At 67.5% G+C, this 225,215-nt stretch carries 196 protein-coding genes, 4 tRNA genes and 2 pseudogenes; 102 read left to right on the forward strand and 100 right to left on the reverse strand.

The features are described 5' to 3' along the window. Nucleotide 1: 1 nt before the first annotated feature. The 7 genes from Q0P60_RS02880 to ligA all read right to left on the reverse strand — a co-directional run bounded on the left by Q0P60_RS02880 (nt 2) and on the right by ligA (nt 11,610). Nucleotides 2-2,524: a membrane-bound PQQ-dependent dehydrogenase, glucose/quinate/shikimate family gene (locus Q0P60_RS02880; protein ID WP_294988045.1), complete on the reverse strand. Its 2,523-nt coding sequence runs from the start codon at nt 2,522-2,524 to the stop codon at nt 2-4. A 130-nt stretch (nt 2,525-2,654) separates the two neighbouring features. Then, entirely contained in the window at nt 2,655-5,375 is a 2,721-nt protein-coding gene (gyrA, locus tag Q0P60_RS02885) for a DNA gyrase subunit A (protein ID WP_294988047.1), read from the reverse strand. Nucleotides 5,376-5,671: 296 nt separating this feature from the next. Further along, nucleotides 5,672-6,736, reverse strand: coding sequence for an S-methyl-5-thioribose-1-phosphate isomerase (gene mtnA / locus Q0P60_RS02890; RefSeq protein WP_294988049.1), 1,065 nt, complete (start codon nt 6,734-6,736; stop codon nt 5,672-5,674). A gap of 47 nt (nt 6,737-6,783) precedes the next feature. Beyond that, nucleotides 6,784-7,512 (reverse strand): DUF3011 domain-containing protein, encoded by a 729-nt coding sequence (locus Q0P60_RS02895; protein WP_294988050.1) that lies wholly within the window; start codon nt 7,510-7,512, stop codon nt 6,784-6,786. A 138-nt stretch (nt 7,513-7,650) separates the two neighbouring features. Further along, the gene (gene epmA / locus Q0P60_RS02900) at nt 7,651-8,607 is read right to left on the reverse strand and encodes an EF-P lysine aminoacylase EpmA (RefSeq protein ID WP_294988052.1); all 957 of its coding nucleotides are present in this window, start codon (nt 8,605-8,607) and stop codon (nt 7,651-7,653) included. Then, on the reverse strand, nt 8,604-9,089 hold the full coding sequence (locus Q0P60_RS02905) for a GNAT family N-acetyltransferase (RefSeq protein ID WP_294988054.1): 486 nt from the start codon (nt 9,087-9,089) through the stop codon (nt 8,604-8,606). Before Q0P60_RS02905 ends, epmA begins: the two co-directional genes overlap by 4 nt. Nucleotides 9,090-9,138: 49 nt before the next feature. Further along, nucleotides 9,139-11,610 (reverse strand): NAD-dependent DNA ligase LigA, encoded by a 2,472-nt coding sequence (gene ligA / locus Q0P60_RS02910; RefSeq protein ID WP_294988489.1) that lies wholly within the window; start codon nt 11,608-11,610, stop codon nt 9,139-9,141. Nucleotides 11,611-11,749: 139 nt separating this feature from the next. Between ligA and Q0P60_RS02915 the strand changes: the two genes are divergently transcribed. Next, on the forward strand, nt 11,750-12,874 hold the full coding sequence (locus Q0P60_RS02915; protein WP_294988056.1) for a pyridoxal phosphate-dependent aminotransferase: 1,125 nt from the start codon (nt 11,750-11,752) through the stop codon (nt 12,872-12,874). A 112-nt stretch (nt 12,875-12,986) separates the two neighbouring features. Here Q0P60_RS02915 and zipA read toward each other — a convergent pair whose 3' ends face one another. From zipA to Q0P60_RS02945, 6 genes are all read right to left on the reverse strand, one after another. Next, nucleotides 12,987-13,727 (reverse strand): cell division protein ZipA, encoded by a 741-nt coding sequence (zipA, locus tag Q0P60_RS02920; RefSeq protein ID WP_294988058.1) that lies wholly within the window; start codon nt 13,725-13,727, stop codon nt 12,987-12,989. Between the two features lie 46 nt (nt 13,728-13,773). Then, nucleotides 13,774-17,277: a chromosome segregation protein SMC gene (smc, locus tag Q0P60_RS02925; RefSeq protein WP_294988060.1), complete on the reverse strand. Its 3,504-nt coding sequence runs from the start codon at nt 17,275-17,277 to the stop codon at nt 13,774-13,776. Nucleotides 17,278-17,536: 259 nt separating this feature from the next. Further along, nucleotides 17,537-17,986 (reverse strand): 50S ribosomal protein L9, encoded by a 450-nt coding sequence (rplI, locus tag Q0P60_RS02930; protein ID WP_014037734.1) that lies wholly within the window; start codon nt 17,984-17,986, stop codon nt 17,537-17,539. Between the two features lie 105 nt (nt 17,987-18,091). Next, nucleotides 18,092-18,322: a 30S ribosomal protein S18 gene (gene rpsR, locus Q0P60_RS02935; protein WP_002804494.1), complete on the reverse strand. Its 231-nt coding sequence runs from the start codon at nt 18,320-18,322 to the stop codon at nt 18,092-18,094. A gap of 11 nt (nt 18,323-18,333) precedes the next feature. Further along, nucleotides 18,334-18,771 carry a 30S ribosomal protein S6 gene (gene rpsF, locus Q0P60_RS02940; protein ID WP_006452997.1) on the reverse strand — a complete coding sequence of 146 codons (438 nt, stop codon included), beginning with the start codon at nt 18,769-18,771 and terminating at the stop codon, nt 18,334-18,336. A 349-nt stretch (nt 18,772-19,120) separates the two neighbouring features. Next, nucleotides 19,121-19,459, reverse strand: coding sequence for an iron-sulfur cluster assembly accessory protein (locus Q0P60_RS02945; RefSeq protein WP_006452998.1), 339 nt, complete (start codon nt 19,457-19,459; stop codon nt 19,121-19,123). Between the two features lie 128 nt (nt 19,460-19,587). Here Q0P60_RS02945 and asnS point away from each other — a divergent pair, with 128 nt between their 5' ends. From asnS to Q0P60_RS03000, 11 genes are all read left to right on the forward strand, one after another. Then, nucleotides 19,588-20,982, forward strand: a complete 1,395-nt coding sequence (gene asnS / locus Q0P60_RS02950; RefSeq protein ID WP_294988066.1) for an asparagine--tRNA ligase — start codon at nt 19,588-19,590, stop codon at nt 20,980-20,982. A 29-nt stretch (nt 20,983-21,011) separates the two neighbouring features. Further along, nucleotides 21,012-21,311 carry a hypothetical protein gene (locus Q0P60_RS02955; protein WP_053460811.1) on the forward strand — a complete coding sequence of 100 codons (300 nt, stop codon included), beginning with the start codon at nt 21,012-21,014 and terminating at the stop codon, nt 21,309-21,311. A 5-nt stretch (nt 21,312-21,316) separates the two neighbouring features. Beyond that, nucleotides 21,317-21,631, forward strand: a complete 315-nt coding sequence (locus Q0P60_RS02960; protein WP_294988069.1) for a hypothetical protein — start codon at nt 21,317-21,319, stop codon at nt 21,629-21,631. A 7-nt stretch (nt 21,632-21,638) separates the two neighbouring features. After that, nucleotides 21,639-22,277, forward strand: coding sequence for an FMN-binding negative transcriptional regulator (locus tag Q0P60_RS02965; protein WP_294988070.1), 639 nt, complete (start codon nt 21,639-21,641; stop codon nt 22,275-22,277). A gap of 71 nt (nt 22,278-22,348) precedes the next feature. Further along, complete coding sequence (can, locus tag Q0P60_RS02970) at nt 22,349-23,011, forward strand: carbonate dehydratase (RefSeq protein ID WP_294988072.1); 663 nt, start codon at nt 22,349-22,351, stop codon at nt 23,009-23,011. A 19-nt stretch (nt 23,012-23,030) separates the two neighbouring features. Next, entirely contained in the window at nt 23,031-23,555 is a 525-nt protein-coding gene (locus Q0P60_RS02975) for a 3-hydroxyanthranilate 3,4-dioxygenase (protein ID WP_294988074.1), read from the forward strand. Between the two features lie 159 nt (nt 23,556-23,714). Next, on the forward strand, nt 23,715-24,989 hold the full coding sequence (gene kynU / locus Q0P60_RS02980) for a kynureninase (RefSeq protein WP_294988076.1): 1,275 nt from the start codon (nt 23,715-23,717) through the stop codon (nt 24,987-24,989). A 31-nt stretch (nt 24,990-25,020) separates the two neighbouring features. Continuing rightward, the gene (locus tag Q0P60_RS02985; RefSeq protein ID WP_294988078.1) at nt 25,021-26,388 is read left to right on the forward strand and encodes an NAD(P)/FAD-dependent oxidoreductase; all 1,368 of its coding nucleotides are present in this window, start codon (nt 25,021-25,023) and stop codon (nt 26,386-26,388) included. Continuing rightward, on the forward strand, nt 26,388-27,827 hold the full coding sequence (sbcB, locus tag Q0P60_RS02990; protein WP_294988080.1) for an exodeoxyribonuclease I: 1,440 nt from the start codon (nt 26,388-26,390) through the stop codon (nt 27,825-27,827). Before Q0P60_RS02985 ends, sbcB begins: the two co-directional genes overlap by 1 nt. Continuing rightward, entirely contained in the window at nt 27,824-28,510 is a 687-nt protein-coding gene (locus Q0P60_RS02995) for a DUF2461 domain-containing protein (protein ID WP_294988082.1), read from the forward strand. The genes sbcB and Q0P60_RS02995 overlap by 4 nt, the downstream gene beginning before the upstream one ends. A gap of 55 nt (nt 28,511-28,565) precedes the next feature. Next, nucleotides 28,566-29,117 carry a DUF2939 domain-containing protein gene (locus Q0P60_RS03000; protein ID WP_294988084.1) on the forward strand — a complete coding sequence of 184 codons (552 nt, stop codon included), beginning with the start codon at nt 28,566-28,568 and terminating at the stop codon, nt 29,115-29,117. 112 nt (nt 29,118-29,229) lie between these two features. Here Q0P60_RS03000 and Q0P60_RS03005 read toward each other — a convergent pair whose 3' ends face one another. From Q0P60_RS03005 to Q0P60_RS03015, 3 genes are all read right to left on the reverse strand, one after another. Beyond that, nucleotides 29,230-30,174, reverse strand: a complete 945-nt coding sequence (locus Q0P60_RS03005; protein WP_005410242.1) for a 5'-nucleotidase — start codon at nt 30,172-30,174, stop codon at nt 29,230-29,232. Nucleotides 30,175-30,221: 47 nt separating this feature from the next. Continuing rightward, nucleotides 30,222-30,995, reverse strand: coding sequence for an NAD kinase (locus tag Q0P60_RS03010; RefSeq protein ID WP_294988087.1), 774 nt, complete (start codon nt 30,993-30,995; stop codon nt 30,222-30,224). Between the two features lie 235 nt (nt 30,996-31,230). Beyond that, nucleotides 31,231-36,207 (reverse strand): NAD-glutamate dehydrogenase domain-containing protein, encoded by a 4,977-nt coding sequence (locus tag Q0P60_RS03015; RefSeq protein ID WP_294988089.1) that lies wholly within the window; start codon nt 36,205-36,207, stop codon nt 31,231-31,233. 250 nt (nt 36,208-36,457) lie between these two features. Between Q0P60_RS03015 and Q0P60_RS03020 the strand changes: the two genes are divergently transcribed. Genes Q0P60_RS03020 through Q0P60_RS03030 form a run of 3 tightly spaced genes read left to right on the forward strand, consistent with a single transcriptional unit; the run spans nt 36,458 to nt 41,571 of the window. Next, on the forward strand, nt 36,458-37,114 hold the full coding sequence (locus Q0P60_RS03020; RefSeq protein ID WP_294988491.1) for a TetR/AcrR family transcriptional regulator: 657 nt from the start codon (nt 36,458-36,460) through the stop codon (nt 37,112-37,114). After that, nucleotides 37,114-38,382 carry an efflux RND transporter periplasmic adaptor subunit gene (locus tag Q0P60_RS03025; RefSeq protein WP_294988091.1) on the forward strand — a complete coding sequence of 423 codons (1,269 nt, stop codon included), beginning with the start codon at nt 37,114-37,116 and terminating at the stop codon, nt 38,380-38,382. Before Q0P60_RS03020 ends, Q0P60_RS03025 begins: the two co-directional genes overlap by 1 nt. A 15-nt stretch (nt 38,383-38,397) precedes the next feature. Then, nucleotides 38,398-41,571 (forward strand): multidrug efflux RND transporter permease subunit, encoded by a 3,174-nt coding sequence (locus Q0P60_RS03030; RefSeq protein WP_294988092.1) that lies wholly within the window; start codon nt 38,398-38,400, stop codon nt 41,569-41,571. 114 nt (nt 41,572-41,685) lie between these two features. Here the strand turns inward: Q0P60_RS03030 and Q0P60_RS03035 are convergent, their stop codons facing one another. After that, the gene (locus Q0P60_RS03035) at nt 41,686-42,834 is read right to left on the reverse strand and encodes an acyl-CoA dehydrogenase family protein (RefSeq protein ID WP_294988094.1); all 1,149 of its coding nucleotides are present in this window, start codon (nt 42,832-42,834) and stop codon (nt 41,686-41,688) included. A gap of 153 nt (nt 42,835-42,987) precedes the next feature. Here Q0P60_RS03035 and Q0P60_RS03040 point away from each other — a divergent pair, with 153 nt between their 5' ends. The 3 genes from Q0P60_RS03040 to metH are packed head-to-tail and all read left to right on the forward strand — an operon-like array spanning nt 42,988 to nt 47,764. Beyond that, nucleotides 42,988-43,917 carry a metalloregulator ArsR/SmtB family transcription factor gene (locus Q0P60_RS03040; RefSeq protein WP_049465810.1) on the forward strand — a complete coding sequence of 310 codons (930 nt, stop codon included), beginning with the start codon at nt 42,988-42,990 and terminating at the stop codon, nt 43,915-43,917. 13 nt (nt 43,918-43,930) lie between these two features. Beyond that, nucleotides 43,931-45,022 carry a homocysteine S-methyltransferase family protein gene (locus Q0P60_RS03045; protein WP_294988098.1) on the forward strand — a complete coding sequence of 364 codons (1,092 nt, stop codon included), beginning with the start codon at nt 43,931-43,933 and terminating at the stop codon, nt 45,020-45,022. A gap of 57 nt (nt 45,023-45,079) precedes the next feature. After that, nucleotides 45,080-47,764, forward strand: coding sequence for a methionine synthase (gene metH / locus Q0P60_RS03050; protein WP_294988100.1), 2,685 nt, complete (start codon nt 45,080-45,082; stop codon nt 47,762-47,764). Between the two features lie 74 nt (nt 47,765-47,838). Here the strand turns inward: metH and Q0P60_RS03055 are convergent, their stop codons facing one another. From Q0P60_RS03055 to Q0P60_RS03075, 5 genes are all read right to left on the reverse strand, one after another. Beyond that, nucleotides 47,839-48,525, reverse strand: coding sequence for a DUF2058 family protein (locus Q0P60_RS03055; protein ID WP_294988102.1), 687 nt, complete (start codon nt 48,523-48,525; stop codon nt 47,839-47,841). 10 nt (nt 48,526-48,535) lie between these two features. Next, nucleotides 48,536-48,775, reverse strand: a complete 240-nt coding sequence (locus Q0P60_RS03060; protein WP_046982650.1) for a SlyX family protein — start codon at nt 48,773-48,775, stop codon at nt 48,536-48,538. Next, entirely contained in the window at nt 48,768-50,117 is a 1,350-nt protein-coding gene (locus Q0P60_RS03065; protein ID WP_294988105.1) for a UDP-glucose/GDP-mannose dehydrogenase family protein, read from the reverse strand. Before Q0P60_RS03065 ends, Q0P60_RS03060 begins: the two co-directional genes overlap by 8 nt. Nucleotides 50,118-50,140: 23 nt before the next feature. After that, on the reverse strand, nt 50,141-51,118 hold the full coding sequence (locus tag Q0P60_RS03070) for an FKBP-type peptidyl-prolyl cis-trans isomerase (protein ID WP_133935094.1): 978 nt from the start codon (nt 51,116-51,118) through the stop codon (nt 50,141-50,143). Nucleotides 51,119-51,214: 96 nt separating this feature from the next. After that, entirely contained in the window at nt 51,215-51,802 is a 588-nt protein-coding gene (locus Q0P60_RS03075) for a glutathione peroxidase (protein ID WP_294988108.1), read from the reverse strand. Between the two features lie 367 nt (nt 51,803-52,169). Here Q0P60_RS03075 and Q0P60_RS20615 point away from each other — a divergent pair. The 7 genes and pseudogenes from Q0P60_RS20615 to Q0P60_RS03105 all read left to right on the forward strand — a co-directional run bounded on the left by Q0P60_RS20615 (nt 52,170) and on the right by Q0P60_RS03105 (nt 56,741). Then, a pseudogene (locus tag Q0P60_RS20615) lies at nt 52,170-52,405 on the forward strand (hypothetical protein). A 2-nt stretch (nt 52,406-52,407) separates the two neighbouring features. Further along, entirely contained in the window at nt 52,408-52,767 is a 360-nt protein-coding gene (locus Q0P60_RS03080; RefSeq protein ID WP_005410261.1) for a GntR family transcriptional regulator, read from the forward strand. Further along, nucleotides 52,767-53,642: an ABC transporter ATP-binding protein gene (locus Q0P60_RS03085; protein ID WP_294988110.1), complete on the forward strand. Its 876-nt coding sequence runs from the start codon at nt 52,767-52,769 to the stop codon at nt 53,640-53,642. The genes Q0P60_RS03080 and Q0P60_RS03085 overlap by 1 nt, the downstream gene beginning before the upstream one ends. Next, nucleotides 53,639-54,661: an ABC-2 transporter permease gene (locus tag Q0P60_RS03090; RefSeq protein ID WP_294988112.1), complete on the forward strand. Its 1,023-nt coding sequence runs from the start codon at nt 53,639-53,641 to the stop codon at nt 54,659-54,661. The genes Q0P60_RS03085 and Q0P60_RS03090 overlap by 4 nt, the downstream gene beginning before the upstream one ends. Before the next feature lie 24 nt (nt 54,662-54,685). Beyond that, the gene (locus Q0P60_RS03095) at nt 54,686-55,573 is read left to right on the forward strand and encodes a DUF4097 family beta strand repeat-containing protein (protein WP_294988114.1); all 888 of its coding nucleotides are present in this window, start codon (nt 54,686-54,688) and stop codon (nt 55,571-55,573) included. 30 nt (nt 55,574-55,603) lie between these two features. Continuing rightward, nucleotides 55,604-56,215, forward strand: a complete 612-nt coding sequence (locus tag Q0P60_RS03100) for a hypothetical protein (RefSeq protein WP_294988116.1) — start codon at nt 55,604-55,606, stop codon at nt 56,213-56,215. A 100-nt stretch (nt 56,216-56,315) separates the two neighbouring features. Then, nucleotides 56,316-56,741, forward strand: a complete 426-nt coding sequence (locus Q0P60_RS03105; protein WP_294988118.1) for a hypothetical protein — start codon at nt 56,316-56,318, stop codon at nt 56,739-56,741. 116 nt (nt 56,742-56,857) lie between these two features. On the opposite strand, the gene Q0P60_RS03110 is transcribed toward Q0P60_RS03105, so the two are convergent. Further along, nucleotides 56,858-58,297 carry a class II fumarate hydratase gene (locus Q0P60_RS03110; RefSeq protein ID WP_294988120.1) on the reverse strand — a complete coding sequence of 480 codons (1,440 nt, stop codon included), beginning with the start codon at nt 58,295-58,297 and terminating at the stop codon, nt 56,858-56,860. A 292-nt stretch (nt 58,298-58,589) separates the two neighbouring features. Between Q0P60_RS03110 and purB the strand changes: the two genes are divergently transcribed. From purB to lpdA, 6 genes are all read left to right on the forward strand, one after another. Further along, nucleotides 58,590-59,957: an adenylosuccinate lyase gene (gene purB / locus Q0P60_RS03115; RefSeq protein ID WP_294988122.1), complete on the forward strand. Its 1,368-nt coding sequence runs from the start codon at nt 58,590-58,592 to the stop codon at nt 59,955-59,957. Nucleotides 59,958-60,650: 693 nt separating this feature from the next. Beyond that, nucleotides 60,651-62,060, forward strand: a complete 1,410-nt coding sequence (locus Q0P60_RS03120) for a cupin domain-containing protein (RefSeq protein ID WP_294988124.1) — start codon at nt 60,651-60,653, stop codon at nt 62,058-62,060. Nucleotides 62,061-62,069: 9 nt separating this feature from the next. Further along, a complete protein-coding gene (locus tag Q0P60_RS03125) occupies nt 62,070-62,966 on the forward strand; it encodes a GNAT family N-acetyltransferase (RefSeq protein ID WP_294988126.1) in 897 nt (298 codons plus the stop codon). A 186-nt stretch (nt 62,967-63,152) separates the two neighbouring features. Continuing rightward, on the forward strand, nt 63,153-65,984 hold the full coding sequence (locus Q0P60_RS03130) for a 2-oxoglutarate dehydrogenase E1 component (protein ID WP_294988128.1): 2,832 nt from the start codon (nt 63,153-63,155) through the stop codon (nt 65,982-65,984). Between the two features lie 40 nt (nt 65,985-66,024). Then, nucleotides 66,025-67,224, forward strand: a complete 1,200-nt coding sequence (gene sucB / locus Q0P60_RS03135) for a dihydrolipoyllysine-residue succinyltransferase (RefSeq protein WP_294988130.1) — start codon at nt 66,025-66,027, stop codon at nt 67,222-67,224. A 63-nt stretch (nt 67,225-67,287) separates the two neighbouring features. Further along, nucleotides 67,288-68,724, forward strand: a complete 1,437-nt coding sequence (gene lpdA / locus Q0P60_RS03140) for a dihydrolipoyl dehydrogenase (RefSeq protein ID WP_294988132.1) — start codon at nt 67,288-67,290, stop codon at nt 68,722-68,724. Nucleotides 68,725-68,844: 120 nt separating this feature from the next. Here lpdA and Q0P60_RS03145 read toward each other — a convergent pair whose 3' ends face one another. Then, the gene (locus tag Q0P60_RS03145) at nt 68,845-69,747 is read right to left on the reverse strand and encodes a LysR family transcriptional regulator (protein ID WP_294988134.1); all 903 of its coding nucleotides are present in this window, start codon (nt 69,745-69,747) and stop codon (nt 68,845-68,847) included. Between the two features lie 129 nt (nt 69,748-69,876). Between Q0P60_RS03145 and gstA the strand changes: the two genes are divergently transcribed. Further along, nucleotides 69,877-70,479, forward strand: a complete 603-nt coding sequence (gene gstA, locus Q0P60_RS03150; RefSeq protein WP_294988136.1) for a glutathione transferase GstA — start codon at nt 69,877-69,879, stop codon at nt 70,477-70,479. Between the two features lie 25 nt (nt 70,480-70,504). Here gstA and Q0P60_RS03155 read toward each other — a convergent pair whose 3' ends face one another. The 11 genes from Q0P60_RS03155 to Q0P60_RS03205 all read right to left on the reverse strand — a co-directional run bounded on the left by Q0P60_RS03155 (nt 70,505) and on the right by Q0P60_RS03205 (nt 84,189). Next, nucleotides 70,505-70,753, reverse strand: coding sequence for a hypothetical protein (locus tag Q0P60_RS03155; protein WP_294988138.1), 249 nt, complete (start codon nt 70,751-70,753; stop codon nt 70,505-70,507). Beyond that, entirely contained in the window at nt 70,750-70,962 is a 213-nt protein-coding gene (locus Q0P60_RS03160) for a hypothetical protein (RefSeq protein WP_010486834.1), read from the reverse strand. Before Q0P60_RS03160 ends, Q0P60_RS03155 begins: the two co-directional genes overlap by 4 nt. A 168-nt stretch (nt 70,963-71,130) precedes the next feature. Next, nucleotides 71,131-72,720, reverse strand: a complete 1,590-nt coding sequence (locus Q0P60_RS03165) for an alkaline phosphatase D family protein (RefSeq protein ID WP_294988140.1) — start codon at nt 72,718-72,720, stop codon at nt 71,131-71,133. After that, entirely contained in the window at nt 72,720-74,963 is a 2,244-nt protein-coding gene (locus tag Q0P60_RS03170) for a TonB-dependent receptor (protein ID WP_294988142.1), read from the reverse strand. Before Q0P60_RS03170 ends, Q0P60_RS03165 begins: the two co-directional genes overlap by 1 nt. 226 nt (nt 74,964-75,189) lie before the next feature. Beyond that, nucleotides 75,190-76,620, reverse strand: coding sequence for a replicative DNA helicase (locus Q0P60_RS03175; protein ID WP_294988144.1), 1,431 nt, complete (start codon nt 76,618-76,620; stop codon nt 75,190-75,192). A 347-nt stretch (nt 76,621-76,967) separates the two neighbouring features. Then, nucleotides 76,968-77,528, reverse strand: coding sequence for an NAD(P)H-dependent oxidoreductase (locus tag Q0P60_RS03180; RefSeq protein WP_294988146.1), 561 nt, complete (start codon nt 77,526-77,528; stop codon nt 76,968-76,970). 66 nt (nt 77,529-77,594) lie between these two features. Further along, nucleotides 77,595-79,538 (reverse strand): asparagine synthase (glutamine-hydrolyzing), encoded by a 1,944-nt coding sequence (asnB, locus tag Q0P60_RS03185; protein WP_294988148.1) that lies wholly within the window; start codon nt 79,536-79,538, stop codon nt 77,595-77,597. Nucleotides 79,539-79,541: 3 nt separating this feature from the next. After that, nucleotides 79,542-81,821, reverse strand: a complete 2,280-nt coding sequence (locus tag Q0P60_RS03190) for a transketolase C-terminal domain-containing protein (protein WP_294988150.1) — start codon at nt 81,819-81,821, stop codon at nt 79,542-79,544. 89 nt (nt 81,822-81,910) lie between these two features. After that, nucleotides 81,911-82,567 carry a glutathione S-transferase family protein gene (locus Q0P60_RS03195; protein WP_294988153.1) on the reverse strand — a complete coding sequence of 219 codons (657 nt, stop codon included), beginning with the start codon at nt 82,565-82,567 and terminating at the stop codon, nt 81,911-81,913. A 109-nt stretch (nt 82,568-82,676) separates the two neighbouring features. Further along, nucleotides 82,677-83,219, reverse strand: a complete 543-nt coding sequence (locus Q0P60_RS03200) for a GNAT family N-acetyltransferase (protein ID WP_294988155.1) — start codon at nt 83,217-83,219, stop codon at nt 82,677-82,679. 127 nt (nt 83,220-83,346) lie between these two features. Then, complete coding sequence (locus Q0P60_RS03205; protein ID WP_294988157.1) at nt 83,347-84,189, reverse strand: glycine zipper 2TM domain-containing protein; 843 nt, start codon at nt 84,187-84,189, stop codon at nt 83,347-83,349. Between the two features lie 163 nt (nt 84,190-84,352). Here Q0P60_RS03205 and Q0P60_RS03210 point away from each other — a divergent pair, with 163 nt between their 5' ends. Next, a complete protein-coding gene (locus Q0P60_RS03210; protein WP_294988159.1) occupies nt 84,353-84,568 on the forward strand; it encodes a DUF6116 family protein in 216 nt (71 codons plus the stop codon). Further along, nucleotides 84,565-85,338 carry a TatD family hydrolase gene (locus tag Q0P60_RS03215; RefSeq protein ID WP_294988160.1) on the forward strand — a complete coding sequence of 258 codons (774 nt, stop codon included), beginning with the start codon at nt 84,565-84,567 and terminating at the stop codon, nt 85,336-85,338. The genes Q0P60_RS03210 and Q0P60_RS03215 overlap by 4 nt, the downstream gene beginning before the upstream one ends. A gap of 81 nt (nt 85,339-85,419) precedes the next feature. On the opposite strand, the gene Q0P60_RS03220 is transcribed toward Q0P60_RS03215, so the two are convergent. Continuing rightward, nucleotides 85,420-86,241, reverse strand: a complete 822-nt coding sequence (locus Q0P60_RS03220) for a tRNA threonylcarbamoyladenosine dehydratase (RefSeq protein ID WP_294988161.1) — start codon at nt 86,239-86,241, stop codon at nt 85,420-85,422. 80 nt (nt 86,242-86,321) lie between these two features. Between Q0P60_RS03220 and Q0P60_RS03225 the strand changes: the two genes are divergently transcribed. Continuing rightward, nucleotides 86,322-86,756 (forward strand): hypothetical protein, encoded by a 435-nt coding sequence (locus Q0P60_RS03225; RefSeq protein WP_294988163.1) that lies wholly within the window; start codon nt 86,322-86,324, stop codon nt 86,754-86,756. Between the two features lie 136 nt (nt 86,757-86,892). Beyond that, on the forward strand, nt 86,893-87,387 hold the full coding sequence (locus Q0P60_RS03230) for a glycine zipper 2TM domain-containing protein (protein ID WP_294988165.1): 495 nt from the start codon (nt 86,893-86,895) through the stop codon (nt 87,385-87,387). A gap of 73 nt (nt 87,388-87,460) precedes the next feature. On the opposite strand, the gene Q0P60_RS03235 is transcribed toward Q0P60_RS03230, so the two are convergent. Continuing rightward, a complete protein-coding gene (locus Q0P60_RS03235) occupies nt 87,461-87,670 on the reverse strand; it encodes a cold-shock protein (protein ID WP_005410290.1) in 210 nt (69 codons plus the stop codon). 236 nt (nt 87,671-87,906) lie between these two features. On the opposite strand from Q0P60_RS03235, the gene Q0P60_RS03240 reads away from it, so the two are divergent. From Q0P60_RS03240 to arsC, 3 genes are all read left to right on the forward strand, one after another. After that, a complete protein-coding gene (locus Q0P60_RS03240; RefSeq protein WP_294988168.1) occupies nt 87,907-88,392 on the forward strand; it encodes a DUF456 domain-containing protein in 486 nt (161 codons plus the stop codon). 119 nt (nt 88,393-88,511) lie between these two features. Next, complete coding sequence (locus Q0P60_RS03245) at nt 88,512-89,666, forward strand: phospholipase A (protein WP_294988170.1); 1,155 nt, start codon at nt 88,512-88,514, stop codon at nt 89,664-89,666. Beyond that, entirely contained in the window at nt 89,666-90,007 is a 342-nt protein-coding gene (gene arsC, locus Q0P60_RS03250) for an arsenate reductase (glutaredoxin) (protein ID WP_294988172.1), read from the forward strand. The genes Q0P60_RS03245 and arsC overlap by 1 nt, the downstream gene beginning before the upstream one ends. Nucleotides 90,008-90,078: 71 nt before the next feature. On the opposite strand, the gene Q0P60_RS03255 is transcribed toward arsC, so the two are convergent. Then, nucleotides 90,079-90,714 (reverse strand): glutathione S-transferase family protein, encoded by a 636-nt coding sequence (locus Q0P60_RS03255; RefSeq protein ID WP_294988174.1) that lies wholly within the window; start codon nt 90,712-90,714, stop codon nt 90,079-90,081. A 58-nt stretch (nt 90,715-90,772) separates the two neighbouring features. Further along, nucleotides 90,773-91,108, reverse strand: a complete 336-nt coding sequence (locus Q0P60_RS03260) for a hypothetical protein (protein ID WP_294988176.1) — start codon at nt 91,106-91,108, stop codon at nt 90,773-90,775. A 201-nt stretch (nt 91,109-91,309) separates the two neighbouring features. Between Q0P60_RS03260 and Q0P60_RS03265 the strand changes: the two genes are divergently transcribed. After that, the gene (locus Q0P60_RS03265; RefSeq protein ID WP_294988178.1) at nt 91,310-91,453 is read left to right on the forward strand and encodes a hypothetical protein; all 144 of its coding nucleotides are present in this window, start codon (nt 91,310-91,312) and stop codon (nt 91,451-91,453) included. A 187-nt stretch (nt 91,454-91,640) separates the two neighbouring features. On the opposite strand, the gene Q0P60_RS03270 is transcribed toward Q0P60_RS03265, so the two are convergent. Continuing rightward, nucleotides 91,641-93,158 carry a fumarate hydratase gene (locus tag Q0P60_RS03270; protein WP_294988180.1) on the reverse strand — a complete coding sequence of 506 codons (1,518 nt, stop codon included), beginning with the start codon at nt 93,156-93,158 and terminating at the stop codon, nt 91,641-91,643. A 146-nt stretch (nt 93,159-93,304) separates the two neighbouring features. Here Q0P60_RS03270 and Q0P60_RS03275 point away from each other — a divergent pair, with 146 nt between their 5' ends. The 5 genes from Q0P60_RS03275 (at nt 93,305) to Q0P60_RS03295 (ending at nt 98,359) form a co-directional block, all read left to right on the forward strand. Beyond that, nucleotides 93,305-94,201, forward strand: a complete 897-nt coding sequence (locus Q0P60_RS03275) for an RNA polymerase sigma-70 factor (protein WP_294988182.1) — start codon at nt 93,305-93,307, stop codon at nt 94,199-94,201. A gap of 36 nt (nt 94,202-94,237) precedes the next feature. After that, a complete protein-coding gene (locus tag Q0P60_RS03280; protein ID WP_294988184.1) occupies nt 94,238-94,687 on the forward strand; it encodes a carboxymuconolactone decarboxylase family protein in 450 nt (149 codons plus the stop codon). Between the two features lie 264 nt (nt 94,688-94,951). Beyond that, nucleotides 94,952-96,823, forward strand: coding sequence for an ABC transporter ATP-binding protein (locus Q0P60_RS03285; protein ID WP_294988186.1), 1,872 nt, complete (start codon nt 94,952-94,954; stop codon nt 96,821-96,823). An 80-nt stretch (nt 96,824-96,903) separates the two neighbouring features. Next, a complete protein-coding gene (locus Q0P60_RS03290) occupies nt 96,904-97,683 on the forward strand; it encodes a ferredoxin--NADP reductase (protein WP_006455701.1) in 780 nt (259 codons plus the stop codon). Between the two features lie 118 nt (nt 97,684-97,801). After that, entirely contained in the window at nt 97,802-98,359 is a 558-nt protein-coding gene (locus Q0P60_RS03295; RefSeq protein WP_294988189.1) for a TlpA disulfide reductase family protein, read from the forward strand. Nucleotides 98,360-98,395: 36 nt separating this feature from the next. Here the strand turns inward: Q0P60_RS03295 and Q0P60_RS03300 are convergent, their stop codons facing one another. Next, entirely contained in the window at nt 98,396-98,875 is a 480-nt protein-coding gene (locus Q0P60_RS03300; protein ID WP_294988191.1) for a glutathione peroxidase, read from the reverse strand. 160 nt (nt 98,876-99,035) lie between these two features. Here Q0P60_RS03300 and Q0P60_RS03305 point away from each other — a divergent pair, with 160 nt between their 5' ends. Beyond that, nucleotides 99,036-101,204 (forward strand): M3 family metallopeptidase, encoded by a 2,169-nt coding sequence (locus tag Q0P60_RS03305; RefSeq protein WP_294988193.1) that lies wholly within the window; start codon nt 99,036-99,038, stop codon nt 101,202-101,204. Nucleotides 101,205-101,326: 122 nt separating this feature from the next. Here the strand turns inward: Q0P60_RS03305 and Q0P60_RS03310 are convergent, their stop codons facing one another. The 4 genes from Q0P60_RS03310 to Q0P60_RS03325 form a co-directional block, all read right to left on the reverse strand. Continuing rightward, complete coding sequence (locus Q0P60_RS03310; protein ID WP_294988195.1) at nt 101,327-101,815, reverse strand: hypothetical protein; 489 nt, start codon at nt 101,813-101,815, stop codon at nt 101,327-101,329. A 229-nt stretch (nt 101,816-102,044) separates the two neighbouring features. Continuing rightward, nucleotides 102,045-103,160: a cyclopropane fatty acyl phospholipid synthase gene (cfa, locus tag Q0P60_RS03315; RefSeq protein ID WP_294988197.1), complete on the reverse strand. Its 1,116-nt coding sequence runs from the start codon at nt 103,158-103,160 to the stop codon at nt 102,045-102,047. Nucleotides 103,161-103,179: 19 nt separating this feature from the next. Further along, nucleotides 103,180-104,061, reverse strand: a complete 882-nt coding sequence (locus Q0P60_RS03320) for a DUF3298 and DUF4163 domain-containing protein (protein WP_294988199.1) — start codon at nt 104,059-104,061, stop codon at nt 103,180-103,182. 37 nt (nt 104,062-104,098) lie between these two features. Next, a complete protein-coding gene (locus Q0P60_RS03325; RefSeq protein ID WP_006455911.1) occupies nt 104,099-104,401 on the reverse strand; it encodes a GNAT family N-acetyltransferase in 303 nt (100 codons plus the stop codon). 185 nt (nt 104,402-104,586) lie between these two features. Between Q0P60_RS03325 and Q0P60_RS03330 the strand changes: the two genes are divergently transcribed. After that, nucleotides 104,587-104,772, forward strand: coding sequence for a hypothetical protein (locus Q0P60_RS03330; protein WP_294988501.1), 186 nt, complete (start codon nt 104,587-104,589; stop codon nt 104,770-104,772). Nucleotides 104,773-104,830: 58 nt separating this feature from the next. Here Q0P60_RS03330 and Q0P60_RS03335 read toward each other — a convergent pair whose 3' ends face one another. Together Q0P60_RS03335 and Q0P60_RS03340 are read right to left on the reverse strand one after the other, a co-directional pair. Further along, nucleotides 104,831-105,457 carry a rhomboid family intramembrane serine protease gene (locus Q0P60_RS03335; protein WP_294988201.1) on the reverse strand — a complete coding sequence of 209 codons (627 nt, stop codon included), beginning with the start codon at nt 105,455-105,457 and terminating at the stop codon, nt 104,831-104,833. Between the two features lie 7 nt (nt 105,458-105,464). Then, complete coding sequence (locus tag Q0P60_RS03340) at nt 105,465-107,030, reverse strand: oligopeptide:H+ symporter (RefSeq protein ID WP_294988203.1); 1,566 nt, start codon at nt 107,028-107,030, stop codon at nt 105,465-105,467. A gap of 162 nt (nt 107,031-107,192) precedes the next feature. On the opposite strand from Q0P60_RS03340, the gene Q0P60_RS03345 reads away from it, so the two are divergent. Further along, nucleotides 107,193-108,038, forward strand: coding sequence for an endonuclease/exonuclease/phosphatase family protein (locus Q0P60_RS03345; protein WP_294988205.1), 846 nt, complete (start codon nt 107,193-107,195; stop codon nt 108,036-108,038). Nucleotides 108,039-108,111: 73 nt separating this feature from the next. On the opposite strand, the gene Q0P60_RS03350 is transcribed toward Q0P60_RS03345, so the two are convergent. Continuing rightward, nucleotides 108,112-108,723 carry a superoxide dismutase gene (locus tag Q0P60_RS03350; RefSeq protein ID WP_005410310.1) on the reverse strand — a complete coding sequence of 204 codons (612 nt, stop codon included), beginning with the start codon at nt 108,721-108,723 and terminating at the stop codon, nt 108,112-108,114. A gap of 218 nt (nt 108,724-108,941) precedes the next feature. Here Q0P60_RS03350 and Q0P60_RS03355 point away from each other — a divergent pair, with 218 nt between their 5' ends. Further along, entirely contained in the window at nt 108,942-109,394 is a 453-nt protein-coding gene (locus Q0P60_RS03355) for a ribonuclease domain-containing protein (RefSeq protein WP_294988207.1), read from the forward strand. Continuing rightward, nucleotides 109,394-109,807 (forward strand): barstar family protein, encoded by a 414-nt coding sequence (locus Q0P60_RS03360; RefSeq protein WP_294988209.1) that lies wholly within the window; start codon nt 109,394-109,396, stop codon nt 109,805-109,807. Before Q0P60_RS03355 ends, Q0P60_RS03360 begins: the two co-directional genes overlap by 1 nt. A 106-nt stretch (nt 109,808-109,913) precedes the next feature. Here Q0P60_RS03360 and Q0P60_RS03365 read toward each other — a convergent pair whose 3' ends face one another. After that, nucleotides 109,914-111,641, reverse strand: a complete 1,728-nt coding sequence (locus Q0P60_RS03365; RefSeq protein ID WP_294988211.1) for a hypothetical protein — start codon at nt 111,639-111,641, stop codon at nt 109,914-109,916. A 10-nt stretch (nt 111,642-111,651) separates the two neighbouring features. Next, nucleotides 111,652-112,251 (reverse strand): NfuA family Fe-S biogenesis protein, encoded by a 600-nt coding sequence (locus Q0P60_RS03370; protein WP_294988213.1) that lies wholly within the window; start codon nt 112,249-112,251, stop codon nt 111,652-111,654. 90 nt (nt 112,252-112,341) lie between these two features. On the opposite strand from Q0P60_RS03370, the gene Q0P60_RS03375 reads away from it, so the two are divergent. The 3 genes from Q0P60_RS03375 (at nt 112,342) to zupT (ending at nt 114,013) form a co-directional block, all read left to right on the forward strand. After that, a complete protein-coding gene (locus Q0P60_RS03375; RefSeq protein ID WP_294988215.1) occupies nt 112,342-112,692 on the forward strand; it encodes a 4a-hydroxytetrahydrobiopterin dehydratase in 351 nt (116 codons plus the stop codon). Continuing rightward, nucleotides 112,689-113,105: an energy transducer TonB gene (locus tag Q0P60_RS03380; RefSeq protein ID WP_294988217.1), complete on the forward strand. Its 417-nt coding sequence runs from the start codon at nt 112,689-112,691 to the stop codon at nt 113,103-113,105. The genes Q0P60_RS03375 and Q0P60_RS03380 overlap by 4 nt, the downstream gene beginning before the upstream one ends. Before the next feature lie 98 nt (nt 113,106-113,203). After that, entirely contained in the window at nt 113,204-114,013 is an 810-nt protein-coding gene (zupT, locus tag Q0P60_RS03385) for a zinc transporter ZupT (protein WP_294988219.1), read from the forward strand. Nucleotides 114,014-114,125: 112 nt separating this feature from the next. Here the strand turns inward: zupT and Q0P60_RS03390 are convergent, their stop codons facing one another. Next, nucleotides 114,126-115,100 carry an RluA family pseudouridine synthase gene (locus Q0P60_RS03390; RefSeq protein ID WP_294988221.1) on the reverse strand — a complete coding sequence of 325 codons (975 nt, stop codon included), beginning with the start codon at nt 115,098-115,100 and terminating at the stop codon, nt 114,126-114,128. A 407-nt stretch (nt 115,101-115,507) separates the two neighbouring features. Between Q0P60_RS03390 and Q0P60_RS03395 the strand changes: the two genes are divergently transcribed. Then, nucleotides 115,508-118,828, forward strand: coding sequence for an Rne/Rng family ribonuclease (locus tag Q0P60_RS03395; RefSeq protein WP_294988223.1), 3,321 nt, complete (start codon nt 115,508-115,510; stop codon nt 118,826-118,828). A gap of 150 nt (nt 118,829-118,978) precedes the next feature. Here the strand turns inward: Q0P60_RS03395 and Q0P60_RS03400 are convergent, their stop codons facing one another. The 10 genes from Q0P60_RS03400 to Q0P60_RS03445 form a co-directional block, all read right to left on the reverse strand. Continuing rightward, entirely contained in the window at nt 118,979-119,857 is an 879-nt protein-coding gene (locus Q0P60_RS03400; protein WP_294988225.1) for an endonuclease/exonuclease/phosphatase family protein, read from the reverse strand. 2 nt (nt 119,858-119,859) lie between these two features. Then, a complete protein-coding gene (locus Q0P60_RS03405) occupies nt 119,860-123,027 on the reverse strand; it encodes a discoidin domain-containing protein (RefSeq protein WP_294988227.1) in 3,168 nt (1,055 codons plus the stop codon). Continuing rightward, on the reverse strand, nt 123,024-123,860 hold the full coding sequence (locus Q0P60_RS03410; RefSeq protein WP_294988229.1) for a carbohydrate ABC transporter permease: 837 nt from the start codon (nt 123,858-123,860) through the stop codon (nt 123,024-123,026). The genes Q0P60_RS03405 and Q0P60_RS03410 overlap by 4 nt, the downstream gene beginning before the upstream one ends. Then, nucleotides 123,857-124,738 (reverse strand): sugar ABC transporter permease, encoded by an 882-nt coding sequence (locus Q0P60_RS03415; RefSeq protein WP_005410323.1) that lies wholly within the window; start codon nt 124,736-124,738, stop codon nt 123,857-123,859. The genes Q0P60_RS03410 and Q0P60_RS03415 overlap by 4 nt, the downstream gene beginning before the upstream one ends. After that, a complete protein-coding gene (locus Q0P60_RS03420) occupies nt 124,735-126,075 on the reverse strand; it encodes a sugar ABC transporter substrate-binding protein (protein ID WP_294988232.1) in 1,341 nt (446 codons plus the stop codon). The genes Q0P60_RS03415 and Q0P60_RS03420 overlap by 4 nt, the downstream gene beginning before the upstream one ends. A gap of 4 nt (nt 126,076-126,079) precedes the next feature. Then, on the reverse strand, nt 126,080-127,684 hold the full coding sequence (locus Q0P60_RS03425; protein ID WP_294988234.1) for a glucoamylase family protein: 1,605 nt from the start codon (nt 127,682-127,684) through the stop codon (nt 126,080-126,082). Between the two features lie 249 nt (nt 127,685-127,933). Then, nucleotides 127,934-131,014, reverse strand: coding sequence for a TonB-dependent receptor (locus tag Q0P60_RS03430; RefSeq protein WP_294988236.1), 3,081 nt, complete (start codon nt 131,012-131,014; stop codon nt 127,934-127,936). Nucleotides 131,015-131,090: 76 nt separating this feature from the next. Continuing rightward, nucleotides 131,091-132,128, reverse strand: a complete 1,038-nt coding sequence (locus Q0P60_RS03435) for a LacI family DNA-binding transcriptional regulator (RefSeq protein ID WP_099551832.1) — start codon at nt 132,126-132,128, stop codon at nt 131,091-131,093. A 149-nt stretch (nt 132,129-132,277) separates the two neighbouring features. Further along, nucleotides 132,278-132,529 (reverse strand): BolA family protein, encoded by a 252-nt coding sequence (locus Q0P60_RS03440; RefSeq protein ID WP_294988492.1) that lies wholly within the window; start codon nt 132,527-132,529, stop codon nt 132,278-132,280. A 20-nt stretch (nt 132,530-132,549) separates the two neighbouring features. Then, complete coding sequence (locus Q0P60_RS03445) at nt 132,550-132,849, reverse strand: YciI family protein (protein WP_294988495.1); 300 nt, start codon at nt 132,847-132,849, stop codon at nt 132,550-132,552. 375 nt (nt 132,850-133,224) lie between these two features. Here Q0P60_RS03445 and Q0P60_RS03450 point away from each other — a divergent pair, with 375 nt between their 5' ends. Genes Q0P60_RS03450 through Q0P60_RS03460 form a run of 3 tightly spaced genes read left to right on the forward strand, consistent with a single transcriptional unit; the run spans nt 133,225 to nt 136,616 of the window. Then, on the forward strand, nt 133,225-134,130 hold the full coding sequence (locus tag Q0P60_RS03450) for a ScpA family protein (protein ID WP_294988239.1): 906 nt from the start codon (nt 133,225-133,227) through the stop codon (nt 134,128-134,130). A 13-nt stretch (nt 134,131-134,143) separates the two neighbouring features. Next, entirely contained in the window at nt 134,144-135,019 is an 876-nt protein-coding gene (gene scpB / locus Q0P60_RS03455) for an SMC-Scp complex subunit ScpB (RefSeq protein ID WP_294988241.1), read from the forward strand. After that, the gene (locus tag Q0P60_RS03460; RefSeq protein ID WP_294988243.1) at nt 135,012-136,616 is read left to right on the forward strand and encodes a pseudouridine synthase; all 1,605 of its coding nucleotides are present in this window, start codon (nt 135,012-135,014) and stop codon (nt 136,614-136,616) included. Before scpB ends, Q0P60_RS03460 begins: the two co-directional genes overlap by 8 nt. Nucleotides 136,617-136,762: 146 nt before the next feature. On the opposite strand, the gene Q0P60_RS03465 is transcribed toward Q0P60_RS03460, so the two are convergent. The 3 genes from Q0P60_RS03465 to Q0P60_RS03475 form a co-directional block, all read right to left on the reverse strand. Then, entirely contained in the window at nt 136,763-137,197 is a 435-nt protein-coding gene (locus Q0P60_RS03465; protein ID WP_294988245.1) for a hypothetical protein, read from the reverse strand. Between the two features lie 106 nt (nt 137,198-137,303). Continuing rightward, nucleotides 137,304-138,110, reverse strand: a complete 807-nt coding sequence (locus tag Q0P60_RS03470; protein ID WP_294988247.1) for an amidohydrolase — start codon at nt 138,108-138,110, stop codon at nt 137,304-137,306. A gap of 14 nt (nt 138,111-138,124) precedes the next feature. Beyond that, the gene (locus Q0P60_RS03475) at nt 138,125-139,273 is read right to left on the reverse strand and encodes a pyridoxal phosphate-dependent aminotransferase (protein WP_294988249.1); all 1,149 of its coding nucleotides are present in this window, start codon (nt 139,271-139,273) and stop codon (nt 138,125-138,127) included. A 187-nt stretch (nt 139,274-139,460) separates the two neighbouring features. Between Q0P60_RS03475 and ccmA the strand changes: the two genes are divergently transcribed. From ccmA to Q0P60_RS03530, 11 genes are all read left to right on the forward strand, one after another. Next, a complete protein-coding gene (ccmA, locus tag Q0P60_RS03480) occupies nt 139,461-140,090 on the forward strand; it encodes a heme ABC exporter ATP-binding protein CcmA (RefSeq protein WP_005413987.1) in 630 nt (209 codons plus the stop codon). Further along, nucleotides 140,087-140,782 carry a heme exporter protein CcmB gene (gene ccmB, locus Q0P60_RS03485; protein WP_032129785.1) on the forward strand — a complete coding sequence of 232 codons (696 nt, stop codon included), beginning with the start codon at nt 140,087-140,089 and terminating at the stop codon, nt 140,780-140,782. Before ccmA ends, ccmB begins: the two co-directional genes overlap by 4 nt. Nucleotides 140,783-140,825: 43 nt before the next feature. Continuing rightward, nucleotides 140,826-141,596: a heme ABC transporter permease CcmC gene (gene ccmC, locus Q0P60_RS03490; protein WP_294988252.1), complete on the forward strand. Its 771-nt coding sequence runs from the start codon at nt 140,826-140,828 to the stop codon at nt 141,594-141,596. Then, the gene (gene ccmD / locus Q0P60_RS03495; protein ID WP_294988254.1) at nt 141,593-141,781 is read left to right on the forward strand and encodes a heme exporter protein CcmD; all 189 of its coding nucleotides are present in this window, start codon (nt 141,593-141,595) and stop codon (nt 141,779-141,781) included. The genes ccmC and ccmD overlap by 4 nt, the downstream gene beginning before the upstream one ends. Then, a complete protein-coding gene (gene ccmE, locus Q0P60_RS03500; RefSeq protein WP_294988256.1) occupies nt 141,778-142,239 on the forward strand; it encodes a cytochrome c maturation protein CcmE in 462 nt (153 codons plus the stop codon). Before ccmD ends, ccmE begins: the two co-directional genes overlap by 4 nt. Further along, complete coding sequence (locus tag Q0P60_RS03505) at nt 142,240-144,159, forward strand: heme lyase CcmF/NrfE family subunit (protein WP_294988258.1); 1,920 nt, start codon at nt 142,240-142,242, stop codon at nt 144,157-144,159. 8 nt (nt 144,160-144,167) lie between these two features. Continuing rightward, the gene (locus tag Q0P60_RS03510; RefSeq protein ID WP_294988260.1) at nt 144,168-144,785 is read left to right on the forward strand and encodes a DsbE family thiol:disulfide interchange protein; all 618 of its coding nucleotides are present in this window, start codon (nt 144,168-144,170) and stop codon (nt 144,783-144,785) included. 4 nt (nt 144,786-144,789) lie between these two features. Next, nucleotides 144,790-145,236, forward strand: a complete 447-nt coding sequence (locus tag Q0P60_RS03515) for a cytochrome c-type biogenesis protein (protein ID WP_294988262.1) — start codon at nt 144,790-144,792, stop codon at nt 145,234-145,236. Continuing rightward, complete coding sequence (locus Q0P60_RS03520) at nt 145,230-146,219, forward strand: tetratricopeptide repeat protein (protein ID WP_345780308.1); 990 nt, start codon at nt 145,230-145,232, stop codon at nt 146,217-146,219. The genes Q0P60_RS03515 and Q0P60_RS03520 overlap by 7 nt, the downstream gene beginning before the upstream one ends. A gap of 202 nt (nt 146,220-146,421) precedes the next feature. Further along, nucleotides 146,422-147,534 (forward strand): homoserine O-acetyltransferase, encoded by a 1,113-nt coding sequence (locus tag Q0P60_RS03525; protein ID WP_294988265.1) that lies wholly within the window; start codon nt 146,422-146,424, stop codon nt 147,532-147,534. Next, a complete protein-coding gene (locus Q0P60_RS03530; RefSeq protein ID WP_294988267.1) occupies nt 147,535-147,876 on the forward strand; it encodes a DUF1294 domain-containing protein in 342 nt (113 codons plus the stop codon). Between the two features lie 103 nt (nt 147,877-147,979). Here Q0P60_RS03530 and cydC read toward each other — a convergent pair whose 3' ends face one another. Together cydC and cydD are read right to left on the reverse strand one after the other, a co-directional pair. After that, nucleotides 147,980-149,659: a thiol reductant ABC exporter subunit CydC gene (cydC, locus tag Q0P60_RS03535; RefSeq protein WP_294988270.1), complete on the reverse strand. Its 1,680-nt coding sequence runs from the start codon at nt 149,657-149,659 to the stop codon at nt 147,980-147,982. Then, nucleotides 149,656-151,401 (reverse strand): thiol reductant ABC exporter subunit CydD, encoded by a 1,746-nt coding sequence (gene cydD / locus Q0P60_RS03540; protein ID WP_294988272.1) that lies wholly within the window; start codon nt 151,399-151,401, stop codon nt 149,656-149,658. The genes cydC and cydD overlap by 4 nt, the downstream gene beginning before the upstream one ends. A 227-nt stretch (nt 151,402-151,628) precedes the next feature. Between cydD and Q0P60_RS03545 the strand changes: the two genes are divergently transcribed. From Q0P60_RS03545 to pgaD, 10 genes are all read left to right on the forward strand, one after another. Continuing rightward, complete coding sequence (locus Q0P60_RS03545; protein WP_294988274.1) at nt 151,629-153,218, forward strand: cytochrome ubiquinol oxidase subunit I; 1,590 nt, start codon at nt 151,629-151,631, stop codon at nt 153,216-153,218. A gap of 15 nt (nt 153,219-153,233) precedes the next feature. Continuing rightward, complete coding sequence (cydB, locus tag Q0P60_RS03550) at nt 153,234-154,385, forward strand: cytochrome d ubiquinol oxidase subunit II (RefSeq protein ID WP_294988277.1); 1,152 nt, start codon at nt 153,234-153,236, stop codon at nt 154,383-154,385. A 58-nt stretch (nt 154,386-154,443) separates the two neighbouring features. Beyond that, entirely contained in the window at nt 154,444-154,560 is a 117-nt protein-coding gene (gene cydX / locus Q0P60_RS03555; protein WP_005410354.1) for a cytochrome bd-I oxidase subunit CydX, read from the forward strand. A 55-nt stretch (nt 154,561-154,615) separates the two neighbouring features. Next, nucleotides 154,616-154,692 (forward strand) — tRNA-Pro (locus tag Q0P60_RS03560). A gap of 140 nt (nt 154,693-154,832) precedes the next feature. Further along, nucleotides 154,833-154,909 (forward strand) — tRNA-Pro (locus Q0P60_RS03565). Between the two features lie 221 nt (nt 154,910-155,130). Then, the gene (locus tag Q0P60_RS03570) at nt 155,131-156,336 is read left to right on the forward strand and encodes an MFS transporter (protein WP_294988280.1); all 1,206 of its coding nucleotides are present in this window, start codon (nt 155,131-155,133) and stop codon (nt 156,334-156,336) included. A gap of 343 nt (nt 156,337-156,679) precedes the next feature. Next, nucleotides 156,680-158,707 (forward strand): poly-beta-1,6 N-acetyl-D-glucosamine export porin PgaA, encoded by a 2,028-nt coding sequence (pgaA, locus tag Q0P60_RS03575; RefSeq protein WP_294988283.1) that lies wholly within the window; start codon nt 156,680-156,682, stop codon nt 158,705-158,707. A 1-nt stretch (nt 158,708) separates the two neighbouring features. Next, nucleotides 158,709-160,595 carry a poly-beta-1,6-N-acetyl-D-glucosamine N-deacetylase PgaB gene (pgaB, locus tag Q0P60_RS03580; protein ID WP_294988286.1) on the forward strand — a complete coding sequence of 629 codons (1,887 nt, stop codon included), beginning with the start codon at nt 158,709-158,711 and terminating at the stop codon, nt 160,593-160,595. A 7-nt stretch (nt 160,596-160,602) separates the two neighbouring features. Continuing rightward, nucleotides 160,603-161,853, forward strand: a complete 1,251-nt coding sequence (gene pgaC, locus Q0P60_RS03585; RefSeq protein WP_294988498.1) for a poly-beta-1,6-N-acetyl-D-glucosamine synthase — start codon at nt 160,603-160,605, stop codon at nt 161,851-161,853. Next, complete coding sequence (gene pgaD, locus Q0P60_RS03590; RefSeq protein WP_294988289.1) at nt 161,850-162,320, forward strand: poly-beta-1,6-N-acetyl-D-glucosamine biosynthesis protein PgaD; 471 nt, start codon at nt 161,850-161,852, stop codon at nt 162,318-162,320. Before pgaC ends, pgaD begins: the two co-directional genes overlap by 4 nt. 102 nt (nt 162,321-162,422) lie before the next feature. Here the strand turns inward: pgaD and Q0P60_RS03595 are convergent, their stop codons facing one another. From Q0P60_RS03595 to Q0P60_RS03645, 11 genes are all read right to left on the reverse strand, one after another. Further along, a complete protein-coding gene (locus Q0P60_RS03595) occupies nt 162,423-163,694 on the reverse strand; it encodes a glutamate-5-semialdehyde dehydrogenase (protein WP_294988292.1) in 1,272 nt (423 codons plus the stop codon). Next, on the reverse strand, nt 163,691-164,848 hold the full coding sequence (gene proB, locus Q0P60_RS03600) for a glutamate 5-kinase (RefSeq protein ID WP_294988295.1): 1,158 nt from the start codon (nt 164,846-164,848) through the stop codon (nt 163,691-163,693). Before proB ends, Q0P60_RS03595 begins: the two co-directional genes overlap by 4 nt. Nucleotides 164,849-164,859: 11 nt before the next feature. Beyond that, on the reverse strand, nt 164,860-165,123 hold the full coding sequence (locus Q0P60_RS03605; RefSeq protein ID WP_294988298.1) for a YciI family protein: 264 nt from the start codon (nt 165,121-165,123) through the stop codon (nt 164,860-164,862). Beyond that, nucleotides 165,123-166,418: an argininosuccinate lyase gene (gene argH / locus Q0P60_RS03610; protein WP_294988301.1), complete on the reverse strand. Its 1,296-nt coding sequence runs from the start codon at nt 166,416-166,418 to the stop codon at nt 165,123-165,125. Before argH ends, Q0P60_RS03605 begins: the two co-directional genes overlap by 1 nt. A gap of 20 nt (nt 166,419-166,438) precedes the next feature. Beyond that, nucleotides 166,439-167,392 (reverse strand): N-acetyl-gamma-glutamyl-phosphate reductase, encoded by a 954-nt coding sequence (argC, locus tag Q0P60_RS03615; RefSeq protein ID WP_294988304.1) that lies wholly within the window; start codon nt 167,390-167,392, stop codon nt 166,439-166,441. Beyond that, on the reverse strand, nt 167,389-167,991 hold the full coding sequence (locus Q0P60_RS03620; protein ID WP_294988307.1) for a GNAT family protein: 603 nt from the start codon (nt 167,989-167,991) through the stop codon (nt 167,389-167,391). Before Q0P60_RS03620 ends, argC begins: the two co-directional genes overlap by 4 nt. A gap of 3 nt (nt 167,992-167,994) precedes the next feature. After that, on the reverse strand, nt 167,995-169,323 hold the full coding sequence (locus tag Q0P60_RS03625; RefSeq protein WP_294988310.1) for an acetylglutamate kinase: 1,329 nt from the start codon (nt 169,321-169,323) through the stop codon (nt 167,995-167,997). A 75-nt stretch (nt 169,324-169,398) separates the two neighbouring features. Beyond that, the gene (locus tag Q0P60_RS03630; protein ID WP_294988313.1) at nt 169,399-170,487 is read right to left on the reverse strand and encodes an acetylornithine deacetylase; all 1,089 of its coding nucleotides are present in this window, start codon (nt 170,485-170,487) and stop codon (nt 169,399-169,401) included. Nucleotides 170,488-170,670: 183 nt separating this feature from the next. Next, nucleotides 170,671-171,867 (reverse strand): argininosuccinate synthase, encoded by a 1,197-nt coding sequence (locus Q0P60_RS03635; protein ID WP_294988316.1) that lies wholly within the window; start codon nt 171,865-171,867, stop codon nt 170,671-170,673. 119 nt (nt 171,868-171,986) lie between these two features. Continuing rightward, complete coding sequence (locus tag Q0P60_RS03640) at nt 171,987-172,997, reverse strand: N-acetylornithine carbamoyltransferase (protein ID WP_294988319.1); 1,011 nt, start codon at nt 172,995-172,997, stop codon at nt 171,987-171,989. A gap of 319 nt (nt 172,998-173,316) precedes the next feature. Continuing rightward, on the reverse strand, nt 173,317-173,880 hold the full coding sequence (locus tag Q0P60_RS03645; RefSeq protein ID WP_294988322.1) for a hypothetical protein: 564 nt from the start codon (nt 173,878-173,880) through the stop codon (nt 173,317-173,319). 187 nt (nt 173,881-174,067) lie between these two features. Here Q0P60_RS03645 and cysS point away from each other — a divergent pair, with 187 nt between their 5' ends. The 3 genes from cysS to Q0P60_RS03660 are packed head-to-tail and all read left to right on the forward strand — an operon-like array spanning nt 174,068 to nt 177,195. Then, on the forward strand, nt 174,068-175,444 hold the full coding sequence (gene cysS / locus Q0P60_RS03650; RefSeq protein ID WP_294988326.1) for a cysteine--tRNA ligase: 1,377 nt from the start codon (nt 174,068-174,070) through the stop codon (nt 175,442-175,444). Nucleotides 175,445-175,498: 54 nt separating this feature from the next. Beyond that, nucleotides 175,499-175,951 carry a SufE family protein gene (locus tag Q0P60_RS03655; protein ID WP_180868320.1) on the forward strand — a complete coding sequence of 151 codons (453 nt, stop codon included), beginning with the start codon at nt 175,499-175,501 and terminating at the stop codon, nt 175,949-175,951. Next, nucleotides 175,948-177,195 carry an MFS transporter gene (locus Q0P60_RS03660; protein ID WP_294988331.1) on the forward strand — a complete coding sequence of 416 codons (1,248 nt, stop codon included), beginning with the start codon at nt 175,948-175,950 and terminating at the stop codon, nt 177,193-177,195. The genes Q0P60_RS03655 and Q0P60_RS03660 overlap by 4 nt, the downstream gene beginning before the upstream one ends. Before the next feature lie 233 nt (nt 177,196-177,428). Here the strand turns inward: Q0P60_RS03660 and dksA are convergent, their stop codons facing one another. Next, nucleotides 177,429-178,658, reverse strand: a complete 1,230-nt coding sequence (gene dksA, locus Q0P60_RS03665; protein ID WP_294988335.1) for an RNA polymerase-binding protein DksA — start codon at nt 178,656-178,658, stop codon at nt 177,429-177,431. Nucleotides 178,659-178,930: 272 nt separating this feature from the next. Between dksA and yidD the strand changes: the two genes are divergently transcribed. The 4 genes from yidD (at nt 178,931) to Q0P60_RS03685 (ending at nt 182,983) form a co-directional block, all read left to right on the forward strand. After that, a complete protein-coding gene (gene yidD / locus Q0P60_RS03670; protein WP_294988337.1) occupies nt 178,931-179,185 on the forward strand; it encodes a membrane protein insertion efficiency factor YidD in 255 nt (84 codons plus the stop codon). A gap of 1 nt (nt 179,186) precedes the next feature. Continuing rightward, entirely contained in the window at nt 179,187-180,533 is a 1,347-nt protein-coding gene (locus tag Q0P60_RS03675; protein WP_294988340.1) for a dihydroorotase, read from the forward strand. Further along, nucleotides 180,533-181,381: a M23 family metallopeptidase gene (locus tag Q0P60_RS03680; protein WP_294988343.1), complete on the forward strand. Its 849-nt coding sequence runs from the start codon at nt 180,533-180,535 to the stop codon at nt 181,379-181,381. Before Q0P60_RS03675 ends, Q0P60_RS03680 begins: the two co-directional genes overlap by 1 nt. A gap of 78 nt (nt 181,382-181,459) precedes the next feature. After that, nucleotides 181,460-182,983, forward strand: coding sequence for a hypothetical protein (locus Q0P60_RS03685; protein ID WP_294988345.1), 1,524 nt, complete (start codon nt 181,460-181,462; stop codon nt 182,981-182,983). A 55-nt stretch (nt 182,984-183,038) separates the two neighbouring features. On the opposite strand, the gene Q0P60_RS03690 is transcribed toward Q0P60_RS03685, so the two are convergent. The 5 genes from Q0P60_RS03690 to efp all read right to left on the reverse strand — a co-directional run bounded on the left by Q0P60_RS03690 (nt 183,039) and on the right by efp (nt 187,315). Beyond that, nucleotides 183,039-183,758, reverse strand: a complete 720-nt coding sequence (locus Q0P60_RS03690; protein WP_294988348.1) for a squalene/phytoene synthase family protein — start codon at nt 183,756-183,758, stop codon at nt 183,039-183,041. A gap of 11 nt (nt 183,759-183,769) precedes the next feature. After that, nucleotides 183,770-184,465 carry a phosphoglycolate phosphatase gene (locus Q0P60_RS03695; protein ID WP_294988351.1) on the reverse strand — a complete coding sequence of 232 codons (696 nt, stop codon included), beginning with the start codon at nt 184,463-184,465 and terminating at the stop codon, nt 183,770-183,772. Then, a complete protein-coding gene (gene ubiG / locus Q0P60_RS03700) occupies nt 184,462-185,178 on the reverse strand; it encodes a bifunctional 2-polyprenyl-6-hydroxyphenol methylase/3-demethylubiquinol 3-O-methyltransferase UbiG (protein WP_294988354.1) in 717 nt (238 codons plus the stop codon). The genes Q0P60_RS03695 and ubiG overlap by 4 nt, the downstream gene beginning before the upstream one ends. 25 nt (nt 185,179-185,203) lie before the next feature. After that, entirely contained in the window at nt 185,204-186,547 is a 1,344-nt protein-coding gene (locus Q0P60_RS03705) for a TRZ/ATZ family hydrolase (protein ID WP_053460913.1), read from the reverse strand. Between the two features lie 201 nt (nt 186,548-186,748). Further along, nucleotides 186,749-187,315: an elongation factor P gene (gene efp, locus Q0P60_RS03710; RefSeq protein ID WP_014037874.1), complete on the reverse strand. Its 567-nt coding sequence runs from the start codon at nt 187,313-187,315 to the stop codon at nt 186,749-186,751. 96 nt (nt 187,316-187,411) lie between these two features. On the opposite strand from efp, the gene epmB reads away from it, so the two are divergent. Next, complete coding sequence (gene epmB / locus Q0P60_RS03715) at nt 187,412-188,452, forward strand: EF-P beta-lysylation protein EpmB (protein WP_294988360.1); 1,041 nt, start codon at nt 187,412-187,414, stop codon at nt 188,450-188,452. 78 nt (nt 188,453-188,530) lie between these two features. Here the strand turns inward: epmB and Q0P60_RS03720 are convergent, their stop codons facing one another. Genes Q0P60_RS03720 through Q0P60_RS03730 form a run of 3 tightly spaced genes read right to left on the reverse strand, consistent with a single transcriptional unit; the run spans nt 188,531 to nt 192,404 of the window. Next, complete coding sequence (locus Q0P60_RS03720) at nt 188,531-190,657, reverse strand: EAL domain-containing protein (protein WP_294988384.1); 2,127 nt, start codon at nt 190,655-190,657, stop codon at nt 188,531-188,533. Beyond that, nucleotides 190,654-191,586: a phosphate/phosphite/phosphonate ABC transporter substrate-binding protein gene (locus Q0P60_RS03725; protein WP_294988387.1), complete on the reverse strand. Its 933-nt coding sequence runs from the start codon at nt 191,584-191,586 to the stop codon at nt 190,654-190,656. Before Q0P60_RS03725 ends, Q0P60_RS03720 begins: the two co-directional genes overlap by 4 nt. A 47-nt stretch (nt 191,587-191,633) precedes the next feature. Further along, nucleotides 191,634-192,404 carry an RNA methyltransferase gene (locus Q0P60_RS03730; RefSeq protein WP_294988390.1) on the reverse strand — a complete coding sequence of 257 codons (771 nt, stop codon included), beginning with the start codon at nt 192,402-192,404 and terminating at the stop codon, nt 191,634-191,636. A gap of 120 nt (nt 192,405-192,524) precedes the next feature. Here Q0P60_RS03730 and Q0P60_RS03735 point away from each other — a divergent pair, with 120 nt between their 5' ends. Beyond that, nucleotides 192,525-193,352: an inositol monophosphatase family protein gene (locus Q0P60_RS03735; protein WP_294988393.1), complete on the forward strand. Its 828-nt coding sequence runs from the start codon at nt 192,525-192,527 to the stop codon at nt 193,350-193,352. A gap of 582 nt (nt 193,353-193,934) precedes the next feature. On the opposite strand, the gene htpX is transcribed toward Q0P60_RS03735, so the two are convergent. Continuing rightward, nucleotides 193,935-194,801: a protease HtpX gene (gene htpX, locus Q0P60_RS03740; protein WP_294988396.1), complete on the reverse strand. Its 867-nt coding sequence runs from the start codon at nt 194,799-194,801 to the stop codon at nt 193,935-193,937. A gap of 93 nt (nt 194,802-194,894) precedes the next feature. Between htpX and gluQRS the strand changes: the two genes are divergently transcribed. From gluQRS to phaR, 3 genes are all read left to right on the forward strand, one after another. Beyond that, entirely contained in the window at nt 194,895-195,815 is a 921-nt protein-coding gene (gluQRS, locus tag Q0P60_RS03745) for a tRNA glutamyl-Q(34) synthetase GluQRS (protein WP_294988399.1), read from the forward strand. Nucleotides 195,816-195,832: 17 nt separating this feature from the next. Beyond that, nucleotides 195,833-196,573 (forward strand): acetoacetyl-CoA reductase, encoded by a 741-nt coding sequence (gene phbB / locus Q0P60_RS03750; RefSeq protein ID WP_294988402.1) that lies wholly within the window; start codon nt 195,833-195,835, stop codon nt 196,571-196,573. A gap of 184 nt (nt 196,574-196,757) precedes the next feature. Then, the gene (gene phaR / locus Q0P60_RS03755) at nt 196,758-197,297 is read left to right on the forward strand and encodes a polyhydroxyalkanoate synthesis repressor PhaR (protein ID WP_294988405.1); all 540 of its coding nucleotides are present in this window, start codon (nt 196,758-196,760) and stop codon (nt 197,295-197,297) included. A gap of 67 nt (nt 197,298-197,364) precedes the next feature. Here phaR and Q0P60_RS03760 read toward each other — a convergent pair whose 3' ends face one another. The 6 genes from Q0P60_RS03760 to Q0P60_RS03785 all read right to left on the reverse strand — a co-directional run bounded on the left by Q0P60_RS03760 (nt 197,365) and on the right by Q0P60_RS03785 (nt 204,924). Beyond that, the gene (locus Q0P60_RS03760; RefSeq protein ID WP_294988408.1) at nt 197,365-198,342 is read right to left on the reverse strand and encodes a TraB/GumN family protein; all 978 of its coding nucleotides are present in this window, start codon (nt 198,340-198,342) and stop codon (nt 197,365-197,367) included. Nucleotide 198,343: 1 nt separating this feature from the next. Then, nucleotides 198,344-199,273: a DUF1684 domain-containing protein gene (locus Q0P60_RS03765; RefSeq protein ID WP_294988411.1), complete on the reverse strand. Its 930-nt coding sequence runs from the start codon at nt 199,271-199,273 to the stop codon at nt 198,344-198,346. Between the two features lie 11 nt (nt 199,274-199,284). Beyond that, the gene (mutL, locus tag Q0P60_RS03770; protein WP_294988414.1) at nt 199,285-201,183 is read right to left on the reverse strand and encodes a DNA mismatch repair endonuclease MutL; all 1,899 of its coding nucleotides are present in this window, start codon (nt 201,181-201,183) and stop codon (nt 199,285-199,287) included. A 132-nt stretch (nt 201,184-201,315) separates the two neighbouring features. After that, nucleotides 201,316-202,878 carry an N-acetylmuramoyl-L-alanine amidase gene (locus tag Q0P60_RS03775; RefSeq protein WP_294988417.1) on the reverse strand — a complete coding sequence of 521 codons (1,563 nt, stop codon included), beginning with the start codon at nt 202,876-202,878 and terminating at the stop codon, nt 201,316-201,318. Between the two features lie 82 nt (nt 202,879-202,960). Continuing rightward, nucleotides 202,961-203,443 (reverse strand): tRNA (adenosine(37)-N6)-threonylcarbamoyltransferase complex ATPase subunit type 1 TsaE, encoded by a 483-nt coding sequence (tsaE, locus tag Q0P60_RS03780; RefSeq protein ID WP_294988420.1) that lies wholly within the window; start codon nt 203,441-203,443, stop codon nt 202,961-202,963. Continuing rightward, complete coding sequence (locus Q0P60_RS03785) at nt 203,440-204,924, reverse strand: NAD(P)H-hydrate dehydratase (protein ID WP_294988423.1); 1,485 nt, start codon at nt 204,922-204,924, stop codon at nt 203,440-203,442. The genes tsaE and Q0P60_RS03785 overlap by 4 nt, the downstream gene beginning before the upstream one ends. A 23-nt stretch (nt 204,925-204,947) precedes the next feature. Between Q0P60_RS03785 and queG the strand changes: the two genes are divergently transcribed. Further along, nucleotides 204,948-206,018, forward strand: a complete 1,071-nt coding sequence (gene queG, locus Q0P60_RS03790; RefSeq protein ID WP_294988426.1) for a tRNA epoxyqueuosine(34) reductase QueG — start codon at nt 204,948-204,950, stop codon at nt 206,016-206,018. Nucleotides 206,019-206,062: 44 nt separating this feature from the next. Further along, complete coding sequence (gene xseA / locus Q0P60_RS03795; RefSeq protein WP_294988429.1) at nt 206,063-207,394, forward strand: exodeoxyribonuclease VII large subunit; 1,332 nt, start codon at nt 206,063-206,065, stop codon at nt 207,392-207,394. A gap of 533 nt (nt 207,395-207,927) precedes the next feature. Here xseA and Q0P60_RS03800 read toward each other — a convergent pair. Together Q0P60_RS03800 and Q0P60_RS03805 are read right to left on the reverse strand one after the other, a co-directional pair. Then, nucleotides 207,928-208,824: a M48 family metallopeptidase gene (locus Q0P60_RS03800; protein ID WP_294988433.1), complete on the reverse strand. Its 897-nt coding sequence runs from the start codon at nt 208,822-208,824 to the stop codon at nt 207,928-207,930. 89 nt (nt 208,825-208,913) lie between these two features. Beyond that, nucleotides 208,914-210,806: a formylglycine-generating enzyme family protein gene (locus tag Q0P60_RS03805; protein ID WP_294988436.1), complete on the reverse strand. Its 1,893-nt coding sequence runs from the start codon at nt 210,804-210,806 to the stop codon at nt 208,914-208,916. 84 nt (nt 210,807-210,890) lie between these two features. On the opposite strand from Q0P60_RS03805, the gene rnd reads away from it, so the two are divergent. Next, a complete protein-coding gene (gene rnd / locus Q0P60_RS03810; protein WP_294988439.1) occupies nt 210,891-211,970 on the forward strand; it encodes a ribonuclease D in 1,080 nt (359 codons plus the stop codon). A gap of 118 nt (nt 211,971-212,088) precedes the next feature. After that, nucleotides 212,089-214,161 (forward strand): DUF4034 domain-containing protein, encoded by a 2,073-nt coding sequence (locus tag Q0P60_RS03815; RefSeq protein WP_294988442.1) that lies wholly within the window; start codon nt 212,089-212,091, stop codon nt 214,159-214,161. 88 nt (nt 214,162-214,249) lie between these two features. Here Q0P60_RS03815 and Q0P60_RS03820 read toward each other — a convergent pair whose 3' ends face one another. Both Q0P60_RS03820 and Q0P60_RS03825 read right to left on the reverse strand, forming a co-directional pair. After that, complete coding sequence (locus Q0P60_RS03820; protein WP_294988445.1) at nt 214,250-216,580, reverse strand: TonB-dependent receptor; 2,331 nt, start codon at nt 216,578-216,580, stop codon at nt 214,250-214,252. A 221-nt stretch (nt 216,581-216,801) separates the two neighbouring features. Beyond that, nucleotides 216,802-217,383, reverse strand: a complete 582-nt coding sequence (locus tag Q0P60_RS03825; protein ID WP_294988448.1) for a TetR/AcrR family transcriptional regulator — start codon at nt 217,381-217,383, stop codon at nt 216,802-216,804. A 101-nt stretch (nt 217,384-217,484) separates the two neighbouring features. Between Q0P60_RS03825 and Q0P60_RS03830 the strand changes: the two genes are divergently transcribed. From Q0P60_RS03830 to Q0P60_RS03850, 5 genes are all read left to right on the forward strand, one after another. Further along, a complete protein-coding gene (locus Q0P60_RS03830; protein WP_294988451.1) occupies nt 217,485-218,540 on the forward strand; it encodes a sugar phosphate isomerase/epimerase family protein in 1,056 nt (351 codons plus the stop codon). Between the two features lie 21 nt (nt 218,541-218,561). Then, nucleotides 218,562-219,455, forward strand: coding sequence for an alpha/beta hydrolase (locus tag Q0P60_RS03835; protein ID WP_294988454.1), 894 nt, complete (start codon nt 218,562-218,564; stop codon nt 219,453-219,455). Next, complete coding sequence (locus tag Q0P60_RS03840; RefSeq protein WP_294988457.1) at nt 219,445-220,377, forward strand: alpha/beta hydrolase; 933 nt, start codon at nt 219,445-219,447, stop codon at nt 220,375-220,377. Before Q0P60_RS03835 ends, Q0P60_RS03840 begins: the two co-directional genes overlap by 11 nt. A 92-nt stretch (nt 220,378-220,469) precedes the next feature. Further along, a tRNA-Ala gene (locus tag Q0P60_RS03845) sits at nt 220,470-220,545 on the forward strand. Nucleotides 220,546-220,655: 110 nt separating this feature from the next. Further along, complete coding sequence (locus Q0P60_RS03850; RefSeq protein WP_294988460.1) at nt 220,656-221,090, forward strand: hypothetical protein; 435 nt, start codon at nt 220,656-220,658, stop codon at nt 221,088-221,090. A 77-nt stretch (nt 221,091-221,167) separates the two neighbouring features. Here the strand turns inward: Q0P60_RS03850 and Q0P60_RS03855 are convergent, their stop codons facing one another. Then, nucleotides 221,168-221,341, reverse strand: coding sequence for a hypothetical protein (locus Q0P60_RS03855; protein ID WP_294988463.1), 174 nt, complete (start codon nt 221,339-221,341; stop codon nt 221,168-221,170). A 243-nt stretch (nt 221,342-221,584) separates the two neighbouring features. Between Q0P60_RS03855 and Q0P60_RS03860 the strand changes: the two are divergent. Further along, nucleotides 221,585-221,830: pseudogene (locus Q0P60_RS03860) on the forward strand (hypothetical protein); the annotation flags it as partial. Nucleotides 221,831-221,851: 21 nt separating this feature from the next. Here the strand turns inward: Q0P60_RS03860 and Q0P60_RS03865 are convergent. Then, a complete protein-coding gene (locus Q0P60_RS03865) occupies nt 221,852-222,613 on the reverse strand; it encodes an SDR family oxidoreductase (protein WP_294988466.1) in 762 nt (253 codons plus the stop codon). A gap of 132 nt (nt 222,614-222,745) precedes the next feature. On the opposite strand from Q0P60_RS03865, the gene Q0P60_RS03870 reads away from it, so the two are divergent. Then, complete coding sequence (locus Q0P60_RS03870) at nt 222,746-223,588, forward strand: methylated-DNA--[protein]-cysteine S-methyltransferase (RefSeq protein ID WP_294988469.1); 843 nt, start codon at nt 222,746-222,748, stop codon at nt 223,586-223,588. A gap of 30 nt (nt 223,589-223,618) precedes the next feature. Here the strand turns inward: Q0P60_RS03870 and Q0P60_RS03875 are convergent, their stop codons facing one another. Continuing rightward, on the reverse strand, nt 223,619-224,644 hold the full coding sequence (locus Q0P60_RS03875) for an NADP-dependent oxidoreductase (RefSeq protein WP_294988471.1): 1,026 nt from the start codon (nt 224,642-224,644) through the stop codon (nt 223,619-223,621). A 368-nt stretch (nt 224,645-225,012) separates the two neighbouring features. On the opposite strand from Q0P60_RS03875, the gene Q0P60_RS03880 reads away from it, so the two are divergent. Then, a tRNA-Phe gene (locus tag Q0P60_RS03880) sits at nt 225,013-225,088 on the forward strand. Nucleotides 225,089-225,215: the final 127 nt, after the last annotated feature.

The following is a 225,215-nucleotide window of genomic DNA, read 5'->3' on the forward strand; positions in this document are numbered from 1 at the left end:
GCTACCTGGGCAACGCAAACGCCATCACGTAATCGCCCTTCGGGGTCTCCATGAAGTGGTGGCCGCCGGCCATGATCACCACGTACTGGCGGCCCCCCTGCTCATACACCATCGGGTTGGCCTGGCCGCCTGCCGGCAACGCCGTGTGCCAGAGCTCCTTGCCGGTTTTCAGATCGATCGCACGCAGCAGGTCATCGGTGGCGGCGGCGATGAAGACCAGGCCACTGGCGGTCACCACCGAGCCGCCATTGTTCGGCGTGCCGATCTCGATCGGCAGGCCGGAGCGGATGCCGAACGGTCCATTGCCACGCGCGCTGCCGAACGGGCGGTCCCACAGCAGCTTGCCGGTGCGCAGGTCGATGGCGCGGATGCCGCCATAGGGCGGCTGCTTGCACAGCAGGCCGGTGAACGGCAGCCGCCAGCCGGCGTTGACCTGGATCGCATACGGTGTTCCCACCTGCGGATCGCCCGCGCCTTCGGCACCGCCCTTGTCGAACCGGACCATCTCGCGCGGCAGCCAGCCCAGCCGGTCGGCCTCGGCGCGCGGCACCAGCCGGTTGTAGTTGGGCATGTCGTTGTAGTTGGCCACGATCACGCCGCGGCGGGTGTCGATGGAGACACTGCCCCAGTCCGAGCCACCGTTGTAGCCGGGATACTCGATGGAATGGCGGTCACTGCTCGGCGGCGTGTAGAAGCCCTGGTAATAGGCCTTGCGGAACTGGATGCGGCAGACCAGCTGGTCGATCGGGGTCAGGCCCCACATGTCGCGCTCGGTCAGGTCGTGCTCGCGGCGCAGCGTGTGGTACAGCGAGAACAGCTGGGTGGGTGAGCGCTGCTCGGGCTCGACACCGCCGATGGGGACCTTACGCTCCTCGGCAGCACTCAGCAGCTGGCCATTGCGGCGGTCGAGGATGTAGAGGTCGCCCTGCTTGGTCGGCAGCAGGATGGCCGGCACCTTGCCGGCAGCGGTCGGGTAGTCGATCAGGCTGGCCTGCGAACCCAGGTCGTAGTCCCACACATCCTTGCGCACCGCCTGGAAATGCCAGGCAGGCTTGCCGGTGGCCACATCGATCGCCACCAGCGAAGTCGAATAACGGTTCTGGTTTTCCGTGCGCGAGCCGCTCCAGTAATCGCCCGCAGAATTGCCCAGCGGCAGGTAGACCAGCCCCAGCGCCTCATCAGCGGTGGCGGTGGTCCACATGTTGGGCGTGCCTCGCGTATAGGTCTGGTCGCGCGGCGGCAGGCCGCTGCGCTCGGGCTGGTCCATGTCCCACGCCCAGCGCAGCTTGCCGGTGATCGCATCGTAGGCCTGGATCACCCCGGAAGGCGCATCGCGGCGCTGCCCGTCCAGCACCTGGTGACCGGTGACGATCACCCCGCGCACGATCGCCGGCGGTGAGTTGATCGACACATAGCCGGGCGGCACCTCGCCCATGCCGAGGGTGATGTCGACCTGGCCGTTGTTGCCGAAATTGGCGCAGGGGCGGCCGCTGTCCGCATCCACTGCGATGATGCGGCCATCCAGGGTGCCCTCGATGATGCGCGCCGAGCAGGCCGGGCGGTTGCCCGCTGCGGCGCTGCGCGTGGGGCTTGGCGGCGGTTCGGGCAGCGCCAGGTCGGCGGCGACATCGGCCAGCGCCGCATCGGCCAGGGTCGGCGTGCTCGGCTGCTCGTAATAGCTCACGCCGCGGCAGGCCGCGGTGTACGGGATCGAGGCGTCCTTCACCTTCGGGTCGAACCGCCACAGCTCCTTGCCGCTGCCCGCATCGAGGGCGATCAGCCGGTTGCGTGCGGTGCACAGGTACAGCCGGTCGCCGATCTTCAGCGGCGTGGTTTCCGCCCCCCAGCGCTTGTTCGGCAGGTCACCGGTGCGGAACTGCCAGGCCAGCTGCAGCGAGGCGACGTTGGCCGGGGTGATCTGCTGCAGCGGTGAATAACGGGTACCGGCATTGCTGCGGCCCCAGGCCGGCCAGTCGGCCTCGGCCGGTTGCTCGGCCGGCTGCAGGCCGGTGGTGTCGCGGGTCGGCGCCAGCCCCGCACTCGCGGCCGCTTCGGGGAACGGCTGGTGCCCGTCCACCTCGCCGTGCGGCGCAAAGGCCAGGCCGAAGGCGGCCACGAACACCAGCATCAGTACGCCGGCGACGCTGCGCGATACGCGCCTGGAGACCGGTTGGTGCAGGGTCGGCGCCAGCAGCGCCAGCACGATGCCGAGTGCGGTCACCAGGCCCAGCCGCGGCACCCAGCGCCAGTAGTCGCTGCCCGACTCCCACCAGGTCCACAGCAGCGTGCCGAGGAACAGCAGCGCATACAGCAGCGCGCCACTGCGACGGTTGCCGAACAGCAGGATGCCGCTTGCCAGCAGGCCGAACCCCGCGATCGCGTAGTACACCGAGCCCCCCAGGCTGAGCAGCCACGCGCCGAGCCCGCCGATGACCAGGCCCAGCACGACCAGCAACAATGACAGCACGGTGACCAGCGGATGGCGGGGAGCGCGGGCGGAAGCGGACTGCGGCGTGGCGGACATCGTCGATCTCCGGGGCAGCTTGCGCCCTTATCCCACCGCCGACGTGAAGCGCGCGCGTATGTGCAACGTGCGGATACGACGACGCCGGCACATGGCCGGCGTCGTCGGGCAGCTCAGGCGCGCGCCAGGATCACTCCTGTGCGGCGTCCTCGCTGCCGGCAGCCGCCGGAGCGCCGTCGGTCGTGGTCGTGGCAGGGGCAGCCAATGCCACCTCGTCCTCGTCCTCGTCGATCGAGGCATCCATGCGCTCCACCGCCTGCAGCTTCTCGTCCTTGGACAGGCGGATCAGGGTCACGCCCTGGGTATTGCGGCCGACGCGGCTGATTTCCGAGCCACGCGTACGCACCAGGGTGCCGCCATCGGAGATCAGCAGGACTTCATCGCCGGACCCCATCAGCACCGCGGCGACCAGCTTGCCGTTGCGTTCGGTGGTCTGGATGCCGATCACGCCCTGCGTGCCACGGCCCTTGCGCGGGTAGTCCGGCAGCGGGGTGCGCTTGCCGTAGCCGTTCTCGGTGGCGGTCAGGATGTACTGCACGCTGGCGTCGTCGGCGCTGTCGATCACCGCATCGCCGTTGGCGACGGCTTCCTCGACGCCGTTGTCGTCCTCGTTCTCGTCCTCGATACCACCGGCACTCTCGGCCACGATCAGGCTGACCACTTCCTCGCCGGCCGGCATCTTGATGCCGCGCACGCCGGTGGCGGTACGGCCCATCGAGCGGACCTTGTCCTCACCGAAGCGCACGGTCTTGCCGTTGGAGGCGAACAGCAGGATGTCACGTTCACCATCGGTCAGGCCGACACCGACCAGGGCATCGCCCTCGTCGAGGTTGATCGCGATCTTGCCGCGGGCCAGGCGGAAGGCGAACTCGCCCAGCGGGGTCTTCTTGACCGTACCGTTCCTGGTGGCGAAGAACACGAACTGGCCATCGGCGTACTCACGCACCGGCAGCACGGCCTGCACGCGTTCGCCGGGCTCCAGCGGAATCCAGTTGATGATCGGACGGCCGCGGGCGTTGGAACCGGCTTCGGGCAGCTGGTAGACCGGCAGCCAGAACACCTTGCCCGAGCTGGTGAAGGTCAGCAGCGTGTCGTGCGTGTTGACCAGCCACAGCTGTTCGATGAAGTCCTCTTCCTTGGTCGCCGCCGCACTGCGGCCACGGCCACCACGGCGCTGCGCGCGATAGGCGCTGACCGGCTGGCGCTTGACGTAGCCGGCGTGCGACAGGGTGACCACCACGTCTTCCGGCGCGATCAGGTCGAGGATGTCGAGGTCTTCCTCGCTGTGGCGGATCTCGGTGCGGCGCTCGTCGCCATACTCGGCCTTGACGTTGACCAGTTCCTCGCGGATCACCTGCAGCAGGCGGTCGGGATCTTCCAGGATGTGGATCAGCCCGGCGATCACTTCCAGCAGCTGCTTGTACTCGTCGGTCAGGCGGTCCTGCTCCAGCCCGGTCAGGCGGTGCAGGCGCATTTCCAGGATCTGGGTCGCCTGGATCTCGGTCAGCTGGTAGCCGCCCTCGATCAGGCCCACGCCCTTGGGCAGGTCTTCCGGACGCGAGGCTTCGGCACCGGCGGCACCCAGCATCGCACCGACCAGGCCCGGCTCCCACACGCGGGCCAGCATGCGCTCGCGGGCTTCGTTCGGGTTCGGCGAGGTCTTGATCAGTTCGATCATCTCGTCGATGTTGGCCAGCGCAACGGTCAGGCCTTCCAGCACGTGGGCACGGGCGCGCGCCTTGCGCAGCTCGAACACGGTGCGACGGGTGACCACTTCGCGACGGTGGCGGACGAACGCCTCCAGCATCTGCTTGAGGTTCATCAACTGCGGGCGGCCATCGACCAGCGCCACCATGTTGATGCCGAACACCGATTCCATCTGCGTCTGCTGGTACAGGTTGTTCAGCACAACCTCGGCAGATTCACCGCGCTTGATCTCGATGTAGATGCGCATGCCGTCCTTGTCGGACTCATCGCGCAGCTCGCTGATGCCTTCGATCTTCTTTTCCTTGACCAGCTCGGCGATCTTCTCGATCAGACGCGCCTTGTTCACCTGGTAAGGAATTTCAGTGACGATGATCGATTCGCGGCCGTTGTCGGCCACTTCGATATCGGCCTTGGCACGGATGCGCACGCGGCCACGACCGGTGCGGTAGCCGGCGACGATGCCGGCCGTGCCATTGATGATGCCGGCGGTCGGGAAATCCGGGCCCGGGATGTACTCCATCAGGCCGTCGACGTCGATTTCCGGGTTGTCGATCAGCGCGATGCAGGCGTTGATCGACTCGCTCAGGTTGTGCGGCGGGATGTTGGTCGCCATGCCCACCGCGATACCGGCCGAACCGTTGACCAGCAGGTTCGGGAACCGGGTCGGCATGACCGTCGGCTCCAGTTCCTTTTCGTCGTAGTTGGGCTGGAAATCGACGGTTTCCTTGTCGATGTCCGCCATCAGCTCATGCGCCAGGCGCGACATGCGCGCCTCGGTGTATCGCATCGCCGCGGCGGAGTCGCCGTCGATCGAACCGAAGTTACCCTGGCCGTCGACCAGCATGTAGCGCAGCGAGAACGGCTGTGCCAGGCGCACCAGCGTGTCGTACACCGACTGATCGCCATGCGGATGGTACTTACCGATGACGTCACCGACGATACGCGCCGACTTGAAGTAGGGCTTGTTGCTGTGCGCGTTGAGCTCGTTCATCGCGTACAGCACGCGGCGATGCACCGGCTTGAGGCCGTCGCGCGCATCCGGGAGCGCGCGGCCCACGATCACGCTCATGGCGTAATCGAGGTAGCTCTTGCGCATCTCGTCTTCCAGGTTGACCTGGATGATTTCCTTGGCGGTTTCTGCCATTCGGGTTCCGTTGTCTGGTAGCGGTCCAGTCCGGCGCAGCCCTCTGCGGGAGGGGGTCGCGCCGGAACCTCGATTCAACCTGTGGATACTACCACAACGGGCCGTTCTCCGCCGCCCTTTACGGGGATTTTACCGGCACAAATCAGGAACTTAGGGGGTACAGCGGCCCCTGTGGAGCCGAGCCTGCGCTCGGCTGCGCCAAACCCGTAGATCCACGCCATGCGTGGATAGGCCGCACAAGGGGTCAGGGCCCTTTCCTGCGGAAAGGGATCCGACCCCGGCAGGAACTGCCGGCCTCAACCGCCGAAGGCGGCGCGCATGCTCTCGACGGTCGGATTCAGGATCACTCCGCGCTCGGTCACGATGGCGTCGATCAGTTCGCCCGGGGTCACGTCGAACACCGGGTTCCAGGCGGCAATGCCTTCGGCCACGGTGCGGGTGCCGCCCACGCCGTACAGCTCGCCCGGGTCGCGCTGCTCGATCTCGATCTGGCTGCCGTCCACGGTCTCCAAGTCCACGGTCGAGGACGGTGCCACCACCATGAACCTGACACCGTGGTGGCGGGCAGCGATGGCCAACTGGTAGGTGCCGATCTTGTTGGCGGTATCGCCGTTGGCGCAGATGCGGTCGGCACCGACGATCACCCACTGCACGGCCCCGGTCTTCATCAGGTGCGAAGCGGCCGAATCGGCGATCAGGGTCGCGTCGATGCCATCCTGCTGCAACTCCCACACGGTCAGGCGTGCGCCCTGCAGCCACGGCCGGGTCTCGCCGGCGAACACGCGGGCGATGCGATGCTGGGCCATGCCGGCACGGATCACGCCCAGTGCGGTACCGAAGCCGGCGGTGGCCAGCGAGCCGGTGTTGCAGTGGGTCAGCACGCCACTGCCGGTGTCGATCAGGCCGGCGCCCAGCGCGCCCATGTGGCGGTTGGCGGCCAGGTCTTCCTCGGCGATGGCCTGCGCCTCGGCCGCCAGCAACGTCTTCCAGTCGGCACCGGCCGCATTGAGGCAGCGGCGCATGCGCGCCAGTGCCCAGGCCAGATTGACCGCGGTCGGACGCGATGCGTTCAGGCGCTGCAACGCCGGTTCCAGCTGCTGCAGCGCGTGCGCGCCATCTGCCGCCTGCACGTCCCGCGCGGCCAGCACCACGCCCCAGGCCGCGGCAATGCCGATTGCCGGTGCGCCGCGCACGGTCAGCGCGTGGATGGCCGCGGCCACTTCATCACTGTCATGGCAGACCACATGCTCGACCACGAACGGCAGCTTGCGCTGGTCCAGCAATTGCAGGGCATCGCCGGTCCACAGGATCGGGCGGATGTGGTCGTAACGGGCGTAATCGATGTCGGAGGCAGTGTTCATGGGCCCATTGTAGGGCCAGGCCCTGCGTGGTTGGGGCCTGCCCGGGCTCAATTCACGGTGAATTCGGCGCGGCAACCACCGTCCACCCAGATTCCGTTTCGGCTCCAGCCCCAGGTGCTGCCTTCCTCGCACGGCGTGCTGGACAGCTGCTCGGAGACGACTGCACCGACCGAAATGCTGGCCCCGCAGAAACGACGCTTCTTCGACTTCGATTCGCAGGTCAGGCGGCGCGGCACATCGACGAAACGGCCATCATCGTCGGCCACCTCGAAATCTCCCTGGCAACCGCGGCTGGTCCAGACTTCATTGCGCTTGTAGCCCCAGCCCTGCCCTTCCCGGCAGGGCAGCGCGGACAGCTGCCGCAGCAGGCGTACCGGCGCACCATCCAGGCGCACCGGGCAGCTCTGCGGGCGTCCATTGGATTCGCAGCGCACCACGCGGCGGACCAGGCGCTTGCCCTCTGCGGCGACCGGGGCGGCGCCCGCAGCACGGCGTGCACGGAATTCGGCGCGGCAGCCCAGGGTGACCCACACGCCGCTGCGGTCGGTGCCCCATTCGCTGCCGCGGATGCAGCTGCTGTTGGACAGCTGGCGGACCAGGTCGATGCCGTTGCTGGTGTCGATGTCGCAGTGCACCCAGCCCATGTCGCGCGATTCGCAGGTCACCACTTCGCCGTCATAGCCCACCTGCTGGGCAGACGCCGACGACGGCAGCCACGCCCCCCACAACGCGATGGAGTAGACCGGTGCCGCGACGACCGCAAACCACTTGACCAAAGCCTTCCCCGACAGGAATGAATGAACTGCATGCCAGTGTCTGGCATCTGCCGTGATAAGAGCATCATCCTGCTTACCGAAGCAAGCGCGGAAACACGGCAATCCGTTCAGTCTTCGATGTTCAGGAACGCACGGAAATCAGGCCCGGGCAAAGTCATAGGCGAGCACATCGGCAATGCGCGGCGTGCGGTTCATCGCCATCAGCAGGCGGTCGACGCCCACCGCCACGCCGGCGCAGGCCGGCAGCGATGGCAATGCCGACAGCAACGCTTCGTCCAGCGCCGGCTGTACCTGGCCGCGCTCATGCCGGCGCTGCAGGTCGCGCTGGAAGCGTGCGCGCTGTTCCTGCGCATCGTTCAGTTCGTGATAGCCATTGGCCAGTTCCACCGGACCGAGGTACAGCTCGAAGCGCTCGGCCAACGGCGGCGTGCCGGGACGGATGCGGGCCAGCGCCGCCTGGCTTGCCGGCCAGTCGTGGACCACCGTCATCACCGCGTCATCGAAGTGCGGCTGGATGCGATGGGTCATCAGCAGGTCCAGCCAGTCGTCGCGGGTCAGCCCGACCGGATCGATGTGGACATCGCCCAGCGCGTCACGCAGTGCGGCCTCGTCGGCATCGAAGGGATCCACGCCGGCATGCTGCTGGAACAGCTCCCGGTAGCTGAGCACGCGCAGGGTCGCGCTGCGCCCGACCAGCGCCAGCGCCTGGCCGACCAGCTCAGCGGTTTCCTGCACCAGCTGGTGGTGGTCCCAGCCGACCCGGTACCACTCCAGCATGGTGAATTCCGGGTTGTGGCGGCCGCCCGCTTCGCCGTTGCGGAACACCCGCCCGAGTTCGTAGCAGTCCCCCACGCCCGCCGCCAGCAGGCGCTTGAGCGGATACTCCGGCGACGTGCGCAGCCAGCGGCGACGGCCGCCCGCATCGACATGGCCGGTGAAATCGGTATGGAAACTGTCGATGTTCGGTTCGGTATTGCCGGCCACCGACAGGATCGGCGTTTCCACTTCCAGCACGTCACGCTCGGCGAAGAAGCGGCGCAGCAGCGCATTGAGCGCGGCACGCTGCTGCAGCGTGCGCAGCAGAAGCGCGGTCACAGGATGCCTTCCGGACGCGGATGATCCAGCGGCAGGGTCAACAGGTCACGGGTGTCATCGATGTAACCGCTGGCCAGGTACAGGCGCCGGGCCAGTTCGTTGTGATGATTCACTTCCAGCCGCAGGCGACTGACACCTCGGCCACGGGCGCGCTGTTCGCAGATGGCCAGTGCCTGCTTGCCGCGGCCGCGGCCACGCGCACGGTGGCTCAGGTACAGCTCGTCCAGCAGCACGAAGTGGCCGCCCTGCTCCAGGCTGAAGCCCATCGCGATCACCGCATAGCCGGCCACCTCGCCTGCCTCGTCCAGCCACAACAGCACTTCGCCATTGCGTGGATCGGCCAGCAGCGCATCAACGCCTCGACGCACGCGTGCGTCGTCGAAGTCGATCCTGTCTTCGGCGTAGAACTCGCGCATCAACGCGATCAACACGTCCTCGTCGGCGCGGGTGGCCAGGCGGAAATCCAGCGGGGCGGTCTGCATCGGTGTTCCTTTGTGCTTCATGCCGGGCGCAACGCGCCCGGCGGGGTGTTCATTCGTGTTCGGCAAGATAGGCCAGCAGGCGGTCTTCGTCCCAGACCGGCACGCCCAGCGACTGCGCCTTGTCCAGCTTGGAGCCTGCTTCGGTACCGGCCACCACGAAACTGGTCTTCTTCGAAACGCTGCCGGAGACCTTGGCACCGAGGGCTTCCAGGCGCTCCTTGGCGGCATCGCGGGTGAGCTGGCCCAGGGTACCGGTCAGCACCACGGTCTGCCCGTCCAACGGGCCGGCCACAATCTCGGCCAACGCCGGCGCGCGGGCCAGGATCTGCTGCATCGCCTTCTCCGCAGCCAGCAGCATCGCGCCATGGCCTTCGGCCTCCAGCCATGCGGCGAGCCCCCTCGCCGTGTCGTCGGGCAGGCCGGCATTGACGAACTGGCCATGCTCGGCATCGAGCACCGCCTGCGCCCCCGGCAGCGCCGCCACCAGTTTTTCGGCACGCAGGCGGGTGATGCCGGGAATCTCCGATTCGACCAGCAGCTGCGCCAGGTCCAGGCCCTCGCGCAGCTTGGCACTGGGTGCATGTACATCGCTGATGCGCACCTGGCCGACCTGCAGCAGGTCGTCGATGGCCTGCTGGTTGCCCTGCTGCTCGAAGAAATGGCCGAGCGAGCGCGCCACTTCGCCGCCGATGTCCGGCACGCGCTTGAACAAGGGCCACGGCAGGTGACGGATCAGCTCCAGGTCTCCGAACCATTGCGCCAGCGCCTTGGCCGTACTTTCACCGACATGCTCGATGCCGAGCGCGAACAGCAGGCGCTCCAGCGAGGCGGCACGACTGGCGTCGATCGCCGCGATCAGGTTGTCCGCCCACTTGGTGGCGATCTTCCGCGTGTTCCACTCGAAGCTGGCCGGCTGCACCAGCGCCTGCGCGCGCCAGCCCGGATCGTTGCCATCCAGCCGGAGCACCGCATTGAGCACCGCGCCACTGCCTTCGGCAGGCAGGTGCAGCTTCAGCGCGGCAGCCAGCGCCGAAGGATCCTCGGCATCCAGCACCAGCTTCAGGTGCAGCAGCTGGTCACGGCTGAGCCGGTACAGGTCGGCCACGCTCCTGACGATGCCGGCATCGACCAGGGTCTCGATGTACTTGTCGCCCAGGCCGTCGATGTCCATCGCGCGGCGCGACGCGAAGTGGGCAATGGCCTCCTTGCGTTGTGCCGGGCAGGACAGTTCGCCGGAACAGCGCCACGCCGCGGCGCCTTCCTCGCGCACGATCTCCGAACCGCACACCGGGCAGCGCGTCGGCATCTGCCAGGGCGTGGTGCCCTGCGGGCGGCGGTCGAGGATGACGCTGACCACTTCCGGAATCACGTCACCGGCACGGCGCACGATCACGCTGTCGCCGACGCGCACATCGAGGCGCGCGATCTGGTCGGCATTGTGCAGGGTGGCATTGGAGACGATCACGCCGGCCACGGCGACCGGCGCCAGTCGCGCCACCGGCGTGGCGGCACCGGTGCGGCCGATCTGGATCTCGATCGCTTCCACCGTGGTGCTCTGTTCCTGCGCCGGGAACTTGTGTGCGATGGCCCAGCGCGGCGCGCGCGAGACGAAACCCATCGCCTGCTGGGCGGTACGATCATCCAGCTTGTAGACCACGCCATCGATGTCGAACGGCAGGCCGTCGCGGCGCTCGCCGATATCACGGTAGTAGCCGAGCAGGCCGTCGGTGCCTTCCACCACCCGGCACAGCTCGCTGACCGGAAAGCCCCAGGCGCCCAGCTGCGCCAGCGTGCCCGAATGGGTGTCGGGCAGTTCACCGCCCTGCACTTCGCCGGTGCCATAGGCGAAGAAGCTCAGCCTGCGCTGCGCACTGATCTTCGGATCAAGCTGGCGCAGCGAACCGGCCGCAGCGTTGCGCGGGTTGGCCAGCACCTTGCCGCCCTGCTGGCGCGCACGTTCGTTGTAGGCCTCGAAGTCGGCGCGGGCCATGTAGACCTCTCCGCGCACTTCCAGCACGTCCGGCCAATCCTTGCCGTGCAGGCGCTTGGGAATGTCGCCGATCTCACGCAGGTTGGCGGTCACATCCTCGCCAGTGCTGCCATCGCCGCGGGTCGCCCCCAACACGAAATGCCCGTCTTCGTAGCGCAGACTGATCGCCAGGCCATCCATCTTCGGTTCGGCCGAGAATCGCAGGCTGCGACGCCCGAGTCGCTCATCGATGCGGCGCACGAAATCGGCCACTTCCTCATCGCTGAACGCATTGGACAGCGACAGCATCGGCACCGCATGGCGCACCTCGGCGAAACGGCCGGACGGACGCGCGCCGACCTGCTGGGTCGGGCTGTCGGCACGGGCCAGTTCCGGATGCTCGCGCTCCAGCGCTTCCAGTTCGCGCACCATCCGGTCGTAGTCGACGTCGGGGATCTCCGGCGCGTCCAGCTCGTGGTAGGCGCGGTTGGCCTGGGCGATCTGCCGGCGGAGGTCTTCGGCGCGTTCGGCGGGGCTGGGGCTCATCGGGATCCGGTGGTTCTGGGATGGCCAGGGATTCTACCGCGCCGGGACGTCAGGCCCTGTGTCGCAGGCACCTCTGCAGAAGGCGGGCTTGCCGCCTGCCGCCACCGGCGCTAGCGTGCGACGGCTCACTCCCGGAATCCCGCCCGTGCCCCTGCCCGCCTCGCGTCGACGCTTCCTGCAACTGGCCGGTGCCGGCCTCGCCCTCGCCGGCAGCGGCCTGCCGCGTCCGGCCCACGCCCAGCCTGCTGCGGCCGCAGCGCCCGCGCCTGCCGAAGGCGCGGTGCGGCTGAACTACAACGAATGCCCGTACGGCCCCTCGCCCGCTGCCCAGCAGGCAGCGCGTGACAGCATCGCCGGCAGCGGCCGTTACCGCTTCGAACTGGCTGGCCAGGTGCGCGACGCCTTCCTTGAGCAGGTGCGCATTCCGGCCGACCACATGCGCCTCTACCCCGGCTCCAGCGAACCGCTGAGCCGCGCTGCCATCGTCTGGACCGGCCCGCAGGCCGGCCTGGTGGTGGCCGACCCGACCTTCGAGACGCTGGGCGAAGTGGCTGCCGCGCGCGGCGCACGGGTACAGAAGGTGCCGTTGCGTGGCGATGGCGCGCATGACCTGCGCGCGATGGCCGCTGCCGCACACGCGTACCCGACCGGCCTGCTGTACGTGTGCAATCCAAACAATCCGACCGGCTCGATCAGCCCGCCGGACGAGCTGGCCTGGCTGCTGGAGCACAAGCCTGCCAGTACCCGTGTGCTGGTCGACGAAGCCTATCTGCAGTACAGCGGGCAGCCGAGCCTGATCACGCAGGTGGCACAGCGCGACGACCTGATCGTGCTGCGCACGTTTTCCAAGCTGTACGGCATGGCCGGCCTGCGCCTGGGTGTAGCCGCAGCGCATCCCGACCGCCTGCACGAGCTGGCCAGCCTCGGCGACAACCCGCTGCCGGTACCCGCTCTGGCAGCGGCGCTGGCCAGCCTTCACGATCCGCAGCTGGTGGCGCAGCGGCAACTGCAGAACGCGAGGACGCGCCAGGCCACCATCGCCTGGCTGGGCAAGCGCGGTTTCAGCTGCGTGCCGTCAGAGGCGAACTGCTTCATGGTCGACGTCCAGCGCGACGGCAGCGCATTTGCCAAGGCGATGGCCGACAACGGCGTCCTGATCGGGCGCAGCTGGCCGATCTGGCCGCAGCGCGTGCGCGTTACCGTCGGTACCGAGGAAGAGATGGAAGCGTTCCGCCGCGCGTTCGCCAAGGTCGCCGGCGTCCCTGCCTGACCCCCATCCACGCATGGCGTGGATCTACTGGGGGGTGTTGATCCATCGGGTGGGTATGCTGATCCACCAGGTGGGTGCCGACCGTGGGTCGGCACATCATGACCCGCCGTACTTACCAGCGCGGGGTCTTGGTCAGCGGCGGCGCCTGGTGCTGGCGGTCATAGGCACGCAGCTCATCGCGGATGTGCGCGATGCGCTGCCGCCCAAGGGCGTTGCGGCTGTCATCCAGCACCACGCCGTCGAGCAGCTCGGCCATGCGCTGCACGGTCGGCAGCATCTTCTCCCATGCATCCAGCGCGGTCAGCGGCGCCGGCAGGGTCAGGAAGAACGCGATGGCCGGGGTCTCCATGGCACGGATGTTGGCCATGTCGAAGCTGCCCGGCTTCATGATGCTGGCCATCGAGAAGATCGGACCACGCTCCGGGTGGCCCTCCACCAGGCGGTGGAACACGTTCATGTGGCCGAACACCAGGCCGGTCTTCTCCGCGGCCACCACGATGTCCTCACCCCGCAGCTGCTCGCCGGCACGGGCGGCCACGAACAACGAGACGATCTTGTCGAAGTCCTGGGTGGCGCGCTTGCCGAGGTCGCTGGCCGCACCGGGGTCGGCGTCAGCCAGGCCCAGTTCGGCCTGCTCGCCCTCCGTGCCCATGCCCGGTTCGACGCGGCCATCGGCCACGGCCACGCCGTCTTCGCCCAGCACCGGCTCGCGACGCTCGCCGCTGCCCGGTTCCGCGCTGTCCACGCGGCGCCCCTGGGGCTTCTTCTTCGGACGGCCAAACAGGAAGATCGCGGCGATCAACAGCAGGCCGGCGGCCAGGATGCCGATGCGCAACAGTGCCGTGTCGGACATTCGATAGGTTCTCCGGCTAGTTCATTCAGGTAACTAGGATGGCACGTCAGGCCGCGCCCGCCAATCGCGCGGCCTCTTCCAGGTCCACGCTCACCAGGCGGCTGACCCCCGGCTCGCGCATGGTTACGCCCGACAGCTGGTGCGCGGCCTCCATCGTCGCCTTGTTGTGGCTGACGAACAGGAACTGCACCTTCTCGCTCATTTCCTTGACCATGTTGGCCAGGCGGCCGACGTTGGCTTCGTCCAGCGGCGCGTCCACCTCGTCCAGCAGGCAGAACGGTGCGGGGTTCAGCTGGAAGATGGCGAACACCAGCGCCACCGCGGTCATCGCCTTCTCGCCACCGGACAGCAGCGAAATGCTGGACACGCGCTTGCCCGGCGGGCGCGCCATGATCGTCACGCCGGTATCGAGCAGGTCTTCACCGGTCAGCTCCAGGTAGGCATGGCCGCCGCCGAACAGGCGCGGATACAGCGCCTGCACACCGGCGTTGACGCGGTCGAAGGTGTCCTTGAAGCGACCACGGGTCTCGCGATCGATCTTGCGGATGGCGTCTTCCAGGGTCTCCAGCGCCGTGGTCAGGTCCACATGCTGCGCGTCGAGGTAGTCCGACCGCTGTGAGGCTTCGCCGTACTCGTGGATGGCGGCCAGGTTGACCGGCTCCAGGCGGCGCATGCGGCCGTCAATCTGGTGCACGGCCTGCTCCCAGTCACCCAGGCGGGCATCTTCGGGCAGTGCGTTGAGCACGTCCTGCAGCACGAAACCGGCCTTTTCCACCGCGCCCTGCAGGGTGTCGGCACTGAGCACCAGGGCCTGCTGGTCCAGCTTGCGCTGCGAAATGCGCTCTCGCTGGGCCAGGGCCTGTTCGTCGCGCTGGTGGCGGGTCTGTTCGTAGTTGCGCAGCTCGGCGTCGATGCCATCCAGCAAGGTACGCGCCTCGGTCAGCACCCGGTCGGCGCGCACGCGCTCTTCCAGCGCATTCTGGTGCTCGGCCTGCAGCGATTCGACCGGCGAGTCGCCCTCATCCAGCTGCGAATGCAGTTCGCCCAGGCGCGAATCCAGCTGCCCGCGCTGGGTTCCCATGCGCTCCAGCGCCTGGCTCAGCGAAGCCAGCTGCGCACGTTGCGATTCCAGGGTCAGGGCCAGCGAATGCGAACGCTCGCGTACCGCGCGTGCGGCGTCGCGGGCCAGGTCCCGGGCTTCGGTCAGCTGGCGGCGTTCACCTTCCAGGCGCTGCCGGGTCGATTCCAGGTCGCCCATGCTGCTGACCGCGTTTTCCAGCCGCGAGCGCGCTTCGCGGGCCTGCTCGTTGTTGGCCTCCAGCGTTTCCTGCAGCTGCTTGAGCTCGCCTTCTATACGGTCGATGCGGGTGCGCGCGGCCTCCACCTTGCCCTGCTGGCCCTGCAGCTGGCCCGCCAGCTCGGAGACCGCACGATGCGCCTGGTACAGCGTGCGCTGTGCATCTTCGCGCTGCTGCTCAGCCGCCAGCAGCTGCTCGCGGAAGCCGGAAAGCTGCTCTTCCAGCTCGGCTTCGCGGTCCTGCAGCTGCTCGATCTGCTCGCGCAGTTCATTGATCTCACGCTCGCGCAGCAGCGCTCCCTGCTGGGCGGCACCGGAACGCGACACGCGCAGCCAGCCCTGGCCCAGGCGTTCGCCGCCCTGGGTGATGATCGAATCACCCTCGGGCAGGCCGGCCTGCAGCGCCTTCGCCTCCGCCAGGTCCTTGGCGCCGTGCAGGTGCGCCAGCAGGCGACGGATCGCGGCCGGCCCGCGCACACGCGCCGCCAGCGAGGTCGGTGCGACCTTCAGTTGCGCCGTCTCGTCGGCAACCAGCGCGATATGGCCCTCGCCGAGTTCGCCGAGTGCATCGACCAGACGCGCCGGATCATCGACCAGCACGCCTTCGATCAGCTGGCCGAGCGCGCTTTCCACCGCGTTCTCCCAGCCAGCGTCGACGTCCAGGCGCTCGCCCACGCGCGCCGACGAATCCAGCCCATGCGCCTTCAGCCACGCCACCGCCGCACCCTGCTCCTGGCCGAGCGCGGCCTGCTGCAGGGTTTCCAGCGAGGCCAGGCGACCCCGCAGGCCATTGGCCTGCTTGCGCAGTTCGGCCAGTTCGTTCTGCCCATTGCGCTGCTGCTCCTGCACCGCCGCCACGCCCTGCTTGCGCAGCTCGACGTCTTCGCTCAATTCATCCAGCGCGGTCTTCTGCGTGTCGTGCTGCAGGTGCAGCTGCTCGAAGGCTTCTTCCAGCGCGTCCACGTCCAGTCCGGCGCGCTCGGCCGCCAGCGCTTCACGGCGACGGTCGGCGTCGAGGATCTGCTTGTCCAGATAGTCCACGCGCGTACGCTCGACGTCGCCGGCGCGCGAGGCCTCCGAACTCTGCGAAGTGTGCTGTTCCCAGCGCTGCTGCCAGCTGGCCAGCCGGTCTTCGGCCTCACGCAGGCTTTCCTGCTTGATCTCGTTCTCTTCCTGCAGCTCCTCCAGCTGCGGGGTGGCAGCCTCCACCGCCTCGCGCAGCACCATCAGCTTGGCTTCGTCGCCGCTGATGTGCTGGCCCAGTTCGGCCAGCGCCTGGCGGGTCTCGTCGCGCGCCTTGTGCAGACGCTGCGACAGCTCGCGCTGGTGCTGGATCTGCTGCTCCAGGCGGGCCAGCGTGCTGCCAACCTGGTAGACCGCGGCCTGCGCGGTATTGAGGGCATCGGCGGCCTCTTCGCGGCGCACGCGCGAGGTCTCGATGCGGGCCTCGGCATCACGCTGATCGGCGATCAGCTGCTGCAGCTTCGTCTCTTCCTGCGACAGCCCTTCGCGCAGCTTCGACAGGCGGCCGTCCAGCCCGCGGAACTCCAGCGCTTTCCACTCCGCATCCTTGACCCGGCGCTCTTCCTGCAGGGCCTGGTACTGCTCGGCCTGCCTGGCCTGGCGCTTGAGGTGTTCGAGCTGCTTGCTGATCTCGTCGCGCAGATCGCCCAGCCGGTCCAGGTTCTCGCGGGTATGGCGGATGCGGGTCTCGGTTTCCTTGCGCCGCTCCTTGTACTTGGAGATGCCGGCCGCCTCTTCCAGGTACACGCGCAGGTCTTCCGGGCGCGCCTCGATGATCTGGCTGATCATGCCCTGCTCGATGATCGAGTAGCTGCGCGGGCCGAGGCCGGTGCCGAGGAACAGGTCGGTGATGTCGCGGCGACGGCACTTGGTGCCGTTGAGGTAGTAGTTGCTGGTGCCGTCGCGGCTGACCGTGCGCTTGACCGAGATTTCGTTGAACGAGGCGTACTCGCCCGAAATCGTATGGTCGGAGTTGTCGAAGATCAGCTCGACGGTGGCCTGCGAGACCGGCTTGCGGGCGTTGGAGCCGGAGAAGATCACGTCGGTCAGCGAGTCGCCGCGCAGGCGGCTGGCCGAACTCTCACCCATGACCCAGCGCACGGCGTCGATGATGTTCGACTTTCCGCAGCCATTGGGGCCCACCACGCCGGTCATGTTGGTCGGCAGGTGCAGGGTGGTCGGATCGACGAACGACTTGAAGCCGGACAGCTTGATCGTGGAAAGACGCATAGGGGTTCCGGACTGGGGCCGGCAAGCGGCCTGCGTTTACCCTCCAAGTCATTGATCCTGCTGGGATCGATGGCCGTGGAACGGGTGTGACGCCCTGAGTATACCGATGTGGCCGTGTTCTACGAATGGGCGTGGAACATTGTCGGGCCGGGGCTGACGGCCGGGCCCGCCTCGACGCTGCCGGCCAGGCCCCCAAAAACAAAACGGGCACCCTTGCGGGCGCCCGTTCTGCGGTGATTCCAGGCTTTGCAGCGTGGGATCAGGCTTCGGCGACGACGACGACCTTGACGGTGGTCTCGACGTCGGCGTGCAGGTGGACCAGCACGTCGTATTCGCCGATGTTGCGGAAGGCGCCTTCGCCCAGGATGACTTCGCTCTTGCTGACCGGCAGGCCGGCAGCGGTGAAGGCATCGGCGATTTCGCGGGCGCCGACCGAGCCGTACAGCTTGCCTTCGGTCGAAGCGTTGGCCGGGATGGTCACGCTCGCGCCTTCCAGCTTGGCCTTGCGGGCGTCAGCATCGGCGTGGATGGCCTGGGCCTTGGCTTCGTATTCGGCGCGCTTGGCTTCGAACTCGGCCTTGTTGCTCTCGGTGGCCGGAACGGCCTTGCCCTGCGGCACGAGGAAGTTACGGCCGTAGCCCGGCTTCACGTCGACCAGGTCGCCCAGGTTGCCGAGGTTGGTGACTTTCTGCAGGAGGATCAGCTGCATGGTATTGCTCCAGATGAGTTATTCGTTAGCGAGGCAGTGCCCCGCAACAAAGGCTGTCCGAATAGCTGGCACAGCGGGGGCGGCACCGGGCCGCCCCGCCGGGCATCAGACGTCGTGGTTGTCGGTGTACGGAATCAGGGCCAGGAAGCGAGCGCGCTTGACGGCGGTCGCCAGCTGGCGCTGGTACTTCGACTTGGTACCGGTGACGCGGCTCGGCACGATCTTGCCGTTCTCGGTCAGGTACTGGCGCAGGGTGTTGAGATCCTTGTAGTCGATCTCCTTCACACCTTCAGCCGTGAACTTGCAGAACTTGCGGCGACGGAAGAACTTGGACATGGGAAGGCTCCTTAGGCGGCGGAAGCGGCGTCGTCGCCGGCTTCGTTGTCAGCGGTGGTGGTGGACTCGCCTTCTTCGTCGTCACGACGACGGCGCTCACCGCGCTCCGGCTTGTCACCCTTCTCGTCCTTGCTCTTCATGATCAGCGACTGCTCGGTGTCAGCCTCGTCACGCTTGATGACCAGGTTGCGCAGCACGGCGTCGTTGAAGCGGAAGCTTTCGGTCAGTTCGTTCAGAACGGCCTGGTCGGCTTCGATGTTCATCAGCACGTAGTGGGCCTTCACCAGGTTCTGGATCGGGTACGCCAGCTGGCGGCGGCCCCAGTCTTCCAGACGGTGGATGGTGCCGTTGCCGTTCTCGACCAGCGACTTGTAGCGCTCGATCATGGCCGGGACCTGCTCGCTCTGGTCCGGGTGGACCATGAACACGATTTCGTAATGACGACTCATGTTTTTTCTACCTTTCGGATGTGGCCTTGCGGCCGGACAGCCCCCCGCCGTTGAGACCGCGGTGGGGCAAGGATTCCCGCCAGGAAGGCAGGAAGCCGCGCATTATGGCGCAGTTGCCGGTGCCGGGCAACCGGCGCGCCGCGGGCAAGCTGAACCGGCTGGCGCCGTGCGTCCGCCCGCACTTACCCCAGATCGACGTGAAGGCGGTGCCGTCCGCACTGCACGCACTGGAACAGGCAGCCGACCATCATTCCATCCCGGCCCAGATGCTCCAGCACCGAGTCAGCACCCGTCCGGGCAGGCCGGTAGCCAATGTCAGGACCGGCCCCGCCGATGCCGGCTCCGTACCTCAGGCCTTGTCGGCGTCGGTGGTGAAGCTCTCGCCGCAGCCGCATTCGGCGGTGGCGTTCGGGTTGCTGAACGTGAAGGTCTCGCTGAGGCCGTGCTTGCCGAAGTCGATCACGGTGCCATCCACCAGCGCCAGGCTCTTGGCATCGACGTAGATCTTCACGCCGTCCTGGTCGAACACGGTGTCGCCCTCGCGCTCATCGCGGGCCAGGTCGGTGACGTGGCCCCAGCCGGAGCAGCCGGTCTTGGTCACGCCGAAGCGCAGGCCCAGCGCACCGGGGGTCTGGGCGACGAAGCGCTGTACGCGCTCAAAGGCAATGGGGGTCAGGCTGACGGCCATGAGGCTACTCCAGAGGTACAGGGACATTATAAGGAGCCGTTGCCGCGAAAAATGCCTCGCAAGCAGAACGCTGCAACCGGTAAACTCCCGTGTTCACAGATCGAGTCGATCAGCAGAGGATTCAAGACATGACGGTGGTCAGCGTTGAACATGCGCTTGCCGGGAAGATCCCGGAAGGCGGCGAAGTCACGGTACGCGGATGGGTGCGCACGGTGCGCGGTTCAGCGAATCTGGCTTTCGTGAATGTGAGCGACGGCTCCTGCTTCGCGCCGATCCAGGTGGTGGCCAATGACACGCTGGCCAATTTCGACGAGATCAAGCGCCTGACCAGCGGCTGCTCGGTCATCGCCACCGGCATCCTGGTGAAGTCGCAGGGCAAGGGCCAGTCGTTCGAGATCCAGGCCAGCGGCCTGGAGGTGGTCGGCTGGGTTGAAGACCCGCTCACCTATCCGATCCAGCCCAAGCCGATGTCGCCGGAGTTCCTGCGCGAAGTGGCGCACCTGCGCCCGCGCACCAACCTGTTCGGCGCGGTCACCCGCATCCGCAACTGCCTGGCCCAGGCCGTGCACCGCTTCTTCCACGAGAACGGGTTCAACTGGATCAGCACTCCGATCATCACCACCTCCGATGCCGAAGGCGCCGGCCAGATGTTCCGCGTGTCCACCCTGGACATGGTGAACCTGCCGCGCGACGAGAAGGGCGCGATCGATTTCAGCCGCGACTTCTTCGGCAAGGAAACCTTCCTGACCGTGTCTGGCCAGCTGAACGTCGAGGCCTACTGCCTGGCGCTGAGCAAGGTCTACACCTTCGGCCCGACCTTCCGTGCGGAAAACAGCCATACCACCCGCCACCTGGCGGAGTTCTGGATGATCGAGCCGGAAATCGCCTTCGCCGACCTGGCCGAAGATGCGCGCCTGGCCGAAGAGTTCCTGAAGTACCTGTTCCGCGCAGTGCTGAACGAGCGTGGCGACGACCTGGCCTTCATCGCCGAGCGCGTCGACAATAACGCGATCACCAAGCTGGAAGACTTCATCAACGCGCCGTTCGAGCGCATCGACTACACCGATGCGGTCAGCCTGCTGCAGAAGTCCGGCAAGAAGTTCGACTTCCCGGTTGAATGGGGCCTGGACCTGCAGACCGAGCACGAGCGCTGGCTGACCGAGGAACACGTCGGCCGCCCGGTGGTGGTGACCAACTACCCGGAGCACATCAAGGCCTTCTACATGCGCCTGAACGATGACGGCAAGACCGTCGCCGCGATGGACGTGCTGGCCCCGGGCATCGGCGAGATCATCGGCGGCAGCCAGCGCGAAGAGCGCCTGGACGTGCTGGATGCGCGCATGGCGCAGTTCGGCCTGGATCGCGAGCATTACAGCTGGTACCGCGACTTCCGCCGCTACGGTTCGGTGCCGCACGCCGGTTTCGGCCTCGGTTTCGAACGCCTGGTGGTCTACGTCTGCGGCCTGTCCAACATCCGCGATGCGATCCCCTACCCGCGCGCCCCGGGCAGCGCGGACTTCTAAACCCCACCCGACCACGGAGGTACTGCCCCATGACCCTGTTCTTCGCCCTCTGTTTCGTCGGCGTCGCAGTGGCCGGGTTCAGTGCCTTCGTGATCTTCTGGCCACTGACCCTGGTGCACGTGCGCGACCGCCATCCGGCGCTCGCCGAGCGCTTCGGCAATGGCGCCTTCCTCAAGCCCGATGCCCTCGCCTGGCTGCTGCGCCGCGACTATCGCCAGCAGCCGGACCGCTCGCTGTCCGGGCTGGCGACACCGGCCTGGGTATCGCTGCTGACCCTGCTGGCCGGACTGGGCATGGCCGCCCTGCTCTGGCTGGCCTCGCTCTGGTGACATGCATGAATGATAGTTCCGCCTCGCGCGACAGCTGGTGGCTGGCCAGCCTCGGCAACACCCTGATCTGGGCGCGCCTGCGCGTGCGCCCGGCCGGTACCGCCGAAGTGCTCGACAGCGATGGCAACACCCTCAGCTACGACAGCGAGGACACCGCCCGCGCACAGCTGTTCGACGCCGAGTTCGTCGAATTCGACGGCCTGGACGAGGAAGACGCGCTGGTGCGCGGCTTCAGCCTGCATGAAGTGCAGCCGCCGCAGGCCGACAGCGATGAAGGCCTGCGTGGCCGCATGGTGCAGTCGTTGGGCGGGCGCGCCTGACCCGCGCATGTTCACCCCGCGCGCCTTCGCCGAGACCGACCTGCTCTGGCTGGACCGCCTGCTGGCGCGCGATCCGTTCGTCAGCGTGCTCACCGTCGGCGACGATGGCCTGCCGGAACTGACCCGGATGCCGGTGCTGTACCGGCGTGACGGCGAGCGGATCGAACTGCGCGGCCACTGGGCCCGCGCCAACCCGCAGTCCCGGCAGCGGGGCCTGGCCAAGGTGCTGGTCGATGGCCCGCACGGCTATGTCTCGGCCAGCTGGTACCCGGACAAGGAACCCGCGGCGCGGGTTCCGACCTGGAACTACGCCGCTGCCGAGCTGCGTGGCCAGCTGCAGACCTTCGACGACGCCGAGGCGCTGGCCGATCTGGTCGGCGCGCTCAGCGACCGCTTCGAGGCCAGCGTCGGCCAGGCCTGGCAGTTCGATGCCGGCCGTGCCGAACACGGCCCGGAACTGCGCGCCATCATCGGCTTCCGCTTCGAGGTCGAACAGGTGCAGCTGAAGCTGAAACTGAGTCAGAACCATCCCGACGCCAACCAGCAGGCGGTGATCGCTGCGCTGGACGCATTGGCCACCCCGTCTTCCCAGGAGCTGGCGCAGTGGATGCGCTGGCACCGCGAACAGGCCGCCCACAGCGGCTGAACGCCCGAGATTCCCGCGACGCCGCAGCCGGAGGGCTGCAGTGTGCCCCCACCCGACGCCAGGGACCGAACATGAAAGACATCCACAAGCTGCTGCAGAACAACCGCGACTGGGCCGATCGCATCGAGAAGGAAGACCCCGACTTCTTCCACCAGCTGGCCAAGCAGCAGCACCCGGAATACCTGTGGATCGGCTGCTCCGATTCGCGCGTACCGGCCAACCAGATCATCGGCATGGCGCCGGGCGAAGTGTTCGTGCACCGCAACGTCGCCAACGTGGTCGCCCACACCGACCTCAACTGCCTGAGCGTGGTGCAGTACGCGGTGGACCAGCTGAAGGTGAAGCACATCCTGATCGTCGGCCACTACGGCTGCGGCGGTGTGCATGCCTGCCTGCACAACACCCGCGTCGGCCTGGCCGACAACTGGCTGCGCCACGTCGGCGACGTGATGCAGAAGCACACCGCGATCATCGACGCGATCGAGACCGACGAACTCAAGCATGCCCGCCTGTGCGAACTCAACGTGATCGAGCAGGTCGCCAACCTGTGCCGCTCGACCATCGTGCAGGATGCCTGGGCGCGCGGCCAGAAGCTGATGGTGCATGGCTGGGTCTACAGCCTGAAGGACGGTCGCGTGCGCGAAATGGGCATCGACGTCGGTTCGCCGGAAGAGCTGCAGCCGGCCTACGAGAAGGCCCTGTCCTATGTCCCGCGCAAGGGCAAGCGCGACTGATCCCCCACGGAAGACCGCCATGCTCGCTTCGCCGATCAACCTGCACGCCTGGATCGAAGAACACCGCCACCTGCTGAAACCGCCGGTGGGCAACAAGATGATCGACAACGGCGATTTCATCGTGATGGTGGTCGGCGGACCGAATTCGCGCACCGACTACCATTACGACGAAGGCCCGGAGTGGTTCTACCAGCTCGAAGGCGAGATGGTGCTGAAGGTGCAGGAAGACGGCGCGGTGCGCGATATCCCGATCCGCGCTGGCGAGATCTTCCTGCTGCCGGCGCGGGTACCGCACTCGCCGCGCCGCCCGCCCGGCGGGATCGGCCTGGTGGTCGAGCGCAAGCGCCTGCCGCATGAGAAGGATGGCGTGATCTGGCATTGCGAGCGCTGCAACCACAAGCTGCACGAGGAATTCTTCCCGCTGCAGAACATCGAGACCGACCTGCCCAAGGTGTTCGCGCGCTACCACGCGAGCCTGGAACTGCGCACCTGCGGTGCGTGCGGCCACGTCGACCCGCTGCCGTCACCCGCCACGGCGGGTTGACCATCCGCTGTTGCAGAGCCGAGCCTGCGCTCGGCTGGAGCAGCGCGAGCCGAGCGCGGGCGCGGCTCTACAGGTTGGGCGGCATGCACGTGCCCCTACCACCGGCTGCGCCGCCCCAGGCGCTACACTGGCGGTCCCGTTGCAGCCTGTTGCCCGACCATGTCCGACCTGCTCAGCCGCACCCACGCCATCGCCCTGGACGCCGCCGATCCGCTGCGCCCGCTGCGCAACGAATTCCTGATTCCGTGCCACGGCGGCGGTGAGCAGACCTACTTCGTCGGCAACTCGCTGGGCCTGCAGCCGCGCGGCGCACAGGCCGCCGTGCAGGAAGTGATGAGGCAATGGGGTGAGCTGGCCGTGGAAGGCCACTTCACCGGCCCCACCCAGTGGCTGTCGTACCACCGCCTGGTGAGCGCACAGTTGGCCCGCGTGGTCGGCGCGCTGCCCAGCGAGGTGGTGGCGATGAACACGCTGAGCGTGAACCTGCACCTGATGATGGTCAGCTTCTACCGGCCGACCGCGCAGCGCCCGGTGATCCTGATGGAGGCCGGCGCATTCCCCACCGATCGCCACGCGGTGGAAGCACAGATCCGCTTCCACGGCTTCGATCCCGCCGAGTGCCTGGTGGAAGTACAGCCCGATGAAGCCCATGGCACGATCTCGCTCACCGCGATCGAGCGCGCAATCGCCGAACACGGCCCGCGCCTTGCGCTGGTGCTGTGGCCGGGCGTGCAGTACCGCACCGGTCAGGCCTTCGACCTCGATGCGATCACCCGCGCCGCCCGCCTGCAGGGCGCGCGTATCGGCTTCGACCTGGCGCACTCGGTCGGCAACCTGCCGCTGCGCCTGCATGACGTCGCACCCGACTTCGCGGTGTGGTGCCACTACAAGTACCTCAACAGCGGTCCGGGGGCGGTCGCTGGCGCCTTCGTGCACGAGCGCCACCATCGCGACAGCACCCTGCCGCGCTTTGCCGGCTGGTGGGGCCACGAGGAAGCCACCCGCTTCCAGATGGCACCGCAGTTCACCCCGGCCATTGGTGCCGAAGGCTGGCAGCTGAGCAATCCGCCGATCCTGGGCCTGGCTCCGCTGCGGGCCTCGCTGGACCTGTTCGAGCGTGCCGGCATGGAAGCGCTGCGCAGCAAATCGCTGGCGCTGACCGGCATGCTTGAAGCGCTGGTGCGCGCACGCCTGTCCAACGTGCTGGACATCATCACCCCGGCCGACCCGCACCGCCGTGGCTGCCAGCTGTCGCTGCGCGTGATCGGCGGCCGCGAGCGCGGCCGTGCGCTGTTCGAGCATCTGCGTGGCATCGGCGTGCTCGGCGACTGGCGCGAACCGGATGTGATCCGCATCTCGCCCACCCCGCTCTACAACCGCTACCTGGACGTGCACCACTTCGTCGAGGAAGTGGAAGCCTGGGCCGGCCTCTGAGCCGGCGCCTCCCCTACTGCTGGACAGTTCGTTGATCGCACACGCTTCCCGCTCGTTGAGCATTATCGGTGCCGGCCTCGCCGGATCCCTGCTGGCCATCCTGCTGTCGCGCCAGGGCTGGCGCATCACCCTGTACGAACGCCGCGGCGATCCGCGCATCGCCGACTACGAGAGCGGGCGCTCGATCAACCTGGCGCTGGCCGAGCGTGGGCGCAATGCGTTGCGCCAGGCCGGCGTCGAAGACGAGGTGATGGCCCGCGCGGTGATGATGCGCGGGCGCATGGTGCATCCGCGCGAAGGCGAACCACAGCTGCAGCGCTACGGCCGCGACGACAGCGAGGTGATCTGGTCGATCCACCGCAGCGAGCTGAACACCACGCTGCTGGAACTGGCCGAGCAGGCGGGTGCCACCGTGCACTTCCACCGCCGCCTGCACACCGTCGATTTCGATGCCGGCTACGCCCGCTTAATCGACGACCGCGATGACAGCCCGCACGACATCCGCTTCGACACCCTGATCGGTGCCGACGGTGCCGGTTCGGCACTGCGCGCGGCGATGAACCGGCGCGCGCCGCTGGGCGAGGAGATCGCGTTCCTCGACCACTCCTACAAGGAGCTGGAGATTCCCCCGGCCGCCGACGGCAGCTTCCGCATCGAGCGCAACGCACTGCACATCTGGCCGCGCGGCCACTACATGTGCATCGCCCTGCCCAACCACGAAGGCACCTTCACCGTCACCCTGTTCCTGCCCAACCAGGGCGACCCCAGCTTCGCCACCGTCAACACCGGCGCCCAGGCCGAAGCCCTGTTCGCGCGCGAGTTCGCCGACACCCTGCCGCTGATCCCCAACCTGCGCGCGGACTGGGAGCAGCACCCGCCTGGCCTGCTCGGCACGCTCACCCTGGAGCGCTGGCACCAGCAGGGCCGCGCCGTGCTGATCGGCGACGCCGCGCACGCGATGGTGCCGTTCCACGGCCAGGGCATGAACTGCGCGTTCGAGGACTGCGTCGCGCTGGCGCGCCACCTGATGGACGCCGACGACCTGGAAGGCGCCTTCGCCGCATTCGAGAGCGAGCGCAAGCCGAACGCGCGCGCGATCCAGCAGATGGCGCTGGAGAACTACCTGGAAATGCGTGACCGGGTGGCCGATCCCGCCTTCCTGCTGCAACGCGAGCTGGAGCAGGAACTGCAGCGGCGCTGGCCGACCCGCTTCGTGCCGCACTACACGATGGTCACCTTCCTGCACACGCCGTACGCCGAGGCACTGCGCCGCACCGAGCTGCAGCGCGACATGCTGGTGGCGGCCACCGCTGGCCACGACTCACTGGACAACATCGACTGGGCCGCACTGGAAGCAAGCATCCACGCACAGCTGCCGGTCCTGGAGGGCGCGCACTGATGGCCGACAGCTTCCTGTTCTACGACCTGGAAACCTTTGGCCAGGATCCGCGGCGCACGCGCATCTCGCAGTACGCTGCGATCCGCACCGATGCCGACCTCAATGAGATCGATACCCCGGTCAGCTTCTTCGTGCGCCCTGCCGACGACCTGCTGCCCTCACCGATGGCGACCCTGGTCACCGGCATCACCCCGCAGCAGGCCCTGGCCGAAGGCATCAGCGAGGCCGAGGCCTTCGACCGCATCAACGAGCAGCTGTCGCGCCCCGGTACCTGCGCGCTGGGCTACAACACCCTGCGCTTCGACGATGAGTTCGTCCGTTACGGCCTGTTCCGCAACTTCCACGATCCGTACGAACGCGAGTGGCGCAACGGCAATTCGCGCTGGGACCTGCTGGACATGCTGCGGATGATGCGCGCGATGCGCCCCGACGGCATCCAGTGGCCGCTGCGCGACGATGGCGCCACCTCCTTCAAGCTCGAGCACCTGGCCGAAGCCAACAACGTGCGCGAGGGCGATGCGCACGAAGCACTCTCCGACGTGCGGGCCACCATCGGCATGGCGCGCCTGTTCAAGCAGGCGCAGCCACGGCTGTGGGAATACGCGCTGAAGCTGCGCGACAAGCGTTTCGTCGGCAGCCTGCTGGACGTGGCCGCGCTCAAGCCGGTGCTGCATATCTCGATGCGCTACCCGGCCAGCCGCCTGTGTGCGGCACCGGTGCTGCCACTCGCCATGCACCCCACCATCAACAACCGGGTGATCGTGTTCGACCTGGAAGGCGACATCGACGACCTGCTGGAGCTGCCGGCCGAGTTGATCGCGCAGCGCCTGTACATGCGCGCCAGCGAGTTGCCCGAAGGCGTGGCGCGGGTACCGCTGAAGGAAGTGCACCTGAACAAGGTGCCGGCGCTGGTCGCCTGGAACCACCTGCGCGCAGACGACCACCAGCGCCTGGGTCTGGACGTGGCAGCGATCGAAGCCAAGGTCGAGCGCCTGCGCGGGTTCGCCCCGCAGCTGGCCGAAAAGGCCCGCCAGGTCTACAACCAGCCGCGCTCGGCCAGCGTCTCCGATGTCGATGCTTCGCTGTACGACGGCTTCCTCGGCAACGGCGACAAGCCGCTGCTGGCGCTGGCCCGAACCACCGCACCAGAGCAGCTGGCCGCGCTGGAAGGACGCTTCCGGGACCCGCGCCTGCCCGAGCTGTTGTTCCGCTACCGGGCGCGCAATCATCCCGGCAGCCTCGCACCGGCTGAACGCCAGCGCTGGCAGGATTATCGCCGCCAGCGCCTGCTCGGAGACAGCGGCCTGGGTGAACTCAACCTGCCCCAGTACCAGCAGCAGCTGGATGCACTGGCCGCCGAAGCGCCCGACGACGCACGGCGCCAGGCCCTGCTGCACTCGCTGCGCGATTGGGGCCAGCATTTGCAGGAGACGCTGTGAGCACTTATTTCTCGGACGCCAGCTTCAAGTTCCTGCGCAGCCTGGCGCGGCATAACGAAAAGGCGTGGTTCAACGACCATCGCCAGCAGTACGAAGACCACGTGCGGCAACCGTTCCTGCGCCTGCTGGGCGACCTGCAGCCGGCCCTGGCCGAGGTCAGCGACCACTTCCGCGCCGACACCCGTGGCGTCGGCGGGTCGCTGTTCCGCATCCATCGTGATGCACGCTTCTCCAACGACAAGTCACCCTACAAGACCTGGCAGGGCGCACGGCTGTTCCACGAGCGCCGCCGCGAAGTGGCCGCGCCGTCGTTCTACGTGCACCTGCAGCCGGGCGAGAGCTTCGTCGGCGCCGGCCTGTGGCATCCGGAGCCGGAGACCCAGCGCCGCGTGCGCCACTTCATCCTCGACAACCCGGGCAGCTGGAAGGCCACCGCGCATGCACCGGCACTGCGCAGGCGCTTTGATTTCGAGGAGAGCGAGAAGCTGGTGCGGCCGCCGCGCGGCTTCCCCGCCGATTTCGAGTTCATCGACGATCTCAAGCACCGCAACTGGGTGATGTGGCGCTCGCTGGACGATGCCACCATGACCGGTCCGCGCCTGCTGTCCACGCTGGGCAAGGACCTGGCCGCGCTGGGCCCGTTCGTCGACTACCTGTGCGCCGCGCTGGACCTGGAGTTCTGATCCGCATCACCCGCCGTTCACCACCGGCTGCCGCACTTGCGGCAGTCTGGGCAACATGAAGAAGCCCATTGCCCTGCTGGTCCTGGTGGTCCTGGCCCTGGCCGCCTGGTGGTTCGGCGGCCCGTACGTGACCGTGCACGGCCTGTCCAGGGCCATCGAACACCGCGACACCGCGCAGCTGGAGCGCTACGTCGATTTCCCGCGCGTGCGCAGCAGCCTGCGCGCGCAGCTCAACGACTATCTGGTACGCCAGGCTGGCCCGGATGTGGCAGCCAGCCCGTTCGGCGCCCTGCTGTATGGGCTGGGCGACCAGCTGGGGGGTGCCGCCGTCAACACCATGATGACCCCGGCCGGGATCGGCGCGATGCTGCAGGGCCACGTGCTGTGGAAGCGCGGCCGCAACGAACTGCAGGGCGGCGATGCGTTCGGCCCGACCGAGCCGGCGCGACCGCTGAAGCATGCCGAGCATCATTTCGAAGCACTCGACCGCTTCGTCATCGACGTCGACCGCGGTCCCGGCCAGCCGCCGCTGAAGGTGGTGCTGGAACCGCAGGGCCTGCGCTGGAAGGTGGTCGACCTGCAGCTGGGGATGTCAGCCACCCCGTAGCTGCCCCCCCCCTTGGCCGGCACCGATGCAGGGCTGTGCCAACCAACGGTTGGCACCCACCGGAACATATCGGGTAGCTGCCCACCCTGGTGGGCACCTATCTGCCGTGGCCTCAGCCTTCGTTGGCGACGCCATGCGGCACATGGCCAGCGGCCACATGCTCGCGCGCACTGTCGATGTTGTGCTGCGAATCATCGAAGAAGATGTCGGCGCCGAAGGCCTGCAGGAACGGGCCCTTGTGGCGACCACCGAGGAACAGCGCCTCGTCCAGGCGTACGCCCCACTCGCGCAGGGTGCGGATCACCCGCTCGTGGGCCGGTGCCGAGCGTGCGGTCACCAGCGCGGTACGGATCGGTGCGCTCTCGCCGGCCGGGAAGACTTCCTGCAGCGTGTGCAGCGCCGACAGGAAACCGCGGAACGGGCCACCGCTGAGCGGCTCGCGGGCACGCTCACGCTCGTGGCGGCCGAATGCCTCCACGCCCTGCTCGCGCGAGATGCGCTCGCTCTCATCGCCGAAGATGACCGCATCACCATCGAACGCGATGCGCAGTTGCCCGGCCGGCCGCCCGGTATCGATCTGGTCGGCCGCGGCCGCAGCGGTCTCGCCTGGCGGCTTGGGCAGGATGGTCGCCGCCGCGATGCCGTGGCGCAGCGCACTGCGCACCGATTCCGGATTGGCCGAGAGGAACAGGTCGGTGCCGAACGGTTTCACGTACGGCCAGGTCGGCTCGCCGGCGGTGAAGGTCGCGCGGATGATGCCGAGGCCGTAGTGCTGGATCGAGTTGAAGATGCGCAGGCCGGTATCGGCCGAGTTGCGCGATAGCAAAATGACCTCGACCCGCGGATTCTCCGGGCTGGCCCCCTGGTTCAGCGCCAGCAGCTTGCGCACCACCGGGAAGGCCACGCCGGGCCCGAGGATGTCGTCCTCGTGCTGGCGCTGGAATTCGGCATAGGCCGCCACGCCATCGCTCTCGAACAACGCATGGCTTTCCTCGAGGTCGAACAGGGCGCGCGAGGTCACCGCGACGGTCAGCAAACGGGGGGAGTTGTCGCCCATCGGTGGGGATCCTTCAAGCGGTCGGCAGGGCCGGCCGCCTATTGTCGTCAAAAAACGAACTGTTCGCTCAGGATCCGGTCTTCCAGGTTGTGCTCCGGGTCGAACAGCAGGGTCACCCGGCGGTCCCTGGATTCGCGGATGGTGACTTCGACCACGTCACGGGTCTCATGCGAATCGGCGGTGACGCTGACCGGCCGCTTGTACGGATCGAGCACGCGGAAGCGCACCTCGGTATCGGCCTTGAGGATCGCGCCGCGCCAGCGCCGCGGTCGATAGGGAGCCAACGGCGTCAGCGCGATGGTGTGCGAGCCCAGCGGCAGCACCGGGCCATGCGCGGAATAGTTGTAGGCGGTACTGCCGGCGGGGGTGGCCACCAGCACGCCGTCACCGATCAGTTCGGCCACGCGTTCCTGGCCGTTGAGGTCGATGCCGATATGCGCGGCCTGGCGGGTCTGGCGCAGCAGTGAGACATCGTTGTAGGCCAGCGAACCGGTGCTGGTGCCGGACTCGGTCAGCGCGACCATCTCCAGCGGGCGCAGGTTGGCCGGCTCGGCGCGGGCGATGCGTGCATGCACATCGTCGTCGCTGCGGTACTGGTTCATCAGGAAACCGACCGTGCCCAGCTTCATGCCGAACACCGGCTTGCCCAGGTGCCCGTGCCGGTGCAGGGTCTGCAGCATGAAACCATCGCCCCCCAGCGGGCACAGCACGTCGGCCTGCTCGGGCGTGTAGTCGCCATAGCGCGAGACCATCGCCGCGCGGGCCATCTGCGCAGGTTCGGTGGTGCTGGCCAGGAAAGCGATGCGGGGGGTGTCGCTCATCGGTGGATCCGGGTGGGTATGCCAGCAAGAGCATACCCGGTCGCGCCGGCCGCTGGCCGGCACGACCGGGCAATGCAGAACGGCCCCGCTTTCGCGGGGCCGTTCCTCCAACTGCTGCAGACCAGGAGCCCCCCTGAGTCAGGGGGGCGCGCCAACGGCGCGGGGGCCTGGGAGCAGGGTTGGCATGGGGCCCACGGTGTGCAGAGCACACCGTGGGGCGTCAGCGCGAATGCGCTTACGCACCATGCGCGGCCAGCTGGCCCAGGCGCTGGACCGCGACCGAAACGGTCGGGTAGTCCAGGGTCTTCTGCTCGGCCAGTTCGGCCAGCATCGCCAGGGTGAAGCGCAGGCTGTTGTCATCGCGGCCCATCCATGCGGCCACCTTGGCTTCAGCACTGCCACCCTTGGTGCCCAGCACCTGGCCGGCCAGGTTGCGGTGGTTGGCAGCCAGCTCGTCACGCAGCACGCCACGTGCCACCGCGTGCCAACGGCCATTGACCTCCAGCGCATCGACCTGCTCGAACAGCCACGGCAGCTGCAGGGCATCGCCGAGGCGGAAGTGGACCTTGGACACGTCCACCGGCTTCAGCTTGCGGGTACGGGCCAGTTCGATGATGTCGAACGCCGGCTCCAGGAAGTGCAGTTCGGCCAGCTGCTGCGCCAGCGCGGACGGCAGGCCCTTCTCCTTCCACTCGGCCACCAGGGCTTCGTAGGTCGGACGCTGCGAATCCGGCAGCACACCCGAGGCAACCCGGATGTCGTTGAACGGACCCTGGTAGCGGTTGACCGCTTCGGTGATGCCCGGCATCGCGCCCGGGCGCGACAGCAGCCAGCGCACGAACGAGCGCTGCAGCTTCCAGATCACTTCCAGTGCGTCGATCTGCACCGACTCCGGCACCTTGCCGTCGAGGGCATCGATCTGCGCCCACAGCGCGCGCGCATCCAGCGTCTCGCGGCTGATGGTGTAGGCCTTGGCGACCTCGGCGATGGAGCGGCCGGTGTCTTCCTGCATGCGCATCAGGAAGGTGGCGCCCATGCGGTTGATGGTCTGGTTGGTCACGGCCGTGGCGATGATTTCGCGCTTCAGGCGGTGACGCTCCATCGCGTCGGCGTACTTCTTCTGCAGCGGGGTCGGGAAGTAGCGCTGCAGTTCCTTGGACAGGTACGGATCTTCCGGGATGTCCGAATCCAGCAGCTGGGCGAACGCCACCAGCTTGGAGTAGGACAGCAGCACCGACAGTTCCGGACGGGTCAGGCCCTGGCCGCGTGCCTTGCGCTGGGACAGCTCGGCATCGGAAGGCAGGAACTCGATCTGGCGATCGAGCAGGCCCTGCTGTTCCAGGGTGCGGATGAAGTGCTGCTTGGAGCCCAGGCGCTTGACTGCCATCCGCTCCATCAGGCTCAGCGCCTGGTTCTGGCGGTAGTTGTCGTTGAGCACCAGCTCGGCGACTTCATCGGTCATCGAGGCCAGCAGCTTGTTGCGCTGCTCGACGGTCAGCTTCTTGGCCCGCACCACATCGTTGAGCAGGATCTTGATGTTGACTTCGTGGTCGGAGGTGTCCACGCCGGCCGAGTTGTCGATGAAGTCGGTGTTGAGCAGCACGCCGGCCTGGGCAGCCTCGATGCGGCCCAGCTGGGTCATGCCCAGGTTGCCGCCCTCGCCCACCACCTTGCAGCGCAGCTCGCCACCGTTCACGCGCAGGGCGTTGTTGGCGCGGTCGCCGACATCGCTGTGCTGCTCGCTGGCGGCCTTGACGTAGGTACCGATGCCGCCGTTCCACAGCAGGTCCACCGGTGCCTTCAGGATCGCGCTCATCAGATCGTTCGGCGACAGCGCCTTGACGTTCTCGTCCAGGCCCAGCGCTTCACGCACCTGCGGGGTGATCTCGATCGACTTCAGGCTGCGCGGGTATACGCCGCCGCCCTTGCTGATCAGCTTGGCATCGTAGTCCGCCCAGCTCGAACGCGGCACCGTGAACAGGCGCTCACGCTCGACGAACGTGGTGGCCGCATCCGGGTTCGGGTCCAGGAAGATGTGGCGGTGGTCGAATGCAGCGACCAGGCGGATGTGGCGCGACAGCAGCATGCCGTTGCCGAACACGTCGCCGGACATGTCGCCGACGCCGACCGCGGTGAAGTCCTGGCTCTGGCTGTCACGGCCCAGCGCGCGGAAGTGGCGCTTGACCGATTCCCACGCACCGCGTGCGGTGATGCCCATGCCCTTGTGGTCGTAACCGACCGAACCACCGGAGGCGAACGCATCGCCCATCCAGAAGCCGTGCGCGATGGCCAGGCCATTGGCGATGTCGGAGAAGGTCGCGGTGCCCTTGTCGGCGGCCACCACCAGGTACGGATCGTCCATGTCGTGGCGCACGACATCCACCGGCGGCACGATCTTGTTGTTGACGATGTTGTCGGTGATGTCCAGCAGGCCCTGGATGAACAGCTTGTAGCAGGCCACGCCGTTGGCGAAGATCGCGTCGCGGTCACCGTTCACCGGCGGGGTCTTGGCGAAGAAACCACCCTTCGCGCCGACCGGCACGATGACGGTGTTCTTGACCATCTGCGCCTTGACCAGGCCCAGCACTTCGGTGCGGAAGTCTTCACGACGGTCCGACCAGCGCAGGCCGCCACGGGCCACCGCACCGAAGCGCAGGTGGGTACCTTCCACGCGCGGGCCGTAGACGAAGATTTCGCGGTACGGGCGCGGCTTCGGCAGGTCCGGCACCAGCGCCGAATCGAACTTGAAGCTGATGACGTGGCCATGCTGGCCGTTGGCATCGGTCTGGTAGTAGCTGGTGCGCAGGGTCGCATCGATCACGCCCATGAACGAACGCAGGATGCGATCCTCGTCCAGGCTCGACACGCGGTCCATCAGCTTCAGCAGCGCATCGCGCGCGGCCTGCATCTGCGCATCGCGGTCGCCCTTGCGGGCATCGACCACGGTCTTGAGCACCTTCAGGGTGGCATCGTCGCCGGCGGCCAGCACATCGAAGTGGGCCTTCAGCTGGGCCTGGCCGGCTGCGATGTCGTCCTTGCCTTCGTGGCCGGTGGCCGGATCGAAGCGGGCTTCGAACAGCTCGACCAGCAGGCGGGCCAGCAGCGGGTAGCGGGCGAAGGTGCCTTCCACATAGGCCTGCGAGAACGGCACGCCGGTCTGCAGCAGGTACTTGCAGTAGCCGCGCAGCATGGCGACCTGGCGCCAGTGCAGGCCGGCGGCCAGCACCAGGCGGTTGAAGCCGTCGTTCTCGGCATCGCCGTGCCAGACCCGCGCGAAGGTCTCGCCGAAGGCCTCATCGACGCTGGCGGCATCGATCGCACCGGCGGTCGATTCAACCTCGAAGTCCTGCACGTACACCGGCGCGTTGTCGACCGACAGGCGGTACGGACGCTCGGCGATCACGCGCAGGCCCATGTTTTCCATCATCGGCAGCGCGTCCGACAGCGGAATGTCGTCCAGCTGGCGATACAGCTTCAGGCGCAGGCCATCGCCGCTTTCGCGCGGCACGGCCTGCAGGCTCAGGCGCAGGTCGTCCGGGCCGGTCAGGGCATCGAGCTGGCTGACATCGTTGGCGGCAACGGCGGTGCTGTTGTCTTCGATGTAGCCGGCCGGCAGTGCCTTGCCGATGCGGGCGGCGATGCGCAGGCCTTCGGTCTCGCCGTGGCGCGACACCAGCGCTTCGCGCAGGTCGTCCTGCCAGTTGCGCAGCACCTGGGCCAGCTTCTGCTCCAGTTCGGCGGTGTCGACGTCGAGCATTTCACCCGGCTTCGGGCGCACGATCAGGTGCACCTGGGCCAGCGGCGATTCGCCCAGCACCACCGAGCTGTCGACGTACTCGCCGTGCAGCGCGTCCTTCAGCATCGCTTCGATGCGCAGGCGCACGTCGGTGTTGAAACGCTCGCGCGGCAGGTAGACCAGCGCGGAGATGAAACGGCTGTACTTGTCGCGGCGCAGGAACAGGCGGCTGCGCACGCGCTCCTGCAGGCCCAGCACGCCCATCGCGGTGCGGAACAGCTCGTCCTCGCTGGACTGGAACAGTTCTTCGCGCGGCAGGGTTTCCAGGATGTGGCGCAGGGCCTTGCCGCTATGGCTGGACGGGGCCAGACCCGACTGCTTCATCACGTGCTCGTGGCGCTGGCGCACCAGCGGGATTTCCCACGGGCGGCGGTTGTAGGCGCTGGAGGTGAACAGGCCGAGGAAGCGCTGCTCGCCGATGATCTTGCCCTTGGCGTCGAATTCCAGCACGCCGATGTAGTCCATGTAGCCGGCGCGGTGCACGCGCGAGCGGGCATTGGTCTTGGTCAGGATCAGCGCGTCCTTCAGCCCGGACGTGGTGTTCAGGCCCTGCGCGGCCAGGGTCTTGACCGGACGGGCGGCGGACTTGTCCTTGCCGCGCATCAGGCCCAGGCCGGTGTCGTTCAGCGGTGCCAGCACTTCTTCCTTGCCCTGCTTCTCGACGCGGTATTCGCGGTAGCCGAAGAAGGTGAAGTGGTTGTCGGCGGCCCAGCGCAGGAATTCCTGTGCTTCCTTGCGCGACGCATCGTCAACCGGCAGCTGGCGGCTGCCGAGGTCGTCGGCCAGCGCCAGCGCCTTGTCCTTCATCGGCTGCCAGTCGCGCACGATCGCACGCACTTCATCCAGCGCCTTGTTGATCGCCTGCTCGATGGCGGCCATGGCTTCGGCCGGCTGGCGGTCGATCTCCAGCAGCATCACCGATTCGGCATCACCTTCGCCGACCTTGACCAGCTTGCCGGCCTTGTCGCGGGTGAAGCGCAGCACCGGGTGGCCCAGCACGTGGACGCCCACGCCCTGCTCGGCCAGCGACATGGTGACGGTATCGACCAGGAACGGCATGTCGTCGTTGATGATCTGCAGCACGGTGTGCGGCGATTCCCAACCGTTGGCCTTGGTGGTCGGATTGAACACGCGGACGTTGGCCTTGCCGGCCTTGCGGGCACGGGCGAATTCCAGCGTCTCAGCCGCGAGAGCGGCCCACTCTTCAGCGCTGTGGTGCGGGAACTCGTCCGACTCCATGCGCTTGTAGAAGCCAGTGGCGAAGGCCACTGCTTCGGCCTGTGCGGCCGCGGGGTAGCGCTTGCGCAAGGCCGTGTACACCGGCTCCAGGGAGAAACCAGCGGTCACTGCGACCTCCGACTCTGCTGGTTTGGTCTTGTTTTTCACGGTCTTGGCTGCGGTTTTTTGCGGTTTCATGGCAGAGCGATGCGCTTGCTCAGTTGGGAAAATGAAATTGTAGCCCTACCGCACGAAAAGGCCTTGCTGCAGGACGGAATAAGCAGAATCGGGTTTGCTGCGGTTTAGACGCCTATTCAGTTCGCACCGGTATGGTCCTGGCGTCGGTTTCAGCACTGCAGACAGGATCGGCAAAGCGTGTTACCGGAAGACACACGCAGCGACGCCGATTCGATTCCACAATCCTGAACTGGACGGTATAGTCCACCGCGTGAACCCGGCCTACCTCCCCGTTGCCCTCGACGCACGCGATGAGCGCGTGTTCGATGCCGTACGTGAACTGCTGGCCCAGCAGGGCATGCAGATGAGCATGGACGCGGTGGCCCAGCACGCCGGCTGCTCCAAGCAGACCCTGTACTCGCGCTACGGCAACAAGCAGGAACTGCTGCGCCGGGTGATGCAGCGCCATGTCGGCCACGCCACCGGCGCCATGCTGCGTGCACTCCGCAGTGACGACCTGCGTGCCAGCCTGCTCCAGTTCGCCATCGACTTCCTGGAGCATTTCAACCAACCGCACGTAGGACAGGCCTGCCGGCTGATCGCCGCCGACGCGTCCCAGTTTCCCGAAGAGGCGCGTACGCTGTACCGGCATGGCGCCGGCGCGCTGACACTTCATCTTGCTGAATGGATTGAAACCGTTTGCATGCAAGGCCAGCTCCGGCATGACGACCCGCACTTCATGGCCGAACTGCTGCTGAGCATGATCGCCGGTCAGGATTTCGACAAACAGCGCTTCCATACCCCCCATCGTGATGACGCGCTGCTGCGTCGGCGCTGGGCAGAGTTCTCCGTCGACAGCTTCCTGCGCGCGTTCGCGCCACAGCCGTCGCCGGCCCCGTCTACAAACCAACCCCGGAGTTCCTCCTGATGACCGCCCCACTCCGCACCCTTGCCTTGACGTGCGCCGTTGCTGTCGCGCTGGCTGCCTGCAAGAAGCCGGAACAGCAGACGCCCCCGCCGCCGGACGTGGGCGTGATCGAGGCCAAGCCGCAGACCCTGCCGCTGCAGCGTGAGCTGGTCGGCCGCCTGTCGCCGTTCCGCAGCGCCGACGTGCGCGCGCGGGTGCCGGGCGTGCTGCTCAAGCGCGTCTACCAGGAAGGCTCGCAGGTCAAGCAGGGCCAGACCCTGTTCCTGATCGACCCGGCGCCGCTGCGTGCCTCGCTCAATGCCTCCGAGGCACAGCTGGCCTCGTCGCGTGCGACCTATGCCAATGCCAAGGTCGCTGCCGACCGCGCCCGCTCGCTGGCCCCGCAGCAGTTCGTCTCCAAGGCCGACCTGGACAACGCCGAATCGGCCGAGCGCACCGCGCTGGCCGCGGTCAAGCAGGCCGAAGCCGCCGTCACCTCCGCCCGCATCAACCTCGGCTACACCGAAGTGACCGCCCCGATCAGCGGCGTGGCCAACAAGCAGCAGGTCACCGAGGGTGCGCTGGTCGGCCAGGGCGACGTGACGCTGCTGACCACCGTCGACCAGCTCGACCCGCTGTACGTGAACTTCTCGCTGAGCGTGGACGAGCTGACCCAGCTGCGCGCCCAGCAGGCCAAGGGCGCGCTGGCGCTGTCCGGCGATGGCAAGGCCACGGTCAACGTCAAGCTGGCCGACGGCACCACCTACAGCGAGCCGGGCACCCTGGACTTCTCTTCGACCACGGTCGATCCGGCCACCGGCGCGGTCTCGCTGCGTGCGCTGCTGCCGAACCCGCAGCAGATCCTGCTGCCGGGCGCCTTCGTCAGCTTCCAGGCCAACCTGGGCGAGCGCAACAACGCCTACCTGGTGCCGCAGCAGGCGCTGCTGCGCGACACCACCGGCGGCTACGTGATGGTGGTTGGCACCGACGGCAAGGTCGTCCGCAAGAACGTCAAGACCGATGGTGCGCAGAACGGCAACTGGCTGGTCAGCGATGGCCTGGCCGCCGGTGACAAGGTGATCGTGGCCGGCGTGCAGAAGGTCAAGGAAGGTGCACCGGCGGTGGCCAAGCCGTGGACCCCAGGCCAGGATGCCAACGGCAAGCCCGCTGCGGCAGGCGCCGCCCCGGCAGGCGCAGCACCGGCCGCAGGCAAGGCACCGGCCGACGCCGCCAAGCCCGCGCAGGCCGATGCGGCCAAGCCGGCCGCCACCGATTCGAACAAGCAGTAACGGGACCCTTCCGTCATGCCTAAATTTTTCATCGAGCATCCAGTCTTCGCCTGGGTGGTTGCGATCCTGATCTCGCTCAGCGGCGTGATCGCGATCCTCAACCTGGGCGTGGAGTCCTATCCCAACATCGCCCCGCCACAGGTCACCGTGTCGGCGACCTATCCCGGCGCCAGTGCCGACACCACCGAAAAATCGGTCACCCAGGTGATCGAGCAGCAGCTGACCGGTATCGATCACCTGCTGTACTTCAGTTCTTCGTCGGCCTCCAACGGCCGCGCGCAGATCACCCTGACCTTCGAGACCGGTACTGATCCGGACATCGCGCAGGTGCAGGTGCAGAACAAGGTGTCGCTGGCCACGCCACGACTGCCTTCGGAAGTGACCCAGCAGGGCGTGGTGGTGGCCAAGGCCAACGCCGGCTTCCTGATGGTGGTGGCCCTGCAGTCGGATACGCCGACCATCAACCGTGACGCACTGAACGACATCGTCGGCTCCCGCGTGCTCGACCAGGTTTCGCGTATCCCCGGCGTCGGCAGCACCCAGCAGTTCGGCTCCGAGTACGCCATGAACATCTGGCTGAATCCGGAGAAGATGCAGGGCTACGGCCTGTCGGCCAGCCAGGTGCTGGCGGCGGTGCGGGCGCAGAACGTGCAGTTCGCCGCCGGCGCGCTGGGTTCGGACCCGTCGCCGGAAGGCCAGCACTTCACTGCCACGGTTTCGGCCGAAGGCCGCTTCAGCTCGCCGCAGGAGTTCGAGAACATCATCCTGCGGGCCAATGCTGACGGCTCGCGCGTGCTGTTGAAGGACATCGCCCGCGTCGCCTTCGGTGCCAACAACTACGGCTTCGATACCCAGTACAACGGCAAGCCGACCGGCGCCTTCGCCATCCAGCTGCTGCCGGGCGCGAACGCCCTGAACGTGGCCGAGGCGGTGCGCGGCAAGATGGACGAGCTGCAGCCCAGCTTCCCGTCCGGGGTGACCTGGTTCTCGCCGTACGACAGCACCACCTTCGTCAAGATCTCGATCCAGGAAGTGGTCAAGACGCTGTTCGAAGCAGTGTTCCTGGTGTTCCTGGTGATGCTGATCTTCCTGCAGAACTTCCGCGCCACCCTGATCCCGACCCTGGTCATCCCGGTGGCCCTGCTCGGCACCTTCCTGGGCATGTGGATGATCGGCTTCACGATCAACCAGCTGACCCTGTTCGCAATGGTGCTGGCGATCGGCATCGTGGTCGATGACGCGATCGTGGTGATCGAGAACGTCGAGCGCATCATGACCGAGGAAGGCCTGGCGCCGAAGCCGGCCACGCAGAAGGCGATGACCCAGATCACCGGCGCGGTGGTGGCAATCACCGTGGTGCTGGCGGCGGTGTTCATCCCGTCGGCCCTGCAGGGTGGTGCGGCCGGCGAGATCTACAAGCAGTTCGCGCTGACCATCGCCATCTCGATGGCGTTCTCGGCGTTCCTGGCCCTGGGCTTCACCCCGGCGCTGTGCGCGACCTTCCTCAAGCCGACGCACAACGACAACCCGAACATCATCTACCGCACCTTCAACAAGTACTACGACAAGATCAGCCACACCTATGTGGGCCACATCACCTCCGCGGTGCGCCATGCGCCGCGCTGGATGATCCTGTTCGTGGTGCTGACCGCGCTGTGCGGCTTCCTGTTCACCCGCATGCCGGGCAGCTTCCTGCCGGAAGAAGACCAGGGCTATGCGCTGGCGATCGTGCAGCTGCCGCCGGGCTCGACCAAGGGCCAGACCAACGAAGTGTTCGCGCAGATGCGCGGCATCCTGGAAAAGCAGGATGGCTATGAGGGCATGCTGCAGGTGGCCGGCTTCAGCTTCGTCGGCTCCGGCGAGAACGTCGGCATGGGCTTCATCCGCCTGAAGCCGTGGGAGGAACGCAAGTTCACCGCGCCCGAGTTCATCCAGAACATGAACGGCGCGTTCTACGGCATCAAGGAAGCGCAGATCTTCGTGGTCAACCTGCCCACCGTGCAGGGCCTCGGCCAGTTCGGCGGCTTCGACATGTGGCTGCAGGATCGCAGCGGTGCCGGCTACGAGCAGCTGACCCAGGCGCGCAACATCCTGCTTGGCAATGCCGCGCAGAAGCCGCAGGCCCTGGTCGGCGTACGCCCCAACGGCCTGGAAAACGCCCCGCAGCTGCAGCTGCATGTCGACCGCGTGCAGGCACAGTCGATGGGCATGTCGGTGTCGGACGTGTACAGCACCATCCAGCTGATGCTGGCCCCGGTGTACGTCAACGACTTCTTCTACGAAGGCCGCATCAAGCGCGTGACCATGCAGGCCGATGGCCCGTACCGCACCGGCCAGGAATCGCTGAAGAGCTTCTACAGCCCGTCCAGCCTGACCCAGAACGCCGATGGCACCAACGCGATGATCCCGCTGAACACGGTGGTCAAGTCCGAATGGGTGTCGGCGCCGCCGTCGCTGAGCCGCTACAACGGCTATTCGGCGATCAACATCGTCGGCTCGCAGGCTCCGGGCACCAGCTCGGGTGAAGCCATGCAGACGATGGAAAGCATCGTCAACGACGACCTGCCGGCCGGCTTCGGCTACGACTGGTCCGGCATGTCCTACCAGGAAATCCTGGCCGGCAATGCCGCGACCCTGCTGCTGGTGCTGTCGATCGTGGTGGTGTTCCTGTGCCTGGCGGCGCTGTATGAAAGCTGGTCGATCCCGGTGGCGGTGCTGCTGGTGGTGCCGCTGGGCGTGCTGGGTGCCCTCGGCCTGTCGATGCTGCGCGGCCTGCCCAACGATCTGTTCTTCAAGATCGGCCTGATCACCGTGATCGGCCTGGCCGCGAAGAACGCGATCCTGATCGTCGAATTCGCGGTGGAGCAGCGTGCGGCAGGCAGGAACCTGCGCGATGCCACCATCGAGGCGGCGCGCCTGCGCTTCCGCCCGATCCTGATGACCTCGTTCGCGTTCATCATGGGCGTGATCCCGATGGCGATCTCCACCGGCGCCGGCGCCAACTCCCGCCACGCCATCGGTACCGGCGTGATCGGCGGCATGCTGTTCGCCACCCTGCTCGGCCTGCTGATGATCCCGGTGTTCTTCGTGGTCGTGCGGCGCATGCTGGGCGACAAGCTGGATGAACCCTCCAAGGAGTTCATGGAGCGCCAGCGCGACGCAGAAAGCGCCCACCGCCCGGATCGTTGATCCGCCGGTGAGCTGAAACGAAAAGGCCCCGGAGCGATCCGGGGCCTTTTCTGTTGCCGCCTTTTCTGTGGAGCCGAGCACGGGCTCGGCTCTACAGGTACCGCCGGTCCGGACTCAGCGCAGCCCGGTCTCGTTGCGGGCGATCACCAGGCGCTGGATCTCCGAAGTGCCTTCGTAGATCTCGGTGATCTTGGCATCACGGAAGTAGCGCTCCAGCGGCATTTCCTTCGAGTACCCCATGCCGCCGTGGATCTGCACGGCCTGGTGGGTGATCCACATCGCCGCTTCCGAGGCGGTCAGCTTGGCCACGGCCGCTTCGGTGCTGAAGCGCTTGCCCTGCCCCTTCACCCACGCCGCGCGCAGGGTCAGCAGCAGCGCTGCGTCCAGCTTGCACTTCATGTCGGCAATCTTGGCCTGGGTCATCTGGAAGGTGCCGATCGGCGCGCCGAACGCCTTGCGCTCCTTCACGTACTCCAGGGTCGCTTCATAGGCGGCACGGGCGATGCCGATCGCCTGCGAGGCGATGCCGATACGGCCGGCGTCGAGTACGCTCATGGCGATCTTGAAGCCCTCGCCCTCCTGGCCCAGTACATCTTCCGCCTGCGCCACGTAGTCGTTGAACTCGATCTCGCAGGTGGCCGAGGCACGGATGCCCAGCTTCGGCTCGGTCTTGCCACGGCCAAAGCCGGCACGATCGGTGTCGATGACGAAGGCGGTGATGCCACGCGCGCCCTTGTCCGGCTCGCTCATCGCGAACAGCACGATGTACTTGGCGACCGGGCCGGAGGTGATCCAGCTCTTCTTGCCGTTGATGACGAAGGTGCCGTCGGCCTGCTTCACCGCGCGGCAGCGCATGGCGGTGGCGTCCGAGCCGGACTGCGGCTCGGTCAGCGCGAACGCGCCGATGGCCTCGCCCTCGGCGATCGCGCGCACGTACTTCTGCTTCTGCGCTTCGGTGCCGTGGGTGAGGATGCCGTTGCAGAACAGCGAGTTGTTGACCGACATGATGGTCGAATGGGCTGCGTCGGCGGCGGCGACCTCCACCATCGCCAGCACGTACGCCACCGGGTCCATGCCCGCGCCACCGTATTCGGTCGGCACTTCGATGCCCATCAGGCCGTTCTCGCCCAGCAGGCGGATGTTGTCCAGCGGGAACTCGCCGGTACGGTCGTGATGTTCGGCGCTCGGGCCGATCTTCTCATGCGCGATGCGCCGCGCCACGTCCTGCAGCATCAACTGTTCTTCAGTAAAGCTGAAATCCACAACACCCTCCCGGGTACATGAAGTTATGGGCCGCGCCGGGCGCGCCCAGGTGCCTCGATTGTACCGGGGCGCGGCGGCTTCCGTACGCCAGCGACTTGACCGCGACAGGCCATCTCGGCGAATATATCTCTATATCGCGATAGGTAGATATTTATGGATCTTGAAGACTGGTCGACCCGCCTGAAGGTGTTCGCCGACGCGACCCGCGTGCGCCTGCTGGCGCTGCTGGAGCAGGAGGAACTGACCGTGGCCGAACTGTCGGCGATCACCCGCCTGGCGCAGCCGCGCGTGTCCACCCACCTGGCGCGCCTGAAGGAAGCCGGCCTGGTACGCGACCGCCGTGCCGGCGTGTCGGCCTACTACCGCTTCGACGAGGCCCAGCTGGACCCGGCGCAGCGTGCATTGTGGCATGCCTTGAGCAACGGAAGCGATGACCCGCTGCTGCGCCAGGATGCCGAGCGGGTGGCGGCAGTACTCGCGCACCGTGCCTCGGACCAGAACTGGGCCGACAGCGTTGCTGGCGACATGGAGCGCCACTACTCCCCGGGGCGTACCTGGGAAGCGCTGGCACGGACCGCACTGCCGCTGCTGGAAACCGGCGACGTGCTGGACATCGCCTCCGGCGATGGCGTGCTGGCCGAGCTCGTCGCGCCGCATGCCAAGCGCTACATCTGCATCGACACCAGCGCGCGCGTGGTCGCCGCCGCCAGCGAACGCCTGCGCCGCCTGCCCAACGTGGAAGTCCGCGAAGGCGACATGCATGCCCTGCCGTTCAAGGACAGCAGCTTCGACCTGGTGGTGCTGATGCACGCACTGACCTACGCCAGCAAGCCGGCGCAGGCGGTGACCGAGGCCGCGCGCGTATTGCGCCCGGGCGGCCGCCTGCTGCTGTGCAGCCTGGCCCGGCACGAACACAAGGCCGCGGTGGAGGCCTACGGCCACGTCAATCTCGGCTTCAGCGACAAGGAGCTGCGCAGGTTCGTCGACAAGGCCGGCCTGCAGGTCTCCAGCCTGGAGACGGTCACCCGCGAAAAGCGCCCGCCGCACTTCGAAGTGATCTCGCTGATCGCCAACAAGCCCTGAGCCCGAGGCCACCATGTCCGCCCTGCCCTGGTTGCATCCCGATCGTGCCAATGCGCTGCTCGACGCCCTGCGCGAACGGATCCTGATCATCGACGGCGCGATGGGCACGATGATCCAGCGCCACGGCCTGCAGGAGGACGACTACCGCGGTGAACGCTTCGCCGGCGGCTACGACCACGCGCATGGCCCGGGCTGCGACCACGCCGCGCCGGAGGGGCATGACCTGAAGGGCAACAACGACCTGCTGCTGCTGACCCGGCCGCAGGTCATCGCCGACATCCACACCGCCTATCTCGAAGCCGGCGCGGATCTGGTCGAGACCAATACCTTCAACGCCACCTCGGTCAGCCAGGCCGACTACCACCTGGAACACCTGGTCTACGAGTTGAACAAGGCCGGCGCCACCGTCGCGCGTGGCTGCTGCGAGGCCGTGGCCGCGACCACGCCGGGCAAGCCGCGCTTCGTGATCGGGGTGATCGGCCCGACCAGCCGCACCGCCTCGATCAGCCCGGACGTCAACGACCCGGGCTTCCGCAACACCAGCTTCGATGAGCTGCGCGACACCTACCGCGAAGCCATCGACGGCCTGATCGACGGCGGAGCCGACACCATCATGGTCGAGACCATCTTCGATACGCTCAACGCCAAGGCCGCGCTCTACGCGCTGGAAGAGGCCTTCGACGCCCGCGGCGCGCGGCTGCCGGTGATGATCTCCGGCACCATCACCGATGCCTCCGGGCGCACCCTGTCCGGGCAGACCGCCGAGGCCTTCCATGCCTCGCTGGCGCACGCGCGGCCGCTTTCGATCGGGCTGAACTGCGCACTGGGTGCCGACGCGATGCGTCCGCATGTGGAAACCCTGGCGCAGGTCGCCGACTGCCACGTCAGCGCCCATCCCAATGCAGGCCTGCCCAATGCCTTCGGCGAGTACGACGAAACACCCGGCGAAATGGCCGCCACCCTGCGCGGTTTCGCCGAGGATGGCCTGTTGAACCTGGTCGGCGGCTGCTGCGGTTCCACGCCCGAGCACATCCGCGCCATCGCCGAGGCCGTGGCCGGGCTGCCGCCGCGCGTCCTGCCCGGCGCCCGGGAGCAGGCCGCATGAACGTTGCCGCCAGCGTTCCGCACTTCCCGCCCTATTGCCGCTGAGCCGCCGCCCGCCATGACGCCCGTCCGCCCTACCCGCCTGTCCGGCCTGGAACCCCTGGTCATCACCCCGGACCTGTTGTTCATCAACGTCGGCGAGCGCACCAACGTCACCGGCAGCGCGCAGTTCCGCAAGCTGATCAAGGAAGGCCGCCATGAAGAGGCGGTGGACGTGGCCCGCCAGCAGGTGGCCAGCGGCGCGCAGATCCTCGACGTCAACATGGACGAGGGCCTGATCGATTCGGAAGCGGCGATGACCCGCTACCTCAACCTGATCATGTCCGAACCGGACATCGCGCGCATCCCGGTGATGGTCGACTCCTCCAGATGGAGCGTGATCGAGGCCGGCCTGAAATGCCTGCAGGGCAAGAGCGTGGTCAATTCGATCTCGCTGAAGGAAGGCGAAGCACTGTTCCGCGAGCATGCGCGCAAGGTCCTGCGCTATGGCGCCGCTGCGGTGGTGATGGCCTTCGATGAGAACGGGCAGGCTGACAGCTGTGCGCGCAAGGTCGAGATCTGCACCCGCGCCTACCGCATCCTGGTCGATGAGATCGGCTTTCCGCCGCAGGACATCATCTTCGACCCGAACATCTTCGCCGTCGCCACCGGCATCGAGGAACACGACAACTACGCAGTCGACTTCATCGAAGCCACCCGCATCATCAAGCAGACCTTGCCGCATTGCCACGTGTCCGGTGGCGTTTCCAATGTCTCGTTCTCGTTCCGCGGCAACGAAACAGTGCGCCAGGCCATCCACTCGGTGTTCCTGTACCACGCCATCGCTGCCGGCATGGACATGGGCATCGTCAACGCCGGCGCCATGCCGATCTATGACGAACTGGAACCGGAGCTGCGCGAGCGCGTCGAGGATGTGATCCTCAACCGCCGCAGCGATGCCACCGAGCGCCTGCTGGAGATCGCCGAACGCTACAAGGGAAGGAAGGGCGCGGCCAGGACCGAGGACCTGGGCTGGCGCGACAAGCCGGTGGCGCAGCGCCTGGCGCACGCACTGGTGCACGGCCTGGATGCCTACGTCGAGGAAGACACCGAACTGGCCCGGCAGGCCTCCAGCCGCCCGCTGGATGTGATCGAGGGCCCGTTGATGGATGGCATGAACGTCGTCGGCGACCTGTTCGGTGCCGGCAAGATGTTCCTGCCGCAGGTGGTGAAATCCGCACGCGTGATGAAGAAGGCGGTCGCCTACCTGCTGCCCTACATCGAAGCCGAGAAGGCGCGCAGCGGCGACACCGCCAAGAGCAATGGCCGCATCATCATGGCCACGGTGAAGGGCGACGTGCACGACATCGGCAAGAACATCGTCGGCGTGGTCCTGGCCTGCAACAACTTCGAGGTGATCGACCTGGGCGTGATGGTGCCTGCGCAGAAGATCCTCGATGCCGCGCGCGAACACAACGCCGACCTGATCGGCCTGTCCGGCCTGATCACCCCGTCACTGGAGGAGATGAGCCACGTCGCCCGCGAGATGCAGCGCCAGGGCTTCGACCTGCCGTTGCTGATCGGCGGCGCCACCACCTCGCGCGCGCACACCGCGTTGAAGATCGACCCGCACTACCACGCGCCAACCGTGTGGGTGAAGGACGCTTCGCGCGCGGTCGGCGTGGCGCAGTCGCTGATTTCGCGCGACCTGCGCGAGGCCTTCGTCGCCGCCAATGAAGCGGACTATGCGGAGATCCGCGCACGCCACCGCAACCGTGGCGACGCCAAGCGCCTGGTCACGCTGGAGCATGCACGTGGGCAGAAGTTCCAGGGCGGCTGGGACAGCTACACACCGCCTGCGCCGAAGCAACCCGGCCTGCACGTATTCGACGACTATCCGCTGGCCGAACTGGTCGACTACATCGACTGGACCCCGTTCTTCCAGGCCTGGGAACTGGCCGGCAAGTTCCCGGCCATCCTCACCGATGAGATTGTCGGCATCCAGGCCAGCGAGCTGTACCGCGACGCCCGTGCGATGCTCGACCGCATCGTCGGCGAGCGCTGGCTGACCGCCCGGGCGGTGTTCGGCCTGTGGCCGGCCAACAGCATCGGCGACGACGTGCGCGTGCAGCACCCGCAGGGCGAAACCACCCTGTACTTCCTGCGCCAGCAGGTGGACAAGCCGGTCGAACGCCCGGACTTCTGCCTGGCCGATTTCATCGCCCCGGCCGACAGCGGCAGGCAGGACTGGATCGGCGCGTTCGCGGTCACCGCTGGCATCGGCATCGACGCGCACGTGGCGCGTTTTGAAGCCGAGCACGACGACTACAACGCCATTCTGCTGAAGGCACTGGCCGATCGTTTCGCCGAAGCACTGGCCGAACGCCTGCACCAGCGCGTGCGCACCGAATTCTGGGGCTATGACCATGCCGAGACGCTGGACAACGAAGCCCTGATCGACGAGCAGTACCGCGGCATCCGCCCGGCACCGGGTTACCCGGCCTGCCCCGAGCACAGCGAGAAGCGCCGCCTGTTCGACCTGCTGCAGGCCGAACACCATGCCGGCATGGAACTGACCGAGAGCTTCGCGATGCTGCCCACGGCGGCGGTGTCGGGCTACTACTTCAGCCACCCGCAGAGCCAGTACTTCGTGGTCGGCCGGCTCAGCCGCGAGCAGGTCAGCGACTACGCCCGCCGCAAGGGCGTGGACCGCGCCCAGGCCGAACGCTGGCTGGCCTCCAACCTCGACTACGACCCCGAATAAAAAAGGGGACGGAGGGGATTAAGTCGTTTGTGGCACTAACGACTTAATCCCCTCCGTCCCCTTTTTGTTTGCGGTTACCAGACCAGGTCGTCGGGGACCTGGTACTGCGGGTCGGCGTAGGGGTCTTCTTCGGCCGGCGCGTTCGGATCGACCTTCAGCGCGACCGATGCGGCAAACACCGCTTCGGACTGGGCCAGCACCTCGGCGGTCACCAGCAGGTAGCGGCCATTGAGCTGGACCACGCCCAGCTCACCGGCGTTGAGCGCGGTCAGCTGTTCGGCGGTGACGTAGATGCGCTTGATCTTGCCGCCATACGGGAAGTGGCGCGCGATGTCCGCGGCCTCGGCATTGAGGCTCTTGTCCTTCAGCAGTTCTTCCAGCTTGGCCTTCGCCTCGCGGCGCACGCGTGCCTCTTCCTGCTTCAGGCGCTCGGTCTCGATGCGCTCTTCCTTCTCACGCTGCGCGCGGATGGCATAGGCCTTGGCCAGGTCCATCTCTTCAGCGCTGCGCGGCTTGCGTGGGCCCTGTTGGCCCTGGCCGGCACGCGCCTGGTCGCGCCCCTTGCCCGGGCCACCCGGCCCGTGCCCGCGGCGCTCGCCGGGCTTGTGCTCGCCCTTGCCTGCGCCCTGCGGCTTTCCATTGCCATTGCCACCCTTGCCCTGCGGGCGGCCATCACGGCGGGGGCCATCGTTCTTGCGCTCGGGCTTGGGCGCCGGCTTGAAGCCCAGGCCCAGCAGCTGGTCGCGGAGGGTATCGCTCATAGAGATCGGATCAGTAGTGCGGCGGCGGCGGTTCGCTCGCCGGATCGGAAGAATTCAGCGCGTTGCGGACCTTGCCCAGGTCCTCCAGCAGCACGCGCAGTACGTCGGCATTGCGCATGCCCTGCATGCGCGCATCGGCCAGCGCATCGCTCAGCTCGGCCAGCGCCTGTTCCTGGAAGGACACGCGCATTTCCAGCTCGACCAGGCGCGCTTCCAGCGCCTGCTCGCGTTCGGTCGGCAGCTCAGACATGCAGCGAGCGCCCCCGGCCGATGCCGTAGTAGGCCAGGCCTGCAGCTTCGACCTCGGCCGGTTCGTACAGGTTGCGCCCATCGAACACCGCCGCATCCTTCAGCTGCTCGCGCAGCTTCTGGAAATCGGGGCTGCGGAACTGCTTCCACTCGGTCACCACGACCAGCGCATCGGCGCCCTGCAGCGCTTCATCGGCACTGTTGCAGAACACCAGGTCATCGCGCTCGCCGAAGATGCGCTGCGATTCATGCATCGCTTCCGGGTCGTAGGCACGCACCGAAGCCCCGCCTTCCCACAGCTGCGCCAGCAGGCGACGGCTGGAGGCTTCGCGCATGTCGTCGGTATTCGGCTTGAACGCCAGGCCCCACACGGCAAAGGTCTTGCCGCGCACGCCTTCATCCTCGCCCTTGTCGTAATGACGCTGGATGAGCGCGAACAGGTGGCCCTTCTGGGCCTCGTTGACCGCCTCCACCGCGTTCAGCAGCTGCGGCTCCAGGCCGTGCTGCTGGGCGGTACGGGCCAGCGCCTGCACATCCTTCGGGAAGCACGAGCCACCGTAGCCGGCGCCCGGGTAGATGAAGTGCCAGCCGATGCGCGGGTCCGAACCGATGCCCTGGCGGACCTGCTCGACGTCGGCACCGACGCGTTCGGCGATGTTGGCGATTTCGTTCATGAACGAAATCTTGGTCGCCAGCATCGCGTTCGCTGCGTACTTGGTCAGCTCGGCCGAGCGCACGTCCATTTCCACCACGCGATCGTGGTTGCGGTTGAACGGCGCGTACAGGCGACGCATCACCGCCACCGACTCCTCGCTGGTCGCACCGATGATGATGCGGTCCGGGCGCATGCAGTCGGCAACCGCGTCGCCTTCCTTCAGGAATTCCGGGTTGGACACCACGTCGAAGGCGATGTCCGCGCCGCGCGCGGCCAGCTCTGCGGCGATGGCGGCACGCACCTTGTCGGCGGTGCCAACCGGCACCGTCGACTTGTTGACCACCACGGTCGGCACGCTCATGTGCTGGCCGATGGTGCGGGCCACGGCCAGCACGTACTGCAGGTCGGCGCTGCCATCCTCGTCCGGCGGCGTGCCGACGGCGATGAACACCACCTGGCCGTGCTGGATCGCGGCCGCGGCATCGGTGGTGAAGGCCAGCCGCGATGCGGCATGGTTGCTCTTCACCATCGGCTCCAGGCCGGGCTCATAGATCGGGATGATGCCCTGGTTGAGGCCATCGACCTTGGCCTGGTCGATATCGACGCAGACCACCTGATGACCGACATCGGCCAGGCAGGTACCGGTCACCAGACCTACGTAACCGGTACCGAAAATCGCAACGCGCATGTCCGTGCAGGCTCCGTGGTCGCTTACGGCAGGACGCCCAGCAGCTCGACGTCGAACGTCAGAGTTGCGTTCGGGCCGATCGGGCCACCCGGGGTGCCGTTCTCGCCATAGGCCAGGTTGCCCGGGATCCAGAAGCGGTACTTCGAACCGACCGGCATCAGCGCAACGCCTTCGGTCCAGCCCTTGATCACCTGGTCCAGGCCGAATTCGGCCGGCTGACGGCCGTAGGAGCTGTCGAACACGGTGCCGTTGAGCAGCTTGCCTTCGTAGTTCACGCGCACCTTGCTGCTCGGCAGCGGACGCTCGCCACTACCCGGGCGGATGATCTGGTACTGCAGGCCCGACGCGGTGGTCACCACGCCCGGCTGGGTCTTGTTCTTGGCCAGGAAGGCATTGCCCTCTTCGCGGTTGGTCTGCGCAGCGGCGGCGGCCTTGGCCTGCATTTCCGCCTGCTTGCTGCCCATGAAGGCCTGGATGGTGGCGGTCGCATCAGCTTCCGTCATCTTCGGCTGACCCTTGCTCAGGCCGGTGCTGATCGCGTCGAACAGCGAGGCGACGTCGATATCGTCCTTGAGCTGCGCCAGCGACGGACCCACCGAGTACGAACCGATCATCTGCGACACCTTGACGCGGTCGACCTTCGGCGGCTGCGAACCCGGCGCCACGCCCGGCACCTGCTGGCCGCTGCGGGCCATGACGACCTGGCGCAGGGCCGCGTCGGTGGCCTTGGCCTGTTCCTGGGTGATCTGCGGCTGCAGACCTTCGAAGGAACGCTCCACGGCGGTGCGCAGCGCGGCCACGTCGATCTCATCAGCGATCGGGGTGAACGACTTGGCCACGTCCAGGCCGATGGCGTAGCCGAGCTTCTGCTTGGGGGAATTCAAGGTTGCGGTCTCCTTGGCGGCTGCGGGGGCAGCCGGTTGTTGCGACAGAGCGACACCCGAAGTGCCCATCGCCAGAATCAGAACCGACGCCGCGGCGCCGCGCATTCCCATCTTCATTCGCTGCATTCCTGGAAGTGTCTGGGCGCCGACGTCGGCGCGAAAAGAAACATTGTCGCACGCATGCCGTCGATGTCGAGGCATCCGTGCCGGATATCAATGCGTGGCAGCGGTGGCCAACGCCTTGTCGATGGCGGCGGTGAGCTGCGGGTCGTCCGGCGTCACCTTGCTGGCGAACTGGGCGATGACCTTGCCATCGCGGCCGACCAGGTACTTGTGGAAGTTCCAGCCCGGCGCCACGCCGGTCGCGGCGGTCAGCCGCTGGTACAGCGGCGTGGCCTCCGTGCCGACCACGTGCACCTTCTCGAACATCGGGAACTTGACGCCATAGGTAAGCGTGCAGAAGTCCTGGATCTGCTTCTCGTCGCCCGGCTCCTGGCCCTTGAAGTCGTTGGACGGGAAGCCGAGCACGGCGAAGCCGCGGCCGGCATAGCGCTTCTGCAGCGCCTCCAGACCTTCGTACTGCGGGGTATAGCCGCACTTGCTGGCGGTGTTGACCACCAGCAGGACCTGCCCGTGGTAGCGCTGCTGCAGGTTGACCTGCTGCTTGCTGGCCAGCGGCCGGTAATCCAGGTCCAGCAGATCGGCGGCCAGGGCACTGGCGGAACCGGCGACACCGGCCACCATCAGGGCCAGCAGGGACAGGCCGCGCAGGCGGCGCGGGGAAACGGTCGGCAGGGGCATCAGGAGCAGTCCGCGGTAGCCATTCACAGGGCCCGGCCAACGGCGGCCGGGAATCGGCCGAACTATAGCACCGGGCTTCCGCGGCCCTGTTGGCACGGGCCCGCCATGGCTTTGCGCGGCGTGGCGGATCCATTGTCGGCCGCGTCTGGACAGCATTGCGCTGACATAACATGGACATTGCTGAATGCAAGGCGCTCCCCAGGCGACCTCGGTTTCAGAAATATTTCCCTTCAATATCAATGCATTGAACGGATATTTCGAACCAGTGACCGCCCCTGCCATCAGTTGGGGTCGGCAAGGGCTTGCACGGCGGCGTGCCGGTGTTATAGTTGCATACAACACCAGTCACCTGAGACAGGGGGAAGCCATGAACATCCGGATCCGTCGCAACCTCGCCGCACCCGCGGCCGCTGCAGTTTCGACCCTGATCGTACTGGCCTGGCTGGCCGCGCCCAGCCTCCCTGACTCCGTTGGCAGTGCGCAGGACGCGACCGCTTCTCCGGCCGGAAACGCCGATCCTCCCCCCCTCCCCCGCGTCGGCTGCACAGCTCCCTGTCCATGCCGTATTTCTCGTTCGCCCAGCCGCTGACCCCACGGAGCTGAATATGAGCGACATCCAGTGGAGCGACGGCGCTCCCATCTATCGTCAGCTGAAGGAGCGCGTGATCGCCATGATGCTTGACGGAATCCTCAAGCCGGGCGATGCCCTGCCTTCGGTGCGCCAGGTGGCCGCCGACTACCAGCTCAACCCCATCACCGTTTCGCGCGCTTACCAGGAACTGGCCGACGAAGGCCTGGTCGAAAAGCGCCGCGGCCTGGGCATGTTCATGACCGAGCAGGCCGCCACGCAGCTGCGCAGCAGCGAGCGCGAGCGCTTCCTCAACGAAGAGTGGCCGGCCGTGCTGGAGCGCATCCAGCGCCTGGGCCTGAGCCTCGACGAATTGCTGCCCCAGGGGAAAGTCTGATGAATAGCACCGCAAGTGAACCGGTCATCACCGCCCGAGGCCTGCGCAAGGCCTACAAGACCACGCTCGCCCTCGACAATGCCAGTTTCAGCATTCCCAGCGGCCGCATCGTCGGCCTGATCGGCCCCAACGGCGCCGGCAAGACCACCGCACTGAAGGCAGTGCTCGGCCTGACCTCGGTGGAAGGCGAACTGAACGTGCTCGGCCGCGATCCGCGGCTGCACCGCGATGAGCTGATGAACGACATCTGCTTCATCGCCGACGTCGCCGTGCTGCCGCGTTGGCTGAAGGTCCGCGAGGCGATCGACTTCGTCGCCGGCGTCCATCCGCGCTTCGACCGCGCCCGTTGCGAGCGCTTCCTGGCCAACACCAAGCTGCAGCCGAAGCAGCGCGTACGCGAACTGTCCAAGGGCATGATCGTGCAGCTGCACCTGGCGCTGGTGATGGCCATCGATGCCCGCATCCTGGTGCTGGACGAACCCACCCTGGGCCTGGACATCCTGTACCGCAAGGAGTTCTACCAGCGCCTGCTGGAAGACTACTTCGACGAGCAGAAGACCATCATCGTCACCACCCACCAGGTGGAAGAGATCGAGCACATCCTCAGCGATGTCATGTTCATCCGCGACGGCCGCATCGTGCTCGACGCGGAGATGGATGAGGTCGGGCAGCGCTACACCGAACTGCTGGTCAATGCCGAGCAGCTGGACACCGCGCGCGCGCTGAAGCCGATCGACGAGCGCAGCCTGGCCTTCGGCAAGACCGTGATGCTGTTCGACGGCGTACCGCGCACCCAGCTTTCCACCCTTGGCGAGACCCGCAGCCCGGGCCTGGCCGACCTGTTCGTCGCCGTCATGAAGGGGACCTACGCATGAATGCCGTCAACCACCCCGTCAGCCCGTTGGGCACCCTGCGCTGGCTGCTCAAGCGCGAGTACTGGGAAAACCGCGGCGGCTTCCTGTATGCGCCGCTGATCGCCGGCCTGATCTCGCTGGTGATGAGCACCGTCGGCATCGCCTTCGGCCTGTTCGCGCTGAACCGCGCCGCACGCAGCGGCGGCCTGCATGTCGATGGCGAGAGCGTGAACGTCAACGGCCTGGACCTGGCGCTGCTCACCCGCAACATCAACGGCAAGGACCTGGCCGATCTCGGCAACGGCCTGGACCTGACCCTGGTGCTCAGCTCGGCCTGGCCGTTCCTGGTGCTGGCCTTCGTGGTGTTCTTCTATTGCCTGGGCGCCCTGTACGACGATCGCCGCGACCGCAGCATCCTGTTCTGGAAGTCGCTGCCGCTGTCGGACACCCAGACCGTGCTGTCCAAAGTGATCAGTGCGTTGATCGTGGCGCCGTTGATCGCGGTGATCGCCGCCATCCTGACCATGTTCGGCTTCATGCTGATCATCAGCATCGTCGCGATGGTGCACGGTGGCAGCCCGATGGCGCTGATCTGGGGGCCGGCCAGCCCGCTGACCCTGGCCGCCGGCCATCTGGCCTGGATTCCGGTCTATGCCCTGTGGGCGCTGCCCACCGCCGGCTGGCTGCTGCTGTGCTCGGCCTGGGCCCGCAGCAAGCCGTTCCTGTGGGCGGTGATGCTGCCGCTGTTTGCCGGCGTCATTGTCAGCACCACCAAGATCATGCCGCTGATCGGACTGAGCACCGGCTGGTTCTGGCAGAACATCGTCGGCCGCCTGCTGCTGGGCGGCGTACCGGGCATGGACCTGGTGTACCGCCTCAGCGCCGGTTCCCGTCGTGACCTCGATTCGGTGGTCAGCCTGATGTCGCCGACCTCGCAGCTGAAGTCGCTGGCGATGCCGGAACTGTGGATCGGTGCGGCCGTCGGTGCAGTGTTCATTTTCCTCGCCATCCGCCTGCGCAAGCGCGCCGGCGAAATCTGATCCATCCACCCGGAGGCACCACCCATGCGTTCCCTGCTTGCCTGTACCGCGTTGTTGCTGTTGCCGTTGTCGGCGCTGGCCGCCGATACCTCGGATTGCAAGTTCTCCGCGCAGCGCGCGTTGAAGCTGGACCTGGCCGGTGCCAAGGCCGTGGTGTTCGAAGTGAACCAGCACGACCTGAAGATCGTCGCCAGCAAGGGCGGCGGCCAGCTGGAGGGCCGCGCCTGCGCCTCCAGCAAGGAGTGGCTGGACCAGCTGGTGCTGGACCAGCAGCGCAGTGGTGACACGCTGATCGTCAGCCTGCGCCGCGAAGGCCGCAGCCCCAGCATCAGCTGGGGCAACAACTACGCCTCGCTGGACGTGCGTGGCAGCGTGCCGGACAACCTGCCGCTGCAGATCAAGGTCGGCTCCGGTGACGTCAGCGTGGAGAATGCGCAGTCGCTGAGCGTGGATGTCGGTTCCGGTGATGCCGTGGTCCGCGGCACCCGCGGCGGCATCCAGGCGGCGGTGGGATCAGGCGACCTCAACATCGATGGCGGCCGCTCCTTCAACCTGCGCTCGCTCGGCTCCGGCGATGTCACCGTGCGCAATATCGGCGGTGACGCCAGCACCGGCACGGTCGGCTCCGGCGACCTGAAGATCGCCGATGTGCGTGGCAACGCGCGGCTGGACACGGTCGGCTCCGGCGACATCGAGTTCAAGCGCGTGCAGGGCAACGTCGAGGTCGGCGTGGTCGGCTCCGGCGGCGTCGATCTGGCCGATATCGGTGGCAATGTGCATGTGCGCAGCCACGGCTCGGGTGACATCCAGGTTGACGGCGTGCGCGGCAGCCTGACCGTCGACCACAGCGGCAGCGGCGATGTCGACCACCGCAATGTCAGCGGCCGGGTCACCCTGCCGCGCAGCAAGTAAGCCACGTCCAGACACTCCAGGGGAACACCAATGAATCTGTTGCGCATGCTGCCCGCCACGCTGCTGTGCCTGCCGCTGATCGCCTGCGGCGGCACCTCCTCCCCGTCCGACCCGACCCTCGGCAAGAGTGTCGCCGAGGCCACCAGCGGCGTTGGCCAGACCGTCAAGGAGGCGATGGACGATGCCCGCAAGGAGATCACCCAGGGCAACATCAAGATCTCCGGCGACAAGCAGCCGCGCGCGGAGATCACGCCGGATGGCCGCCTGCTGATCGCCGGCAAGGAGATCACCGTCAATGACGCCCAGCACCGTGCACTGCTGGCGTACCGCGGCCACGTGGTTGCGATCGCGATGGACGGCATGGACGTCGGCGTGGCCGGCGCCAAGCTGGGGGCCAGCGCGGCCGGCGAGGCGCTGAAGGGCATCTTCAGCGGCGACAGCGAAGGCGTCGAGAAACGCATCAACGCCGAAGCCGAGAAGATCGAAGCCCAGGCCAAGCGCATCTGCGCACGCCTGCCGGCGATGCTGGCCAGCCAGCAGGCGCTGGCGCGCGAACTGCCGGCCTTCAAGCCGTATGCAACGATGGACCAGAGCGACGTGGACGATTGCGGCAAGAACAACTCGGTCACGTTCTCCAGGTGAGACATTTCAGCGCACCCGGCCGGCCGTGGCATCCCACGACCGGCCGGGCCGCGCTGGCGGGCTTACAATGGCCGCCCCGGACGCCCCCGAACCGAATGCCATGAAGAAGTTGTTCCTGCTGCTGGCCGCCCTGCTCTGCCTGGGCCTGGTCGGCTGTGACAAGGATTACCGCAACCACCGCGCCGAGCGCGGCAAGCCCAAGATTTCCGTCAGCCAGGGCATGGTCACCGTGCGCCGCCCGCCGGCGCCGAACATCATCATCCTCGGCGACGGCACGATGAAGGTGGATGAGATCCAGATTCCGCTGGATGACAGCCAGAGGCAGATGCTGCAGACGATGTTCGGCAAGCTGCAGGTGCTGCGCCAGAACACGCTGGTGGCCGCGCCGGCCGATCCCAACATGCAGCCGGTGAAGATCCAGCCGCCCGAGGGCATGGAGGTGATCCCGGCGGACCTGACCCAGCGCATCCCGGAGTTCAAGGATTACACCGACACCTTCGGCAACATCGTCGCCGATCGTCGCTGAAACAAAACGCCGCCCCAGGGGCGGCGTTCTGTTTTGCAGAGCCGGGCCCTCGCCCGGCTACGGCCCTGGACGCTGAGCCGAACATGAGCTCGGCTCTACAGATTGCAGAATCCAGATCAACCGCCGGCGCCACCGCCACCGGCCTGGATGCCACCTGCGGTCAGCGCGGCCGGGTCCAGCAGGCGGCGCAGCTCGGCCTCGTCCAGGCCGCTGTCTTCCAGCGCCACGTCCAGCACCGGACGCTGTTCCTTGTAGGCGCGCTTGGCGATCGCCGCCGCCTTCTCATAGCCGATGATCGGGTTCAGCGCAGTGACCAGGATCGGGTTGCGCGCCAGCGCCTCGGCGACGCGGTCCTCGCGTACCTTCAGCCCGGCGATGGCACTGTCGGCCAGCAGGGTCGACACGTTGGCGAGCAGGCCGATGCCATCGAGCAGGTTCACCGCGATCAGCGGCAGGGTGACGTTGAGCTGGAAGTTACCGGTCTGCCCCGCCACGGTGATCGCGGTGTGGTGGCCGATCACCTGCGCGCAGGCCATCACGGTCGCTTCCGGAATCACCGGATTGACCTTGCCCGGCATGATCGAGCTGCCCGGCTGCAGCGCCGGCAGTTCGATCTCGCCCAGCCCGGCCAGCGGACCGGCATTCATCCAGCGCAGATCATTGGCGATCTTGATCAGGGCCACCGCCAGCGCATTGAGCTGGCCGGACAGCTCCACCGCATCGTCCTGCGCGGCCAGGCCTTCAAACTTGTTCTCGGCGCTTTCGAACTTGATCGAGGTCTGCTGCTTCAGTGCCTTGGCCACCTGCGCGCCGAAGCGCGGATCGGCATTGATGCCGGTGCCGATGGCAGTGCCGCCCAGCGGCAGGCGGCGCACGCGCTTGAGGCTGTCCTCGATGCGCTCCTGCGCCGACGCCAGCTGCGCCGACCATGCACCGAACTCCTGCTCGAAGGTCAGCGGCATCGCATCCATGAGGTGGGTGCGGCCGGTCTTGACCACCTTGCGCAGGCTGCGGCCCTTCTTGTCCAGGGTCTTGCGCAGGTGCACCAGCGCCGGCAGCAGCTGCTCATGCACCGCCAGCACCGCCGACACGCGCAGCGCGGTCGGGATCACATCATTGGAGCTCTGCCCCTGGTTGACGTGGTCGTTGGGATGCACCGCGGTCTTGCCCGCCTTGCCGGCACGGTTGGCCAGGGTAGCGATGACCTCGTTGGCATTCATGTTCGACGACGTGCCCGAACCGGTCTGGTAGACATCGATCGGGAACTGCGCGTCCCAGTTGCCGGCGGCCACTTCGGCAGCGGCGGCCTGGATCACCTTGGCCACCGTCTTCGGCAGGTGGCCCAGTTCGGCATTGACGCCGGCGGCAGCGCCCTTGACCAGGCCCAGCGCACGGATGAACCCGCGCGGCATGCGCTGGCCCGACACCGGGAAATTCTGTACAGCGCGCTGGGTCTGCGCGCCCCACAGGGCATCGGCAGGCACCTGCAGCTCGCCCATGCTGTCATGTTCGATCCGGAATCCCGGCGTGGCACCCTTGCTTGCAGCTTTGCTCATTGCATCAACTCCGCACTACTTCAGTTGGGGAAAGGGAAGCGGCGGCTGGCAGGATGTCGCTTCCGGGGCTGGCGGCTGTGCCCACGATACTCCCTTGCCCATCGCGCGGGATGACGAGCACGGGCCAGATCGTTCCGTCCGCACGGCCGTTCTGCATCCACAACGGTAGTGCCGCCCGCTGGGCGGCATCCGCGCCGGGTCCGCTTCACCAGGGTTACCGGCCAGCGGCCGGCACGACCTCACCGGCACGTCGTAGAATATCGGCCCCGCCGCTCGTCCCAGCCCTGCCGACATGTCCGATTCCGCCCTGCTCGCCCTGTCCCCGCTCGATGGCCGCTATGCCGGCAAGGTCGATGCCCTGCGCCCGATCTTCTCCGAGTACGGCCTGATCAAGGCCCGCGTCACGGTCGAGGTGGAATGGCTGCTGGCCCTGGCCGCCGAGCCTGGCATCGTCGAGCTGGCCCCGTTCTCCGAGGCGGCCATCGGCCGCCTGCGCGCCCTGGCTGCCAGCTTCAGCCCGGCCCAGGCCGCGCGCGTGAAGGAGATCGAACGCACCACCAACCATGACGTGAAGGCGGTGGAGTACTTCATCAAGGAACAGCTGAAGGACGATGCCGAGCTGGCCCCGGCGCTGGAATTCGTGCATTTCGCCTGCACCAGCGAAGACATCAACAACCTCAGCTACGGCCTGATGCTGGAACAGGCCCGCCGCGAAGTGCTGCTGCCGACCCTGGACGGCATCGCCGCTACCCTGCGCACGCTGGCCCACGCCCAGGCGGCCCAGCCGATGCTGTCGCGCACGCACGGCCAGACCGCCTCGCCGACCACGCTCGGCAAGGAGCTGGCCAACGTGGTCGCACGCCTGGAGCGCCAGCGCCGGCAGATCGCCGCGGTCGAGCTGACCGGCAAGATCAACGGCGCGGTCGGCAACTACAACGCCCACCTGGCCAGCTACCCGGACGTGGACTGGCCGGCCTTCGCCGAACGCTTCGTGACCGGCCTGGGCCTGGTGTTCAACCCCTACACCACGCAGATCGAGCCGCACGACAATGTCGCCGAGATCGGCGATGCCGCGCGCCGCGCCAACACCATCCTGATCGACCTGGCCCGCGACATCTGGGGCTACATCTCGCTGGGCTACTTCAAGCAGCGCCTGAAGGAAGGCGAGGTCGGTTCCTCGACCATGCCGCACAAGGTCAACCCGATCGACTTCGAGAATGCGGAAGGCAACTTCGGCATCGCCAATGCGCTGTTCGAGCACTTCAGCGCGAAGCTGCCGATCAGCCGCTGGCAGCGTGACCTGACCGACTCCACGGTGCTGCGTGCGCTGGGCACCGCGTTCGGCCACAGCCAGGTGGCGCTGGATTCGCTGGCCAAGGGCCTGGGCAAGCTGGAAGTGAACCCGCAGCGCCTGGACGCTGATCTGGACGCTGCCTGGGAAGTGCTGGCCGAGGCCGTGCAGACGGTGATGCGCCGCCACGGCCTGCCCAACCCGTACGAGCAGCTGAAGGCGCTGACCCGCGGCCAGGGCATCACGGCCGAGTCGATGCGCGCGTTCGTGCAGGGGCTGGAGCTGCCGGCGGATGCGAAGCAGCGGCTGCTGGAGATGACCCCGGGCAGCTACACCGGGCTGGCCGAGTCGCTGGCGAAGAAGATCTGAGGGGTTTGCTTGCGGCGGCGGCCGCGGGCGCTGCCTGCGGCAGGCCGTTACTGCCAGGGCAACAGCAACAGCAACTGCAACGTCAAAGGCGGCTCTGGAGTGCTGTGAGCTGGGTGGGTCGGGATGGGCCAGCGGGACACGCCGTGAACCCATCCCTGGGGGCTCGATGGCGCCATCCATGGCGCCAACGGTCCCGCTGGCCCATCCCGCCCCACCTCGGACAGTCTCCCGGTGACGGATCGAAGAGCGTTGGGTTGTCGGGACGGAATTTGAAAGAGGGACGCGGCGTTGCCGCGTCCCTCTTTTGTTTTGGGCTGTTTGTAGAGCCTGAGCAAGCGCAGCGCGCGATCCGCTTCTGCCTTGCTTTTCCTCTTCCATTCCGTGGCGGGCCGCGCAGGAAACTGTCAGGGGCCGGGCGGGTGGGCTGCGCGGGGGTGTCCGCGGCATGGATGCCGCGGCCAAGCCCCCAGGGATGGGTTCACGGCGTCCCCCGCGCAGCCCACCCGCCCGGCCAAGCACTGCTTTTGCTTTTGCTTTTGCCTTCGCCCCCCACCCGCCACGAGGGGCTTCGCCGTTGGCCGGATCCCCCGCGACAATCCCGCGCACGTGCGCAATCCCCACGAACGGCGGACAATGGAGCCCTTGGCGGCCCGCCGTGCCGCCCCTCCCGCTTTCCGCTGCAAGGATTCCCCCATGGCTGCCCGCAAGTCCTCCGCCCCCCTGATCGAAGTCACCGCCCGCCCCGGCCAGCCGCTGGGCATGGCGGCGGCCACCTTCCTGCGCGACTTCTGGCAGAAGCGCCCGCTGCTGATCCGCAATGCCTTCCCTGACTTCCAGACCCCGGTGCAGCCGGAAGACCTGGCCGGCCTGGCCTGCGAGGAAGGCGTGCTGGCGCGCCTGATCGAGCACGACAAGACCCGCGACGGCTGGCGCGTGCGCACCGGCCCGTTCCAGGAAGAGACCTTCCCGGCCCTGCCCGACCACGACTGGACCCTGCTGGTGCAGGACGTGGACAAGTGGGACCCGGACGTGCGCGCCCTGATCGAGCACTTCAGCTTCCTGCCGCGCTGGCGCATGGACGACGTGATGATCAGCTTTGCCGCCACCGGCGGCTCGGTCGGCGCCCATGTCGACCAGTACGACGTATTCCTGCTGCAGGCCCAGGGCCATCGCCGCTGGCAGATCGACGCCAGTGAATCGATCAAGGGCAAGCAGCCGCCGCTGGGCTTCCGCCCGGATGTGGAACTGAAGCTGCTGAAGGTGTTCAAGCCGACCCATGACTGGGTGCTGGCGCCGGGCGACATGCTGTACCTGCCGCCGAACGTGCCGCACCACGGTGTGGCCGAAGACCCGTGCCTGACCTTCTCGTTCGGCATGCGCGCACCGTCCTCGGCCGAGCTGATCAGCGACTACCTGGACACCCTGATCGCCGATGCCGACGAGAACATCCGTTACCAGGACGCCGACCTGAAGGTGCCGGCCGACCCGAACGAAATCGACACGGTCGCGATGGCGCGGGTGATCACCGCGCTCAACGCGATCCGCATGAACGACCCGGACAAGCTGGGCGACTGGTTCGGCCGCTTCATCACCACCTACCGCGCCGCCGGCGAAGTGATGGCCCACCAGGCCGCTCCGCCCGCCGAGGAAGTGGTCGAGGCGCTGGCCTCCGGCCTGCTGCTGCAGCGCCACCCGTGGGCACGCCTGGCCTGGCGCCGGGCCAAGCGCGGCGCCAGCCTGTATGTGAGCGGGCAGGACTTCGCGCTGCCGGTGAAGGACGCACAGCGCCTGGCCGCTGCCGAGCAGCTCGATGCCGCGGCCTATCGCAGCCTGTCCGACAAGGGCCGCGGCGTGGTCCAGCAGTTGCTGGTCGGCGGCGTGTTGCAGCTGATCGACCCCAACCAACGGTATGACGACGAAGACCAGGACGACGGCGAGGACAGCGTGGTGCTGGGCGAAGTGGTCGAAGGCCGCGACCGCGTGGACGCGATCGACGACGATGCGGTGTCCGACGATGTCCACACCGTGACCGTGCACGACGACGGCATCGAGGTCATCGTCAACTTCGAGGACGACGAAGAAGACGACAGCGACCGCACCTGAGCCAGCGCCATGATCCGGGTCCAGCAGGTCAGCCACGCCGATGCCCATGCCGCCATCCACGACGTGCGCCAGCGCGTGTTCGTGCAGGAACAGGGCATTGCCGCCGAGCTGGAGCGCGATGCGCTGGACCCGGTCAGTGCCCACGTGCTGGCACGGGATGACGACGGCCAGCCGGTCGGTACCGGCCGACTGGCCCCGGATGGACGCGTCGGCCGCATGGCGGTGCTGGCCAGCTACCGCGGCCACGGGGTCGGCGAGACCCTGCTGCAGGCACTGGTCGAGGCCGCACAGCGGCTCGGCCTGGCCGAGCTGCACCTGCACGCGCAGCTGCCGGCCCGCGATTTCTATGCCCGCCAGGGCTTCCTGCCCGAAGGCGAAGTGTTCGAGGAGGCCGGCATCGGCCACCAGCAGATGCGCCGCCGGCTGGGCGCGGCCAGCGCCATCGACCGCCGCGCCGAGGCGATCGCGGTCACCACCGCCATCGTCCACCGCGCCCGCCGCCAGCTGTGGCTGCACAGCCGCCAGCTCGACCCGGGCCTGCTCGACGCCGCACCGGTGCAGGCCGCCCTGCGCCGCTTCGTCACCGCCCGCCACGACAAGCAGCTGCGGGTGATCGTGCACGATGCCGCGGCGATCGCCAGCGCCGGCGCCCCGCTGCTGGCGCTGGCCCAGCGCCTGCCCAGCGTGATCCAGTTCCGCGAGGTCAGCGATCCGGTCGATCGCGCACTGGCTTCGGCCTGCCTGCTCAACGACGCAGGCGACTTCTACTTTCGTCTGATCGGGCACCGCCTCGACGGCGAGGCCGGCATCGCGCTACCGGCACGTTCGCAGCCGTTCGAGCAGCAATTGCAGCGTGTCTGGGACCGTTCGCGCGAATGCAGCGAACTGCGCGCGCTCGGCATCTGAGCCGACGCCGCGAACCCAACCTGTCTGGAAGCGGCACCGGGGGACCGCGGATGCCCGTGGTGCTGCCCCTTCGTGTCCGGATGGGGGTACAATTTGGCTGTTTGAACGCGCCCGCGCAGGGCTATTCATGTTCCTGCCGGGTCCTTCTGAAGCCATACCCCACAAAGCGAATCAACACCCTCCATCGTGGACAATCAACTGAAGCAGTTTGCGCAATCTTCGCAACTCGCCGGCGGCAACGCCTCCTATGTCGAGGACCTGTACGAGCAGTACCTGGTCTCCCCGGACAGTGTCGATCCCAAATGGAAGACCTACTTCGACGGCTTCAAGGGCCGCGAAGCAGGCGACATTCCGCACTCGGCCGTCATTTCCCACATCGCGGACGCGGCCAAGGATGCGCTGAAGGCCGGCACCGGTGCCGGTGCGGGCGACGAGCGTGAACGCAATGTCGGTCGTCTGATCACCGCCTACCGCTCGCGCGGCCACCTGGATGCCCGCCTGGATCCGCTCGGCCTGGCCGCCCCGGTCAACACCCCGGACCTGGGCCTGCCGTTCCACAGCCTGTCCGATGGCGACCTCAACAGCGAGTTCAGCACCGGCGGCGTCGGTGGCCAGCCGCGCATGAAGCTGCGCGACCTGCTGGCACGCCTGAAGGCGACCTACACCGGCTCGATCGGTGCAGAGTTCATGCACATCTCCGAGGTCGAGCAGCGCCAGTGGATCTACAGGAAGCTGGAAGCGGCCGGTGGCAACTACCAGCTGGACGCTGACACCCAGCGCCGCACCCTGGAGCGCCTGACCGCGGCCGAAGGCCTGGAGCGCTACCTGCACACCAAGTATGTCGGCCAGAAGCGCTTCTCGCTGGAAGGCGGCGATTCGCTGATCCCGATGATGGACACCATCATCCGCAATGCCGGCAAGGATGGCGTCAAGGACGTGGTGATCGGAATGGCCCACCGCGGCCGCCTGAACGTGCTGGTCAACACCCTGGGCAAGAACCCGCGCAAGCTGTTCGACGAGTTCGAAGGCAAGTTCGAGCACGACGAGCATGCCTCGGCCGGTGACGTGAAGTACCACATGGGCTTCTCCGCCGACGTCGCCACCGATGGCGGCCCGGTGCACCTGGCGCTGGCGTTCAACCCGTCGCACCTGGAAATCGCCGACCCGGTCGTGGCCGGCTCCGTGCGTTCGCGCCAGGAACGCCGCAAGGACACCGCGCGCAAGCAGGTGATGCCGATCCTGATCCACGGCGACGCGGCCTTCTCCGGCCAGGGCGTGGTCATGGAACTGTTCCAGATGTCGCAGGCCCGCGGCTTCGCCGTCGGCGGCACCGTGCACATCGTGGTCAACAACCAGGTCGGCTTCACCACCTCCAACCCGCTGGATACGCGCTCCACGCGCTATGCCACCGACGTGGCGAAGATGATCGCCGCCCCGGTGCTGCACGTGAACGGCGATGATCCGGAAGCGGTGGTGTTCGCCGCGCAGCTGGCCTTCGAGTTCCGCCAGAAGTTCGCCAAGGACGTGGTCATCGACCTGATGTGCTACCGCCGTTGGGGCCACAACGAGGCCGACGAACCGGCGATCACCCAGCCGCTGATGTACCAGGTGATCCGCAAGCACGCCACCACCCGCGAGATGTATGCCGAGCAGCTGGAAAAGGCGGGCGTGATCGCCGCCGGCGCCGGCAAGGCGATGGTCGATGCCTACCGCGAGAAGCTGGACGCCGGTGAAGTCACCACCGAGCTGGCCAAGGTCGAGAAGACCCCGCCGAGCAGCCCGCTGTTCGTGGATTGGCCGAAGCTGCTGGAAGGCAAGCTGTCCGATCCGGTCTCGACCAAGGTCGAGAAGAACAAGCTGGTCGAGCTGGCCAAGCTGATCAACACCATTCCGGACGAAGTGCAGCTGCACTCGCGCGTGGCCAAGGTCTACGACGACCGCCGCAAGATGGCCGCCGGCGAGATCCCGGGCGACTGGGGCTTTGCCGAGAACCTGGCCTACGCCACCCTGCTGGACGAAGGCCATGCCCTGCGCCTGGTCGGCCAGGACGTCGGCCGCGGTACGTTCACGCACCGCCACGCGATCCTGCACGACCAGAAGACCGACAACTACTACATGCCGCTGCGGCAGCTGGTGGATTCGCCGGAGAAGGCCACCGTCATCGATTCGCTGCTGAGCGAAGAAGCGGTGATGGCCTACGAGTACGGCTTCTCCACCACCGATCCGAACACGCTGTGCATCTGGGAAGGCCAGTTCGGCGACTTCGCCAACGGTGCGCAGGTGGTCATCGACCAGTTCATCGCCGCCGGTGAAGCCAAGTGGGGCCGCATTTCCGGCCTGACCCTGCTGCTGCCGCACGGCTACGAAGGGCAAGGCCCGGAACACAGCTCGGCACGCCTGGAGCGCTTCCTGCAGCTGTGTGCGCTGGAGAACATGCTGGTGGTGGTGCCGTCGACCCCGGCACAGGCCTTCCACATGCTGCGCCGCCAGCTGCACCTGACCACCCGCAAGCCGCTGGTGGTGATGTCGCCGAAGTCGCTGCTGCGCCACAAGCTGGCCGTGTCGACCCTGGACGAACTGGCCAACGGCGAGTTCCAGCACCTGATCGGCGACGCCAACGCGGATGCCAAGAAGGTCAAGCGCGTGGTGCTGTGCTCGGGCAAGGTCTACTACGACCTGCTGGAAGACCAGACCAAGCGTGGCCAGGACGACGTGGCGATCATCCGCGTGGAACAGCTGTATCCGTTCCCGCGTGCGCTGCTGGCCGCCGAACTGAAGAAGTACGGCAAGGCCACCGACGTGGTGTGGACGCAGGAAGAACCGCAGAACCAGGGTGCGTGGTACCAGATCCGCCACCACCTGCAGTTCTGCCTGGCCGATGGCCAGAACCTGCACTACGCCGGTCGCGCACGTTCGGCTTCGCCGGCTGCCGGTCACATGGCTGACCACGTCCGCGAACAGCAGCAGCTGGTCGCCGATGCACTGGTCAACCCGTTCAACGACACGTTCGCTGAATAATCCTCCCCCTATTTAGAAGACAAACCAGGAAGCTCCCGCAATGGCCACCGAAGTCAAAGCCCCGGTACTGCCCGAATCCGTCGCCGACGGCACCATCGCCACCTGGCACAAGAAGGTGGGCGACGCCGTCAAGCGCGACGAAAACCTGCTTGACCTGGAAACCGACAAGGTCGTCCTGGAAGTGCCGTCGCCGGTCGACGGCGTGATCAAGGAAATCAAGTTCGCCGAAGGTTCGACCGTGACCTCCAGCCAGGTCGTGGCGATCATCGAGGAAGGTGCCGTGGCCGCTGCCCCGGCTCCGGCTGCTGAAGAGAAGAAGGCCGAGGCCGCTCCGGCCGCTGCCGCTCCGGCCGCCGCCGCGGCTCCGGCCCCGGCTGCCAAGTCGGCCGCCGACGCGCTGCCGCCGGGTGCCCGCTTCACCGCCATCACCGAAGGCGTGAACCCGGCCGACGTTGACGGCACCGGCCGTCGCGGCGCAGTGACCAAGGAAGACATCGTCAACTTCGCCCGCAACGGCGGCGCCGGCAAGGCCGGTGGCGCACGTCCGGAAGAGCGCGTGCCGATGACCCGCATCCGCAAGCGCATCGCCGAGCGCCTGATGGAGTCGAAGAACTCCACCGCCATGCTGACCACCTTCAACGAAGTCGACCTGTCCAAGGTGTCGGCTGCGCGCAAGGAACTGCAGGACGAGTTCGTCAAGGCACACGGCATCAAGCTGGGCTTCATGAGCTTCTTCGTGAAGGCCGCTGCCAACGCGCTGCAGCGCTTCCCGCTGGTCAACGCCTCGATCGACGGCGACGACATCATCTACCACGGCTACTCGGATATCTCGATCGCCGTCTCGACCGAGAAGGGCCTGGTCACGCCGGTGCTGCGCAACGTCGAGCGCATGTCCTTCGCCGACATCGAGAAGACCATCGCCGACTACGCCAAGAAGGCACGTGACGGCAAGCTGGGCCTGGATGAACTGCAGGGCGGCACCTTCACCGTCACCAACGGCGGCACCTTCGGCTCGCTGCTGTCGACCCCGATCATCAACCCGCCGCAGAGCGCCATCCTCGGCATGCACGCCATCAAGGAACGTCCGATCGCCCAGAACGGCCAGGTCGTGATCGCGCCGATGATGTACCTGGCGCTGTCGTACGACCACCGCATCATCGACGGCAAGGATTCGGTGCAGTTCCTGGTGGACATCAAGAACCAGCTGGAAAACCCGGGCCGCATGCTGTTCGGCCTGTAAGAAACCTCCCGCCCCTCCGCGTCCGCGCGGAGGGGTTCTGGTAATGCATCAAGGAATAAATCAATGGCTGAACAATTCGACGTCGTCGTCATCGGTGCCGGCCCGGCCGGTTACCACGCTGCCATCCGCGCGGCCCAGCTGGGCCTGAAGACCGCCTGCATCGACGCAGCGCTGGGCAAGGACGGCAAGCCGGCACTGGGCGGCACCTGCCTGCGCGTGGGCTGCATCCCGTCCAAGGCGCTGCTGGATTCCTCGCGCCAGTTCTGGAACATGAGCCACATCTTTGGCGACCACGGCATCAGCTTCAAGGATGCCAAGATCGACGTCGAGGCGATGGTTGGCCGCAAGGACAAGATCGTCAAGCAGTTCACCGGCGGCATCGGCATGCTGTTCAAGGCCAACAAGGTCGCTGCGTACTACGGCTTCGGCGAACTGCAGCCGGGCAACGTGGTCAAGGTCACCCAGCATGATGGTTCCATCGTCGAGCTGAAGGGCACCAACGTGATCATCGCCGCCGGTTCGGATTCGATCGAACTGCCGTTCGCCAAGTTCGACGGCGACACCATCGTCGACAACGTCGGCGGCCTGGACTTCACCGAAGTGCCGAACCGCCTGGCCGTGATCGGCGCCGGCGTGATCGGCCTGGAACTGGGCAGCGTGTGGAAGCGCCTGGGCGCTGAAGTCACCATCCTGGAAGCCATGCCGGACTTCCTGGCCGCTGCCGACGCCGAAGTGGCCAAGACCGCCGCCAAGGAGTTCAAGAAGCAGGGCCTGGACATCAAGCTCAATGCCAAGGTCTCCAAGACCGAGATCACCGGCAAGGGCAAGAAGAAGGAAGTCATCGTCACCTACACCGACGCTGAAGGCGAAAAGACCCTGACCGTGGACAAGCTGCTGGTGGCCGTTGGCCGTCGTGCTGCCACCAAGGGCCTGCTGGCCGAAGGCACCGGCGTGAAGATCAACGAGCGCGGCCAGATCGAAGTCGACGCGCACTGCCACACCGGCGTCAATGGCGTCTGGGCGGTCGGCGACTGCGTGCGCGGCCCGATGCTGGCGCACAAGGGCTTCGAGGAAGGCATCGCGGTGGCCGAACTGATCGCCGGCCTGCCGGGCCACGTCAACTTCGACACCATCCCGTGGGTCATCTACACCGAGCCGGAACTGGCGTGGGTCGGCAAGACCGAAGCCCAGCTGAAGGCCGAGGGCATTCCGTACAAGGCCGGCAGCTTCCCGTTCGCCGCCAACGGTCGTGCCGTGGCGATGATCGAGCCGGCAGGCTTCGTGAAGATCCTGGCCCATGCCGAAACCGATCGCATCCTCGGCATGCACCTGGTCGGCGCCAACGTCTCCGAGCTGGTGCACGAAGGCGTGCTGACCATGGAGTTCAGCGGTTCGGCCGATGACCTGGCCCGCATCTGCCACGCCCACCCGTCGCTGTCGGAAGTGATCCACGACGCGGCCATGGCGGTCAGCAAGCGCGCCATCCACAAGGCGAACTGATCTGCACCCCGGTGGGTGCCGACCGTCGGTCGGCACACCTCCGTAAACAGAAAACCCCGCCTCGGCGGGGTTTTTTGTGGGCCCTGCGCACCGCACCTGCAGGACCGCCCTCGCCGCTGCCTATGCCATCGTCGCAGCAGCGCCGGCCGGCGAGACCCCACCCAGCTCCTGCAGCAACAGCCGGGTCGCACGCGATGCCGTGCCTGGCTGCGCGCAGACCAGGCCGAACCTGCGTTGGATGATCGGCTGTACCGGCAGCACCCTCAGGCCGCGCCGATCCTCGGGCAGGGTCGATTCGGGCAGCAGCGCCACCCCCAGGCCCTCGCGCACCAGCACGCAGGCGCTGGCCCAGTCACGTACCGTCACCCGCACGTCCGCCAGTTGCAGGCCCGCCGTCTGCATCAGCTGCTGACCATTCACCGCGCAACCGCCGGTGGCAAGGATGAAAGGCTCGATGGCCAGTTCGGCCAATGCGACGCCACGCTCGCTGGCACGCCGTGCCAGCGGATGTGCAGTGGGAACGACAGCCATCCATGCATCATGCCCCAGCAGCACCGGCGCGCGATCCTGGTCTGGATTGAGTATCACGCCCACATCGATTGCGCCGGTACCCAGCCACGCTTCCACTTCTTCATCGGTGCCCTCCACAGCAACCACTTCGATTCCCGGATGGCGGCGCTGGAAGTCGCGCAACAGCACCGGTAGCAGTGTCGAAATGACCGAGGGGAAACTGCCCAGGCGGATACGGGCGCCACTCAACCCCCGGCTGTCATCGGCCAGCGTGCGGATGGCCTGCAGTTCGGCCAGCATCGTCCGTGCGTGGTCGATGACCCGCTCCCCCAGCACGGTAATGCCGACCTGCCTGCGCTCGCGGGTGAACACGGCGAAGCCCAGCGCTGATTCCAGCTGCGCAATGGCCTGGCTGGCGCCGGACTGGGTGATGCCGACACGTTCGGCCGCCGCCGAGATGGTGCCTGCATCCGCCACTGCGACCAGGAGCCGCCAATGCACAAGGTTCATCATCGTAGGCAGTAGCTCCGCTTATGGCCTAAAACTAAAAGCTTAATTTTACCCCATGGCTGCGGATCCGCAGACTGCCAGGCATCGGCCCGCCGCAAGCGGTCTGCCACATCCCTGCCCTGGAGATCCTGCATGAAGCTGTACTACGCCCCCTACACCTGCTCACTGTCGCCGCATATCGTGCTGCGCGAACTTGGCCTTCCGTTCGAGCTGGTCAGGGTCGACAACACCACCAAGCAGACCGCCGATGGCCGCGATTTCCGCGCCATCAACCGCAAGGGATATGTGGCCGCGCTGGAGCTGGGCGATGGCCAGGTGCTGACCGAGGGACCGGCCATCGTCCAGTATCTGGCCGACCTGAAGCCCGAGTGCGCATTGGCGCCCGTGGCGGGCAGCTGGCAACGGGTGCGGCTGCAGGAATGGCTGAACTTCGTCACCAGCGAGATCCATGCCGGTTCGGCTCCGCTGTTCAATGCAGCGCTGGCCGACGACGCCAAAGGGTACTTCCGCGAAAGACTGTTCAAGCGCTTCGATCTGCTGCAGGAAACCCTGGCCCACCAGGATTACCTGATGGGGGCCTCGTTCAGCGTGGTCGATGCCTATCTGTTCACCGTGCTTGGCTGGTGCCGGTTCTTCGCCATCGATCTTTCCGCATGGCCGGCACTTCCCGCCTATGTGAAGCGCATCAGTGCACGACCAGCCGTGCAGGCGGCACTGCGCGCCGAAGCAACGTGACGCAGCGCCGAGCACCGGCTCGGCTCTAAACCTTTGCAGGGGGCTTCTTCGGCGGATCGTCACATTGGCGATGCTTGACCACGGTGCCGCCGACCTTCCATTGCTTCACCACCCGGCAGCGCTGCCGGGCTTTCGTCCCGGTGGCCGCCGCCGCGTCCGCTTCATCGGCGGCGGCAGCCTGCTGGCGTTCCAACCAGGCCGACGAAGGCACCGCCGGCGTGGCCAGCGCCGGGCCGGCCAGCAGGCCCAGCATCGCCAGCAACACCGCCTTCATGCGGCAACGGCGCGGCCGCCGAGCAGGCGCGCCGGCAGCATGAACAGCGCACGCAGGAAGGCGAACAGCGCCGAGAAGGTGATGCCGACCAGGCGGAACGGCAGGCTCAGCAGCCACACGAACGGCCAGGCGATCAGCGCGAGGATCGCCAGCGGCCAGCACAGCACGAACAGCAGGCACCACACGCCGAGCGCGAACAGGGTCTTCATCACGGTCTCCTTGTGGCGGCACCCTGCCGCCTGTGGCCACCATGGCGCCCTGCCCTGGCCGCCGGCAAACGGTTTGCGACGAAACCGGGCTGGGGGCGATGAAACCGGGGGTGGGGAAACCGGAGATTCAGGAGGTTGCCGGCCAGCGGCCGGCACTCCCGAACGGATTCACACCGGGACTGCGCCCGGACGGCCATGCGCCACCTGGAAGCGTGCCGCGGTACGCACCGCGGCATCCGGGCGGAGCACGCTGTCGGCGAAGCGCAGCTCGGCCTCCACCGTCTGCCGGTTCAACTGCAGTTTCCACCAGCCGCGGCGATCGCCATCGAAGTAGCGGATATGCGGGTTCTGCGCGATCGACGGGCCGTAGTACGGGCCATAGGGCGTGTCGTCGCCGCCACTGCTGATCGCCGGCGCAATGAACTCGGTGGCCAGCACCGGCGCGTCGGCGGCGTCGAAATCCAGCTTCAGGTCGTTGACGAAGCTGGAGTGCCAGTCGCCCCCCAACACGATGGCGTTGCCCTGCCCGCCCGCCTGCAAGGCCTGCAGCAGGCGGCTGCGTGCAGCGGGATAGCCATCCCAGGCATCGTTCCAGAAGCGCTCGCGCGCGGTCCCGGCGTCCAGTCGCAGCTGTGCCATCAGCAGCTGCTGCACCACCACGTTCCAGCGCGTGCCCCGCGCCGCCGCCATCGACTGCGCGAACCAGGCTTCCTGGCCGGCACCGAGCATGCTCATGCGCGGATCCAGTGCCGCCTGGCAACGCGGCGACTCGCCGACGCCACAGGGATTGGCCGGGCGGAACTGACGGCAATCGAGCAGGGTCAGCTGTGCCAGATCGCCGTAGCGCAAGCGCCTGTGCACGCGCAGGCCGCCATTGCCCGCAGGCGTACTGCGCATCGGCAGGTGTTCGTAGAACGCGCGATAGGCCGCAGCGCGGCGCACGATGAAGTCCTCGCCCGATACGCCGGGCTTCTCCGGATGGATGCCGGAGTAGTCGTTCTGTACCTCATGGTCATCCCAGATCACTGCGAAGGCGTGCGCGGCATGCGCGGCCTGCAGGTCCGGATCGAGCTTGTACAGCGCGTACTGGTCACGATAGCGTTCCAGGCTGACGGTCTCGCCTTCGAAGCGCTGCGCATCCAGTGTGCGCCCGCGTGCGTTCTGCAACGGGCTGTATTCGTACAGGTAGTCGCCGGCATGCAGCACCAGGTCGACATCACTGCGCGCGATGTCACGCAGCACCGGGTAGTAGCCGCTGTTCCAGGCCTGGCAGGTGCACAGCGCCAGCCGCAGCTGCTGCAGTGGCGTATCCACCCGCGGCGCGGTGCGGAAGTGGCCGACCGCGCTCTGCTCATCGCCGTCGCAGGCGAAACGGTAGTAGTAATCACGGCCCGGACGCAGGCCGTTGACCTCCACGTGCACCGAATGCGCCAGTTCCGGCACCGCTGCGGCCACGCCGCGCTGTACCAGCCGCTGCATGCCCGGGTCTTCGGCCACGAACCAGCGCACCGGCACCGCCCGCGGCGGCATCCCGCCGCCATTGAGCGGGTCCGGCGCCAGCCGCGTCCACAACACCGCGCCCTGCGGATCCGGATCGCCGGCGGCGACACCGAGGGTGAACGGATCGCGCCCCAGCCGGGGCCGTGGGCCGGCCGTGGCCAGCCCCGGCATCGCGGCCAGCGCGATCGCGGCGCCCGTACCCTGCCACGCCATGCGCAGCAGGCGACGACGGCTCTCCGGATCGACAGGCCCGCGCATCAGAAGTGCACGGTGGCGGTGGCCATCACCTGCCGCGGCGCGCCGACCTGCATGGTCGCCAGGCTGCGGGTCGGGTCGGCGGCGTAGGTACCGTTGGTATTGATCGAGGACAGGTAGCGCTTGTCGGTCAGGTTGGTCAGGTTCAGCGCCACGCTGAGGTTCTGCGCCGGGCCCAGCCTGCCGAAGTCATAGGCCACCGACGCGTTGACCAGCCAGTAGCTCGGCACCGAGACATCGTTGGTATAGGTCACGTAGCGCTTGCCGACGTGATTGGCGACCAGGCGCAGGTCCCACGGGCCGGGCGTCCAGGCCAGGGTGCTGGCGAACATCCATTCCGGGGTATCGACGGTCTTCTTGCCGCGGGTCGGCACCACGCCGTTGTTCACGTAATCGTTGTCGTAGGTACTGTCATTCCACGACAGCGCGTTGGACCAGGTCAGGTCCTGCATCGGCTTCAGCTGCAGGGTCGCCTCGGCGCCACGGCTGGTCACCGAGCCGACGTTGGAGAACAGTGCCGGGCAGCCGAGGATGCCCACGCACTGCGCGATCGCCAGCAGGCGGTTGTCGAACTTGACGTCGTACACCGCGACCGAGGCTTCATAGCCCTGGCCATAGCCACGCCAGCCCAGCTCCAGGGTGCGCGACTGTTCCGGCTTCAGGTTCTTCGCGCTGGCGTCGAACGCGGCCTGCGGCACGTTGAACGGGCTGCCGACGCCCAGCGCGTAGGCGGCGATGTTCTTGGCGAACGAACCGAAGATCTCGTTGCCTTCATTGAGCTTGAAGTTGAAGCCGGCCTGCGGCAACAGGCCCTTCTTCGAGGTCAGGCTGCTGTTGTTGGCGTAGCTGCCCAGCGGCGTGCGCACGCTGGTACGGGTGTGCGGCGACTTGGCACCGATGTCGATGGTCAGGCGGTCATCGAACAGGCGGAAGCGGTCCTGCACGTAGAACTGGCGGGTGATGGTGGTATAGCGCTGGTGCCAGACGCGCTGGTCCGGGTTGCGCAGGAAGAAGTCGTCGGTGATCGGGCCGTCGATGTAGTAGAAGTTGCGCTGCACGCTGTGCCCGTTGTCCTCGTACCAGAGGCCGGCCTCCAGTTCGTGGCCGCCGACATTCCAGGTGAATGCCGAGGTCACGCCGGTGCGGTCGATCGCATACTCGGTGGTGCGGATCGAGATCGGAATCTCGCGGCTGGTACCCGGATTGGACGGATTGGACGGACTGAACCAGTGGCCCTGGCCGCGGTTGCTGTGGTTGTAGACATTGACCTTCAACCGCATCGATTCATTCAGGCCGAAGTCGCCGGCGATGCTGGACAGGTCATCGTTGCGCAGGCCGTGGCCAGAGTAGTACGCGTCCCACGGGCTGTTGACGCCGCCGCTGAACCTGCCGCGTGCAGCAGCGACCGCGCGGTCCCAGTCCGGCGCGTAGTTGTCCCAGTCCCAGCCGAGGCGATCGATCATCTCCAGCGACAGATCCTGGTAATCCGCTTCGACACGGCGCGAGGCGTTGAACAGCGCGGTGATCCTGCTGTCCGCGCCGAAGTTGTAGGTGGCCTTGCCGTTGAACTGCTTCAGTTCCTGCGAGCCCTTGCCCTTCCACTTGTCACCTTCGGAGTACGCGCCGGACAGGTAGGCGGCGAAACCCTGGTGCTCGCCGGTTTCCAGCCGGGCATAGCTGCGGCGCGCACTATCGCTGCCGAAGCCCTGCGCCAGCACCACGCCGTACTCGGTGGCCGGATCGATCGAGTAGAACTGGAACACGCCGCCGAGGTTGCTGGTGGACGGCGTGCCCAGGGCGCCGATGCCGGTGGACACCTCGGCACCGCCCAGGTTCTCGCTGATCACCGCGCGGCTGATGTGCAGGCCGTTGCTGTTGCCGTAGGCCATGTTGCCCAGCGGGATACCGTCAAGGGTGTAACCGAGGCGGTTCTGGTTGAAGCCGCGCAGGCTGATGGTGGTGGACCACTCATAGGCACCGGTGGCGTCGGCCGATTCGAAATGGACGCCCGGCTTGGTTGCGAGCAGCTTCAGCGGATTGGCACCGGGCGGCAGCACCTTCATGTCCTCGGCGGTCACGCGCTGCACCTGGCGGGCTTCGCCGCGGCCGATCACCGAGATCGAATCGAGCGTGGTGGCCGACGGCGCATCGGCAGCGGGGGCGGTTTCAGCAGCGGCAAGCGACGGCAGCGAAGCACAGACCATCAGGGCCAGCAGAGTGCGGCGAAGCGGAGCGTGGGACGGCATGGGGGCGGATTCCTTGGGCGCGCTGGACGCCGAAGGGCGGCGTCGAAGGACAGCAGCGGCGGAATCGTAGAAGCGGCGCGTTACATGTCATTTACACGCCACGTACGGAACTTCGGGCTTTCGAATGGTGTGCAGGGCTCCGCGGCCACGCAAACGCAAAGAGCCGGGCATCGGCCCGGCTCCGCGTCATCGCAAGGCGCCCGCCGGCCAGCGGCCGGCACGCCGCTTATTCGAACGAACCCACCGAATCGTGGGCCAGGTTGTCGAAGCGGGTGTACTCACCGAAGAACTTCAGCTTGCACGAACCGGTCGGGCCACCACGGTGCTTGCCGATGATGATCTCGGCCAGGCCCTTGTCCGGTGAGTTTTCCTTGTTGTAGTAGTCGTCGCGGTAGATGAACACGATCATGTCCGCGTCCTGCTCGATTGCGCCCGATTCACGCAGGTCGGCCATCACCGGGCGCTTGTCGGTACGCGTTTCCAGCGAGCGGTTGAGCTGCGACAGCGCGATCACCGGCACGTGCAGTTCCTTGGCAAGGCCTTTCAGCGATCGCGAGATTTCCGAAATTTCGGTCGCGCGGTTTTCACTGTTGCCCGGCACGCTCATCAGCTGCAGGTAGTCGATCACCACCAGGCCCAGGTCATGCTCGCGCTTGAGGCGGCGGCACTTGGAACGCAGCACTTCCGGCGATACGCCCGGCGTGTCGTCGATGAAGATCTTGGTTTCCTTCAGCATCTTGATCGCGCTGGTGACGCGGCTCCAGTCCTCGTCTTCCAGCTGGCCGGTACGCAGGCGCTGCGCGTTGATGCGGCCATTGGAGGAAATCAGGCGCATCGCCAGCTGCGAGGCCGACATTTCCATCGAGAACACCGCCACGCCCTTCTTCGACTTGATCGCCGCGTACTCGGCGATGTTCAGCGCGAAGGTGGTCTTGCCCATCGCCGGACGTGCCGCCAGGATGATCAGGTCAGTCGGCTGCAGGCCGGCGGTCATCGCATCGAAGTCGTTGTAGCCGGTCGGCAGGCCGGTGATGTTGCCGCCATTCTCGAATCGATTGCGCAGTTCCTCGAAGGCGTCCTTCAGCGCGCCCGGCATGGCCACGAAGTCGGTACGGCCGCGCGCGCCCTGCTCGGCGATGGCGAACACGCTCTTTTCCGCCGACGCCAGCAGCTCGCTGCTGTCACGGCCTTCAGGCTGGAAACCGTCGTTGACGATGTCGGTGCCGACCTGGATCAGCTGCCGCAGCACCGCCTTGTCACGCACGATCTCGGCATAGGCCACGATGTTGGCCGCCGACGGCGTGGTGCTGGCCAGCTCGATCAGGTAGGCGCCATCGCCGACCAGCTCCAGCTTGCCCTGCGATTCGAACCACTCGCCCAGGGTCACCGCGTCGAACGGACGTTCGCGCTCGGACAGCTCGCGGATGGCCCGGTAGATCATCTGGTGATCGCGGCGGTAGAAGTCGCCTTCGGTCAGCTGGTCATTGACCCGGTCGTATGCCTCGGGCGCCAGCATCAGGCCCCCCAGCACCGCCTGCTCGGCTTCCACCGAATGCGGCGGAACCCGCAGCTGGTCGATGCGCGACTCGTCGCGATCGCGATCGAAGCCATCACCGCGCTCTCTGCGGTTGGAACGGAAGCCGGGAGGAGCGGACATGCTGCGGTGTTTCCTGCAAAAGTGGGCCAGATCAGTGTAGGCATGCGCCAGCCCCGACGGCGATGGACAAGCCTGTGGATAAGCCGTGGAGAAACGGGGGATATCCGCCGATGCGTGGCCATGCTGGCGTGGAGGTGTCGCACTGCCTGCGACGAGCGCCGTTGCGGCACCCGAGCGGTGCATTATCGCAGATCGGGCGGCCAGGGTCGGATCCCGTGCCACGCACGGGCTCTCGCCCGCTCAGCTGGACGTGGGGTCAGAGCCCGCCACTGCGCGACGGGATCCGACCCCGGGCATGGCTGGGGTCGGATCCTTCTGCAAAGCAGAGGGCTCCGGCCCCATCGGTCTCAAGCGCCCTTGGCGTGCACGGCGATCAGCGCCAGGAACCGGTCCACGTAGCCCTGCAGGAAGGTCTTCGTACCGTCGTTGTGGAGGGTGCCGTCGGCATCGATCAGGCCGTCCTTGAAGTGGATGAACGCCTCCGGCTGGCCAAGCACGTGCATGTCCAGGAAGGCCAGGCTGTTGCGCAGGTGCTGCTGCGCCACAGCCGTGCCGATCTGGCCGATGGAGGCGCCGATCACCGCTGCCGGCTTGCCGGCGAAGGCGCTGTCGCCATACGGCCGCGAACCGATGTCGATGGCGTTCTTCAGCACGCCCGGCACCGACCGGTTGTATTCAGGGGTCACGAACAGCACCGCATCGGCGGCACGGACCTGGTCCTTGAGCCGGGTCCCCTGCGGCGGATACTGGCCATCGAAATCCTGGTCGTACAGCGGCAGGTCGCCGATCTGCACGTACTGGAAGCGTGCACGGTCGCCGGCGATCTTCTCCAGCGCATGGGCCAGCTTGCGGTTGCAGGAGTCCTTGCGCAGGCTGCCGACGAACACGGCGATGGTAGGAACGGACATCGGGACATACTCCTCACGGTGCGGGAGGCCCAGCCTAGTCGCCGGGCCCGTGCCGCGCGGTGAAGATCAGCCGCCGGAAACGCCCGCGCGCACCTGCCGCCAATGCGCCTGCCAGGCCTGGAACATCAGCACGTTCCAGAGATGGGTGTGCCACTTGCGCTGGCCGCCGAGGAACTGCTGCCAGAGCGGCTGTACCGCCGCCGCCGACAGCACGCCCTCGCGCTCCAGCCGTGCCGGCTGCAGCAGGTCCTCGGCCCACGGCCGCAGGTCACCCTTCAGCCAGTCGCTGACCGGCGCACCGAAACCGCGCTTGGGCCGGTGCACCATCGACGGCGGCACGTAGCGGCCCAGCACGCGCTTGAGCAGCACCTTGCTGGTCGTTTCGCTGCGCTTGAAGCCCAGCGGCAGCGACCAGGCAAACTCGGCCACGCGCCAGTCCAGCAGGGGCGCACGTGCTTCCAGGCTGACCGCCATCGAGGTACGGTCGACCTTGCACAGCAGGTCGTCCGGCAGGTAGGTCACGTAATCGGCCAGCATCATCGCGTCGGCGGGCGTGCCGGCGCCATGCAGCGGGTCGGCCAGGTCATAGAAGCTGCCTGCCGCCTGTGCCCCTGGCACCGCCGCCGCCGGATCGCGCCAGCGCGAGATACGGTTGCGGTACACATCGCCGATACCGCGTGCGCCGGACTCGGCCAGCAGCGCGGCCAGCCCTCCGGTCCGCGACGCCTCGCCCTGCTGCTGCGCGCGCGCGCCCATCCAGCGCCGCAGCGGGCCCGGCACCCGGCCCAGCATCTGCCAGTTGCGCAGCGCGCGCACATAGCGGGTGTAGCCGAAGAACAGCTCATCGCCGCCATCACCGGACAGCGCCACGGTCACGCCCTGCCGCGCCAGGCGTGCGACCAGTGCGGTCGGCACCTGCGAGGCGTCGGCGAACGGCTCATCGAACATCGCCGGCAGCTGCGGGACCACGGCCAGCGCATCGGCGCCGCTGACATAGAGCTCGGTGTGGTCGCAGCCCAGGTGCGTGGCCAGCTCCCTGGCCAGCGGCGCCTCGTCGTGGCCCGAACCGGTGAAACCGATGCTGAAGCTGTGCACCGGCTGCCCGCTCTGCGCCTGCATCAGCGCAGCCACCAGCGATGAATCGGTACCGCCGGACAGGAACACGCCCACCGGCACGTCAGCCACCATGCGCAATGCCACGGCGTCACGCAGCAGTGCGTCCAGCTGCTCCTCGGCGTCTTCGATCCGCCCCTGGAACGGTGCGGCCAACGCAACCTGCATGCGCGCACGTGCATCCCAATAGGGTCGTTGCGCCTGTTCCGGACGATGCGCGGCCGCACCCGCGGCCACGGTCGCGGCATCCAGGCACAGCACGCGGCCCGGCATCAGCTTGTAGCAGCGCTGGTGGATGCTGTGCGGTGCCGGGATGTAATCCAGCCGCAGTAGCAGGGTGAGTGCGTCGCGGTCGATGTCGTTGTCGAATGCCGGGTGCTGCCACAACGCCTTCAGTTCGGACCCGAACACCAGCGTGTCACCGGCCCAGCCGTAATACAGCGGCTTCTTGCCCACACGGTCGCGGGCCAGCCACAGGCACTGCTGCTGGCGGTCCCACAGGGCAATCGCGAACATGCCGTTGCAACGCTGCAGGGTCTCTTCCAGGCCCCACTGCAGGATCGCCGCCAGCAGCACTTCGGTATCCGAATGGCCGCGGAAGCTGTGCCCCAGCGGCTCCAGCTCGGCACGAAGGGCGGTGAAGTTGTAGACCTCGCCGTTGTAGGCCATCACATAGCGGCCATCGGACGACGCCATCGGCTGGTGGCCCAGCGGGGACAGGTCGAGGATGCTCAGCCGACGGTGCGCCAGCGCGATGCCAGCCCCGGCATCGACCCAGCTGCCGCCATCATCCGGCCCGCGGTGGTGCAGCGCCTCGCCCATGGCCAGGACCTGCGCCTGCAGCACCTCGGCCGACGCCACCGGCGTCGGCAACAACATTCCCGCCAATCCACACATGCATCAGGGTTCCTGCGCCAGTTCAAGGGCGGCGCCAATCACTGCATTGTCGCTTGGAAGCCCGAACATTGCTGCCCCCGCCAGCGGGGTATAGGTATCGGCACCGCAGACCCGGCGCAGCGGCAGGTGGCCGAACCCGGCCTCGACCAGGGCGGTGACCACGCCCTCGCCCACCCCGCCGCTGTGGCGACCCTCGTCCAGCACCAGCACGCGCCGGGCGCTGGCCGCCTGGGCGGCGATGAAGCCGGCATCCAGCGGCACCAGCCAGCGCAGGTCGACCACCCTTACCTGCCAGCCCAGTTGCTGCTCGATCGCCCGCGCCGCACGCAGGGCCATCGGCACGCCGTTGCCGTAGGTGTAGATCACCAGGTCCCCGGCATCCGCCGCATAGACCCGGCCCTCGCCCAGCACCAGTGCCTGGCCCTGGGCCGGGTAGTCGAACAGCCACTGGCCATCGCCGGCTTGGTGCAGGTCCTTGCTCATGTACAGCGCGATCGGCTCCAGCAGCACCGTCACCCGCCCGTCCACCCGCGCCAGCGCAGCCAGCGTGCGCAGCATCATCACCGCATCGTCGCCACGCGACGGGCAGCCCACCACCAGGCCCGGGATGTCGCGCAGCGCGGTGATCGAGTTGTCATTGTGGAAGTGGCCGCCAAAGCCCTTCTGGTAGCCCAGCCCCGCCACCCGCACCAGCATCGGGTTGCGGTACTGGTCGTTGGAGAAGAACTGCAGCGAACAGGCTTCACCGCGCACCTGGTCAATGGCGTTGTGCAGGTAGGCCAGGTACTGGATCTCGGGGATCGGCAGCATGCCCATGTTGGCCAGGCCCTGCGCCATGCCCAGGATCATGGTCTCGTCCAGCAGCGTGTTGAACACCCGGCGCGGGCCGAAGCGGCGCAGCAGGTCCTTGCTGACGGTGTAGACGCCACCCTTCTGCGCCACGTCCTCGCCGAACAGCAGGCTCTGCGGATACTTCGCCAGCAGTTCCTGCAGGCCGTGATTGATCTGGACCGCCAGATGCCGCGGTGGCTGCCGCTCGGGCAGTGCCTCGGCGCCGCCATACAGGGCTTCGCGCGCCTCGGCGGGCACCGCGCGCCGCGCTTCGGCCTGTACGGCGGCCGGGGTATACGGTGCCAGCGGTGCCATCACCTCCTGCAGCGACTGCAGCTTGGCGCTGCCTTCGGCATCGGCGGCCGCCGCCATGCAGCGCGCGCGCATCGTCTCGTAGGCCACCTCGATGGCGGCTGCATCCATCCAGCCCGACTCCATCGCAATCTGCGCCGAGCGCAGCAACGGATCCTGCGCCTCGGCGGCACACAGCTCCGGCAGCGCGCGCCATTCCACCTCGAAGTCGGTGCCGGCGTGGCCCATCAGGCGCGTGGTGCGCAGGTGCAGGAAGGTCGGTCGCCGCGTGCGCCGGCAGTGCTGCACGGCCGCCTGCACCTGCGCATGGCCACTGGCCAGGTCGAGCCCGTCGGCGAAGAAGTAGTCCAGGCCCGGCTGGCGGCTGAAGCGCTCGGCAATCCAGCCCTCCGGCGTCTTCACCGAGATGCCCAGGCCGTTGTCCTCGCAGACGAACAGGATCGGCGCCGGAAGTTTCTGGTAGGCCGACCACATGGCGGTGTTGAACGCCGTCTGCGCGGTGGCATGGTTGGCCGATGCATCACCGAACGAGCACAGCACGATGCTGTCGGCCGGGATCGGCAACGGCTGGCCGAGCCGCTTGCCGCTCTCGATCGCAAGCGCGGTACCCAGCGCCTTCGGCAGGTGCGAGGCGATGGTCGAGGTCTGCGGCAGCACCCACAGCGGCTTGCTGCCCCATACCTTGTGACGACCCCCGCTGGCCGGATCCGCCGCGCTGGCGGCGAACGACAGCGCGGCATCGCGCAGCGGGTCGATGCCCGGCACCTGCCGCGAACGCTCGGCCATGAAAGCGCCGGAGCGATAGTGCAGGAATGCCGGATCGGTATGCCGGCAGGCCCGCGCCAGCAGCGCATTGCCTTCATGGCCGGAGGAACCGATGGTGTAGAAGACCTTGTTCTGCACGCGCAGCACGCGCGCCATCAGGTCCAGCTGGCGGCTGGCCAGCTGCGAGTCGAACAGCTCATCGAAGGCGGCGGCGCTGAGCGTACTGCCCGGCAGGATCGGCGCATCCGCTGCCGGCCGCGGACGCGGGGTGCCGCGCCAGCCACGCACCGCATCGAGGAAATTGACGTCGCACACTTCGGCGCGGTTGAGCACGCGCATGCGTGCGGGAATCGGATCTGGAACCACAGCGAACATCGAACACCCTCCGTGTCGTTGTCAGCAACCGTCGTACCTTTCGCAGGACTTCATTTTTCCCGGCCCGGGTGGCGAACCGTCATCGCGCGTCACGCCGCCTCGAAGCGCGCACGCACCTCGGCGGTCACCGCCGGCATCGGCAGGAAGCGGGGCTGTTCACGCACGCGCTGCAACCAGCCACGCACTTCCGGGAAGCGCTCCAGGCTGATGCCGCCCTCGCCTGCCACGTCGGTATAGGCGAACAGCGCGATGTCGGCGATGCCGTACTCGTTGCCGGTGAACCAGCGCGCCTGGCGCAGGTGCTGTTCCATCACCGCCAGCGCACTGGCAGCCCGCTCATGCAGCCGCGGCAGCTCGGCGCGGCGCGGCGAGTCGGGCGCGGTCCAGCCGCGGATGAACCGTGCCACCGCTACGCACGGTTCATGCGTGTACTGCTCGAAGAACATCCAGCTCAGTGCCTGTGCGCGCTCCCAGCCATCGCTGGGCAGGTACGGCGTGCCTTCGGCCAGCCAGAACAGGATCGCATTGGATTCGGTCAGCACGCGGCCGTCGTCGCGGACGATCAACGGCACCTTGGCGTTCGGGTTGAGCGCCAGGAATTCGGGGCTGTGGGTCTGGCCGTGGGCACTGTCCACCTCCACCCAGCGATAGCGGCTGCCGAGCTGCTCCAGCAGCAGGCGGACCTTGTGGCAATTGCCCGAGACCGACATGCCATGCACGGTCAGCGGGACGCGCTCTTCCACCATTGCCTGCTCCATCGGATCCGGCCGGCGGCCGGCTGCGTGCAGTCTGGCAAGCGCGCCGGTGAATGCCAAGCGCGGGTGCAGCATGGCGGTGCGGCCATGCCGGCGTGGCTCAACGCGTGCGCTGCCGCCACTGCTCGCGCGACTGCCCCCAGATCTGCATCGGCTTGTCGTTGTACGGCGGCGGCAGTTCACCCATGCGCAGCAGGCTGCTGCCCAGCTTGCGAGCGACCGCCCGCGAGTTTTCGTTGTTCTCGGCGATGGTGTGGATGACTTCATCCCAGCCCAGCACATCGAACGCCCAGTCGATCGCCGCGACCGCCGCTTCCGGCGCATAGCCCCTGCCCCAGCTGGCATGGCGGATGCCCCAGCCCACTTCGGTACCCGGCCAGTCCTGCGGTTGCCACGGCCCCATCCGTCCGATCCAGTCGCCACTGGATTTCTCGATCACACTGAACATCGAGAAGCCGAACAGCTGCCAGGCGCCCGCCAGGCTGCAGAAACCGCGCCAGGCCACCGAGGGTGCCTGCACCCCGCCCAGGGTGCGCATGGTTTCCTCGTCGGCGCAGAACGCCAGGTAGGGTTCGTAGTCCTCGCGCAGCAGCGGGCGCAGGATCAGGCGCTCGGTTTCCAGGCGCAGGTCGAAGATGCTCATGCCGACTCCATGTCGAGGGGAGTGCAGCATGATGGCCGATCCCGGACCGCGCGGGATGAATTGCAGCCCCCGCAACGAAACGGGCCGGCATGCGCCGGCCCGTTCGATACTGCGTGCTGCGACCGGTTTACTGGCGCGTGGCGGCGGTGGCACCAGCGGCGGCGGTCTGCGTGACCAGCTGGCCATCGACCACCGGCAGGCGATCGCTGGCCGGCTTGTTGTCCATGCGAACGGTCTTCTCGGCACCGTCGTAGCGGTAGGTCACGTTGTAGCCCTTGACCACATCGGTATTGCCCATGGCGATGCGGGTGCCCGGCTTGCTGGCCATGCGCATGGTGCCGGTGGTGCCGTCCTCGTTGCGGTAGGTCACGTTGTAGCCGGTGACACGGCTCGATTCGGACGTGGCGGTCTCGGTGTGGCACTGGCGCTCGGTGCGGTTGACCACGCGGCCACCGACATGGCGCTTGTCGATCTGGTTGCCGATGAAGCCGCCGGCCACGGCACCGGCAGCGGTCGCGGCCTTCTTGCCGTTGCCGCCACCGACCTGGTTGCCGAGCAGGCCACCGACCACGGCGCCGACCACGGTACCGCCGACGTTGCCGTCACGCTCCGGCAGGCGCTCCTGCACCGTCACGTCCTGGCAGACCTCATGCGGGGTCTGGGTGGTGGAGGTCTCGCGCACCGGATCGGTGCCGATCACGGTGGCGTAAGCCTTCTGCTTCTCGGTGATCGGGTCGACCTTCAGCACGTCGGCATACTCCAGGCCGCGCGGCGCGGACGGGTCAAGCTTGTCACCACGTGCACCGTCGTCAGCGGCATTGCCGTCGACCAGGCGTGATTCACCGTTGGGGGTTCCGGCGCTGATGGAATCGGGCGACTTGTCGCCGCTCTTCATGAAGGCGGCGGTGGCGATGCCACCGACCAGCAGCGCGCCCGCTGCGACCAGGACAGTTGTGGTTGTGCTTTTCATGACCTGCTCCTTGCGGACCATCCGCAACGTTCTCGGGGCAGATTGCAGCATGCGTAGCCTGAACGGAATCTCCACATTTCCTGCTCATTCCTGTAACCCATTCAGCATCGGGAAATGCTGGGCCCGTGGTAGCGTTTGCATGTTCCCCACGAGGATTCCCGCCATGGCCAACCCGATGCTGCTGCCGCTACTGCAATGGGCACGCCGGCTGCGCTACCCCACCCTGTTCAAGCTCACCGCCGGCCTGTTCGTGCTGACCTTGTTCATTCCCGACCCGATCCCGTTCGTCGACGAGCTGGTGCTGGGCTTCGGTACGCTGCTGCTGGCCAACTGGAAGAGCCGCAACGCCGCTACGCCACCGCCGCTGGAACAGCGTTGAGCCTGCTGGTCGACAGCCACTGCCATCTCGACGCGGGCGAGTTCGACACGGACCGCGCCGCGGTGATCGAGCGTGCGCAGGCGGCCGGCGTGCGCCTGCAGGTCGTGCCTGCCGTCACCGCGGCCAGCTGGCCGAAGCTGCGCGACGTCTGCCGGCAGGCGCCGGGGCTGTATCCGGCCTACGGCCTGCACCCGATGTTCCTTTCACAGCACCAGCCCGCCCACCTGGCGCAGCTGCGCCAGTGGATCGAGCGTGAACGCCCCTGTGCGATCGGCGAATGCGGCCTGGATTTCTTCGTCGAAGGCCTGGATGCCGAGGCCCAGCAGGCGTACTTCGTCGGCCAGCTGCAACTGGCCCGTGAGTTCGGGCTGCCGGTGATCGTGCATGCGCGGCGCGCGGTGGATGCGGTGATCGCTGCGATCCGCCGCATCGGCGGCCTGTCCGGCGTGGTGCACAGCTTCTCCGGCAGCCCGGAACAGGCCGCGCAGCTGCACACGCTCGGATTCCTGCTCGGCCTGGGTGGCCCGCTGACCTACGACCGTGCGCAGCGCCTGCAGCGGCTGGTCCGCACGATGCCGATCGAACAGCTGCTGCTGGAGACCGACGCACCGGACCAGCCCGACGCCGGCATCCGCGGGCAGCGCAACGAACCCTCACGGTTGGCGGCCATCGCCCGCCATGTGGCCAGCGTGCGCGGCATGGACGTAGAGGCCGTGGCGCAGGCCACGACCGGGAACGCGCGGCGGTTGTTCAACCTGCCGGCCATCTGAGGGTGGTGCCGGCCAGCGGCCGGCATCCGCGCTGATTCAATCATTGCGGGGTTGCCGGCCAGCGGCCGGCACTACCGACGATCAGGCGCCGGCTTCTGCCACCTCGGCCTTCACCCTCTTCGGCTCCAGCAGCATCTCCAGTGCCTTGCCTACCGCCGCGAACGCGAACGCGCCGGTGATGTGGGTCGCTGCGCCCAGGCCGGCGCCGCAATCCAGCTTCAATGCCGCATCGGCGCCCAGATTGGGGCGGATGCCACAGACGCTGCCATCGGCCTGCGGGTACTTCACGTTCTCCAGTGAATACACCGCCGGCACACCGAAGTAGCGCTTGGCATTCTTCGGGAAATTGAACTCGCTGCGCAGCTTCTTGCGGATCAGCGCCAGCATCGCGTCATGCTCGGTACGCGAGACATCACGGATGCGCACCAGGGTCGGGTCGGTACGCCCTCCGGCAGCACCCACCGTCAGCAGCGGCAGCTTGCGGCGGCGGCACCAGGCAATGGTCTCGACCTTGACACGGAAGCTGTCGCAGGCGTCGATCACCAGGTCGAAGCCGCGATCCAGCAGTTCGGCCATGTTGGATACGGTCAGGAACGCCTGCACCGCCTCGACGTCGATGTCCGGGTTGATCGCCCGGCAGCGCTCGGCCATCGCCTCGGCCTTGTTGCGGCCGTAGTTGCCTTCCATCGCCGGCAGCTGGCGGTTGGTGTTGGACACGCAGATGTCATCGGCATCGATCAGGGTCAGGTGGCCGACCGCCGAACGGGCCAGCGCTTCCACCACCCATGAGCCGACACCCCCCATGCCCACGACCGCCACGCGGCTGCCCTGCAGGCGCTCGAGCGCGCCCACGCCATACAGCCGTTCGATGCCGGCGAAGCGTTGTTTGACCTGTTCGTTCATCCGGCTATTTTAACGTGCAGGCACCGGCACCTGCAGCGCGCCGGCATCGAACCCACCGTTGCACGCCAGGAGAGCCCGCCATGAACGCCAGCCCGCCCCGCCGCCTGTCCAGCGCCCATCGCTACCTGTTCGTGTTGTGCCTGGGCGTGCTGATCGGCCTGATTGCCACGGTGATGGTCGGCCGAGCCCTGCAGGCCCGCCGCGATCCGTTCCCGGACAGCCTGATGCAGGTGATGCAACGGCAATCACAGCTGCTCCAGCAGGCCCAGCAGCAGAACCGCTGCAGCCTGGCCGACAGCGTGCCGCGCCTGCAGGCGATGCGACTGCTGTCGAACGACCTGGACCTGGCCTTTCCGGGATTGAAGGACAGTGCGCAGTTCCAGCAGCACGCCAGCCAGCTGCGCGGCCACCTCAACGGCGCGCTGGCCGCGCCGCCGAGCGATTGCAGGACCCTGGCCCAGGTCGTGGAGACCGTGCAGGCCGACTGCCGCGCCTGCCACCAGGACTTCCGCTGAAGCGCATTCATCCTGCAGCCGGGCAAGCCACGCATGGTTGGCACCTTGTTCACGTTCAAAAGGAGAGGATTCGTCCACCCTGCTGCATGACGCAGTACCACCCCAGACATCCGCCTTCACGGCCAGGAGACGCCCCATGAAGATCCAGCTCATTGCCGCCAGCGCCATCGCTACCCTTGCCCTGGCTGGCTGTGCCACCTCGCCCGGTTACGGTGGCGGCGGCTACAACAACGGCTACAACAATGGCGGCTACGGCAACAACGGCGGTTACAACCAGGGCCGCTGCGCCGACTGCGGCATCGTCACCCGCATCAATGTCGTACCGTCGGGCCGCACCGCGCCGAGCGCGACCGGCGCGATCCTGGGTGGCATCGTGGGCGCCGTGGCCGGCCATGAGATCTCCGACCACACCGGCGGCAGCCGCGGCAACAAGAACATCGCCGCCGCCGCAGGCGCGGTCGGTGGTGCGCTGGCCGGCAACCAGATCCAGAAGAACGTCACCAGCGACACCTACGACATCAGCGTGCGCATGGACGATGGCCGCACCATCGTGGTCAACCAGCGCGACCTCGGCGGCATCCGCGAGAACACCTACGTGCGCGTGGTCAACGGCAAGGTCATCCTGCGCTGACCTGCAACGGGCCGATGGCAAAGAAAAAGGCCCGCTTGCGCGGGCCTTTTTCATGTGACGGCATGCAGCGCGATCAGGTCGGCTGCACGGCATCGGCCTGCAGGCCCTTCTGGCCCTGCACGACGGTGAAGGTGACCTTCTGGCCTTCCTTCAGGCTCTTGAAGCCCTGGGTCTGGATGGCACGGAAGTGCACGAACACGTCTTCGCCGTTTTCACGGCTGATGAAGCCGAAGCCCTTTGCATCATTGAACCACTTGACGGTACCGGTCTCGCGATCAGACATCTCACTAACTCCCTGGTGACTCTCTCTTGTTGTTGGAAACGCCTGTTGGGCGGCTGACAAGCAAGGGGGAAGCGAGGTGCATCGATGCAGCGGATCGGGAAGATCTTGCTTCATCAGGCCACGATCCACGGTGACCTTGCCAAGCTCAGCGACTGCAACTTAACCCGCCCAAAACGAAAAAGCAACTGGCAAAATCTTTCACTGTCAACCCCAAATCGGCCACCATACGGGACAGCATGGGACTCTCATTCATCTTATATCTGCTAGCGGTCATTTTTGTCCTGGTCGGCATCGCCGGAATCATCCTGCCGGCCCTTCCCGGCATCCCGCTGGTGTTCATCGGGCTGCTGCTGGCCGCCTGGGCCGACGGCTTCGCCCATGTCGGCTGGCCAACCCTGGTCGCGCTGGGCGTACTGACCCTGCTCTCGCTGCTGGTGGACGTGCTGGCCACCGTGGTCGGGGCGCAGCGGGTCGGGGCCAGCCGCAAGGCGCTATGGGGCACCTTCGTCGGCAGCATCGTCGGCCTGTTCTTCATGCCGATCGGCCTGTTCGCCGGGCCGTTGCTCGGCGCCCTGCTCGGCGAGTACTGGCACACCCGCGAACTGGGACGCTCGACCAAGGTTGGCCTGGCCACCTGGCTGGGCATCCTGCTCGGCCTGGCCTTGAAGCTGGCGGTGGTGATCGCGATGCTGGGGCTGTTCGCCTTCGCCTGGTTCCTGTGACAGGTGCAGCCTTCACGCCATGCGCACGCGGTGGCCGTGCATAAACCGTGGGGGCTGGCCGCGATCCGGTACAGCCGCCACACTGTGCGATTCCCGTATTCATCGAAGGGCCTGCTGCAATGACCCTGTCTCCGCTGCTTCCCCGCCTCGCGCCGTTGGCGCTGGCCCTGGCCAGTGCCCCATTGGCCGCGCAGGAGTTCGTGCCCAGCACCGACACCTCGCCGGCCGCATGCGCGGCCATCACCACCGATGCCGCGCGCCTGGCCTGCTATGACCGGCTGTTCGCGCACACGCCCGAGGCCACGGCCGCGGCCGATGCCGCCGCCGCCGCTGCGGCGCAGGCCCGTCGTGAAGAGCGCCAGACCGCGCGCGTGAGCCAGGGCGAGGAGAAGCTGCGCGAGCGGGTCAGTGACCTGTTCCGCCCGGCCCCAGCCGACAGCGCGCTGGCCAATGCCGGCCGCGGCTCGCTGCTCGACAGTCGCTGGGAACTGGCCGAAGACTCCAAGCTGGGCCCGTTCCAGCTGCGCGCCTACAAGCCGGTCTACCTGCTGCCCGTGTTCTGGACCAGCAAGCGCAACACCATGCCGCACTCGCCGAACCCGGCCAACAGCGTGACCGAGCCGCAGGTGCTGGACAGTGCCGAGCTGAAGTTCCAGATCAGCTTCAAGACCAAGGTCGCCGAGAACCTGTTCGGCGACAACGGCGACATCTGGGCCGGCTATACCCAGAGTTCGCGCTGGCAGGCCTACAACGGCGAGGATTCGCGCCCGTTCCGCGAAACCAACTACGAGCCGGAAGTGATGATGGTGTTCCGCAACGGCTACTCGATCGGTGGCTGGCGCGGGCGCATGACCGGCATCGCGCTGAACCACCAGTCCAATGGCCGCGCCGATCCGCTGTCGCGCAGCTGGAACCGGGTGATGCTCAACATCGGCCTGGACCGCGAGAACTGGGCGCTGGTGCTGCGCCCGTGGTACCGCATTCCGGAAAGCCGCAGCGACGACAACAACCCGGACATCGAGGACTACATGGGCCGCGGTGACGCGACCCTGACCTGGAACCGCAACGGCCATGAGGTCTCGCTGATGGCGCGCCATTCGCTGCGCACCGGCAGCCGCTCGCACGGTGCGTTGCAGCTGGACTACGGCTTCCCGATCAGCAACCTGCTGCGTGGCCATGTGCAGGTGTTCGATGGCTATGGCGAAAGCCTGATCGACTACAACCACAAGGCCACCTATGTGGGCGTGGGCGTATCGCTGCTGGAGTGGTTCTGATGACGGTGACGATCTGGCACAACCCGGCCTGCAGCAATTCACGCGGCGCCCTGAAGCTGATCCGCGACGCCGGATTCGATCCGCGGGTGATCGACTACCTGGGTGCGCCCCCGGATGTGGCGACGCTGCGCCAGGTGCTGGCCGAATCCGGCTTGAGCGCGCGTGAGCTGGTACGCAGCAAGGAGGCGCAGTTCACCGAACTGGGCCTGGACGCGGCTGACGAGGCCACCCTGCTGGCGGCGATGGCCGAGCACCCGCGCCTGATCAACCGCCCGGTGGTGCGCACGCCCAAAGGCACCCGCCTGTGCCGCCCCCCGGAAACGGTGCTGGAAATCCTCTAACAAAAAGGGGACGGAGGGGATTAAGTCGTTTATGCATTTACGACTTAATCCCCTCCGTCCCCTTTTTGGGGTTACAGCCAGTCGGTGATGCCTTCGCGGCGGTAGACCTCGGCGAACGCCGGGCGCGCCTTCATCGAGGCGGCATGCGCCTTCAGCACGGGCCAAGTGTCGCTGGGGCGCGGCATGTTGCGCGACCAGCGCATCAGCATCACCAGCATGTAGTCGACCGCGCAGGGCGCTGCGCCCAGCAGGTACGGACCGTGCGCCTGCAGGTGCGTGGCTACGTGCTGCCAGGCCGCCTCCAGGCGCTGCCGCGCCATCCCGCGGCTGGCCTCCACATGGGCCTCGCCCGCCACTTCGTGCGGATAGAACCAGGCGCGGTAGGCCGGCTGCAGCGTATTGGCGCACCAGAACATCCAACGGTACGCATCACCGCGCTGCGGCGTACCCGCTGCCGGCAGCAGGCCGGCCTCGGGATGGCGGTCGGCCAGGTACAGCACGATCGCCGCCGCTTCGGTCAGGACCAGCCCATCGATCATCAGCGTCGGCACCACGCCGGCCGGGTTCAACGCCAGGTACGCGGCCGCCTTGTGTTCGCGCGCCTCGAAATCCAGCAGAACCAGATCATGCTCGATGCCAAGCTCGATCAGCAGCCAATGCACCACCAGGGCGGCAGTGCTGGTGGAACCATACAGCGTGGTGCTCATGCGACGGATCCTGTGCGGGTGGATCGGCCGATTATGCGCCTGTGCGCGGCACCGTGGCTCAGCCGCAGCTGCTCATGCAGGCATCACGGCGTTCACCACAGGACATCATCGGCGCGCGCATCGTGCAGTCATGCGCCTTCAGTTCGCAGGCACGGCGCAGCTCCGGATTGGCGATGTCCTTGCAGCGCCTGTCGGGCGCGGGCACTGCCTGCTGTTCACAGCTGAAGTGGCTGTTGACCGCACTGCCCTGCGCCATGCAGCTGCGATGGCTGGCCTGGCATTGCATGCGGCATTGCGCCGACGCGGAGAAATCCACGCCCGCATACGACGACGATGTGCTGCACCCTGCCAGCAACAGCAGGCCGGGCAGCAGCAGGCACAGCTTCCGGGGCATCGCACGTTCCTCCATCAGTACACGGGAATACCCGTGGCGCTGCGGACGTCATTCACCGTGCCGCCACAGGACAGCACGCACTGGGCATACGGGGCGCTGCATGACGCCGTGCTGGTTGCAGGTGCGCAGTAGTTGCCAGCACCGTTGCCACCTTCGCAGTTGTGCCGCTGCTTGTCATCGGCGATACCGCTGCAGCGGCTGATGACCCGGCTGTTCCCGCTTTCGCAGCTCTGCCGTTCCGATTCGGCGCGGGCGGTCGCCTGGAAACTGCACGTCGCCTTCTGGCTGTCGCAGACCGAGGTGCAGATCCTTCCCGCTTCGTGGGTGGGCGGCTCGACGAAATAGCGCGGCCCGCAGGCAGTACACGCCAGGGCGGCAACCAGCAGTACCGCAACACGCAACCCGATCAACACCATGGACTCCCTTCCAATGCGCACCTGCGCACGTTAGCAGAGCACAGCGCGCGCGTGCAGCGCCGCACACAACAACGGCGCCACAGGGGCGCCGTTGCCTGATCCGGAAGCGGAGGGAATTACTCCACCACCACCGGGATCTTGCCGATGCGCGCCTGCCATTCGCGCGGGCCGGTCTTGTGCACCGACTCACCCGTGGAATCGACCGCCACGGTCACCGGCATGTCCTGCACGGTGAATTCGTAGATCGCTTCCATGCCCAGGTCGGCGAAGCCGACGACCTTGGCCGCCTTGATCGCCTTGGACACCAGGTAGGCCGAGCCACCAACCGCCATCAGGTAGGCCGACTTGTGCTTCCTGATCGCCTCGATGGCGGCGGGGCCGCGCTCGGCCTTGCCGACCATGCCGAGCAGGCCGGTCTGCGCCAGCACCTGTTCGGTGAACTTGTCCATGCGGGTCGCAGTGGTCGGACCGGCCGGGCCCACTACTTCGTCGCGCACCGGATCGACCGGGCCGACGTAATAGATGAAACGGCCCTTCAGGTCGACCGGCAGCGCTTCGCCCTTGTTGAGCATATCGACCATGCGCTTGTGCGCGGCGTCGCGGCCGGTCAGCAGCTTGCCGTTGAGCAGCAGGGTCTGGCCCGGCTTCCAGCTGGCCACGTCTTCCGGGGTAATCGTATCCAGGTCCACGCGGGTACCCTTGGACGCGTCGTAGGTCAGCTTCGGCCAGTCTTCCAGCGACGGCGGGTCCAGCATCACCGGGCCGCTGCCATCCAGGGTGAAGTGCGCATGGCGGGTCGCTGCACAGTTCGGGATCATCGCCACCGGCAGGTTGGCCGCGTGGGTCGGGTAATCGTTGATCTTGATGTCCAGCACGGTGGTCAGGCCACCCAGGCCCTGCGCGCCGATACCCAGCGCGTTGACCTTCTCGTACAGCTCCAGGCGCAGCTCTTCGATGCGGTTGGACGCCCCGCGGGCCTGCAGCTCGGTGATGTCGATCGGCTCCATCAGCGCTTCCTTGGCCAGCAGCATCGCCTTCTCGGCGGTACCACCGATGCCGATGCCAAGCATGCCCGGCGGGCACCAGCCGGCGCCCATGGTCGGTACGGTCTTCAGCACCCAGTCGACGATCGAGTCGGACGGGTTGAGCATGGCGAACTTGGTCTTGGCTTCCGAGCCACCGCCCTTGGCGGCGACGATCACATCGACGGTGTTGCCCGGCACCACCTTGACGTTGACCACGCCGGGGGTGTTGTCCTTGGTATTGATGCGCTTGCCGGCCGGATCGGCCAGCACCGAGGCACGCAGCTTGTTGTCCGGGTGCATGTAGGCGCGGCGCACGCCTTCATTGGCCATGTCCTCGACGCCCATGGTGGCGTCGTCCCAACGCACGTCCATGCCGATTTCCAGGAACACGGTGACGATGCCGGTGTCCTGGCAGATCGGACGGTGGCCTTCGGCGCACATCCGCGAGTTGATCAGGATCTGGGCCATCGCTTCCTTCGCGGCCGGCGACTCCTCGCGCTCATAGGCGGCGGCAAGGTTCTTGATGTAGTCGACCGGGTGGTAGTACGAGATGTACTGCAGCGCGTCGGCGATGGACTGGATGAGGTCTTCCTGCTTGATCGATGTCACGGCTTGCTCGCTTGCTCGAGGCTGGCGGGGGGTAATCCGCCCATTTTACCCCCTCCCCCGGCCGCGGGGTGGTCCTGCCCGCCGCTGCCCGGCAATATCCACGCACGCCTCTGTCACGCGACGCCCCGCTGGCGCGTCCTGCCTGCATGAACACCGAAAACGCCTTCCAGACCCACCGACCGCGCCTGATGGCGCTGGCCTACCGCCTGCTCGGCAGCCGTGCCGACGCCGAAGACGTCGTCCAGGACGCCTGGCTGCGCTGGTCCGGCGCCGACCCGGCCAGCATCCGCGACGCCGAGGCATGGCTGATCACCGCCACCACCCGGCTCGGCCTGGACCGGCTGCGCGCCGCCAAGCGCGAGCGCATGCACTACGTCGGGCCATGGCTGGCTGAACCGCTGGCGGTCACCCTGGAACCCGATCCGGGCCCCGGCCCAGCGCAACTGCATGCACTGGCCGACGACGTCTCGGTGGCGTTCCTGACCCTGCTCGAACAGCTCGGCCCTGAAGAGCGCGCCGCGTTCCTGCTCAAGGAAGCCTTCGACCATGGCTATCGCGAGATTGCAGAACTGATCGGCCACAGCGAGGCCAACTGCCGGCAGCTGGTGCACCGCGCCCGGCAGCGCCTGCAGGCGGGGCGGCCACGCTTCAACGCCGATGCCGAGCAGCACCGGCAGCTGCTGGCGCGCTTCATGGAGGCCTCCCAACGCGGCGACAGCGAGGCGATACAGGCCCTGCTGCACAGCAATGCGCAGCTGGTGTCCGATGGTGGCGGGGTGGTTACCGCGGCCGTCCGCCCGCTGCGCGGCGCCGAACGCATCGGCCGCCTGTTCTGGGCCATCGCCCGCCGCGGCGCCGTGCACCCGGCGCAGCTGGGCTACGTCAATGGCGAGCCGGCGATCCTGCGCTTCGATGGCGATCGCCTGCACTCGGTCACCACCATCGACGTCGCCGACGGCCGCATCACCCAGGTGTACAGCGTGCTGAATCCGGAAAAACTGCCGGGGCATGTCACGAACGGAAACGGCACGGCGTCCTGGTAGTGAAAGGCGGCCATGCTGGCCGCCGTGGAGCCCACGATGTCCGACCATACCTCCCCCCGCGTCCCCTACACCCGCCTGGCCGCGGATGCCTTCAAGGGCCTGCTGGCCACCAGCAAGGCGGTGCATGACAGCTCGATCGACCCGGACCTGATGGAACTGGTGTTCCTGCGCGTCTCGCAGCTCAATGGCTGCGGCTACTGCATGGACATGCACGGTACCGCGCTGCGCAAGGGCGGTATCGAGCCGCGCAAGCTCGATACCCTGCCCGCTTGGCACGAAAGCCGCTTCTTCGATGCACGCGAACGTGCCGCGCTGGGCTGGGCCGAGGCGCTGACCCGCTTGACCGACGCGGCGCCGTCGCAGGCCGCGTTCGATGCGCTGGCGCCGCACTTCGACGAGAAGGGCATCAGCGACCTGAGCATGGGCATCGCGGTGATCAATGCCTGGAACCGACTGGGTGCAGGCCTGCTGCCGCCGCTGCCGTAAAGGGTTTTGGGCGGCCGGGCTGCCGCCCGCCACCCGCCCTCGACAGACTTCAACTGCTGTGGGTAGGTGTCGCCCTTGGTCGACACGGTGGATCCACGCCATGCGTGGATGTGGTGGGTCGGACCCCTTCGCATTGCGAAGGGCTCTGACCCGATCCGGGCTGATGGGGTCAGAGCCCTTTGCGGCGCAAAGGGATCTGACCCCGGCGCTGCCACACGGCTGCACTGACCCCATCTGCACGGATCAGGCGCGCACAATACGGGCATGCCTGCTCCCCCCACCGCTGGCGCCACCGCCGCGAAGAAACCCAGCCTGCGCCAGCGCTTCAGGGCCATGCGCAACCTGCCTCCGTTCCTGCGCATGGTCTGGCAGACCAGCCCCGTGCTGACCCTGGCCAGCCTGGGCCTGCGCCTGATCCGCGCCCTGCTGCCAGTGGCGATGCTGTATGTCGGCAAGCTGATCATCGACACGGCGCTGCGGCTGAGCCAGCACGAGGCCGGCTTCCCGCCACTCGGCGAAGCGCTGTCCAGTGGCCTGCTCAATCCATTGCTGGGCCTGCTGGCGCTGGAGTTCGGCCTGGCGATCGGCTCGGACCTGCTCGGCCGCCTGGTCAGCTACGCCGATGCACTGCTCTCGGAACTGTTCGCCAACGTCACCAGCATCCGCCTGATGGAACACGCGGCCACGCTGGACCTGGAGGACTTCGAAGACCCCGACCTGCAGGACAAGCTGGACCGCGCGCGGCGCCAGACCATGGGCCGGATGAACCTGATGAGCCAGCTGTTTGGCCAGGTACAGGACGCAATCACGGTGGCCAGCCTGGCCGTGGGCCTGCTGGTTTACGCGCCGTGGCTGATCCTGCTGCTGGCACTGGCGCTGGTGCCGGCCTTCATCGGCGAATCGCACTTCAACGCGGCCGGCTACAGCCTCAACTTCCAGTGGACACCCGAGCGCCGCCAGCTCGACTACCTGCGCCAGCTCGGGGCCAGCGTGGAAACCGCCAAGGAAGTGAAGATCTACAACCTGCACCGCTTCCTGGTGGAGCGCTACCGACGCCTGTCGGTGGCCCTGTTCCAGGCCAACCGTGCACTGGCGCGTCGCCGTGCGTTCTGGGGCACGCTGCTGGCCGCGCTGGGTACGCTGGGCTACTACACCGCCTACGCCTACATCGCCTGGCGCACGGTGCGCGGGGACTTCTCGATCGGCGACCTGACCTTCCTCGCCGGCAGCTTCCTGCGCCTGCGCCAGCTGCTGGAAGGCCTGCTGATCGGCTTCTCGCAGGTCGCCAGCCAGGCGCTGTACCTGGACGACCTGTTCTCGTTCTTCCAGATCCAGCCCGAGATCCATTCCCGCGAAGGCGCGGTACGCGTACCGCAACCGATCCGCCAGGGCTTCGTGTTCGAGAACGTCGGCTTCCGTTATCCGGATGCCGAGCAGTGGGCGGTGCGCCATCTCGATTTCCAGCTGCACGCCGGCGAAGTACTGGCCCTGGTCGGCGAAAACGGCGCCGGCAAGACCACCCTGGTGAAGCTGCTGGCGCGGCTGTACGAGCCGGACGAAGGACGCATCCTGCTGGATGGCCGCGACCTGCGCGACTATGACCTGGACGACCTGCGCGCCAACCTCGGGGTGATCTTCCAGGACTTCGTGCGCTACAACCTCAGTGCCGGCGAGAACATCGGGGTCGGCCAGGTCGAAGCCATGCACGACCAGGCCCGCATTGCCGACGCGGCGCGCCGCGGCATGGCCGAAGAGGTGATCGAGGCGCTGCCGGGCGGCTACGAGCAGCTGATCGGCCGCCGCTTCAAGCAGGGCGTGGACCTGTCCGGCGGCCAATGGCAGAAGATCGCCATCGCCCGCGCATGGATGCGCAATGCGCAGGTGATGATCCTGGATGAGCCAACCGCGGCGCTGGATGCGCGCAGTGAGTTCGAGGTGTTCCAGCGGTTCAGGGAACTGGCGGATAATCGAACGGCAGTATTGATTTCCCACCGTTTTTCCTCGGTACGCATGGCCGATCGCATCCTGGTGCTGGCCGATGGCCGGATCGAGGCCAGCGGCACCCACGCGCAGCTGATGGCGCAGGGCGGCCGCTATGCCGAGCTGTTCGAGCTGCAGGCGGCGGGTTATCGCTGAGAACGCCTCTCGTTCCGCCCAATGAGAACTTGTCTCATTTGAGATAGAATCCCCCCCGACGACTTTCGATAGATACGCCCATGTCCTCCGCTTTCGGCGCCGAAACGGTGCTTGAGGTCCGTCACTGGACCGATGCCTACTTCAGCTTCACCCTCACCCGCGACAGCGGCTTCCGCTTCGAGAACGGCCAGTTCGTGATGATCGGCCTGGAAACCGAGGCGCGGCCGCTGCTGCGCGCCTATTCCATCGCCAGCGCCAACTGGGAAGAGCACCTGGAGTTCTTCAGCATCAAGGTGCAGGACGGCCCGCTGACCTCGCGCCTGCAGCACATCAAGCCCGGCGACAAGGTGCTGGTCGGCAAGAAGCCCACCGGCACCCTGCTGATCAGCGACCTGCACCCGGGCAAGAACCTGTACCTGCTGGGCACCGGCACCGGCATGGCACCGTGGCTTTCGGTGATCAAGGACCCGGAAACCTACGAGCGCTTCGAGAAGGTGATCCTCTGCCATGGCGTGCGCTACGAAAAGGACCTGGCCTACCGCGATTACTTCGAGAAGGAACTGCGTGAGCACGAGTTCCTCGGCGAGATGATCGGCGACAAGCTGCTGTACTACCCGGCCGTCACCCGTGAACCGTTCGCCAATCAGGGCCGCCTGACCTCGCTGATGGAAAGCGGCGAGATGCAGCGCACCCTCGGCCTGCCGGAACTGAGCCCGGAGAACGACCGCGCGATGATCTGCGGCAGCCCGCAGATGCTGGCCGACCTGCGCAGCGTGCTGGATGCGCGTGGCTTCCAGGTCTCGCCGCGCATCGGCCAGCCGGGCCACTATGTGTTCGAGCGCGCCTTCGTCGAAAAGTAGACAGGGCGGTGGTGCCGGCCGCTGGCCGGCTCTGCACCCGACCTGTTGCATCCCCTGCACATTACCGGCATCGTCCGCCACACACGGGTCGATGGCCCTCCTGGGGAATACACGGATGATGAACACAGGGCTCCCGCAGCGGATGCGGGCCTGGGCAATGGCCGGCCTGCTGCTGGCGGCGGTTCCGGCAGGGGCGGCGCCACCCGCGCGTGGCGAGGTGCCGCCGCAGACGCTGGGCAACGACCGCAAGGGCAACCCGGTCAATCTGGCCGAGCAGCGCGGCAAGGTCGTGATCGTGACCTTCTGGGCCTCCTGGTGCGGGCCCTGCCGCAAGGAACTGCCGATCCTGGCCCATCTGCAGCAGGTGGTCGGCGAGGACGCACTGAAGGTCTATGCGGTCAACTGGGGCGAACCCCGACTGGAAGTCAGCCGCCTGATCCGCCAGCGTGACTGGCCGAAGCTGGAGTACCTGCATGATCCTGGCGGTGCGCTGGCCGAGCAGTTCGGCATCGTCGCCGTACCCCACATGTTCATCGTCGGCCGCGACGGCACCATCGCCCATGCCCATCGCGGCTACAGCGAGGCCAGCCTGCCGCGGATCATTCAACAGGTGATCGAAGCCCTTCCCGAAGAGGTCCGCAACCGCGAGGCCCGCACAACGGCACTGGGCCACTGAACGCTGTTCGTGGCCTCCAGCGCGAACCAGGGCGTGTTACAGCAGCGCTTCGATCTCGTCGCGCAGCTGCTCCGGCCTGGTGGTGGGCGCATGCCGCGACACCACCTGGCCCTGGCGGTTGACCAGGAACTTGCTGAAGTTCCACTTGATGCGGGCACTGCCGAGCAGGCCGCGCTTCTCACGTGTCATCCAGGCCCACAACGGGTCGGCACCCTCGCCATTGACCTCGATCTTCTCCGACAGCGGGAAGCTGACCGGATAGTCCAGCGAACAGAACTGGCGGATCTGCGCCGCGTCGCCCGGCTCCTGCGCGCCGAACTGGTTGCACGGGAAGCCGATCACCACCAGACCGCGCTCGCGGTAGTCCTGCCATAGCTGCTCCAGCCCGGTGTACTGCGGGGTGAAGCCACAGCGGCTGGCGACATTGACCAGCAGCAACGGGTGGCCCTGGTACCGGGCCAGCGCCTGCGGCTGGCCGTCGAGGTCACGGAAGCTGAAATCGTAGGCGGTGGTCATGGCGGCGGACCCTGGGCGGTAAGTGCATGGTACCCGGGCAGCCACCCGCGGGGATGACTCCAGCGTTCCGGGGCACCGGCAACATGCCTTTTGACACAAGTGCGGGCGCGGCCGGGCGGGTTACGCTCGGGCCCTTGTTTGCCTTACCGGAGCTTCTACCTTGACCACTCGCCTTGCCCTTGCCGTGGCCATGACCCTCGGCCTTGCCCTGCCCGCCTACTCGGCCGGCGCCGCCACCGCGGCCGCCAGCAGCACCGCCCAGCAGGCCAATCCGTTCTTCGCCGAAAGCCCGCTGCCGCTGCACTTCCCGCAGTTCGACAAGATCAAGGACAGCGACTTCGCCCCGGCCTTCGACGCCGGCATGGCGCAGCAGCTGAAGGAAGTGGAGGCGATCGCCAACAACAAGGCCAAGCCGACCTTCGACAACACCATCATCGCCCTGGAAAAGAGCGGTGACATCCTCGACCGCGCGACCACCGTGTTCTTCAGCCTGGTCGGCGCTGATACCAACGACACCCGCAAGAAGCTGCAGGCCGACTACTCGGCGAAGTTCGCTGCGCACAGCGATGCGATCGCGCTGAACGGCAAGCTGTTCGCGCGCATCCAGGCGCTGTACGACACCCGCAGCCAGCTGGGCCTGGACGCCGAAGGCGTGCGCCTGGTCGAGAAGTACTACGACAACTACGTGCGCGCCGGCGCCAAGCTGTCCGAGGCCGACAAGGCCAAGCTGAAGGAGATGAACGCCGAGCTGGCCAACCTGGGCACCAAGTTCAGCCAGAACGTGCAGTCGGAAGTGAACGCTTCGGCGATCACCGTCGACGACGTCAAGGAGCTGGCCGGCCTGTCCAAGGAGCAGATCGCCGCCGCCGCCGAAGCCGCCAAGGCCCGCGGTCTGGAAGGCAAGTACGTGATCACCCTGCTCAACACCACCGGCCAGCCGCCGCTGACCAACCTGGCCAACCGTGCCCTGCGCCAGAAGATCTACGAAGCCTCGGTCAGCCGTGGCAGCCGCGGCGGTGAATTCGACAACACCGCGCTGGTCTCGCGCATCATGCAGCTGCGCGCCGACAAGGCCAAGCTGATGGGCTTCCCGAACTTCGCCGCCTACAACCTGACCAACCAGACCGCCAAGACCCCCGAAGCGGTCAACGCGATGCTCGGCAAGCTGGCCCCGGCCGCCGTGGCCAACGCAAAGCGCGAAGCCGCCGACCTGCAGGCGATGATCGACAAGGAACAGAAGGCCGCGCGCAAGCCGACCTTCCAGCTGGAACCGTGGGACTGGGCCTTCTACAGCGAGAAGGTGCGCCAGGCCAAGTACAACTTCGACGAATCGCAGCTGAAGCCGTACTTCGAACTGAAGAACGTGCTGGAGAACGGCGTGTTCTACGCCGCCGGCCAGGAATTCGGCCTGACCTTCAAGCAGCGTACCGACCTGCCGGTCTACCACGATGACGTCACCGTCTACGACGTGTTCGACGCCGACGGCAGCCAGCTGGCGATCTTCATCTTCGACCCGTACGCGCGCGCCTCCAAGCGTGGCGGTGCATGGATGAACTCGTATGTCTCGCAGTCCAAGCTGACCGGCTTCAAGCCGGTGGTCGCCAACCACCTCAACATCCCGAAGCCGCCGGCCGGCCAGCCGACCCTGCTGACCTGGGACGAGGTGAACACCACCTTCCACGAGTTCGGCCACGCCCTGCACGGCATGTTCTCCAACGTGAAGTATCCGTACTTCTCGGGCACCTCGGTGCCGCGTGACTTCGTCGAGTTCCCCTCGCAGGTCAACGAGATGTGGTCGGACAACCCGGTCATCCTGAAGAACTACGCCAAGCACTACCAGAATGGCAGCGCGATGCCGCAGGCCCTGCTGGACAAGGTGAGCGCCGCGTCGAAGTTCAACCAGGGCTTCGCCACCACCGAGTACCTGGGTGCAGCGATGCTGGACCAGAACTGGCACCAGATCGGCCCGGACCAGGTGCCGGCCGCCAAGGATGTGATGGCCTTCGAGCGCGCTGCGCTGGAGAAGGACGGCATCTACTACGCGCCGGTGCCGCCGCGCTACAAGACCCCGTACTTCAGCCACATCATGGGCGGATACTCGGCCGGCTACTACGCCTACATCTGGTCGGAAGTGCTCGACGCCAACACCCAGAAGTGGTTCAAGGACAACGGCGGCCTGAGCCGCAAGAATGGCGACCACTTCCGTGCCACCCTGCTGTCCAAGGGCGGCAGCGTCGACGCGATGCAGCTGTTCCGCGATTTCGCCGGCCACGAGCCGCAGATCGAACCGCTGCTGGAAAAGCGTGGCCTGACCGGCGCCGGCAACTGATCGCCCGCACGCCAGGCTGAAACGAAAGCCGCCCGGGAGACCGGGCGGTTTTTTGTTGTGCAGGGCCCGCTGCCGGGCTCAGATCCCTTTCCTTTGGAAAGGGATCTGAGCCCACGGCACACCTACACCCCAAGCACGTAGAAGTGGACCAGTTCGGTGCCGATTACCGAGCCCTGGATCACATAGTGGATGTCCACGCCTTCGATCACCGGCAACCAACAACCGTCGGTCAACGAGGCAATGCAGTCATTCTCGGTCAAAGTCGGAACCGCACCATAGCGGGCGTAGATCAGCGGGGCCTGGTAGTTGTCACCATGCCCGGTCAATACCACCTGGCTGTGCCCACTGACGCCACCGGACACAGTGCCGTACAGCAGGTCGGACCTGTTCACCCACTGCCGGGTCATCACGTAGTCATCGCCGGAAGCCGACGCCAGGTCCCAGCGGAAGCAGGCATCAAAGGCGGCACCTTTGCAGCTGACCTGGTCACCGAATTGCGGAGTGAAGTTGTAGAAACCGTCGAACGCCTCGGTCGGGGTCAAAGCCGCCCCGGCGGCAATCAACCCTGCGGCGACTACGAAGGACTTCAGGGGTTGTGCAATGCACTTCATGGATCTGACTCACTCGAAAGGAAGGAGTGAAGCCGCGATGGCTTCGCCTTCCATTCAAGCCTTGCATCAGCCCAATCAGGGTTCCTCGCCGGCAATAGATGGCAATAAAGACATGGAATGTCGTATTGAAATCGATGCGGTGATCATCGCCCCTTCCCAGCAGGCAGATCACGTCAAGGCATCGGGGTCGGATCCCTTTCCAGGGGAAAGGGATCCGACCCCGATGACCTCATCTCGGCGCGATGTAGCCCCCCGGCACGCCCTCCGGCGACAGCACCAGCTGCCACAGCTGCGCATGCCGGCAACGGAAGGTCGCCATCGACCCGGCCAGGTAGAAGCGCCACATGCGGCGGAAATGTTCGTCGTAGCGCGCGTCCAGTCGTGGCCACGCCGCTTCCACGTTGCGCCGCCAGGCCTGCAGGGTCAGATCGTAGTCGGTGCCGAAGTTGTGCCAGTCCTCCAGCACGAAGCGCCCCTCGAACGCCCTGCTGATCTGCACGGCCGACGGCAGCATCGAATTGGGGAAGATATAGCGCGCGATCCAGGGGTCGGTGCGATGCCGCGAAACATTGGTGCCGATGCTGTGCAGCAGCAACAGGCCGCGCGGTGACAGGCAGCGCCGGGCCACTTCGAAGAACCTGGCGTAGTTCTTGTCACCGACATGCTCGAACATGCCGATCGAGAAGATCGCGTCGAACGGCTCATCCAGTTCGCGATAGTCCTGCAGGCGGATCTCGATCGGCAGCCCGGCGCAGCGTTCGCGGGCGAATTCGGCCTGCTCCTGCGAGATGGTCACGCCAACGCCGCTGACGCCATAACGCTCGGCGGCGAACTTCAGCGCTTCGCCCCAGCCACAGCCGATGTCCAGCACGCGCTGGCCCGGACGCAGGCCGAGCTTGCGGCAGACCAGGTCGAGCTTGGCTTCCTGTGCGGCGTCGAGATCACCGGCATCGCGCCAGTACCCGCAGCTGTAGACCAGGCGCTGACCGAGCATGGCCTGGTACAGGTCATTGCCAAGGTCGTAGTGGCGGCGACCGACCTCATAGCTGCCCTGCCCGGCCTGCAGGTTGAACAGGCGCGCCTTCAGCGCATCGGCCACCTCGCGCCAGCCATGCACCCGCTCGTCCAGGTGCGCCTGCATCAGGTGGACCAGGAAGTCGTCGAGGACGTTGGCATCCCACCAGCCGTCCATGTAGCTTTCGCCGAGGCCGAGCGAGCCGTGCGCCATGACCCGCGCGAAGAAGCGCGGGTCATGCACCTGGATATCCTGTGGCTGGGTACCGCCGATGCGGACCCCGGCTTCCTGCAGCAGGCCGGCGACCCGCTCCTGCAACCCTGTATCCACGCCACCTCCTCGACTGCGGTCAACCGCGTGCGAACAGCTCCACGTAGTCCTTGGCCACGTGCGGCAACAGCACTGCCGCCGGTACATCAGCGGTCTGCGTGCCGTCCGAGTATGGACCCACCTGGTACGGCGGGAAAACAAAGCGCAGCGCGGTGATCTGCCCCTTGTCGTCGGTCAGCGGCTGGAACTGGCTGAAGTTGTCGGCCTGCGGGCCGGTACCATCGGCGATCATGCGCGATGCGTTGCGCAGCGATTCCTGCAGCTGGGCCGGGTCCATGTCCTCGCCGCTCAGGCGGGTGGCCACGCGCTCGCGCAGCTGGTCGGCGACGAAGTCGCTGATTGCCTTCCAGCCCTTGGCGTCGGCCACCAGCTTTTCAGCGCTGAGCATCTGCTGGTGCTGCGGCAGCCACACGAAGCGCGCCACCAGCGGCTCGCCATGGGCGCCCCCGGTGTAGCGGCTGCCATCGGCACTGACCACCACCAGCTGCGGGGTATCCAGCAGCTTCTCGAAGCTCAGCGACAGCTCGTAAGGCATGGTCGGCTTGTCATTGCCGAGCCCGTCCAGCGCCTGCTGCAGGTCGCTGCGTGCGCTGGTTGCATAGTCCTGCAGTGCGCGCGCCAGGCCCGGGTAGCGGTCGATGCCGGCCGGATAGCTGATGCCCACCACTTCACGCTCGTTGTTCTCGATCACGTCGCGCAGGTCCAGCGGCGCTTCCGTGGCCGGCGTTTCACCTGCAGCGGTGGCCTCGGCGGCGGGTGCCGCGTCGGTCGCCGGTGCCGGCTCGCTCTCACGCTGGCAACCGGCCAGCAACAGCACGCCCACCACGCCGGCCAGCACGCTGCCGCGCAATGGCCGGTTGTTTCCAATCTTCATCGGGATCCCCTGTTCATGTTTGTACATCATCGCCTGCCATGGCTGAAGCGTCGCCCGCTGGCCTTCAGCCAACGAGCAGGTCGTGGTACTCCTCGTGCCGCTGCAGGAAGGCCTCGGCATACGAGCATGCCGGCACCACCTTGTACTTCTGCTCGCGGGCGAAGCGCAGCGCGACACGGGTCAGCTCGCCGGCGATGCCGCGGCCGGCGATCGGCTCGGGCACTTCGGTGTGCGTGATGACCATGCGCCTGCGCTTGATCTGGTAGTCGAGCACCGCCAGCTGTCCTCGCACACGGGCGGTGAAGCGGTGGTTGGCCAGGTCGTGTTCGACCTCGTAGGCCAGACCGGGGGGCGTGACCGAAGCCATGGAACTGTCTCCTGCGGCGACTGCGTGGATGGTGCGCAGCCGGGCGCCATGATCGCGTGAAGCCTGAACAGGGGCAAGTCCAGTCCATTCACGTCAGATTTCGACCCTCAAGCTGGAGGGCGGCCCGCCGCTATCGCCTACGGAGGGATACGGCCGGGCTGGCACGACCCTTGCGACCATTGATCATGCGCATCACCGCGGAGGCCCCGATGCACCCCAGCGATTCCCATTCCGATACCGACCGTGCCCTGCTGGAGGGCCTGCTGCAACTGGCGGTGGAAGGGCAGACCGAAGACCAGGATTTCCAGCGCATCGGCGAGGAAGTGTTCGCCCGCCTGCTGGACACCTACGGCCAGCAGACCCCGGCCTGAACCGGCCAGGGCCGCAGCGCCCGGGGCCGGATCCATGGGATCCGACCCCGCCCCCTGCTCAACCGCCGCCGAGGCGGAAGGTCGGGTTGGAGAGTTCGCGCAGGAAGTGCGTGAAGATGCTCGGCTGCATGGCCAGCATGAAGATCACGCCGAACGCCGCACCGGCCAGGTGCGCGCTGTGGTTGATGCGGTCGCCGCCGCGCTTGTCCATCCAGATGCTGTAGCCGACATAGAACGCGGCGTAGACGATGGCCGGCGCCGGGATGAAGAACACCAGGATGATCGACCACGGCTTGATCAGGATGAAGGCGAACAGCACCGCCGACACCGCCCCGGACGCACCGAGGCTGAGGTAGTTCGGGTTCTTCTGGTTCTTCAGGTAGCTGGGCAGGATCGAGACCAGCAGCGCACCGATGTAGAACGCCGGGTAGGTCAGGTAGCTGCCGGTCAGCTGCATCATCACGCTCTCGATGAATCCCCCGAAGAAGAACAGGGTGATCATGTTGAAGATCAGATGCGACCAGTCGGCGTGGATGAAGCCGTAGGTCACCAGCCGGTCGTACTGGCGATGGCGGTCCACGGCAGGCGGCCACAGGATCAGGCGGTCGGCCAGCTTGCGGTTGTTGAACGCCATCCACGACAGGAGGGCGGTGATGGCGATCAACAGCAGATTGACGGGGGTCATGTCAGGCTCAGGCGCTACGGTAGTTGTCGACCATACGATAGCGTTTCGCGTACCAACCGAAGGCCAACGCCGCGATGAAGGCGAACCCGGCGAAGAAGAACATCAGGAATGCCGCCTCACTCAGGCCTGTCCCGGCGATCTGCTGGGTCACCGTGTCGTTGCGCACCGCTGCGTTGGACAGCAGCACCCACAGGTTGCCGATGGTGGTGGTCAGGTTCCAGAAGCTCATCACCACGCCCTTCATCGCCTGCGGCGCCTGGCTGTAGGCGAACTCCAGGCCGGTGGCCGAGACCAGTACCTCACCGAAGGTCAGCAGCGCGTACGGCAGCACCTGCCAGAAGATCGACATGGCGTTGCCACCGTCCATCACCACCTGGATGCCACCCACCACAACCCAGGCCAGGCCGCTGAAGGCAATGCCGGCGGTCATGCGGCGCAGCGCGGTCGGCTCGAAACCGAAGCGGCGCAGTGCCGGGTACAGCACCAGGTTGTTGAACGGAATCAGGATCATCACCAGCAGCGGGTTCAGCGCCTGCATCTGCGAAGCGGTGAACCAGCTCGGCATCTGCATCTGCTGGCCCTGCAGGACCCAGGTCGATGCCTTCTGGTCGAACAGCGAGAAGAACGGCGTGGTCAGCGCGAAGATCACCAGCACGCGCAGCACCGAGCGCACGCCCTCCACGGCTTCAGCCGGGTGCTGGCCGCGGGCGCGGTCCAGCTGCAGCCAGGTGCCGCCGCCGATACCGGCCAGGATGGCCACCAGTGCCAGGCACAGGCAGATCACGATGCCCAGCGAACCGACCAGGCCGAACGAAGCCACCGCCAGCACCAGGCCGAGCACGGCAATCACCAGGCCCGGACGGCCCTGGCCGGCCACCCGCGCGGTCAGCGCGGTGCGCACCACGTTGGCGAACGAATGCGGGTCCTTCGGCGGCAGCGGCACCAGCACGTAGCGCTTGCGGCCCAGCCAGAACACGAAGGTGGCGATGAACATCAGGATGCCCGGAATGCCGAACGCCCACTGCGGCCCCCAGTTCTTCAGCGCCAGCGGAATCAGCAGCGAGGCGAACAGCGAGCCGAAGTTGATGATCCAGTAGAAGGCATCGAAGACGATCTTGGCCAGGTGCTTGTTGCTCTGGTCGAACTGGTCGCCCATGAACGATGCCACCAGCGGCTTGATGCCGCCGGCACCGAGCGCGATCAGGCCGAGACCGAGGAAGAAGCCTTCGCGGCTGTTCTCGAACAGTGCCAGGCACAGATGGCCGGCGCAGTAGACCAGGCTGAACCAGAGGATGGTGTGGTACTTGCCGAAGAATTTGTCGGCCAGCCAGCCACCGAGCAGCGGGAAGAAATACACGCCGATCATGAAGCTGTGCATGATGTCCTTGGCTTCACCGGCACGGCCCTCCGCAGTGATTTCCTGCAGCAGCAGCGAGGTGATCAGGAACTGCACCAGGATGTTGCGCATCCCGTAGAAGCTGAACCGTTCGCAGGCCTCATTGCCGATGATGTACGGAATCTGGCGCGGCATCTTTCCTTGGCCGGCGATGGGGGCGACTGCGTCGTGGCTCATCCTGTAAGGCATTCCTGCAAAACGAAAGGCGCAAGGTTACCGGAACCCGGGCGTGCGAAGCACGCTGCAGGGCTGCATGACAACGGTGCCAATCCATGGCAGGCAGTCCCGGCCGTGCCGGAAGTCACGGCACCTGCACGACAAAAGCGTAAACTTATCGTTATGCGCCCCCTCGCCCCCGCCCGCCTCCTGCTCAGCAGCCTCGCGCTGTTGCTGGCGTTGCAGGCGCAGGCACGGCCGCAGCCACCCGCCCTCGCCAGCAGCGAGGGCGAGCCGCGGCAACTGACCGTTGCCGCGCTGGAACTGCCCAGCCGCGACGATGCGCAATGGAAGCAGCGTCGCGAGCAGGTCGCGCAGCTGCTGACCGAGCTGCAGCCGGACGTGATCTCGGTCCAGCAGGTCCTGCAGCAACAGGGCCGCAATCCGGCCTGCTGGCTGGCCAGCCGGCTGCGCTACAGCTGCGACTTCGTCACCGCCGATCCGCCCAGCCAGCCGCTGCGGCATGGCAATGCGATGCTGACCCGGCTGCCGGTCAGCGAAGACGGCGTCACCCTGCTGCATCCGCCCGGCGTCTTCAGTGCGGCGGGCATGATGCGGCTGAAACTGGGCCAGGCGCTGGTCAACATCTACGTGGCGCGGTTGCGCCCGGATCCGGACGAGAGCATCGCCCGCCAGCACCAGACCAGCGACCTGATGACCTGGATCGGCGCCACCGCCGAAGGCATGCCCAGCCTGATCGCCGGCGACTTCTCGGCCAGCACCGTGGAACTGGTGCGCAGCACCCCCGGTTTCCAGCCTGCCCGGCGTAACCCTGGCGGGCGCCCGGAGCCCGCCGCCAGCGGCGGCGGCGCGAGCGGCCACGGCCTGGACGTGCTGTTCCAGGTCAAGCACTTCGGCGGGATCCGCCAGCAGCCGATCCTGCTGCCGGCCGACGGCGATCTGCCCGGCCTGCGCCTGGGGGTGATGGCGACCCTGCGCCTGCAGGGCGATACGGCCAGCACCGAATAGGCTCGGCAATGAATCCTGCAACAGAAAAGGCCGGGGTCTCCCCCGGCCTTTTCATCTCAACCCGTTACCGCGATCAGGCGATCGCTTCCTGGTAACGGCGCTCGACTTCATTCCAGTCGATGACGTTGAAGAACGCGCCGATGTATTCCGGGCGGCGGTTCTGGTACTTCAGGTAGTACGCGTGTTCCCACACGTCCAGGCCGAGGATGGGGGTGTTGCCTTCCATCAGCGGGCTGTCCTGGTTGCCGGTGCTCTCGACCACGACCTTCTTGTCCGGGGTCACGCTCAGCCACGCCCAGCCGCTGCCGAAACGGGTCAGCGCAGCCTTGGTGAAGGCGTCCTTGAACTTGTCGAAACCGCCCAGGTCCTTGTCGATGGCCTTGGCCACGTCGCCCACCGGGTTGCCGCCCGCGTTCGGCGCCATCACGGTCCAGAACAGCGAGTGGTTGGCGTGGCCACCGCCGTTGTTGCGCACCGGGCCCTGCAGGTTCTCCGGCAGCGACTTGAGCTTCTTCACCAGCTCTTCGACCGGCAGGTCAGCGTACTCGGTGCCTTCCAGCGCCGCGTTGACGTTGTTGATGTAGGTCTGGTGATGCTTGGTGTGGTGGATTTCCATCGTCGCCGCATCGATATGCGGTTCCAGCGCGTCGTAGGCGTAGGACAGCTTGGGCAGGGTGTAGGCCATGATGCATCTCCTGATTGCGAGGGCACCCGACGGTGTCGGGCGGTGCGCGGTGAATGATGGGGACAGACCGCAAGATTACCAAGGGGGATGTAAAGGAAATTGCGTCCTGCCGGTGAGCACGCCGGCAATTGTTACGCAGCGGTGACGCAGCCCCTCCTCATGCGCCGTGCAGCGCGCAGGCGCTACAGTGCGCGCACCACCCTCGCCCACGCCTGCCCATGCGCAACCCCCGGCTGCTGCTCACCGCCATCGCCCTGCTGTTGCTCGGCCTGGTCGTCAACCACTTCATGCAGCGCCCGCCGGCGCCGCAGTTCGCCCCGGACCTGCAGGGCGCCACCGCAGCGCGCGCGCCGACCGCCCCAGCCACCGGCAGGGACAATGCGCTGCCGGGCTTCCTGCCGGCCGACGCGCGCCAGACCATCGCCCTGATCCAGCGTGGCGGGCCGTTCCCGCACCGCCAGGACGGCAGCACCTTCGGCAACCGCGAGCAGCAACTGCCGCAGCGCGCGCGCGGCTACTACCGCGAGTACACGGTCGACACCCCTGGCGCCCGCACCCGCGGAACGCGCCGCATCGTCACCGGCGGCGACCCGCCGGAGGCGTGGTACTACACCGACGACCATTACCAATCATTCCGCAGCTTCACCGTACCGGCCCAGGGAGCGCAGTGATGAGCCACGATGATTTCGGCCTCGGCCTGCATGACATCAACAACGCCGGCGTCTACGCCATCGACAGCGATGACATCGGCGCACTGGCTGCGGCGATGCGCGATGCCGGCCTCAAGGTGATCCGCATCGACCTGCAGGGCGTGGCGGACAAGCGCACGCTGCTGGCCCGGCTGGCCGCGCAGCTGGATTTTCCTGCGGGCTTCGGCGGCAACTGGGATGCGCTGTCGGACAACCTGCGCGACCTGCAGTGGTTGCCGGCCAATGGTTATGCGCTGTTCCTGGCCGACGTGGACGCGCTGCGTGCCGGCAGCCAGAAGGACTTCGACACGCTGCTGGACGTGATGGACGAGACCAGCCGCGACTGGGTTGGCCGCGACGTGCCGTTCTGGGTGTTCCTGTCGCAGAGCGCGTGAGGCCAATCCCCGGGTAGAGGCCGCCCCTGGTCGGCGCTCGTGCCAACCGGGGTTGGCATCCACCAGAACGTGCCAGCACGTCTGTTGCATCCTGCGATGGCAGCCGCTAGCGGCTGCCGTTGTCTTCCTGCAGCTCTTTCTTGAACGGGATGTCCGGCGGCGGCCGCGCCACTGCCGGCTGGTCCTGCATGTTCGGATTGGTCAGGCCGCAGCCGCCGCCGGCCTGCAGGATCGAGATCACGCAGGAGATCTTCGAGCGCGTCCCCGGCAACGGGATCTCCATCGACTTGATGCCCTTGCGCACCCACTCGGCCAGCAGCGATTCCTGCGGCACCCAGTACTTGTCGAACGAGGTTGGCGTGTAGTCGTACGGCGGGCGCTTCAGCCAGGTGCCGGACTGGGCGATGCGCTCCTTGCTCCAGCCATCGTTGGCCCCCCCGGGCGCGCCGCGCTCGGCGTGACCGCTGCCTTCCTGCCCGGGCACGCGCACGCTGCCATCGGCATTGAACAGGCCATCGCCCTTGCCGGACGTGCTGGCCTGGCGGGCGCCACTGCTGGCACCGTCACGGTTGCGACTCGAGGCCCCCCAGTCATCCCCCTTGGCCGGCGTGGCCCAGTTGCCGGGGTCCGGCGCCGGCCGCGCGCCGGCCTGGGCCGGTGTGGTGGCGGGTGCAGACGCGTGCGCGCTGCTGCTGGCCTGCGCCGCACTGCCGCTGGACGTTGAAGCCGCCGCCACCGGAGCCGAGGCCACTTCGCGTTCGCGCACCTGCACATCGCGGCCCGCAGGTGCATGCACGGCGGGTTCGCGGCCGGCCACGCTCGCCATCCGCACCTGCGGATCAACCACCGCCTGCACTTCGCGCTCGCGGACCTGCACATCCCGTTGCGCAACGCGCACCGGCACATCGGCCGTGCGCAGCGGCTGTGGCACCACCGGTGCGTCCACCGTACTGACTTCGCGTTCCTGCACCTGGATATCGCGCACCTGCGGCGTCCGCACGGCGACGCTTGGCGCATGCACCGCCACCGGCGCGGGCGGTGCCTGTACCGGCTGCACACTGCGCTCGCGCACGGCGAGGGGGGTGTCGCGCGGCACGATGCTCACTTCGGTGCGCGGCACGCTGACCGGAGGCACCACGAAATCGGTGCTGGCCTCGGCCACCTCGGTGGCCTGCACCGGAGACGGCGGCGGCGCCGCGACCGGAGCGGGCTCGGTTTCAGAGGGCGGCGCCGGCACGCTGGCCGTTGGCACGGGCACCGGCGCAGCTGCAGGCGCCGACGCTGCAGCAGGTCGCGGCTCGGGTGCGCTGGCCGCGCCCGCCGCCCTGCCGGCCGCCACCTGTCCGGCGGCTGCCGCTGCCGCCGCGGCATCCGCACCGGGCTGGTCGCCGCCACCTTCCTGGCTCGCGCGGCCGACGAATTCGACCTGCACGCGCTCGCCTTCGGCCCCCTCTTCTTCCGGGGCCGTGGTGCGGATCACCGCCACCCACAGCAGCAGCACGAAGAACAGCAGGTGCAGCAGCGCACTGGCCAGTGCCGAGGTCCAGCGCATCCAGCGCTGGTCGCGCGGCGCCGCATCCCAGTCCTGCCAGAACAGCCGGCGCAGCGCCTGCCAGGCAGGCAGCTGTGGCGACCGCCCCGGCGGCCCGGGCAGCGGACGCGGCAGCAGCACCGCGATCACCTCGCGGGCGTGCAACGAAGGCGGCAACGGGCCGAGCGAACGCAGCCACAGCGCCCAGCCATAGGGCAGGCGGGTGGTCTTTTCGAGGACGGAACGCGGCTGCTGGCGTGCCAGCAGCAGGTCGATGAGATGCTCGGCCCGGGTCAGAGGCACGCGTCAGCGATCAGGCGGCGTTGCCGCGAGGAATGTACGGCGCATGGCCACTATCGTGATCGGTGGCGTCGCGTACCGCGGTCACCCCCGGCACGCGGCCCATCAGGGTCTTCTCGATGCCCTGCTTGAGGGTCACGTCGGCCATGCCACAGCCCTGGCAACCGCCACCGAAGCGCAGCAGCACCACGCCTTCAGCCGAGACTTCCTGCACGGCCACCTTGCCGCCATGCGAGGCCAGCTGCGGATTGATTTCGTTTTCCACCACCCAGTGCACGCGCTCCACCAGCGAGGCGGCATCGCCGGGCGCTTCGCCCTTGATCCGCGGCGCCTTGATGGTCAGCTGCTGGGCACCGGCGGTCCCGGCAACGATGTCGATCTCGGCGCCGTCGAGCCAGCCGACGCTGCTCGCATCGACATAGAGGGTGAAGCCATCGCAATCCACCGCCCACTCGTCACCGAGCAGGTCGCTGGGCTCGGCGAACTCCAGCCGGGCGTCGGCGCGCGGGGTACCGGGATCGACCGCACTCAGGCGCACGCCCATGCCGGGCACGCCCTCGCGTTCGATCAGCTTGCGGAAATGGGTCTGGGCAGTGTCGGAGATCTGGATCATCAGGCTATTCTAGCCAAGTAAGCGTCAGCCGCTCATTCGGTTTATACACCGTCCGGCGCATTGTTCAGTCAACACGAGGTGGAGATTCCCATGGCCGACCTGATTCCACTGGCCCAGGCCCGTTGCGTGCCGCGCAAAGGCAGCGACCACAAGCTCGGCGAAGCCCGCCTGGCCGAGCTGCTGCCGCAGATTCCCGGCTGGGAGCTGAGCGAGGGCGGCCAGGCCCTGCTGCGCACCTTCCGCTTCAAGGATTACTACGCCACCATGGCCTTCGTGAACGCACTGGCCTGGATCGCCCACCGTGAGGACCACCATCCGGACCTCGGCGTGCATTACGACCGCGCGGTCGTGCGCTATTCCACCCACGACGTGGGCGGCCTGAGCGAGAACGACTTCATCTGCGCGGCAAAGACTTCGGCCCTGACGGAGCAACTGCCATGAACGTACGTTTGCTGAGCCTGTCCCTGATCGCTGCGACCGGCCTGGCCGGCTGTGGCTCATCCGAACCGCCGGCACCGCCGCCGCCGGCGCCGACCGAAGTCGCCGCGGTGAAGACACCGCCGCCGCAGTACCCGCTTGAACTGGCCTGCATGGGCGTGGGCGGTACCAGCACGTTCAAGGTCACCATCGGCACCGACGGCAAGCCGAGCGAGGTCGCCCTGCTGACCGGCGCCGGCAACCCGCAGCTGGACGAGCTGGCCAAGACCGCCGTGCAGGGCTGGCAGTTCAACGCGGCCACCCGCAATGGCCAGCCGGTGCCGGCCACCATCCAGGTCCCGGTCAGCTTCAACCCGCCGCAGCCGAAGCCGGACCAGTGCTTCGCCATCGAAGAGCGCCTGCGCCGCGGCGGCTGATCGGCCGCACCTCGACGAGGCCAGCCGACGCCCGCCTCGCCCTTGCCGCCCCGGCCCAGTCCGGGGCGGTTGTCTGTTGACCAGGACCGCGTCGGTAGATGCTGCAGATTCCCCCCGAAAACGTCTGGATCGCACTGGCGGTCACCCTCGCGGCCGGCCTCGCCACCGCCATCGGCAGCCTGCTCGTACTGTTCTCGCGCCGGCCCAATCCCCGCCTGCTGGCGTTCGGCCTGGCCTTCGCCGGCGGCGCGATGGTCTATGTCTCGCTGTCGGAGATCCTCAACAAGTCCATCGCCTCGTTCGCGCTGGCCTATGGCGAGCGCACCGGCTTCACCTACGGCACCCTGGCCTTCCTGCTGGGGGTGATCGTGATCGTGCTGATCGACCACTTCATCCCCAACCCGCATGACAGCCTGGACAAGCAGGACCCCGCGTTCCGCGAGAACAGCCGCGAATACCTGAAGCGGGTCGCGCTGCTGACCTCGATCGCGATCACCGCGCACAATTTCCCGGAAGGCCTGGCAACCTTCTTCGCCACACTGGAAAGCCCGTCGGTGGGCATGCCACTGGCGTTCGCCATTGCCATCCACAACATTCCCGAGGGCATCGCGATCGCGGTGCCGGTGTACTTCGCCACCCAGAACAAGGCCTATGCCTTTACCGCCAGCCTGCTGTCGGGCCTGGCCGAGCCGGTCGGCGCAGCGATCGGCTATGTGCTGCTGTCGGGGTCACTGTCGCACGCAACCTTCGGCTGGGTATTCGGGCTGATCGCCGGCGTGATGGTGTTCCTGGCCCTGGATGAATTGCTGCCGGCGGCCAAGCGCTACGCCAAGGGCCACGAGACCGTGTACGGGCTGGTGGCGGGCATGGGAACGCTGGCGATCAGCCTGGTGCTGTTCAAGTGGTGAAGGGCCTGCGCCACGCCCTGTAGAGCCGAGCCTGCGCTCGGCTGATAGGCCCGACAGCCGGGCATGGGCTCGGCTCTGCAACGGAAGCGCCGGACAGCACCCGGCGCCACCTTCAGCGGAGCCGGTCCAGCGCCTCGACCAGCTCATCGGCCAGCGGTGCGTTCAGCACGTACGGGGTCTTGCCTGCGTCCAGCGCGAACTCCAGCGAGGCGGCGTGCAGGAACAGGCGTTTCAGCCCGATCTGCTCACGAAGCCGCTTGTTGACTGCCGGATCGCCGTACTTGTCGTCACCCGCCACCGGGTGTCCCAGATGCTGGGCGTGTACGCGGATCTGGTGGGTGCGGCCGGTTTCGATGCGTACCTCGCAGTACGAATGGCCGCCGCGCCGCTCCAGCACCCTGAAGTGGCTGATCGATTCCTTGCCGATCGCATTGACCTGCACGTGGCGCTCGCCGCCCTGGCGCAGGCCCACGTGCAGCGGCGCGTCGACCGTCATCACGCCATCGGGCATGCGCCCGGCCAGCAGGGTCAGGTAGCGCTTGCGGATGCCCGCGCCGTGGTCTTCACGCAGCAGCGCCTGCAGCTCACTCAGCGCCGAACGCTTCTTGGCCACGATCAACAGGCCGGACGTATCGCGATCCAGCCGGTGCACCAGCTCCAGGGTCTGGCCCGGACGCAGTGCGCGCAGCGTCTCGATGGCGCCGAAGCTGATGCCGCTGCCACCATGGCTGGCCACGCCGGAAGGCTTGTTCAGGGCCAGCAGGCGTGCGTCCTCGAAGACGATGGCCTGTTCCAGGCGGCGCATGAACGCCTCCGGGGGACCGGCCTTGTCTCCTTCCTCACTGAGACGAACCGGCGGCACGCGCACCTCATCGCCCGCTTCCAGCTTGCGCTCGGCCTTGGCGCGGCCACCATTCACCCGCACCTGGCCGCTGCGCACCAGCTTGTAGACCAGGCTGCGCGGGGCCCCTTTCAGCTGGCCGAGCAGGAAGTTGTCCAGGCGCTGGCCGGCGCGGTCGGCGGGAACGGTGATCATGCGCACGGAAGGCTTGTCGCCAGCGGGCTTGGTGGGGTCTTGGGCGGTCATCAGGCTGTTTATTCTGTTACACTCGGGCGGCGAGATAAGGGATTGATTTCGTTGGAAGTTACTCAGGGCCAGAAGCCCAGCTTCCGACGAATCCGGCACAGTGCGCGACCACCGCCCGCGGGGCGGCCATGTTAGCGGCTCACCGGCCTTCCCGGCCATCGCCGGATGCCTGACACGCAACCGTGCTGAACATGTCCCGCGTGGCGCTCCAGCCTGGCTGACAGCTGCCTGCGGCCCTGCAACACCCAAAACCCATAAGAGTGAAGCGCTCCCGCGGCCTGCCGTGGTGTCATAGCGCTGGAAACCCAAGCCGCCCTCCCCGCGCTTGCGCGAATGGGCGGCGAGCCGTATCCAGAGGCGAAACCCCATGGCGTTCCGCGCGGTAGCCGCTTGCGAGGAACGCAACAATGAAGCGAATGCTGATCAACGCCACGCAGGCTGAAGAGCTGCGTGTTGCCATCGTGGATGGCCAGTCGTTGTATGACATCGACATCGAACAGCCGTCGAAGGAACAGAAGAAGTCCAACATCTACAAGGGCCGGATCTTCCGCATCGAGCCCTCGCTGGAAGCGGCCTTCGTCGAATACGGTGGTGGCCGCCATGGCTTCCTGCCGCTGAAGGAAATCTCCCGCGACTACTTCCAGGCCGGTGTCGACCACAACAAGGCCGGCATCCGTGAGCTGCTCAGGGAAGGCCAGGAAATCGTCGTCCAGGTCGACAAGGAAGAGCGCGGCAACAAGGGCGCTGCCCTGACCACGTTCATCTCGCTGGCCGGCCGCTACATGGTGCTGATGCCGAACTCGCCGAGCGCGGGCGGTGTCTCCCGCCGCATCGAAGGCGAAGACCGGGCGGCACTGAAGGACGCCCTGGACAAGCTGAACATCCCCGACGACATGGGCGTGATCATCCGCACCGCCGGCGTCGGCCGCGATGCCGAAGAGCTGCAGTGGGATCTGGACTACCTGCTCAACGTCTGGCGTGCCATCGCCGAAGCGGCGCTGAGCAAGCCGGCCCCGTTCCTGATCTACCAGGAATCGCGCCTGATCGTGCGCGCCCTGCGTGACTACCTGCGCGCCGACATCGGCGAGATCCTGGTGGACACCGAGGAGATGTACGAGCACGCCCGCGAGTTCATGCAGCAGGTGATGCCGCAGACCCTGCGCAAGCTCAAGCATTACAAGGACGACATCCCGCTGTTCAACCGCTTCCAGATCGAATCGCAGATCGAAGGCGCCTACGAGCGCAACGTGCGCCTGCCGTCGGGCGGCTCGATCGTGGTCGACCAGACCGAAGCGCTGACCGCGGTCGACGTGAACTCCTCGCGCGCCACCAAGGGCAGCGACATCGAGGACACCGCGTTCCAGACCAACCTGGAGGCCGCCGAGGAAGTGGCCCGCCAGCTGCGCCTGCGTGACCTGGGCGGCCTGGTGGTGATCGACTTCATCGACATGGCCTCCAACAAGCACCAGCGCGAGGTCGAGAACCGCCTGGCGAACGCGCTGAAGTACGACCGTGCGCGCGTGCAGGTCGGCCGCATCTCGCGCTTCGGCCTGCTGGAAATGAGCCGCCAGCGCCTGCGTCCGAGCCTGGGCGAATCCAGCCAGATCGTCTGCCCGCGTTGCGACGGTCACGGCCGCATGCGCAGCGTCGAATCGCTGTCGCTCTCGATCATCCGCGTTGCCGAAGAGCATGCGATGAAGGAGAACACCGGACAGGTGCTGGTGCAGGCCCCGGTGGAGATCGCCAATTACCTGCTGAACGAAAAGCGCAGCGCCCTGCGTGAGATCGAACAGCGCCACGAAGCGCCGATCGTGATCGTCGCCGACGAGCAGCTGCACACCCCGCACTACACCGTGACCCGCCTGCGCGAGAACGAGCTGGGTGAAGAGAGCAACAAGCCCAGCTACCAGCGCGGCACCCCGCGCAAGCTGCCGGTGCATGCACTGACCAAGGGCCAGCTGAACATCCCGCCGCCGGCGGTGACCCAGGTCAAGCACACCTCCCCCGCCCCGGTGCGCGAGGAAGCGGAGCCGGCCGCAGCCGCTCCGGCTCCGGTCGTTGCAGCGCCGGTGGCCGCAGCCCCGAGCGGCGGCGTGATCGGTTGGCTGAAGCGCGTGTTCGGTGGCGAACCGGCACCGGCACCGGCACCGGCAGCTCCCGCTGCCCGCCAGCCGCAGGACGGTGGCCGCAAGGACCGCAACAAGGATCGCAACAAGGACCGCAAGGACCGTCGCGACGACACCCGTGGCAACGCTGGCAATGGCAACGCCCAGCCGCAGAAGGACGGCGGCAACCGCAAGGACCGCGGTGAGCAGCGCAAGGATGGCCGCAACGGCAACAACGGCAATGCCCAGCAGCAGCCGCAGCAGGGCAAGCAGAAGGATGCGCAGCAGAAGGATGGCCAGCAGCAGCCGCAGCAGAACAAGCCGCGCAACGAGCAGCAGGGCCAGAACCCGCAGCAGCAGCCGAAGCTGAAGCAGCCCAAGCAGCCGCGCCCGCAGCAGGACGGCGACAAGCCGGCCGAGAAGCCGCAGCGCAACGCCGCCGAAGCCCCGGCCGAAGCCGTGACCGCCGCTGCGGCCGTGGCGGCTACCGCGGTCGCCGCCAATGCGGTGACCGCGCAGGAAGCCACCGCACCGGCAGCTCCGGTTGCCGTGGCTCCGGCTGAGGCCGCAGCACCGCTCGACGCCGTTGCCAATGCCGGCAACGAAGCCGAGGCGGGTGTCGTGGCCGCTGAAGAGGCTGCAACCGACGCCAACGGTGATCAGGCTGGCGAAGGCGCAACCCGCCGTCGTCGTGGCCGCCGTGGTGGCCGTCGTCGTCGTCGCGGTGGCGCCGAGAACGCCACTGGCAGCGACGCGCTGGGCGATGACCAGGACGACGGTGACGAAGGCGATGACGCCGAAGGCGCCGAATCCAACCTCGACAGCACCGCTGGAAACGCTGCGGTCAGCGCTGCACAGCCGGCCCGTTCGCAGCCGGAGTTCGACTTCGACGACGAAGCCGAGCCGGCCGCTGGCGAGAACAGCAAGCCGGTCCGCGCCGCCGCTGCGGCGGTCGCCGCGCCGGTCGCAGTGGTGAGCAGCACCGTGGTCGACGCTACCGCACCGGTCGTGGAGGAAGCGCAGGCTCCGGTGGACGCTGCAGCCAAGGCCGAAGCCGTGTCCTCGCCGGTGCAGACCAGCATGCTCGACGCCATCGATGCCGCGACCCCGGCCCAGCCGGTGGCCGTTGCGGCCCCCGTGGTTGAAGCGAAGCCGGTTGCCACCGAGGCCGCACCTGTTGTGGAATCGAAGCCGGCCGTGGTTGAGGCGGCTCCGGTGGTCGAGGCGAAGCCGGTCGTGGCCGAAGCTGCACCGGTCGCGGAATCGAAGCCGGTCGTGGCTGAGGCGGCTCCGGTGGTCGAGGCGAAGCCGGTTGTGGCCGAAGCTGCACCGGTGGTGGAATCGAAGCCGGTCGTGGCTGAGGCGGCGCCGGTGGTCGAGGCGGCTCCGCTGGCTGAAGTGAAGCCGGTCGTTGAAACCGCGCCGATCGTCGAACAGCCGGTCGCCCCGCTGGCGGTGGAAGCCGCGCCGGTGGAAGCCGCTGCACCGGTCGCCGAGGCGGTGGTGACGCCGTCGATCGCGCCGATCGCCGATGGCCATGCCGATGCCGCCGCACAGGCAGCCGAAGCCAAGGCCGACGAAGAAGACGAAGAGGCTGCCAAGCGCACGCCGCCGGCCAACTGACCGGCCTTCGCAACGGCAGTAACACGCGGCGGGGATCGATGATCCCCGCCGTTTTTGCATGTGAGCCCCGGTAGATGCCGACCCTGGTCGGCGCTGCCAGCGGTATCGCGGCCAACCAGGGTTGGCCGCTACCACGCGGCGGTGTGTGCCTCAGGGCGTGGGCGCGAACTGCAGCCGGGTCCACACACCGTAGTGGTCCGAGGCCCAGCGACCACTGTCGTCGGGCTGATCGAACAGGATCTCGGCTTCGCGCGCCACCATCGCGTCCTGCTGGAAGAAGATGTGGTCGATCCGCGATGGAGCCTGGTAATAGTGGCGGTTGAGCGTACTGACCCCGGCCAGGTCGGTATTGACGTGCACGCTGCCGTAGCTGTCACCATAGCGGCTGCGCAGCTCGCTCAGGTCGCCGGCATCCACCAGCGCATTGAAGTCACCGGCGATCACCACCGGTGCCCCGGCCGACGTTGCGGCAATGAAACGCAGCAGGTCCTCGACCTGGGTGCGACGGATGCGCTGTCCGCTGTCGTCGCTGCGCTCGTTGAGGTGGGTGGCGTAGACATTCACCGGCCTGCCATCGACATCGATGCGAAGGTGCGCCACGGTGCGGTAATCATCCAGAGGCTGCAGCAGATGATCCCCCTGGGCAAGGATCGGGCGCCGGGTCAACAGTGCATTGCCGTAACGCTTGGGCGCGCCGACCGGATCGGTCGACACGAATACGTACCGGTAGCCGAGCTGGCTGGCCAGCCACTGCGCCTGGTTGCGTACGTTGCGGCGCTGGATTACTTCCTGCAGCGCAACCGCGTCCGGCTGCAGACGCTTGAGCTCGGCCAGGATGGCACGGCGACGGCTTGGCCAGTCCTCACGATCGTGGTGCAGGTTGAAGGTGACCATGCCCATGCCCGGCGCGCTGGCGGTCGCTGCCGCCGATGGCGCGGCTTGCGCCCACGCCAGCCCAGGCACGGCAAGCACGATCGCCAGCCCCAGGGCGCGCACCGACGTGCGCACCCTCGCCATCTGCTGTTTCATGGTTACGGCCCCTTGCGCTCGGCGCGGCGCAGCGCGCCCGGCACATCGATCTCGACGCGAGCCGGCAACTGGTGCACGTGCAGTTCCTTGTTGACCCACTCGACCTGCTCGCCGTTGACGGTGGCCTCGCCCGGATCACCGGCATACGGCCACGGCAGCACCACGCCGCCTGCCGGCGGCACCAGGCCGGCCTGCAGCTCCAGCAGCAGCTGCTTGTCGCTGCGCTGCAGGCGGTAGTTGAGCTGCCCCTGCGGCGTGCGCAGGCCCTGCACGGCGATGCCCTCGCCCTGCAGCCAGGCGGTCGGAACGCCCGCGGCCAGCACCAGCGCATCGTCGATGTCGCGGGTGTAGGCGAACATGTCCAGCGCCGAGCGCACGAAGTCCGAAGCGACCCAGGCATGCGGCAGGTCACCGACGAAGAACGGCTTGCGCGGCGTGCGCGACACCACCTCGGCCCACTGGTTCCAGGCCTGCGGCGCACGGTCCTTGAAGAAGAAGCCGGTGGCCTGCCAGGCGCGGTCGCGCCAGCCCAGGCGCACGAACGCCGCCACGTTGCGCCACTCGTAGGGCGTGTAGTCCTTCCATTCGCGCTTGCCATCGCGACGGGCGACGAATTCCTTCCAGTAGCGCTCGAAGGTCGCTTCCAGCGCCTGCTGCGGCAGGCGGCCCTGTTCTCCGCCAGGGGCCAGTGCGATGGTGGTCGAGGTCGCGTCGAAATCACCCAGCTCGGCCGAGCCGGGCAGATAGTCGATGTTGTGCTGCTGCATGGCCGACAGCAGCGAGGCCTGCAGGTCATCACGGAACTGGTCGCGCGATTCGGCGATCTGCATCGCCTCGACCTTGCCGAGCTGGGTCGCCAGCAATGCCGCATCCTTGTAGCCACGCAGCGCCCAGAAGTTGTCCCAGTACGAGTGCATCGGCTTGGCCGAATAGCCCTCGTGGCTGATCGAGGCCGGCATCATGCCGTAAAAGGCCGGGTTGCGGGCACGGTTCTCTTCGGTACGCTCGCTGCCGCGCAGCTTCTCCATGTAGGTGTAGGCGCCCTGCACATGCGGCCACATCAGCTCGACGAAGGTCGTGTCGCCGGTATAGCGCCCGTATTCGGCAATGCTGTAGATCAGCTCGCCATGACTGTCGTTCTCCGGCACCGGGTCGCTGCCGCGGGCATCGACGCAGCATGGCACCTTGCCGTTCTCGAACTGGTAGGGCGCGTACCAGTTGATGTAGTCGCGCACCGCATCACTGCGGCCCATCCGCAGCAGACCCTCGGAAATCATCGCGCCATCGCGGATCCAGCTGCGCGCATACGAGCGCGTGCCCGGCTGCAGGCGCGGCCCGACCCGTGAAATCAGCATGTGCGCGACGGCGGTACGCAGGGTATCGACCAGCGCCTGGCCGGCGGCCGGCACCTGCAGCGAGACCACGCCCAGCTTCTGCCGCCACTGCTCGGCCACCTGCGCCTGCGCCTTGCCCACATCCAGCGCCTTCGGCGTCCAGCCACCGGTCTGCGGCAGCACCACCGCCACTTCACGGCTCTGCCCCGGCTCCAGCTTGATGGTGTACAGCAACGCGCCCGAGGCCATGCCGGTGCTGTCCTTGACCGCAGTGGTGGCCGGGTACTTGCCGCTTTCCAGATGCATCACGTCGAGCTTGCCATCGAACGTGCTGGCAAAGCGCGCGTCCGGCGCCTGCAACGGGTAGATGCGCGGCTCACCGTTGACCCGGACCAGCTGGTCGCCGACATCCAGTGCATCGATGCGGCTGAAGCCTCCGACAGTATTGAGGAACTGGGTCGGCGGGTTGACCTGCCACGGGCGGATCGCCAGTGCCAGGGTGTATTCGTGTGCGACCTTGTCCGGGTTGCTCAACCGGTAGCGGCCGATCAGCTGCGCGCGCTCCGGGGTGCCCTGCACGAAACTGGTCACCGCCAGTCCGGCCTTCTCGTGCACCCAGTCGACATTGGCGATCGGCAGGTAGTGATCCTGCAGCGATTGGGTAATGGCCACCTTGGACCAGTCCAGCAGCTTGCCATCGAGGCGGATGAACGGCTCGATGCTGAAGCTGCCCTTGGCCGGCTCCAGTGCACCGTCTTCGCTGATCAGCGCCTGCTCCTGGCCACCATCGAGGCCAAGCAGGGTCCAGTACGGCTGCTCACCCACGTAGGCACGCGGCAACGCGCCGCGCGGCAGGTCGGCAGCCACCGAGGACAGGAACGCGTTCGGGGTGGCGGCAAAGGCCAGTGGCTTGAGCGCGATGTCACGGATGCCGTAACGCCAGTTCGGGCCATCCTGCAGGTCGAAGCGCACGTAGCGCGCATCGGTGTCCGGCAGCGCCAGCCAGTCACGGCCACCCGCGCCACTGGTCACCTCGCGCACGGTGCGCCAGTCGCGCCCGTCTTCGGAGGTACGCACGGTGTAGCGGCGCGCCTCCAGGTTCGGCAGCCAGTCAATCACCGCACCGCCGATCTCGCGGCTCTTGTGCAGGTCCAGGCTGATGGTCTGCTGCTTGACGCCACCACTGATCCAGAACGTATCGCTCTTGCCATCGATCATGCGGTCCTGCAGCGCGGTAGCGGTATCGGCAATCACCGACGGCTGCAGCGCCGACTCATCCTGCGGCGGCAGCCCCTGCAGGGTGAGCTTGTCGAAGCAGACCGTACCGCGCCCACCGACCTTGCTGTAGATGGTGAACTCGACCGCGGCGCTGCGCGTCATCTCCTTCTCGGGCGACGGCCCCCACGCCTTGTCGATCTGGCGCCGGCGGTACTCCACCGGCGTCCACGCCTTGGGGAAGCTGTAGCCGGGCCGGTTGACCCACCAGACGTTGTCGCCGCTGGCGTCGATCAACTTGAACTGCAGGTCGTTGCCCGGCGAGTCGCCACGCAGCTGGAAGCCGAAACGGTAATTGGCCGGATAGGAGATGTTCAGTCCGCGGCGGATGCCGACGTAGCCGGAGACCTCATGGAAGTCGTAATCCAGGCACAGCGCACGGCCACCGCCGACGCCACTGACCGGCCGCAGCGAACCGCTCACCTGGTCGGACAGCACCAGCGTCCAGGCACCGACGTCGTCGAAATCGTCCAGCACCTTCGGTGCCGGCAGCGCCGGAGGTGCGGCGATCGCCAGGGAGGTCCACAACAGGCCCAGTCCAACGGCGATCGCTCGCTTCATCCCTTGACGCTCCCCAGCAACAGACCTTGGATGTAATACCGCTGCAGCACCAGGAACAGCGCCAGCACCGGGACCACGGTGACCACCGCGCCGGCCATCATCATTTCCACGTCCATGATGTGCTCGCGCGAGAGGGTGGCCAGCGCCACCGGCAAAGTGTAGTGCTCCTGGTCGGTCAACACGATCAACGGCCACATGAAATCGTTCCATGCCCCCATGAAGGTGAAGATCGCCAGGGTCACCAGCACCGGCTTGAGCATCGGCAGCACGATCTGGAAGAAGATGCGCAGCTCCCCTGCCCCGTCGATGCGGGCCGCTTCCAGCAGTTCGTCCGGGATCGAACGCGCGTACTGGCGCACCAGGAAGATGCCGAACACGCTGGCCAGCGCCGGCACGATCACGCCACCGAAGCTGTTGACCAGCCCCAGCTGCTTCATCAGCAGGAACAGCGGCAGCATCGCCACCTGCGCCGGGATCACCAGCGCCGCCATCAGCACCTGGAACAGGCGCTCGCGGCCAACGAAGTTCAACTTGGCGAACGCGTAACCGGCCATGGTGTTGAGCAGCAGCGAGCCGATCGTGATGCCCAGCGAGACCAGCAGGCTGTTGGCGAAGTTGCCGCCCATGCCGGTACGCGCGAACAGCTCATGGTAGTTGTGCGTGGTCACATGCGAAGGCAGCAGCGGCGGCGGGAAATGGCTCGCCTCGCCCTGCGGCATGAACGAGACCGAGACCATCCACAACAGCGGCGCCAGGCTGACCAGGGCCAGCACCAGCAACGCTCCGTTGATCCACCACGGGTGCCAGCGCGACTGGCCGATTTCACGACTCATACCAACTGCCTCTTGCGGCCAAAGCGCAGCATCACGGTGGTCACCGCCAGGATGATCAGGAACAGCAGGAACGCCACCGCGGAGGCGCGTCCCAGGTTCCACCACTTGAAGCCTTCCTCGAACATGAAATACAGCACGCTGACGGTGCTCTGCAGCGGGTCGCCACGGGTCATCACGTACGGCTCGGCGAACAGCTGGAAGTAGCCGGATACGGTGATCACGCCGACCACCAACAGCACCGGGCCGAGCATCGGCAGGGTGATGTGCAGGAACTGCTTCCAGCGCGAGGCGCCGTCGATGCGTGCGGCCTCGTACAGGTCATGCGGGATCGCCTGCAGGCCGGCCAGGAAGATCACCATGTTGTAGCCGAAGTTCTTCCACACCGCGAACAGCATGATGGTCGGCATCGCCCAGTTCGGATCGCCCAGCCAGTCGATCGGGCTGATGCCCAGATGGCCCAGGCCGTAGTTCACCAGGCCATAACTGGTATGGAACAGGTAACGCCAGATCACCGCCACCGCCACCAGCGTGGTGACCACCGGAGCGAACAGCGCGGTGCGGAACAGCGCCTTGAAGCGCGCGGCCGGTGCGTTGAGCAGCATCGCCGCGCCCAGCGACACGCCGATCGACAGGGGCACGCCGATCAGCACGAAGTAGGTGGTGTTCCACAGCGACTTCCAGAACATCGGCGTCTGCAGCAGGTCGATGTAGTTGCCGAGGCCGACGAAGCGCAGGTTGCTGCTGTCAGCCAGCGCGTACAGGTCGAAGTCGGTCACGCTCAGCGCCAGCGCCGAGGCCACCGGCAGGCCGAAGAACACGCCCAGCACGATCAGCGAAGGGCCGGCGAAGATCCAGCCGGCAAGCGAAGTACGTTTCATTGCGCGCTCCCGGCGGCCACGGCACTGCTCGATTGCGGCGACGAAACGCGCTGCTGCAGGCGTTGTTGTTCATGCATCCAGCGGCGCTTGGCCAGCACCTTGTCCACCCGCTGGTCCAGTTCGTCCACGGCCTTGTCCTGCGGCAGGCCACCGCGCACCACCTTCTCGGTGACGATGCGCATTTCCTGCACGATGCGCTCCCATTCCAGCACCTTCGGCGTCGGCTTGACCCGCTCCAGCTGGTCTCGGAAGGCCGCAGCCAGCGGATCGTTGGCCAGCGACGGCGCACTCCAGGTGCTGCGGCGCGGCGGCAGGTCGCCGATGATCGAGTGGAAGCGCGCCTGGATTTCCGGCCGCGACAGGAACTCGATCAGCTTCCAGGAAGCTTCCTTCTGCTGCGATTTACGGAAGATCACCAGGCTGGTGCCGCCCGCGATGCCCGCGCCCGGACCGTCCGGGCCCGGCAGTGCGGCGGTACCCCACTGCCCTTCCAGCTCCCTGGGCTGCAGCTTCTTGAATTCGCGGATGTTCCAGGGACCGGAAATATAGAACACGTTGAAACCGCGGAAGAACTCGTCCCAGACATTGGAGATCTGGGTCTCGGACATCTTCGGCGCCCAGCCCTGCTCGAACATGTTGGCGTAGAACGCCAGCGTGCGGCGGAACCCGGGGCTGGCGAAATTGCCGCGGGTGTCGTCATCGCGCAGCAGCGGATCGGGTTGCTGCAGCGCCAGCGACAACTGCTGCTCGAACTCGTTGATCGGCATCAGCACGGCATAGCGGTTCGGCCCCTGCATGCGCTTGATCGCCGCCATCTGCTCATCCCACTCCTGCCATGTGCGCGGCGGGTGGTCGTAGCCGGCCTTGGCCAGCAGGTCCTTGCGGTAGTAGATCAGGCGGGTATCGACGTACCACGGCACGCCCACCAGCTCACCGTGGATCACATTGGTATCCCAGATACCCTGGAAGTAATCCTTGGGATCGACCACGCGCGAATGCTGCACGAACGGCTGCAGCGGGGTCAGTGCATCGAGCTCGGCGAACTCCGGTACCCAGGTATTGCCGAGCTGGCATACATCCGGCAGGCCATCGGCGGCGAACGCGGTCAGCAGCTTCTCGTGCGCGGCCGTCCACGGGATGTTCTGCACATCCACCTTGATGCCCGGGTTCTCGGCCTCGAACTCGTGGATCAGTTCGCTGACCACCTCGGCTTCGCGACCCATTGCCCAGAAGCGCACGGTGGTGGTGCCCGGCTCGGTACGGGCGCAGCCGGCCACGGCCAGCGCGGCCAGGGCGGGCAGCGCCCAGCGGCGCAGGCGGTCGGTCCAGTTCGGCATCGGGTTACTTGCCCTGGCCTGTGTTGCGGTTGGCATTGTTCTTCTGTTCCTGCGCGGCAGCCGCGCGTGATTCGGCGATACCCACCGCGCGTGCCGCCGCGGCCTTTTCGTCCTTCTGCAGTTCCAGCGGCTGGAACGAGCCTTCCGGCGCCAGCCAGCCACCACTGAACCCGGCCCGCTGCAGGCCCTTGCGGATATACGGGTTCTTCTTCATCACCTCCCACACGAAGTCATTCCGGTAGTTGGCGATCATGGTCAGGATCGGGCCCTGGTCGATGGCGATGTAATCACTGGCGACCCAGCCGCGGTCCGGCACCAGGCGGCCGGTCTTGATCGGGATGTCGTAGTTGAAGCTGGGGTTGAATGAATCCAGGAAGCCGTAGCTGGAATAGATGTAGTCGCCATAGCGCTTGTGCATCTCCAGGGTGGCCGGGATCACCTGCTCGGGCGCGAACACCACCGAGGCGATCGCCGCGGTCGGGGCGATGGTGCCGTCATCGAAGTTCTCGCGCAGGCCGGCGCCGCGCGAGGAATAGTGGCGGAACTGGCGTTGCTCGCCCCGGTAGTCCTGCGTGGTGTTCTGCGGGCCATCGCTGGCGGTCAGGCCCCACACGTTCTCGCCATAGTCCTTCCACTGCATCGGGTTGGCGATGGCGTACTCGCGCTGGGCCAGCGCCGCGGAGCGGCTGTTGAGGAAATACGTGCTGCCGCGCTCACGCATGTACGCGTCCTGGATGTCGCGGAAATCGATCCAGACGTGGCTGTACTGGTGGCCGAACAGCGGGCCGAAGGACAGGTATTCCTGGCCCTGGTAGACGCCCCAGTCGTTGTCGTAGGTGCGCGTCCACACCGTCCACGCATCCGGGCTGACCGGGTGCGTCGGCGAGCCCAGGGCGAGGATGTAGACCATCATCGCCTCGTTGTAGCCCATCCAGTCGTGGTCGATGAAGCCGCTCTCCGGGAACCAGCCCATCGAAATCAGGGGCGCGCGCTGCTGCAGCCACGGCCAATCGACCTTCTTGTACAGGGTGTCGGCGATCTGCCGGATTTCCTTCTCGCGCGGGTCGTCGCCGTCGTAATACGACTGCGCGAACAGCACGCCCATCATCAGCAGCGCGGTGTCGACCGAGGACAGTTCAACCCAGCTGTCGTAGCGGCGGCCTTCCTGCATGTCCAGGAAGTGATAGTAGAAGCCCTTGTAGCCGGCCTTGCCGGTGCGCTGCGGGCCCATCGGCACGTCGCGGAAGAACTTCAGCGTGGTCAGCGTGCGGTCGATCGCCTGGTTGCGGCTGACCCAGCCGTTCTCGATGCCGATCGGATAGGCGGTCAGCGCGAAGCCGACCGAGGCGATGCTGGCGAACGGCCGCGACGGATAGCGGTCCGGGGTCAGGCCGTTGATCTCGTTGGTGGTGTCCCAGAAGAACTGGAAGGTGCGGCGCTCGATGTCATCGAACAGCGGCGGCAGCTCCGGCTTCATCGGCCGCGGCGGGGCATCGGCCTCGATCAGGATCACCGGTGGCCGCGGCTTGGCAGGCTCCTGCTGGGCCGGCTGGCAGGCGGCCACGGCCAGGCTCAACGCCGCGGCGGACAACAGATGGCGTGCCTGCATGGCGCGATTCCTCCGGAGGTCTGATCGATGGGAAAGCATAACGTCCAATGATCTGAAATCGTTTACAAGGTGCACTGGAAAAAAACCACGAAAAACGTGGTTTGACACCGCGATCATTGCCCACGCCGCTGCCCCCTGGCCGGCAGCGGCGTGGGCAATGGACCGGCACGGAGCCGGCCATTGCCGTTTTCACGCAATCGATGCCGCCGGCGGACCGGCGGCATCAGGGGGTGCTTGCGGCGGGTCCGCTTAGAAGCGGAAGCCCACTTCCGCCTTGACCTGGCGCGGAGTGCCGATGATGTCACCGGTCTCGTTGTAGCTCACCAGCAGGCTGCCATCCTTCTTCACGTAGTTCAGGTTGGAGAAGTTGTCGAAGTTCAGCACGTTGATGATGTCGATACGTGCGTACAGTTCGGTGTCCCCTGCCAGCTTGAAGGTCTTGGTCGCCTGCAGGTCCAGCGAGCGGTAACCGAAGATCTTGCCGCCGAGCAGGAAGCGGCCATTGCCCGCCGGGAAGCCGGCGGCCGGGGTCGGCAGGCAGTTCGGGTTGCCGGCCTGTGCCACGCAGGACCAGTCGTTGCCCGCCACCGGGGTGGCCAGGGTCAGCTTGCCACCGAAGGTGATGCCCCAGAAGCCATCGTAGGAGCCGGTGACCACCAGACGGTGGCGCGGCGCGCCGTTGGACTTGATGTACGGGTATTCACCGATGGTGCCGCGATCGAACGAGTAATGCTCGTCGATGTTGCGGTTGTGGCGCGCAGTGGTCCAGGTGTAGGCGATCGAGGTGCCCCAGCCGCTTTCCTTGGTGTACGGCTTCTGCGCCGACAGCAGGATCTGGGTGGTACGGGTCTTGATGCCCTGCTGGCCGATGATCAGGCTGCCGAAGCCGGGGATGTTGCAGCCCCACGGCTGGCCGTAGGTCGGCTTCTCGGCACCACACAGCATCTGGTTGTCGAAGAAGTTGCCGTTGCGGAAGCGGTTGCCCAGCGTATAGGCGAAGCCATCGTAGGTGAGCGTGCGCGAGATGGTGGCGTCGGTCAGCCACTCGCCGATCTGGTTGCTCATGCCCAGGCTGAACTGGTCCGCGTAGGGCACCTTCAGGTTGTTGTTGAGCAGATCCACTTCCAGGCCTTCGTTGCTGGTGCTGCCCAGCAGGGCCTGCACGTTGCCGATGCCATTGAGCAGGTTCGGATTCCAGTCAAAGCACGGGTTCTGCCCGTACAGGCAGGCGCCGCTGCGCGGGTCGCGGAAGAATACGGTCGGCTGCGGCAGGGCCAGCTTGGTGGTTTCCAGCGCCAGGTAGTCGAACAGATCACGGTCGTAGGACCGGCCGGCACCACCATGGATCACGTGCTGCTCGTCGGCATTGATGTCATACGAGAAGCCCAGTCGCGGCTGCCAGGCATTCTTGAATGCCTTGCGGTTGTGGCCGTTGCTGATGTAATCGTTGATGTTCAGGCCGCTCAACGCGAGCGTCTGCGCGTAGCTCTGCCCGGCCGGGCCGTGCGGGTCCTGTGCATTCAGCGCGTTGACCACTTCCGGCGGAGTCACGAAGTCCAGGTAGGTCGGGTTCTTCTCGTAATCCCAGCGCAGGCCCAGGTTCAGCTGCAGGTGGTCGTTGACCTGCCAGTCGTCCTGGATGAACAGGCCGATCTGCGTGGTCTTCGAGCGCACTTCCGGCAACACGCCACTGACACCGGTGATCGGCTTGGTGAACTGCGCCTTGTACGGCGTATCAACGCCGAATTCCGGGTTGCCCACGGTGTAGTAGAACTGCGGATTGATCTGCTGCGCGTCGGAGGCGTACAGATTGATCTTCTTGTACTTGGCGCCCATCTTGATGGTGTGGTCGCCCGCCCACTGCAGGCCATCCAGGGTCAGGTTGTCTTCGATCGACCAGCCCTTCTGGCCCTTCACCTGCGAGGCGAAGGCGCTGGCACCACCGATTTCCACAATGGTGCGTTCCTGCGGGGTGTTGCCGTCGATGTCACGGCCGTCCGGCGCGGTGTACACGTAGCCGTTGCCCAGGGTCAGCGGCAGCGGGTTGTTGAACGACTTCTCGTGGGTGACCATCAGCTCGTTGTAGAAGCGCTCACCACTGTGATTCCAGCGCAGCGCGAAACGACGGTCCGTGTTGTCAGTGATCTTGCCGTGTTCCTTGGAGGTCTGGTCACTGAACTGCTGCTGGTTCTCGTCGCGATCCTGGACCGTGAACTCGATGCGGTCATTGTCGGTCGGCTCGACGTCGATCTTGGCGAAGATCAGGTCCTGCTGGAACGGCTGGCTGGCCGGCCCCAGGCCGGCGGCGGCCGCCGCCGGCAGCTGCGAAGCAGCGCCGGTGACCGCACCGCTCGGGGCAATCGTCACCGGCAGGTCGAAGCGCTTGGCTTCGTAGGTCACGAAGAAGTGGGCCTTGTCCTTGATGATCGGGCCACCCAGCGCGAAGCCGTATTCCTTCTCGGCCGAATCTTCCTTGCGCTTGCCCGGCTGGCGTTCGGCCGGGGTCATCGCACGCATGCTTTCGTTGGTGTAACGGTAGAAGGTCTCACCCTTGAACTCGTTGGTACCGGACTTGGTCGCAGCCGTGATCGCGGCGCTGGAGACCTGGCCGTACTCGGCCTTGTAGTTCCCGGTGATGACCTTGTATTCACCAATGGCCAGCTGCGGGAACGGATTGCCGGCGCTGCCGGACTGGCCGGCCACGCCGCCGCCCTTGACGTAGCTCTTCTGGCCCACGCCGTCGATGTAGACGTTGGTGCCGTCGGCATTGGTCGCGCCGCTGCGCAGCGACGTGTTGCCCTTGGCGTCGCGGGTGAAGATCATGCCCGGCACCGCGTCGGCGAACTCCAGGAAGTTGCGCGACACCTGCGGCGTGGTCTGGATCTGCTGCAGGCTGACGGTCTTGCCGACTTCGGAGGTGCGCACTTCCTGCAGCAGGGTCGGCGCGACGACGTTGACGGTATCCAGGTTGGTGGCTGCGGTCGCACTCGGGGTGCTGCTGGCAGCGCCGGCGAAGTTCAGGGTCGCGGTCGAGGCCACGGTGACGGTGACCTTCTGCGACTGGCCATTGGCGACCACGTCATAGGTACCCGGGTCCAGGCCCATCAGAGAGTAGCTGCCATCGGCACGGATGGTGCCGCGGCGGACGGTGCCGGTGGCGGTGTTGGTGGCGGTGACCTCGGTGCCAGCCTGGGCGCCGGAGACCTGGCCGCGAAGGCTGGCATTGGCCGACTGCGCCATGACGTTCGGAGCGGCGGCCAGCATCAGGCAGCTGACCAGCGCGGTGCTCAGCAGCCGGCGTGCCGGCGTGCGGAAGGTGGTGTGCATCATCAACTCAATCTCCGGGTGGCGGTGACCGCTTGCGCGGTCCCTGCGATCAATCAAAAAAGAAGGAACGCCTCTGGCTTCAACGGCCGGATGGCGGAGTGGTGGAATCGCGAACTATCAAGCGGGGAACCAGGGTCTGCTTGTCCCCTGCCCCATCCGTGGATGTGCCGTCCATCAACTGCATCAGGCGCGTCATGGCCCGATCGCCAAGCTCGGCGATGCTGACCTGCATGGTGGTCAGCGACGGGTGGACGAAACGCGCCAGTGGAATGTCATCGAAACCCGCCAGGGCGACATCGGACGGGACATGGACACCTGCCTGCGTGAACGCGTACAGGCAACCCAGGGCCATCATGTCGTTGGCGGCGAACACGGCATCGGGCAGCGCTCCGGCTGCCAGCAACTCCTGACCGGCACGATGGCCGGAAGCTTCGTCGAAATCACCGGGCAGCTCGATGCCTTCGGCGTCGCTGCCAAATGCCGCCAGCGCGTCACGGAAGCCGCGCAGGCGCTCGCGCGCGTCGAAGTTGAGGTCCGGGCCAGAAATGAACGCAATACGGCGGTGGCCGGCATCCAGCAGGTGGCGGGTCATCGCCATCGCGCCGGCATGGTCGTCGATGCTCAGCACCGGGTGGTCCTGCCCGGGCAGATAGGTGTTGATCAGCACCGTCGGCAGCGACTGCGGCAGGTTGTCGGTCAGGAAGCCGGGGCTCTCGGCGTAGGGCGAGAGCACCAGCAGGCCATCGACGCGGCCCCGCATGGCACGCAGGGCGGCGCCCTGCTGCTCCTGGTCACCGTGGTAGCTGGACACCAGCAGGTGCTGGCGGCGGTTGCGGGCAACGTTGTCGATGCCGCGCATCAGCTCGGAGAAGAATTCGCCGTACAGGTCGGGCAGGACCACGCCCACCGTGTTGGTGCGGCGACTGCTCAGGCTGCGGGCGGCGGCGTGCGGGGTGTAACGCAGCCGTGCGGCCACCTCCAGCACAAGCTGGCGGACCGGTTCGGCGACATTTTCATGCCCGTTGAGCGCGCGGGAAACCGTAGCCACGGAGACCCGGGCTTCGCGAGCGACATCTTTGATTGTGATAGCTGCCTTGTTCACGAAGCCGCCCTCCACGGCTTGGACCTACCAGCATTGGCGCGGAATGTAAGCGTTTCCATCTGGGCTTGTAAACAGTCCGTTAGGTGAATGTCCCGAAATGGACATGGAAATCTGTCCGTGGCGGCCTCCGCCGGAGACCTGCCAGGACACCGCGGGACAAGGGCTCAGCCTTGTTCTGACGGGGTCTGCGCGCGGATGGACAACGCGTGGATATCGGTCTCCATCATCGACCCCAGCGCGGCATAGACCGCGCGATGCCGGGCCAGCGGGCCCATTCCGGCGAACCGTTCGCTCACCACATGCACGTTGAAATGGCCGCGACCATCGCGCGCACCGGCATGGCCGGCGTGCCGGTGGCTGTCGTCCTCGATCTCGAGCCGGCTCGGGGCCAGCGCCTGCTGCAATGCATCACGCATCCGCTCGATGCGTTCCGCGTTCACGGCAGGACCTTGCGGAACGGACGCACCTGTACCCGCGTGTACACGCCTGCGGCCACATACGGGTCGGCATCGGCCCAGGCCTGGGCCTGCACCAGCGATTCGAACTGGGCGATCACCACCGAACCGCTGAAACCGGCCGGACCCGGGTCTTCGCTGTCCACCGCCGGGCACGGCCCGGCCAGCAGCAGGCGGCCCTGGTCACGCAGCGCGTGCAGCCGGTCCAGATGGTCCGGCCGCGCCTGCAGCCGCTGGGCCAGCACATCCTGGCCGTCATACCCTTCGATCACATACCACACCGGCATTTCCTCGCTTGCGTTGTCGGGTCCGCAGATTCTAGCCAATGCGGCCGCGGTCCCGGTCCGGCTGGACACTGGCGCAACAAAGGCTTACCCTAGAGTCCATTGCACGTGGCTGGATGCAGCAGCCCGTCGGTTTTTGCGGCCAACGCAGCCCCCGACGACCGATCCGCTGCTTCAAACCGGACCACCCGACCGGGCCACGTAGACGACCTCCCCGTAGTTCCGTCGCTGCCGTTTACTGCGGCGCGTCCTGCTGTTTTATATGTGTGGAATCGCGCCGATCCCGGCGTGTCTGGTGCCCTGGGGCTCCGTGGCGTTGGCCCGGCGAACCCGGTGCCGCGACTGGTCCGTTGCAATCCTGATGTCCATTAGATGACTTCCGAACTCGCGCTCGACGCGAACCCGCCAACCCGGCCGCCCGCCCCCCAGCAGCAGGAAATGCCGCTGGCCGTGGTGCATGGGCAACCGGTCCTGCAGATTCCGCAGGACCTGTACATTCCGCCGGATGCGCTGGAAGTCATCCTGGATGCCTTCGAAGGTCCGCTGGACCTGCTGCTGTACCTGATCCGCCGCCAGAACCTGGACGTGTTGGACATCCCCGTGGCCGAGATCACCCGGCAGTACGTGGAATACATCACCGTGATGCGCGAGCTGCGCTTCGAGCTGGCGGCCGAGTACCTGGTGATGGCCGCGATCCTGGCCGAAGTGAAATCGCGCATGCTGCTGCCGCGCCCGGTCAGCGAGGAAGGCGATGAAGCCGACCCGCGCGCCGAACTGGTGCGCCGCCTGCAGGAGTACGAACGCTTCAAGCAGGCCGCCGAGGACATCGACGCCCTGCCCCGCCAGGACCGCGACACCAGCCTGGCGCATGCCTTCATGCCCGAACGCGCCGCGGTGAAGCTGCCGCCGCCGGTGGACCTGAAGGAAATGCTGCTGGCCCTGCACGACGTGCTCAAGCGCGCCGAGCTGTTCAGCGGCCACGCCATCAAGCGCGAGGCACTGAGCGTGCGGCAACGCATGGGCGAAGTGCTGGGGCGCATGGAAGATGGCCGGTTCTATCGTTTTGAGAGCCTGTTCACCGCTGAAGAAGGCAAGCTGGGCGTGCTGGTCACGTTCCTGGCGGTGCTGGAACTGGCCAAGGAGCAGTTGCTGGACCTGGTCCAGGAAGAACCGCTGGCGCCGATCTACGTGAAGTCGCTGGCGGCCGGCAACACCAATGCCCCGCTGCAGTTCAGCAGCGAGTTCGACGACAACGACGCCGCCAACGAGAACGAGTGAGCGCTGCCTGCCGATGGACCAAACGCTGATCAACCGCATTGTCGAGGGTGCCCTGCTGGCCTCCAGCCAGCCGCTCACCCTGGCCCAGCTGAAGGACCTGTTCCCGGAAGAGGAACCAGCGCCGCCGGGCAGCATCGAACGTGCGCTGGAACGCCTGCGCGAAGCCTGCGAAGGCCGTGGCGTGGAGCTGGTCGAGGTCGCCTCGGGCTTCCGCTACCAGGTCACCGGCGAAGTGCATGGCTGGATCAGCCGGCTGTGGACCGAACGCAAGACCCGCTACACCCGTGCCACCCTGGAAACGCTGGCACTGATCGCCTACCGGCAGCCGATCACCCGCGGCGAGATCGAGCAGGTGCGCGGCGTGGCGGTCAGCAGCAACATCATCCAGGCCCTGGAAGAGCGCGAGTGGATCCGCGTGGTCGGCCACCGCGACGTGCCCGGCAAGCCGGCGCTGTTCGGCACCACCAAGGGCTTCCTGGACTACTTTGGCCTGAAGCGGCTGGACGAGCTGCCGCCGCTGTCGGAACTGAAGGACCTGGGCGAGCTGGAACCGCAGCTTGCCCTGGACCGCGACGCACCGGCCGCCGCCGGTGCCGACGGCCCGGACATCTCGGCCGGCGCCGATGGCGCTGCCGCGAACGATGACGCCGGCATTGCCGGCCGTGACACCCCCGATTCCGCCGACGCAGCCACTGCGCCGGCCTCCGATGAGCAAGCACCTTCGCCCTTCGATGATGGGCACCCCGATTCCGCGCCGGGCGAGCGCGCGGTGCCAGTGAACGAACGCGAAGACAACGCCGTCGCGATGACGACCGTGGCTGTTGACCAAGCCGATTCCGAACCAGAGGCCGACCTCGAAACCGTCGGCCGGAGCAAAACTGATGAGTGACACCCCTCGCAAGCTGTCGTTGAACAAGCTCTCGCTCAAGCGCGAAGCCACCTCCGAACAGTTCAAGTTGGAAGAACGCCTGCACAAGGTGCTGGCCCAGGCCGGCCTTGGCTCGCGCCGCGCGCTGGAACAGCGCATCGCCGAAGGCCTGGTCAAGGTCAACGGTGAAGTCGCGCAGACCGGCATGTCGGTCAAGAGCGGCGACAAGATCGAGCTGGACGGCCGCGGCTTCGTCGCCACCGCCCTGGCCGAGCCGTCGCGCGTGCTGGTCTACAACAAGCCGGAAGGCGAAGTGACCACCCGCGAAGATCCCGAAGGCCGCCCGACCGTGTTCGAGTCGCTGCCGCCGCTGAAGGGCGCGCGCTGGATCGCGATCGGCCGCCTCGACATCAACACCACCGGCCTGCTGCTGGCCACCACCGACGGTGAGCTGGCCAACGCCATGATGCACCCGTCGTTCGAGGTCGAGCGCGAGTACGTGGTGCGCGTGCGCGCGCCGGAAGGCGAGGAAAAGGTCTCCGACGCCATCGTCGACCGCCTCACCCGTGGCGTGGCGCTGGAAGACGGCCCGGCCAAGTTCGACGAGATCGAACGCATCGGCGGTACCGATTCGCACGACTGGTTCCGCGTCGTGGTGAAGGAAGGCCGCAACCGTGAAGTGCGCCGCCTGTGGGAGTCGCAGGGCTGCCAGGTCAGCCGCCTGAAGCGTACCCGCTACGGCAAGGTCAGCCTGCCGCGCGAACTGGCCCGCGGCCATTCGGTGGAACTGGGCACCGCGCAGGTGGAAGCGCTGCGCGCGCAGCTGAAGCTGGAAGAAGGCGCGCCGTCGGCGCTGACCCTGCAGCCGGTGATCGGCCAGCGCCGTGCCGCCAAGACCACCGTGCGCGTGCGCGAGGGTGGCCGTGGCAACGCCTACGTCAACGGCCACAACACCGCCGACGAAGGCCGCGAGCTGCGCCGTTTCGACACCCTGCGCGAAGACCGCGGCCGTGGCCGCGGCGGCAAGGGTGGCGGCTTCAAGGGCGGCCTGACGGTAAGCGGTGAAGCGGCGGCCAAGCAGTCGCAGAAGCCGTTCAAGCAGCGCGCTCCGAAGAACGACCGCTCGCTGCCGGAAGGCAACCCGGCGGCCTTCCGCACCTGGTACGTGCCGGACGGTGTCAGCACCGGCCCGAGCGGCCACCGCAACGCCGGTCCGGGCGCGCGCGGCCCGGGTGCCCGTGGTCCGGGTGCTGGCGGCCAGGGCCGTCCGTACGGCAAGCCGAAGGGTCCGGGCGCTGGCGCCGGTGGCGGCCAGGGTCGTGGCGGCGCCGGTGGCCAGGGCCGTCCGGCCGGCGGCGGCAACCGCTCGCAGGGCCAGGGCAACAAGCACCCGTATGGTCATCCGGGCAATGCCCCGAGCTTCCCGTCCGATCACGCCACGCCGGGCTTCAACCCGTATGGCAGCCCGAAGCCGGCTCAGGGCGCCCGTCCGGGCAGTCGCGGTCCGGGTGGCGGCAATCGCGGCCCCGGCGGTCCGGGTGGCAACCGTGGCCCGGGTGGCCCCGGCGGCAACCGCGGTCCGGGCGGCCCGCGCCGCAGCGGCCCGCGCGGCGGCTGATCGCTGAACCGCACCCATGAAAAACCCCGGCTCCGGCCGGGGTTTTTCGTAAAAAGGGGACGGAGGGGATTAAGTCGCTTTTGCCACTCGATACGTACAAGCGAGGCAAAAGCGACTTAATCCCCTCCGTCCCCTTTTTTGTGGGATCAGCGGCGGCTGAGGGTGAAGGCGGCGCCGTCCACGCCCAGGTCCCAGCCCCTGCCGGTACCGGACAGGGCCAGCGAGATGTCGCCCTTGGTCATTACCTGTGCGTTGCCGGATTTCACTGCACCGGCGTGCGCTCCTACCGATGCGTAGGTGCCCAGTAGCTCATCGACGCTGATCGCGCCGGTGAAACTGCCCCGCCCGTTGGTGATCTTCGACTTGCCCACGGTCAGGCCACCGCCCTTCATCCGGATGCGCACCGGCAGGCTCGCGCCGTTGCTGCAGGTCACCGTGCCGGTGCCGGAGGCGGTCTTGTAGATCAGCGACCAACCGGACAGGTTGTAGCGCAGTTCGCAATCGAGGTTGCCGGCAGCCTGCGCGACCGGGGCGAGCGCTGCGGCGGACAACGCCAGCAGCAGGGCAAAGGGCTTGTTCATGACAGGCGTTGTTCCAGTTCGGTCGGGCTGGCAGCGAATCCAGCAGCGTCGGCGTGCACGCTGGAGCAGGTGCACGCACGGGTACGGACGGTGTTCAGGCCGCGACTCAGGCCGGATCATCCAGGTGGAAGGCATCGGCATCGAGCATCGCCGGGAAACGTGCACGGTGTGCAGCCAGCGCATCAGCCGAGAGGGTGGTGGTGACCACCTGCTCGCGCTCGCGGATCTCCACCTGCGGCTGGCCGAGGAAATCCAGCACTGCGCTGTCGCCGGCATAGTGCAGCTGGTTGCCGTCGACGCCGACGCGGTTGACCGCGGCCACGAAGCACAGGTTCTCGATCGCACGCGCACGCAGCAGGGTCTTCCACGCATAGGCACGCGCCGACGGCCAGTTGGCGACGAAGATCTGCAGGTCGAAATCCAGTTGCTGCGAACGCTCGACGTTGTAGCGGTTGCGGCAGAACACCGGGAACCGCAGGTCGTAGCAGACCTGCGGATTGATCCGCCAGCCCTTCCACTCCACGCACAGGCGGTCGCGGCCGGCCGCATAGCGCTCGTGCTCACCGCCATAGCGGAACAGGTGCCGCTTGTCGTAATGCTGCAGCTCACCCTCGGGCGTGGCGAACAGCAGCCGGTTGTACACACCTTCGCCATCGCGCAGCTGCACGCTGCCGATCACCGCGGCGTTCAATGCCTTGGCCTGCGCGCGCACCCAGGCCACGGTCGGCCCGTCCATGCCTTCGGCCTGGGCGATGGCGTCATTGGAGAAGCCACTGGTGAAGGTCTCGGGCAGGATCACCAGATCGGTGCTGCCGGCCAGCGGCGCCAGCAGCGCGCCGTAGTAGGCGCGGTTGCCGGCCGGGTCATGCCAGCGGGTGTCGCCCTGGATCAGCGAAATGCGCAGGTCCTGCATGTTCAGCCCTCCACTCAGAGCAGGCGCAGGCGTTCGATCGCCGCGTCCATCGTCGCTTCGTTCTTGGCGAAGCACAGGCGCACCAGGCGCTGGCCAGCCGGCGGATTCTCGTAGAACGGCGACAGCGGAATGGCGGTGACGCCCTTCTCGATGGTCAGCCACTTCACGAATTCATGGTCCGGCAGGTCGCTGATGGCCGAGTAATCGACCAGCTGGAAATAGCCGCCCGGAACCGGCAGCGCCTTCAGGCGGGTACTGGCGAGCTGCTCGCGGAAGCGGTCGCGCTTGGCCTGGTAGAACGCGCCCAGCTCCAGGTGGTGTTCCGGTTCGTCGCGGATCATCGCGGCGAAGCCATATTGCGCCGGGCCGAAGCTGGTGAAGGTGTTGTACTGGTGCACCTTGCGGAACTCGGCGGTCAGCACCGGCGGCGCGATCGCGTAGCCGATCTTCCAGCCGGTGCAGTGGTAGGTCTTGCCGAAGCTGGAGATGACGAACGCACGCTCGCGCAGTTCCGGATAACGCAGCGCCGATTCGTGGCGGCGACCGTCATAGATGATGTGCTCGTAGACTTCGTCGGAGATCAGGTAGATCTGCGTGCCGCGCAGCAGCTCGGCCAGCGCCTGCATGTCCTGCGCCGACAGCATCGCGCCGGACGGATTGTGCGGGGTGTTGACGATCAGCATGCGGGTGCGCGGGGTGATCGCCGCACGCACGCGGTCCCAGTCGACGGCAAACGTCTGCGGATCCAGCGCGACATGCACGGCCTTGGCGCCGGCCAGGTCGATCGCCGGCTCGTAGCAGTCATAGGCCGGGTCGAGCACGATCACTTCCTCGCCGGCGCGCACCACGGCATGGATCGCGTTGAAGATCGCTTCGGTGCCGCCGCTGGTGACGGTGATTTCGCTGTCGGCGTCGACCTGCGCGCCGTAGCAGTCCAGCGCCTTCTGCGCGATGGCCTGGCGCAACGGCGCCACACCGGTCATAGGCGGGTACTGGTTGAGGCCGGCGGCCATCGCCCTGGCGGTCTCGTCGATCAGGCGCTGCGGCGCCGAAAAGTCCGGGAACCCCTGGCCCAGGTTGACCGCGCCGTGTTCGGCGGCGAGCTGGGACATCACGGTGAAGATCGTGGTACCGACCTTGGGCAGCTTGGTGGTGGGTTGCATCGGCCTGGGCAATGGGGGGAACGGACCTGCGAGTTTACGCAATCCGCGCATCGGGAGTGCCGGCCGCTGGCCGGCACTCCGGCACAACCTGCGACGCTGGGTCGCGCCTGCCGGGCAGCGACCGGCACTACCCTGTGAATTCGCCGCTACAATTGCCACCGCACTCCGGCATGAAGACCCCTGCCCCTTGAACACCCCTGCATTGCTGGCCGCCAGCGGCCTGAGCTTCTCCCGCAATGACGAGCCGGTGTTCGGCCCGCTGGACTTCCATGTGGACGCCGGCGAAGCCCTGCTGGTGCAGGGCGGCAATGGCGCCGGCAAGACCACGCTGCTGCGCGTGCTGGCCGGCCTGGCCCGGCCCGGCGCCGGCCAGGTGCGGATCGACGGAAAGCCGGCCAGCAATGCCGAACGCGCGCGCTACGTCGCCTACCTGAGCCATCTGCCGGCGCTGAAGCCGGACCTGGACACGCTGGAGAACCTGCACTTCCTGTGCGGCCTGCACGGTCGGCGGGCGCGGCAGATGCCGGGCAACGCACTGGCCATCGTCGGCCTCGCCGGCTACGAGGACACCCTGGTCCGGCATCTGTCGGCCGGGCAGAAGCGGCGGCTGGCACTGGCCCGCATCTGGCTATCGCCGGCGCCCCTGTGGCTGCTCGACGAACCCTATGCCAACCTCGACCTGGAGGGCATCACCCTGGTCAACCGGATGATCTCGGCGCACCTGCGCGCAGGTGGCGCGGCACTGGTCACCACCCATGGCGCCTATGCCGCACCGCCGGTGCGCACCCGCCAGCTCGACCTCGGCGGTGCTGCATGATCGCGCCGGGCACCGAACCGGGCCTGTGGCAGACCGCCGCCGCCCTGCTCAAGCGTGACCTGCGCCTGCTCTGGCGTCGTCGCGGCGATGCCCTGCAGCCGCTGCTGTTCGCCGTGCTGGTGGTGGTGCTGTTCGCGCTGGCCCAGGGCCGCGAGCCGCAGCTGCTGGCGGCCACCGCCGGCGCCGTGCTGTGGCTGGCCGTGCTGCTGGCCGGCCAGTTGTCACTGGATTCGCTGTTCCGCTCCGATGCCGAGGACGGCTCGCTGGAGCAATGGCTGCTGGCGCCGGTTCCGCTGGCCTGGCTGGTGCTGGTGCGCGTGCTGCTGCACTGGGCCACCACCGCGTTGCCGTTGATCGTGGTCAGTCCGCTGCTGGCCGAAATGCTGCATCTGCCGCATGACCAGCTGCCGATGTTGCTGGCATCGTTGCTGCTGGGCACGCCGCTGCTGAGCCTGATCGGTGGCGTGGTCGCCGCGCTGACCGTAGGCATCCGGCGCTCTGGTATTCTCGTGGCGTTGCTGTCGTTGCCGCTGTATGTACCGGTGCTGGTGTTCGGTGCAGGCAGCCTGGCGGCAGCCGGGCGCGGGCAGGATCCGGTCGGTGCGCTGCTGATGCTGGGCGCCGGCCTGCTGGTCGCGCTGGTACTGGCGCCGCTGGCCACCGCTGCTGCAATACGTATTTCTCTGAGTTGACCGAGCTGAGAGCCAATCCACCCCTGCTGGATAGCCGCCACGCATGAATCCGATTGTCCGCTGGTTCCACCAACTCGGTTCGCCTCCCACGTTCGACCGATTCGCTGCCCGCTGGTCGCGGGTGTTCTACCTGGCTGCGGTGCCGGTGCTGCTGGTCGGCATCTGGCAGGCGCTGCTGGTGGTGCCGCCGGAAGCCAAGCAGCTGGACAGCTTCCGCATCCTCTACATCCACGTGCCCAGCGCCTGGATGAGCCTGTTCGTATTCGCACTGATGGCGCTGTACGCCGCCATCGCGCTGATCTGGCGGATCAAGGTCTGCGAGATCCTGGCCATGGCGTGTGCACCGATGGGCGCCGGTTTCACCCTGATCACCCTGCTCACCGGCAGCATCTGGGGCAAGGGCACCTGGGGCACCTGGTGGGACTGGGACCCGCGCATGACCAGTGAACTGGTGCTGCTGTTCCTGTACCTGGGCGTCATCGGCCTGTACCACGCCATCGAAGACCGCCGCAGCGCCGCGCGCGCGGCCGGCCTGCTCGCCATCGTCGGTGTCAGCCTGCTGCCGGTGATCCGCTATTCGGTGGACTGGTGGGGCGGCCTGCACCAGCGCCAGTCGATCAATGTGTTCGGTGAATCGGCGATCAGCAGCGCGATGATCGCGCCGCTGTGGTGGATGGTGATCGGCACCAAGTTCTGGTTCGCCGGTTCGGTGCTGGCCAAGGCCCGCGCCGACAACCTCGACCGCGAAGCCGGCAAGGCCTGGGTCGGTAGCCGTGTCGATGCTCCACGCCCCGCCGCGGAGGCCCAGCCATGACCCACCTGCCCTATGTGATCGGCGCCTACGCCGTATTCGTGCTGGTGCTCGGCGCCGATGCCATCGGTTCCTGGCTGCGCCTGCGGGTGGCACGCCGCCAGGCATTGGCGCGGCAACAGCGGCAGCACACCCGCGCGGCCAGGCAGGATGCGGCGGCGCCGTTGCCGACGGAGCTGGAACGATGACCCCGGTACAGCGTCGCCGCCTGGCCTGGGTGCTGCTGGCCCTGCTCGCCTCCGGCCTGGCCACCGCACTGGTGGCGATGGCACTGGAGCGCAACATCGCCTATCTGTACACCCCGTCGGAAGTGCTGCGCGGCGATGTCGATGCGCAGTCGCGCTTCCGCCTTGGCGGCATGGTGGTGAAGGGCTCCTTCCAGCGCCCGGTCGGCTCGCTGGAAGCACGCTTCGAAGTGACCGACGGCGATGCGCAGCTGGCGGTGACCACCTCGCGGATCCTGCCGGACATGTTCGCCGAAGGCACCGCGGTGGTCGCCAGCGGCCGCCTGCAGGAAGGGATCTTCGTGGCCGACGAGGTGCTGGCCAAGCACGATGAGAAATACGTGCCGAAGGAAGTGGCCGACAAGATGGGCGACGCCCACCGCAAGCATGACGTGCCGGTAACGGCGCCCGAGGTGCGCTGAGTGCTGCCCGAGCTGGGTCAGATCCTGCTGTTGTGTGCGTTGCTGGCCGCGGTACTGCAGGCCGGCCTGCCGCTGCTCGGCGCGCATCGCAACAACAGCGCATGGATGGCGGTGGCACGACCCGCCGCATTCGCACAGCTGCTGCTGATCGCCGGCGCGTTCGCGGTACTCACCGCCGCATTCGTACAGCAGGACTTCTCGGTGCGCTACGTGGCCGAGAATTCCAACTCGCTGCTGCCACTGATCTACCGCTATTCGGCGGTGTGGGGCGCGCACGAAGGCTCGCTGCTGATGTGGGCACTGGTGCTGGCGCTGTGGACCGGCGCGGTGGCGCTGTTCTCACGGCACCTGCCGGCCCCGGTGCGGGCGCGCGTGCTGGCGGTGATGGGCGTGGTCAGCGTCGGTTTCCTCGCCTTCCTGATCTTCACCTCCAACCCGTTCCTGCGCTTGAACCCGGCGCCGCTGGAAGGCCGTGACCTCAATCCGCTGCTGCAGGACCCGGGGCTGATCATCCATCCGCCGATGCTGTACCTGGGCTATGTCGGCTTCGCGGTGCCGTTCGCGTTCGCGGTGGCTGCACTGCTGGAAGGCCGCGTCGATGCGCGCTGGCTGCGCTGGACCCGCCCCTGGACCAACGTCGCCTGGGGCTTCCTGACCCTCGGTATCGCACTGGGCAGCTGGTGGGCCTACTACGAACTGGGCTGGGGCGGCTGGTGGTTCTGGGATCCGGTCGAGAATGCCAGCTTCATGCCGTGGCTGGTCGGCGCGGCCCTGATCCATTCGCAGGCCGTCACTGAAAAACGCGGCACCTTCGGCAGCTGGACCCTGCTGCTGGCGATCGCCGCCTTCGCGCTCTCACTGCTGGGCACGTTCCTGGTGCGCTCCGGCGTGCTGACCAGCGTGCATTCGTTCGCCGCCGATCCCTCGCGTGGCCTGTTCATCCTGGTGTTCCTGTCGCTGCTGGTCGGTGGCAGCCTGCTGCTGTATGCGCTGCGCGCCAGCCGGCTGAGCGTGGACGCCGACGATCCGCGCCGTGGCTTCACCGCCACCTCGCGCGAGACCCTGCTGCTGGCCAACAACCTGTTGCTGGCCACGGCCTGCGCCATGGTGCTGCTCGGCACGCTGTACCCATTGCTCGCCGATGCGCTGTCGCTGGGCAAGATCTCGGTTGGCCCGCCCTACTTCGGCAGCCTGTTCCTGTTGTTGATGGCACCGATGGTGCTGCTGCTGCCGTTCGGCCCGCTGGTGAAGTGGCAGCGCGACCAGCCTTCGCGGGCATTCGCACTGCTGGCACCGTGGCTGGGGCTGGCGCTGCTGCTCGGCGCCCTGGCCTGGTGGCAGGCGCCGCAGAACGGCTGGAAGGCCGGTATCGGCGTCGCTGCCGCGGCCTGGGTCGGGCTCGGCACCGTCCGCTTCGTCTGGCAGCGCCTGCGCGGCAATGGCCGTTTCACCGCCGAGATGCTCGGCATGATCGTCGCCCACGCCGGCATCGCGGTGTTCCTGGCCGGCGCACTGCTGGTGGAAGCACTGAACGTGCAACGCGAAGTTGCGCTGGCTCCGGGCCAGCAGGTTGTGGTCGGCCGCCACGAAGTGCGCTTCGAGGGCGTTGACCATCGCGAAGGCCCGAACTTCATCGCCGACCGCGGCCACCTGCGGGTGTTCCGCGATGGCCGCGAGCTGGCCCTGCTGCATCCGGAGAAGCGCCAGTACGCCAGTGGCGGCCAGGTGATGACCGAGGCCGGCATCGATGCACGCATCGATGGCGATGTCTACGTGGCATTGGGCGAGCCACTGGGCAACAATGCATGGGCGGTACGGGTGCACATCAAGCCGTTCGTGCGCTGGATCTGGCTGGGCGCGCTGCTGATGGCCCTGGGCGGATTCATCACCGCCGCCGACCGCCGTTTCCGTCGTCCGTAGGAGTTCCCATGTCCGAGTCCCCCGCCCCGCGCCCCTCCCGCCCGCTGCCGCCGGTAGCCATCGTGATCGGCGTGCTGTTCTTCTTCGGCCTGCTCGGGCTGATGATCTACGGGGTGATGAAATCGGGCGACCCGCAGCGCGACGTGCTGCCGTCGGCCCTGATCGACAAGCCAGCGCCGGCCTTTGCGCTGCCGGTACTGCACGACCCGGAAATGATCGTGCACAGCGACGACCTGCGCGGCGCGCCCTACCTGTTGAACGTGTGGGGCAGCTGGTGCGCGGCCTGCCGTGAGGAACATCCGGTACTGACCCGTTTCGCCGAGAGCAAGCGGGTACGCGTGATCGGCTACAACTGGAAGGACGACCCGAACGACGCGCTGCACTGGCTGGAGCAGCTGGGCAACCCGTTCATGGTGGTGCTCAGCGACATCGAGGGCCGCACCGCGATCGACTGGGGCGTGACCGCCGCGCCGGAAACCTTCCTGGTCGATGGCAGCGGCATCGTGCGCTGGAAGTACAGCGGCGCGATGACCCAGCGCGTGGTCGATGAGAAGCTGGTTCCGGCGCTGGAGAAGATCGAGAAGGCCCAGGGCCATGCCGGCAGCCCCCTGCACACGGCGCCCTGAGCCCATGCGCTGGCTGCTGGCGCTGCTGCTGGTACTGCCGCTGGCCGCACTGGCCCAGCAACCGCTGCACGATCCGCAGCCGTTGCAGTTCCGTGACGGTAGCGAGGAACGCCGCTTCCATGACCTGGCCGCGCAGCTGCGCTGCGTGCAATGCCAGAACCAGTCGCTGGCCGATTCCAACGCACAGATTGCCCAGGACCTGCGCCGCGAGGTGCTGCAGCTGATGCAGCAGGGCCACGACGACGCGCAGATCAAGCAGTTCCTGGTGGCCCGCTACGGTGAGTTCGTGCTGTACCAGCCCCCCTTGCAGCCTGGCACCTGGTTGCTGTGGGGCGGCCCCGTGCTGGTGCTGGGTGCCGGCGCGCTGGTGGTGGCGGGCATCGTCCGCCGCCGTGGACGCACGGTTGCCGATGCAGCGGCCAGCAGGGCCGACGAAGGAGACGGGTGGTGAATCATTGGCTGCCGATGCTGGCCGGACTGACCGCGGCGCTGATGGCGGCAGCGGTGCTGTGGCCGCTGCGCCGCCACGGCCGCCGTGGATTCATCGTGGCGACACTCGCCCTCGGTGTGGCCGGCGCCTGCCTGTACCTGCTGGTCGGCGATCCGCGCGCGGCACAGCGACAGCCGGCGCCAACCGCGTCCACCCTGCGCGATGGCGTGCAGGCGCTGCAGGAGGCATTGAAGCGCGATCCGCAGCGGGCCGATGGCTGGTCGCTGCTGGGCCGCTCGCAGGCCGAGCTGGGCAATGCCGCAGCCGCTGCAGAGGCGTTTGCGCGGGCCGCTGCACTGGCGCCGGAAGATCCCGGCGTGCTGGTCGAAGCTGCGCAGGCGCGTGCGCAGGCTGATCCTGGCAAGCAGTTCGACGACACCGCGATGGGCTGGCTGCAGCAGGCGCGCACGCTGGCCCCGGATGCCGAACGGGCCAGCTGGCTGCTCGGTATCGCGCTGCGCCAGCGTGGCCGCAATGCCGAAGCGGCAGACGTCTGGAACAGCCTGCTGCCACGCCTGGAACCCGGCGCCGCGCAGGCGCTGCAGGCGCAGATCAACATCGCCCGCGAAGCCGCCGGCCAGGCGCCCGATACAGCCAACGCGGCGCCGCCGGCGCTGCTGCAGGTCCGCGTGCGGCTGCCGGCACTGGACAGCGCGCAATGGCCGGCCACGACCCGGGTGTTCGTGCTGGCCCGCGCCGTGGGAGGGCCACCGATGCCGGTGGCTGCACGCAAGCTGCCGTTGACCGGCTTCCCGGCCACCGTGGCACTGGGCGACGGTGACAGCCCGATGCCGACTGCACCGCTGTCGGCCCATCGCGAAGTGGAAGTGCTGGCCCGCATCTCGCGTACCGGCAGCGCCAACCGCAGCGAGGGCGATCTGCAGAGCGTTCCGGTGAAGGTAAGCCTGCCGCATGACGGCGTGCTGGAACTGCGTTTTCCTTGACGCTGCGCACGGTAGTGCCGGCCGCTGGCCGGCAACCACGCGGGCGCATCAAGGTTCATGAGATTGCCGGCCAGCGGCCGGCACTACCGGATCCGCGTCGAACCTTGCGGGGTTGCCGGCCAGCGGCCGGCACGACCGTGGCAACCACCGATGGAAACCAGCGTGTCGCCAGCTCCACATGCGGCCCCGCTAGAATGCCCGCATGACCGAATTCATCCCGCCCGGCACCCGCTTCCACGCCCTGCCCTCGCCGTTCCCGTTCAAGCGCGGTGGCGCGCTGCACGGCGCGCGCGTGGCCTATGAAACCTGGGGAACGCTGGCCGCCGACGCCGGAAACGCGATCCTGATCGTGACCGGGCTGTCACCGGATGCACATGCCGCCGCCAATGAGGCCAACCCGGCACCGGGTTGGTGGGAGGCCATGCTCGGCCCCGGCAAGCCGATCGATACCGACCGCTGGTTCGTGGTGTGCGTCAACTCGCTGGGCAGCTGCAAGGGCTCGACCGGCCCGGCCTCGCTCAACCCCGCCACCGGCGAACCCTACCGCCTCGACTTCCCGGAACTGTCGATCGAGGACGGTGCGCGCGCCGCCGTTGAGGTCGTGCGCGCGCTGGGCATCGCCCAGCTGGCCTGCGTGGTCGGCAATTCGATGGGCGGCATGACCGCGCTGGCAGTACTGATGCTGCATCCCGGCATCGCGCGCAGCCACATCAATATTTCCGGCAGTGCGCAGGCGCTGCCGTTCTCGATCGCGATCCGCTCGCTGCAGCGCGAAGCGATCCGCCTCGATCCGCGCTGGAACGGCGGTCACTACGACGACGATGCCTATCCCGAATCCGGCATGCGCATGGCGCGCAAGCTGGGCGTCATCACCTACCGCTCGGCGCTGGAGTGGGACGGCCGTTTCGGCCGGGTGCGGCTGGATTCGGACCAGGCCGACGATGATCCATTCGGTCTCGAGTTCCAGGTGGAAAGCTACCTGGAAGGCCACGCACGGCGCTTCGTGCGCTTCTTCGATCCGAACTGCTACCTGTACCTGAGCCGCTCGATGGACTGGTTCGACCTGGCCGAGTATGCCGGGGGCGATGTACTGGCCGGGCTGGCCGCGATCCAGGTGGAAAAGGCACTGGCGATCGGTGCCAACACCGACATCCTGTTCCCGGTGCAGCAACAGCAGCAGGTGGCCGATGGCCTTCGCGCCGGCGGCGCCGACGCACGCTTCATCGGCCTGGAATCACCACAGGGCCACGACGCGTTCCTGGTTGATTTCGAGCGCTTCGGCCCGGCCGTGCGCGGCTTCCTCGACGCGCTGTAGGTGGCGTGGCGGCGTAACCTCGCGCTGGCCGCGTTCGGCGCGTTGATCGCGCTGATGATCAGCAGCGTGCTGCCGCTGTGGCTGGGCGGCTGGTGCCTGCTGGCCAGTGCGCTGTCGTTCGGCCTGTACGGCCACGACAAGCGTGCGGCACAGCGGAAGCAATGGCGGATTCCCGAGCGCACCCTGCAGTTGCTGGCCTTTGCCGGCGGTTGGCCAGGCGCCCTGCTCGGCCAGGCACTGTTCCGCCACAAGCACCGCAAGCCCGCATTCCAGTGGGTGTTCTGGCTGTGCGTGCTGGCCAACGTGGCTTCCATCGCGGTGATGTTGCGCGAGTTCCGGTAGTGCCGGCCGCTGGCCGGCAACCTCATCACGTTTCCCGCGAATGCAGGGGTGCCGGCCAGCGGCCGGCACTACCAAGCATGGATGTGCCGGCCCAGGTCGGCATCTACCGATGCGCTTCGCGCTCCAACACCCCATCGCGCAACCGGTACTGTGCATCGACCACGCCCTCGGGCAGGTCGTCGTGGGTGATCATCAACAGGCTGCGGCCGTCCAGAAGCCCTGAAAGGTCCTGCAGCAGTGCGCGCGCGGTATCCACGTCCAGGCCTTCGGTCGGTTCGTCCAGCAGCAGGATCGGCGCATTGCGCAGCAGCGCGCGCGCCAGCGCCAGCCGGCGGGCCTGCCCCGCCGACATCGTGGCACCGTTCTCGCCCACCCAGGCCTGCAGGCCGCCGTTGCGCTCGGCCCATTCGCCCAGCTGCACCCGACGCAGCACCGCCCACAGCGCCGCATCGCTGGCCACGGGATCTCCCAGGCGCAGGTTCTCGGCCACCGTGCCGGCGAACACCGGCGCATTCTGCGGCAGCCACGCCAGCTGCCGGTGCCAGTCAGCCTGGGCGAAGTCGCGCAGGTCGCGGCCACCGTAGGTCACGCGCCCCTGCTGCGGGTCCCACAGCCGCAGCAGCAGGCTCGACAGCGTGGTCTTGCCGCTGCCGCTGTCGCCACGGATGGCGATGCGCTCACCCGGCGCCAGGGTCAGCTGCAGGCCGCACAGCACCGGGCGCGCCGCGCCCGGCCATTGGAAATGCACAGCGTCCCAGTGCACGCGTGCGGCCTGCGGCACCGGTTGCGGCGCCTGCGGATCCTCCACGGTCGGCGCCTGCTCGACGATGCCCTGCAGGCGATCGGCCGCGATCCGCCCGGACTGCAGCGACTGCCAGGCCAGGCCCATGCCGGCCCACAACTCGATCAATGCCACGGTGAGGAACACCAGACCTGCCGCCATTTCCGGCGCGATCCGCTGCTGTTCCGCTGCGTGCAGGGCCAGTGCCAGCATCGCTACCAGGCCCAGCCCTGCGACCAGGCCGTGCAGGGTCGAAGCCGCGATCAGGCGCCAGCGGCGGCGGCGGTCACGCGAGGCCAGCTGCTTGGCGGCCACGCGCACCTTCAATTGCCATGCCGCGTCGGCATGCAGCGCGGCCAGGTCGCCGGCGCCCTCCAGGCCTTCAAATGCCGCCGTACGCAGCGCGGCGCGATGCGCGGCACGGTCGGCCTCTTCGTCATCGTGGCCACGCACGCCCAGCCATGGCACGCCGAAGGCGATCAGCAGCGCCAGCACCGCCAGCAGCACGGCGGCGGACGGCAGGATCAGCGCCGCCGATGCCACCGCGACCAGCGACAACGCAGCCAGCGCTACCAGCGGCCCGATCGCCCGCACCAGCAGGCCATCCACCTCTCCGATATCGCCAAGCAGCCGTGCCAGCAGTTCGCCGGTACGGGTGGCGCCCAGGCGCGCGGGTGCCAGCGGCAGTGCACGGCGGAAGAACCACACGCGCAGATCGCGGGCGATGCGCAGGGTGGCATCGTGGCCGACCAGCTTCTCGAAGTAGCGCGACACGATACGCGCCATGGTCAGGCCACGGATGCCTGCCGACGGCGAGAAGAAATTGAAGCCCTGGCCCAGGCCGGCCGCACCGGCCAGTGCGGCCGCGGTGAGGAAGCCGCCGGACAGGCCCAGCAAGGCGGTACCGGCCAGCAGGGTGGTCCACAGCAGCAGCATGGTCAGCAGCAGGCGCGGTCGGTGCCGCAGGAACACCGCACGCAGCGAATCGGGCGAACGGCTCATGCGCGCACCGCCTGTGCCGGTTCGACCAGGCGGCCTTCCGGCAGCATCAGGCAGCGGTCGGCCCAGGCGATCACCGCCGGGCTGTGGGTGGCAACCACCACGCTGCGGCCACGCGCATAGGCCGCCAGGCTGCGCAGCAGGGCGGCTTCGGTATCGGCATCCAGGAAGGCCGTGGGCTCGTCCAGCAGCAGGACCTGCGGGTCGCGCAGCAGCAGCCGCGCCAGCCCGATGCGGCGCGCTTCGCCCCCGGACAGGCCGAAGCCACGCTCGCCGATCACCGTATCCAGCCCCTGCGGAAGGTGCTGCGCGAACTGCAGCACCTGCGAGGCCTCGGCCACCGCACGCAGGCGCGCATCACTGGCGCCGGGATCGGCCAGGCGCAGGTTGTCGGCGATGCTGCCATGGAACAGGTAGGGACGCTGGCTGGCATAGGCCACCTGCACGCCGGGACGCAGCTGCAGCTTGCCCGCACGCGGTGGCAACCAGCCGGCCAGCGCTTCCAGCAGCGTGCTCTTGCCCGATCCGCTGGGGCCCACCAGGGCCAACCGCTGGCCCGGCTCCAGCAGCACGTCCACATCGCGCAGCACGTCGTGCGCAGCGCCCAGCGGGCGCAGCACCAGCCCCTGTGCCTGCAGCGGCGGCAGCGCGGCCTCGGCCGGCTCGGCCGCCAGTGGTGCGATCTCATTCTCGATCAGGCCCTGCTCGGCAGGCAGTGACTGCAGCAGGCGCTCCACTTCGGCAGCGGCGGCCAGCGCGTTGGCGCGGTCGTGGTAATGGGCCGCCAGCCGCCGTAGCGGCGCATAGAACTCCGGTGCCAGCAGCAGGCAGAACAGGCCGGCCCCCAGGGTCGGCACCGCGGCATGCAGCGACATCATGCCGAGATAGCTCAAGCCCAGGTACAGCGCGACCATCGCCACGCTCACCGATGCGAAGAATTCCAGCACCGTGGACGACAGGAAGGCGATCCGCAGCACTTTCAGGGTACGCAGGCGGACCCCTTCAGCGGCGGCCTCCACACCGGCCAGTTCGGCCTCGCCACGGCCATACAGGCGCAGCAGGCCCAGGCCCTTGATGCGATCGGCGAAGTGGCCGCTCATCCGCGCCAATTCGCCCAGCTGGGCACGGCCGGCCGCTTCGGCGCCCCAGCCCACCAGCATCATGAAGAACGGCACCAGCGGCGCAGTGAACAGCAGGATCAGCGCAACCACCCAGTCGACCCAGGCCACGGCGGCCAGGATCAGCAGCGGCACCACCACCACTTCGGTGCGCACCGGCAGGAACCCGCTGTAATAGCTCTCGATCGCATCGCCGTGATGCAGCATCAGTTCGCCCAGCTCACCGGTACGGCGCTGGCGCAGCCACAATGGGCCGTGACCCAGCAGGCGAGCGAATACGCGCTCGCGCAGCGCCAGCCGCGCAGCGTCGGCCACATCGCCGGCAGCGGCCTGGGTGGCACTGCCCAGCAGGGTGCGCAGCACCAGGATCACCGCCAATGCGCACAGCACCGGCAGGCCCGAGGCCAGCGGCGCGCGCTGCACCAGCACCTGCTGCACCAGCCAGGCGATGGCCGCAGCCTGGCCGATCAGCAACACGCCGGACAGGCTGATGCACAGCCCCGCCAGGCGCTGGCGGCCTCGTGCGGAGTGCGCCAGACCAGCCAGCCAGGCCGCGCGGACGCGCCGCTGGCGGGCCGTTTCAGCTTCGGTGGAAAGGCCGTCGGGGGTCGTTTCGGCAGCGCTCAAGGGGTCTTCACGGGCAGCAGGGGAGACACGGCATTGTAGGCGCAGGCAACAGGCCGCCCCTGCGGCCGGCGGTCGCAGTCTTCATCAGGTTCGCATACGATCCCTTCGCACACCTGTTCATACATTGATCTGGATCAAGGCTGTTTGAAGTAGTCGGTCACATCATTCACGTCGTAGACCACCCTTCCCGCCACCTGCAACGGCACTATCCACGAGGTAGCCAGGCCATGATTGATCAGACAGTCGTAGAACTGTCGCGGCTGCAATTCGCGCTGACCGCGATGTACCACTTCCTATTCGTACCGCTCACCCTCGGCCTGTCCTTCATGGTGGCCATCATGGAGAGCGTGTACGTGATGACCGGCAAGGAGATCTGGCGCAGGATGACCCTGTTCTGGGGCGTCCTGTTCGGCATCAACTTCGCCATGGGCGTCGCCACCGGCATCGTCATGGAATTCCAGTTCGGCATGAACTGGTCCTATTACAGCCACTACGTCGGCGATATCTTCGGTGCGCCGCTGGCCATCGAAGGCCTGATGGCCTTCTTCCTGGAAGCGACCTTCGTCGGCCTGTTCTTCTTCGGCTGGAACCGCCTGACCAAGGTCAAGCACCTGATGGTGACCTGGCTGATGGCGCTGGGCACCAACCTGTCGGCGATCTGGATCCTGATCGCCAACGGCTGGATGCAGAACCCGACCGGTGCAGTGTTCAACCCGGAAACCATGCGCATGGAAGTCGTCGACTTCATGGCGGTGGTGTTCAACCCGGTGGCACAGGCCAAGTTCGTGCACACCGTCAGCGCCGGCTACGTGACCGGTGCGGTGTTCGTGATGGCGATCAGCGCCCTGTTCCTGCTGCGCAACAAGCACAAGGACCTGGCCCGCCGTTCGTTCGCGGTGGCTGCAGCGTTCGGCCTGCTGTCCTCGCTGTCGGTGGTGGTGCTGGGTGACGAGAGCGGTTATGCCGCCAGCGAGCACCAGAAGATGAAGCTGGCCGCGATCGAAGCGATGTGGGAGACCGAGCGTGCGCCGGCCGACTTCACCGCGTTCGGCATTCCGAACCAGGAAACCCACCAGAACGACTACGCGGTGAAGATCCCGTACCTGATGGGCCTGATCGCCACCCGTTCGTTGAACCAGCCGATCCCGGGCATCCTGGAACTGGTGGACCGCGCCGAACACCGCGTGCGCGGCGGCCAGCTGGCCTACGGTGCGCTGGAGCGCCTGCGCGCCAACAAGAACGACGTCGAAGCGCGCGAGATGTTCGACCGCCATTGGCAGGATCTGGGCCATGGCCTGCTGCTCAAGCGCTACCGCGATGACATCCTCAATGCCACCCCGCAGGAGATCTCGCAGGCGGCGATGGATACCGTGCCGCGCGTGATGCCGCTGTTCTGGACCTTCCGCGTGATGGCCGGCCTCGGCTTCTACCTGATTGCCTTCTTCGCGCTGGCCTTCTACTACTCGTGCCGCAACAACTTCCAGGACAAGCGCTGGTTCCTGCGCCTGGCCCTGTGGACGTTGCCGGCCCCCTGGATCGCGATCGAGTGCGGCTGGTTCGTGGCCGAGTACGGCCGCCAGCCGTGGGCGGTCGACGGCGTGCTGCCGACCTTCTATGCAGCATCGGGCCTGGCACTGCATGAAATCGTGCTGACCCTGGCCGGCTTCACCGCGATCTACACCGCGCTGATCGTGGTCGAGATCAAGCTGATGCTCAAGGCGATCCGCAAGGGTCCGGACGAGGTGCTGCCGTCGCTGCAGTCGCCCCAGCCGCATGCTTCCCACAATGCCTCGGCGCCGGCCGCCGGCCAGGCCTGAGGCAGGAGAACCAAGATGGATTTCATTCTTCTGGACTACACCACGCTACGCGTGATCTGGTGGCTGCTGCTCGGCATCCTGCTGATCGGCTTCGCCGTCATGGATGGTTTCGACCTGGGCGTGGGCACCCTGCTGCCCTTCGTCGCCCGCAACGATGCCGAGCGCCGGCTGGTGATCAACACCATCGGCCCGGTCTGGGAAGGCAACCAGGTGTGGCTGGTGCTCGGTGGCGGCGCGATCTTCGCCGCCTGGCCGCCGCTGTACGCGGTCAGCTTCTCCGGGTTCTACCTGGCGATGTTCGTGATCCTGTTCGCATTGATCCTGCGTCCGGTCGGCTTCAAGTTCCGCAGCAAGATGCCCAGCGAGCGCTGGCGCAACACCTGGGACTGGGCATTGTTCATCGGTGGCTTCATCCCGGCACTGATCATGGGCGTGGCCGTGGGCAACGTGCTGCTGGGCGTGCCGTTCCACTTCGATGACAGCATGCGCATCTTCTACACGGGCTCGTTCTTCGGCCTGCTGATGCCCTTCGCGCTGCTGGCCGGCCTGCTCAGCGTGTCGATGCTGGTCGCCCACGGTGCCGCCATGCTGGTGCTGAAGACCGACGGCCCGGTGGCCGAACGCGCGGCCCGCTTCGGCAGCATCGCCGCGGTCATCGCCTTCGTGCTGTTCGCGGCCGGTGGGGCCTGGGTGGCCTTCGGCCTGCCCGGCTACCAGATCACCTCGCAGGTGGTCACCGATGGCGCCACCAATCCGCTGCTGAAGACCGCCGAACTGGGCGCCGCCGGTGGCTGGATGCGCAACTACAGCGCGATGCCGGCCACGATCCTGGCTCCGCTGCTCGGCCTGGCCGGCCTGCTGGCCAGTGCCGTGCTGCTGCGTGCCCGTCGTGGCGGCCTGGCCTTCATCGCCTCCGGTGCGGCCATCGCCGGCATCATCCTGACCGTTGGCTTCGCCATCTTCCCGTTCCTGCTGCCGTCCTCGAGCCAGCCCACCTCCAGCCTGACCGTGTGGGATGCCTCGTCCAGCCACCTGACCCTGTGGATCATGCTGCTGGCCACCGCGGTGTTCCTGCCGATCATCATCGGTTACACCACCTGGGTGTACCGCGTGCTGAAGGGCAAGACCACCAGCGAAGAGATGGGCAACAACCCGAACGCGTATTGATCGCTTGCACGTGTGCCGACCAACGGTCGGCACCTCCCCGGAATGAAGGAGACTGATCATGTGGTATTTCGCCTGGATTCTCGGCGCCGGCCTCGCCTCGACGGTGGCCATCCTCAACGGCATGTGGTTCGAAGCCCGCGAGCAGAACCGCATCGAGAAAGAAAATCGTCGCTGAGCTGTAAAAAAGCCTTGCCGCCTTGGCCTTCACACGGTATCTTAGGCGGCTCCTTCGGGGTGTAGCTCAGTCTGGTAGAGCGCTACGTTCGGGACGTAGAGGTCGCAGGTTCGAATCCTGTCTCCCCGACCACTCAAGTGGTCGCATTGAAGCCTGGTGAAGTCGTCCAGGCTTTTTTGTTCCCTGAAGTGGCACTGCTTCGGCAGTGTGAAGAAAACAGCATTTACCCCTTGCCGCCACCGGGGTGAATCGCTAGAATAGGCGGCTCCCTTCGGGGTGTAGCTCAGTCTGGTAGAGCGCTACGTTCGGGACGTAGAGGTCGCAGGTTCGAATCCTGTCTCCCCGACCACTTCGGTGGTCACCAAGAAGCCTGGAAGACATCACTGTCCTCCGGGTTTTTTTGTATCCGGCGCCAGGCCACCCACATGACGGGACCTTGCCGGAGTGCCCACGTACAATGGCCGCGCTGCCGGCCCGCCTGCAGCAACCTCCCCCACCTGCCGCTTCGGCGTAGACCGATGCCGGCGCTGCATGCCATCCCCCGGCGTGCGACACCTGCAAGGACCACCGATGAGTTCCTCCACTTCCGATTCGCCGTCGCTGCTGCACGGTCGCGTCCTCGCATTCGCCGCGATCCTGCTGGCTGCGATCAACCTGCGTACCGCCGTCACCTCGATCACGCCGCTGCTGGATGTACTCGGCCAGCAGTTCGGCTTCGGCACCACCATGACCGGCGTGCTCGGCATGCTGCCGACGGCGTCGTTCGCACTGTTCGGCGTCGCCACGCCGGCGTTGGCGCGGCGCCTGGGCCTGGAGCGCACCACGCTGCTGGCGATGGTGATGGCCATGGCCGGCCTGCTGCTGCGCTCCAGCGCCGGCAATGTCGGCACGCTGCTGTTCGGTTCGGTCGTCGCACTGGCCGGCATGGGTATCGGCAACGTAGTGGTACCGCCGCTGGTGAAGCGCTACTTCGCCAACAAGGTCGGCACCATGAGCACGCTCTACATCAGCGTGCTGCAGCTGGGCACGATGCTGCCCGCGCTGCTGGCGGTGCCGGTGGCCCATGCCGCAGGCTGGCGCGTGTCGCTGGGCATGTGGGCACTGCTGGCGCTGGCCGCCGCGCTGCCGTGGCTGGTACTGGCCACCCGCGCGCCGAAGCCGCAGGCCGATGCCACCGACCCCACCACGCAGCCGCACGGCAAGGTCTGGCGCACGTCGCTGGGCTGGAGCATGACGCTGATGTTCGGCATGACATCGCTGATGACCTATTCGATGTTCACCTGGCTGCCGCGCATCGTGGTCGAGGCCGGTGGCACGCCGGCGTTCGGAGGCGTGATGGTGGCCGTGTTCTCAGCCCTTGGCCTGTTGCCGTCGCTGGTCATTCCGTCGATGGCGGTGCGCATGCAGAACCCGTTCCCACTGGTGCTGATCGGCTTTTCCTCGTTCGTGATCGCCTTCGCCGGCCTGCTGCTGGCACCGATGAAGGCACCGCTACTGTGGGCCTGCCTGCTCGGCGTCGGTCCGTCCACGTTCCCGTTGGCGCTGACCCTGATCAACCTGCGTACCCGCACCCCGACCGGTTCGGCGGCGCTGTCCGGCTTCATGCAGGGCGTCGGCTACAGCTTCAGCTGCCTGGGCCCGTTCCTGGTGGGCTGGCTGCACACGGTCAGCGATGGCTGGACCCTCCCATTCAGCTTCCTGTTCGGCTGTGCCACGCTGATGCTGTGCGCCTCGTGGGTGGCCTGCAAGCCGCGCAAGCTGGAAGACCTCTGGTAAGCCGCGCCGGCGCGGCCTGGCGGACCCGACCGGTACCGGCGGGTCGCCGCACCAATCTTGACGCCGGACTGACAATCCCGGGCGGATAGTGCCCTGGAATGCCCGATCCTGCCGTCTGCCGGCAGCGGGCATGGGGGCGGCAGCCGCCGCCCAAGCCACCACTCGGTGTGCGGGGGACCTTCGTTTCAGACAAGACATTGCGGGTCGCTGTCCGGGTTGTACCCGTCCTGGCTGGGCGGGGATGCACGAAGGGCGTGACGCGGACACCGCTACGCCCAGTTCTGGCATGTGATGTGCGTCACATTTCTCAGGTAGTCTGGTCAGGAAGCCAAGGGGGTCCCCAATGGTTGTCCACCGCCGGCTGACGCTCTGCGTCGGCCTCGCCTGCACCGCTCTGGCCTGGGCCAGCAGCGCCGCCCCGCCGGACCGCACTGCGGCCCTGGCCGAGATTGGCCGCTATCGCGACCAGGCACGCTGGATGGACGCGCTGGGCGCGATCGAGCGTGCCAGCCAGCAGCAGCCCAACGATGACCTGTTGTTCAAGCTGCGGGTGCTTACCCTGGGCGACATCGGCAACGCCTGGCGTGCCTGGGAGCTTTACCAGCAGCGTCCAGCGCTGTTCGATGACGCCCAGCGGCAACGCCTGGAGGCCGACTACCTGGCCAAACGGGTGGTCTGGAGCCTGGCCTACAGCAGCAGCGAGGACAGCCGCCTGGAAGAAGCCGAGTCCACCCTGGCCCGCATGCAGCGCTACCTCGGCGGCGAAGGCACGCCGCCGGCAGCGGCACCGCTGCGGATCCGCCTGGACCGCCTGATCCTGCTCAACCGGCTGGGCCGCCACGCACAGGTGCGCGAGGAAGCACGGGCACTGCAGGCCGAAGGCCACACCCTGCCCGACTACGTGCTGCCAGCGGTGGGCGATTCGTTGATGGGCACCCTGCATCCGGAGGAAGCCATCCCGGTACTGCAGGCGGCCGTGGCCGGCGATCCCAGCCGCGATGCCTCGCGTTCGGAACTGGCCTACGCCTATCTGGAAAGCGAACAGCAGGAAAAGGCCATCGATCTGCTGCAGGCGTGGCGCGACAAGGAACCCGCCTGGCGCTGGAGCAATGGAAAATCGCCGTACGCCAACTGGTCGCGCTACGAAGCCGACCTGAACCTGGCGATGGTGCGCGCCTACAGCGGCGATCTGCACACGGCGCAGCAGGACCTGGAGGCGATGGTCGACATCGCACCGGGCAATGGCGGCCTGCAGAGCGCGCTCGGCAGCGTGTACATGATGCGCGGCTGGCCACGCAGGGCGCTGCAGCGACAGCAGATGGCCCATGCCCTCGACCCGCGCGACATCGAGCCACGGCTGGGCATGGAGGAGGCCTACGTCGCCCTGCAGCGCGATGACCTGGCGCGGCCACTGCATGACGATCTGCTCGCGCGCTATCCCACCCAGCCCGCGGTCGAGCGCATGGACCAGGCCTGGCGCGCCCATCGCGGCTGGCAGCTGAAGGCCTGGACCGACCTCGGCCGCAGTTCCGGCGGCGGCGGCACCTCGCCGCTGGGCAACAACGACCGCCGCTACGGCATGGAAGTGCAGACACCGGTACTCGACGACCGCTGGCGGCTGTTCGCCTTCGCCGACCGGCGCTCGATCGACTTCCAGGACCAGCGCATCGACCCGCTCTGGCTGGGCGCGGGCGTGCGCTACCGCTTCGGCCAGCTGGATGCGGAAGCAGCGGTGCTGCGTGCCAACGACCACATCGGCGATACCGGCCTGCGCGTTGGCCTCGGCTGGCAGTTCAACGACGACTGGCACGCAGGCCTGGTGGCCGCCCGCAACGACCCGGACGCGTCGATGCAGGCGCGCGTGGCCGGCATCACCGCCGACAGCGTGAGCGCGCAGGTCGACTACCGGCGCAGTGAACTCACCCATTGGATGTTCGGTGCCAGCCGTTTCCGTTACGACGATGGCAACCATCGCGAACTGTTCAGCACCAGCCTCGAGCAACGCCTGCTGACCCGGCCGCGCTGGCTGGTCGATGGCCTGGCCAGCGCCTATGCCAGTCGCGGCAGCCGCGACGATGCGCCCTACTTCAACCCGAAGCGCGATCGCATGGTCGAGATCGGGCTGCGCATCGACCAGCAGCTGTGGCGGCATTACGAGCGCCATTTCAGGCACCGGCTGACGGTCTCGCTGGGCGACTACTGGCAGGATGGCTTCGGCAGCGCGCTGGTGCCGTCGGTGTCCTACATGCACGAGTGGCAGCTGGGCACGGGCCGCGTGTTCGAGTACGGCGTGCGCTGGTCGCGGCCGGTCTACGACGGCCATCGCGAGCGCCATCTCGGCTTCGAAGCCGCACTGCGCTGGGGAGAATGACATGACCCGCATCCTGCGACTGATCGTGCTCCTGCTGCTGGCCACCGCCCCCCCGGTCTTCGCGCAGCAGGCCCTGCATCTGGACGCGGTCGACAACGGCCTGCTGATCCTCAGCTACCACGACATCCGCGACCAGGTGGCCGCCAAGGGCGATGCCGACAGCTATGCGGTGAGCACGCAGAACTTCGCCGCGCACCTGGACTGGCTGGGCGCGCATGGCTATCACCCGGTGTCGCTGTCACAGCTGATCGAGGCCTCGCAGGGGCGCGCCACGCTGCCGCCGAAACCGGTGCTGCTGACCTTCGACGACGGCCTGCGCAGCGTGTATGACAAGGCCTTTCCGCTGCTGCAGGCGTACCACTATCCCGCGCTGGTGGCGGTGATCACCGACTACGTGGACATGGCACCGGGCCGCACCATCGACTACGGCTACCGCTCCTTCGGGCACGACGATTTCGTCACCTGGGCGCAGCTCAGGCAGATGCACGACAGCGGCCTGATCGAGGTCGCAAGCCATACCGACGACCTGCACCACGGCGTGCCGGCCAATCCGCAGGGCAACTCGACGCCGGCCGTGGTGACCCGCATCTACCGCGCGGCCACCCGTAGTTATGAGAGCGAGGCCGAGTACGAGCAGCGCCTGCGCAACGATCTCGCACGCAGCGCGCAGCGCATCGAGCAGCACCTGGGCGTGCGCCCCCGTGCCATCGTCTGGCCGTACGCCGCCTACAACCAGTTGAGCAACGACATTGCCGAGCAGCTGGGCATGCCGGTTTCGTTCGACCTGGAAGGCCGCAGCACGCCGGTGGCCAGCGACCTGCACGGGCTGGCGCGCCTGCTGGTAAGCGACAACCCGACCGTGGAGGGCCTGGCCTACGAGCTGCGCCGCGACGTGGCGTTGGATGGCATCCGCGCGCTGCAGGTCGATCTGGATGATGTCTATGACGCGGACCCTGCACAGCAGGCGCGCAACCTCGATGCGCTGGTCGAACGGGTCAAGCGCATCGCGCCGACCCACGTCTACCTGCAGGCGTTCGCCGATCCGGACGGCAACAACACCGCCGATGCGCTGTACTTCCCGAACCGGCACATGCCGATGCGTGCCGACCTGTTCAGCCGGGTTGCCTGGCAACTGAAATCACGCGCCGGGGTGAAGGTCTATGCATGGCTGCCGGTGCTCGGCTTCGAACTGCCGGACCCGCTGCAGCGCAAGGCACTGGCGATCCACAACGGCGATGCCGATGGCATGTACCGGCTGGACTTCACCAACCCGCAGGCCCGCCAGATCATGCTCGACATCTACGAGGACCTGGCGGTCAATTCCTACTTCGAGGGCCTGCTGTTCCATGACGACGGCTACCTGCGCGACACCGAGCTGCCTGCGCTGGCGGCCGGTGATGGCGGCAGCGCGCGCACCCAGGCGCTGATCGATTTCACCCTGGCACTGCGTGACAGCGCACAGCGTTGGCGACCGAAGCTGGCCACCGTGCGCAACCTGTACGCCGAACCGGTGCTGCGGCCGCAGAGCGAAGCCTGGTTCGCGCAGCGGCTGGACCTGTTCAACAAGGCCTATGACCAGACCGCGCTGATGGCGATGCCGTGGATGGAAGGCAGCCGCCATCCGGAACGCTGGCTCGACCAGCTGCTGGCTGCGGTCCGCGCGCACGATCCACAGCTGCAGCACACGCTGTTCGAGCTGCAGACCGTCGATTGGCGCAGTGGCCAACCGATTCCCGCCGAGCGCCTGCGCGCGCAGATCCGCCAGCTGCAGGCACAGGGCGTGCACCACTTCGCCTGGTATCCGGACGACTTCATCGCCGACCAGCCTTCCACCCACGATGCCCGTGCGGCGATGTCCGCCGGCAACTTCCCGTACCCGGAGAAGTGACGTGGACATGCATCCGCTGCTGCAGATCCTGTTCCAGTTCGCCTTCTACTATCCGATGGTGATGGCGTTCTTCTGGATGTCCGGTGGGCTCTACTACTACTTCCGGCGCGAACGCCACTCGGCCGCGCGCAATGATCCACCGCTGATGGTCGAGCCACCGTTCGCGACCCTGCTGATTCCGTGCCACAACGAGTCGGAGAACCTGGACGACACCCTCGGTTCGGCGCTGGCACAGCGCTACCCCGCCGACTATGAAGTGATCGCCATCGACGACGGCAGCAGCGACGATACCGGCGCCCGCCTGGAGGCGCTGGCCGCCAGGCACCCACGGCTGCGCGTACTGCACCTGGACCGCAACCTGGGCAAGGCCAACGCCCTGCGCATGGGTGCACTGGCAGCGCGCTCGGAATACCTGGTGTGCATCGACGGCGATGCGATGCTGGAAGAGCACGCGCTGCACTGGATGATCTGGCACCTTGTCAGTGGCAGCCGGGTCGGCGCTGTCACCGGCAATCCGCGCATCCGCAACCGTTCCACCCTGCTCGGCCGGCTGCAGGTGGCTGAGTTCTCCTCGATCATCGGCATGATCAAGCGCGCCCAGCGCGTCTATGGGCGCATCTTCACCATTTCCGGGGTGATCGCCGGCTTCCGCCGCACCGCACTGCACCAGGTCGGCTGGTGGGCTGACGACATGGTCACCGAGGACATCGACATCAGCTGGCGCCTGCAGCGGGCGCACTGGGACATCCGCTACGAGCCCAACGCGCTGTGCTTCATCCTGATGCCGGAAACCCTGAAGGGCCTGTGGCGGCAGCGGCTGCGCTGGGCCCAGGGCGGCGTGGAAGTGATGCTTCGGCATGCGCGCTCGCTGCTGCACTGGAAGGAACGACGCATGTGGGGCGTGCTGCTGGAGTACGTGCTGAGCGTGATCTGGGCCTACACCATGCTGTTCATCGTGGTGCTGTGGGCGCTGGGAAAGTTCATCGACCTGCCGCCGCAGCTCTACATCGCCAGCCTGCTGCCGCAGTGGCATGGCGTGATCCTGGCATTGGTCTGCCTGCTGCAGTTCGCCAGCAGCCTGATCATCGACCGTCGTTACGAAACACAGATTGGACGCAACTACTTCTGGGTCATCTGGTACCCGATGGCGTACTGGCTGATCAGCCTTTCCACCACCCTGGTGGCGCTTCCGAAGACCCTGCTGCGTCGCCGCAGCAAGCGCGCCACCTGGACCAGCCCTGACCGGGGGATTCGATGAACGCCCAGCATCCTTCCAACCGCTTCGACTCGCGGATGATCCGCAAGCCGCATCGCCAGCCCCGCTTCCAGCGCACCGCCTGGGGCTTTGTCACCCTCGCCTTCTGGGGGTTCTACTTCTACCTGTGGGCTCCGCTGGTCACCCTGTTTTCCTGGCTGGTCGGCGGGCAACTGGCCTGGCAACAGCTGTACGAGCGACAGAACCAGTTCGATCCGTACGTGCTGGTCGCGCTGCCGCTGATCCTGCTGTGCGCCAGCATCCTGCTGATCGGCTGGGCCGAGTACAACCGCGCGCGTTTCCGTGGCCACGACCGGCGCCTGCCACGGCCTGCGGCCAGCCTCAATGAAGTGGCGGCCGACCTCGGTGCCAGTACCGGGCTGGCCGAACGGCTGCTCGGCTGCAAGGCTGCCACCCTGCACATGGACGAGCACGCACGCCCGGTGGGCATCCGCCGCGAAGTGCTGTGACACGCCGCAGGTCGTGCCGGCCGCTGGCTGGCATCCACAGAGCATCCACGCATGGCGTGGATCTACTGCCTATGCAGCCCGCTGGCCGGCATCCAGGTCTCCTCAGGCCCGGGTCTGGCCTTCGCCGCGCACAACGAAGCGCTCGACGGTGAGCGCTTCCAGGCCCATCGGCCCGTAGGCATGCAGGCGCGTGGTGGAAATGCCGATCTCGCTGCCGAGGCCAAGCTGGCCACCATCGGAGAAGCGCGACGAAGCGTTGACCATCACCACCGCCGAGCGCAGTGCATTGACGAAACGCTCGGCATGGCCGGCATCGCCGGTGGCGATCACTTCGGTGTGGTCGGAGGTATAGCGGCGGATGTGCGCAATGGCGGCATCGAGATCGTCGACCACGCGCACCGCCAGCACCAGGTCAAGGAACTCGGCGGCATAGTCGTCCTCGCTGGCCGCCGTGCTGCCCGGCAGCAGCGGCTGCGCCTGCGCATCGGCACGCAGCTGCACGCCACGCTCGCCGAGCGCCTGCGCCACCCGCGGCAGGAATGCTGCCGCGGCATCACGGTGCACCAGCAGCGTCTCCAGCGAGTTGCAGGCCGCCGGGCGGCTGCACTTGCCATCCACCAGCAGGTCGACGGCCATGCCAAGGTCGGCACTGGCATCCACGAACAGATGGCAGACCCCCTTGTAGTGCTTGATCACCGGTACCCGCGCATGCTCGGCCACGAAGCGGATCAGGCCTTCGCCGCCACGCGGGATCGCCAGGTCGATCAGCTCGTGCAGCTGCAGCAGCTCCAGCATGGCCTCGCGGCGCAGGTCGGTCAGCACGGTCACCGCGGCCGCCGGTACACCCTTGGCCTGCAAGGCACCGGCCAGCGCCTGCGCGATCGCGGTATTGGAATGGAGGGCCTCGGAGCCGCCGCGCAGGATCACCCCGTTGCCTGCCTTCAGGCACAGCGCTGCGGCTTCGGCGGTCACGTTGGGGCGCGCCTCGTAGATCATCGCGATCACTCCCAGCGGCACGCGCACCTTCTGCACGCGGATGCCGTTCGGGCGCACATCATCGCGGGTTACCTGGCCGACCGGGTCCGGCAACCCCGCCACTTCACGCACGGCGTCGGCCATGGCCAGCAGACGTGGCGGGTCCAGCGCCAGGCGATCGAGCATGGCACTGCCCACGCCCTTTTCGCGTGCAGCCGCAAGGTCGCGTGCATTGCCGGCCAGGATCAGCCCGGCATTCACTTCCAGCGCTTGCGCCATCGCCATCAACAGCGCGCGCCGGGCTGCGCTGTCGAGGCCAGCCACGATCTGGGCCGCATCACGGCAGGCACGCGCCTGTGCTTCGATTCCGCTCATGGGAGTGTCCTTCAAACCGGTCATGGCAGCACCAGATCGTCACGATGGACGACACTGCCGCCGTAGTTGTAGCCCAGCACGGACTGGATGTCGCGCGAATGATGGCCCGCGATCCGGCGCACGTCATCGGCTGCGTACTGGCTGACGCCACGGGCCACACAGATACGGCCCTGCGGTGCATCCCAGCACACTTGCACCATGTCACCGCGGCGGAACGCGCCCTCCGCACCGGTGATGCCACCGGCCAGCAGCGAGGCGCCCTTCTCGCGCATCGCCTGTGCCGCACCGGCGTCGATGACGATCGCGCCGTCGGCCAGCGGCGCGTGCCGCAGCCAGTGCTTGCGCGCCGCCTCACGGCTGCGTGCAGCGTGGATGCGGGTGCCGAACAGGCGGTCCTGCGCCAGCGCGCGCACCACGTCGCCGTGGCGGCCATTGAACAGGTAGGTCTCGATGCCGAGGCGGCCCGCCTTCGCGGCGGCCTCCAGCTTGGTGCGCATGCCACCGGTGCCGGCGCGCGAGCCGGCGCCGCCGGCCATCGCCAGCACCTCGTCGCTCAGTTCGGGCACCTCGTGCAGCGGCCGTGCATCGGCAACCGTGCGGGGGTCTGCGCTGTACAAGCCGTCGATATCGGTGGCGATGAACAGCGCATCGGCGTCGACCAGTGCCGCCACGGTCGCGGCCAGGTTGTCGTTGTCACCGAGCTTGAGCTCATCCACCGACACGGTGTCGTTCTCGTTGACCACCGGCAGTGCGCCCAGCCGCAACAGCTCACTGAGCGTGGCGCGGGCATTGAGGTAGCGACGGCGATTGCGCAGGTCATCGTGGGTGAGCAGGACCTGCGCCACCGGGCGTTCGAAGAAGCGCTGCCAGAGACCGATCAGCTGGGCCTGGCCGAGCGCGGCCAACGCTTGCCGCGCCGCCATTGCCGCCCCCGGTTCATCGGCCCGCGGCAGGATCGCGCGACCTGCGGCGACCGCGCCGGACGACACGATCACCACTTCGCGCCCGGCCAGCACATTGGCCGAAACGAACTGGGCCAGGCCCAGTGCATGCCGCGGTGACAGGCCGCCGCCATCGGCGGCCAGCAGGCTGCTGCCGACCTTCAACACCGCACGCCGCCACGGTGGCAACCGCTGTTCCGGGAACGGCGAGGCGACAGCGGCGGCATGCAGGGTCATCGGTCAGGGCCTCAGCGGGTGTTCCATTCGTGCACGGTCAGGTCGGACGCCTGCATCGTCACCAGCGGATCGGTGGCAACAATGGCCTGCGCCTGCGCCAGGCTTTCCACGTTGCACAGCACATAGGCACCCCCACTGCCATCGGCGAATCCACCGGTCAGCTGCAGCTTGCCCTGGGCCTGCAATGCCTCAAGGAAATCTCGGTGTGGCTGCACCGCGGCAGCATCGAAGTCCGGCCGCCGCATCGCCAGCACCAGGTACACGGTGGCGGCCATCAGGACAGCGCCTGCCAGCGTGCGCGCAGCTCATCCAGGCGCAGGTCGGACGCCGAGCCCGGCGACACGCGCGCAGCCAGGCTGCCTTCCGGGGTGCGTCCCTGCCCTGCGCTTTCGGCGCCCGCCGCAGCAGCCTTGTAGGCTTCCCGGAACGGTACGCCGGCGACCGCCGCTTCCACCGCAACGTCGGTGGCGTACATGCCCGAGTCGATGGCCGCGCGCAGCCTGTCGTCGCGCCATTCCAGGTTCGCCAGCAGCGCCGGCAGCAGTTCCAGTGCGGCCAGGCCGCGGCCGAAGCCATGGAAGATGGCGCCCTTGGACGACTGCAGGTCGCGGTGGTAGCCCGAGGGCAGCGACAGCAGCTGCTCGATCTCGGTGCGTGCCGCGGCAACGCTGGCGTGGGTCGCGCGCATCAGTTCGATCACATCCGGGTTGCGCTTGTTGGGCATGATCGAGCTGCCGGTGGTGTACTGCGCCGGCAACGCCACGAAGCCGAACTCGGCGCTGGTGAACAGCGACAGGTCCCAGGCGATGCGGCGCAGGTCCAGGGTTGCGCCGCCGAGGGCTTCCAGTGCGGCCAGCTCGAACTTGCCGCGCGACAGCTGCGCGTAGATCGGCGACACCTGCATGCGTGCAAAGCCGAGTGCGGCAGTGGTGTGCTCGCGGTCCAGCGGCAGGTTCACGCCATAGCCGGCGGCGGTGCCAAGCGGGTTGGCATCGACCAGGGCGTGGGTATCACGGGCGCGGACGGCATTGTCGATGAACGCCTCGGCCCAACCCGCCCACCACATGCCGGCCGAGGACACCACCGCGCGCTGGATGTGGGTGTAGCCGGGAATCGGCAGCGCCTTCTCGGCCTCTGCGCGATCCAGTGCGACCTTGGCCACTTCGGCACTGAGCTGGGCCACGCGCTGCAGCTTCTCCTTCAACCACAGGCGGGTCGCGACCAGGATCTGGTCGTTGCGGCTGCGCCCGGTGTGGATCTTGCGGCCGGCATCGCCGAGGCGCTCGGTCAGCCGCGCCTCGATCGCCGAGTGGCCATCCTCGTACTGCGTATCCAGCACGAAACGGCCCTCGCGGAAGTCCTGCGCCAGCAGCTCCAGCTCGCGCAGCAGGCCAGCCAGTTCATCGGCGCTGAGGATGCCGATGTGCTGCAGGCCCTGCGCATGCGCGGCACTGGCGGCGATGTCGTGCAGGAAGAACTCGCGATCGAGGATCACGTCGTCGCCGGCGAGGAAGGTCTGGATCTGTGCGTCGACGGCGACGCCGGGCTTCTGCCAAAGAAGGTCTGCCATGGGGGCTCCGGATTGCGTGTTCAGTGCGGGATCGACGTCAGTTCGTCGATGCCCAGCGCGAGATTGAGATTCTGCATGGCCTGGGTGGCCGCGCCTTTCAGAAGATTGTCCAGGGTCGCCACCACCACCACCCGCTTGCCACCCGGGGCCAGGGTGAAGCCGCCGACCTGCGCACCATGGCGGCCGGCGATGCGGCTGACCCACGGCGCTTCATCCACGACGTCGATGAGTGCTTCGCCGGCATAGGCCTGCTGGAAGCGCTCGATGATCTGCTCGCGGGTCTGCACCCGGTTCAGCCACAGGTTGGCGGTAAGCGTGATGCCGCGGAAATGCGGGGCGACGTGCGGCATGAATTCGACCGCCACGCCCAGCTGCACCGACACCTCGCGCTCGTGCACGTGGTTGGTCAGCGCGTACGGCATCAGGTTGTCGGCCAGCAGTTCGACGTTGTTCTTGTCCGACGGCGTGGTACCGGCACCAGAATAGCCGGACACGCCAAAGCACTGCGGTGGGCCGGCCAGCAGGTCCAGCAGCGGATGGACCGCCAGCTGCATGGCCGTGGCATAGCAGCCCGGGTTGCTGATGTGCTTCTGGCCGTTGTAGCGGTTGCGGGTCAGCTCCGGCAGGCCGTAATACCAGCTGTTGTCGAAACGGTAATCGGCCGACAGGTCCACGATCACGGTGTCCGGCCTGGCCGCCTCCAGTGCGGCCACGAACGGTGCGGCAAGGCCATTGGGCAGGGCCAGGATCACCGCATCCACGCCCTTGGCGGCCACCGCGGCGGCGTCCAGGTTCTCGTACTGCAGCTCGCCCTGGAACTCCGGATGGTGGTCGGACAGGCGCTGCCCGGCGCGCTCGCGCGAGGATACGAATGCCAGCTTCAGGCGCGGGTGGGCGGCCACCAGCTTGATCAGCTCGGCGCCGGTATGGCCGCGGGCACCGACGATGCCCAGGGTGAAAGTCGAATCGTTCATGCGTGGCTGTCCAGGCGGTACTGCAGATGGCGCTTCACGCCCTGCCATTCCGTATCGATGATGGAGAAGATGACGGTGTCGCGCGGCGTGCCATCGGGGTGCCGCTTGTGGTTGCGCAGCACGCCGTCCTGCTTGGCGCCGAGGCGGGCGATGGCGGTGCGCGAGGTGAAGTTGAACCAGCTGGTCTCCAGCACCACGCTGATGCAGCCCATGGCCTCGAAGGCATGCTGCAGCAGCAACAGCTTGGCTTCGGTGTTGGCGCCGGTGCGCTGCACGCGCGGCGTGTACCAGGTGTAGCCGAGGCTGAGCCTGGGCACGCCGGCATCCAGGTCGTAGAAGCGCGTGCTGCCGATGATGGCGCCGGTCGCATCACGGATCACGAACGGCAGTGCCTTGCCTTCGGCCTGCGCCTTCAGCGCGGCCTGCACGTACGGCTCGACCTGCTGCGGCGCCGGCACCTGGGTGTACCAGAGCTGGTCCAGGCCACTGCCTTCGAGCGCGTCGCACAGGCCCGGCACGTGTTCGAGCTGCAGCGGCTGCAGGGTCACGTGCCGGCCGCGCAGCGTGGGGACTGCATTCCAGGCGTCGGTAGTGCTCATCACTTACCCCTGCAGGCTCGGCGCGCGCCGCGCACAGTGGTCGACATAGGTCTTGATGCGGTCGATGCCGTCGGCGCCGAACCAGAATACCTTCCAATGGTCCTGCTTGTAGCAGCCCTCGGATTCGGCATAGTAGAAGTGGTTGATCGGGTTGCCGTGGCGCGAGCGCCAGAACAGCTGCGGGGTTTCCTCCAGCATCACGTTCCACACCGCCCGGCCCAGGCCCTCGCCCTGCGCATCGTCCAGCACCGCGAACTTGTCCAGGTACACGCCCTCGGCCTCGTCGGTGAGGATCACCGCGGTGCGGTAGTTCTCGCTGACGTAGGCGCGCAGCAGCCGGGTCTTGTCGAAGTAGTCCGGCACCAGGGTGCGGCCGAAGCTGGATTCGATCAGGCCCTTCAGCCGCGGCAGGTCCAGTTCGTTCCAGGCGGTGGCGCGCAGCACCTTCTCGCCCTTGCGCACCAGCGTGCCCGAGCCCTTGTGGGTGAACAGCTCCTTGGCCAGGTCGGCCGGGCGGGTGATCGACACCGACGATTCCAGCGGCAGGCGGTCGAGCAGGTCCTTGATCTGCTCGATCTTCACCTTCATGCCACCGTGGATCCACGGCTGCGCGATCAGGTGGTCGTACTCGGTGGACAGGTTGATCGAATCGATCACATTGCCCTGCTCGTCCAGCAGGCCGCCGGTGCCGGTCAGGAAGATGATCTTGTACGGCTGCAGTTCCTGCACCAGCTCATTGGCGGCAAAGTCGGCGTTGACGTTGAGGATCTGGCCACCGGCAGTCTCGCCGAGGCTGGTGATGACCGGAATCGAGCCCGCGCGCAGGCTGGCCTCGATCGGCGCCAGGTTGACCTTCTTCACCTCGCCGACCAGGCCGTAGGTATCCACGTCCAGGTACTCGGCCTCGAACACGCCACCGGTGATCGAGGTGGCACGCGCACCGTTCTGCTGCAGCGCCTCGACCAGGCGCAGGTTGGACTGCTGGAACACCCGGCGCACGATCGCCAGCGCTTCCGGCGAGGTCACGCGCAGGCCGTTGACGGTCTGCTTCTCGATGCCGGCTGCGGACAGCTCGGCATCCAGCTGCGGGCCGGCACCGTGCAGCACGATCGGGGTCAGCCCGACTTCCTGCAGGAACGACAGCGAGGACGTCAGCGCGTCGAGGTCGTCGCGCAGCACCGCGCCGCCGACCTTGACCACGGCGAAGCGCTTGGCGTCCAGCTGCGAGAAGCGCTTGAGGTACTGGCTGATCTCCTTCGCGCTGGCCATGCTCGAAAGCAGGCGCACGATGGTCTGGCGGGTCTGGCGGTGGGGCTGGAGGGCAGGAGACATTTCGGTTTCGTCACAGGCGGCGGTCGCCGCGTTGCAGTTCCACCCGGCCGGGGCCGGGCGGCGTTGTGGGGTCGATCAGGCGCCGGCGGCGATGATGCGGTGCACGGCGTCGGTATAGCGCTGCAGCTGGTCCAGCGTTACGAACTCGTCGGCGGTGTGGGCCTGGGCGATGTCACCCGGGCCGAACACCAGGGTGGTGTAACCGGCAGCGGAGAACAGCGAGGCTTCGGTCCAGAAATCCACCGCGTTGCCGATCGGCAGCTCCAGCGCATCGGCCACGTCGCGCGCCAGCAGGCGGCGGTTTTCGGCCTCGGCGATGTCGCCGGCAGGCAGGCTGGGGCCACGGAAGGTTTCGGTGAACAGCGCCGCTTCCGGCTCGGCGAACCCGGCAAACGTCGCCAGCAGCCCGTCGATGTCCATCGACGGCAGCGGGCGGAAGCCGAAGCGCACTTCGGCGGCCGGCGCGATCATGTTGGCCTTGATCCCGCCTTCTACGCGACCGATGTTGAAGCGAAGCCCGGTCAGCCCGCCGAAGCGGGCCGAGGCCAGCGATTCCACGTGGTCCAGCGCACGGTTGCCCCAGCGCATGGCCTGGTGCAGTGCGCTGGCGGCGGCATCCTGCTTGCCGGAGGCATGGCCGGCACGGCCGGCGAACTGCATCAGCACCGAACTGATGCCCCGGTGTGCCAGCACTGCTTCGCTCATGGTCGGCTCGGCGACCAGCACCGCTTCATAGGGCAGCCCGCGGGCCAGGAACGCGGCGATGCAGCGCGGATCGTTGGCCTCCTCGTCACTGGAGAACAGGAACGCGGCATCGCCGTTGCTGGCATTGGCCGCAGCCACCAGCGCGGCAGCAGCGCCCTTGATGTCACAGACGCCGAGGCCGACCACGCGGTCGTCGAGGCGGCGCATCACGTGCGGGTCGGCACTCCAGTGCGGCGAATCCGGCACGGTATCCAGATGCACGTTGAACAGGTACTTCGGCGTCCCACGCACCGCGTACAGGCTGACCGCACCGGCACCGTGGTCGATCACCTCGACATGGAAGCCGGGCAGGTTCGCACGCAGGTAATCGAAGATGCCACCGGTGGTGATCGCACGCGGCGGATTACGGGTGTCGAAGGACACCAGGGCCTGCAGGTGATCGAGCGTCTGTTCAAGCATGAATCAACAGTTCCTGTGATGCCGCCATCAACCTTGGCTGGAGGAGAGCCCCCTTCCTGTTGAAGGGGGCGCGCCAACGGCGCAGGGTCAAGGTGGAATGCGCGGGCAAACCGCTTGCGGTTTGCTCAAGGGGGCGCGCCGAAGGCGCAGGGTCAAGGTGAAATGCGTGGGCTCGTGCTCAAGTCAACCACGGTTGACTTGAGCAAACAGCGTCGAGCTCATGCCGAACAGCTTGATGAAGCCCTCGGCCTCCTCCACGCCCCAGTCGGCCGACTGCGCGTAGGTGGCCCCCTTGGCATTGAGCAGGTGCGGCGACTTCACCGCCACCGCATCGACGCGGCCGCCACGGGTTTCCAGCACCACTTCACCGTTGACCTTGGCCTGCGAGGACTTCAGGAAGGCCTCGATGTCGGTCTTCAGCGGGTCGTGGTAGAAGCCTTCGTACACCAGCTCGACCCACTTGCGCGCCACGTCCGGCTTGAAGCGGTTCTGCTGCTTGGTCAGCACGGCGTCTTCCAGCGCGCGGTGCGCGGCCAGCAGCGAAACCAGGCCCGGGGCCTCGAACACGATGCGGCCCTTCAGGCCGATCACGGTGTCGCCGGTGTAGACGCCGCGGCCGACACCGTACGGGGCGAACAACTTGTTGAGCTGGGCCAGGATCTGGTCGCCCGGCAGCGCCTTGCCGTTCAGTTCAACGGCTTCGCCTTCGACGAACTTCAGGCTGACGGTCAGTGCCTGCTCCGGCCATTCGCTGCGCGGCGAGCACCAGCCACGGGCACCCTCGCCCGGCGCCTCCCAGCGATCGATCTCGCCACCGGACATGGTCACACCCAGCAGGTTCTCGTTGATGGTGTAGGCCTGCTGCTTGGCACGCACGCCGAAGCCGCGCTCTTCCAGGTACTTCTGCTCGTAAGCGCGGGTCTGGGTGTGTTCCTTCTGGATCTCGCGGATCGGCGCGATGATCTGGTAGTCGCCCAGCGCCTTCACCGCCAGGTCGAAGCGGACCTGGTCATTGCCCATGCCGGTGCAGCCGTGGGCGATGATGTTGGTGCCCAGCTCGGCAGCGCGCTTCAGCGCGGCGTCGACGATCAGGTAGCGGTCCGACACCAGCAGCGGGTACTGGCCCTGGTAGCCCTCGCCGGCCCAGACGAACGGCTTGACGAAGCCTTCCCAGATGGCCGGGCCGCCGTTGACGGTGACATGGCTGGTCACGCCCAGCTCGGCGGCGCGCTTCTCGATGAAATCGCGTTCTTCGTCATCCACGCCGCCGGTGTCGGCGAACACGGTATGCACGTTGTATCCGCGCTCCTGCAGGTACGGCACGCAGAAGCTGGTATCGAGGCCGCCGGAGAAGGCGAGGACAACGTCTTTGTTGCTCATGGGGGTCAGGTCCACTTGGAAGATGAAAGTTCGGTAGCGCCGACCGTTGGCCGGCTGAAACGTGGGATGCGCCGCTGCGGGAGCAGCCGACCAACGGTCGGCTCTACCCCTTGTTCGATTCAGCGCCCGGCAACGGCCGCCATGATCGCCTTCTGCACGTGCAGGCGGTTCTCGGCTTCGTTGATGGCGATGCACTGCGGCGAATCCATCACCGCATCGGTGGCCTTCACGTTCCGGCGCAGCGGAAGGCAATGGCTGAACACGCCATTGTTGGTCATTGCCATCTTCCGCTCGTCAACGATGAAGTGCTTGAACTGGTCGCGGATCGGCTTTTCCGGCTCCCAGTTGCCGAAGAACGGCAGCGCGCCCCAGCTCTTGGCGTAGACCACGTCGGCGCCGGCGTAGGCGCTGTCGATGTCATGGCTGATCTTCAGCGAGCCACCGCTCTCGGCCACGTTCTGCTCGGCCCAGCCCATGTAGCGGTCATCGAGGATGTAGTCGGCGGTCGGGCACAGCAGGGTCACGTCCATGCCCATGCGGGTGGCGATGGTCAGCGCCGAGTTGGCCACTGCGGTGTTCAGCGGCTTCGGGTGGTAGGTCCAGGTCAGCACGTACTTCTTGCCGCGCAGGTCCTGGGTGCCGAAGTGCTCCTGCAGCGCCATGATGTGGGCCAGTTCCTGGCACGGGTGGGTGATGGTCTCCATGTTGATGACCGGCACCGGCGAGTACCTGGCGAAGCTGTTGAGGACGATGTCCTGGCGGTCGTAGGCCCAGTCGATGAACTTCGGGAACGCACGCACCGCAATGATGTCGCAGTAACGGCCCAGCACCTTGGCCACTTCAGCGATGTGCTCTTCGGTATCACCGTCCATTACCGTGCCGAGGTTGAACTCGATCGGCCACGCATCCTTGCCCGGCTGCAGCACCACCGCGTGGGCACCGAGCTGGAACGCGCCCAGTTCGAAGCTGGTGCGGGTGCGCATGGACGGGTTGAAGAACACCAGCGCGATCGACTTGCCCTTGAGCTGGTCGCCGAGCTTGTTGCGCTTGAACAGCGCGGCCTGGGTCAGCAGCGCGTCAAGATCGCTGCGGCTCCAGTCCTGGGTGTTCAGGAAGTGCTTGGGGGACATCATCTTTCCTTGCGTGGCGGCGCCGGGGTCGACGCGGTGGAAGGGAAAAGCAGGAACCAAAGGTGGAGCGAAAAGGTTGCAGTTGCAGCTTTCAGGACGCGGAAACGAAAAAACCCAGCCGGAGGGCTGGGTTTTTTTCGGACGAACAGCAGAAAGCTCCGGTTACCCAGCGAGGATGTGGGGTTCCGGTCGACGCGCACGCGAGGTCATGCCCGACGCCTGTCGGGCTGCGCTGCTGTCGTGCTGGAAGTCGGTGAGCTTCATGGTCAACCATCTTTGCATGCGGCCGGGGCCGGCGCAAGGGGCCGGGGTCGCAGAATCAGGGATTGCTGGCGGTGCCCTGCTCCGGGCCGACCCAGGGGGTGATCGACACCCGGATCTTGAGCCGGTTGCCGGGGTCTTCCGGCAGCCGCGAGCGGTACTTGGTGCCCTTGTAGACATAGTCCACGTCGTAGGCGATGGGCCGGCGGAATTCACGCCCCACCGGCACGATGCGGCAGTCACGGGTCAGCATCGGGCCGTTGTTGGCCGGGGCCGGGGCGGGCGTCTCGACGGCGGCCTCCTCCGAACCCTCCTCGTCGCTGCGCTTGAACATCGAGCGGACCGAATCCCAGAAGCGGCTGATCCGGCCCTTGTCCTCGACCGGCTCCTCACCGGTGACATTGACCGGGGCCAGGGTCCGGGTCGAGATCGGCTCGCAATGCTCCTCGGTCCGGGTCGCGCGCAGGGTCTGGAACACCGGCTCGACGTTCAGCACCTGTGCGTAGTCGAACTTCACGTTCTCCACGATCACCACCCGGTTGCGCGGCTCGGCCTCCTGCGCCTGGGCCACGGCGGCCGTCGCCGACAGGCAGGCCAGGGTCAGCAACGCGGTGGATTTCATTGGCGACGGGAGCAAGGACACGGCAATAGTGTAGGCAGTGACGAGCGCAAGGGGCTGAACATTACCCGTCCACGCCGCTCCTGCCCACCCCACCTTGGGCGGAGCCGGCGTCCACCGGTGGCAACCGGCGCCCCAAAGGGCCCCGACACGTTCTAAAATCACAGGCTTGTCCCCCAGCCACAGCCCCATGACCCTGCGCCTGCACAACAACCTGACTCGCCAGCTCGAACCGTTCACCCCGCTCGACCCGGCCTGTCCGACCCTGTATGTGTGCGGCCCCACGGTCTACAACTACGTGCACATCGGCAACGCCCGTGGCCCGGTGGTGTTCGGGGTCCTGGCCGACCTGCTGCGGCGCCGTTTCGGCGCGCTGCGCTACGCCCGCAACATCACCGACGTCGACGACAAGATCAACACCGCCGCACGCGAACAGGGCGTGCCGATCAGCACCATCACCGACCGCTTCGCCGCTGCTTACCGTGAAGACATGGCCGCACTGGGCGTGGTACCGCCGGACATCGAACCGGAGGTGACCGCGCACATGCCGCAGATCATCACCATGATCGAGCAGCTGATCAGCAACGGCCATGCCTACGCCGCCGAAGGCCACGTGCTGTTCGCGGTAGCCAGCTTCGACGGCTACGGCAAGCTCTCGCGCCGCGATCCGGAAGAGATGCTGGCCGGCGCCCGTGTCGACGTGGCCCCGTACAAGCGCGACCCCGGCGACTTCGTGCTGTGGAAGCCGTCCGGTGACGACCTGCCCGGCTGGGAATCGCCCTGGGGCCGTGGCCGCCCGGGCTGGCACATCGAATGCTCGGCGATGGCCGCCGCCCATCTGGGCGAGACCATCGACATCCATGCCGGCGGTGTCGACCTGCAGTTCCCGCATCACGAGAACGAGATCGCGCAGAGCGAATGTGCCCACGGCGGCAGGATCTTCGCCCGCTTCTGGCTGCACAACGGCATGCTCAACTTCGGCGGCGCCAAGATGAGCAAGTCGCTGGGCAACATCGAGCGCGTGCATGACTTGGTGCGCCAGCATCCGCCGGAAGCGCTGCGCCTGGCCCTGCTGTCGGCCCATTACCGGCAGCCGCTGGACTGGTCCGATGGCCTCATCGAGCAGTCGGTGCGCACCCTGGACCGCCTGTACGGCACGCTGCGCGAGCTGGCGTCGATCGAGGCCGGCGCGGTGATCCCGGCCAGCGTCGAGGCCACCCTGGACGATGACCTGAACACCCCGCAGGCGCTGGCCGAAGTCGCCCGCATCGCCGCCGACGCACGTCGCGCCACCGATCCGGCCGAGCAGGCGCGCCTGAAGAGCGAACTGCTGGGTGCCGGGCTGGCGCTGGGCCTGCTGCAGGCCGATCCGGCCCAGTGGTTCGGCACCGCCGCCGGCGATGACGGCGACGATGCACGCATCCAGGGCCTGATCGACGAGCGCGCCGCCGCCAAGAAGGCGCGCGATTTCGCTCGTTCCGACGCCATCCGCGACCAGCTGGCCGCCGAAGGCATCGTGCTGGAAGACACCCCGCAGGGCGTACGCTGGTCGCGCAAGCGCGGCTGACCCGCCCTGCCCCGTGGCCGGCCTGCCGGCCACGCCCCCACTGTAGAGACTGTTGTGACCGACTCCCCGTTCCCGCTTGAACCCACCGCCGCCGAGGCCCAGACCGCCATCGCCGAGGAATTCGGCTTCTTCGGCGACTGGTCCGAGCGCTATCAGTACCTGATCGACCTCGGCCGCAAGCTGCCGCCCTTCCCGGAAGAATGGAAGACCGAAGAGCACCGCCTGCTCGGCTGCCAGTCGATGGTCTGGATCGTGCCGGAAGGCAACGCGCAGTCGCTGCGCTTCCATGCCATCAGTGACTCGGCCATCGTTTCCGGCCTGATCTTCCTGGCCCTGCGCGTCTACTCCGGGCGTTCGGCGCAGGAGATCCTGGACACCGAACCGAGCTACATCCAGGACATCGGCCTGGCCCGTCACCTCTCGCCAACCCGCAGCAACGGCGTCGCGGCGATGCTGGCCTTCATCCGCGAGACCGCGCAGGCCCAGCTGCAGCGCGATCCTTCGTGAGCGAGCCTGCCACGGCCGAAGACACCGCGCTGGGGCTGCTATCCCGGCCCGGTTTCGCCAAGCTGCTGGCGTACCGCATCTTCGCGATGCTGTCCTACCAGGTGGTGGCGGTCACCGTCGGCTGGCATATCTACGAAGTCACCCGCAATCCGTTCTCGCTGGGCCTGGTCGGCCTGGCGGAAGTGCTGCCGTTCTTCTGCGTTGCCCCGTTCGCGGGCTACCTGGTCGACCACCTGCCGCGCCGCCGGCTGGGCATGGTGGCCTGCTCCGGGTTGATCTCCACCGCCCTGGTGCTGACCTGCGTGGCCAAGGGCTGGCTGCCCTTTGCAGGCGTGTGGCCGATCTATGCCGCCATCGCGCTGACCGGCATGGTCCGCGCCTTCCTGTCACCGATCTACAACGCGCTGTTCGCCCGCGTACTGGCACGCGATCAGTTCGCGCGCGGCGCCGGCCTCGGCGCCGTGGTGTTCCAGGCGGGCATGGTGGCCGGCCCGGCACTGGGTGGCGTACTGGTCGGCCTGGGTGGCAAGGGGCTGTCCTATGCGGTGGCCACCGGCTTCGCACTGGTGGCGATGGCCTGCCTGGCCACGCTGAAGGTGGAGGAACCGGTGCATGCCGGCCCGGCTGCGCCGATCTTCCAGAGCATCGCCGAAGGCGCGCGCTTCGTGGTCGGCAACCGGATCATGGTCGGCGCGATGGCGTTGGACATGTTCTCGGTACTGCTGGGCGGCGTGGTGGCGATGCTGCCGGCATTCCTGCACGAGATCCTGCACCACGGCCCCGAAGGCCTTGGCATCCTGCGCGCGATGCCGGCACTGGGTTCGGTATGCGTCGGCCTGTGGCTGGCCCGCCACCCGCTGCAGCGCAACGCCGGCCGCGTGCTGCTGTTCGCGGTGGCCGGCTTCGGCCTGTGCGTGATCAGCTTCGGGCTGTCGCAGCACTTCTGGCTGTCGGCGCTGATCCTGCTGTTCTATGGCGCCTTCGACGGCGTCTCGGTGGTGATCCGCTCGACCATCCTGCAGCTGGCCACGCCGGAAGAGATGCGTGGGCGCGTATCGTCGATCAACGGCATCTTCATCAGCTCCTCCAACGAGCTGGGCGCGTTCTATGCCGGCAGCATGGCGCGCCTGCTGGGGCTGGTCCCGGCGGTGGTGCTGGGCGGCTTCGCGGTACTCAGCGTGGCCGGGATCACGGCATGGAAGAACCCGACGTTGCGGAAACTGAATCTTCGCGACCTGCAATAGAGCGGATTTCCGTGCGCCCACGCGCCGGTAGCGACGGGCCATGCCGGGCGGGCGCTACAAGCGGACCCAACAGCTTCACCGCTTTTTCTGTAGAGCCGAGCCCATGCTCGGCTGCTTTTGCTTTGCTTTGCTTTGAGCCGAGCATGGGCTCGGCTCTACAGGGGCCGCCCCACCGCCCAACAAAAAACCCGGCCGGAGCCGGGTTTTTCGCGTGACCTGGCAACAGCCGGGAATCAGTCGCCCTGCTGCTTCTGCAGGTGTTCCCAACGCTCCTGGGCGTCGATGGTGCGCTCGGCAGTCAGGCGCGCCTCCAGGCGCTCCAGGCCGATTTCTTCGCCGGTGTCCACGCAGTAGCCGTAGTCGCCGGCTTCCAGGCGCTTCAGCGTGCTGTCGATCTTGCCGATCAGCTTGCGGTAGCGGTCACGCGTGCGCAGCTCCAGCGAGTTTTCGGTCTCGCGGGTCGCGCGCTCGGCTTCGTCGCCGATGTCACGCACTTCCTCGCGCAGGTTCTCGATGGTCTGCTTGGACTCTTCCACCAGGTCGGCGCGCCAGTTCTGCAGGCGCTGGCGGAAGTACTCCTGCTGCAGCGGGCTCATGTATTCCTCTTCCGAGGACGGCTTGTAGCCAGCCGGCAGGATCGGGCGGCCAGTGGCCTCGTCGGTCTTGTACTCGACCACCTTGTACTTGCTGCGCGGGGCCGGTGCCGCCGAACGGGCGGCGACGGCCACGGCAACCTTGCCGACAGGGCGCGACACGGTCTTCGGGGCGGAATCGGATTTCACGGCGGTTTTGGCAGGCGATTTCGAAACGGGCACGGGATTCTTGGATTGCGGGGCCTTCGATGCAGCAGGAGCGGCGGCCGGGGCCGGCTTGGAGGCCGGCTGGGCTGCTGCCACTGCCACGGTCTTGGCCGGGACAGGCTTGGCCGGAGCCGGCTTGGCGGCAGGCTTCGGTGCGGACTTCACTACAGGGGCCGGTGCCGGCTTGGCGGCCGGCGCGGCAACATTCTTGGCAACTTTCTTTACAGCGGCAGGCGCGGCGACCGGCTTGGCCACAGCGACCTTCTTCGCTGCCGGCTTGGCGACCGGCGTTGCTGCAGCCTTCTTCACCACCGCCTTCGGCGCCGGCTTGGCTGCGGCCTTCTTCGCCACCGGCTTGGCGGCGGTCTTCTTGACCGGCGCGGCCTTGCTGGCAGCCTTCTTCACCACCGGCGCCTTCTTGCTGGCTACCGCTGGCTTGGCCTTGGCGGGCGCAGCGGCCTTTTTCGCCGCAGGCTTGGTCGCCTTGACCGGTGTTTTCTTCGCGGTGGCCTTCCTGGCCGCCGGTTGCGAGGACGCTGCCTTGGTCGCCGGCTTGCTGGCCGGCTTCTTGGCAACGGGCTTTGCCGCCAACTTCTTCACAACAGGCTTGGCGGTTTTCTTGGCGGCCGTTGCGGCCTTCTTTGCAGTTTTTTTAGCAGCCACGAAACGCTCTTCCTTGGATTCCCCGGGGCCCGGGAAAGCGGGCCTTTATAGCCTACCCGACCCGCAGCAGCAACCTCGGCAGCCCTGCTCCATTCAGTCCTGGAGTCAAGGCGCCCAAGGGGCAGTCCGACGAACACGGACCGCCTCGCGCGGTACGGAACCTGGCCAGCACCCGAGGGTGCTGGTACCGGTCGCAGGCCATCGGCGACATGCGACCAACGGCCCATCCTGCACAAATGCGGCCTTCATGCCAACTGGCATAAGATGACTGGGTGATCTCGCGCCTGCTCATTGCCCTGCTGCGCTGCTACAAGCGCTTCATCAGCCCCCTGCTGGGGCCGCGCTGCCGTTTCGTGCCGAGTTGTTCTGAATACGCGATGGACGCCATCTCGCGGCACGGCCCGCTGCGCGGCAGCTGGCTGGCCGCGTGCCGGCTGGGCCGCTGCCATCCCTTCCATCCCGGTGGCTTCGACCCGGTGCCCGAGTCTCCCGATGCCCCCTCTTGCCGTTGCACAGGAAAACACTGACATGTCCTCCACGCTCATCACCAACGCCCGCATGGTCAACGAAGGCCGCACCTTCGACGGCGACCTGCGCATCGAGAACGGCCGCATCGCGCAGATCGGCAGCGGGCTGGTGCCCCGCGAAGGCGAGCAGGTGGTGGATGCGGCCGGGCGCTGGCTGCTGCCCGGCATGATCGATGACCAGGTGCACTTCCGCGAACCGGGGCTGACCCACAAGGGCGACATCGCCAGCGAATCGGCGGCGGCCGTGGCCGGTGGCCTGACCAGCTTCATGGACATGCCCAACACCAATCCGCCGACGCTGGATTCGACCATCCTCGAAGCCAAGTACGAGCTCGCACGCGGCCGCGCCTGGGCCAACTACGGTTTCTACCACGGCGCCAGCAATGACAACCTGGAGGCCATCCGCGCCCTGGACCCGAAGAAGGCGCCAGGCGTGAAGGTGTTCATGGGTGCCTCGACCGGCAACATGCTGGTCGACAATCCGGAAACGCTGGACGCGATCTTCCGCGAATGCCCGACCCCGATCATCACGCACTGCGAAGACACGCCGATGATCGATGCCAACCTGAAGGCTTTCCAGGAGAAGTACGGCGATGCGCTGACCCCGGACATGCACCCGGACATCCGTTCGCGCGAGGCCTGCATCAAGTCGACCCGGCTGGCGATGTCGCTGGCGCGCAAGCACGGCACCCGCCTGCATGTGCTGCACATCTCGACCGCCGACGAGCTTGCGCTGTTCGAGAAGGGGCCGCTGATCCGCGCCGATGGCAGCCGCAAGCAGATCACCGCCGAAACCTGCGTGCACTTCCTGCATTTCGCCCGCCCGGACTATGCGACCAAGGGCAACCTGATCAAGTGCAACCCGGCGATCAAGGAGGTGGCCGACCGCGAAGCGATCACCGCTGCGCTGGCCGATGACGTGCTGGACGTGCTCGCCACCGACCATGCCCCGCACACCTGGGAAGAGAAGCAGAAGCCGTACGCCCAGGCACCGTCGGGCCTGCCGCTGGTGCAGTACGCGCTGGTCGCCGCGCTCGAGCGCGTGCACGAGGGCAAGCTGACCCGCGAGCAGGTGGTGCAGAAATTCGCGCATGCGCCGGCGCAGCTGTTCGACGTGGAAGAGCGCGGCTTCCTGCGCGAAGGCTATTTCGCCGACCTGGTGCTGGTCGAAGACGTTCCGTTCACGGTCAAGCGCGAGGACGTGCTGTCCAAGTGCGGCTGGTCGCCCTTTGAAGGCACCACGTTCCGCTCGCGCGTGGCTTCCACCTGGGTCAACGGCCAGCTGGTGTGGGATGGCAACGCACTGGTGGGCGAACCCGCCGGCCAGCGCATGACCTACGACCGCTGATGCGCGGCGCGCTCCTGGTCGGGGTGCTGCTGCTGGCAGCGCCCCTGTTCCCGGCACCTTCGGCACAGGCGCAGGATGGTATCGGCAGCCTGATCGACAGCCGCGTGGTGTTCCCGGCCAGCGCGTCGCAGGGCGCACTGGTGATCGGCAAGGTCCCCGCCGGCAGCCGCGTGCAGTACGCCGGCCGCCAGCTGCGGGTGAGTGGTTATGGCAGCGTGGTATTCGGCATCGGCCGCGACGAGAAGGGCCCGCTGCGCGTGCAGGTGCAAACTCCCGATGGTGGCAGCGAAACCGCGACCATCGCCGTGACGCCGCGTGACTGGCCGACCGAGCGGGTCAATGGCGTGCCGCCGAAGACGGTCAATCCGCCACCGGCGATTGCCGAGCGGATCAAGCGCGAGCAGGCGCAGGTGACTGCCGCGCGTGCCCGCGATGACGACCGCACCGACTTCACCCAGACCTTCATCTGGCCGGTACAGGGCCGCATCAGCGGACGCTTCGGCAACGCACGCGTCTACAACGGCCAGCCCGGTGCCGGCCATTCCGGCATGGACATCGCCGTGCCGACCGGCACGCCGGTGAAGGCCCCCGCCGCCGGCATCGTCACCTTCGCCGGCCCGGACCTGTACCTGACCGGCGGCACCCTGCTGCTTGATCACGGCTTCGGGGTCAGCTCGAATTTCCTGCACCTGTCGCGCATCGACGTGAAGGTGGGGGACCGTGTCGAGCAGGGCCAGGTGATCGCCGCGGTGGGCGCCACCGGCCGTGCCACCGGCCCGCACCTGCACTGGGGCATGAACTGGTTCGACACCCGCATCGACCCGCTGCTGGTGCTGGAACGGAAATAACGACGGAAACAACGGCGGTTGTTTCCCGCGGCCGGTACCGCCGGGAACAACCGCGCACTTCGAAACAAGGAACGTTGCATGCCCGCTGCGGGTGATATCCACGTCGTCCACAACGCACGGCTGGGGGCCTACGCGGCCTACCAGCTCACCCATCAGGACAGCGAAAGCGGCGCCTTCGCCATCCTCAGCCTGGACTGGGTGGGCAACGCCGTGCCTGATCCAGCCGAGGTCGCTGCGATGCAACCCGCTCGCTTCAGCCAGTTGCGCGCGGCGCCCACCCTCGTGCACCGCTGGGCCGGCAAGCGCGTCCCCCGCGATTTCCAGCGGGTGGGCTGGCGCGAGCCGCTGCTCACCGATTCGCCCCGAAGCCATGGCAGCTGGCCATGCGGCGACGAACATCTCTGGCAACGCCACTGGGATTCGCTGGATGCCGATGCGGTACGAGCCTTCCATGCGGCGTTGTCCGCCCCCGAAGACCTGAGCGTGGTGCTGGACAACGGTCCGCATCCGGTACGCCGCTGCACCCGGATGCTGGACGGCGCAACGTTGAACCTCGCGCCGTCACTGGACGTGTTCGATGCCCTGCCCCTGCTGACCCAGCTGGAGATCAGCACGCCGGTGCCCGGCCTGTGGCCCTGGCTGCGCACGCGCCCGCTGATCCACACGCTGCGGCTCAGCGGCCTGCAGGCACCGGCCGTGGATCTGCGTGGCACCGGGCTCATGCAGTTGACGATCGATGCCACCGGCCTGCGATCGCTGCACCTCAACCCGCAGCTGGATCGCCTGACCCTGCTCGGCCGCATCGATCCCGGGCTGACCATCCACGCCGAGGCGCAAGGCCGATGGCTGACCCTGATCAGCTCCGATCCACAGCTGCCGGGGCTGGGCCTGGCACAGCTGGGCGAACTGCAGCTGCGCGAGGTACGCGAACTCGACGCCGCCCGCATCGCCGGGCAGTTCCCGCACCTGCAATCGCTGACCATCAGCGGCGCGCCCTGCGTGCTGCAGCACCTGCACCGCCTGGGCGAACTGCGGCAGCTGCATACGCTCAGCGGGAGCAATCTGTTTCCCGGCGCCGGCGAAACCTTCCCGGCACCGGAATGCTGGCCGCGGCTGTGCCGGCTGTGGCTGCACAGCCTGCCCGCCGGGCTCGGCACCGCCATCAGGAAGGCGTACAGGGACGAAGCCGCACAGGGCCTGGACCTGGACGTGGCGCAGCTGCGCAAGGCCGAGTGGCTGGCCGCCAACCTGGACAACCCGTTCCGGGACTGGGAAGGCAGCGCGCATATCAGCGCCCCCCAGGCGGACAAGGCAGCCGCGCTCTATCGCAAGGCCTGCACCGCCGCACTGAAACAGGCTGCCGAACACGGCAGCGATGCCGCCGCCCTGGAGGCCGCGCTGGCGCATATCGGACGCGACTACACCGAGGGCTTCAACGCACTTGATCGCCGTAGCGGCTTCATCGAAACCGAAGAGCGCGAGCAGATCTACGGTGCGTGGCTGGGCATCCTCGACGCGGTCGATGCACGGCGGCAGGACGGTGCTGCGCCTGTGGACCGCGAGCGCCTGCGCGCGGCCATGAACGAAATCAGGAGCTTCTGAAACGCTCCAGCACGGTCGTGCCGGCCGCGGGCCGGCAGCACGCAGACGATGCCGCTCAGCCGCGGGCGGCCCACCACACGCGCAACAGGGTGCGTACCGGCGTCGCTTCGATCGGCTGGCCCGCGGCTTGTGCCGCCACCCTCGCGCGCGCCAGGCTGGACCAGACGCGACGCGGGCGCGGGCCTGGAACGCGACGGCCCCATCCCCTCAGCAGGTACTGTGCCCAGCGCTGCGCCGCGGTACCGGCGTCTTCATCCAGCAGGCTGCGCGGTACCCCGGCCACGCCGGCATCCTGCAGCCGCTGGGCCAGGGTCTGCAGCTGCACGGCACGGCCAGCGCCGGAGCGCGGTGCGCGCTTGCCCGGCGTTTCAGCGAACAGCGCCGCTTCCACCGCCGCGACCGCCTCGGCGTAACCGGCCAGCGCGCGTTCGGCACCTGCTGCATCGAGTGCGACCGTGCGCGCTTCGATCAGGTCCGGCAGCGCCTCGGCCAACTGCGCCCACGGCGCGCGCACCGGCTCCAGCAGGCGACCCAGCGGATGGCGCGAACGCTGCGCGGCCCAGCTGCGCAGTTCCTCGCCCCACCAGGCCAGCTTGGCATCGGCCGGCAACGGGTCGCCACTGGTATTGAGCATGTCGTCGAATTCCTGCAGCAGCGCAAACCACGCCACGGCAAGCTCGCGTTGCGATTCGGCCACGAACGGGGCGGCCACCGACCATTCCGGCCAACGGCTGCGCCACTTGTCGAGGAAACTGTCCAGCGCGGTACTGCTCACTACGTGATTCCTTACGGCTGGGCCGGGGCGACCGGCCGGGTCGGCCAGAGACTGGCCAGTTGCAGAAGTCCGGCGTTCTCGACCAGCACGTCGGCCTGCCAGGCCAACGGGTCATCGCTGTGCAGGCGGTAGCCCCACAGCGCGGCCACCGACGGCATCGCGGCGGCGCGCGCAGCGAGGATGTCGCGCTCGTCATCGCCCACGTACACGCAGTCCCCGGCATCGATGCCGATGGCCTGCGCGGCGTGCAGCAGCGGCAACGGGTGCGGCTTGCGCTCGGCCAGGCTGTCACCGCCGACCAGTACCGCGCAGCGCTGCTGCCAGCCGTACTGCGGCAGGATCAACCGCGCCAGGTACTCGGGCTTGTTGGTGACGATGCCCCACACCGTGCCGGCATCGTCCAGCGCCGCCAGCATGCCGGCCACGCCATCGAACAGCACCGCGTGCTGGCCGATCAATGCCTCGTAGCGCTGCAGGAACTCCGGCACCAGCGCGTCGCGTGCGGCAGCGTCCAGCTCGGGGAACGCGGCCGAGACCATGGCCCGCGACCCCTTGGATACCACCGGGCGCAGCAGCGCCGGATCGATCGGCGCACGGCCACGCGCGGCCAGCATCGCATCGCAGGTGGCCACGAAGTCCGGCGCACTGTCCAGCAGGGTGCCGTCCAGGTCGAACAGCACCGCGCGCGGGAAGCGGGCGGCGGTCATGCCGGCTTGACCGCGTAGGCCAGGTAGTTGATGTCGGTACGGCTGCTCAGGCGGGCGTGGTTGCGCCACGGCTCGTAGGCCATGCCGCTGACATCGACCAGCTGCATGTCGGCCTCGCGCAGCCAGCGCGCCAGCTCGGCCGGCTTGATGAATTCCTGGTAGTGATGGGTGCCCTTGGGCAACAGCCGCGCCACGTACTCGGCACCGACGATCGCCACTGCGAACGCGGCCGCCGTGCGGTTGATGGTCGACAGGAACAGTTGGCCGCCCGGCTTCAGCAGGCGCTTGCAGGCCTCGATGATCGCGCCAGGGTCCGGCACGTGCTCGAGCATCTCCATGCAGGTGACCACATCGAAACTGCCCGGTTGCTCGGCGGCCAGGTCTTCCGCGGCCTGCAGCCGGTAATCGACCTTGGCGCCGCTTTCCAGCGCATGCAGGCGCGCGACCTTGACCAGTTCCGGGGCCAGGTCGATGGCGGTGACGTCGGCACCGGACTGCGCCAGCGCCTCGCTCAGCAGGCCACCACCACAGCCGATATCGAGCACGCGCGCGGTGCGCAGCGGTACCCGGTCGGCCACGTACTTCAGGCGCACCGGGTTCAGTGCATGCAACGGCTTCTGCGGGCCGTCAGCGTCCCACCAGCGGTTGGCCAGCGCCGCGAACTTGTCCAGCTCGGCCTGATCGAAATTGGAGGATGCGTGGGGAGCAGTCATGGGGGAGTCCTTGCGGCGCCGGGGTTCAGGCGCGGATGTGACGGATGCGCTCGCGCCACTGGCGCGCGTTGGCGATGATGCCCGGCAGGTCCATGCCGACCAGCTCACGCTGCACCAGCTTCGGCTTGCCGGCGATCCAGACGTCGCTGACCTGCTGGCGGCCGGTGGCATACACCAGCTGCGACAGCACGTTATGCAGCGGCTGGGTTTCCAGCGCGGACAGGTCGACACAGACCAGGTCGGCCTGCTTGCCGACTTCGATCGAACCAATGCGGTCGCCGAAGCCCAGCGCGCGTGCACCGCCCAGCGTGGAGGCGCGCAGCGTGGTCGCCGCATCCAGCGCGGTGGCATCGTCGGCCACGGCCTTGGCCAGGATCGCGGCCGTGCGGTTCTCGCTGAACATGTCCAGGTCGTTGTTGCTGGCGCAGCCATCGGTACCGATCGCCAGGTTCACGCCTGCGCGCTGCAGGGCGCAGGCCGGGCAGAACCCGGAGGCCAGTTTCAGGTTCGATTCCGGGCAGTGCACCACGCTGACGCCACGTTCGGCGCACAGGTGGATTTCCGCATCGGTCAGCTGGGTCATGTGCACCGCGATCAGGCGATCGTTGACCAGGCCGAGCCGGTCCAGCCGCGCCAGCGGGCGCTGGCCGTGCAGCTTGATCGAATCGTTGATCTCCTGCGCAGTCTCGTGGGTGTGCAGGTGCACCTGCATGTCGAGCTGGTCGGACAGCATCCGCACCCGCTCGAAGTTGGCATCGTTGACGGTGTACGGCGCATGCGGCGCGAACGCGGTGCCGATCAGCGGATCAGTGCGCCACTGGTCATGCAGTTCACCGGCCTTGGCGAAGTACTCGTCGTCGGTCTTGGCCCAGGCGGTGGGGAAATCGATGATGACCGCACCGACCAGCGCGCGGAAACCGTGCTTCTTGTAGACCGCTGCCTGCACATCGCCGAAGAAGTAGTTCTCGTTGGCGCAGGTGGTACCGCCGCGCAGCATCTCGGCGATGGCCAGGGTGGTGCCGTCGGCGACGAACTCCGGACCGATCACCGCCGCTTCCACCGGCCAGATGTGCTGCTGCAGCCAGGTCATCAACGGCAGGTCATCGGCGACGCCGCGCAGCAGGGTCATCGGGTTGTGCGTGTGCGCGTTGACCAGGCCCGGCATCAGCGCGGCCTCGGGGCGGCTGACCACCTGGGCGGCGCGGAAGCGCGCGCGCGCCTCTGCACGCGGCAGGATGGCCACGATCTCGCTGCCACGCACGGCGACGGCGTGGTCTTCCAGCACCACCGCATGCGGCTCGATCGGAACGACATAACCGGCTTCGATGAGCAGGTCGCAGGCTTCGGGGAGGTGCGGGCTATCGCTCATGCGGGCTCACTGGCTGGGGGGGCGGCGAGATACTTCTGGGGGACACGCCCCTGAGTCAGGGGCTGCCGCGAAGCGGCGGGGTCTGGAGACCCGTGAAGCGGGGCCCATGATCTGCCGAAGCAGATCATGGGAGCGCCAGCGCGAATGCGATGGCGCGTACCCGGCCAGCGGCCGGCACTACCGTAATCCGGCTGCGCCGGATTACTTGACGCGCGCGGAGTACTCACCCGAACGGGTGTCGACGCGGATCACTTCTTCCTGGTTGACGAACAGCGGCACGCGGACCACGGCGCCGGTTTCCAGGGTGGCCGGCTTGCCGCCACCGCCCGAGGTATCGCCACGGACGCCCGGATCGGTTTCGGTGATCTTCAGTTCGACGAAGTTCGGCGGCTGCACGAAGATCGGCTCGCCGTTCCACAGGGTGACCACGCAGGACTCCTCGCCCTTCAGCCACTTCTCGGCGCCGCCCATGCCGGCCTTGGTGGCCTGGACCTGCTCGAAGGATTCCGGATCCATGAAGTGCCAGTACTCGCCATCGCTGTACATGAAGTTCATGTCGGTATCGACAACGTCGGCCGCATCCAGCGAGTCGGTCGACTTCATGGTGACTTCCTGGGTACGGCCGTCCTTGATCAGGCGGTACTTCACGCGGGTGAAGGCCTGGCCCTTGCCCGGCTTGACGTATTCGGTGTCGATGATGACGGCCGGTTGGTTGTTGACCAGGATCTTCATCCCGTTCTTGACGTCGTTCATGCCGTAGCTGGCCATGCGTAAACTCCTGAGTGGCAAAAACGCCGCGGGTGCGGCGAGCCGTTAGAATGGAAAGCCCACCGGATGCCGGTGGGCGACTGTTTTTCTGCCCCCATGATAACCGCAGGCCCCCTCTCCATGCAGCTTTCCGCCTTCCCCCGGCCCCAGTCGCCAGGCGCGCCCACGCGCTGGCAGCAGCTCTGGCGCCAGGCCCTGCGCGACCCGCAGGCCCTGCTGGCCCGGCTGGAGCTGGACCCGGCCGCGCTGGGCGTCTCGGACGCGGCCATGACCCAGTTCGCACTGCGCGTACCGGAAGGGTTCGTGGCCCGCATGCGCAAGGGCGATGCGGCCGACCCGCTGTTGCGCCAGGTGCTGCCGATCGACGAGGAAATGCGCCCGGCCCCCGGGTTCAGTTTCGATGCGGTGGGCGATGGCGCCGCCCGCAAGGCCACCGGCGTCATCCAGAAGTACCGCGGCCGCGCCCTGCTGGTCGCCACCGGCAGCTGCGCGATCAACTGCCGCTACTGCTTCCGCCGCCACTTCGACTATGGCGCGGAGAACGCAGCCAAGGGCGGCTGGCAGGAGGCGGTCGCGGCGATCGCGGCTGACCCGGACATTGACGAGGTGATCCTGTCCGGTGGCGACCCGCTGTCACTGGCCACCCACAAGCTGGTTGAACTGACCGATGCGCTGCGCGGGATCCCGCACCTGCGCCGCCTGCGCATCCACAGCCGCCTGCCGATCGTGCTGCCGGAACGGGTGGACGAGGAGCTGCTGGCCTGGCTGGGCAGCCTGCCGTGGCCGCTGGCGATCGTGGTCCACGCCAACCATGCCAATGAATTCGACGCCAGTGTGGACACCGCGATGGCGCGCCTGCGCGGCACCGGCGCACAGCTGCTGAACCAGGCGGTGCTGCTGCGCGGGGTCAACGACAGCGTGCAGGCCCTGCAGGACCTGAGCGAGCGCAGCTTCGCCGCCGGCGTCCTGCCCTACTACCTGCACCAGCTGGACCGGGTCGAGGGCGTGGCCCACTTCGAAGTGGATGACAGCCAGGCCAAGGCGCTGGTCGCCGGCCTGACCGCGCGCCTGTCCGGCTACCTCATTCCCAAGCTGGTCCGCGAACTGCCGGGCGACCCCAGCAAGCGCCCGCTCTGAGCACCCCAGAAAAAGGGGACGGAGGGGATTAAGTCGCTTATGCATTTGCGACTTAATCCCCTCCGTCCCCTTTTTTGGTCAGACGCCGGATTCGATCATCCGCACCACTTCGGTGGCGGTGACCGGATGGCTCAGCCAGTAGCCCTGGCCGAGGTCGCAGCCGCGCTGCGCGAGCAGCTCGAACTGCGCCTGCTGCTCGATCCCCTCGGCGACCACGGTAATGCCCAGCGCGTGGGCCATGGCGATGATCGCCGTGGTCAGCGCCAGATCATCAGGATCGCGCTGCATGTCGGCAACGAAGCTCTTGTCGATCTTCACCCCGTCCACCGGCACCTGGCGCAGATGGCTGAGGCCGGAGAAGCCGGTACCGAAATCATCCAGCCAGACCTTCACGCCGGTGCGGTGCAGCTTGTCCAGCAGCTGCGCGGCCACCATCTCATCGCCGATCACCACGGTTTCGGTCAGCTCCAGATGCAGCCGCGAAGCCGGCAGCCCGGATTCATGCAGGCACTGCGCCACCAGCGCCGGCAGTTCGCCGCCGCGCAGCTGTCGCGGCGACACGTTGACCGATACGAACAGATCGTCGCCGGCCACGCCACGCGGCCATTGCGCGGCCTCCATGCAGGCCGCGCGCAGCACCTTCGGACCGATGATCTCGATCAGCCCGCTCTGTTCGGCCACCTCGATGAACACCGACGGCGGGATCGTGCCCAGGGTCGGATGCTGCCAGCGCAGCAGCACCTCGACGCCGACCATGCGGCGGTCGCGCATGCGGAAGATCGGCTGGTAGGCCAGGCGCAGCTCGCCGCGTTCCCAGGCCCCGCGCAGTTCCTGCTCCATGTGCACGCGGCGCTCGACCGCGTGGTCCATCGCCCGGCTGTAGTAGCGGTAGCAGTTCTTGCCGGCCATCTTCGCCTGGTACATGGCGATGTCACCGTTCTTCAGCAGCGTGGTCGCATCGGCTGCATCGTCGGGGAACAGGGTCACGCCGATCGAGGTTCCCAGGAACAGTTCCCTGCCCTGCACCACCAGCGGCTTGCCCAGCTCGCGTACCAGCACTTCGGCCAACAGCCGCGCGTTGGCGGCCACGTCGCCGTCGCCGACCAGGATCACGAATTCGTCGCCGCCGAAGCGGGCCAGCAGGGCTTCGTCGCCCCCCGCCTCGCTGACCGCGCGACCGATACGCTGGGCGAACTGCAGCAGGGCTTCGTCGCCTGCTTCATGGCCGAGGGTGTCGTTGACCCGCTTGAAGTCGTCGATGTCGGCGAACAGCAGCCCCAACCGGTGGTTGGAGGCGCGCGCGGCCATCAGCCGATGGTCCAGCGCTTCGCGGAACGCGAGCCGGTTGGTCAGACCGGTCAGCGCATCGGTGTAGGCCATGCGCCGCACTTCGCGGTCATGCCGGGCGATCGCATCACGCATGCGGGCAAAGCCGCGCACCAGCTCACCCACCTCGTCATCACGGGTGTTTTCGGCCAGCGGCGCCTGGTAGTCCCCTGCCTCGATGCGGCGCGCGGCCGCCGCCAGGTCGCGGATCGGCGCGACCAGCGTGCGCTGCACGTACAGGATCACCGCCACGCCGATCACCACCAGCAGCCCCAGCATCAGCAGCAGCCATCCCAGGTGCCGGCTGCCGACCAGCTGCAGGCGCTCGCCGAGGGTGGCGTTGGCGGCCTGCTCGCGCTGCTGCACCTCATCCAGTGCCATGCCCACGCGGACGCCGCCGACGCGCTGGTTGCCGACCATGATCGGCATCGCGTTGTCGAGCACCTTCGGCGACTCCTGCACCACCAGGGCCTGTGCCGCCGCCGCACGGGGAGCCAAGGGATCGGCCATCGGCTGGCCGAACCCGGACACCTCGACCGAGCCGTCATGCACCAGCCGCCCGCGTTCGTCGAACACCAGCACGTAGCGCACCACCGGCTGCCGCGCGGTGGCACGCACCAGCGCGCCGACCTGGTCCAGGTCGCGGTAGTACAGCGGGTTGGCCAGCGCATCGGACAGCTCGCGCGCCATCGCTTCGCCGCGGCTGCGCACGCTGCGGTCGAACAGTTCATGGATGACGCCCCCGCTGAGGGTACGCACCTCCCCCTGCATGGCCGCCTGGCGCCCCAGCAGCACCGCCAGGATCGCCACCACCACCACCATCGCTCCGCCCATCGCCAGCAGGAAGCGGGCCTGCATCCCCGAGCCGAGCCACTTCATTCCACTTCCATCCGCACGCGTGTCAATCCTTGTTTCAATTCATCCAGCCGTTGCTGCGCATGCGCATCGACACGGTGGAAACCGGAAGTGCCAAAAAACCGATGCAACGCCGCCTGGGCCTGCGGGTCGCTGGCCGCCTGCAGCAGGACTTCCTGCAGGCGATCACGCACCCGCGGATCGAGGTCGGCGCGGACCACCTCCACCGCTCGCGGATAGGGTTCGGTGCGCAGCAGTTCGCGGAAATCACGCCGGAACGCGGCCGGCACCCGCCGCTCGTCGCTCCAGTCCACGCTGCTCACCGCCCCCACATCCGCCATTCCCTTGTGCACGTAGGTCGCGATGTTCAGCTCGCTGCGTGCAAACACATATCCCACGCTGTCACGCCCCGGCATGTCCGCGACCCCGGCCAGGATCTGCGGCGACAGGCCCTGCTCCAGCAGGGTCATCACCGGCACCAGGTAAGCGCTGGTGGAGGCGGTGTTCTGCAGGGCCAGACGATGGCCACGCAGATCCTGCACCCGCTGGATCGGACTGTCGCGGCGCACGAAGAACACCGTCTGGTATTCGCGTACGCCGTTGCGTTCGGTCAACAGCAGCGGCCGTGCGCCACTGCGCTGGCCCAACGCCACCGCCGTGCCGGACGTTTCCGTGACCCAGTCGACGCGTCCCCGCCGCAGATAGCTGGCCATCTGCTGCGGGTCGCGCGCCATCAGGATCCGTCCTTCGCGGATGCCGACGTCGTGCATGTGCGCCACGACATAGTCCAGCAGGGGCTGCAGCTGTTCGTAATGCGCCTTGGGATCATCACTGATCCGGCCCAGCACCAGCACCGGGTCCGGTGCTGCGCGCACCGTCCCGGCCAGCAGGACCATGGCCAGGCTCAGCAGTCCCCCCTGCATTGCCTTTCGCAGACCCGACACAGACGTCATTCCCCCCTGGGTATCCAGACAGACTACCCGAAAAAATGAGACCGTCGTCAGCTATCCTTGCCGCCCGCCTGGGCCAGCCGCGCCATGCGCTGGGTGTCGGCGAGGATGCCGCGCAGCAGGCGCACTTCCTGCTCGCTCGGCTCGCTGCGCAGGAACAGGCGGCGCAGCTTGCGCATCGCCGATTCCGGGGCGCGGCCCTTGTGGAAGTCGATCTCGTCCAGGGTGTCGCCGAGCTGGGCGAAGAAGCTCTCCATCTGCTCGTGGCTGGCCGCCTGCTCGCGGAAGCCCGGCTCGCTCCCGGCCACCGGCTGCGCACCCAGCAGCTGCATGCGCGCTTCATAGGCCAGCACCTGCACCGCGGCCGCCAGGTTGAGCGAACTGAACTCCGGGTCGGACGGGATATGCACCGCCGCGTGGCAGAGCTGCAGCTCCTCGTTGGTCAGGCCGGTACGTTCGCGGCCGAACACCAGCGCCACTTCGGCGCCCTCGGCGGCCTTGGCCACCGCGCGCGCGGCCGCGTCGGCCGGCAGGTACTCCTCCAGCTGGACCCGGCGGGCCCGGGCGGTACAGCCCAGCACCAGGCGGCAGTCGGCCACCGCCTCGGCCAGGGTGGCCACCACCGGGGCGTCCCCCAGCACGTCTTCAGCGCCGGCCGAGCGGCGGAAGGCCTCCTCGTCCAGCGGCTTTTCGGGGGCGACCAGCACCAGGCGGGCCAGGCCCATGGTCTTCAGGGCGCGGGCGGCAGCCCCCATGTTGCCGGGGTGCTGGGTACCGACCAGGACGAATCGGAGGCGGGTGGCGGCAGGAAACTGGGACATGAACAGGGAAAAGGTCGAGCTGGACGATGAGCAATGGTAAACTGTGCGGCCGGCCACTGCGCCGGACCCGCTCTTTTCCCCCGCCAGTCCATCTCTTCTGCCTTTCCGGGAGCCCACGCCATGCAGAAACCCGCCGTAACCGTCATGGTCAAGGCCGCCCGCCTCGCCGGCAACGTCCTGTTGCGCAACATCAACAAGCTCGAGGCACTGAACGTGGTGCAGAAGGGCCGGATGGACTACGCCAGCGAAGTGGATGCGGACGCGGAAAAGGTCATCGTCAAGGAACTCAAGCGCGCCTACCCGGACTACGGCATCTTCGGTGAAGAAGGTGGCGTGCAGGGCGAGCGCCGCCAGATGTGGGTCATCGACCCGCTGGACGGCACCAGCAACTACCTGCGCGGCGTGCCGCACTACTGCGTGTCGATCGCCCTGGTCGAGAACGGCGAGCCGACCGATGCGGTCATCTTCGACCCGCTGCGCAATGAACTGTTCACCGCCAGCCGTGGCGCCGGCGCTGTCCTGAATGATCGCCGCATCCGCGTGGCCGAGCGCAAGGACCTGGACGGCACCATGATCCACACCGGCTTCGCCCCGCGCGAGCGCAGCCGCGCCAGCGCCCAGCTGAAGGCGGTCGACGCCCTGCTGGTGCACGGCGAGGACATCCGCCGCTCCGGTTCAGCCGCGCTCGACCTGGCCTACGTGGCCTGTGGCCGTGCCGATGCCTACTTCGAAGCCGGCGTGAAGGCATGGGACATCGCCGCGGGCCTGCTGCTGGTCCGCGAAGCCGGCGGCAAGGTCTGCGACTTCAAGGGCGCGACCCTGGGCCGCATGGACAACCGCGGTCCGGAGACCCACCAGATCGTGGCCGGCAACCTGAAGGTGGCCGAGTCGCTGCAGAAGGTTCTGGTCAACACCGGCTACGCCGCCGAGTTCGACGCCAAGTTCTGAGCTTCTGCGTAGAGCAGTCCATGGAAACGGCACCTGCGAAGGTGCCGTTTTCGTTTGCGTGCCCACCGGTGCCCTGCGCTCCTCGGCGAATCAGGGGACGGCGCCCGCGCAGCCGAGCATGGCTCGGCTCTACAGAATGCGAGGCACCTCTTCGCCCCTGATTCCCTTGCGATGCTCGGCTCGCTCAAGACGGACTGGAAGGTCAGGATCAACGGCAACGGCATCCACGCATGGCGTGGAGCTACTGGGTGCAGCTGTGGCATTTGACCTTGGGTCCGCCTTGAGCGAGCCGAGCACCGCAGGTCCGGCGAGGGCGAAGAGGTGCGGGTGTCTGAGCGCAGCGAGTTCCCGCACCGTCCCTCGACGGACCGAGGAGCACAGGGTACCGATGCGCAGCATCGGCTCGCGCCCCGGCGGCGTGTTTCTTTGGTTACTTTCTTTGCACGAGCAAAGAAAGTGACACCCCTCCGCAGTCACGGAAACGATTCAGGGCATCATCCAGCGCCACCGATGCGTATGCCCGCAAACAAGAACGCCCGGCGCGAGGCCAGGCGTTCCTGCACTACCGTGGATGTTGGAGACTCAGGCCACGGTCGACGCGCGCAGGGCAGCGATGCGCTCTTCCAGCGGCGGGTGGCTCATGAACAGCTTCTTCGCGGTCGAGCCAGCGATACCGAAGGCCGCGATCTGGGTCGGCAGCGTGCTCTGGCCGTGGTTCAGCTGCAGGCGCTCCAGCGCAGCGATCATCTTCTGGCGGCCGGCCAGCGAGGCACCACCGGCATCGGCACGGAACTCGCGGTGGCGCGAGAACCACATCGAGATCATCGTTGCGAACAGGCCGAACACCATCTCCAGCACGAACACGATGATGTAGTAGGCGAAGCCGCGGCCGCCGCCCTCGCGGTTGCCCGACAGCGCGCTGTCGATGATGCCGCCGACCACGCGGGCCAGCACGATCACGAAGGTGTTCAGCACACCCTGCAGCAGGGCCATGGTGATCATGTCGCCGTTGGCGACGTGGGCGATTTCGTGGCCCAGCACCGCTTCGGCCTCGTCTTCGCTCATGTTGTGCAGCAGGCCGGTGGACACCGCCACCAGCGCGTTGTTGCGGTTGGCGCCAGTGGCGAAGGCGTTGATCTCCGGGCCTTCATACACGGCCACTTCCGGCATGCCGATGCCGGCCGCCTTGGCCTGGCGCTCGACGGTGGCCAGCAGCCAGCGTTCGGTCGGGTTGCGCGGCTCGGTGATCACCACGGCACCGGTCGAGCGCTTGGCCATCCACTTGGACAGCAGCAGCGAGATGAAGGAGCCACCGAAACCGAAGATGCCGGCCATGACCAGCAGGCCGCTCATCGAGCGCGAGTCCACGCCCAGGAGGGACATCACGATGCTGGCCAGGATCAGCACCGCAAGGTTGGTCGCTAGAAAGAGGGCAATACGGGTGAACATGGGAAAATCCGGCTCGGAAGGGGTCGATATCGGTCAATTTGCGGTGTGGTCAGCTTGAATTCAAGCGCCAACCTGACCGACGATTCAGCCAGCATGACCTCCCCCATTCCCTGTGGCCGCTTCGCGCCCTCGCCGACCGGCCTGCTCCACCCCGGTTCCCTGCTCGCCGCCTTCGGCAGCTGGCTGCTCGCCCGCCATCACGGCGGACTGTGGCGGCTGCGCATCGAAGACGTCGATCCGCCACGCACCGTTGCGGGTGCGGCGGAGGCACAACTGCAGGCGCTGGCCGCGTTCGGCCTCGCCCACGACGGTCCGATCCTCTGGCAGAGCACGCGTGGCGAGGCCTACCAGTCCGCACTGGACGTCCTGCTGGCCAGCGATCTTGCCTTCATCTGCCACTGCAGCCGCAGCGAGCTGGCCGCCAGTGGCGGCATCCACCATCGCTGCGTGGCGCGGCAGGCCCGCCCGGACCCCGCCGTCCGCTTCCGCGTGCCGCGCGGCAGCATCGTGTGCTTCGACGATGGCCTGCGCGGCCGGCAACGGCAGGACGTGCACGCCGAGGTCGGTGATTTCGTGCTGCGCCGGGCCGACGGTTGCTGGGCCTACCAGCTGGCGGTAGTGGTCGATGACGCCGCGCAGGGCGTGACCGAAGTGGTGCGCGGCGCCGACCTGCTCGATTCCACCGCCCGCCAGATCCTGCTGCAACAGGCGCTGGGGCTGGCCGTGCCGCGCTACTGGCACCTGCCCCTGCTGCTGGATGCCCCAGGCCATAAGCTCTCCAAGTCGCTGGCCGCACTGCCGGTCGACAGTGGCCAGCCGCTGCCGGTGCTGCGCCAGCTCTGGCAGCTGCTCGGCCAGGCCCCCACGGCGCTGGATGCCGCGCAGGATCTGGACACGCTGTTGGCCCGCGCATGCCAGGCATTCGACCCGGCACGACTGCCGCGCACCGACATCCTGTTGCCGCCCGGCGCACTTTCCGCGCCGATGTTGCAGAATCCCCCTTCCCCCTCCTGATACCCGGACAGCATTCCATGACATCTCGCGTCGCACTGGTCACCGGCGGAACCGGCGGCATCGGTACCGCCATCTGCCAACGTCTGGCCGACCAGGGCCACCGGGTCGCCACCAACTACCGTGACGAGGCCAAGGCCCGCGCCTGGCAGCAGGCGATGACCGCGCGCGGTTACAGCGTGTCGATCTTCCCGGGCGATGTCTCCGATCCGGACAGCGCCGAAGCACTGGTGCGCGCGGTCGAGGCGGAGCTGGGCCCGGTCGAGATCCTGGTCAACAACGCCGGCATCACCCGCGACACCACCTTCCACCGCATGCGCGTGGACCAGTGGCACGATGTGATCAACACCAACCTCAATTCGGTGTTCAACGTCACCCGCCCGGTCATCGAGGGCATGCGTCGCCGCGGCTGGGGCCGGGTCATCCAGATCAGCTCGATCAACGGCCTGAAGGGCCAGTACGGCCAGGCCAACTACGCGGCGGCCAAGGCCGGCATGCACGGCTTCACCATCTCGCTGGCCCGCGAGAATGCTGGCTTCGGCATCACCGTCAACACCATTTCGCCCGGCTACGTGGCCACCGACATGGTGATGGCGGTTCCGGAAGAAGTGCGTGCCAAGATCATCGCCGACATCCCCACCGGGCGCCTCGGCAAGCCGGAAGAGATCGCCTACGGCGTATCGTTCCTGGTGGCCGATGAGGCGTCCTGGATCACCGGTAGCAACCTCGACATCAACGGCGGCCACCATATGGGCTGGTAAGCCGCGCACGCAGCCGCCGCGGCCTGCGCCGGTGGCCCCTGCCGATGGTCATGCTGCGCAGCACGCAAACCCTTGTTGCGCAACATGATCGCCGCTGAAAGCCAAGCCTGGCGGGGGCTGAGGCGGTTGCAACGGCTGCTGCACTGCGCCATGCTGAGCATCTACTGTGACGAGTGACCGCTTCATGGCTGCGACCCGCATCATCAAGAAGTATCCGAACCGCCGTCTCTACGACACCGAGATCTCCAGCTATATCACCATCGAGGACGTGCGCCAGCTGATCCTGGACGGTGAAGACTTCGAAGTCCGCGATGCCAAGAGCGGCGACGACCTCACCCGTTCGGTTCTGCTGCAGATCATCGCCGACCAGGAACAGGACGGCGAACCGATGCTGTCCACCCAGCTGCTGAGCCAGCTGATCCGCTTCTACGGCGATTCCCTGCAGGGCTTCATGGGCAACTACCTGGAGCGCAGCATGCAGGTCTTCCTCGACCAGCAGCAGCAGTTCCGCCAGCAGATGGGCAACCTGCTGGGCCAGACCCCGTGGGCGATGATGAACCAGCTGACCGAGCGCAACCTCGAGCTGTGGCAGGAATTCCAGCGCAGCATGGGCACCGGTTTCGGCGGCCCGCGCCCGGGTGGCACCGGCACCGGTACCGGCAGCAAGCCCGGCGAACCGGGTACCGGCACGGGTACCGGTACCGGCGGCAAGACGCGCCGCTGAGCCTGCTGCAGTCGCTGAAACGAAAACGGCGCGCCCTCTGGCGCGCCGTTTCATTTTGCCGATCCGGCTACCCGCACATGGCAGCGATCTGGCGTTTGGGCTTGCACCCCGTGCATACACGCTCAACCTTGTAACCCTTCGCCTTCAGCTTCTCGACCACGCCGTCGTTGCCGAGCAGGTGCAGCGTACCGACCACCACCAGCGTTCCACCCTGCCCGGCCTGCAGGTACGGCAGCAGCTTCGGCACCCACGCGTCATTGCGGCCGGTATTGATGCGCTGGTAAAGCTGCGGATACTGCTGGCGCATTTCCGCCGCCATCCTGGTCCACAGCAGGCGCTCATCGCCACGGCGCCATGCATCGTGCAGCTGGCGCGCCTGCTCATCGCCCTTGCCGGCCTGGTCCAGGGCTTCGGACAGCATCTGCCGCTGCTCCTGCACCGTCATGCCATCGAGCATGCCGATCTGCGTATCGATGTCTTCCAGTCCCGCGGTCTTGCGCCCGGTCTTCTGCGCACGCTCCATGAAATGCCGGTCCAGGCCCAGTGCAGGGTCCAGCCCCAGCTTCTGCATCTGCCCGACCGAAATGCTCAGGCCGACGAACCACGGCTTCATGCCCTGCATCTGTGCCAGCGGCAGCTTGTTCTGCGCCGCGAACGCCTGCAGCTTCTGCCAGGTGGCGGCATCAAGGTCACGCTTGAGCTCGCTGCCGTCGGTGCGCACCGCGGCCTGCACCATGCGGCTGGCCAGCTGCGGCGACTGCATGTCCTCCGGCGACAGCTCGAACACGATCCGCTGCGATGCCTCGAAGGCCTGCTCGACATCGGGCGACAACGGATAGTCCTGCGGCTTCAGCAGGTGGAATGAACCCAGCAGGTAGAGGCGCGCATCGCCCGGGCCGGTGACTTTCCACAACAGCGGCACCGGCGGCCTGGCCGCAGCCGCAGCCGCCGTGTCGGTCGCCGGAGCATTGCGTGCCGCGGCCAGCGGTGCAACCGCACAGGCCACCAGCAGCAGGACGGCGCGGAACAGGGGGGAAATCGGCATGTCAGCCTTCTCCTTCAGGCAGGTGGTAGGCCTTCTCGCCGGCTTCCACGCGCAGGTCCAGCCGGTTTTCCGGCGGTGCCAGCGGGCAGGTCGCATAGGCGGTGAACGCACACGGCGGGTTGTAGGCATGGTTGAAATCGATGCGCACCTTGCCGTCGGCGCTGGGCGCATCGGTATCCAGGTAGCGCCCGGCCGGATAGCTGCCACGGCCACTGGTACGGTCGGCAAAGATCAGGAACAGCGGCTGCCCCGTGGCGCCGATCGCCTCCAACCGCCAACTGCGGCCGTCGCGCTGGAACTCGACCGTGCCAGCGTTGGGCATTTCGGTGGTCAGGCCGGTGATATCGACGATCGGCAGGGTCTTGCCTGGCGGATGCGCGATGAAGCGCGCCTGCACCTGCCAGTCCGAACCGCCCGGCCAATACTCCAGGCCGCCGAAATCGCGGCGCGCCGGCGCGTCGGCGTGCTTGACCCGCAACGCATCACGCGGACCGCGGCGGATGATGCTGAGCTGTCCCTTGCCACCGTCGAAGGCGAGCAGGGTCGGCTGCGGATCCTTGTCGGTGTCGACGCGGATGCGAGTGCGCACCGGCTGGCCGTCATGGCTGACAGCAGCGCCGGCTTCGGGCGTGAACCACCATTGGCTGCCCTCGCGGCGCAGCAGGCCCAGCTTGTCCGGCCCGACGCTCAGGCGAATGCCATTGCTGGCGCCGCTGCCGACGAAATGTGATTTGTTCTGCAGCCAGTGCAGGCCCACCAGTGCCGTCCAGCCATCCGGCCGGGTCAGGTCCTGGTAGCGCGCAACGCGCCATTGCTGCTGCGCGGCCGTATAGGCCGGATCGTCGGCGACCGCCGCTGCCGGCGGCGCCGCCGGGCTGCAGGCGGCCAGCACCCACGCGGCCAGCAGGCCGCACGCTCCCCGATAACGCATCGATGCTCCCCTCAACGTCCGCGCAGGAACCAGCGGTCGATCTCCGCCAGCGAAAAACGGGCCCAGGTCGGTCGGCCGTGGTTGCACTGGCCGGACCGCTCGGTGATTTCCATATCGCGCAGCAGCGCGTTCATTTCCGGAACCGTCAGGCGCCGGTTGGCGCGTACGGCGCCATGGCAGGCCATGGTCGACAGCAGTTCGTCCCGCGCGCTCGCCACGCGCCGGCTCTGGCCATGTTCGCGCAGGTCGGTCAGCACGTCGCGCAGCAGTCCTTCCGGTTCGGCACGGGCCAGCAGCGCCGGGATGCTGCGCACATGCAGCGACCCGGGACCGGCGCGGGTCACTTCGAAACCCAGCGCAGCCAGGGTTTCCGCTTCGCTTTCGGCGGTATCCGCTTCGCGCTCGCCCACTGCCAGCGTGATCGGCACCAGCAGCGGCTGCGACTGCAGGCCGATGCCATCGTGCGCATTCTTCAGGCGCTCGTAGCCGATGCGCTCGTGGGCCGCATGCATGTCGACCACGATCAGGCCTTCGGCATTCTCGGCCAGGATGTAGATGCCATGCAGCTGCGCGATCGCGTAGCCCAGCGGCGGCACGCCCGCATCGGCGCTGGTCTGCGGCAATCCGTTCGCGGTCGGCATCGGCGGCAACGCGTCGCCACGTTCCGCAGCGGCCGGGGCGGCATACAGTGCGGCGTAGGCAGCGGGTGCATCGGCCACCTGCAGGCCGAGCGGCTGCTGCGGCCGCCAGCCCGAGAATCCACCGCCACCGCCACCCGCTCCCGGTGCGGGACCGCGGACCAGGCCGAACCCGGATGCTCCCGCGCTTGATGTCATCGCTGCCGTCCCCGCATCCGCCGGGTGTGCAGGACCGGCACCGATCTCCTGTGCCGACACGCCGGCACGGGTATCAGCCAGTGCATCCTTCAGCGTGCGGTAGACGAAATCATGGACCAGCCGCGAATCACGGAACCGCACCTCGTGCTTGGCCGGATGCACGTTGACGTCGACCCGGGTCGGGTCCAGCTCCAGGAACAGAACATAGGCCGGCTGGCGGCCGTGGTACAGCACATCACCGTAGGCCATCTTCACCGCGTGGGCGACGCTGCGATCACGCACCGAACGGCCGTTGACGTAGAGGTACTGCTGGTCGGCACTGGCGCGCGAATAGTGCGGCTGTGCAATCCAGCCGTGCAGGCGCAGGCCGGCGCCACTGTGGTCCACGCGCACCGCCTGGTTGGCGAAGTCCTCGCCGAGCGTTTCGGCCAGCCGCGCATCGGAATACAGGTCGCCCGGCTTGTAGCGGCGCGAGGCCTTGCCGTTGTGCGAAACGCGCAGCTCGACATCCGGCCGCGCCAGCGCCAGTGAACGCAGCCATTCCTCGATATGGCCCAGTTCGGTGCGCTCGGCGCGCAGGAACTTGCGCCGTGCCGGCACGTTGTAGAACAGCTCGCGCACTTCCACCGTGGTACCCGGTGCGTGCGCACGCGGCGTGACTTCGCCGATCTTGCCACCTTCGATCTGCAGCGCCGAACCATGTTCGTCATGCGCGCGGCGCGAGGCCAGGGTGAAACGGCTGACCGAGGCGATCGACGGCAGCGCCTCGCCGCGGAAACCCAGCGTGGCCACCGATTCAAGATCATCCAGATCGGCGATCTTGCTGGTCGCGTGACGCGACACCGCCAGCGGCAGCTGCTCCGGCGCGATGCCACTGCCGTTGTCACGGATGCGGATCAGGCGCACACCGCCCTCTTCAAGATCGATATCGACGCGGCTTGCACCGGCATCGATTGCGTTCTCGACCAGTTCCTTGACCACCGACGCAGGGCGCTCAACCACTTCGCCGGCGGCGATCTGGTTGATCAGGATGTCCGGCAACGGCCGGATCGGACGCGGGCCGGGCGCGCTCATGGCAGAGGATGGGTAGCAGACTTCATGGGTTGATGATAGCGGACAGCTCCTCACCGGGCACAGGACCCCGCGCTGCGCGCGTAGCCGACTGACAGTCGACGCTAAGGAACGCGGTGGCCTGCCTTCGGCGGGTTACTTGCTGCCGCCGGCCATGGTGCCGGCCGCATCGATCTCGGCCTGGGCGCGGGCCGCATACAGCGTGCCCGGTGGCGGCTGGCGGCTGAAGAAGGTATGCACGCCATCCAGCACGGCACCGGCGATCTTGCGCTGGTAGGCCGGGTCGATCAGGCGACGCTCTTCGTCCGGATTGGAGATGAACGCGGTTTCCACCAGCATTGCCGGCATGTCCGAGGTACGCAGCACCGCGAAGTTGGCGCGCTCGATGTTCGGCTTGTGGTTGTTGCCGATCCGCTTCAGGCCGCCCAGCACGTGGCCGGCCGCATCCTCGGATGCCTTCATGTAGCCGCTCTGGGCCAGGTCCAGCAATACGTTGGCGAGCGTGCCCTCGGTCTGCTGCAGGCGGACGCCACCGACCAGGTCGGCCGCGTTTTCCTTGTCCGCCAGCCAGCGCGCGCGCTGCGAAGAGGCGCCCTTGGTCGACAGCACGTACACCGACGAACCGGTCGCCGAGCGGTTTTCGGCAGCGTCGGCGTGGATCGAAATGAAGATATCGGCCTTGTTCGCACGCGCCTTCTGCGCACGCATCGGCAGCGGAATGAACACGTCGCTGTCGCGGGTCAGGTAGGCCTTCAGGCCGGGCGTGGCATTGACCTGGCGGGCCAGCTCACGCGCCACCGCAAGGGTCACATCCTTTTCGCGCTTGCCGGTCGGGCCGATCGCACCGGGATCCTGGCCACCGTGGCCCGGATCGATGGCCACCACCAGGTGGCGCATGCCGGCCTGCATGCGGATGCGCGAGGCATCACTGGGCATGGCCGGGCGCGGTGGTTCCGCCGGTGTCGGCGCCGGTGCAGGCACCGTGGCCGGCGGCGTGGTCACCACCGCAGCGGTGCGCTGGCCGGCCAGGATCGCGGCCGGCGAAGAACTGGGCGTGCTGCTGGCGGTCGTGCCGGCTGCGGCGACCTGTGCCGGCGTGGTGGTCGGGGCCGGGGTCGGCGTGGCCGGTGCAGCGGCGGTGGCACTGGCCTGCTGCTGTACCTGCGCGGTCAACAGCGCGGTGGCGCGTGCCGCATCGCTGCGCGACTGCGCGCTCTCGGCCGGGCTCGGCGCGGGCGTGCTGGCCGGGGCCTGCGGCGGTACCGCCGGCGTCACCGCCGGGCGGCTGGCGGCCACGGCCGGGCCATCGCCCGGCCATTCGATCACCAGCTTGGATTCATTACCCTCGCGCTGCATCTGCGGGCGGAACGGCGCCACCGATTCGGCGAGGTCGAATACGACACGGAAGGTACCGGGAACCGGCTGGCCAGTGCGCACCGCCGTGACCACGCCCTGCGCGGCCGGCATCTTCAGGTTGCGCACGGCGCTGGAATCCGGGAAATCAACCACCAGACGGTTCGGGCCGGCCAGCGACAGGGTCTTGTAGCCACCACTGCCGACCAGCGAGATCTCGGCACGGGTGCCGGTGGAACCGGTGTTGAGCAGGACCTGGCGGACTTCACCTGCCCACGCACTGACGCTCGCCAGACCCAGTCCGACGGCGGCACAGATGGCGATGAGACGGTTCCCCGGGCGCATGGCTCAGGATTCAATCACCGCGCTGAACGGAATGCAACACCTTTTTCCTTAATAATCCGTAACCTGCCGGTGTTTGTTCTCGTCAGCCGACAGAAATGGCCTGCAAGTCGCCCCCTTGAGGTAGCCGTTTCAGCCATTCATGTCCGGCGTCGCTGGACCCAGTGAGACGCGCGCGACGCCCCTGCCCCTCGATTTCCAGCGCCACCACCAGGTCGGTCGGCGGCAATGCGCCAGCACCGCGCTCGGGCCATTCCACCAGCCACAACACCGCGCTGCCCTCGTCCAGGCCGAGGAAATCGAGCTCGCCGGCCTGGCCGATGCGGTACAGGTCCAGGTGCCAGGCCTCGCCGCCGCTGGCCAGCGGATAACGCTCGACCAGGGTGTAGGTGGGGCTGCGGATCGCACCCTGCACGCCCAGAGCGCGTAGCAGTGCACGGGCCGTGGTCGACTTGCCGGCGCCCAGGTCACCGCGCAGTTCGATCAGCGCCTGCGGCGGGCGGGTCGCTGCCAGCCACTGCCCGAGCAGTTCGGTGGCATCGCTGTCGGCAAGGAAGAAATCGGTCATGAAGAGAGGTCCGGGTTGGCCAGTCGCCGCAAGGGCACCAGCAGGTCAGTAGGAAGCAGGCCGCGCGCTCCGCCGGCAGCAGCGGCATCACCCGCGAGCGCATGCAGCAAGGCACCGGCCGCGGCGGCGTCGAAGGCGGCCATGCCCTGCGCGCGGAGGCTGGCGATGATGCCGGTGAGCAGGTCGCCCATGCCACCCACCGCCATGCCCGGATTGCCCGCGGCAATCAGTCGCGGGCGCTGCGCGGGGGCGGTCACGAGGGTACCGGCCCCCTTCAGCACCACCACGGCGTGGAAGCGCTCCGCCAGCCGCTGCGCGCTGCCAGGGCGATCGGCCTGGATGTCCGCCGTGCTGCACTCAAGCAGCCGCGCGGCCTCGCCCGGATGCGGCGTGAGGATGGCATCGGGCAGCGCGTGCGGGTCCTGCGCCAGCAGATTCAGCGCATCGGCATCGACCACCAGCGGCCGGGCGCTGGCCAGCACCCGCGCAAACAGGGCGCGTGCCCATTCGTCCTGCCCGAGCCCGGGGCCGATCGCCACGACCCTGGCCTTGTCCAGCAGTGCCGGCAGCGCATCACCGTCTTCCAGCGCATGGGTCATCGCCTCGGGCAGGCGCGCCAGCATCGGCCCGACATGGTCGCGCCGGGTGCCCAGGCTCACCAGCCCGGCGCCGGCGCGCAATGCGGCTTCGGCGGCCATCGCGATGGCGCCGCCGCTGCCATGATTGCCGCCAACGCACAGCACATGCCCGGATTCACCCTTGTGGGTATTGGCGCGGCGCGGCGGCAGCAGGGCCGGCAACCGGGCCTGCGTCCACAGCTCCGCTGCGGGCGACACCGCGGACCAGGCCGCCGCCGGCAGCTGCAGCGGCGCCAGCGCCTTCCGCCCGCAATGGTCCAGCGCGTCACCGGTGTACAGGCCGCGATGCGGCACGATGAACTGCAGGGTCACCGTGGCCCTCACCGCAACACCCGGCACGGCACCACGGTCGGCATCGACGCCACTGGGAACGTCCAGCGCCAGCAGCGGCGCCGCTTGCGCGTTGAGCGCTTCGATCAGCGCCTTTGCCGCGCCTTCCGGCGCCCGATCGAACCCCAGGCCGAACAGGGCATCGACCCATACATCGGCGTCCGGCAGCAGGCCGCCGAACCCGGCGACGCTGCCACCCGCGGAGGTGAACTCGGAGGCCGCACGCTGCGCCAGCGCGGTCGACGGCGGTTTGCCCGGCAGGGCGACCACCTGCACCTCGCGCCCGGCCAGCTGCGCGTGGCGCGCCAGCACATAACCATCGCCGCCATTGTTGCCGGCCCCCACCGCCACGCCGATCCGCTGTGCCTGCGGCCAGTGCTGCAGCAGGCATTGCCAGGCGGCCTGGCCGGCCTGTGCCATCAGGCCCTGGCCGCCGTCGCCAGCCAGCGCCGAAGCCTGCGCATCGAGCGCACGCGCGGCAGCGGAATCGAACAGATCGGCGAGGTTGGCCATGCGGGGATTTTATACTGGTGCACATGTCCCCCGCCCCCACCCCTGTCGATCCGGCCCAGGCCGTGCAGCGCATCCGCGAACTGGCGCGTGCGCATGGCTTCCAGCGCTGCGGCATCGCCGGCATCGAACTGGGCGAGGACGAGGCGCACTTGGCCGACTGGCTGGGCCAGGGCCTGTACGGCACCATGGACTGGATGGCGCGCCACGGCACCCTGCGCGCACGCCCGGCCGAACTGCTGCCCGGCACCGTACGGGTGATCTCGGTGGGGATGGACTACAGCCACAAGGACGACACCGAGGCCTGGGCCACCCTCGCCGATCCGGGCCGCGCCTACGTGGCGCGCTACGCGCTGGGCCGCGACTACCACAAGCTGATGCGCAACCGGCTGCAGAAGCTGGCCACGCAGATCAACGATGAAGTGGCGCCACTGGGCTACCGCGTCTTCGTCGATTCGGCGCCGGTGCTGGAACGCGCACTGGCGCGCAACGCCGGGCTCGGCTGGATCGGCAAGCACACCTGCCTGATCGACCGTCACGGCGGCTCCTGGTTCTTCATCGGCGAGATCTACATCGATGTTCCGTTGCCGATCGATACCCCGGCTACCGCCCACTGCGGCACCTGCACGCGCTGCATCGATGTCTGCCCCACCCGCGCGATCACCGGCCCGCAGCGGCTGGACGCGCGCCGCTGCATCTCCTACCTGACCATCGAGCATGAAGGATCCATCCCGGACGACATGCGGCCGTTGATCGGCAACCGCATCTACGGCTGTGACGATTGTCAGCTGGTCTGTCCCTGGAACAAGTTCGCCAAGCGCACCGACGAAGCCGACTTCCGTGCCCGCAACAACCTCGACAGCGCACGCCTGGACCAGCTGTTCGCCTGGGACGAAGCGGAGTTCCTGCGCCGCACCGAGGGCAGCCCGATCCGCCGCAGCGGCCATCAACGCTGGCTGCGCAACATTGCCGTGGCGCTGGGCAATGCGCCCGCCTCGGCCGAGGCGCTGGCCGCGCTGCACACCCGCATCGACGACCCCTCGCCGCTGGTGCGCGAGCACGTGCAGTGGGCACTGGGCCAGCACACCGGACGCTGACATGCGATCCTGAGCACCCGCTCGACCCGCCCCCTGCCGCTCCCATGCAGCCACGCAACAACGACATCCTCACCCCCAGCCAGCTCAACACCCTGGCCCGCGACCTGCTGGAAGGCAGCTTCCCGGCGATCTGGGTCGAGGCCGAACTGGGCAGCGTGGCACGGCCGGCTTCCGGGCACCTCTACTTCACCCTGAAGGACGCGCGCGCGCAGCTGCGGGCGGCGATGTTCCGGATGAAGGCGCAGTACCTGAAATTCGTGCCGCGCGAGGGCATGCGCGTGCTGGTGCGCGGCAAGGTCACCCTGTACGACGCCCGTGGCGAGTACCAGATGGTGCTGGACCACATGGAGGAAGCCGGCGAAGGCGCGCTGCGCCGCGCGTTCGAGGAACTGAAGGCGCGGCTGGAGGCCGAAGGCCTGTTCGACCCGGCACGCAAGCGCCCGATGCCGGCGCACGTGCAGCGCCTGGCAGTGATCACCTCGCCCACCGGCGCCGCCGTGCGCGACGTGCTGAGCGTACTCGGCCGCCGCTTCCCGCTGCTGGAAGTGGACCTGCTGCCGACCCTGGTACAGGGCAGCAGCGCCGCCGCGCAGATCACCCGCCTGCTGCAGGCCGCCGATGCCAGTGGCCGCTACGACGTGATCCTGCTGACCCGTGGCGGCGGCTCGCTGGAAGACCTGTGGGCGTTCAACGATGAAGCCCTGGCGCGTGCGATCGCGGCCAGCCACACGCCGGTGGTGTCGGCAGTCGGCCACGAGACCGACTTCAGCCTGAGCGATTTCGCGGCCGACCTGCGTGCGCCAACGCCGTCGGTGGCCGCCGAACTGCTGGTCCCCGACCAGCGCGAACTGGCACTGCGCCTGCGCCGCACGGCGGCACGCATGGTGCAGTTGCAGCGGCACACGATGCAGCAGGCCATGCAGCGCGCCGACCGTGCCCTGCTGCGCCTGAACGCGCAGAGCCCGCAGGCCCGCCTGGAGCTGCTGCGCCGCCGCCAGCTGGACCTGGGCCGGCGCCTGCATGCCGCGTTCGGCCAGCAGCAGGAGCGGCGGGCCGCACGCCTGCGCCACGCCGCCGCCGTGCTGCGCGGCCACCATCCGCAACGTCAGCTCGATACCCTGCAGCGCCGGCTGGCGGCCCTGCGCGGGCGCCCGCAGGCAGCGATGCAGCGCCAGCTGGAACGCGATGGCCTGCACCTGCGGGGGCTGGCACGTTCGCTGGAAGCGGTCAGCCCGCTGGCGACCGTGGCTCGCGGCTACAGCATCCTGACCCGCAGCGATGATGGCGCACTGGTGCGCCAGGTCGGGCAGGTGCAGCCCGGTGATGCCCTGCAGGCCCGCGTCGGCGACGGCGTGATCGATGTGCAGGTCAAGTAAAGGGGTGTTCGGCAGGGCTGCGCCCTGCACCTGCCGAAGCGTTCAAGCAACAGCAACCGCCGAAGCAACAGCCAACGCGGCGCTGGATTGCTGATGGTTTGGCGGGGCGGTGTGGCGGTGCAGGACACGCCGTAAACCCCTCCATGGGGGCTCGATGGCGCCGTCCATGGCGCCAACGGTCCTGCACCGCCACACCGCCCCACCCCCGACAGCTTCCCGGTGACGATAAGTAGATCCACGCCATGCGTGGATGCTTTTCGATTTCAATTCGGAATATTCGATCTCGATGGAGATTCATCCACGCATGGCGTGGATCTACCGGATCGCGGGACTCTGTCGAAGGCGGGGTGGGTCCGGTTGCGGGAGTGTCCGCGGCATGGATGCCGCGGCCAAGCCCCCAAGGACGGGTTTACGGCGTCTCCCGCAACCGGACCCATCCCGCCATCCCACGGAATGCCAGCTGTTGCTGTTGTTGCCGGCCAGCGGCCAGCACTACCGCGGGTGCAGGGCTGCAAGCCCTGCCGGACAACCCTCTACCTGGCCTGCTCGCAGAACTTCTGCCGGTACTCGAGTGCCTTCGGCATCAGTGCCTGCAGGTTCTGGATGCGGGTGCCCGGGTTCGGATGGGTGGACGCGAACTCCGGCGGCGCCTGGCCACCACCGGCCTGGCCCATGCGCTGCCACAGCGGCACCGCCTCGCGCGGATCGAAGCAGGCCGCCGCGGCCAGCATCAGCCCCACTTCATCGGCCTGCGTCTCGTGGCTGCGCGCATACGGCAGCAGGTAGCCGTAGCCCATCGCCGACATCATCATCTGCTGCTGTTGCGCATCCATGCCGCTGGCGGCGCCGGCCATCTGCCCGATCTGGGTCAGCTTCTGCTGCGCCATGCGCTGCGCACCATGGCGCAGCAGCGCATGGGCGATCTCATGGCCCATCACCACCGCCATTGCATCACGGGTACGCGCCACCGGTATCAGCCCGGTATAGACCGCCATCTTGCCGCCCGGCAGGCAGAACGCATTGGCCTGCTCGGACGGGATCACGTTCACTTCCCACTGGAAGTCGCGCGCGAAGTGCGCCGGCTGCACGCCGTGCTCCTGCGCCAGCGCGGTCTCCACCACATCCACCTTGGCAATCAGCCGTTGGGCGATGTCGCGCACATCACGCGCAACCGGTGCGTTCGGATCCATCGGCCGTTCCTGCGACAGGATCTGCTGGTAGGCCTGCAGCCCCAGCGCGGTTTCCTGGCGCGCGTCCAGGCTGCTGTCGATCATCACCTTCTCGCCGGTGTAAGGATCGACCGTGCGGTTGGAGAACCAGTAGAACAGCGCATAGCCAGCGGCCAGCAGCAGTACCCACCAGCGGATGTTGCCGAACAGGCCACGTCGCTGCGGGCCTTGCGGCGAGCGTGAGAAGGGATCGTTGCGCATCGGGTGGTCTTCCGGCAGGCCCCGCCGGCCGGCGGGCACGGCGCAATCTTAGTGTGCCGATGCCCGCTGCGGGTGAAGCCGGATGCCGCTCAGATGCCGCGCACCAGGCGGAAGCCGATGCGCGCGTTGGTGGTATCCGAATCCTGCGACTGGCGCCAGGCGGCCCGGGTCTGTTCCGGCGCATTGGCCCAGTTGCCACCCCGGATCACCCGCGCCCGGCACCCCGGGTTGAACCAGGCCACACCATCGGACGGCGCGCGCCGGTAGCTGGCATGCCAGCAGTCGGCCACCCATTCACTGAGGTTGCCGCCCATGTCGTGCAGGCCAAAGGCGTTGGCCTGGAAGCTGGCCACCGGGGCCGGTCCCCACCAGCCATCGCCGTAGCCGATGAAGGCGTTGTGCCAGTGCCGGCCCGAAGGGGAGACATCCTTGCTGCCGGTGAAGTTGCCGCTGCCCGGTGGCGGCGTGCCGGCGTCACCCCACGGATAGCGGCCACTGCTGCCGGCACGCAGCGCATACTCGAATTCGGCCTCGCTGGGCAGCCGGTAGCTTCGCCCGGTCTGCTCGGACAGCCAGGCCGCGTAGTTCTCGGCGTCGCGCACGCTCACGTGCATCACCGGCGAATTGCCCAGCGCGCGGCCGCCGTCGTAGTCCGACCGCCAGTCGACGCCGCTGCGGCGGATGAAGTTGCCGCTGCGCTCGTCATAGACCACCGAGTGGCCACGACGGGTCGCGCGCGGCCGCGCGTTGGACGCCTTCACGTAGCGCTCGAAGTCGCTGACCGTAACCTCGGTGATCGCCATCGCGAAGCCGCGCTCGAAGCGCACATAGTGCGAAGGACGCTCGGCATCGCTGGCACCCGGCTCGGCGTCGCCGGCCCCCATCTGGAAGCCGCCATGCGGCACCACCACCATCTGCGGGCCGCGCCCGCCGTCACGCATGGCGTCACTGAATACCTGCCCCGGACGGAAGCTGCCGTAATGGGTGGCCAGGTCGATGCGCTCGCGCAGCTGGCCCACCACCGCGTCACCCGGCAGGGCGATGCGCAGCGCCTCGGCCAGCTTCTCCCGGGCCGGCTTCAGCCCCTGTGGCGTGGCCAGGTCGCGCAGGCCGTCGTCGCGCAGCTGCAGCAGCGTCGCGGCGCGGATCTGCTCGATGCGCTCGAACGCATCGGCAATGGTCGGCGATGAATCGCGCACCTTGCTGGCCTCCGCCAGCCAGGTGCCGGCGCTGGCGAAATCCCGCGCCCGCGCCGCGTCCTCGGCACGCCGGATCAATCCGCTTTCGGCGGCCGCCAGGCCCTGTCGTGCCCGGCCATTGTGCTCATCCAGCGCCAATGCCTCGCGGAAGTTGCCGATGGCGCCGTCGCCCTCCTCGCCGATCCGGTCCGCTCGCAGGTCTTCTTCACCGGCACGGTTGTAGGCGACCACGCGCTGTGCCGTCTCGACCCGCCCCTGCAGGGCGCGCACCTTTTCGTCCTTGGGCGCCAGGCTCAACAGCACCAGGGCCTGGCGACTGGCCTCGGCCAGCGCCTCACGCTGCTTCAGGGGCCGCACCAGCAGCGCATCCGCCTGCTGCTGCAGGCGCTGGCGGGCACGCTGCAGGCCAAGCCGGGCCTGGCGGTCATCCGGATCTTCCTCCTGCACCGCCAGCCACAGCGGAATGGCCGCGTCGGCATCCTCATAGAGCCTGCCCTCGGCGAATGCCTTGTCGGCCGCACGCCGCAACTGGACCAGGCTGCGGCCCTGGCGGTCGACCCGCGGCGGTGTCCACTGCTGCACATCCTCGGCGGCATCTTCGCCGCCGATGGTCACGCTGCCCTGCCCGTCCTGGGCGCCGGCGTCGCTGCCGCCATCACCGTCCACGGCCGGGCGCGCGTCGCTGCCGGCCACCTGATCGGCCGTCGCAGGCGGTGACGGCGTACAACCAGCCAGGGCCATGGCCAGGGCGGTGCACAGCACGGGCGACAACGGAAAACGCAAGCAGAGCCTCCTTCGGCACGGACGCGGACCGACGTTAGGCTATTCTCCCCTGCCTGAGCAAACCCGAGTAGTAGGCCCTGACCCGTGGCAACCTGGATCACCACCCCCGCCGAGCTGGATGCGTACTTCCAGCAGCGCCCGGCCCGTATCGGCCTGGACACCGAATTCATCCGTGAACGCACCTTCTGGCCGCAGCTGGCACTGGTGCAGATGGCCGTTGGACAGGACATCCTGCTGATCGACCCGCTGATTCCCGGCATGACCGAGGCGCTGGCGCCGTGGCTGGCCGACGAATCCATCATCAAGGTGATGCACAGCGCCAGCGAAGACCTGGTCGCCTTCAAATGGGCCTGCGGGGTGCTGCCGCGCCCGCTGTTCGACACCCAGATCGGTGCTGCGCTGGCCGGCATCGGCGGCGGCATGGGCTACCAGAAGCTGGTCGCGGAAATCACCGGCGTCGCGCTGGCCAAGGGCGAGACCCGCTCGGACTGGATGCGCCGCCCGCTGTCCGAGTCGCAGTTGCAGTACGCCGCCGACGACGTCGAGCACCTGTTCGCGCTGCACGACGCCATCGATGCCAGGCTGCAGGCACTGGGCCGCCAGCAGTGGCTGCACGATGACGGCGAGCGCCTGTTGGCCAGCGTCGCCAACGATGAGGAGCGCTGGCCACATCTGTCGATGCGCAGCGCGCAGTTCCTCGACGCCACGGCACAGCGGCGCCTGTTGCGCCTGCTGCGCTGGCGCGATGCACAGGCACGCAGCAGCGACCGCCCGCGCAGCTGGATCCTGGACAACGAACTGGCCGCCACCCTCGCGCGCACCCCGCCGGCCGATGCGGCCGCGCTGGGCAAGCTGTTCGAGCAGTTCCCGAAGGCACCGCGCAAGCTGACCGGCGCCGTGTGGCAGGCACTGGATACGGCGCTGGCCGATGAAGCCGAAGCGCCGCTGGCGCTGCCGGCCAACGACAGCAACAAGCAGGCACTGAAGAAGCTGCAGGATGCGGTGGCCGAGCGCAGCCGCGAGCTGGGCCTGCCGGATGGCATCCTGGCATCGCGCAAGCACCTGGAAAGCTATCTGGAAAGCCGGCAGTGGCCGGCCGCACTGGCCGGCTGGCGGCAGCAGGAGCTGGAATCGCGGCTGCAGGCGCTGCTGCCGGCACGCTGACATCGCCCGGCAGCTGGCCGGGCGGCGCCCGATGCCTGTGCAATGCGCATCTGCCACGCTTGCCGAGTCGGGTGCGGGCCTGTCCAATAGCGTCCCCGCTATTGTTGGAGTGCATCAGATGACACATGGAATTGCCAAGGACGGCCTGTCGGCAGAGGACCTGGCCTGGCGCACGCAGGCGCGCACCGCACTGCAGGAGCGCGACTATGCCGCGCTGGAGGCGCTGCTGGCACCCCACGAACAGGCCTGGCTTGACGGCGCCAGGCCACTGCCGGGCATCCGCTGGCGACTGCGTAACCTGCAGGACAAGGTGCTGACGCTGGATCAGCGCCTGCAGCAAGCCCAGCAATGGGTCGCCGCTGCGCCGCACAGCTATTACGCGCACCTGCGCCTGGGTGCCTGCTGGGAATCCGCCGCCGGCGCCCTGCGCAGCGCCGATGTGGCCGCGCTGGTCGAAGACAGCCAGTGGCTCGCCGCGGAGCTGGCACGCGACCATGCCGTGCATGCCTACCTGCAGGCGATCCCGTTGTCATCGCGCCCGGCGCTGGCGCTGGATGGCATCAAGCGCATCACCGGCTACCTGCGCGAGCCGGGCTGGCTGCGAGCCCTGCAGGCGGGGCAACCCGCCGAATCCAGCCTGGCCCTGCTGGCCGAGCACTATCCGCAGGCGTGGCCGCAGGCCCTGCAGCTGCTGTCACGCTTCGGCGCACCGCTGCAGTCACTGCCCGACACGCTGCCGGCAGTGCTGCGCGAACGCAGCGAGGACGATTTCGATGCGCCGCTGGCGTACTGGATGCGCCTGGTACTGGAACAGCGCGGCGACGACCTGGGCACGCTGGAAGACACCCTCTACTACCTGTATCCGCGCTGGGGCGGCAGCCACGAAGCGATGGAGGACTTCATCGAAGGGGGCTGGTGCCGCGGACTGGATCTGACCCAGAGCAACGCGTTGCGCTGGCGCAAGGAACAGGACTGGATGGGCGAGCTGCCGCATCGCGAGGATGCCGACGCCGTGGCCGCGCACGAGCGCGCCTATGCGCAGATCCTCGACTGGCACCTGGACCGCCAGCTGCGCGCGGAAGTCCTCACCCAGCGTGCCGGGCTGCGCTACCGGCTTGGCCGCATTGAAGGCAGCGACGATGACGTGCGGTGGGACGCCGCGCACATGCAGGCGGTGTTCGACGACCTGCAGCAGGCCTGGGCACTGGACCGCGACATGGTCCTGCACGAAGGCTTCAGCAACCTCGAGGCCTGTGCCTGGTTCGCCCATGTCGACGGTGCCGAAGCCCTGTTCGCACAGGTGGTGGACTACGCCGCACGCGAGGGCGATTCGGCGATCGGCCTGCTCTGGGCCGCGACCGCCATCGAGCACGGCCTGCTCGGCCAGAGCGCCGACCCGGAACGTGCCACCGCGCTGCTGCAGCGCGCGCTGAAGCTGGCCCCGGAGGACAACACTTCAGCGGTCACCTTCGCTGCCAACCTGTTCTGCGACGTCTCGCAGTCCGCCGGCCTGGCGCTGCTGCAGCGCATGGCCGAAGCCGGCGACGCCGGGGCGATGTCGGCACTGTGCGACCTGTACAAGGGCCGCCTCGGTGGCCGCGACCAACCGCAGTTCGTCGATGCCGAACAGGCCGCATTCTGGCAGGAGCGTGCGGTTGAAGGCGGTGACCTGATCGCCACCTACAACCTGGGCGTGCGCCTGGTTGCCGCCGGTGGCGCGGACAATGAAGCGCGTGCGCGCGAGCTGTACCTGCGTTGCCTGGCCGAGGCCGAGGCCGGCGAACGGGTGTGGGCACCGACCTGCCGCAACCTCGCCTGCCTGGCGCTGGATGGCCAGGACGACGCGCACAAGCGCGAAGCGGTCGAGCGCGCACTGATTCCCCTGTGGTGGCGCGGCGAGGACGACGACAAGCTGTGGGCCGCCGGCTACCTGGCCGACATCTACCACTTCGGCAACGGCGTTCCCGCCAATGCCTTCCTGGCCCAGACCTGGCTGCAGCGCGCCAGCGAGATCGACCCGGAGTATGTGGACGTGGTGCGCATGACGCCGCTGATCAACGGCGAAGGCCGCTGGTTCGGCGCCAGCCGGGCACGCAAGCAGCAGGCGCAGGACCGCCAGCAGGTGGACAGCGCGACCTGGGCCCTGACCTTTGGCCAGCGCAGCCAGGACAGCGATCTCACCGCGGTCTGAAGCAATAAAAAGGGCGGCCCGGATCATCGGGCCGCCCTGTTCGTTCAGTCCATGCGATGGCGGCATGCGCCGCCACCGCGACCGCACATTACCAGTTCATGTTCAGCGAGACGCCCACGGTGCGCGGCTCGTTGTAGACCGCGGCCATGTAGTTCTCGATCACACCCTTGAGGTTCTTCTCGTTGGTGATGTTGCGCGCGAACAGCGCCACTTCGTAGGCACCGTAGTTGCCCGAGTAGCCGATCTTCAGGCCGCCCTCGAAGTCACCCTTGGAGTTGAATTCCTTGGTGTCGTACAGCACGAAGCTGGTGTAACCCTGCTTGTTCCAGTCGGTGGAAACGAACATGGTGCCGGCGTCGCTGACCGGGAAGTCGTAGCGGGCCGCGAAGTTGACGTTGTACTTCGGCGCGTTCGGCAGCGGGTTGCCATCGATCTGGGCGAAGGTGTTGGCACCGACCTTGATGGTCGGGTCGCCGACGGTGCAGACCACCTGGCCGTTGAGGCCACAGACCTGCGCGTACACGCGCTTGTCCTTGATCTCGCTGTGCAGCAGGCTCAGGCCGGCGCTCAGGGTCAGGTTCGGGATCGGACGCAGTTCCATGTCCGCTTCGAAGCCGTAGGCCTTGGCCTTGTCGGCGTTGAACAGCACACCGTTGCCGTCCGAATCATTGCCGTTGAGCTGGATGTCGTTGACCGTGTAGGTGAACGCGGTGGCGTTCAGGCGCAGGCGGTTGTCCCACAGGCTGCTCTTCACACCCGCTTCCCAGGACAGGATGGTCTCGGAATCGGCGGTGGTGAAGTCCGCATTGAACACGGCCGAACGGCCCTGGATGGTCGGGCCGCGGAAGCCGCGGGCCACCTTGGCGTAGACGCTCACGTCCGGAGTGATCTGGTACATCGCGCTCAGATCCCAGCTCGGGGTGGTGTCGGACATCTTGACGTCGGTGCGGCCCTTGTAGGTCACCACGCCGGCGGCGGTATCGGCGGTCTTCAGCAGGCGGGTGTGCTTCTCGTCCTTGGTCTGGCGCAGGCCGGCGGTCACCGTGAACTTGTCGGTGAAGGCATAGCTGATCTGGCCGAAGCCCGCCCAGGAGGTGTTCTTGTTGCGCAGGCGCACCCAGTTGTTCGGGTTGCGTGCCGCGCCCTGCAGGAACCACGCGCGCTGGTAGAAATCGGTGGTGTCGCTGCCGTTGAAGTAGAACGCACCGGCCTGCCACTGCAGGGCGTTGTCGTCATGGCTGGCCAGGCGGAACTCCTGGGTCCACTGGTCGAGATCGCGGATGCGGCCCATCGACTGGCCGTAGCCGTTCGGCACGCCGTTGACCGGGAAGTTCACCGCGGCGCCGCCATCGGTGTCACCACGGCTGTAGCCGGAGGTGGTTTCGTAGGCGGTGATCGAGGTGAAGTCGATCGCGCCGAAGTCGTAACGTGCCTTCACCGAGCCGCCGTAGGTCTTGTAGGCCTGCGGGTTGTTGTCGGCTTCGTCGTAGGCCACCTTGTCGCGCGGCACGTCGGTCTTGTTCGAGCCCTTGGTCAGCGCACCGCGCAGGAACAGGGTCGAGGTGCCTTCGTAGTCACGGGCATGGGCCGAGGCCAGGATCGAGAACTGGTCGCTCGGGGTGAGCAGCAGCTGCGCGCGCACGTTGCGGTCGTCGAAGCCGCCCATGGCGTTCTTCTTCGGGCTGACCGTGCCATCGGCGCTCGGGCCCTTGTAGGTGTTGTCGACGTAGTCGTCGCGGTGCTGGTACAGGGCCGACACGCGGAACGAGGCGATGTCGTTGATCGGGCCGCCGAAGCCGCCGTCGATCGACACGCTGTTGTAGGTCGCATAGCTGGCGCTGACGCGGCCGGTGTAGTCGCGGGTCGGCTTCAGGGTATCGAACTTGACGATGCCGGCGGTGGTGTTGCGGCCGAACAGCGAGCCCTGCGGGCCGCGCAGCACTTCCACCTGGTCCACGTCATAGACCGGGTTGGACTTCAGCACCACGTGCTCCAGCACCACGTCGTCCTGGATGATCGAGACCGGCTGCGAGGCACCCAGGTAGAAGTCGATGTTGCCCAGGCCACGGATGTAGAAGCGCGGGAAGATGCGCCCGGTGGTGGTTTCCGCATACAGGCTCGGCACGCGGCCCGACAGCGCCAGCAGCGTGTCGTCACCGCCAGCGGTGAAGTCGCGCATGCGCTCGCCCTGCACCACGCCGACCGAAACCGGCACTTCCTGCAGGTTCTGCTCACGGTGTTCGGCGGTCACGGTGATGGTGTCCAGGCCGGTCGGGGTCGGCGCGCTGTCCTGCGCGGCGGCACCGAAGCTGCCGACCAGGGCCAGGCCGGCACAGGCCAGGGCCAGCGGATGGCGGCGGAAGGAAACAAAGGAAGACGACATACCCGACAGGCGGCGGGAATCGGAATGGGAGGGCATGGAATGCTCTGAGGAGGCGTCCGTGCGGCCTGCGCGAGCCGGGCGGCAAAAAGGAGGGAAACTGCGCAAGCCGTCATTATCCCCCAAATTGTTACGATTTCGTTGCGCGAGCCCCGAACCCGGGGAAACCAGCGGTTTCGGCACAGTCCGCCGTCGCCGCCTGGCATGGCTCCGGGGCGGGTCCGCTCTATTCCCGAGAGTGGAACTGACCTCGAAGCACGTCAGGGAAGCAGCGCAAGCGCCACATCGACCATCGCCAGCAGCCGCTCGCGGCTGATGCCGTCGCGCGCCTGCACCGAAATGCCATGCAGCACCGTGGCGAAGTGGTCACCCAGGGCCTGTACGGCCGCCCCATCCGGAAGCTCGCCCGCGGCGTGCGCCTGCTGCAGGCGCGCGATGATCGCGGCGGTGCGCTGCCGGCGGTGGCTGGCCAGCCAGTCACGCACGCCTTCGCCATCGGGCGACACGCTGCTGGCCGAGGACACTACCAGGCAGCCATGCGGGCGCCCGCGCCGGGTGTAGGTCAGCACCGCATCGCGCAGCATCGAACCGATCGCCTCGCGCAGCGAAACCTGCTCCAGCGCACGGGGCGCGAACCCACCCTCGCCTTCTTCGTACAGCGCCACCGCTTCGCGGAACAACTGTTCCTTGCTGCCGAACGCAGCGTAGATGCGCGCCGAGGCGATGCCCAGCGCTTCGACCAGCGCCGACATCGAGGTGCCCTCATAGCCGTGCTGCCAGAACAGCAGCATCGCCTTGCGCAACGCCTGGTCCCTGTCGAATTCGCGCGGTCGCCCTGCCATCTGCCTGCCTGCTCCAGTGAGGCGCGCAGTGTAACGCGGGTGTTGACCACCGCGAGGCTCACGCCTATTCTTTGTCGATCGACAAACAAATGGAGCAACACATGCAGACCCTCAAGGGCCCCAGCCTGCACCTGGCGCAGTTCGCCGGCGACCAGGCCCCGTTCAACAGCCTCGCCGGTATTGCCGGCTGGGCTGCCGGCCATGGCTTCAAGGCCCTGCAGATTCCGGCCTGGGATGCGCGCCTGTTCGACCTGGCCACCGCTGCCGACAGCCAGGACTACTGCGACGACGTCCGCGGCACGCTGGCCGAACACGGCCTGCAGGTCAGTGAGCTGACCACCCACATCCTCGGCCAGCTGGTGGCCGTGCATCCGGCCTACGATGAACTCTGCGATGGCTTCGCGCCGGAAGCGCTGCGTGGCAATCCGCAGGCCCGCAGCGAATGGGCGCAGCAACAGCTGCACCTGGCCGCCCGTGCCTCGCGCCGCCTGGGCCTGCAGGACATGGGTACCTTCTCCGGCTCGTTCGCCTGGCCCTACCTGTTCCCGTTCCCGCAGCGCCCGCCAGGCCTGATCGACGCCGCATTCGACGAACTGGCACGGCGCTGGCGGCCGATCCTCGACAGCTGCGACGACAACGGCGTCAACCTCTGCTACGAGATCCATCCCAGCGAGGACCTGCATGACGGCACCAGCTTCGAGCGCTTCTTCGAGCGCGTGGGCCAGCACCAGCGCTGCCGCATCCTGTTCGACCCCAGCCACTTCGTGCTGCAGCAGCTGGACTACCTGCAGTACCTGGACATCTACCACCCGCTGATCCGCATGTTCCATGTCAAGGATGCCGAGTTCCGCCCCAGCGGCCGCCAGGGCATCTACGGCGGCTATGCCGACTGGGCCGACCGCGCCGGCCGCTTCCGCTCCCTTGGCGATGGCCAGGTCGATTTCAGGTCGATCTTCTCCAAGCTGGCCCAGTACGACTACCAGGGCTGGGCCACGCTGGAATGGGAGTGCTGCCTGAAGGACCAGGAAGCCGGTGCGCGCGAGGGCGCCGCCTTCATCCGCGACCACATCATTCCGGTCACCGACAAGATCTTCGACGACTTCGCCGGTGCGCCAATCAGCACCGCACAGATGCAGCAGATGCTCGGCATCGCCTGAGCCCCAACGGAGTATTCCCCCATGACGACTTCCCATTCCGCTGGCGCTGCCGGCGACGCCGCCCTGCGCCACCACTACCTGCGCATTGAGGGCCAGCGCGTGCATTGCGTGTCCGCCGGCCAGGGTGATCCGGTACTGCTGATTCCCGGCTGGCCACAGACCTGGTACGCCTGGCGGCATGTGCTGCAGGCGCTGGCCGAGGCCGGATTCGAGGCCATCGCGATCGACCCGCCGGGCATCGGCGAATCCGACCGCCCTGCCCATGGCTACGACACCGGCAGCGCCGCCGCCGTGCTGCACCAGACCATGCTGGCGCTGGGCCATGCCCGCTACCAGGTGGTCGGCCATGACATCGGCATGTGGATCGCCTATGCACTGGCCAGCGACCAGCCACAGGCCGTGCGCCAGCTGGCGGTCACCGAGGCCGTGATTCCCGGGCTGGCCCCGGAGCCGGGCATCTTCGCCGCACCCGCCGACAACATCTTCCTCTGGCACTTCATGTTCAACCAGGTCGCTGATCTGCCCGAAGCCCTGATCAGCGGCCGCGAGCGCGCCTACCTGGAATTCATGTTCGACCGCTGGTCGTACCGCCGCGACGCGGTCGCCGCCGATACCTACATCGCCGCCTACAGCCGCCCCGGCGCACTACGCGCGGGCTTCGCCTGGTACCGCGCGATTCCGGAAACGATCCGCCAGAACAAGCTGCGCGCACAGCGCCGGCTGCCGATGCCAGTGCTGGCGATCGGCGCCGAACACGCCACCGCCGATGCACCGATGCTGACCCTGCAGCCGCACGCCGATGACGTGCGCGGCAGCATCGTGCCGGGCTGCGGCCACTTCATCATGGAGGAAGCACCGCAGGCGTTCCTGGCACAGCTGCTGCCCTTCCTGCAGGAGGCGCGCCATGCCGCTTGAAGCCGGACTACAGCAGTTCGTCGATGCCATCGCCGCCCAGTCGCTGCCGGACGACCTGCGCGAACTGCGCGCGGTCAGCGAGCGCGCGTTGCCGCAGCTGCAGGGCGCACCGCCGCCGGTCGCGCATGTGATCGAGCACACCTTCGCCGCACGTGATGGGCAGTTGCTGCAGCTGCGCGTGTACACCCCGGAAGGCCAGGCCGATGGACCGGCGCCGGCGCTGCTGTTCGCGCACGGTGGTGGCTGGTTCCAATGCTCACTGGCGGTCTATGACGGCCCCTGCCGCGCCCTGGCCCAGTCCAGCGGTTGCGTGGTCGTGGCGGTCGGCTACCGGCTGGCCCCCGAACACCCGTTCCCGGTGCCCCTGCACGACGTCGCCGACGCCTGGCAGTGGTTGCAGGCCAATGCCAGGCGCCTGGGCCTTGACCCGCAGCGGCTGGCGATCGGTGGCGACAGCGCCGGTGGCAACCTGGCCGCCGCCTGCTGCCTGCAACTGCAGCAGCTCGGCCTGCCGCAGCCACGCCACCAGCTGCTGCTGTACCCGGCACTGGATGCCGGTATGGACACGGCGTCGTACCGCGAATACGGCAACGGCTATTACCTCAGCGCCGAGCTCATGCAGCGCTGCTGGCAGGCCTACCTCGGCGGACGTGCGCTGGAGCAGGCACCGGCGCTGGCCTCACCCGCCCATGCAACGGACCTGCAGGGACTGGCAGCGGCCTCCATTCTCAGCTGCGAATACGATCCCCTGCGCGATGAGGCCGAACAGTACGCGCAGCGTCTGCAGGCCGCCGGGATCGACTGCACGCTGGAACGGTTGCCGGGAATGATCCACGCCTGCATCCACCTGCACACGGTGACCGCCTCCACCGACGTGGCCCTGCAGCGCGCGGGCGCCCTGCTGCGCCAGGCCCTGTGCTGAACCGGGGAAGGCCGCGGCCGGTGCAGGCGGCCCTCCGCCCTACCCGGCGCTTGGCAAGCCCGGCAGGCGGCGCTACACTGAAAGCCTGCCGTGGGGCCATAGCTCAGCTGGGAGAGCGCGTCGTTCGCAATGACGAGGTCAGGAGTTCGATCCTCCTTGGCTCCACCACCGCATGAAACAACAAGCCCCGGGGCATCCCCGGGGCTTTTTGTTTTGCGAGGAGTTCAGCGACAATGCCGCCGCTGCCGGCTTCGGCACGTTGCCATCCACGAGGACTCATGAAGGGAATCATTGCGGCTGCCGTCGTCATCGCTGCGCTTGCCGGCTGTTCAGCCACGCGTCCCATCGCGACAGAGACAGCCCAGCCGGTTCCGGCCGGTCAGATCTTCGCGTATGCGCAATCCGCCGCGGACGCAGGCGCGGTCGTAGTAACCCGGGACATCGGACTGGCCGGATCGAAATGCCCCGTTGCCTTCTATGTTGACGGCAAAGTGGCGGCACATGTGGACACTGGCCAGACCATGACCCTGCACATCCCCGCCGGCAAGCACATCCTCGGCGCCGGCCCTGCAGGCACGGGGGTATGCGGCATCGTCAGCCGGACCGCGCATCTGCGCGAAGCAAACTTCGAGATCGAGGCCGGCGGCAGCCTGAAGCTGCGACTGGGTTTCACCCGCGACGGCACTTACCAGATCACGCCGACCGCACTTTGAGCGGACGGCAGCGTTCGGCCTGGACGCGTCCAGGCCGGCGCAGCGGCAGCGACCCCGAGTCCACCGATGCCGGTTACTCAGGCAGGATCGCGGCTGCCGTCCTTGCGTCGCGGGCTGCGCGAATGTGCGTCGCGCACCTGTTGATCCTGCTGCGCCGGCCGCTGTCTGGCCACGTCGTCCTGCTTTCTGTCCTGCCGGCTTTCCTGCACACCCGATTCCGGATCGGCCGGGTTCTTGTCTCGCTCGCCCATCACCTGCTCCCGCGCTGGCGGACACCCGCCTGGCATCACCCTAGCAGCGCCCGGATAATCCGCAGGTCAGCCTGGTGCGAACACCGCGTGCAGCCGACCAGGGCGCCGTCGTGGGGCAACCGCGAATGTCCAACGGCGCCAGCACGCACGCATTGCCGCGATACCCTGTGCATGCCCGGAATCCGCTACAGCACGCACGACAGGCCCGCCATCTCCGCTTCCATCGCCAACGCAACGCACGCGATGCCGGTGCTCCTCGATGCCACCGATGGCCGCATCCGGCTCGGCGAACTGCCGACCGTGATCGGCCCCACGCTCTCGCTGGATCAGGCGCGCCTCGCCTTTGCCACGCGGGTCCATGCCGAACGCGATGTCGGCACCGGTTACCACTGGCTCAGCCTGCACCGGCTCACGCTCGGCGGCGCGCCCGCCGGCATCAGCCTGTGTTTCCACGGGCAGCAGCTCGACAGGGTGACCATGGGCGTCGATCGGTCAGTCCGCTGACGGCGCTCAGGTGCGCATGATCGACACCCCGCCCTCGACGCGCATCGCGGTACCGGTCACGAAACTGCTTTCATCGCTGGCCAGGAACAACGCCGCCTGGGCGATCTCCTCCGGCTGGGCCAGACGCTTGAGCGCATGCAGCGAACGCACGAAGTCGCGTGCATCGCCGGTGGGCGCGGCCTGCCGCCCCATCTCGGTATCGGTGCCGCCAGGCAACAGCACGTTGCTGCGCACCCCACGCGCACCGTACTCGGCGGCGATCACCTGGCTCAGGCCGATCAGCCCGGCCTTGCTCGACGCATAGGCCGCCATCCCGGGGAAGCCAACGGTGTGGCCGACGAACGTACCGACGAACACCAGCGAACCGCCACCGCGCGCCAGCAATGCCGGCAGCTGCGCGCGCGCCGCATGGAACGCGGCGTCGAGGTTGGTGGCCATCACCTCACGCCAGGCGTGCAGCGGAAACTCCGCTGCCGGCACGCCCGGGCCGAGCATGCCGGCGTTGTTGAGTGCGATATCCAACCCTCCGAACGACTGCTGGGCCAGATCGACCAGCACCTGTGCCGTGCCCGGATCAGCCACATCGGCGGCATGCACCACCACCTCGCCCCCCGCAGCGCGGATCTGCGCGGCCAGCGCCTGCAGCGGCGCCAGCCGCCGTGCATTGAGTACCAGCTTCGCCCCTTCCGCAGCGAAGCGCAGCGCGCTCGCACGGCCGATGCCGGCACTGGCTCCGGTGATGAGGGCGATCTTGTTGTCCAGGCGCATGGAGGGGGTTCCGGTTGTGAAGTGGCCACCACCCTGCCGTGCGGCGGGCCTGCAGACACTCCGTTTCCGGGCCTTGTCGGCGGGTGCAGGAAACGGAGTTTCCCTGCCGCAGGCGCATGCCAGAATCCGGTCATGGACAGCACCGCCCCCCCCGCCATCGATGCCCGCGTTGAACGGGTCTGCCGCCACCTGCAGGCCCGCCTCGACGAACCCTCGCTGCAGGAACTGGCCGCCCTCGCCGGCTGCAGCCCGACCCGGCTGCATCGCTTGTTCAAGCAGGCCACCGGCCTGACCCCCAAGCAATACGCGACCGCCCTGCGCGCCGACCGCCTGCGCAGCGGGTTGCAGCAGCAGGAACGCATCACCGATGCGTTCCACGAGGCCGGCTTCGGCTCCAGCGGGCGCTTCTACGAAAACGCACCGCGTCTGCTCGGCATGACCCCGAAGCAGTGGCGCGCCGGCGGGCGCGGCGAAGTCATCCACTTCGCCATCGCCGAAAGCTCGCTGGGCAGCGTGCTGGTGGCCAGCAGCGCGACCGGCGTGGTCGCGATCCTGCTCGGCGATGACCCAGAGGCGTTGCTGCAGTCCCTGCAGCAGCGCTTCCGCCAGGCCGAGCTGGTCGGTGCCGACCGCGGCTATGAACAGCTGGTGGCACAGGTGGTCGGCCTGGTCGAGGATCCCGCGCCTGGCGCCAGTCTGCCGCTGGACATCCGCGGCACCGCTTTCCAGCAGCGGGTGTGGCAGGCGCTGCAACAGATTCCGCGCGGGCAGACCGCCTCGTATGCCGATATCGCCACGCGCATCGGCGCACCGCGATCGAGCCGCGCAGTCGCGCGCGCATGCGCAAGCAATCCGCTGGCGGTAGCGGTGCCCTGCCATCGTGTGGTGCGCCGTGACGGCGACCTGTCCGGCTATGCGTGGGGCGTGGCGCGCAAGCGCGAACTGCTGCGAAGGGAAAGCGCGGCGACCGGCTGAAACGGACCACGGCCGGCCGCCGGCACGGGCTCAATCCAGCTTCACCACCAGCTTGCCGAAGTTGGCCCCCTTCAGCAGCCCGAAGAAGGCCTCGGGGGCGTTCTGCAACCCCTCCACCACGTCCTCGCGATACTGGATGCGGCCTTCGCGCAACCACTGCCCCATCTCGCGCTCGAAGTCGGGCCACAGAGGGTTGAAGTCATGCACGATGAAGCCCCGCACGGTCAGCCGCTGGCGCAGGATCTGGCTGAACAGTGCCGGCAGCCGGTCCGGCCCGGGCTGCTCCACGCCGCGCGCGTTGTAGGTGGCGATGGTGCCGCACACCAGAATGCGCGCGAAATCGTTGAGCAGCGGCAACACCGCATCCAGCACGTGCCCTCCCACATTCTCGAAGTACACATCGATGCCGGCAGGCACCGCGGCACGCAGCTGCGCGGCGAAATCGGCAGCGCGATGATCCAGCGCCACGTCCACGCCCAGCGTCTGCAGATAGGCACGCTTGGTCTCGCCACCGGCGATGGCGACCACGCGCGCGCCCTGCAGCTTGGCCAGCTGGGCCACGGTCGCGCCGACCGGCCCGCTCGCTGCAGCCACCACCAGCGTCTCGCCCGGCGTCAGGCGCGCGATTTCATGCAGGCTGGAATAGGCGGTGAAACCCGGCATGCCATACACGCCCAACGCCGTGCTCAGCGGCAGCCCGGCCGGATCCAGCCGGCGTCCCAGTGCCCTGGCCGGCAGCACCGCGTGGGTCTGCCAGCCTCCCGGCGCCAGCACCTGCTCCCCCACCGCCACCCCTTCGGCATTGGACTGCAGCACTTCGGCCACCGTCTGGCCCTCCATCACCGCGCCCACCGCGACCGGCGCGGCGTAGGACGGGCCGTCGTCCATGCGTCCACGCATGTACGGATCCAGCGACAGGTAGCGGTTGCGCAGCAGCACCTCGCCATCGGCCAAGGCCGGCAGCTCTGCCTGTTCCAGGCGGAAGTCGGCTGCGCCCGGTGCGCCCTGCGGGCGCGAGGCCAGCACGATGCGGGAGGTGGTCGTGGGATTCGACATGGCGACGGTCTCTGCTGTTGCCAGCATCAGGAAAGGAATGCCGACACTACGCCGCGGCGGTTGCCGATGGCGGCCACGAAAACAGCGTTCCATCCTCCGCATCGGCACGCTCGATGCGCAGGCCTTGCCACGGCGGCTTTGCCGATCGCGGTGGCCCGCTGATTTCCGCCACGGGTGATGATTGCGGCGATGCGCCGCGCCGATGACGCGGCATCCAGGCGACCGGGCACCGCTTGGCGACGGAGGATCAAGCACTTGCACGTGCGCAGACGGCAATGTGAAGGTTTTTTGCCAAAACGCTTGCCGAAGACGGCTGACCTCCGTAATATGCGCGTCCTCGGCAGCGACCTCGCTGCAACGAAACAAGTGGCCGAGTAGCTCAGTTGGTAGAGCAGGGGATTGAAAATCCCCGTGTCGGCGGTTCGATTCCGTCCTCGGCCACCACTTTCGAAGGCCTGCAGAAATGCGGGTCTTTTTTTTCCGGAAACCGTGCTGGATGGCGGTTGCCACGCAATTTGGCCGAGTAGCTCAGTTGGTAGAGCAGGGGATTGAAAATCCCCGTGTCGGCGGT

It is taken from the genome of uncultured Stenotrophomonas sp. (assembly GCF_945952405.1).
In the GTDB taxonomy this organism is placed as follows: Bacteria; Pseudomonadota; Gammaproteobacteria; order Xanthomonadales; family Xanthomonadaceae; genus Stenotrophomonas.

Bases quoted from the DNA above. Each gene is read 5' to 3' on its own strand.
- Q0P60_RS03295 (WP_294988189.1), top strand. From the start codon at position 97,802: ATGAACACAGGGCTCCCGCAGCGGATGCGGGCCTGGGCAATGGCCGGC.
- Q0P60_RS03680 (WP_294988343.1), top strand. From the start codon at position 180,533: ATGCGCGGCGCGCTCCTGGTCGGGGTGCTGCTGCTGGCAGCGCCCCTG.
- Q0P60_RS03055 (WP_294988102.1), bottom strand. From the start codon at position 48,525: ATGAGCGATACCCTCCGCGACCAGCTGCTGGGCCTGGGCTTCAAGCCG.
- Q0P60_RS03515 (WP_294988262.1), top strand. From the start codon at position 144,790: ATGCGCTGGCTGCTGGCGCTGCTGCTGGTACTGCCGCTGGCCGCACTG.
- Q0P60_RS03525 (WP_294988265.1), top strand. From the start codon at position 146,422: ATGACCGAATTCATCCCGCCCGGCACCCGCTTCCACGCCCTGCCCTCG.
- phbB (WP_294988402.1), top strand. From the start codon at position 195,833: ATGACATCTCGCGTCGCACTGGTCACCGGCGGAACCGGCGGCATCGGT.
- Q0P60_RS03300 (WP_294988191.1), bottom strand. From the start codon at position 98,875: ATGACCACCGCCTACGATTTCAGCTTCCGTGACCTCGACGGCCAGCCG.
- Q0P60_RS03335 (WP_294988201.1), bottom strand. From the start codon at position 105,457: ATGACCCCCGTCAATCTGCTGTTGATCGCCATCACCGCCCTCCTGTCG.
- metH (WP_294988100.1), top strand. From the start codon at position 45,080: ATGACGCCCGTCCGCCCTACCCGCCTGTCCGGCCTGGAACCCCTGGTC.
- Q0P60_RS03395 (WP_294988223.1), top strand. From the start codon at position 115,508: ATGAAGCGAATGCTGATCAACGCCACGCAGGCTGAAGAGCTGCGTGTT.
- Q0P60_RS03475 (WP_294988249.1), bottom strand. From the start codon at position 139,273: ATGCAACCCACCACCAAGCTGCCCAAGGTCGGTACCACGATCTTCACC.
- sbcB (WP_294988080.1), top strand. From the start codon at position 26,388: ATGGCCGACAGCTTCCTGTTCTACGACCTGGAAACCTTTGGCCAGGAT.
- Q0P60_RS03240 (WP_294988168.1), top strand. From the start codon at position 87,907: ATGGGACTCTCATTCATCTTATATCTGCTAGCGGTCATTTTTGTCCTG.
- Q0P60_RS03125 (WP_294988126.1), top strand. From the start codon at position 62,070: ATGATCCGGGTCCAGCAGGTCAGCCACGCCGATGCCCATGCCGCCATC.
- pgaD (WP_294988289.1), top strand. From the start codon at position 161,850: ATGAACGCCCAGCATCCTTCCAACCGCTTCGACTCGCGGATGATCCGC.
- Q0P60_RS02955 (WP_053460811.1), top strand. From the start codon at position 21,012: ATGACCCTGTTCTTCGCCCTCTGTTTCGTCGGCGTCGCAGTGGCCGGG.
- Q0P60_RS03720 (WP_294988384.1), bottom strand. From the start codon at position 190,657: ATGAAGTGGCTCGGCTCGGGGATGCAGGCCCGCTTCCTGCTGGCGATG.
- cysS (WP_294988326.1), top strand. From the start codon at position 174,068: ATGACCCTGCGCCTGCACAACAACCTGACTCGCCAGCTCGAACCGTTC.
- Q0P60_RS03120 (WP_294988124.1), top strand. From the start codon at position 60,651: ATGGCTGCCCGCAAGTCCTCCGCCCCCCTGATCGAAGTCACCGCCCGC.
- efp (WP_014037874.1), bottom strand. From the start codon at position 187,315: ATGGCCAGCTACGGCATGAACGACGTCAAGAACGGGATGAAGATCCTG.
- mtnA (WP_294988049.1), bottom strand. From the start codon at position 6,736: ATGAACACTGCCTCCGACATCGATTACGCCCGTTACGACCACATCCGC.
- Q0P60_RS03180 (WP_294988146.1), bottom strand. From the start codon at position 77,528: ATGTCCGTTCCTACCATCGCCGTGTTCGTCGGCAGCCTGCGCAAGGAC.
- Q0P60_RS03400 (WP_294988225.1), bottom strand. From the start codon at position 119,857: ATGAAACAGCAGATGGCGAGGGTGCGCACGTCGGTGCGCGCCCTGGGG.
- Q0P60_RS03045 (WP_294988098.1), top strand. From the start codon at position 43,931: ATGTCCGCCCTGCCCTGGTTGCATCCCGATCGTGCCAATGCGCTGCTC.
- cydX (WP_005410354.1), top strand. From the start codon at position 154,444: ATGTGGTATTTCGCCTGGATTCTCGGCGCCGGCCTCGCCTCGACGGTG.
- kynU (WP_294988076.1), top strand. From the start codon at position 23,715: ATGTCCGACCTGCTCAGCCGCACCCACGCCATCGCCCTGGACGCCGCC.
- Q0P60_RS03800 (WP_294988433.1), bottom strand. From the start codon at position 208,824: ATGCGCAACGATCCCTTCTCACGCTCGCCGCAAGGCCCGCAGCGACGT.
- Q0P60_RS03110 (WP_294988120.1), bottom strand. From the start codon at position 58,297: ATGAGCAAAGCTGCAAGCAAGGGTGCCACGCCGGGATTCCGGATCGAA.
- htpX (WP_294988396.1), bottom strand. From the start codon at position 194,801: ATGTTCACCCGTATTGCCCTCTTTCTAGCGACCAACCTTGCGGTGCTG.
- Q0P60_RS03375 (WP_294988215.1), top strand. From the start codon at position 112,342: ATGGCCGACCTGATTCCACTGGCCCAGGCCCGTTGCGTGCCGCGCAAA.
- Q0P60_RS03825 (WP_294988448.1), bottom strand. From the start codon at position 217,383: ATGGCAGGGCGACCGCGCGAATTCGACAGGGACCAGGCGTTGCGCAAG.
- smc (WP_294988060.1), bottom strand. From the start codon at position 17,277: ATGCGTCTTTCCACGATCAAGCTGTCCGGCTTCAAGTCGTTCGTCGAT.
- Q0P60_RS03830 (WP_294988451.1), top strand. From the start codon at position 217,485: ATGCAGACCCTCAAGGGCCCCAGCCTGCACCTGGCGCAGTTCGCCGGC.
- Q0P60_RS03685 (WP_294988345.1), top strand. From the start codon at position 181,460: ATGCCCGCTGCGGGTGATATCCACGTCGTCCACAACGCACGGCTGGGG.
- Q0P60_RS03820 (WP_294988445.1), bottom strand. From the start codon at position 216,580: ATGCCCTCCCATTCCGATTCCCGCCGCCTGTCGGGTATGTCGTCTTCC.
- Q0P60_RS02880 (WP_294988045.1), bottom strand. From the start codon at position 2,524: ATGTCCGCCACGCCGCAGTCCGCTTCCGCCCGCGCTCCCCGCCATCCG.
- Q0P60_RS03175 (WP_294988144.1), bottom strand. From the start codon at position 76,620: ATGTCCGCTCCTCCCGGCTTCCGTTCCAACCGCAGAGAGCGCGGTGAT.
- Q0P60_RS03255 (WP_294988174.1), bottom strand. From the start codon at position 90,714: ATGAGCACCACGCTGTATGGTTCCACCAGCACTGCCGCCCTGGTGGTG.
- Q0P60_RS03290 (WP_006455701.1), top strand. From the start codon at position 96,904: ATGTCCTCCGCTTTCGGCGCCGAAACGGTGCTTGAGGTCCGTCACTGG.
- Q0P60_RS03875 (WP_294988471.1), bottom strand. From the start codon at position 224,644: ATGTCGAATCCCACGACCACCTCCCGCATCGTGCTGGCCTCGCGCCCG.
- Q0P60_RS03090 (WP_294988112.1), top strand. From the start codon at position 53,639: ATGAATGCCGTCAACCACCCCGTCAGCCCGTTGGGCACCCTGCGCTGG.
- Q0P60_RS03005 (WP_005410242.1), bottom strand. From the start codon at position 30,174: ATGGGCGACAACTCCCCCCGTTTGCTGACCGTCGCGGTGACCTCGCGC.
- Q0P60_RS03730 (WP_294988390.1), bottom strand. From the start codon at position 192,404: ATGTCCCAGTTTCCTGCCGCCACCCGCCTCCGATTCGTCCTGGTCGGT.
- Q0P60_RS02960 (WP_294988069.1), top strand. From the start codon at position 21,317: ATGAATGATAGTTCCGCCTCGCGCGACAGCTGGTGGCTGGCCAGCCTC.
- Q0P60_RS03105 (WP_294988118.1), top strand. From the start codon at position 56,316: ATGAAGAAGTTGTTCCTGCTGCTGGCCGCCCTGCTCTGCCTGGGCCTG.
- Q0P60_RS03840 (WP_294988457.1), top strand. From the start codon at position 219,445: ATGCCGCTTGAAGCCGGACTACAGCAGTTCGTCGATGCCATCGCCGCC.
- Q0P60_RS03595 (WP_294988292.1), bottom strand. From the start codon at position 163,694: ATGACCGGTTTGAAGGACACTCCCATGAGCGGAATCGAAGCACAGGCG.
- Q0P60_RS03635 (WP_294988316.1), bottom strand. From the start codon at position 171,867: ATGAGCAACAAAGACGTTGTCCTCGCCTTCTCCGGCGGCCTCGATACC.
- Q0P60_RS03010 (WP_294988087.1), bottom strand. From the start codon at position 30,995: ATGAGCGACACCCCCCGCATCGCTTTCCTGGCCAGCACCACCGAACCT.
- Q0P60_RS03850 (WP_294988460.1), top strand. From the start codon at position 220,656: ATGAAGGGAATCATTGCGGCTGCCGTCGTCATCGCTGCGCTTGCCGGC.
- Q0P60_RS03095 (WP_294988114.1), top strand. From the start codon at position 54,686: ATGCGTTCCCTGCTTGCCTGTACCGCGTTGTTGCTGTTGCCGTTGTCG.
- ccmE (WP_294988256.1), top strand. From the start codon at position 141,778: ATGACCCCGGTACAGCGTCGCCGCCTGGCCTGGGTGCTGCTGGCCCTG.
- Q0P60_RS03345 (WP_294988205.1), top strand. From the start codon at position 107,193: ATGCGCCCCCTCGCCCCCGCCCGCCTCCTGCTCAGCAGCCTCGCGCTG.
- ccmC (WP_294988252.1), top strand. From the start codon at position 140,826: ATGAATCCGATTGTCCGCTGGTTCCACCAACTCGGTTCGCCTCCCACG.
- Q0P60_RS03205 (WP_294988157.1), bottom strand. From the start codon at position 84,189: ATGAAAAGCACAACCACAACTGTCCTGGTCGCAGCGGGCGCGCTGCTG.
- Q0P60_RS03195 (WP_294988153.1), bottom strand. From the start codon at position 82,567: ATGGTGGAAGAGCGCGTCCCGCTGACCGTGCATGGCATGTCGGTCTCG.
- Q0P60_RS03280 (WP_294988184.1), top strand. From the start codon at position 94,238: ATGTCCGACCATACCTCCCCCCGCGTCCCCTACACCCGCCTGGCCGCG.
- sucB (WP_294988130.1), top strand. From the start codon at position 66,025: ATGGCCACCGAAGTCAAAGCCCCGGTACTGCCCGAATCCGTCGCCGAC.
- arsC (WP_294988172.1), top strand. From the start codon at position 89,666: ATGACGGTGACGATCTGGCACAACCCGGCCTGCAGCAATTCACGCGGC.
- cydC (WP_294988270.1), bottom strand. From the start codon at position 149,659: ATGAGCCGTTCGCCCGATTCGCTGCGTGCGGTGTTCCTGCGGCACCGA.
- Q0P60_RS03410 (WP_294988229.1), bottom strand. From the start codon at position 123,860: ATGAGTCGTGAAATCGGCCAGTCGCGCTGGCACCCGTGGTGGATCAAC.
- Q0P60_RS03340 (WP_294988203.1), bottom strand. From the start codon at position 107,030: ATGAGCCACGACGCAGTCGCCCCCATCGCCGGCCAAGGAAAGATGCCG.
- ubiG (WP_294988354.1), bottom strand. From the start codon at position 185,178: ATGACTGCTCCCCACGCATCCTCCAATTTCGATCAGGCCGAGCTGGAC.
- Q0P60_RS03085 (WP_294988110.1), top strand. From the start codon at position 52,767: ATGAATAGCACCGCAAGTGAACCGGTCATCACCGCCCGAGGCCTGCGC.
- Q0P60_RS03235 (WP_005410290.1), bottom strand. From the start codon at position 87,670: ATGTCTGATCGCGAGACCGGTACCGTCAAGTGGTTCAATGATGCAAAG.
- Q0P60_RS03275 (WP_294988182.1), top strand. From the start codon at position 93,305: ATGAACACCGAAAACGCCTTCCAGACCCACCGACCGCGCCTGATGGCG.
- Q0P60_RS03460 (WP_294988243.1), top strand. From the start codon at position 135,012: ATGAGTGACACCCCTCGCAAGCTGTCGTTGAACAAGCTCTCGCTCAAG.
- Q0P60_RS03605 (WP_294988298.1), bottom strand. From the start codon at position 165,123: ATGGCCGCCACCGTGTACCTGGTGCTGGCGATGCGGCGGCCGGACTTC.
- Q0P60_RS03265 (WP_294988178.1), top strand. From the start codon at position 91,310: ATGACCCGGCTGTTCCCGCTTTCGCAGCTCTGCCGTTCCGATTCGGCG.
- zipA (WP_294988058.1), bottom strand. From the start codon at position 13,727: ATGTCCGACACGGCACTGTTGCGCATCGGCATCCTGGCCGCCGGCCTG.
- Q0P60_RS03675 (WP_294988340.1), top strand. From the start codon at position 179,187: ATGTCCTCCACGCTCATCACCAACGCCCGCATGGTCAACGAAGGCCGC.
- Q0P60_RS03725 (WP_294988387.1), bottom strand. From the start codon at position 191,586: ATGACGTCTGTGTCGGGTCTGCGAAAGGCAATGCAGGGGGGACTGCTG.
- Q0P60_RS03420 (WP_294988232.1), bottom strand. From the start codon at position 126,075: ATGCCGAACTGGACCGACCGCCTGCGCCGCTGGGCGCTGCCCGCCCTG.
- Q0P60_RS03220 (WP_294988161.1), bottom strand. From the start codon at position 86,241: ATGAACGAACAGGTCAAACAACGCTTCGCCGGCATCGAACGGCTGTAT.
- Q0P60_RS03325 (WP_006455911.1), bottom strand. From the start codon at position 104,401: ATGGCTTCGGTCACGCCCCCCGGTCTGGCCTACGAGGTCGAACACGAC.
- Q0P60_RS03075 (WP_294988108.1), bottom strand. From the start codon at position 51,802: ATGCCCCTGCCGACCGTTTCCCCGCGCCGCCTGCGCGGCCTGTCCCTG.
- Q0P60_RS03870 (WP_294988469.1), top strand. From the start codon at position 222,746: ATGGACAGCACCGCCCCCCCCGCCATCGATGCCCGCGTTGAACGGGTC.
- Q0P60_RS03695 (WP_294988351.1), bottom strand. From the start codon at position 184,465: ATGACCGCCGCCCGCTTCCCGCGCGCGGTGCTGTTCGACCTGGACGGC.
- Q0P60_RS03835 (WP_294988454.1), top strand. From the start codon at position 218,562: ATGACGACTTCCCATTCCGCTGGCGCTGCCGGCGACGCCGCCCTGCGC.
- Q0P60_RS03245 (WP_294988170.1), top strand. From the start codon at position 88,512: ATGACCCTGTCTCCGCTGCTTCCCCGCCTCGCGCCGTTGGCGCTGGCC.
- Q0P60_RS03190 (WP_294988150.1), bottom strand. From the start codon at position 81,821: ATGTTCGCTGTGGTTCCAGATCCGATTCCCGCACGCATGCGCGTGCTC.
- Q0P60_RS03040 (WP_049465810.1), top strand. From the start codon at position 42,988: ATGGATCTTGAAGACTGGTCGACCCGCCTGAAGGTGTTCGCCGACGCG.
- Q0P60_RS02945 (WP_006452998.1), bottom strand. From the start codon at position 19,459: ATGGCCGTCAGCCTGACCCCCATTGCCTTTGAGCGCGTACAGCGCTTC.
- Q0P60_RS02965 (WP_294988070.1), top strand. From the start codon at position 21,639: ATGTTCACCCCGCGCGCCTTCGCCGAGACCGACCTGCTCTGGCTGGAC.
- Q0P60_RS03630 (WP_294988313.1), bottom strand. From the start codon at position 170,487: ATGCTTGAACAGACGCTCGATCACCTGCAGGCCCTGGTGTCCTTCGAC.
- Q0P60_RS03320 (WP_294988199.1), bottom strand. From the start codon at position 104,061: ATGTACAAACATGAACAGGGGATCCCGATGAAGATTGGAAACAACCGG.
- Q0P60_RS03470 (WP_294988247.1), bottom strand. From the start codon at position 138,110: ATGCAGGACCTGCGCATTTCGCTGATCCAGGGCGACACCCGCTGGCAT.
- Q0P60_RS03100 (WP_294988116.1), top strand. From the start codon at position 55,604: ATGAATCTGTTGCGCATGCTGCCCGCCACGCTGCTGTGCCTGCCGCTG.
- Q0P60_RS03370 (WP_294988213.1), bottom strand. From the start codon at position 112,251: ATGATCCAGATCTCCGACACTGCCCAGACCCATTTCCGCAAGCTGATC.
- Q0P60_RS03735 (WP_294988393.1), top strand. From the start codon at position 192,525: ATGCAGAAACCCGCCGTAACCGTCATGGTCAAGGCCGCCCGCCTCGCC.
- Q0P60_RS03570 (WP_294988280.1), top strand. From the start codon at position 155,131: ATGAGTTCCTCCACTTCCGATTCGCCGTCGCTGCTGCACGGTCGCGTC.
- Q0P60_RS03260 (WP_294988176.1), bottom strand. From the start codon at position 91,108: ATGCCCCGGAAGCTGTGCCTGCTGCTGCCCGGCCTGCTGTTGCTGGCA.
- Q0P60_RS03465 (WP_294988245.1), bottom strand. From the start codon at position 137,197: ATGAACAAGCCCTTTGCCCTGCTGCTGGCGTTGTCCGCCGCAGCGCTC.
- Q0P60_RS03645 (WP_294988322.1), bottom strand. From the start codon at position 173,880: ATGAAATCCACCGCGTTGCTGACCCTGGCCTGCCTGTCGGCGACGGCC.
- asnS (WP_294988066.1), top strand. From the start codon at position 19,588: ATGACGGTGGTCAGCGTTGAACATGCGCTTGCCGGGAAGATCCCGGAA.
- Q0P60_RS03230 (WP_294988165.1), top strand. From the start codon at position 86,893: ATGAAGATCCAGCTCATTGCCGCCAGCGCCATCGCTACCCTTGCCCTG.
- Q0P60_RS03170 (WP_294988142.1), bottom strand. From the start codon at position 74,963: ATGCCGTCCCACGCTCCGCTTCGCCGCACTCTGCTGGCCCTGATGGTC.
- pgaC (WP_294988498.1), top strand. From the start codon at position 160,603: ATGCATCCGCTGCTGCAGATCCTGTTCCAGTTCGCCTTCTACTATCCG.
- Q0P60_RS03785 (WP_294988423.1), bottom strand. From the start codon at position 204,924: ATGGCCAACCTCGCCGATCTGTTCGATTCCGCTGCCGCGCGTGCGCTC.
- tsaE (WP_294988420.1), bottom strand. From the start codon at position 203,443: ATGACCGATTTCTTCCTTGCCGACAGCGATGCCACCGAACTGCTCGGG.
- pgaA (WP_294988283.1), top strand. From the start codon at position 156,680: ATGGTTGTCCACCGCCGGCTGACGCTCTGCGTCGGCCTCGCCTGCACC.
- rplI (WP_014037734.1), bottom strand. From the start codon at position 17,986: ATGCAGCTGATCCTCCTGCAGAAAGTCACCAACCTCGGCAACCTGGGC.
- queG (WP_294988426.1), top strand. From the start codon at position 204,948: ATGTCCCCCGCCCCCACCCCTGTCGATCCGGCCCAGGCCGTGCAGCGC.
- Q0P60_RS03145 (WP_294988134.1), bottom strand. From the start codon at position 69,747: ATGATGAACCTTGTGCATTGGCGGCTCCTGGTCGCAGTGGCGGATGCA.
- Q0P60_RS03165 (WP_294988140.1), bottom strand. From the start codon at position 72,720: ATGCGCGGGCCTGTCGATCCGGAGAGCCGTCGTCGCCTGCTGCGCATG.
- rpsR (WP_002804494.1), bottom strand. From the start codon at position 18,322: ATGTCCAAGTTCTTCCGTCGCCGCAAGTTCTGCAAGTTCACGGCTGAA.
- Q0P60_RS03430 (WP_294988236.1), bottom strand. From the start codon at position 131,014: ATGATGCACACCACCTTCCGCACGCCGGCACGCCGGCTGCTGAGCACC.
- gstA (WP_294988136.1), top strand. From the start codon at position 69,877: ATGAAGCTGTACTACGCCCCCTACACCTGCTCACTGTCGCCGCATATC.
- epmB (WP_294988360.1), top strand. From the start codon at position 187,412: ATGATAACCGCAGGCCCCCTCTCCATGCAGCTTTCCGCCTTCCCCCGG.
- proB (WP_294988295.1), bottom strand. From the start codon at position 164,848: ATGACCCTGCATGCCGCCGCTGTCGCCTCGCCGTTCCCGGAACAGCGG.
- Q0P60_RS03355 (WP_294988207.1), top strand. From the start codon at position 108,942: ATGCGCAACCCCCGGCTGCTGCTCACCGCCATCGCCCTGCTGTTGCTC.
- Q0P60_RS03760 (WP_294988408.1), bottom strand. From the start codon at position 198,342: ATGCCGATTTCCCCCCTGTTCCGCGCCGTCCTGCTGCTGGTGGCCTGT.
- Q0P60_RS03390 (WP_294988221.1), bottom strand. From the start codon at position 115,100: ATGACCGCCCAAGACCCCACCAAGCCCGCTGGCGACAAGCCTTCCGTG.
- Q0P60_RS03640 (WP_294988319.1), bottom strand. From the start codon at position 172,997: ATGTCCCCCAAGCACTTCCTGAACACCCAGGACTGGAGCCGCAGCGAT.
- zupT (WP_294988219.1), top strand. From the start codon at position 113,204: ATGCTGCAGATTCCCCCCGAAAACGTCTGGATCGCACTGGCGGTCACC.
- can (WP_294988072.1), top strand. From the start codon at position 22,349: ATGAAAGACATCCACAAGCTGCTGCAGAACAACCGCGACTGGGCCGAT.
- Q0P60_RS03070 (WP_133935094.1), bottom strand. From the start codon at position 51,118: ATGAAGATGGGAATGCGCGGCGCCGCGGCGTCGGTTCTGATTCTGGCG.
- lpdA (WP_294988132.1), top strand. From the start codon at position 67,288: ATGGCTGAACAATTCGACGTCGTCGTCATCGGTGCCGGCCCGGCCGGT.
- cydB (WP_294988277.1), top strand. From the start codon at position 153,234: ATGGATTTCATTCTTCTGGACTACACCACGCTACGCGTGATCTGGTGG.
- Q0P60_RS03855 (WP_294988463.1), bottom strand. From the start codon at position 221,341: ATGGGCGAGCGAGACAAGAACCCGGCCGATCCGGAATCGGGTGTGCAG.
- xseA (WP_294988429.1), top strand. From the start codon at position 206,063: ATGCAGCCACGCAACAACGACATCCTCACCCCCAGCCAGCTCAACACC.
- Q0P60_RS03155 (WP_294988138.1), bottom strand. From the start codon at position 70,753: ATGAAGGCGGTGTTGCTGGCGATGCTGGGCCTGCTGGCCGGCCCGGCG.
- ccmD (WP_294988254.1), top strand. From the start codon at position 141,593: ATGACCCACCTGCCCTATGTGATCGGCGCCTACGCCGTATTCGTGCTG.
- Q0P60_RS03440 (WP_294988492.1), bottom strand. From the start codon at position 132,529: ATGCGTGATGCATTGCAGCAGGCGCTGGCCCCGAGCCGGCTCGAGATC.
- Q0P60_RS03705 (WP_053460913.1), bottom strand. From the start codon at position 186,547: ATGAGCGATAGCCCGCACCTCCCCGAAGCCTGCGACCTGCTCATCGAA.
- gyrA (WP_294988047.1), bottom strand. From the start codon at position 5,375: ATGGCAGAAACCGCCAAGGAAATCATCCAGGTCAACCTGGAAGACGAG.
- pgaB (WP_294988286.1), top strand. From the start codon at position 158,709: ATGACCCGCATCCTGCGACTGATCGTGCTCCTGCTGCTGGCCACCGCC.
- Q0P60_RS03330 (WP_294988501.1), top strand. From the start codon at position 104,587: ATGCGCATCACCGCGGAGGCCCCGATGCACCCCAGCGATTCCCATTCC.
- Q0P60_RS03360 (WP_294988209.1), top strand. From the start codon at position 109,394: ATGAGCCACGATGATTTCGGCCTCGGCCTGCATGACATCAACAACGCC.
- phaR (WP_294988405.1), top strand. From the start codon at position 196,758: ATGGCTGCGACCCGCATCATCAAGAAGTATCCGAACCGCCGTCTCTAC.
- Q0P60_RS03285 (WP_294988186.1), top strand. From the start codon at position 94,952: ATGCCTGCTCCCCCCACCGCTGGCGCCACCGCCGCGAAGAAACCCAGC.
- Q0P60_RS03080 (WP_005410261.1), top strand. From the start codon at position 52,408: ATGAGCGACATCCAGTGGAGCGACGGCGCTCCCATCTATCGTCAGCTG.
- Q0P60_RS03025 (WP_294988091.1), top strand. From the start codon at position 37,114: ATGACCGCCCCACTCCGCACCCTTGCCTTGACGTGCGCCGTTGCTGTC.
- Q0P60_RS03060 (WP_046982650.1), bottom strand. From the start codon at position 48,775: ATGTCTGAGCTGCCGACCGAACGCGAGCAGGCGCTGGAAGCGCGCCTG.
- Q0P60_RS03210 (WP_294988159.1), top strand. From the start codon at position 84,353: ATGGCCAACCCGATGCTGCTGCCGCTACTGCAATGGGCACGCCGGCTG.
- Q0P60_RS03815 (WP_294988442.1), top strand. From the start codon at position 212,089: ATGACACATGGAATTGCCAAGGACGGCCTGTCGGCAGAGGACCTGGCC.
- Q0P60_RS03865 (WP_294988466.1), bottom strand. From the start codon at position 222,613: ATGCGCCTGGACAACAAGATCGCCCTCATCACCGGAGCCAGTGCCGGC.
- Q0P60_RS03000 (WP_294988084.1), top strand. From the start codon at position 28,566: ATGAAGAAGCCCATTGCCCTGCTGGTCCTGGTGGTCCTGGCCCTGGCC.
- Q0P60_RS03310 (WP_294988195.1), bottom strand. From the start codon at position 101,815: ATGAAGTGCATTGCACAACCCCTGAAGTCCTTCGTAGTCGCCGCAGGG.
- Q0P60_RS03200 (WP_294988155.1), bottom strand. From the start codon at position 83,219: ATGAGCATCTTCGACCTGCGCCTGGAAACCGAGCGCCTGATCCTGCGC.
- Q0P60_RS03405 (WP_294988227.1), bottom strand. From the start codon at position 123,027: ATGAAGCGAGCGATCGCCGTTGGACTGGGCCTGTTGTGGACCTCCCTG.
- rpsF (WP_006452997.1), bottom strand. From the start codon at position 18,771: ATGAGTCGTCATTACGAAATCGTGTTCATGGTCCACCCGGACCAGAGC.
- asnB (WP_294988148.1), bottom strand. From the start codon at position 79,538: ATGTGTGGATTGGCGGGAATGTTGTTGCCGACGCCGGTGGCGTCGGCC.
- Q0P60_RS03765 (WP_294988411.1), bottom strand. From the start codon at position 199,273: ATGCGTTATCGGGGAGCGTGCGGCCTGCTGGCCGCGTGGGTGCTGGCC.
- Q0P60_RS03015 (WP_294988089.1), bottom strand. From the start codon at position 36,207: ATGAAACCGCAAAAAACCGCAGCCAAGACCGTGAAAAACAAGACCAAA.
- Q0P60_RS03775 (WP_294988417.1), bottom strand. From the start codon at position 202,878: ATGCGCCCGGGGAACCGTCTCATCGCCATCTGTGCCGCCGTCGGACTG.
- Q0P60_RS03620 (WP_294988307.1), bottom strand. From the start codon at position 167,991: ATGAGCACTACCGACGCCTGGAATGCAGTCCCCACGCTGCGCGGCCGG.
- argH (WP_294988301.1), bottom strand. From the start codon at position 166,418: ATGGCAGACCTTCTTTGGCAGAAGCCCGGCGTCGCCGTCGACGCACAG.
- ccmB (WP_032129785.1), top strand. From the start codon at position 140,087: ATGATCGCGCCGGGCACCGAACCGGGCCTGTGGCAGACCGCCGCCGCC.
- Q0P60_RS03030 (WP_294988092.1), top strand. From the start codon at position 38,398: ATGCCTAAATTTTTCATCGAGCATCCAGTCTTCGCCTGGGTGGTTGCG.
- Q0P60_RS03160 (WP_010486834.1), bottom strand. From the start codon at position 70,962: ATGAAGACCCTGTTCGCGCTCGGCGTGTGGTGCCTGCTGTTCGTGCTG.
- Q0P60_RS03065 (WP_294988105.1), bottom strand. From the start codon at position 50,117: ATGCGCGTTGCGATTTTCGGTACCGGTTACGTAGGTCTGGTGACCGGT.
- Q0P60_RS02905 (WP_294988054.1), bottom strand. From the start codon at position 9,089: ATGCAGACCGCCCCGCTGGATTTCCGCCTGGCCACCCGCGCCGACGAG.
- Q0P60_RS03225 (WP_294988163.1), top strand. From the start codon at position 86,322: ATGAACGCCAGCCCGCCCCGCCGCCTGTCCAGCGCCCATCGCTACCTG.
- Q0P60_RS03545 (WP_294988274.1), top strand. From the start codon at position 151,629: ATGATTGATCAGACAGTCGTAGAACTGTCGCGGCTGCAATTCGCGCTG.
- scpB (WP_294988241.1), top strand. From the start codon at position 134,144: ATGGACCAAACGCTGATCAACCGCATTGTCGAGGGTGCCCTGCTGGCC.
- argC (WP_294988304.1), bottom strand. From the start codon at position 167,392: ATGAACGATTCGACTTTCACCCTGGGCATCGTCGGTGCCCGCGGCCAT.
- Q0P60_RS03450 (WP_294988239.1), top strand. From the start codon at position 133,225: ATGACTTCCGAACTCGCGCTCGACGCGAACCCGCCAACCCGGCCGCCC.
- gluQRS (WP_294988399.1), top strand. From the start codon at position 194,895: ATGACCTCCCCCATTCCCTGTGGCCGCTTCGCGCCCTCGCCGACCGGC.
- Q0P60_RS03510 (WP_294988260.1), top strand. From the start codon at position 144,168: ATGTCCGAGTCCCCCGCCCCGCGCCCCTCCCGCCCGCTGCCGCCGGTA.
- Q0P60_RS03350 (WP_005410310.1), bottom strand. From the start codon at position 108,723: ATGGCCTACACCCTGCCCAAGCTGTCCTACGCCTACGACGCGCTGGAA.
- mutL (WP_294988414.1), bottom strand. From the start codon at position 201,183: ATGAGCGCGCCCGGCCCGCGTCCGATCCGGCCGTTGCCGGACATCCTG.
- Q0P60_RS03415 (WP_005410323.1), bottom strand. From the start codon at position 124,738: ATGAAACGTACTTCGCTTGCCGGCTGGATCTTCGCCGGCCCTTCGCTG.
- Q0P60_RS03625 (WP_294988310.1), bottom strand. From the start codon at position 169,323: ATGTCTCCTGCCCTCCAGCCCCACCGCCAGACCCGCCAGACCATCGTG.
- purB (WP_294988122.1), top strand. From the start codon at position 58,590: ATGTCCGATTCCGCCCTGCTCGCCCTGTCCCCGCTCGATGGCCGCTAT.
- Q0P60_RS03380 (WP_294988217.1), top strand. From the start codon at position 112,689: ATGAACGTACGTTTGCTGAGCCTGTCCCTGATCGCTGCGACCGGCCTG.
- Q0P60_RS03425 (WP_294988234.1), bottom strand. From the start codon at position 127,684: ATGCAGGCACGCCATCTGTTGTCCGCCGCGGCGTTGAGCCTGGCCGTG.
- Q0P60_RS02975 (WP_294988074.1), top strand. From the start codon at position 23,031: ATGCTCGCTTCGCCGATCAACCTGCACGCCTGGATCGAAGAACACCGC.